Consider the following 177895-nt stretch of genomic DNA (forward strand, 5'->3'; position numbering starts at 1 on the left):
TGGATCGCCATGTCGAGCAGGAGCGGATGGGCCATGGTCTCGCGGAATCCGCCGAAATGCGGGGCCCGGAAGAAGTCGGTGGTGAGAATGCCCGGTCGGCCGAGCAGGTGCGCGCGGTCCCGGAGGGCGTCCAGGTGCCCGTTGTACCGCCGCGATTGGCTGACCATGAACAGTTCGCCCGCCGCCTCGGACGCGGCGGCCAGCCGCAGCGCCTCGGGCACCGTGGCGGCTGCGGGTTTCTCACCCAGGACGGGCAGTCCGAGGGCCAGTGCCGACAGCGTCACGGGCAGGTGGGCCTCGGGGACGGTCACGTCCACGACGGCGTCGGGACGCGTGGCCGCCGCCAGCGAGGCGAGGTCGTGACCGGTGGGCGTCCCCGGCACGCCCAACCGGTGCACGAGTGCCTCGGCGTGGTCGGAGACGCTGTCGACGACGCCCGCGAGTTCCGTGTCCGGCGAGGCCAGGACGGCCCGGAGCCAGACACGGGCCATGCGGCCGGCCCCCACGACCAGGACGCGCACGGGATCGCGGTCGGACGGGATCGTTCTGAAGGTCTGCGACGTCACGCCTGTTCGCCGCCCCGTTCGAACCAGCCGGATTCGCTGTGGACCAGCCTGGGGACCGACCGGTCGGCCTCGGGCGCCGCCCAGCGCACGGCGTTGGCGATGACGTGGCGGACGTGGGGATGGTGGTAGACGGGATAGTCCTGGTCCCCGGGACTGAAGTAGAAGATCTTTCCGTGACCGCGACGGAAGGCACAGCCGCTGCGGAACACCTCGCCGCCGCTGAAGGAGCTGAGGAAGACCAGTTCGTCGGGGACGGGGATGTCGAAGTACTCCCCGTACATCTCCTGCTCGTCGATGACGAACGGATGGGGCACGCCGGCCGCCACAGGATGCGTGGGGGCCACCGTCCAGACCACTTCGCGATCGCGTCCGCTGCGCCAGCGCAGCGTGCACGTCGTGCCCATGAGCCGGGTGAAGATCTTCGACAGGTGCCCGGAGTGCAGCACGACCAGGCCCATTCCGGCCAGCACCCGGCGGTGCACCCGCTTGACCACCTCGTCCGACACCTCGCGGTGTGCCAGATTCCCCCACCACGTCAGCACGTCCGTGGCGGCCAGCACGTCCTCGGTCAGCCCGTGCTCCGGTTCGTCCAGCGTCGCGGTCCGCACCTCGGCCGTCCCGCCCAGATACTCGGCGACGGCCCCCGCCACCGCCCCGTGTATGCCCTCGGGATAGCGCGCCGCGACCTCGGGGTTCTGCTGCTCGTGCCGTCCCTCGTTCCAGACGGTGACCCGCAAGGGTCTCGGTGTGGCTGTCGACATGGCTTCTCTTCCACGGTGCGATGCGGGCGACGAGCGACGGCGGATCCCGCCGAGGGAGGGACGCCGTCGCCGACATGACGCGCTGGACGAGTACCGGTGCTCGAAAAATTTCGCAACAACCGATACTGAAGCCAGGGAATCATAGTGGACGGCATCAAGGCTCCGCCCCTGGAGGTGGCGTGGACGACCCGCCCGCCGTCCGTCGGGACGGACCTCGGGCACACGGTCGCCGGCGTTGCGGCCTCCGTCATGACTTCCGCCGTTTCACCGTGCGTCACCGACTGGCCCACAGCAGCCCGCGCTCGGTGAGCGCGCGCGTCTGCGGGGTGTCGAAGTCGTCGGGTGCGTGGCCGAAGACCGAGGCGAAGACCCGGCCGCGCCCCCACGTCCTCGTCCATACCGCCGGTACGGACGAGACGCCCGGCCGGTTCTCGTCGCCGTCGAAGGTGACGGTCGCCAGGATGTCGATCAGGGGGTCGCTGAGCGGCCAGTACCGCTCGGAGCGGGCCTCGAAGTCGGACAACCCGCTGATCACCGGGTGGTCGCTGTACTCCGCGGCCAGTCGCACCCGGCGACGGCCGGACTCCGACGGGTCGAGCTGGAAACTCCCTCCGACGAGCAACTGGTAGTCGAAGTCCTCCCGGAACGCGTCCACCAGCCCAGCGCCCCAGCCCGCGAGTCCCATGCCGCCTCTGACGGCGGCCCGCAGTCCGGCGCTCTCCTTGGGCGTGATTTCGCCCCCGGGCCAGCACTGGACCACCAGATCGGTCTCGGCCAGAAACTTCTCGTCCTCGTAGACTTCCAGGCAGTCCTCGATGACCACGTCGAACCCGTTCCGGTCGAGGAAGGGCAGGAAGAGGTCCGTGGTCTGGACGGGGCTGCAGCCCTCCAGGCCGCCGCGCACGATCAACGCCCGTCGTCTGGCATAGCTCATGGTGCTCTATCGGTCCTCTCGACAGGGCCCGGGAAGGCGGACTGTACTCGCTCCGAAATGTTGCGCGAAAACCGGGAGCGCTGGCTGGAGTGAACTGTAAGAACCGGCCCGGTCGGCGTCAAGAGATGACGCAGCGCCCATTCGGCGGGCCCGTGTTGCGGCCGCCCGCGCGGTCGGCATACGGGAACGTGCCAACCTGCACCCGCAGATCGGGAAGGTGGAAGGGGGCGGGCCCCGTGGCTGTCCGCGGCCGATGGACGGCCACGAGCAGTGTCGATTCGACCGGCTGTGCTGCACCGCGGATCGGTCGACGGGCAGCTTCGCGTCTCTCTCGCGGCACGGAGTCGGCCGTCCCGCGTCGTAGGCGGCGACCACCGGTCCGAGGCCGAGCGCTATGCGGTGCCGATCCGCCCCTTCGCACCAGCGCGATAAAAGTTTCGAAACATTGCTCTTGCGCTTTGTGCCCTTATTCAGGAACCGTATAGACATCTCCGACGCGAGATCCAGCCGACGGGAACGGCAGCCGATGTCTCGCGAGTTCTGCAGACGTTCTGTCTCTGCAGTGCCTCACACTCCGTGCTCTTCGTGAGGGGCTTCCCGTGTACGAGCGAACAAATACTCTGCTGGGCCTCCGCGAAGAGGCCCCACGTACGTAGGTGACCCCCCGTGAGATACGGGCGTCGTTCGTCTGGCTGCCCGCGGAGGCTGTCAGCGTCCCGTTGGCTCGCCGTTTCACCACGGCGGTAGTGAAGCTTTGGAAGGTCGGGGGCGAGCTGCTGGAGGATGCCGAGCTGGTCGTGAGTGAACTCGTCGGCAATGCGACCACCCATGGCCGGTGTGACCTGACCGTGCGCCTGCGCCTGGACGCGAATGGGCTCCTCCACATCACGGTCGTCGATCGTGGCGACGAACCCGAGAGCGCTGCCTCCCCGCCGACCGATGACGAGCACGCCAGAGGCATGCATATCATTCAGGCGCTGGCCGCGCGCATGTATGTGACTCGGCAGAGCCGTAGCAGGCATACGTTGGTCGTCCTTACCGCGGGTAATGATGGTGCGGACATCACCGCGCATGCGTGAGGGCTCGGCGGTTGGAGTCCACCACGCTGACCCGAGCCCTTGGGTCACCACGTCGGACAACTTCCTTTCTTACCGCTGACCGTCCTGGCCCTCGCCGACGCCCGCGACCGCAGGGCTCGGACGGCGAGGGCGGAGCCGAGAGGCTACTGGGCGGTATAGCCGCCGTCGACGGGCAGGGCAACGCCCGTGACGTAGCTCGCGCCGGGACTGCACAGCCACAGGACCGCCTGGGCGATCTCGTCGGCGGTGCCGAGCCGGTCGATGGCCTGGCCCGCTTCGGCCTGGGTGCGGTCGAGTTCTCCGCCTTCGACCATGGCGTCGACCATCGGGGTGCTGATCGTGCCGGGGCAGACGGCGTTGATCCGCACGTCGCGGGAGCCGTATTCGAGGGCGGCGCTCTTGGTCAGGCCGATCACGCCGTGTTTGGTGGCGTGGTAGGCGGCGCGGCCGGGGTTGCCCACGAGACCGCCGAGCGAGGAGCAGTTGACGATCGTGCCACCGCCCTGGTCGCGCATGTGCCGCAGTTCATGCTTCATGGACGCCCAGATCCCGCGCAGGTTGATGCCCTGGACGCGATCGAACTGCTCCGCGCTCTCATCGGCGGCATCCGTGGGCGGGGGCATGATCCCTGCGTTGTTGTAGGCCATGTCGAGCCGTCCGAAAGCTTCGACGGTGCGCTCGACGGCGGCGGCGACCTGGTCCTCGTCGGTGACGTCGCAGACCACGGCGAGGACCTGGTGGCCGTCGTCGGTGAGCTGCTTGGCGGCGGCGTTGACGGCGTCCTCGTTGATGTCGGCGAGCGCGACGGCGGCTCCCGAGGCGGCGAAGGCGCGGGCGGTGGCCAGGCCCATGCCGGAGGAGGCGCCGGTGATGAAGGCGACCTGGCCGGTGAAGTCGTAGGTGGGGTTCATGTGTGTTCTCCCGTCGAGAGGTCGCGCCAGGGCAATGCTGCGGGCTCCGGCGATGTCGTTCCTCAGCGGTTTCGGGTGTGTGGGTGCGCTGTCTCTCGAAACCGCCGCATACCTGGTTGTGCTAGCTGGACACGGGGGGGTGCCTCTATGTCGTTCGGCAAGGCACTCTGTCGGGTTTGGGATGGTTCGGTGTTGCTGGGGTTATGCGGCGAGCTCGACGTTCTTGGGCGCCCGCGATTCGTAGAAGGTGCCGTCGCGGAGCATGGCGAACAGGACGCTGATGCGCTGGCGTGCGAGGCGGAGGAGCGCTTGGGTGTGGGTTTTGCCGCGGGCGCGTTGTTTTTCGTAGTAGGTCCGGGAGGCCGGGTCGGCGTTCATGCAGGCGAAGGCGGAGAGGAACATCGCCCGCTTCAGTTGCCGGTTTCCGCCTCGGGGTGCGTGTTCGCCGTGGATCGAGGTTCCCGAGGACTTCGTTGTCGGGGCCAGGCCCGCGTAGGAGGCCAGGTGGGCGGCGGTGGGGAAGCTGGTGCCGTCGCCGACGGTGACCAGCAGAACTGCGGCGGTCCTGACGCCGACGCCGGGCATCGAGGTCAGGACCTGGGAAAGAGGGTGGGCCTCCAGCAGGGTGTTGATCTGAGTTTCCAGGGCCCGGCGCTGTTCGTGGACGGCGGCGAGCGAGCGGGCCAGGGAGGGAACGACGATGTCGAGGGTTCCGGTGCCGGGAACGGTCACGGTCTGCTCGTCCAGGGCGTCGAAGACGTCGTCGATCAGTCGGGCGGCCATGCGCGGGGCCTTCGGGCGGATCAGTTCCACGAGGCGGCGTCGGCCGGCCCGGCGATCTCGTAGGACTTCTCAATCGCCTGCTGCAGACTCGCGTTCGGGCGGACACGGACCGGCTCGACCGGCCACTCCAGCCCGGACTTACGGGCCCGTTCCAGAGCGATCTCGAACAGCGCCAGTGCATCGCGGGACGTCGTGCACTCCATCGGCTCCGTCACCGGCACCCCGTTCCGCCCCCGCTGCACCCATTCCACCTGCTCCGAGACGACGACAAGGTCGCAGCCCGAACGCAGGTGCAGAGCCGACGCACCGAAGGCCAGCCGGTCCCCCAGAAGCGCGATGGACGCGAGCAACGCCCGGCCTGCGGCCGTGAACTCCTCGGTGACGTTCCCGAAGCGCAGCGAGGACAGCTGCGCCAGGGACACCGTCGCCTGCCGGTGCACCCCCTTGACCGAGACCCCGCCGATGCCTTCAGAGGGCGGGATCATGCCGTGGCCCAGCTCCGACATCCTTGCGGACACGACGCCGCGGGGCGGCCTCGTACCATCCAGCGAAGACCACCCCGTCTCGGTGACCGCGACGGTGTCACCAGCCAGGTTCAGCCGGTCCACGCGCCCGGCCGCACGCACACCCACGAGCGGGGAGACGCCGTACATCTCCGAGGTGTAGGCGCGGGGGACCTTGACCTGGATCCGGCGCTTACGGTGCGAGTCCCACACGCCATACACCAAGTCCGCCGGCGACTGATTCAGATAGGCACCGAGGTCTGCTGCTCCCGCCCGGCGCAGAGCAGCCCCGACCTCGGTCTCGTCGAATGCTGTTCCCCCCTCGTTCTGAGAGTCGCGGAAGTAGGCGTCGCAGGACCTGTGCGGCGCCTCCAGGCTCGTGATCGATACGGCCGTCCCCCCGGCCTCCGTCGTCAGCTCCAGATGGGGAAGGAACAGGTCTTCACGGCGTACCGCGCTCAGGAGCGCTTGTTCGCACCGGTTCGCCTGCGACTGGCGCTGATCAAGCAGCACCACCCTGACCTCATCACCCCCCACGTAGCGGGGCTCGATCAGGTAGCCGGCCGCGTCAGTGGACTTGACCTTCACCGTCGGCGGGCAGATCCTGCCGCCCGGGCCGCTGGTCGGCTCATACGCCGCCCGGACCCGAATAGCGCTGTCCTCCGACAGCGCATTAGCTGCCGCATGCAGCCGTTCGTACAGCTCCTCGATCACGATCGACCTCCCAAGATCGGTGAGCACAGAGGACGGAATATCCACCTAATATCCGCCTAAAGCAGCCCGCTTCGGCAATTGAGGATCATCGAAGCATCGAGAAAATGGGCGAGCAAATAGGTTCAATGGTGAAGGATGCGACTCTGTCAGTGGTGGCCGATAGAGTCCTTCGCTCGTCGGTGACCGGCCTCCTCCGAGCGCTGGGTGCAGCGCGCCGACAGGCGCTGCGTTTTCGCACGGCCAGGGTTCCAGCGTGGCTGACGCGCAGGTCAACATCGCTCAGCTTCCGTGCATCTGACTGGAGGCGCGAACAGCACTCGTTCGAGGGTGCGGCCAAATGGGGGATGGCGTTTCGGGGTGCGGCCGACCAGGTTTTTCGACGTCCGGTGCTTACGGCGGGGCTTAAGAGGTCAACGGGTATGGAAGCAAGGGCCTCACGCTATCCGCCAGCAACGACGAGGAATCCGGCTTGCCTTCTCTGCGCTGGCGGGACCTGCGGAGGCTGCCGTCGGCGTAGGGGAGGCTTCGAGAACGGAGACTCAGTGCCCGGCCGAGATCTGCGGCCAAGCGCTTAGAAGTCATCTCATTTGGGTGACTCGGTATTCTGTGAGTCATGGTGGGGATCGTTGAGCGGCTGGTGCCGGACGAGTTGTGGGAGTTGTTCCAGGGGGTGGTGCCGGAGGCGCCGTCGCGGCCGCAGGGCGGTGGTCGGCGTCGGCACGGCGACCGGGAAGTGCTGGCCGCGATCGTCTTCGTGGCCACGTCGGGTTGTACCTGGCTGCAGCTGCCTTCGGCGTCGTTCGGCCCGTCCGGAGCGACCGCCCACCGGCGGTTCTCGGAGTGGTCGAAGGCCAGAGTGTGGGCCAAGCTCCACCGCCTGGTCCTCGACGAGCTCGGTGCCCGCGGCGAGCTGGACTGGTCGCGTTGCGCGATCGACTCGGTGAACATGAGGGCCCTGAAAAAGGGGGCCTGACAGGTCCGAATCCTGTCGATCGGGGCAAGTACGGCTCGAAGATCCACCTGATCACGGAACGGTCTGGTCTGCCCATATCTAACGGCATCTCTGGAGCCAACCTGCATGACAGCCAGGCCCTGATCCCACTCGTGAAGGGCATACCGCCAATCCGCTCGCGCCGCGGCCCGCGACGACGCGAACCCGGCGCACTTCACGCCGACAAGGGCTACGACTACGCTCACCCGCGGCGATGGTTACGCGAACGCGGCATCACCCACCGCATCGCCCGCAAGGGAGTCGAGTCATCGCAACGGCTGGGCCGCCACCGCTGGACCGTGGAACGAACCATGGCCTGGCTCGCCGGCTGCCGCCGCCTTCACCGACGCTACGAATGCAAGGCCGACCACTTCCTCGCCTTCACCAGCATCGCCTGCACCCTCATCTGCTACCGCAGACTCACGTCCTGATTCGCTGGCGTGCTGCCGAACGAAGGCCCTTGCCTTACGAACCATCGAGGGGCAGCCCCGCCACGAACTCTGAAAGAGCGGAGGCTTCCGGCGGCGCCTGCCCATGAAGAAACCGCTGGTAATGGTCGGCGACGAGACGACGTAGGTCTGCCTCGGCCGGTTCATCACCGGTGAGCTCGAGGGCTACCTGGTGCGGCTCACCCGTCATGTGCAACGGTCGGGCCAGAGCGTCGAACCCACAGGCGTACTCGTCGGGCATCTCCCACCATGCTTCGGCGGACGCTCGGTCCTGCAGGACGTACATGTAATGGTCGTCATCGAAGAGGATCACGGGCCCTATCGGTGTGGTCACCCGTGGAGTATGGCGCAACCAGGTCAGATACGTGCCACGGCACAGGCACTAGCCCTACGCGCACGCGCCAAATGAGATGGCTTCTTAGAAGGCACGTGCTCTATCCACTGAGCTACGGGGGCTGACCTGCGTAACGCAGCTCCCGGGTGTTGCCCCCGAGGGGCGGGGGACGCATGGGGGAATCGCTGGTTCCCGGTGGGCGGGGGAGGTGGGCGCTCTCCGGCCGGGTCGTACGTAGGGTCTCACATTACCTTCACGCGCTCGTGGCCTCGCGCGGAAACAATCCCGTACCCCTTCGGTGTTGATGATCTCCGAGCCGAGGAGGGGTCGAGCCTGAAGTTGTTTCGCACGAACATGATGAATAGCGGCATGACCGAGGTCGTGCCGCGTCTTGCTGAGGTCGAGGCCGATGTTCAGGGTCTTGTCGAGGCGCACATGGAGACGCTGCTGGGCGTCCGGTTCCTGGCGAGCGAGTACGGCACCGGGCCGGTCCACGGAGGCCGGATCGATTCGCTCGGGCTGGATGAGAACGGATCACCAGCCATATTGGAGTACAAGCGCGGTGTTGACGCCGGCGTCATCAACCAGGGCTTGTTCTATCTGGCGTGGCTGATGGACCACCGGGCGGAGTTCGAGCACCTGGTCCGCGACCGGCTCGGGGTGACGGCCGCGTCCCAAGTCCTGTGGAGCAGCCCGCGCCTGATCTGTGTCGCTGGCGACTTTACCCGCTATGACGTGCACGCCGTTCGCGAGCACCGGCGGTCGATCGACCTGGTCCGCTACCGGTTCTTCGGCAGAGACCTGTTCGGCCTTGAGACCGTGGCGTCCGTGAGCGGTGGCATGCAGGGAGCCCGCGGGGTGCGCAGGGCACGCCGCCAGACGGTTGCCCGGGCGGCAGTCGACGTCGAGGGTGCGTCGATGGTGGAGTTGGCGAGCGCGGTCGATGAGGCTCTGTTTGGGCTCGGTGACGGTGTGAACCGTGTGGAGCGCAAGCAGTACCGGGCGTATCAGCGGCTGCGGAACTTCGCCTGCTTGTGTCCGCCTCAGCGCAGCAAGCTGCTGGTCTACCTGAAGGTCGATCCGACGGACGTGGACCTCGTTCCGGGTTTCACCCGTGACGTGTCCGGGCTTGGTCACCACGGGACTGGTGATCTGGAGGTGCAGCTTCGTACACCGAGGGACGTGGAGCGGGCACAGGATCTGTTCCGGGCGAGCTACGCGGCGGCGTGATCGCCCGGCCGCCTCAGGGTCGTGGCTGCTTCATGGTCGTGGGGTGATGCCTCTCGACGTGCGGGTGGGACGTGGCGGTGGACTATCAATGGTGCGCGGGATCGCCGGTTTGGCCAACCGGCGATCCCGCGCTATGTTGCCCCGCTCCTGGGTGCCGCTGATCAGCGTGAACGGCTGGTGGCGTGGCCGGCCGCGACCGTCGGCATGGCCGGTGGACTGGTGATGAGGCTCGTCCTGGGTCCAGTGTCCGCAGTCTGGGGGCGGCGAAGTCCGGTTTCGTGGGCGAGGGTTTCGGAGAGGTCGGACAGCAGGGAGCTGGGGGTGTGCGGGGACGCGGTGATGGTCCAGGTGGGCCGGTCCGGGTCGGGTCCGGCCCAGATGGCCAGGTTCTGGCTGGGGTGCTGGGCGGTGAAGGCGTCGAAGCGGACGCCAGCGAATCCGGCGGGGGATGTCCAGCGGATCCAGCGTCCGTCCACGGTGTGCTTCCACCCGGCGTCGGAGAGCGGCTGCGTGGACGCGGTGACCTTCTTCTCGTCGACCGGGGATCCGATGGCGGTGTCCCAGCCCTCGCCGTTGGCGAGGTGGTTCAGCAGTTCCTGCAGTACAGGGGCGGGAGTGGCGCTGGTAGCGGTGAGGGCCCATATGCGGTCGGAGACGGGTGTCTCGTAGGCGGCGATGGTCCACGCGGTCTCTAGGGCCACGGTTTCGTGGATGAGCTCGATACGCCGGGTCTGGGACTCGTGGATGGCGTGAGTTGTCTCGTCCGACCAGGTCCGCCACTTCTCGAACTCGCCGTGCGTGTCGAGGAAGCCGTCGAGGAGGGCCTCGTGGTCGCCGGCGTCGGCCAGGTAGGCGGGGACGGTTTCCGGCTGCGGCGGGGCCGGTTCGGGCCTGGCTGTGGTGACGTCGAGGACGGAGAGCGCTTCGATGGCAGCGCGTTCGGTGTCGGTCAGGGGTGCCGGGCCGGGGCGCATCGTCTCGCCGTGTCCCTTCTCGAACGCGAGCAGGGCCTGGGCGGGTGAGTCGTAGGTGGCAGCGACTTGGCGCAGGTGGTCCTCGCCGCGGAGGTAGACGGACTTGCCGTTGGGCCGAGGTAGGTTCCGACCGCGACGGTCGACTGCCCGTCTTGGGCGTGAGCGTGGATGTAAAGCTGGCCGTGACGGATGTCCTCATGGATCTTCTGCGCCGCGTTGGAGAACTCACGGATCTCGCTGCGTGTGCACCACGGCATCGGATAGTTCGTCCCGTTCCACCCCTTATCCATGGCTTCGCTGAGCCGAGGGGTGATATCGACCTGGATGCCTTCGGCGATCAGGTGCTTGGCTGCGTCGGCGGCCCAGTAGGGCTCCTCGTGATCGATACGGACCAGGACCAGGATGTTGGTGGCGGCCACTCTCCAGTCGGCAGCCTCCAGAGCCATGAGGGCGAGGCGGGACTGCGTGCCGGTCAGTACGGCCTGAACGGCACTCGGGTGAGTGGGGTGGGTATCGAGGCGGACGTGGGCGTCGATGGCGGAATCACGTGGGGGTCTCGTCTCTTCTGCCGGTCGCCGGGCCTTGTGCGGCCGTCGGCGTGCGCGCGGGCTAACGGGTTACTCGTGTGGGCCGGGCGGCGTGCGCGACCGTGGTGGTCGGCGGACCGGCGCGGGTGGTGGCCGCTGGTCGCCGCCGCTGTGGCGGGGTGGCTCCGATGGCGTGCTGCCAACGGGTACGGACAGCATTGACGTCGGCGAGCGACCGGCGGGCGCCGACGATGAGCTGGAAGGGGGTGTTCGCCGGGTCGTCGGCGTACGCCCCGATGCGCCAGCCGGTGTGCTCGGCGGTGGCCAGGAGTGATCGCTGCAGGGCGCGCTCGGCCCAGTACTCCACGGAACCGGCAGGTTCTGCCAGCAGGCGGAGCACCTCGCCCGGTTCGTCTCCATCGTCGAGCAGGCCGCGCTGCTGGGCCTCCCACAGGACGGTGACGGGGTCGACGGGCTCATTGCGACGGGCGAGGGCGGTCAGGCACTGCCACAGGCCGGTGTGCAGCGGCAGAGTGAGGTCGTCGGGAAGCAGCCAGCCGATGGACTCGATGTCAGCGGGGTGAGCGGTGGCGGTCGCGAGCAGCAACTGCTCCTCCTCGATCGCCTCGGCGTGGTCGGGTGTGGTGGCTGTTGGCGGTGCTGGGGTGCGGGGCAGGATGCCGGCGCGGGGCGGGAAGCGGCGTGCGATGTCGTCCACGAGCGCGGCGAGCGCGTCGGCCTTGTCGAGGACCGGCTGGACGGGGTGCGGGAGGGAGGCGTCGTTGACGGTCTGGACGAGATGTTCGGCGGCCCTGTGCAGGCGGCGGCGGGCGTGTTCGGCCTCGACCATGCGGGCGTAGGCCGGGGCGTGGCGGGGCCAGGGGCAGACCTGCACGAGCGTGTGCAGGTATGGGGCGGTCAGAGCCCGCGCCTGACCGCGTGCCGTAGTGAGCACTTGGCCGAGCCATTTGGTGTTCCTCGCGTGCTCGTCGGGGTCGGGTGGCGGCAGGGTGCTGATCGCGGTGAACAGAGCTGCGTGCGCGGCGGTGGAGAACGAGTCTGCGGCGATGCCGGGCATATCGCCGAGACGGTGCGGATTCAGGAGGAGGGCGCCGAGGAGGGCCTGCTCGACGTGGAACACCGGCTGCGGCGGCGGCGCAAGTGCGTGGAGATTGTCCTCGTCGGGCTCGGGGGCGGTGGGCATCAGGCGGCCAGGGTGAAGTCGTCGGGATTGAGGGTGACCCCAAGGTGCGGTGCGAGAAGGTGGCCGGCGAGCAACGGGGGCACGGCATTGCCGATCTGGGAGAACTGCTGGCCCTTGTTGCCGGCCCAGGGGTAGTCGGCGGGGAAGGTCTGCAGGAGGCCGGCCTCGCGAGCGGTGATCCGGATGGGCTCCGGCACAAGGGGCGGATCCGTGGCCTGCGTCGGTGCCGGGGGCGGTTCGGCGACCCAGGTGCACTCGTTCGCCCGGTGCCCGAAGAACAGCGTGCCCGCCGGCTCGGACAGGGAACGGACGGTGGCGTTGGCCTGGTTGTTGCTGCGCAGGGACCACGACCAGCGGTGCGCCTCGGCGGTGAAGGTCGGCGCCGGAGCGTCGGCGGCCCGGTTCTCGCGGGTACCGTGCCGTGCCGCCCATCCTGCGCCTTCGCGGCGGGACTGCAGGACCACACCGTCCGCCCGGGGTGTCCAGGCGCCCCGCTCCCGGGCGTCGGACAGCGCCTTGCGGGAGCCCGAGGGGAAGGGTTCGGGCCCGCCCCCGGGTCCGCCACCGGCGCAGACGGTGGGCACGGGGCGCTCGGTCACACCCCACCCCAGCGCCTCGGCCATGCTGACCCAGCGATTGCGGCCCGGCCCGAACAGTGAATCCGGCTCAGCCAGTTGAGCGTGCGTGGGCGGGGGAGGCTGCGCCGTGCGGACGCGGGAGGCCAGGAGGATGGCCCGCCTTCGGGTCTGCGGGACGCCGAAGTCGGCGGCGTTGAGGATCCCGTACCAGGCGGAGAACCCCCATGTGCGCAGGACGGCCGCGTACTGCTTCCACAGGGGCAGGACGTCCGGCACCTCCTCCATGGCGACCCAGTCGGGCTCGCCGACGGTGTTCAGGGCGTACAGGTAGCGCATCGGTTCGGCCGCGAGCAGGGAGCGCTGGTCGCGGCAGGCGGCGAGGAGGCGTTCGCGGGTGTCACGCCCGGCGGCCAGGTCCTCGACCGCCGTGTGCACGAGCGGCTGGTCGAGCAGGCCCAGGCGCTTGCCGGCCATGCTCCACGCCTGACATGGCGGGGAGGCGATCACACCGCGGGTCCGCCCGACGAAGGGCCGCGTCGGATACATCGCCACATCGGTACGGATCGTCAACTGGCCAGCCGCAGCCCGGGTTTTGCAAGCCCACTCATCCCATTCCAAGCCGACATCGCGGACGCCGAGCACGGTCAGCGCCCGGCTCCACCCGCCCGGCCCGGCGAAGAGATCGAGTATCACGTGGCCAACCCGAAGTCGTCCCGCATTAGTGCGTCGGCCTCCCCGCGGCACGCCCAGGGCGAGCAGCCGTCCTCGACGCCGTTCTCCAGTACGTCGGCCTCGTCCGCCCCGATGCGCAGGGCCGCCCGTTCGGCTGCGGTGACATGGTCGATCGGGGCCCGGTCCAGGGGAACGCGGGAGCGGTGCAGGAATGCCTTGCCGAGCAGTCGGTTACCCGATGCGTTGGCGCGGGCATTGCCCTGCCGGATGGCCGCGTCGAATTCGACGACGTCCGCCCACTCGGACGGTGAGGTGTCCCTGATATGCCGCCACTGCGCATTTCCGTGGAACGGGCATCCGAGGCAACTCGATTTGGGTGTATCGGCAAGTCCGAGAGAGGTTAGATACCGTAGGCAGTCGGCCCGGCTCCAGGACATGTCCAGAAGGGGATGCCGGTTGCGCATGTACTTGACGTCTGCGTCCTTGGCGCGGTGGAACTCGTCAGTGGAGATGCCGACCCACTGTTCGACGAATACGCCCTTCGGGATCCGCTGCGGATAGGGGTAGCCGAGAAGTTCGCGGACCTTCTTCTTTATCGGCTTTATCTTATATTCGCCGGTGCACTGGCGCCGGGTCATGCCTTGCTTTCCGTCCTTGTTCAGGATGTACAGCGGCATGGAAGCGAAGCGGTGATCAGGGTCGAGTGCGTCGCTTCTAATGTTTCCGGAAGTCACCCGCAAGACGGGTATTCCAGCGGGTGCGGCGATCTCCCTTTCGAGTCGGTCGAGGTGTGCATATACGGTGCGCGGCTCCCAGCCCGTGTCGGCGAATATTGCGTAATCGACTTTCGGGAGGATGCCTTCCGCGGACAGCGCGAGCATGGCGCTGGACTGGACTCCGGCACCGAGGGAGATGGCCCGGAACGCTGGGTCGGGGGTGATGGAAATTCCTTTCGGCGGGGGTTGGGGAGGGCCCGGTCACTGCTGCGGCACGCGGAGCGCGTCGGCGAAGGCGGCGACGGTCGCAGTGGCGGCGTCGCGGCCCTGCTGGAGGGCTCGCACGACGGGCGCACCGATGGCGACGGCATCCACGAGTGGTGCCACGGAGGCGGCGAGGGCCGGGGTTGAGATTCCGATCCCGGCCACGATGGGCAGCGGGCCGGTGGCGCGCACGCGCTGGACGGCGGCGTCTAGTGCGGCAAGGTCGAGGGGGCCGCGGTATCCGGTGGGAGCGCTGCTGGCGGGGGCGTACAGCCAGCCCGACGCGGTCCGCTGGATGGTGTCGAGTTCCTGGTCGGTTGCTGTGCGAGGGGCGAGACGAGGAGCCGTGAGCCCTGCGGCGGCGGCGGTGTGCAGCCATGTTCCGGCCGCGTCGTCGGGGAGGTCGACGATCATGATGCCGGCGGCGCCGGCGTCAGCGAACCGGTGGGCCAGGCGCTCGGGGCCGTGGCGGGCGACGGGATCCCAGTACGTCATCAGGACGGTCGGGCGGAGGCCGGCTGCGTGCTCGACCGTGCGGAGAGCGCGGTCGAGCACGTGCCCGCGCCGCAGGGCGCGGCGGTAGGCGGACTGGATGACGGGGCCGTCGAGGATCGCATCGTCGTGTGCGAGGCCAATCTCGAACAGGTCGGCGCCGGCCCGTGCGAGGGCGTCGAGGCGACGGCGTTCGGCCGTAGCGGTGTGGAAGCCGGCAGGAACGAACACACACAGCTGGCAAGCGCGTCGGGCGAGGACGCAGGAGAGGGTGTCGGTGATGGGCAGGGAGCTTCCTTGGCAGAGCCGCTTCTTCGAGGCTGGGGCGCGGACGGTGCGGCTCGCAGGCTTCAGCGGCTTCGAGGGTGCGAGACGGGATTCGGGGGGCTCATTTGGGTCGGTGCCGCGGTAGTGGCCGGTCGATGGCCGACCAAGGCGGCGACAGCTCTCACCCCCGCGGGGGTGAGGCGGAGGCGGTCCTGGGGCGGTCCGCCCTTGAACGCGGGTGCGGCCGAGCGCTCCGCGCGATCGACGAGGCCGGTGGATTCCAGATGCCGCAGTGTGCTGATCAGGATCCGGGGGCCGCGGTTGTTGACGTACTGCCGCCCCATGGATTCGGTGACCACGGCGTGTCCTCGGGCGATGTCGTGCAGCGCGGTGCGGTGTGCGGGAGGCAGCCGGTCGGCCGGTGGGGCGGAGGCGCCGGAGTGGCCACGGTCTTGCTCCTGGGCGATGTGTGCCGTGCTGGTGACGATGTCTTGGGGTGCCAGGGCGGTCAGTTCGCGGGCCTTGTGTGCTGTGTGGCCGACGGATTGTGCACTGAGGTAGGCGAGTTGGCTGAGCCTGACCAGGGCGTTGCTCAGATCGGGGCCGGGGCAGGGGTGCTGGTCGAGGACTGCGATGATCGCGGCGCTCGTTTCGGACGCCAGCTGCTGTGCGGAGGCAGCGTGCGCGTGCGGATCGGGTTCGGTGGGGGAGGCGAGGGCGCGGTCGAGGGTGTCGTTGTGGCGTGTGTACTGGCCGGCGAGCAGCAGGAGCTGTTCGACGGGAGGTACGGGAACGGGCACCTCGAACAGGAGGGCTTCGGCAGGCGAATGCGTCATGGGCGGGTCCGGGGGTGTGCGCTCGCGGAAGGGGCGTGCGGGGCTATGGGGGTGCGTGCCGGGGTGGGCCTGCCGGCGGCGTGCAGGCAGTCACGGGCGGCGGCCAGGGCCTGGGCGCCGTCGTGCAGGTGCACACGGAGCCGGCGGTGTTCCTCGATCCCGTCGAGCTGCTGCGAAAGGGGGACCTGCGAGCCGCGTGTGGCGAGTGTGACGAGCGGAGTCAGCGCTTGGGTGTAGTGGGCGACGGCGCGTCCGAGGTGTTCGGAGGTCTGGCCCAGGGCGGCGGCCGGGGGTGACGTCTTCACGCTGGGCCGGAGACCGCATTCGGTCTCGGCGGCCATGCGGGCTGCGAGGTGACAGAGCAGGCTGACGTGCCGAGCCGCGGTGAACAGTCCGTTGGCGTCGCCGGGGATGCGGAATTCGTGCACGTCCGTGATGACGGCGTCCACTGCGGCGAGCGGGTCGAGGTCGTCCAGGTCAATGGGTTCGTAGGGGTGGATCGAATGTCTCCGGTGCTGGGGCGGGGTCAAGGGCAGGGGCGGCTGCGGTGGCGTAGCGGGTGAGGCCCTCGACGATCAGGTCGGGATGCCGGACGGGCAGTGCGTGGGTGGCGTCCTTGACCAGGGCGAAGTGGGCCGCGGGGATGCGTGCGGCCAGGGCGCGGGTGTGGCCAGCAGGCACGTGCATGTCCTCGGCGCCCGCCAGGAGCGTCAGACGTGGCCCGAGGCTCCGCAGTCCCTCGACGGGACGAGATCCGCTGGTCGCGAGCGCGTGCCAGAAGGCGGCTATGTCACGGGTCGTGGCATGGTGCAGGCCACGCCGGCACGCCGGAGGAGGCGCGTCGGTCTCGGGTGGTGTGCCGCTGTTGCTCAGGGCCCACGGGCTGGAGTGCGGGAGACGGTGGCGGACCGCGTCCATGGCTGCGGGGGCGCGGGTGCAGGCGACTGCGAGGAGGTCGCGGCCGAAGCCGACGACACGGTTGCGGGCCCCGGACTGCGAGCGCGTGGCGACGGGGCCGTCGGGCGTGGAGATCAGCAGGAGCCCATGGATGCGGGGGTGCAGGTCAGGGCGCAGCGTGGTCAGCGCCTGCAGGATCATGCCGCCCATCGAGTGGCCGGCCAGGACCAGCGGACCGTGCGGGGCAAGCTCTTCGACGATGTGGGCCAGGTCGGCGGCGAGTTGATCCAGGGTGATGGGTGCGGTCCCGCGGGTGGATCGGCCATGGGCGCGCTGGTCGTAGCGCACGACTCGCATGCGCTGACTGGTGAGATGGGGTGTGTGCAGGCGCCACAGGTCGGCGGTGACGGACAGCCCGTGGACCAGGACGGCTGTGGCGGGCGCGTCGGACGGCCCATCGAGATAGGCGGACACCTGCGCTCCGTCGGGCAGGCGCACACGTCGGGTGCCGGCAGGGCGGTTCGGAATCGGGCTGATGACAGAAGTTCCTTGGGCAGCGGGCAGGGGGCAGGTATTGAGCTCGGCCACGTTGAAATGGAGGGTCATCCGACGGCGCCGCGCGCACGAGGGCGAGTCAGCAACGAGGTTGGTGGGAGCCGAGACAGCCCTGGGCGGTCGAGGCGGGCTTGCTTGTCGTCTGCCTCCGGCACGGACGAGTCGGTGTTGGGCGACGGTCAGCAGCGCTGGTGTGTTTGCTCGAACGACCGGGCGACCTGGGCGACAGCGTGGTGGACGTGGGAATTCACCGCGGCATCCTTGACAGGCGTGATCAGCGCGCTGCTGCTGGTCTGGACGAGGAACGGCACTTCGCGGTAGACGCGTTCGGCCGGGATGTCGCTGGTGAGGTGAGTGAAGAACTGGGCGACCAACTCGTCCGGCACATTGGGCGTGAACGTGGCGGTCCCGTGCGTGTCGAAACCGTCGTACACGGAGTGCGTGATCTGCCAGGGGTGATCGGGATCCGCACTGTGCTCGACGGTGCAGTGATCGTCGGGACTTCTCCACACGACGCCCGTGGCCGTTGCTGTGACGCTCCAGCCGCTTGCTTCGGCGAGGTGGGCGACGGACTCGGTTGGGAGGGGAATGCGGTCGGTGTGCCGGCGGTTCCCGAGCAGTTGGGGAAGGGCCTGGGTGACGGACGCGATGATCTCGCTGGGTGTCTGGCGGCTGAACGCGATTCGCCAGTAGGGATCGTGGTGCGCGATGGTCCACCACACACCGTCCTGGCGGGCTGGGGTGAAGTCGAGAAAGGTGCTGCCGCAGGGGCTGTCGATCTCGATACGTCCTGTGGCCCGGTCTTGCTTGTGGGGCCAGTTGAACACGTGGATCAGTGGGCCGATGGCGTGGCTGACTTTGTTCATGCCGCACCCGGCCAGATACCGCGGTGAGACAAGGACCATGTCGTCCGGGGCGATTGTGTTCACCGCAGCCTCCGGGCCGTGTTGCTGGGCTTAGGCGCTGCGCCTGGAACCGTCGGCTGGGAGACGGGCGGCTTCTGGAACGCCAGCGCGAGCCGCCCGGCCGCCGAGACCGTCACGTCCTGACCCACGTATCCAGTAGTCGCGGCCACCCGGACCAGGTGATGCTCTTCCAGCACGGCGAAGGGGGCCGGGCGGATGGCCTTTCCATCGCCCCCCTGGACCCGGGCAGCCCCCTTTCGCCCGACGTATCGCAGGGCGCCGCCTTGAGCGATGAGTTCGAGCGCGGTGTACTGGGCGAGCTTCAACTGTGGGAGTTCTGGGCGGTGTTCCGGGCACTCCGTCACGTCGCTGGTGATCCCCGACGCTGCGTTGAAGCAGCAGGTCGCGCTCAGGGAGAGGTGACGGGCGGCGGAGGCCAGTGCTGCCTTCAGGACAGGCGCGGCCTCGGCGTGCCGGGTCTGCCGGATGGACTCCACCTCGGGAGGCGGGCCGCCGACGAATACTGCCCCTTCGAGGGGGTTCTCGCTCACGGCGCTCGCCAGCTGAGAGGCGGCAGTCGAAGCGGAGGCGATGACCTTGCTGAACGCAGCCAGCGAGAACAGGCTGCCGGGCACGGCGGTGTACTGACTGCCATCGAGCACCGACAGCCGGATCAGCGCGCGGCCGACCAACTGATGAATGGAGAGGATCTGCTGGCCGACCTCTTTGAGCAGGTCACTGCCTGGCTGGGGGTTCAGTGCTTCCACGGTGACCTGCAGGGCGGTGAAGTCGGCACCGAGGTCCCGGAGACGGTCGATCTGCAAGGGCAGATCGATCTGGCGCAAGGGAATGATGAGCTCCTAGGTTGAGGGACGACGCCTCGATGGGCGTGGGTGCGCGTGGCCGCAGCGGGCGGGTAGCTACGCGGCGGTGCCGTAGTCGTCCTGCTGGGGGGCGTGCTTGGCGATGGCCCGGGCAGTGATGGCCTTCGATGCGCGGGCGGAGGAGGCGGAAAGCTCGTCGGCACCGGGCTCCAGGTACCACGGGCGTAGGTCGAGCATCGCGGCGCGCATGCCGGTGGCGAAGCAGAGCGCCGTCCCCTTGGGCAGGGCGCGGATCGCATCCGCAGGCAGGATTCGCTCCTGCCTCATGCTCACTGAGGTCGACTTGCCCGACTCGGAGTGGGAGGTGGACACGGTCTCCACATCGTGGTCGCCGATCAGACGCGACAGTTTGTCGGCGAAGTCGGGGTCGTCGATACCGGATCCGATGACCTTCACGGTCGAGGCGGACCACAGCGCGTCCATGCCGGCGTCTCCCCAGACTTTCTGGCCCTGGCGGTAGCTCTGCAAGATCGTGATGGGGATGATGCCGCGGCTGCCGAGGTGAGAGTAAAGGTCCGGCAGGTCGCTGATTTTGCACACGTTCGCGGCTTCGTCGAGGATCGCGAGCATCGGCGGATCGAGGCGTCCGCCGGCGCGTTCGGCCTGGGCGGTGGCGGCGCGCATCACCGAGTCCGCGCACGCGGCGATCAGCGCCGAGGCTCCACCGCCGCCGTCCTTGCTCAGCAGGAACAGCGTGTCGGTGGAGGTGACGAAGTCGGCTGGCCGGAACTCGGCAACGTCCTTCTGTGGTGTCACCCATGCTGCGATCTCGGAGTTGAGCAGGGCAGCGGCGTACTGGCGGGCGGTCTCGTAGATGCCGTCGCGTGTCTCCGGGGGGCCCTCGACGGTTCCCTTGAGCTGGGCGGCGACAGCGGCGAAGTCGTGGTCGCGGAGGATGTCGAGCGGGGTGCGGTCGGCGGGGAAGGCGAGCCACTGCATGATGTCGGTGATCGGTCGCTCGTCGAGTGCTGCGGCCAGCAGCAGCTGGGACAGGATGTTGCTGCCGGCCTTCGACCAGAAGTCGCCCTGCTGTGAGGCGTCCACTGATGCGGCGAGGAAGTGTCCGGCGAGCCGGTTCGCACCGTCCAGGGTTCTCGCACTGGCGAGGGGGTTCCACCACATCTCGCGTGAGGCGTGGGCAATCTGCTGGGGATCCATGGTCCACACGGCTGCTGCCTCCGCCCGGGCCTCGTAGGCAGTGGTGAAGGCGTCTCCGGCGGCCTTGTTGGATGTCAGCAGGACCGGGCCTGGCGCGGCGAGCATGGAAGGGATGGCGAGAGAGGTGGTCTTGCCGGACCGCGGAGCCATGATCGCGACGGCGACGTCCTCGAACCCCATCCGCACCTCGTGGCGGCTCCCCTGGAGGTTGCCGAGCAGGATTCCGGTGTCCCTCGCGTCGATGCGCTTGGCGTCCTTCAGACTCGGGCGCAGGGAACGCGCCTTGTCGGTGATCGCCTTGGCCATCAGAGGCTGGATGTCCCGGGCCTTGGCCATGTCGGTGATCTTCTTCCGGCCGCCGCTGCGGTTCTTGTAGCGGGCCCACAGGACACCGGTAGCCGTTGCGAGGGCCAGGAGGAGGAGACCGGGGACGATGCGAGTGCCGATCAGCAGGGATGTGTCTCCTGCCTGGGGCCATACCTGTTCGGGGTGGAGCAGGGCGGCCGTCGGTTGATAGGGCGCCCAGCCGGATCCGGTGATGTAGGCGGCGCAGTTGCCGGACAGCCAGGCCAGGTGGGACAGGGGAACAACGACGGCGAGCGCTCCGAACAGGAGCCGCAGGACGAGGTCGTACCCGTCGGTAGAGCTGTTGGAGGAGGGGGGCAAGTGGTGTGTGCTTCCAGGCGAGGGCAGGAGGTTCAGTGACCGCGACGGTTCATGGGCGGCGGCAACAGGGGTGGGCTCGGGTTCGCAGGCGGAGCGGTACGCCGAGCTGTGAGGGACGGAACGCGCTCTTCGAGGGCGGAGGCGATCGACGCGACAGGCATGTCCGTCGGCTGGCGGGTGATGAGGCCCGGATCTCGTGTCGGGAGACACCCCGGACTGTCCGTACGCGGGACGGGGCGCGGGTCGGCGAGCGCGGCAGTGAACGCCGTGACCAGGTGGACAGGGGTGCGCTCGTCGAAACGGGCCTGCCACACCGGCAGCTGCGCCCGGTCCCGGCCGAGCGTCGCCGTGACCCACCAGGAACCCGGATCCTGCACGGTGCCCGATCGCTGGACGTATGTGGCTCCGTCGGGTGAGACAAATTCCGACGCTCCGGCACTGGGTGTCCAGGCGATCTGACGGAGGAGTTCGTACGGGTCGGCCGGTCTTTGCGGGGCGGGAGCCGGGTCGGTGAGGGCGTCGGTGACGGCGGCGATGAGTTCGACGGGCGTGCGGGCGCCGAAACTGGCGTACCAGGCGGGCCGGTCCGGCTCCGCGGCGTGGTGAAGGGTCCACCACAGCCCGCCGGGGTCGGGCTCCAGGCGTAGGAGGGCCTTCTGGTCGGGGCTGGAGAGCAGGACGCGTGGCATCAGGGGGTCGTGTCCGTAGCTCCAGTTGCTCGCGCGGTGGAGGGGAACGGTGATCCACGCGGGGTCGCCTCCGCCGGCCAGGTGCCGGGGAGCGATGAGTTCGACCTCGATGCTCTCGTGCGCGAGGGGCATGTTCACCTCCGCACCGAGTGGGCGTGCCCGGGCGCGATGGCCGGGGTCGTGGTCGGTTTCGGGGCGAGGGGTGAGGGGGCGTGCCGGGCGGCGGCGTTGATCTCGCGGAGCGCGTGGCCGTAGGAGGCCCAGTCGTCGAGGTAACTCCACGATTCGGCGTGATGCTCGGCGAGGGCGTCATCGAAGACGGCGGTGCCCGGACGGGCGTTGCCGGGGAGGGAATCTTGCGTCTCCAGCCACTGCTCGTTGAGTGCTTCGAGGCCGTCGAGCGCGGAATTCAGGACGCCCAGCTGGTATACCCAGCGGCTCTGGACCGTGTGCGCCGGCAGGTGGGCCAGTTGAGTCTCGGCCGTGACCAGGAGGTGTCGGGCCCCGGCGCGGACGTTCTCGAAGGCGTTGTAGGTGTCGGCGTCGCGCTGGCCGGCGCGTATTCCGTAGGAGTCGTTGTCGTACGGCCAGCCGTCGAGGTCGGTGTGTTCGTCGGAATAGGCGTCCCAGGCGTCGAGGATCTTCTTGCTGTCGCGGACGTAGTTGTCGGCGTGCCGGAGGTACTGACGGTGGGCGTGATCGGGGGAGATGGTGAGTGGGTCCAATCGGAATCAGCGGCGAGCGGCCGACCTTGAGACGCCGGCCCTCGCCGGGGTCGTGGTGAGCGCGGTTCCTTGCTGGCGTCGGGCAGCGCGGGCTTGTACACGGATGGCGTCGAGCCGCCTGGTGTGTGCCGCCACGACCTGTTCGGGAGTGAGCGGGCTCGGTTGCTGTACCGCGCTGTAGGGGCCCAGCCGGTCGTACATGCCGCGCTGGAGCGGGGCGGGGTCGGCAAGCGCGGTGATGAAGGTGCTTACGAGGTGTTCGGGAGCGCCTTCGGCGAACCAGGCGTGCCAGATCCGGGGGCCCATCGGCGTTCCGTGTCCCGGTTGGCAGGCTTCGATGCTCCAGGACGACACTGTGGCGTCATCTTTGGCGGGCCGCTGCTGGACGTAGCACATGCCATCGGGGGAGTAGGCCGTGTCTGTTGAGTCACGTACCCAACCTGCTGTTTCCAGGATCCGGAAGGGATCTTGCGCCTGAACGGGCATGGGGGAGATGAGGGTGTCGGTGACGTGGCCGAGGATCTCGGCCGGGAGGAGTTCACCGAATTGCGCATGCCAGCCGAGCTCGTCCACGGTGGGTTCGGCCTGCAGCCACCACCAGGCCAAGGTGGGGGACTGCGGCGCGAACGTGAGGTTGTACCGGTGGTCGGGGCTGTGCAGGGCGATCTCGGGGGTGAGCGGATCGGACGTGCAGGTCCAGCCGGCGGCAGCCAGTGCGTGGGTGACGCGGCGGGCGTCACCGGGGCCGGCGAGGTGACGCGGGCTGGTGTCGAACGGGATCTGTCCAGCGTGCCTGTCGGCGAAGGCGGCGAGTTGCCGGGCGCTCACGGGCACCAGTTGCACGCCGCCTTGGTCGACGAAGGCTTCTCGGCGCGCAGGGCGTCCAGGATGTAGTGCAGGGTGTGCTGGTCGGCCTGCTCCCAGGCGGCGGAGCGCAACTCGGATATCAGGAACGTCACTTCGCTGGTGGTCGGAGTGTCCGGGTGTTCCTGGACGACGCGGGCCAGGGCACGCAGGGTGTCGGCGAACTGGACGGGTATGCCGGTGTACTCGTCCAGCAGCGGCGCGACGAGGTCGAGGGCTTCGTCGAGGTCCGGGTCGCTGCGCAGGTACTCGGTGAGGAGGGACAGGGTCTCGCTCGCGGTGCGGATGGTGTCCGGGGTGAGATCGGTCATGGGGTTCCTCGGGGTGTTGGTGGTCATCGGCGGGAACGGGTGGCGTCGGCGCGGGAATGCGGGCGGGCCGTGGTGTGTGGCCGGCTGCTTCGGGCGCTGTTGCGTGCCCAGGTCGTGGCGCGGGCGGCGGTGATCCGGGCCTGCTGCCAGGCGCTGAGTTCGGAGGGCAGCACGGAGACGGACGTGGTGCGGATTCGTGCGCTCTGCGGGACGCGTCCCAGCGGTCGCATCACGGGCTCGGGGCTGGCGAGAGCGGTCGAGAAGGCTTGCACGAGGTGCATCGGGGTGGTGGGGGTGAACTGGGCGACCCAGCCGTTGCTGTGCTCGTCCTTGGCACCGGACCACCACATCGCCGTTCCGTCCGGGGTCTGGTGGTACTGCATCCATGCGCTGCCGTCGGGACTGGTCGCGGTGGGATGTCTGGCATTCGGCTTATCGCGCCAGCCCTGCTCCTGAAGTGGCGCCCACGCGTTGGGAGCGTGCGCGGAGCGGGACTGGTAGAGGGCGTCGGTGAGTCCGGCGACGATCTCCACCGGCGTTTGCTGTCCGAGGACTGCCCACCACTCGTCTTGGTGGCCGGATGCCTTGCCACGGACCGTCCATCCGCCGGGCTGTGTGTAGGGGTCGTAGGCGATGCGGACCATGCGGTCGGGGCTTTCCATGGCAAGGGGACCACCGGTCTTCGACTTGTCCTTCCACCCGGTGGCGCGCAGGTATTCGGAGACGTGGCGGATGTCGCCGCCGCCGGCGAGGGCGCGGGGGTGGATGAGGTAGTGCTGCTGGGGAAACTCGGAGGGCCCCCAACCCTGACGCTTCTTCACCGGTGCCGCCTGACAACGAGGGGAACAGGGGCGGGGGCTATCGAGGTGGTGGTGGCGGGCTGTGTGGCGACACTCCGGAGGGTCTCGCGATGCTCGTCCAGATCGCCGCCGATGGCGTCGAGTTCGTTCGAGGCCCGGCCGAGGGCGAGCCACACCTCTGGGGGCAGTGCTCCCCGTTCGGCCTGGTCCTTGGCGAAGGTGCTACCGGTGGCGACGAGGTGGTTGACGCCGGCAAGGATTCCACCGTCGGGATTCAGGATGCGGGCGAGGAGCTGTGTGGCCTCACGCGCGGGTGTATGAGCGAGCTGGTTGGCAAGCTGGCCGAGCTGGCGGGTGATCTCGTCGGCCAGCCATGACGGGTGCGGATAGGGGTGGGGCATGCTCCTCCAAGTCGGGGATGGTCAGCGGGAGTGCCCGGTTCGCTGCGACGGGGAGCCAGCAGCCTCAGGCTGTGCGCCGGCCAGCAGGCGGGCCTGGTCCGGGCCGGTGCAGACACAGGCTCGGAGATACCGACGGAACAAGACGGCGGCCAGGCGTGGCTGGAGGCGTTCGTGGATCTGAGGGAGTATGCGCGGTGCTACGGGATTTCTCCGACGGGTTGAGTGGTTCCGGTGCCGGACTACCGATCTGCGGGAGAGCGAGGCGGGGTGCCGGCCGGCAGGTTGGCGCGGACAGAATGCCTGTTCCAGCGCTTAGCGGCGCCGGGAGGCGGGGACGGCAGACGCGGCCTGTACGGGGCTCGCAGGTGCTGCCGCGGGTGACCCCCGCTTGGGGGTGCGTGCGGCGTCACGCCGGACACGGAGGATCTGGTGGGGTGCGCGCAGCAGCGCGTCCGCTGTGATTTTGAGCTGGCTGAGTGCGTCGTGGTCCTGTGCAGCAGCACCGGGGCTCCGGGGCCTGGCGACCCAAGCCGCCCTGACGACGGCCTCCCGGAGGAGTGGCAGCAGACCGAAGCCGGACCTGCGATCTCTGTCAGGATTCCGGCGATCTCCGTGTTGTCGGCGGGAGGCGCCCGCTCGGCTAGCTGGGTCAGGGCCCGCACCGCGGTGTCGCGCTCGCCGTCAGGCGTGACCAGGATGTTCAGGGTGGCGTCGAGATGGACGGTGTGTCCGGCAGCGAGCAGGGCATGCGAGGCCGAGGTCGCCTTCAGCCGTTGTGGATCGACGGGCAGACCGTGAGGGAGGCGGTGGCATCCCCTGCTGAGATCTGGGGCGTGGAGGAAGCCTCCGGTCCGTTACAGGATGTCGGCTGCCTGGTCGGTACCTCCGATGGCCACGACCCGTTCGGTTCGGACCTCGTGCCGGTGATGTAGTTGTGCACGTTGAAGTCCGGCTCGGCGCTGGGCTTCATCGCGTCCGCGGGGCCGCGGACCGGGCTGTGGGGGAAGGCGGCTGCGTTGCCGGCTGGGCGGCCTTCGGAGCGGTCCGTCCCGGCGGGTGCTGGAGGCCGGTGCCCATACCCAGCGCTTCGAGCTGCGTGCCGATCGAGCGCAGCGCGTGGGCCTGCGCCCACGTGTCGTCACCACTGAGGCGGTGGATTCCGGTCTGCTGGTCCTGGACGAAGCCGTTGGCCACAAGAACAGCGGTGGCCGCTTCGCCGATGGGCGCGGTGGCGACACTGCCGTCCGGCTGCCAGGTCAGGACGACTCGATCGGGCTGGGACGGCTGGATGCCGCCGATGGCGTTGTGGCGGACCTGAGCCAGTGCCGTGTCGTATCGGGCGAGCAGGTCGCCGGACACGGTCTCGGCGCTGAGGAAGGGGTCGTCCGTCAGCGCGATGCCGTTGGGGTCGCGGACGCCGCGGTATGCGTCGTCGGGAAGAGCGCGGGGGCCGACGGCGGCGACGAGGAAGCCGTCTCGTCCGTCGTGCCGGTCCAGGACGACGAGCTGAGCGCCGTCCGGGCGGCTCAGGACCGCTGCCTGGTGGAGTGGATGCTCGGCGAGGGACTCGGCAACGAGATCCAGGTCCCAGATGCGGTCGGTGAGTTCAGCGAGGTAGTCCTTGTCCTCGGGCGGGTGGTAGGAGCTGGTCCATGTGCCGGGCAGCTCTCCGGCGAGGATGTCGGTGTAGGAGGCGAGGCGCTCGGCGTGTTCGTAGTCGTGCATGGGTTCCTTGGGGCAGGGGGGGCAGCGGCGCAGGCTGGCGGAGAGCGGAGGCGGGCAGGCGCACACGGCGGAGCGCTCGCGTTCGGTGGTGGGGACCTCCTGGGTGCAGGTGCTGCGGCCGGGGTTTGGGTGGTGCCGGTCGGCAAGTGCGTCGCGGGTGTCGGTGAGGTCGGTGCGGATGACGCTGAGGTGCGCGTCGGCGAGGTAGCGCAGCCGGCGGGCGATGTGCGGATCGGCCGCCTGGCCGAGCCCGTCGTGGAAGTCGGCGGTGGCGGTGTCGGCGAGGGGCAACGAGACGTTTCTCCTACGGCGATCGGTCGCTGCGCCGGGGGTCGGGTGGCACGGCGGCGATCCGGGGCTGGGCCAGCTGAGCGGCCGTGGTGTGCAGGTCCTGCTGGAGGGCGAGCAGGCGGTGCGCGAGCAGCTCCAGGCGGTGAGCGGTGTCGGTGCCCGCGGCTTCGGGCTGGCGGGCGAACCGGTGGGCGGTGTGCTCGATGAGTCCGCGGACTGCGGCCAGCGGACCGGTCTGTTCGTCGGCGAGCTGGGTGAGGACGCTCGCGAGCTGGGCCGAAGCCGTGGGCGCCATCCGGAGGGCAGGCCGCGTGGTGGGCCCGGTGCGTACCGGGGAAATCAGGTGGAGGTCCTGTTCGATGCGGCGGGCTTCGTCCATGAGGCGCCGCAGGACGTCGGTGGGCGGAGCGTGCCACGCGCCGTCCAGGTGAATCAGGTTGGCGATCAGGTCGAGGCGCCCGGGCCGGGCCTGGACGGCGATCCACGCGCAGCCGCCTTCCTTGCCGGGGATCTCGATGCCGGCGGTCCGCGCGAGCCGGTGCGCGACTTCGGCCCACTCCAGTCCGGTCAGGTCCCGGTCATCCGGGTGCAGACGGACATCGAGATGGAGAATCGCCGCCCGGTCGTCACCGGGGCTGGCGGCGAACGGATGCTCCAACAGAGCCTCTTCGACGTGATCGGCCCACTGCAGCGACGTCCAGGTCCTCTGCTCGTCATCCGCGATGAAGCGGTCCATACCGGGCCAGCGAGCGACGATCGTGCACTCCGGCAGACTCTCGCCCGGTGACAGGGGACGCCCCAGCGCTTCTTCGAGCGGGTCGTGCGGAGTGTGGGAGCGCTCGTGCAGGCGGGGGATCACCGGCCGCTCCGGACGTCGGCGATGTGAACGAGCTGACCCAGGGCAGTGGTGGTGTACCAGCCGCAGTCGATCAGCTCGTCGCGGCCGGCGAACCGCGCGAGGAGCGTGTCCTCCATGGCCCGCAGGTAGATCAGGCAGTCCGGGCAGCGGCGTGAGCGGTGCACGAGATAGCGAGGGTGGGCGGTCACGTACGACTGGGCGCCGCCGGTCGCATCGTGCAGCCGCCATCCGTCCTCGTCGGTCGGGGTATGCCAGGACGGAGCGACGACGCGCATCGAATCTCCCCACAGCTCACCGGCGGCGACCCCTTGGAGGACGACGACGGTGTCGCCGGCCTGGAAATGCTGATGTGTGATATCTCGGTCGGGGGTGAGCGGGTCGGGTGTCGGCGCGAAGGCCGAGGTGGGCGGGGGCTGGGACATGCGGTTCCTTCCACGCAATCGGTGGCGGGGTGGGAGGAACAATGGTCCGGAGGAACGCCGGTTTGGCTAACCGGCGTTTCCCGGCTATGTTCCCCGCGATCAGCGGAAGGGGTTCTCCGTCCCGCGGTCCGCCTCGGCAGCTGCGTCGAGGAGTTCGGGAACGTCGGTGCCCTCGGCGTCGCGCTGGTCGATCCACCACCCGGCCCGGGTGATCGAGCGGGCCTTCTCCTCCAGCTCCGCCCAGTCCGCCTCGTCCCAACTCCCCTCCACAACCAGCAGGGTGTGCGCGGCCGTCATCAGCTGGTGGCGGGACCTCTCACCCCAAGCCAGGGCCCGCTCCGGACCCTCCAGCGGCGGCATGTCGAACTTCTCGGCCCACTCGGCGGCGGCCTGCTGCTCCTCGACGCGCTTGGTGGCGAGCCACTTCTCCTTGGACTCCGTGTCGGAGTCGCGCGATGCTTTCCAGCAGTCGGTGCAGTCCCTGCCTGCGAGCCATCGGGCGAAGCCGGCGCGGCGGTCGGCGGGACGGTCGGACAGATCATGAACGACCGAGTCACCGCACAGGTGCTCGACAGTCCATTCCGTGCGGACTCCCGGGTAATTCCGTTTAACAGGCGTTGCGTTCGAGGTCGGGAGGTTGTTCTGCGGCTTCAAATCGAGAGCCTCTCTGTTGGGGTGTGGTGTGGTGGCCTGCGTCGTCTCAACGTGTCCTGCGGATGGCGTCTGTGGCCGCCGTGGCGATGGCGGCGGGAGCGCTGGAGGGCCGGGGCAGGTGCAGCAAGGTGGTCCCTGGCAAGTGGCGGGACTCTGCGGTGAGGGTGAGCTGGAGTACGGCGCAGCCGGCGGTCGTGAGCTGCTTGACGCGGATGATGGCTTGGGCCGTTTCGTCGCTGCCGTACCGGGCGTCGGTGACGATCACGAGGAGGCGGCCGGCGCCGGGGCGGCTGAGTTCGAGGCCGTGGTCGAGTGCGTCGATGGCGTCGCCGAGGTTGTGGTTGCCGCCGTTGGCATCGAACGTCGTCACGCGCTCTGGTGCTCGGTGGGTGGGTCGGGTCAGTGCGGTGAGGTGCAGGTCATAGGCGATGGTGGCGGTAAGGGAGTCGGGGTCGGTGAGGGCCGCTGCGCGTGCCACGATCCAGGCAGCGGAGGCGACGGGCGCGCAGGCGGCACGCATGGAGCCGGAGACGTCGACGGCGATTCCCACACGCAGCGGTGGGGTGGGGGAGTTCCGGCGGCGGGTGTGGGTGAACGGTTCCGCGGTGGGGACCGACCCGGCCGCGCGCTGAGCGTCGCGGGCGAGGGCCGCGCGCATGTTGAGGCGGCCGGGCGGGGTGGGGCTGGTGGTCCGCTCCTCGGTCCGCTCGCGGTAGGCGGCGGCACGCAGGGCGCGGCTCAGGCGCGCGGCGGCACTCTGCTCGGCGGCGGTGGGTTTGCGGGTGCCGGTGACCGGGTTGCTGCGGGGCGCCGGTGTGCCGTCAGGGGTGACGGTGGTGCCCCGGGCGTTGAAGACCGACTTGGCGGTGGCGGCGGCTTTGCGTCGCTGGCCGGCCCGCTGGGCGCGGTCCTGAGCCTGCGCCTTGGACCGCGCGGCCATGGCGTTGGCCGCTGCGGCCTGTGCCGCGAGGTCGGCGGCGTCGGTGGCTGCCGTGCTGTCCATGACGACCCCCACGGCGCCGGACAGCAGATCGGTGAGGTTCTCCGGCACGGGCAGGGCGGGGGCCGCGGTGTCCAGAGCGTCGCACCATTTCTGAGCGTGCGCGAGCATGGTCGTGGCGTCGTGGTCGGCGCACTGGTGGGCTGCGCTCCAGATGCGGGTGAGCGTGGCCAGGAGGTCTGCGCCCAGCACCCTTTTGCACAGTTCGGCGACGGCCCGGGTCTCGCCGGCGTCCAGGATGCCGACGTCACGGCGGCCGAGGATCAGGGCCGCCACGCCGGAGGCGTGCTCGATGCCCTGGAGGGTGGGGTGGGCGATGTCGGGCATGACCAGGGTCCGGGCGCTGGTGCGCAGGTACGTGCGGTCCGTGGGCCGCGTGATCAGGTGTGCGCCTTCGACACGGCTCTCCTCCAGCAGGAGCGCGGCCTCGACGACACGGGGGTCCGCTCCGGCAGGCGCCGTCCAGAGGGAGTGGGCCGCGTGCGCGGCCTCGTGGACGAACACTCCCCACGCGGCGGGATACCGCTCCTCGTCGCCCAAGTTCCGCGGATGGATTTCGTGGGGCTGGAGCGGGGCGAACAGGCCGGCGTCGAACTCGACCTCGCCCAGAGTAGGGAAATAGGCGGCCGGTGCGCCGCTGCGCGTGCCGGGGCGGCAGGTGACGAGGAGGTCCTGGCGGCCGGAGAGGGCGACGAGCCTGTCGCCGAGTTCGGCTCCCACGCGCAGCCACGCGGCCGGGGAGGAACGGGGGTGCGGGGGTGGGGCGCCGTCGTCGTCCCAGCGCGCGAGGTCGGCGTCGTCCGGTGTGGTGGCGGGGGACTGGACGTGGTGGTGGGCGCTCATCGCGGGCGGCCCCGGTGTGCGGAGACGGTGCTCGGGGGCTGCCGAGCGGCTGTAGGGGGGAGCTGCTTGCCGAGGGTGAGGGGCGCGATCGTCTTGACGCCGGCAGCCTTGATGACGGCGTCGGCGACGGCGTCGCGATCCTCCAGAGGAGCGATGCCGACCAGGTTCGCGAGCGCGGCTTTGGTGCCGAGGACGGCCTCGGTCTTCTGGTAGCTGAGCAGCTCTCGCAGTTGGGGGGCCCAGCCCAGCTCGCCGAGTTCGACTTGGCGGGCGAGGTGTCGGGCGACCCGGACCACCCGGGCATCGATCCTCAAGGCGAGGGCGAGGTCGTAGTCGGTGCCGATCTGGATCTGCACGCTGAACCGGCTCGCGAGGGCCTCCGTCAACACCGCTCCGTGGACGCCGGGATTGTGGCCCGCCACCACGTAGAAGCCCGGCTCGGCCTTGATGGTCTCGCCCTTGTGGGCCTTGACCTGGATCTGCCTGCGCCCGTCCATCGCGGGATACAGCGCCGCCAGGACCTTCGGTGAGATCAGGGTCGCATCGTCGATCAGCAGGGCGCGGCCCTCGGTCATCGCGGTGACCAGCGGACCGTACTGGAAGACGTAGCCCCCGCTGTCGGCCTGCGTGTACTCGCCGATCAGATCGCCGACCGTGGTGTCGCCGTCACCGGCGACGGTGAGCAGGTCCGGGAACGCCGCCTCCACCAACGATGTCTTGCCGGTGCCCGGAGGGCCGTAGAGCAGCACCGGCACGTCGGCGTCGCGCAAGCGATTCAGCGCCTCGACGTCGGGTAGATCGGCCAGCTCCCGGGGGTGGTAGACCTGGCCACCCGCGCGGCGGATCGGGCCGCTCTGCCTGGGCGTGGCTGCTGCGGTAATGGTCGTGCGGGCCGCGGCCGCCTGGGCGCGGGGAGCGTGGGTGCCCGGTGGGCTGATCACAGCGCTCTGCGCGGCTGCGGCGGTTTTCGCGTTCGCGCCGAACGACGGTTGTCCGGTTCCGCCTTGGTCGGCCTCGCCGCGTCGCACCAGGGTGAGGGCGGCATTGCGGACGGCGCCATGGGAGTGGCCCAGCTGCCTGGCCATGTCCCCGATGGTGAGCGTGTCCGCCGGCCGGTCGGCCAGCAGTCGGGCCACCTTGGCCCGTAGTTCGCCGCCCTTGGTGCGCGCTGAACGGGTGCGCGTTCCGGGTGTGGTCAAAACGAGGCCCCTTCAACAGTTGCGGGTGCGGGCGGGGTTGGTGATGCGCTGGGAGAGGCTGGCCGCTCTCGGAGCGGATCCCGGACTGTGCCGACATCGGCGACAGGGCCAACCGGGGCGTACTGTCGGCCCTCACCGGCCGGCCGAGGGCTCGGTCCACGGGCACGGGGTGGCCGGCGACGAGCAGGTCGCTGGCTGCCGAGCAGGCCCGTGCGTCGGCTCCGTACCGGGTTGCGTCGCTGGGCAGGCGCAGACTGGTGTCTCTTCGAAGCCGGACTGGAGCAGGATCCGCCGGGCGGCGGCGTTGTAGCCGGTGGTGGTGATCTCGCCGGTAATGGCGTGCCGGATCGTCATGAACGGCTCTGCTGATGCTTCGGGCAAGGCGGATCTCCTATCGATGGTGGCGGGAACTCGGTGGGATGTTGGGCGAAGGCGAGGACGTCGCCCTGGTGGGGGCGGGTGAGGAGCAGGACGGCGAGAGCGAAGGCGGCACCGGACGCTGGGAGCGCGGCGAGGGCGAGCGCGTGATCGGCGAGGCGTCCGGCGAGCGCGATGCCGGCCGCCTGCCCGACGCCGATCGAGCAGATCAGCCACGCGTATGCCTCGCTGGTCCGGCCCGTGGGTGTGAGGGCATCGGTGGTGACATACGCGCCGGCGACGACCACAGTGAGGAAAGCACCGGGTAGAGCGACCGCTGCGGTGGCCGCGTACGGGTCGTGTACCGCGAGCAGCACCAGCCATCCACCGAGAAACGCAGCGCTGCAGACGAGGAGTTGGCGTGCGGTGGAGCCAGGCCAGGTCCGGCAGCCGTAGACCAGGCCGCCGAGGAAACTGCCGGAGGAGAACGCGGCGGGCAGCAGCCCCGAGAGCATCTGGCGCCCGTGGTCGTCGGACAAGGCGACGGCAAGAACGTTCAGGGCCCCGATCGCGCATCCGACACCGGCCAGCGCGAACGAACAGTGACGCGAGCTGCGGGCCGGCCAACCGGCCTCTCGGACGTGTGCCACTGGTCGTCGGCGTGGGGCGCCAACGGCGGGATGGCGGCGCGGTCGCAACGACGAGGGTGCCGACGAGACCAAGGGCGGCGGTGACAGCGAGCGCGGCAGCCGGGCTGTGAATGGAGGCGAGGGCGGCGGCGAGGAGAGGACCGACGATGTACGGCAGACCTTGCGTGCCTGTGTCCAGAGCGAGAGCGGCGTGCCGAAGTCGCAGGTCGGGCAGGGTCTGGGCCACAGTGAGCGCAGCCCGGCTTCCAGCGGCGGAGCGGTCGATCCTGCGGCTACGACGATGGCCGTGGCGAGTGCCGTTCCGCCGTGGGGCGCGGCGAGCGGCAGAGCGATCAGCAGGCTGGAGTTGAGGGCCGCCGCCGGCAGGTGCACAGCACCCTGCCCGTAGCGGTCCATCAAGCGTCCCTTGACTGGCTGGGACAGCGCGGAGGCTAGTCCGTACAGGGCGGAGAGCAGGCCACCGAGGGCGATACCTCGGCCGGCCGGAAGGGCCCACAGGACGATGGCCACCGGTGCCATACCGTTGGGAAGCCGGCCGATGAGGGTGCCGCCCAGGAGGCGGGCGACGTATGGGCTGCCCAGGACCACGCCGTAGATCATGCGCGGTGGTGGGCCAGTTGCAGCGGTTGGGGACAACGCGAGCTTTCTGGGGAACAGGGCTGCTATGGGTGGCGCGCGGTTGCTGGGGTGCGCTTTGGCGGCGCGGGTGGGGGCGTCGTCTCCAGGGCAGGCCGCGGGCGGATACGGGGCGGCTTCGGAACGCGGTGGGGCGGCAGGACCGCGACGGTCGCGCCGAGGTCATGCGCGGCGTCCTGGACCTCACGGGCGAGGAATTCGAGCTGTCGGCCGAGCGAGTCGAGCCGGGCGCCGAGACGCTGCCCCTGAACAGACTCCAGGGCGTGGGAGAACCTGGCTGCTTCGTTCAGTAGCTGATGCAGACGTGTCATAGGGCCGCAGTCGCGTCCCTGGTCGGCGGCCTGGAGCCGGGCCTCGGACACGTCGCCCGCGCAGTGAGCCTCGGTGACGTCGCGGAGTAGCTCCTGGACGGGTATCTCCTCAGCCATGTGGGGCCGGTCGCACCGAGACGAGCCCTCAGCCCGGAGAACACCAGGCGGAACCGGCCGGGGGAGTGCCCTGCCAGCAAGATACTCGTTGTCGTACCGGCCGATGACGCTCCACCCTGGCGCATTCGGATCCCCGGTCAGGGCAACGACCTCGGAGGCGTCCTCCTCGACCAGGTAGGCGAGGGTGATGCGACGGCCGTCTGCCGCGTACCAGGACTCGATCAGATCCAACGCCCCTTGGCTCTGCGCCAACTGGGCCCTCCCCGTCCACTCCCGAGCCTCCTCGGGCGTGAATTCAGGTCCGGGCTGGTGGTGCAGGTCAGCGAGGTAAGCGGCGATGGCGCCGTTTTCTGCCCAGTGAGCGAGGTGCGCCCACACCGTCTGCGTCTCATGCGCGGCGGGCTGGTCGGCGGCGCGCAGGATCTCCAGATGCGATGTGGCGAGAGAGTCGAGCATGTCGCACCAAGCCTGGGTGTGCGCGGTGGGCTGCATCGCATCGAGGGCGCTTCGGGCCGCCTTCAGCAGCGGGACTGCGGATTCGGCGAGGTCGAGACGGTATCCATTGAGAGCTGACCGGGCACGGCGGGTGCGGATCGCGGCTGCTTCCTGGGGGCGGAGAATGCGTCCGTGGCGGTCGCGGACGGCGTCTAGGGCCGTCTCGGTCTCCCGGTCCAGGTGTGCCATCCGTACCCGGAAGTCACCGCACTTGGCGCCGAGTTTGTGGATCTGCTGCAGGTCGGGGAGGGGAGGGATCAGCGTCTCCTGGCTGGGGTCAGCGGAATGTTGCTCAGGTCGGGCGTGCCTGGGTGGCCATAGCGGGCGGGCGTGCCGGCCCCGAGAGCCGGGCGGGCGGGGCGAGGCGCGTATCCAGGCTCGGGTCCAGGCGTACGGGGTAGCGCGCGGTGGCCAGCATCTGTGCGGCCCAGGTCGCCTGTTCGTTCTCCCAGCTGCGTCCCATACCGAGCGGGAGCCGGATCGAGCGGCCGTCCAGCGACGGTACGGAGAGGAAGCTGGCCCGCAGCAGGATGTGCCCGGCGAAGGCATCGAAGGCGCCATCGACCTCGACGTGGCCATCCTTTGCTCGGACGATGCGCATCGGCTCCGGGGAAGGGCTCATCGGCGGTGTCCGGCAGTAGCCGGCGCGAGGTGGACGGTGGGCGCGTAGGCGGGCTTCGGCGGAACCGGGCGTGCGAAGGGCGACGAGGTTGTCGGAGCGGCCCTGCGCTGGGGTGATCGACCGGAGGCAGCCTGGGCGATCCGGCTACGGCGCTCGCTGAGTCCGTTCGGCCGGCCCGGGAGGAAGGGAGGGGCGTAGGCGATGTCGGTGTCGACGTGTACGACGTATCCCTGCGCGCGCAGGGACTGGGCAGCCTGGCGGGTTCGGCGCTGGCCGTCGCGTTCGGGCTCGGTGAGCTGGTACAGACCCGGCTCATTGGGCACGGCCTCGAACTGGACACGGGTGAGGAACCAGTCGGCGAGGTGAGCAGGAAGCGAGGAGTTGAAGCCGGCGACGTACCCATGCTGGGGGTGGCTGCCGAATGTGAAGTGGATAGCGGGGTCCAAAAAGGAAACGCTCCTTCCGGTAGGGGTGCCGTGGAAGCGGCGAGGGCCGAGGGCGCTTCCGGCCGGTGCAGGCGGAACGGCACGCGGGGAGGCTGCGAGCCGGTCCGTCTCGTGGCGGGAGGCTCACTGTTGGGCACGGAGCGGCGAGCCACCTCGATGAGGCTCTCGCCGCCTTCGGTGAGCCACCAGGCCGCCTGATCGGTGCAACGGCCGCTGCACGCGATCCGACGTACTGCTACCTGACGTGGCCAGTCTGGCGAGCTCGGTGAGGTCCACGCGCTGCCTCGTTCGACGGCGACGTGCGGCGTGCCCATCCGGCGAGGTTGGTGGATGTAGGTGGGGTGACGGTAGGTCAGCGCGTGTGTCGCGGGGGCGCCGTCGGGAGGGAACGTGGTGTCAGGGACGGGGCACGGGTGGGGGCGGACCGGAACTGGGGAGCCGGGGCAAGCGGGGTGAGGGTCCGCATCCGGGCCTCTGCCGTGTCCAGGAGCTCTGTGAGGTTGCGTACCTCGGCTGCGGCTTCTGCGAGGTCATCAGACAGGTCGAAGCCGTCGTCATCCTCGGTCTCCTTGGCCTTCTCTGCTGCTGCCTCGAAGAACTCGCCGAGCCGATCAATCAGACCGTCGACCGGTTCCAGGACCTGGTGCAGCAGGGCAGCTGCGTCTGCATGCGTCTCTGTTCGGTTGAGCCGGTCGGTCAACGCGAGCAACGCGTCACCGTAGGCGTGGACCGAGGTGTGGCCGACTGTGGCGGGGGTGTCCGTGGCCCCGTGGGCGTTGAGCGTCGGCGTAGCCGCAAGCACGTTCCGTTCCGCCGTGGAAGGGACGGAATTCGGCAGCAGCCCGAGTTGATCAAGGTGCTTGTCGATCGCGGCGATCAGAGGCTCGGCGCTGCCGCCGTGGCGGGCCTCTGGTTGTGGGGTGCGACTGGGGTAGGCGGGGGGAGCCGAGTCGTAGATGCGCTCGAACAGAGTTGATCGCTCGCTTGTGCGCTCACGGGTCACGATCCATCCCTCCGGGTCTCCGGGCGGTCGGTCAGATGGGGGCTCTTGCGGCGGGCTCACGATCAGGTAACTGTCGTCGGGGAGCGATACACGCACGATGTAGGCGCTGAGGCCGAACTCGATGTCGCACGTGAGTCCGCGTTGCCGCATAGGCGTGGTGATGTGGGCATGGCGGCGCCACAGCTCCTGCCACCATGGGGTGTTCACGTCGCGGTGGTCGGGCAGCGGCGCGAGCGGAGCCGTCCGGGGAGCATCGGGGGTGTTCTCCACGTCAGTAGCCACGGCTCCTCCTGCGTGAGGCCGGCGATCGGTACGGCTGCGGTGTTCGGCGGGAGGTGTCGGCTTCCGGCGTCGGAACCGGACTGAAGTCGAGGTCGTACTCGTCGTAGGCGGGGATCAGGTCGTTTTCCAGCTGGGCTTCGCGGTCGGCGACCTGCTCCATGAGGTCGTCGTGCTCGGCCTCACACTGCTGGTAATCGGCCCAGTCGGCGTCGGTGAAATGAGCGGGGCGTTTCAGAACGTTCCTTGGGAATGTGGGTGGATCGGGCGCCGGACTCGGCGCGGTCAGCGGTGGCGACCGGGCGCCGGGAGCCGCCGAGGGAGGACTATCGGCGGGGCGCGGAGCCCGCGGACGGAGGAGCGGACGGCAGGGGTGCGGTAGCCCCTGGCTGTGAACTGGCCGACGTGGTGGAGTCGGGACCCGGGTCGTAGACGGCGCGAAGTCTGCTCAGGCCGGCTTCGTCGGCGAGAGCCAGGGCTGACAGTGCCTGGCCGGCAGCCGTCATCAGCAGGTGCGAGGGCGATCCCTTGAGCGCATCGCGGTTCTCGCCTTGCCACCGGGCAGCGGCGACGAGGTAGTCGCTCAGGGCGCGTAGTGCAGGCTCGAAGGCGTCCAGGACGTGATCGGTGACTGCTTCGATCTCTGCGGGAGTCTGGGCTGCCGCGAGGGCGTCCAGGTACGGGGTGATGTCGGGCGCGGGCCAGGGACGGTCGGGCAGTGGATGCGCGTCGCGGAAGGACCCTGCGTCGCGTCGCGCCCACCGCTTCAGGTCGTTGCGGGTGGCGACGTTGTACCGGGCGGCGTGCATCTGGTCGGCGTCGCGGCCGACGTTGTCGTACAGGTCGAAGTCTGGATCGCGCGGGGAGATGCGGAAATACCCTTCGAGCGGTGCGAGCTACAGGCGGTCGAGGTCGTCGGTGTCGAGAACCCCGTCGAGTTCATCGTCGAAGGTGTCCTGCTGGTAGTGGAAGACAGCTTCTTCAAGAGAGGCGAGCCGCTCGATTCCAGGGTGGTCGCGGAAGGCGTCGGTGCGGTCGGCGACGTACTGCTGGTTCTCGGCCTCGGCGGTGAGGATGTGCACGGCGTTGCGGGAGCAGATCCGTCCCCACTGTGTGATGTCGGTGGGGGTGGCATCCTTCATCCACACCCAGATGCCGTTCCCGAGCTTCAGCACGGAATCGGGGTGATACAGGCCGCCGGACGTGCGGCGCCGGCGAGGACTGTGGCGAGCTCCCATATCCCGGACGAGCCCCTGACAGCCCTTCGTGAGGGCCAGGGGGAGCAGGTCCTCGTTGCCGGCCAGTTCCTTGGCAAGCTCCCGCTGAAGCTCCTCGGTGTGGATACGTCCGCGGTCAGTGGTGATGCGCCGGGCGACTTCCAGGACGAGCGTGCGCAGCGCAGTGTTGGCGATCTGGGTCACGGCAGGTCACGCTCCGCCCAGACAGAGGCGGCCTCGGCCAGGGCGCTGGCCGCGTGCTCGATGACCTCACGGGTCACCGCCCGGCCGGGTGGTGCGAGGTCAGGATCGTACAGGGCGAAGGTGCGGGTTCCACGAACCTGGGCGAGTGAGGGGAGAATCTCGCACAGCAGGTGGGTGGCGACTCGGCGCTGGCGCTTCTCCTCCTCCACGCGTTCGCGGCGCTCCGCCCATGCCCCCGCCAGCGAAAGCTCGCCTTCAGCTACCCGATTGGCGAGCTCTGGATCCTCTTCGCGAAGCTTGGCGAGCTGAGTCTCTGCCGAGTTGGCCTTCGCCTTGTTCTCCTGTGCTTTGGCGTATGCCTCGTTGAGCCCGATGGCGCCGTTGATGACGGGGTCGACCAAGTCGGGTGCGTGCTGAAGAACGGTGCTCGCGCGGCCCATCACAGCTGTGGCGACGCCGAGTTGTTCCCCGAGGGAACGCGCGGTCTGTTCCCTCGGGGAACGGCCGTCTTGTTCCTCAAGGGAACGGACCCTGACAGTGATCATCGCTGTCTGGCTCTTCGTCAGATTGCGGCGTCGCAGGTTGACCGACAGGACGTAGGCATCGGCGTTGTCGTGTTCGTAGGTGAGGAAGGTGGGCTCCACACCTGCGCGCCGGCAGGCGGCGAGGCGTCCGCGGCCGTCGAGGATGCGCCCCTGCGGGTCGAGGACGATGTGCTGCAGCAGCCCGTTCTCTTCGATGTCCTGGGCAAGGGCTGCCAGCTCCTCCTCGTCGAGATGAGGGAGGAGGGAGGTGGTCGGGTGGGTTTCGATGGTGGTTTCCTTATGGAGTGCTGTCGGGATTGGTGAACTCGGCGCTCTTTCAGTGCATCCGGGCGTCGGTGTCGAAGAGCGTCAGTTCGTGGCTGTGCAGGAGGTGCTGCACGATGAAGCTGCGACCTGCGACTTTCCACAATCCGCGCCCTCGGTTGAGGTGTGCGATGGCGTCCATCTCGACGGAGGTCAGGCCGAGCAGGGAGGCCGCGGCGTGGAGCTGGTCGGTTTCCTGGCGGTAGATGATCCGGGTGGAGCAGTCGGCGAGGAGTCCCTCGGCCAGGGCCCGGCCCCGTGACCCGGCGTCGCCGGCGGTGAGTAGGTCGGACAGCCGGTGGATCACCATGAGGTTGGCGATGCCTAGGCCGCGGGACAGCTTCCACTGGGCCTGCATGCGCTGCAGCAGGCCGACGTGCCGCATCAGCCTCCATGCCTCGTCGTACACGATCCAGCGTCTGCCGCCGGTCGGATCTGAAAGGGCGGATTCCATCCAGGCGCTTGCGCAGGTCATCGCGAGGACGAGTGCGGTGTCGTCACCGGAGCCGCCGAGGCGGGACAGGTCGATGGTGAGCATCGGCGCAGTCGGGTCGAAGGCGACGGTGGAGGGCGCGTCGAACATGCCGGCCAGGTCGCCGTGCACGAGGCGGCGCATGGCGTGCGCCAGGTCGCGGGCAGCGTCACCGAGCTGGCCGGACATCATTCCGGCTGCCTCGGCGAGTGCACTCGGGTTGTTGAGGGTCGTGGCGACGTCGCCGAGGAGGGGTGTGCGGTGAGTGTCGGTGGCGCGGGTGACGACGACGTCAAGGGCGACGTCCAGGGCGGTGTGCTCCATGGGCATCAGGTCCCGGCCCAGAACCGTGCGGGCGAGGGAGCCGAGCAGGAGCAGGCGTCGTTTGCGGATCTCGCCGACCCAGTCGGCCTCGGACACGCTCGCCGGGCGCGGGGCCGCGTCCAGAGGGTTCAGCCTCCCGGGCAGACCGGGGCCGAGGGCGACGGACCGGCCGCCGAGCGCCTCTGCCACCGGCGTCCATTCGCCCTTCGGGTCGCACGGTACGTAGACGCGGTATCCGAAGGCGACCGAGCGCAGCGCGAAGGACTTGGCGAGCGCGCTCTTGCCCTGGCCGATCACTCCGGCCAGCAGGAGGTTCGGGTTGGTGAAGCCCTCGACCTTGCCGTACAGCGCGAAGGGGTCGAAGACGAACGATGCTTCGGCGTGGACGTCACGTCCGATGTAAATGCCCTCGGCGCCCAGCCCGCCTTCGGCCAGGAACGGATAGGCCCCAGCGGCGATGGCGGTCGTCATGCGGTGGGCGGGCAGCTTCAGCCGGTTCTTGCGCGCCGAGGCGGGCCCGGGGCGTCCCCCCGGTGGGTAGAGCGGGGCGGGCATCTGGTGTCCGGCGGCCGTGGTCTCTCTCTGGTGACTGCTGGCTTCCGCGCGGACTTTGGCAGTGGCTTCGGCGAGCTGCTGGCGGGCAGCCTTGCGGCTGGCGCGGTCGGCGCCGTGGGGGGTGAACAGAGGGCTGGCGGACGCGCGGCGGGCGCGGCGGGCGGGCCGGTGGCTCATCGGTGGCCCTCGATTCTGCGGGTGGCGCTCATCGCACGCAGGCCGTGGTGTGCGGGCGGAGGTTGGTGGGGGTGGTCTTGCGTCGGACGACGTGGCCGGCGGCGAGCTGGCGTTGGCAGATCGTCAGTACGGGCGGTCCCTCCGGCAGCTGCTCCGGATGGCAGGTGGTGGCCTCCGCGTCTGTCACGGTGGTGCTGGGCAGCAGGTGGAAGGCGGCGTGGACCTCGCTGGTGGCCTGCCAGAGGCGGGTGTGTGCGGTGGCGAGGTGGCGGCCGGCGGCGGGATGAGGTGGCCGGGTGCTGTCGGCGAGCCGGTCCAGGAGCTGGAGCAGAGCGGCGAGGTGGGCGTGCAGCACATCAAGGTGAGGGCGGTCGCCGGGCCTGGGCGGGTCCGCGGCCGATGGTGCCTGGGATCGTGCGTGGTGGCGGATGCCGGCGCTCGCGGCGCGGAGGTAGGGGTGCGCGTCGTCGGGACGGGTGGGAGAGGTCAAAGGTGGTAGTCCTTCCTGCCGGATGGCAGGGCGGCGACGGGTGGCCCGTCGCGGATGATCCGGGGTGCAGCGGGCCGGGATGTGTACTGGCGCGGCTGGTCACACGGCGGTGCGGGCGAGCGGGAGCGCGGCGAGGGCGAAGGCATCGGGCTGCTGGTAGTTGAGGCGCCGGAGGTCGACTCCGGAGGTGACGGCGTGGGTCTCGATCTGTGCGCAGGCGGCGTCCAGGAGGGCGTCGGTTTCGGCGGTGACGGTGACCAGGCCGGTCAGGGCCACGTCCGCGTGTCCGGCAATGAGCTGGCGTTCGCGTGTTTTCACGTCGGCGTACTCGACGGAATCTTCTTCGGAATCGACCTGCCCTCGGCGGGCGCGTTCGTTGGCGTCGGCGATGATCGCGGCCTTCTTCCGCTGGACGTCGCGCAGCGCGGACTCGAGCCCCTGCGGCACGTAGATGAGGGAGAGGGTGCGTCGCACGCCGGCGGTGAACATGATTCCGTGCAGGAATCCGGCTCCCATTTCGGTGCGGGGCCAGTTCTCCACCCAGTACGTGGTGTGGCGTGCGCTGTCGGTGGCGAGGCGGTCGTACTCCTCGAACTGCACGACGGGTCCGGCGGCGGCGGGGTCGGCTTCGGCGCGGCCGGTCTCGGACCACTGCTGGAGTGCGGCGAGGGCCTTGGGGTCGTAGGCGGTGCGGATGACGGCGGCGATCTCCCGCGCGCTCAGCCATCCGGTGACCTGGAGGCCGGCGTTGCGGGCGGCCTGGGCGATGGAGGCGGTGGTCTGTTCCATGACGGTGAAGGCCCCGGGCAGTCCTCCGCCGGCCTGGCTGATCAGGCGCCGGGCGGCCTTGAGGTCGAGGGAGATGGCGAGGTAGGTCTCGTGCGGTGCGGCGGCGGGGCCGGCCGAGGCGACGAGTTCGGAGTAGATCTGCCCGGCGACGGGGGCCTGGGGCTGCCCGTTCTGGGTCCAGTGGCGGGTCAGGGTGTCGCCGCTGTCGGGGACGGTTCGCTCCAGTACCTGCACGGTGGCGATGTGCCCGGTGCGGGCGATGCCCGCGAGCGCGCGCCCCCAGCTGGACACGTTGTGATTCTGGGTCGAGGGGTCCAGAAGGGCGAAGGCCCGGCTGCTGATTCGGGCGATGGCGGTCAGGGTCTGCTGGTGGGGGTCGTGTACGGCTGCGGCCTGGTTGGCGGAGTCGCCGGGGGTGACGACCTTCAGGGAGGCGGCGGTGCCGGGCAGGTGGAGGATGCCGTCCTGCCGGGGCCGGGTGACGGGCCGGGCGAGCCAGAGCGTCTGGCCACTGCGGCGGCGGTGTGCGTAGCGGGTGACGATCGGTGCCCAGTCGATGAGGGACCTGCCGTGCCGGCGGATCGCGACAAGCGCTCCGGACGCAGCCCACACAGGGGCCAGGGCGACGGCGCCGAGCAGCCCGGTGGAGATCACTGCCATCAATAGCAGTGCCAGCGAGCAGGAGACGAGGACGAGCTGAGGCAGGGAGAGGCCAAGGAGGATGCCGCGGCGGGACCGGTGCGGAAACTTCACCGTGATCGGGGCGACGGAGAGATCAGTCAAGGGGCGGGTCCTGGAGGCGCGGGTGGAACCAGGGGGCGGGGCGCGTGGACGTCCCGCCGCCCGGAGTCGGGCAGGGGATCAGAGGCCGGTCGGGGGCGGTGGCGGTGTGGCCGCCCTGGTGGACGTGGCGTTCTGTGAGCCGGAGGACGGCGGCGCACCCTGGGGCGGTGGGGTCGTGGTCGGCGGGGTGGCCTGCCATCCGTTGCCCTGGCCGGAGGGGGCGTTCGCACCGGATCCGCCCGGTTTTTGGCTGCCGCCCACCTGGCCGCTGGTGTCGTCAGACACGCTCGTCGGGCCGGGCTGGACCGCCTTCTGCAGGCCGGTCTTGATGGCGTCGCCACCGGGCGAGACGCCTGTTCCGTTGCTGTGCGAGCCTTCCTTGCCATCTCCGCCGGTCGGGTTGGCGGCGATGTCGCCGGGGAAACCGCCCGCGGAATCGGGGCCTTGCGGTGCGGCGCCTGCTGCGGCGGCACCGCCACCGGTTCCGGCGGTGGCCGCTGCCGAGGCGACCTTACGGGCCGCCTTTTCGGCGTGGGCCTTGGCGATCTGGGCGCCGGCGCCGCCAGCACGGTGGATGGACTCGCCGTCGGTGCCGTCAGCTGCCCAGTGCACGAATTTGAAGACCGCGTAAGGACACAGCAGCACCAGGACCATGATCACGATTCCGGACATGACGTCGGCGAGTGCTCCGACGCCGTCCTTGGCCTCGGTCTGGCCCATGGCTGCGATGCCAAGGACGAAGATCACGGTCATCAGGAGCTTGGAGACCACGAGGGTGGCGGTGGCTTCGATCCAGCCCTTGCGCCAGCGGCGTGCGGCCTCCCAGCCGCCCCCGGCTGCGGCAAAGATGGCCAGGGTGACCATGACGAGGATGCCGACCTTGCGCACCATCATCACGCACCAGTAGAGGATGGCCCCGACGGCGGCTCCGAGACCGGTGACCACCGGGAGGAGCCAGCCCATCCCGGACAGGGAAGCGATCATGTTCACCTTCACGATGCGGCGCACGGCCGACTCGATATTCAGGTGCGCGGTTTTGAACAGTCCGTTGGAGAGGGCGTCGACGACCTCGATGGCGACGGTGGTCAGGGCGATGGCGCAGAAGGCGAACAGGACGCCACCCGCCGTGCCGGTGAATGCCTGGGTGAGGGCCTGCCCGTCGCGTTTGATGGCGGCCCTGACGAGTTGGGCGCAGAACGTAGCGACGAGGAGAACCAGGCCCAGCGGCAACAGCATCTCGTAGTTGTCGCGGAACCAGCCGGCGTTCAGGTCCACATTGGTGGTGGTGTTGACCGCCTCGGCTGCCAGGTCCGCAGCTGCTGCCGCCAGTTCGCCGGCCGATTTCGCCATCCAGTTGCCGATGGCCATGCCGGGGTCAGTGGCGAAGCTGACCGCATCGCCGACGGAGCACAGCGTGTCTGCCAGGGGGAGATCGCAGAAACCCACGGAAGTCGTTCCTCCATTCTTGTGTCAGGCGAGGGTCACTGGGTGACGATCGGTGCGATTGCGGCCAGGGTGCAGTCACGATCGGGGCGGCACTGGACGGCGAGGGTCACAGCCCGTTCCTCGGCCCCGCCCCCGCCCTTCTTCCAGACGATCTGCTGCTTGCCGTTGACGGTGACGACGTAGATGTACGCCTCGGTGATTGCCGAAGGGTCGTCGGCCAACGCCGCCTTGAACGCGGAGGGGAAGTGGCCCTCGGTGACACTGGCCGTGGCGTGCTGGTCCTGGTCGGCCATCCGCGACCACAGCACCGGATCGGGAACCTGGCCGGCAACGGAGTTCCAGTCGGCGTACTTGGTCTCGGTGGTCATCCAGGCGCGCATGCCGGCGAGCTGCTGGTCGAGGCTGGTGGTCCGGGTGTCGTAGGACCACAGCATCTGGGCCACAGCCTTGGCGTATGCGACTGGATCGGCGATCTGCGCAGGCTCGGCCACCGAGCCGGATCCGGCAGACGGCTTCGGGGCGGCCTCGGAAGAGGACGGGCTCTCGGCAGGGATGGGTGTGGCGGTGCCGTGGGCTTGGCTGCCGTTGCGGCCGCCGGTCATCAGGGCGACGATCCCGGCGATAGCGAGCAGCACGGCGACGGCGGAGGCGACGATCGCTATGCGACGGTTCGCCGACCAGCCAGTGTCGTACGAGGACAGCGCGAAGGAGGAGAATCGCTTCTGCATCAGTGGACCTGAGTCCCGAGGGCCGAGAAGAACGCGACGATGCCGTTCGCGGCGCCGAGACCGAGGGCGGCGCCCGCAGCGACGACCGCGCCCTTCTTTCCGTTGGCCTCGGCCTGGTGGCCCCCGGTGTGGTGACCCCAGGCCCATACGCCGAGGGAGGTGGCGAGTGCGCCGACGACGGCGATGATGCCGAAGAGATTGATGCTGTTGACGACGTTCTTCAGAACAGCGAGGCCGGGCAGACCACCGCCCTGGGGTGAGACGCCTGGGTCGTAGGCGAGCTGGATGACGTGGTCGGCGAGAGGAAAGGGCATGGGTGTGGCGGGGCTCCTTGTATACGCGGGCCAGGAGAGGGCCTGCGGGGAGGGGGAGGTGCGCTCGGGGCGCGGAAGTAGTCGCGGCGGTGTTAGAGGACGCGGCGGGCGGCGAGAATCGTCCAGTCCTTGATCGGGGTGATCCGGACCGGTTTGGTGGTGCGCGGCGCCTCGATGGCCAGGCCCTCGCCCATGTACATGCCGACGTGTTCAGGCCGTGTGGCGCTGCCGCGGCTGAAGATGAGGTCGCCGGGCTTGAGTTGGAAGGGTGAGACCGCCTTGCCCTCCTTGACCTGCGTGTACGTGGTGCGGGTGAGGGTGACGCCGGCCTGTGCGTACGCTTGCTGCATCAGGCTGGAGCAGTCGCAGCGGCCCATGGGATCCGGGCCATGCGAGTTCGTGCAGGACCCGCCCCACTGGTAGAGCGTGCCGAGCTGGTGCATCGCCCACTCGATGGCCAGGCGCGCCTTCGGATCGGCGTCCTTGGGGACCGAGTAGCCCTTGGGGACACTCCCCTCGGGAATGCTGCCGAAGCCGGAACCGTCCTGGCCCGGTGTGCACCCCGTCGGACTGGTCGACGGGTTCTTGCCCTGGTCCGCGTCCTTGTTGGTGGCGTCATCGCCACGGCCAGGGAAGGTCTTGACGATGGCGGTCTGCAGGGCGGTGGCCAGGCTCTCCCACTGCGCGTAGGCGTCCGGGACGCCGGACTTCTGTACGGCTTGGGCGGCCTGGGCCACGGTCATCTGCTGCCAGCCGCTCACCTTGATCAGGTGCTTGTAGAACTGCTCGCTCGCGTAGAGCGGGTCGCGGATCTGCTGGGCGCTGCCCCAGCCCTGGGAGGGACGTTGCTGGAACAGGCCGAGGGAGTCCCGGTCGCCGTAGTTCAGGTTGCGCAGCCGGCTCTCCTGCATCGCCGTGGCGAGCGCGATGATCTGTCCCTTTTTGGGGACATCGAGGGAGAGGCCGACGGCCACGATCGTCGCCGCGTTGGGGACCTGTTCGGCGGGCAGGTCCAGGCCCTCGACGTGGACGTCCTCGCCGGACGCTCCGTCGAGGATCTTGCCGACCTGCTCGGTGACCCTGTCGGTGTCGATGTCGGTCAGGCAGCTGCTGACGAGGCCGTTGCCCTGTACGGCGTCGGCTGAGGAGGCCAGCATCATGCCGGTGCCGGCGATCAGGATGGGGAAGAGGAGGACGACGCCGATGCCGGCGGCGAGCGCCTTCAACCGGAGCGGACCGCTCGCCGGTCAGCGCATTCGGGCATGGGTGGGTAGCGAGAGGTCATGAGCCTGTCCTTCGGGGTGCGGTTTCCGGCGTGCCGCGTGCGCAAGGCGTTTCGGAAGGGCGCGGCGGCCGGGGTGGGCATTCGTGGCGGGCCGGTGTGGGTGAGTTGCCGCTCGATCCACGTGGCCTGGTCCTGAGCTAGGTGTGCTGGGGCACGGGGTACCTCCGTGAGGTGTGGCGGGGGTAGCCAGCGGCGGTGTGCGCCGGGCGGTTCAAAAACAGTAGGCGCGGATTGGCGGCTGACCAAAAAATCGGCGTGAGGTATCGGAATCCGGCACCTCAGGGGAGGATTTCTTGGTCGTCGGCGGATTCGCCTCTACAGTTTTTGGACTCCCCCTCGCCTTCCTCGGTCTGTGGCCCTGGGCTTCTGCATGCCCTATTCCAGCCCGCGAGGAGTCCTGTGTGAGGCGGTGAGTTTCCCTCCGTGTTCCCACACCCGAATAGGGGTTCCTCTTTGCCATTTTCCCTGCACCAGGGCGACGCCCTCAACGTCCTCGCCAGCCTCCCGGACGGATGCGTCGACTCCGTCATCACCGACCCGCCCTACAACTCGGGCGGCAGGACCGCGAAGGAACGTACCACCCGCTCCGCCAAGCAGAAGTACACGTCCGCGGATTCCAAGAACGACCTCGCCGACTTCACCGGCGAGAACATGGACCAGAGGTCCTACTCGTTCTGGCTGACGCAGATCATGACCGAAGCCCACCGCCTCACGAAGACCGGCGGCACCGCGCTGCTGTTCACCGACTGGCGCCAGCTCCCCACGACAACGGATGCGATCCAGGCGGCCGGATGGCTGTGGCGCGGCGTGCTGGCCTGGCACAAGCCACAGGCCAGGCCGCAGAAGGGCCGATTCACCCAGAACTGCGAGTTCATCATCTGGGCGTCCAAGGGGCCCATCGACGGCTCCCGCAACCCGGTCTACCTGCCGGGTATGTACTCGGCGTCGCAGCCCTCGGGGTCCAAGCGCCAGCACATCACGCAAAAGCCCGTGTCCGTGATGCGCGAGCTGGTCAAGATCAGCCCTGTCGGTGGCACGGTCCTCGACTTCTGCGCAGGCTCCGGCTCCACGGGCGTCGCAGCCCTGCTGGAGGGCCGCGACTTCATCGGCGTGGAGAAGACCGAACACTACGCGTCGATCGCCGCCGGCCGGCTCACCGAAACCATCCGCAAGACCCTCACGCAAGACGACGTGGTTCTCACCGTCTGAGCCGCGACCCCAGGATTCCGGCCGAGGCGATCTGCGCCCTGAACAGCACTCCGCCGAACCGCCCGCACGTTGCCGCTTTTGTCCTTCTCTCATCCCGCGTCTCGTAGGAGGCCGAAACTCTTCATGCCCGAATCCAAAAGACCCGATGACGACGGGGAGCTGGAGCCGGTTCGCATTCCGGATCCGCAGCTTGAGGGAGTCGAAGCGAGCGTCCGACGGCTGATGGAGCAGTCGGCGCAGCATGCTCAGCAACTCGACCACCTCGCGTCCGCCCCGGAGCCCAGCGGATCGCCGTTCGCCGCGTTCGGTATGCCGGGGCTCGGGGGGCCGCCTCCCGCCGCCCCGCCTGAGCCCCGCCCGATCCTGGAGCTCGACGGCGAGGAGAGGGAAGACGAACTCGACGCGCTCAGCGACTGGGTCGACGACTTCTTCCTTCCGGTGTACGGGGCGGAGGTCACCACCGCCGCGCCATGGTGCCTGCAGTGGCAGGAGCACGACGATGTCGTGGCCTGGCTCCACGCCCTGTGGCTCGCCTACCAGCAGCACAAGGAACCCGACGCCGGGCTCTCCGGACTGTTCGTGTGGCACCGCGACTTCCTCACCCACGCCGTCGCGGCGATCCGCGGGCCGGGCGGGCCACTGTCGGCCTGCATGACCTCTCCCGACCGTCCCGCACACCGCCTCCTGCCTGGCCCGCCGCCGTCCGTTCGTGCGGAGGCGGCGTCCCCGGCGGAGGCCACCGGGCCTGCCGAGCCGGCGTCGTGAACGTGGGACAGGGGCAGCCCGCTTTCGGTCTGAGCTTCGACCCCCGGGCACTGACGGACCTCCTCCAGGCGCCCAGTGACATCCGTGACCTCACCCTCGCCTACCTGCAGGAGGTCGTGTACGCGCAGCGCTTCGGGCTTCGCCTCGACGGTGACCTGGAGGGGTTCCGGAAGCTGTTCGTGGACTCGCGCAAGGAATGGCGCATCGTCTACGGCGTCCGCCCGGCGCCCTCGGAGGCCGCACACCCGAAAGAGGTCCATGTCGTGGCGGTCCGGCCGCGTGCGGGCAACGACGTCTACGACGAGGTCGGCCGCCGCCTCGGGCTGGCCAGACGGCCGCTGAGCGCCCGCACCCACGCGGCACGCTCCCGCTCCCCGCAGCTGACCCGCAGCCCCGCGCCCCGGCCCAGTCCACCGTCCACCGCGCTGCCCGGTCTGCCCCGTCCCGCACTCAATCCCACGCACCATCACGCCCGCTGAACCACGGAGATCCGCCCATGCCTCCTGAACCCGCGCCAGCACCAGTGCGGCGTGCGATTTCCCCGCTCGACCATCGCATCGAAGCCGCCACCGGCCACGACATCGACACCCTGTGGGCGTATCGCGACCGTGGGGTCCTCGACGAGACACACGCCCATCTGGTCGACCGTCACCGTGAGTTGGCCAAGGCCCAGGTCGGCGTCGTGTTCTATCTCAAGCTCCTCAACCGTCTGTCAAGTGGCGAGTTCGGTGTCGATGACGCCCTGTTCACGCGCATCGACCGCACGGTGGACCAGCTGGAGGAGGCCACCGATACCCGCGACGCCGCTGCCCGGACGGTGAACGCCGCCCTGGACCCCATCGAGGCCGCCGGGGCGCCGGCGTCGACACAGGGCCCGAGTCCGCTCTCGACGGACGACCAGGCGGCGCTTCTGTCCATTGCGGGCGGCGCCAAGGTCCACGCACACCTGCTCACCGGGCGGATGTCCGTGCCCACATCCTCCGGCACGAGGATCCCGTACGCCCATCTGCAACAGCTCGAAGCCGCAGGGCTGGTCTCCCGTGACCTGAGCCATCCAGCGGAATCCGGGCAGCCGCTCGCTTTGACCGACACAGGCCGCGCCGCACTCATCAGAGCCCGGAAAAGCCGGCCAGCTGCGACACCGCCGCCACGGCCCGGCACCTGGCCCACCAAGCCCACCCGGCCACACCGCTGAAGCCAGCCACCAACGAGGAGACCGTTGCCCACGCCCGAACTCGATCTCCATCTCGATTACTTCGAAGCCGTCGACGAACAAACCGGTCGTGCGTTCTGGAGCACGATCGAAGTGAACCAGGACGACCTGCTCCCGCTGGCCGAACACCACAGCCCTTCCGGGGCCCACAGCTATTACGTCCTGCACGACGGTGCGGCGACCTGGGGGCACCCCGGAGATCCGCAGATCGTCGCGCTTCACCTGCAACGTGACGTGACGGCGAAGACGTTCGTATTCGAAGCCAAAACCCTGCCCCTGCCCTCGATGGCACAGTCCTGGCTCATTCACCGGGGCTGCCCTCCCGAATCCCTCGACCTCAACCCCGACCTGGGCAGTTCGCCGGCGGACGACGCCACCCGGGCCCTGGAGCAACGACTCATGGGAGACGGAAACCACTACGCGTACGGGTACTCCTACACCAACGACGACCCGAAAGACTGGGTCACCGTCGTAGCCCTGCGCGCCATGGACGAGCGCGCCCCCTCGCCCTTCCGCGTCGTGGTCGAGGAGATCGACACCAGGGTGTGGACCCACACCCTGCGCGAGGGCGGCTTCGACACGCTCGACGAGGCCCTGCAGTGGTGCGAGGACCGGATTGCCGGCACCGCCACTTCGCTTCCACCCGTCCGCCCAGCAGCCGCAGCCGTACGTCCGGCCGGTGTGGCTAAGGCCCCTGTTCCGCGCCCGCCTGGCCGCTCGCGCTGACCGCCACGGCCAGGGAGAGCGCCGCAACATAACCGACGATCGCCGGTTAGCCAAACCGGCGATTCTCCGGACTCTTATACAGCCGCCGCGACAACAACCGTGGCGCCTTTCCACGCAATCCCCATGACCTCACGGAGGCTTCTTCCGCATGCGCTTCACCCCAATTGCCGTATCCGTAGCGATGCTCGGCGCTCTCGCTCTACCGGCTCTGTCCGCCACGACCGCCGGCGCGGCACCCGCCGCCATCACCGCGGCCCCCGCGAGCAGCTGCTCGTCCCTGCCGCCGCTGCCCTACGAGGTGCACACCAAGGCCGTGAACATCCGGTCCAAGGCCAGCGCGAAGTCCACCGCGCTCGGCGTGCTCTACAAGAGCCACAAGTTCACCGTGTCCAAGAAGAGCGGCAACTGGCTCTACATCACGGACAAGACGACCGGCGTCAAGGGCTGGGTCTCCGGAACGTACGTCTACCGCGACGTCCGAATGTGCCTGGACTGACAGGCATCCAGACCGTACCGCAAGGAGCCGACCTGATGGCCAAGGTCGCCGTTGCTCATTACCCCCATGCATCGGCCTATTCAGAACAGGAGCGTTTCTTTGTCCGACGGCATATCTGATGAAGCTGAGGATGTCGTGGGCGTGCTCACCGAACGGATCGAAGCGCGTTTCGGTATGAGCATGGGCCAGTTGAAGGCCGCGGTCGCCGCCGCACCGACTGCCAATCCCGACGCCACGGATGTCGTGAAGTGGCACGGCCTTCTTGCCGAGGCCCAGACGGTGCTCGATCGCGCGGAGGACGACCTCCTCGCCTCCCTGGACACCCAGCCCAGTGAAGCCGACGACCCGGTTATGGGCCTCGCTCACCGCGTGAACGTTGCCGTCACTGCCCGGGACGGGCGAGCCCTGGTTGTGAGTTGGCTCCTCGACCCGGACGCTCCGGGGAAGAAGGACCTCGCCGCCGAGCGCCTCGCCCGCCTTCGTCCCCGAACCGGTCCGGCCGTGCAGACCAGCGCTCCGCACCGACCCACAGGGACGCCTGCGCCGGCGTCGGCGGGGCGGGCGGGAAGGACCGTCCGATGAGCCGGGACAAAGCCAGCACCATGGACGCTGACCTGCAGAAGGTCTTCGGACCCCCGGTCCCCGAGCTGTACGAGGCGGCCACCGACCCCAACAGCTCTCCCGCACTCACCCGCGCCCTGGAACTGCGCTCCTTCCTCGCGCTCACCGAGGAGCAGGTCGCCCGCATCCGCGACCGCGTGCACGCCGACATGGATCCGGACCGCGACATGGGCGAACTTTCGGCGGACAGGCTCCGCTTCGACGCGCAGTGGCTTCAGGCGGCGTTGAAGGCCCGAGACAGCTATAGGACAGCCCTCGGCGATCTGCTGCGCGCCATGCCTCCGCGCGCCCAAAACACCCGGCCCGTCGGCACCCCGCAGCTCAAGGCCACCGCCCCCCTGCCCCCATCCGCTGCCCGGGCACCCCAGCGCACCGGGGCGGCCCGGGCCCACCGACCGTGAAAGCCCGCGCTTGCCCCACCTCACCTCCACCGAGATAGCCGGACGGATCGAGGACCTGTACGGCGCACCCCTCGCCGACCTCGAAACCCACGCCAAGGTCCAGCCGCCCGGCATGCTCACCGCCCTGCTCGGCATGCACGGCACCCTCGCCCTCGCCGAGCTCAGCATCCTCTTCCACCGAGACCGCCTGGCCCGGTTCATCCACTCCGACCGGTATCTGAGCAGTTACGAGGTGTCCCACCTCCTCGATGCGTCCCGCCGGCTCGCCGAGGCAGTCGCTGTGCGAGACGTGCAGGCCCAGTCAGCCGCCGCCGTACTGCAGAGCCTCGCTCCCGCCCCAGCCCCCACGCCGACACCGGACCTCGCGCCGCCGCCACCGGCTCCGCCCCTAACGGCGCAAAGCCCAGCGCCCAGCCGCTGACCCACCAGGCGATTTCCGCTACTCACCCAGGAGTCCCTCCCTTGGCCATCACCGCCCTGCCTCCCAGCACCGACGCCGACATCGCCCGGGTCACCGAAGCCCTCGCCATGATCACCCCACGCTGGAACGTGAGGATCATGCTGGCGCTCTCCGGCCCGCCGCTGCGCTACAGCGAGCTGGCGGCCAAGCTGTCCTGGCTGCAGGCAGGACAGCTCCACCCCAAGCTCACGTCGCTCTGCGACGCCGGTCTCGTCGAGCGCACCGAACACACCGGTCGGCACGTCACCTACGGCCACACTGAGCGTGGTGCGGCCCTGCTGCTGGTCCTGCCGGTGATCGTCACCTGGGCCGAGGAGTACCTGGAGACGGCGGAGCGGTCCTTGCCCGCGATCGAGCAGATCGAGGACAGCCTCACGCTGCTCACCCGGAGGCACGCCGCCGCCATCCTGTGGGTGCTCAAGTCCCGCGAGGAGGTCAGCGGCAGGGCTCTGGCCCGGATCGTGATGCCCGACAGTGACTCGACCAATGTGTACCCGCCGCTGCGGCAGCTGGTGGCTGACGGCCTCGTCGACACCGAGGGCATGGGGCGGCCCTACCGGTTGTCCGCGGCGGGCGCCGGCCTCGGTCCCGTGCTCGGCACCCTGTCCGCGTGGTCCGCCGGGCAGCCCCTCGCCCAGGCGGCCCATCACCCCGTCTGGGGGCTCCCACAGGCGAAGCCTGCACCGAAGTCGTGGGTCAGCAGTCAGTCCCGGCCATCACCCGCAGGGCTCCCGCCAGGCCGAACGGTTGAGGCCGCTCCGTCCTGGAACAACCGCGACCTCTTCTCGCACGCCACGCCCGCCCGCCCGAAGGCACCCATCCAGGCGGGAGGTCCACGCCGATGACCACCCACTTCTCCACCATCGAAGTCCGCAACGCTGTGGGCCTGCTGGCGTCGCGTTCCTTGATCCGCTTGATCACAGAGATCGACGACAACGGGGCGATCCCGCCGCGGAGGCTGACCGGGACCTTCCCCGACCTCTCCTCGCACCAACTGCGCCGCGCCACCGAAGCGGCCTGTGCTTACGCTCTCGTTCGGACCGCGCCCGGATCCAGCCTGGAACTCACCGATTCCGGGGCGGATCTGGCCGACCTGTACGACGCGGCTGCTCGCTGGGCTCGACGTCACGCCTACCCGGCACCGGTCTGCAAGTTCAGCAGCCGCATACGACACGTCCTCGACCTGCTGGCACCTTCGCTCGCGGACAAGAACTCCGACATCGGCCCTTGGCCTTCGGGCGCGCGTGCGTCCAGCATTGAGGCGGACCTTGCCCGCCCTCGCGCTCTGCTCATCGAGTGGCTGGCCGGTAACCCACAGGTCACCCGCGTCGCTTACCCCGACCTGGTCGCGTGAACTCTGCAGCCCGGCACGGGCACGCGCGCGGCCCTGCCGGGCTGATGGGCGGCATCTACCTGCCGCGCACAGCGGACGCGTTGGCAGGCGCGATGACCACCTATGGCATTCCGTTGCTGGTCCTGGCCACTACGAACTCTGCCGCGCTTACGGGTTTTGCCTTCGCCCTGGAATGGATACCGCGGCTGGCGGCGTTCGGGTGGGCCGGAGCGCTCGTCGACCGGCGCGGGGCCGCCGTGGTGTTTCAGCTCGCCTCTCTGGCACGCGCGTCAGCACTCGCCGCAGGGGCTGTCCTTCTCCACCTGTACCCCAACGGCCCCGTGGCGAGCGTGACCGTGGTGGTGCTCGCGGCGACGACGGGGGTACTCACCGAGTTCAGCTACATCGCGGCCGAGACAGCGGGCGCCGCTGCCGGCCGCCGGGCAGGACGGCGAGCCCACCGCGTGCAAGCCGTCCTGCTCGGCATCGATCAGACCGCAACGCTGGCCGGCCCGGCGCTCGCCGGACTGCTGCTGCTCGCCGGCCCGCCCCCGATGCTTGCCTTGATCACCGGGCTCTCGCTGCTCGCTGCACTGCTCGCCCTGCGCACACCCCCCTCGCCCCTCACCTCGGCCCGCGCGCCGAAGGGGCAGTCGGGGGCCGGCCTCCTCACCGGGTGGCGCACGATCCGCTCGCTGCCGGCACTCGGCTGGCTCGTCACCGGACTGACCCTCTCCAACCTGGCCACTGGGCTTCTCCAGGCAGCCGGCCCGGTGATCGTCGTCCAGCACTTCGGACAGTCCACGACAGCCGTCGGCCTGGTCTGGTCCGCGGCTGCTGGGGCGACGCTCCTCAGCGTCACCATCTGTCGGTTCGCGCTCGACCGAGTGGGGCTGTGGCCGGTCGGTGCCGCCTGCGCGATCCTCGCCTCGCTCGCCTGTCTCGCCGCCGCCCAGGCCCCCGACTATCTGTCCTACCTGGTTCTGGTCGCAGTCCTCATGGCGGCAGAGGGCGGCATGACGGTGGTCCTGCGCACCTTGCGTTCCCGCCTGATTCCCCCAGAGATGTTCGGCAGCACCCTGTCGGCGACCATCCTCATTCTCCTGCTGCCCTTCCCCGTAGCCGGCGTACTCACCGCGCTCACCCCGCCGGACGCCTTGGGCCACGTCATCACCGTCTGCGCCGCCCTGCAGGCCCTCGGCCTGTTCTGCGCCTTCGCCCGGCTGCGCACCGATCCCGCCTTGCGCACCTAACCCATCCCCAGCCTGTGGAGATTCTCTTGCCCACCGCCATCCTCGGATCGCACCGCGAGAGCGGCCGCAGCATCACCGAGCAGTTCCACACCTTCGACGCAATCAATCCGCACGTCTACCGCGACCTGGAACGCCTGGCTGCCCGGCGCCTGGCCGCGGGTGCCACCCGCGTCAGCTTGAAGGACCTCTTCGAGGACCTGCGCCGCCAACTTCCGCACGGCGTCGCCGGACTGAACAACAACTACACCGCCCTCTACGCCCGCCGCCTGATCCACGAACACCCCCACCGGGCCGGCGCATTCGAGCTGCGCCGCCGCCGTGCCGCCTGACCGCCCCCTTGTTCCCTTCGTCCCGCCATCCATTGACCGGAGAAACCTTCTTGTCCGCTCGTCCCCTCGTACTTGTTGTCTCTCCCGGTGATGAGACCTATCGCGGATACTGCCTGGAGCAGGTGGCCGCCGCGTACGACGTTGTCCTGCTCACCGGAACCGAGCCATCGTGGGAGGAGCCGTTCATCGTCGACCACGCAGTTGTCGACCTGAGCGAGCCCGCGGAACTGCTCGCCGGCGGCCAGGGCCTGGCCGAGCGGCACGACTTTGCCGGCGTCCTCACCTGGGACGAGTGGAACCTCGTCCCCACCGCCCATCTTGCGCGCGCCCTCGGTCTGACCTCGAATTCCGTCGAGGTGATGCGGGCCTGCCGCAACAAGGCCACCGCTCGCACCTTGTTCGCCAGCCACGGCGTCCCGTCGGCTGCCTCGATGAGGGTACGAACTCTGCTGGAGGCCGGTCTTGCGACGATGACGCTGGGCTATCCAGCGGTCATCAAGCCCGCCGCCTTCGCCGGCAGCATCGGCGTGATCCGTGTCGACTGTCCAGAAGAACTGCCTGCCGCGTTCGCTTTCGCCTCGGAGGGGGCGAGCCGCAGCCGCGAAGATACCGGCGTCCTGGTCGAGGAGTACCTCGACGGACCGGAGTTCTCCGTCGAGTGCATCACCCACCGCGGCGAGACCACCGCGGTCGCCGTGACCCGCAAGCACTTGGGCCCCGCACCGTACTTCGACGAGATCGGGCACACCGTCGATGGCGCCGATCCGCTCCTTGCCCAGGTTGCTCCGGCTGCCACTGCCGCGGTCAGAGCTCTGGGGATCACTGATGGTGTGCAGCACGTCGAACTGCGCCTCGTGGACGGGCGCCCCCGGTTGATCGAGGTCAACGCCCGGATTGGCGGCGACATGATCGGCCACCTTGTCCGCCTCGCCACCGGCATCGACCTGCCCAAGGCCGCTGCCGACCTCGCCTGCGGCCGGGCACCCGACATCACCCCTACCCACTGCGGGGCAGCGGGCATCCGCATGCTCTATCCGGACACCTCCGGCACCCTCACCCAGCGTCAGATCAACACTCCATTCGCCGCCCACACCCCATGGCTGCGGCAGGTGCAGTGGATCCGCGAGATCGGGGAGAAGCTCCTTCTGCCGCCGCAGGGCGACCTGTTCACCGCCCGGGCCGGGTTCTACATCGTCACCGGTCGCACCACCGACGAGGTCACCGAGCGCCTCGATACTGCTGCCGACGAGATCACTCTCACCACCCGGGCGGACTGATGAACTCTCCGCCCGATCCGCACCTCGACATCGACGGCGACGTCTACGTCTCCCCGCGCCACCTCGCGAGCAGCACCTGCACTGGTGATCCCGCCCTCGCCCCGCTGCTCGACCTCGGCTGGGACCTTCACCACGATGACCTCGGCAACGTCTACGTCAGCGCCCCTGACCAGCGCGTACGTCTGGGCTACCTGTCCGAAGGTGAGGACGACGGGCTCTGGCGCATCAACGCCTACAAGGACTCCTTCGGCCCGCCCACGTGGGGCGTCTGCTTCAACGACCGCGTCCCCACCGAGTTCGTCCAGGCATTCACCACCGCCCTCGCCACGGCATACGAGCAAGGGCCCGACGCCTACCTCGCCCGGCCGGACGACAGAAGCGAGAAGCGCGAGCCCTTCCGCGCCATCGACCCCTTCTTGAAGCAGGGCTGGACGATCGACCACCCGCGCTGGGGCGTCTTCGCGGTCCAGGCCCAGGACAGGCTCGCCGGCATGGAGGTCAGCACCGGCGACCTCGATCCGGAAACCGAACTGACGACACGGGAAGCACGCTGGCAGCTATGGGCGGGCAAGTCCGTCGACCGGCCCGTCTGGTACGCCACGGCCAGCACCAACACCCCCATCCCCCTGCTCACCGCCGTCACCGAGTGCGTCGCCGATCCGGCCCCGCTGCCCCGCTGGCGTGAGGAGACCCTCAGCTACATCGAGGGCATGGCGCAACTCACCCCGATCCTGCCGCCCGGCCCTCCGGCTCCCACACCGCTCGACGTGCAGCGGGCGGTCGCATCCCGACGCCCGGCCGCGCTCCCCGCCATCAGCGTCCCGCGCTGGAGTACCACCAGCCGACCAGCCCTGCCCGGCCCCCGCAGGTAAGACCTGCCCGCCCCCGACCGGAGACCCTACTTGTCCCTGCAGGCCGCCGAGTTCTTCGCCGAGCTGTGCCTCCCCTTCCACGACCACACCGTCGTGGGCAACACCTACCTGGCCGTCCCCGTCCCGGGCGCACCATTGCGGCTGAGAATCGACTTCACCCGCACCATCCGCGCGGACACCTACGGCGGGCTGCGCGTCGCGGTCGTCCACCCGGACCGCGGCGAGATCGACGCAGTCGCACTCAGCTTCCTGGACCACGGAACCTTCCACCGCCGTGACGAAGCCACCAACACCAGGCCGAACACCAAGCATTACGCCACCTTCGACACCTGCCACCGCCCCGGCCACCCACCGTGGGACGGCGCGGTCACGACCGGGCTGCGTGACGCCATCGAGCAGTACAGCGCGGTCTGGTTCCCCGGCGCCTGGACCGCGTCCGCGCGCAAGCGCACCGCCGGCCGTACTCCGCGCAGCACTCCGGTCCCACAGGCCGCCCCCACCAGGGACCGCAGCCGTTGAGCCCTCGTTCCGATCCCCGCGAACGCAGTTCCACGCAGTCTTCCCCGCAGGAGCCTCTCCCCGTGTTGCCCGACCCACCCCTCGACCCCTTCAACAACTTCGGCCCCGACCAGAACGTCAAGGTGCTGCCTCGCCACCTCGCCGGCCCAGGGGAGAGGGACCTTCCTGCGATCTGGCCCTTCCCCTTCGACGACGGCTGGCACCTTCACCCGGCCGACGAAGGCATGGCATTCTCCAGCAGCCCCTGCGCCCGGCTGTGGACCAGCCTCACCCTCAAACCCGACACGAAGGGTCAGGGGACGTGGACCATCGGCGCAAACCGCATCCCCTTCGGCCCCAAGACGTGGGAGATCACCTTCGACGTCACCACCCCCGCTGAACTCCTGCACGATGTCCACGCGAACTGCTCGCCGTCTACCTCGAAGACGCCACAGCGACCGCGACCGCCTGTTCGCCGACGAGACCGCGCCATACACGGCGTACGCGCCGTTGTTCGCCCGTGGCTGGAGCCACGAAGCGAGGGTAGACGGCACGCAGACCTTCCGCTCACCCGACGGTCTCGGCGCAGTTCTGCACCGCTTCAGTCGCGGCGTATCAGGTGATGCCGCCTGGACGGCTTGGGCCGGAGACCTGGGACGGCCTCACTGGAAGGCTCGCTTCACGCCCGGTGCACCCACCACGCTCGTCGCTGCCTTCACCGCCTCGCTGATCTCCACCGAACCGCTGCACCGCACCGTCAAGGACGTACCGCTGGACGTTCGAGACCGCCTCTACATGGCGACGGCGACAACCAACCAAACATCTGCGCCTTCGGCAGCGATCCCACCACCGGCATCGCCAGCCCCCCGCCGGACCCGATGACACCCCCACCACCCATCAAGGAGCCTCCTTCCCCGTGCACGCACCTCTCGTACGATCCACCGCCGTCGCCATAGCGGTGACCGGCGCCCTTGCCTGGGCACCGGCGGCAAATGCTGAGACCTCCGAGCCGACCCCCTCGGCATCCGCCGCCCCCGCTGAGACCCCGGCCCCGGACACGGGCAGCGTCGAGATCACTACGAACGACCCAGCCGGGGACGTCCTCCCCGGCGCCGCATTCCTGCTGCTCGACTCCGCCGGACAGGAAGTCGCCCGCGGTCAGACCGACGCACAGGGAAAGCTGACCCTCTCCGACCTCACCCCTGGGATCTACCGGCTCAAGGAGACGGCTTCCGGTAGCCCGAGCCACGAGGCCGTCGCCGATCAAGATGTCATCGTCACACCCGGAGCGACCACACGGCTGATGATCACTGACCCGTTCAAGACCGCCACCGTTCTTCTACAGGCCAAGGACGACAAGACCGGGGAGCTCCTGCCCGGCGCGACCGTGAATATCGGCACTGGTACCTCGACGTTGCTCACCCTTACCACCGGCTCCAACGGCACGGCCTCCGGCGAACTGCCCGTGTCCAGCCGGAAGATGCAGATCTGGGTCAAGGAGATCAAAGCCCCCGCCGGCTACGACCTCTACAAGCCCTCCAGGACGTTCACTGCGGTCCCCGGAGCCCCGGTAAAGGTGACCGTCGCCAACACCAAGACCGCGACCGACTCGACCCCCGACCCCTCGGGAAAGCCGACGCATACGCCCATCCCCACCCCGTCCGCCCCCGGCAGGCCCAGCAGCGTGACCGGCGATGCCACGCCCTCCACTCCGGCCGGCACGCCGGAGGCCGAGTCCTCGCCCACCGCAGCCGCACTCCCTCTCGGCCACTCCACGACGAATGCGCTGACGGGCTCCCTCGCGCACACCGGCGCCGACGCCACGCCGTGGCTGATCGGAGGCGCGGGAGCGCTGATCACAGCAGGCGGAGTCGCCCTCGCTATGGCACGCCGTAGTCGCACGGACGAGCACACCGACGCCTCCACCGAGAACTGACCCCGCCCCACCCTCTTCTATGGGGAGCCCCCGGATTCCACGCTGCGGAATCCGGGGGCTCCGTCGTGCGTGAACTCACGGGCGCCTCGCTAGGCTGCCGCAGTGACCGAGCACTCCCCACCACCCGGCGATCCGTCCCAGCTCTACCTGCGCATCTCCTACGACGACGAACTCTGGGACGCCCCGCAGGCTGACACGCTTGAGTGCTGGAACGTGGCCGTCCGGCACCGCCGACGTACCCACGGCGGACAGGACTCGGTCAGACCCAACGGCTGCATGAGCCCAGACTGCCCCGCGTGCAAGGTCGAGGACGTTGCCGTCGGGGCCATGACCTTCTACCGGGTTCACCTCGACCGAGGCCGCAACGCCTACTGGGCCATGGAAGAGCTGTCCGAGGAGCTGTACGAGACCGCTCAGGCGCTCCTCGATCCTGAGACGGGCTTCTACAGACGAAGTCAGCGAACGGCTGGCGTACGTCGGCTCAGCGCTGCTCGTCATGGACAGAGTGACGCTGGATCCCCCGTGGCGTGGGCACGGTTTGGCGGCCGTACTCGCCTGTGAGGCGATCAACCGGCTCATGGCCGGCTGTCGTGCCATCGCCTGCTCGCCCGGCATCACCGATCTCAGTAGTCGACGCCTGGCGGAAAGGCGCGAGTGGGACCGCGTGAACGCCAAGATCGCCAAGGGGTGGGAGAGCCTGGGGTTTCGTCGCTACCGAGACAACGTCTATCTCCTGTCGCCCGCATCAGAAGACTTTGAGGAGCAGCGCGGCGTACTTCGCAGGCGCCTCGCCGACCTTGGTGTTGCTTGGCAGGCCGGCGTGTGAGCGGTCGTACCGCCGCGTGAGACGAGGCAGGCCAAGCCAGGCCCGGCGGCCGAGGGACGTCGGCGCGCCGCAGGTGCTGCGCGAGCCTTCGTACCGAGGTGTGACTACGCAGCGCACCCGCGACACGAGCTCGCGCGCGGGCCCGCAGATGCAGCGGCACCGCCTCTCACGACGAGTTGTCCGCCCCCAGCAGCCATCGGCCCTGCGCGGCCCCGCACTCGGCCCGGACGGACACCTCGACCAACCACGGAGTCCTCCGGGCCGAAGTCGTTGACGGGCGAGCCGTGCTCGGCCTGGTAGATGGAGGCCGAGCTGCTGAGATGATGCCAATCGGGGCACGTGGTCGGGCCACGACACAGCTGCCGACAGCGTTCGGACCATTGTGGAACCGATGGCAGACTGATCTGCCCTTGCCCATCACGTTCGGGAGATCACCTGATGAACGCCACCCCCACCGCCGACGCCCATCGGTCTGAACCAGCCGAGGGGCGCACCGGCGGCTGCCTCTGTGGTCGTGTCCGCTTCACCGCCCAGGGCCCGGCAGTCTTCCCCCACACCTGTGAATGTGACCATTGCCAGAAACTCGGTGGCACCCCCGTGATGTGGTGGGTGGGCTTCAAGACGATCACCTGGACCGGCGAGGGTGGCGAACCAAGCTGGTACCAGACCTTCCCCGGTGAGGCGAAGCGCGGCTTCTGCCCTACCTGCGGCACCCGAGTCGCGGCGGTCGACCGCGACATCCCGGAGATCGGCATCAACGTCACGGCCCTCGACGACACAAGCGGCGAAGACCTCGTGCCGATCCACGCGTCCTTCCACGACAACGCCGTGCGCTGGCTGCCGTCCGTGGCACAGGCGCGGAAGTGAGAGCCAGGGCTTTGAGCATTCGGGCGGTGTCGGATTCGAGGAATCTGGGTGCGCCAAGGATCGGGGCACCGGTGACGAATTGCGAGCCGCCCCCCATTAGGTAATGGGGGGCGTCCTGCGGCATGGGGGCGGTGTCAGTGTCGTACGAATGTCCGGGGCGCCGCCCTGTGTCTTACGACATGTGCAGCGGGTCAGGCGATCAGCAGGGAGGCGGCCTTCTCTAGTGCCGCGGCGTTGGCGGCGGTGTCGTGGCCGAGGGTAAGGGCCTGGTGCGGGAGGTTGGCGAAACGGTTCGCGAGGTCCGGGGATGCGGATCCGGTGATGGGGAGGAGCCCGAAGACGTCGGGATAGCGATCTTCGGTGGACGCGGTGAAAAAGTCGTCCTCGCCGAGCGTGCAGGGGTCATCGAGCAGCGCGGCTTGGGCGCCGGGAGTGATCTGAGGGAAGAGGAGTCCGGCAGCGTGGCCCTCGGTGGCGAGGGTCATGCCGAGCATGGAGGTGAGCTGGTTGGGGAAGAACTGCGGCTTCAGCTCTCGCTTGCGGCTCTCGTCCTTCCACAGGGGTGTTGTGTCGCCGTTGATCAGGGCGTCGGTGACAGCCTGTTTCTGGGTGGGGTGCATGCGTTCACCGGCGAGCAGGCGCTGGCGTACGGGCTCGAACAAGCCGAGCGCGGACAGGAGCCCGAATCCGGCGGCTGCGGCGGAGGGCCAGGGGAGGATCGGGATGGTCCCGGTCTCGGGGTCGACCCTCACGAAGATCCGATCGTTGGCCAGCAGATGCCATCCGGCGCGGGCCAGGAGGAATGCGCTGCTGGTCTTGCCCACGCCCTTCCCGCCGAACGTCAGGAGCGTTGCTCCATTCTGGTTGGTGACGGCGGAGGCGTGCATGATCTCCCAGCCGGTGGCCAGGAGTTGCCCGCGCACGACCTCGCGGGCCAGACGGGACACGGCGGTGGCGATGGATGTTTCGTCGGCGCCGACGATGAGCATGCGGCGCAGGCCGGGCTCCCACCGATAGGCCAACTGCTCGCCCGGCTGGGCTGCAGAAACCGTGCCGTCGCTGTCACTGGTGTAGAGCATGGGTGCGCCCGCGTACTCGCAGGTCTGCGGGTTGTGGCGTGCGATGAACGAGGACAGTTCCTCGGTGGCTGCGCGGTCGACTTCGCCGGTGACGGACGGGCCGGTGGCCGGGACGGTGGCGGGGGTGGCAGTCCACCAGGCTCCGAAGTAGTGGTCCGCCCAGTCGGTGATGGACCTGGTGTGGCTGGTGACGGTGACGGCCTGGCCGTCGGCGGTCGCGATGCAGGTGGCGTGCACGTCGCTCATCGGATTCGGGTCTCCTGGGTGATGTGGTCGAACGCGGTTCGGACTTTGGTTTCGGCGGCCTGCCGTTGGGCTGCTTCGGAGGGGTTCAGGGAGGGCATGGACACGGTCGGGTGACCGGCGGTGAAGTGCAACGGGATTCCGAGCCACACCCCGCGCCATGGGGCGGACAGCTCGCTCACGCCGTCGGTGATGCCGAGTGCGTGGGTGAGCGCGGACATGGTGGCCCCGGCAGGGCCAGAACGGGTGCGTCCGATCCCGGCGTTGATCCGGGCCGGGCGCTGGGAGAGTTCGGCCCGGATCTCCTCAAGGGGTACCTGCACGCTCTGGCCGTTCACGGTGGTGGACGAGGCACAGATCACGGCGTGTTCGCCGTGTTCGCCGATGACGTGGCCCTGGACCGACGATGCCGTGGCCCCGAGGTGACGGGCCAGGGCGAGGCGGTATCGGGCGGAGTCGGTGTTCGAGCCGACGCCCAGCACGGTGTCGCAGCCGGAGACTGTGGCGAAAAGGCGGGACATCACATCGACGGGATTCGTCACCATGATCACCGTCCCTCGGTATCCGGTGAACTTCCGTGCCAGAACGGTGATCAGGGGCGCGTTTGCCGCGAGCCCAGCCATCCGTATGTCGGTGCGATCCGTATTCGTGAACACGCCTCGGGGACAGATGACTACGGCGTCACAGGCGGTCATCTCCGTGAGGGTGGCGTGCCCAACCCGCACGAGTGAACCGGTGACCTGGCGCATGTCATCCAGATCGGTGACGAGCCCGCTCGCCGTGCGTCCGGTGCCGGAGGCGACCATGACCGTGCTGCACCAGTGCGAGGCGATGAGGAGGGTTCCCACGGCCTGTCCGACCGCGCCGGCCCCGGACACGGGCAGCGTCGAGATCACCACGAAGGACCCGGTCGGAGACGTCCTCCCCGGCGCCGCATTCCTGCTGCTCGACTCCGCCGGACAGGAAGCCGGGCACGGGAAGACCGACGCACAAGGGAAGTTGACCTTCCCCGACCTCTCTCCGGGTGTCTACCGGCTCAACAAGACGGCTTCGGGAACCCCGATCCACGAGGCCGTCGCCGACCAGGACGTCATCGTCACGCTGGGCGCGACCACAAGGCTGACGATCACCGACCCGTTCAAGGCCGCCAAGGTCCTTCTGCAAGCCAAGGACGATAAGACCGGCACGCTCCTGCCCGGCGCGACCGTAAGCATCGGCACGGGCACCTCGACGCTGCTCACCCTGACCACCGGCACCAAGGGCACGGCCTCCGGAGAACTGCCGGTGTCCAGCCGGAAGATGCAGTTCTGGGCCAAGGAAATCAAGGCATCGGCCGGCTACGACCTCTACAAGCCGACTAAGACGTTCACCGCGGGCCCCGGCGCCCCGGTCACCGTGACCGTCACCAACGCCAAGGCCGCGACCCACCCAAAGCCCGACCCCTCGGACAAGCCGACGGACAAGCCCACCCACACCCCATCCACCCCGGGTACGCCGAGCAGCGGTTCCGGCGAGACCACGCCCACCGTGCCGGCCACCGGCACACCGGAAGCCGATTCCTCCACCCCCACCGCCGTGACCCCTGGCAGCAACTCCACGTCGAGAGCACCGGTGGGCTCCCTCGCTCACACCGGCGCTGACGCCACGCCGTGGTTGATCGGCAGCGCGGGAGTGCTGATCGTTGTCGGCGCAGGCGTCCTCGCCATGACCGGCCGCCGTCGCGCGGACGAGTCCACCGACGACTCCACCGAGAGCTGACCCCCACCCCCGCTCTTCGCGACACAGAGCCCCCGGATTCCACAGCGTGGAAGCCGGGGGCTCTGTCGTCTCGACCAGCAGCAGGGCCAGGTCAGCGCCCACTGCTTCGTAGTCACCCACCCTCTTCTCGAATGGCTCCGCTGGCCCGCAGAGGCACTCGCCCACCTCATCGAACGCCGGGGGTGAACGGCGAGCTGATGATTGTCGTCGTGGGCGCCGCGCCCCCGGTACCGGTGAACGGCTTCGGCAGGGCAGCACAGCCCAGGCCGCCACCCGCCAGCGAACGGCACGTTGACGTGAGCATCCCGTCGGGCCCGGGCCATCATGGCCCGCTCAGGGCAGGGTTGACGCGAACCACCAAGTCGAGCAGTGCCTTTGTCGGGCGTTGTCGACAGGACACCGCTGGCAGAGAGGGCGTCCCTTCCGGAGGGGTCAGGTCGCGAGTCGTTCCCGTGCGTATTCACGCAGCTCGATCATCGGCGGTTCGGGGCGGTCGTCAAGACGGCGGATCAGCGCGGAGGCAAGGTCGACGCAGCGGGTGGCGCCAGAGGCGAGGGCGGTGTCGAGAGCGGCTAGGGCGTCGGCTGCCGCGGCGGTGGCGTCGCGATCCTGGAGCGCGCCTTCGGCCCGGTAGGTGAGGAACACCGCTCTGGTGCGGGCGCGGCGCGGGTCGAGTTCGCTCAGCCCGGAGTTGATCGCGGTGCCGGCGCGGGTGGGGTCGCCGAGGTCGAGCCAGCATCGTCCGGCATCGGCGTTGATGTCCGCGATCGACATCCAGGAGATGACCGGCGGAGTGGAGCTGGGGTGCATCTGTTCCAGTTCAGCCTCGGCGGACGTCAGCGCGCGCTGGGTCCCATGGCGGTCCTGGAGCACGGCACAGGCCCGCGCGCGGCGAACGTCGAGCAGGGAGCGGGCGGCGGCGGTGCGGGCGCGGGAGCGGGCGTGGTCCAGGACGCGGATCGCGTCGGCGGGGCGAGACAGCCAGGTGGCCTGGTAGGCGAGGTCGGACAGGGCGACGGCGGCGAGGTCGCGGTCGCCGGCCTGGTGTGCGGCGTGGACGGCGGCCTGCCAGTGGCGTTGTGCGTCGGCGTGCCGGTCGGCGTCGAAGCGCAGCCACGCGGCGCAGTGCGCGAGTTCGGCGGCCACGGCGTGCAGACGCCGCCCGGCCGCAGGAGCGTAGCGGTCCTGAACGAGAAGGTCGATCGCGGTGTTCAGGTGTGCGTCGATGAGTGCGGAGACCCGCGGGTGGGGCCGCGCGGCCAGCGCGCGCAGCTCGCTGGAGCGCTGCTCCAGCCAGGTCAGGAGTTCTTCGTCTACGGCCTGTCCGTCGAGCGCCTGGGACAGGTGGCGGGGCTCGATGCGCGCCCAGTCGGCGGCGATATCGATGAGGGTGCTGCTGCTGAGTACCAGGAAGGATCGTCGGTCCATGCGGGTGATCTGCACCTCTCTTAGGGCGGCCCGGCTCCCTTCAGGGCTGAACGGTGCGGGCTGGTCGAAGGCGGGCAGCCAGTGAGGCCAACGGAGTTGTTCGAGCGCGGCGCCAGGCACGCCGAGGACGGCGGCCAGCAGCAGTTGGCTCTCCTCGCTCGGAGTGGCGCGGCCGGTTTCCCAGAGCCAGATCCGGTTGCGGTCGATGCCGCTGCGCAGGCCGCGCCGACGGGCCTGTTCGCGGAGCAGGCGGGCGAGGTCGTCTCCGGACCAGTGGTGTCGCCTACGCAGGTACGCCAGCGGATGACGGTCCAGATCCATCTCGCCCCCTCCACTGCGCAAGTCCCCGGCCTCCACCATGCCGTACGCAGAGGGGAGTTGAAGAGGCTTCCCCAAGGCCAGGCACACACCGGCCACACAGCTGTCCCCTGGGGTCCGGTGTGGGCGCGGTGGTGTCCTCGGCTGTGTTGACGCCGCGCATCAGCGCGGCGCGTCGAGAAGGGCTGGTCCTCGCGTGAACGCAAGAGATCGTTTCGCTGATCTGTCCGGTGCCACCGTTACGGTGACGGGGGGCTTCGGACTGGTCGGCAGCCGCATCGTGCACCAGCTCCGTGCGCTGGGCGCCCGCCCGCTGGCGGTGGGCCGGCTGGACGCGTACGGCAGCTCGGCCTACTCCTCGGTATTCGGTATTTCGCCGGGGGACCCTGATGTCGTCGTCGGCGACATCACCGACGCCGCGCTGATGAACGACCTGGTGTCGCGCAGCGATTACGTCATTCACGCCGCAGCGCTGGCGGACGTTGCGGAGTGCACCCGTAACCCGGGCGCCGCGGTGGAAGCCAACATCCGTGGCACCCAGACCGTGCTGGACGCCGCTGCCCGGCACGCCGGCACGCTCAGACGTCTGGTGTTCGTCTCCTCGGCCAGCGTTTACGGCGTCGGCAATGGAGCAGCGCACACCGAAGCCCGGTTCAGTGAGAACGACGTCCTGACACCGGGGTCGGTGTACGCCAACACCAAGCTGTGGGGCGAGCACCAGACCGCCCTGACCCTCGACGGAGCGAGCGACTCGTACGCGATCGTGCGGTACTTCTCGGTCTACGGACAACCACAGGTGGTCAAGGAGAACAGCCACAGCTGGGTGGTGGCCTGGTTCGCGATGCGGGCCGCGCTCGGGCTGCCGCTGCACCTCAACGGCGGCGGCCATCAGGTCCGGGACTTCGTGCACGTCGACGACATCGCGGAGGCGACCCTCCTGGCCGCCGTCACCGAACGCGCCGACCGCAGGACGCTCAACATCGGCACCGGCCGGGCCACGTCCATCCGGCAGGTCGCCGACCTGGTACGCCGCCACCACCCCGGTGCCCGGATCATCGAGACCCCGCGGCCACAGGGCGATCCGCTCGGAGCGTGCGCCGACATCACCCGCATGCGCGAAATCCTCAACTGGGCTCCCCAGGTGGCCATCGAGGACGGCGTGAGCCGCTACCTGACGTGGCTGGAGCAGACCCCGCAGGCGATCCCGGCGTGGTTGCACACTGAATCCGCAGCCGCCGCGTGATGTCAGATCACCGGGGGCCGTCCGAGGCGGGCCAGCCGCACCACGGTGCGCCATCGCATCGGCTTGCGGCGCCCGCACGGCGTGCGCCAGCCCTCCGCGAACCCGCCGAACCAGGCCCGCAGCCCCGACAGGCTGCGGGTCCGGGCCAGGGTCAGGGCCACCCACACGCCCAGGTAGACCGGAACGAGGAGCGCAGGCAGGTGCCGGCGGGCCAGGTAGACCCGGTTGCGGGCGTTGACCTGGTAGAAGAACGCATGCCGGGCCGGAGAGGTCCGCGGGTGCTGGAGCAGCAGTTGTGGGGTGTAGCGCACCTGCCAGCCGGCGTCGATCGCCCGCCACGCCATGTCGGTCTCCTCGTGCGCGAAGAAGAACGCGGCCGGCCAGTAGCCGATCTCCCGCAGCATCGGCACCGACAGGACGTGGGCTCCGCCGAGGAAGCCGGTCACCAGACCGCCGCGCATCGGGTCGCCGGCCCGCAGCCGGGGCACATGACGGCGCTGCGTCACCCCGGTCTCGTCCGCGATACGGAACCCGACGATCCCCAGCCGCGGCTCCGCCGCGTACATCGCGGTGATCGTCGCGACCACGTCGTCGGCGACCAGCAGCCCGTCGTCGTCCAGGTCCAGCACCAGGTCCATGTCTCCCAGGTGCGCCAGGGCGGCGTTACGGCCGCCAGTCACCCCCAGGTTCTCCTCCAACTGCACCGTCTCGACCCACGGCGGCAACTCGGGCATCGCACACCCGTTGGCCACCACCACCGTCCGCGCCGCCCCGGTGGTCTGCGACCGGACCGAGGCAAGCAACTCCGCCAGCTCTTTGGGCCTGGTGCCCATCGTCAGGATCGCCACGCCCAGCTTCACGTCTGCTCCGTACCCGTCTGTGTGAGGGACGCCATGACCGATCACCCTCTGCCCGGCCGCCCCTGCCTTCACGAACTCGCCGCCCAGCGCCGGCTTCCCGCCCACCAGCCGATGGACCAGGTGACGCTCGGGTGGATCAGAGACAACCGCCCGGCGAACTTCGACGCCACGCCCACCCTCCCACGGGCGGGGCACATGCTCGTACCGGACAAGGCATGGTTCGCCACCGAGCCCCAGGCCACCGGTGTCCACGGGGTCCGGCACAACGCCCGCGTCAGCCTCCTTGCCGTACTGATCGCCCAGGAGCACGGGCTGGGCGCCGACGACGTCGCTGCGCTCTGCGCTGCCGGCGCAGTCCACGACTGCCGCCGGCGCGACGACCGCACGGACCAAGGACACGGCCAACGCGCGGCGGCCTGGCTCCTGGGTCACGCCACCCACGTCACCCGCGCTCTGGGCCGTGATCTCCCGACGCCCGCACTGCACCGGGCGGCCCAGGCGATCGCCCTCCACGACGTGCCCCACGACCAGTTCACCGCGGACCAGGAGCGCGCCTACCAGCAGGCCCCGCACCTCCCCGACGTCCTCAAAGCAGCCGACTGCCTGGACCGCTACCGCCTGCCCCTGCACCGGTGGTGGCCGCAGACGGCCCAGCTGCGCATCACCGTGCCCGGCTGGCTGCCGCCGGCCGCCTTCGCCCTCGTCGTACGCAGCGAACAGGCCGCCCTCGACGGAGCCGACGACCAGCACGCCCTCACAGCAGCCCGGCGCTCTCTCACCCCTCGCCCATAGGAGACCTCTCGTGGACACCGACCTCGACGACGCGCACACCGACTACACCAACCCCCGCCCCCGCCCCGTCCCCGCCGGATGCACAGAAAACGAGGAGGACTGGCTGCGCCACCTGCTGCACGACACCCCCAACGGTCATCTCCTCGCCCGCAACGCCATGACCCAGACGCTCACCAGCGGCCGACCCATCCACCTGATGCACACCACGACAGCCCTCGACGCGATCCGCGCCAGCGGCCAGCTCTACGCCTCATCCGGATGTCTGCTCGCCGCCCTGTACTGCGCACCGCTCACCGAAACACCCAACGGGCTAAGCCCGCACAACCTCGGCGCCTACCTGCTGGAGACCAAGCCCCACACCCGCACCCTGATGATCGAGATCACACCCACCGCCCCGGCACCGGCCAAGGGCATCGACTACCTGCGGCTCGGCCAACTCCACCTGAACACCTACCTCGACCACCGCAGCCTCCTCACCGAAACGGAGGACCTTCAGCTGCGTGAACGGGCGCTGCACCGGATCCGCGAGGCCGCCCCGTTCCTGGACATAGCCCTGGCAGGCGCCACCGGACACCACACACCACCGGGCACATTCGTGGACCAGCTCGCCGCCGCCGTGCGCAGCCTGCCGTTCCTGGGCTACGTGTACTTCGAGGTGCTGTCCGAGTACCTGATGCTCCACTCCACCAGCACCGAGACGAAGACGTTCGAGGAGGTCGGCGAGATGAACAACCGCCTCTACAAACGCCTCGCGTTCAACGCGGTCAGCGACATGGACAAACTGTTCGACTTGTCACGGTTCCACCCCGGGCACCAACAACTGCACGACCTTATCGCCGCCATTGAACCCGCACTCGCCGCCGGCACCGCGCGGTACACCCGAGACCGCCTCTCCCACCTGCTCACCGCACTGGCTCTCGACTCCGGCCAGGACGCCACCACCTTCACCTTCCGCGACCACGACTTCGACAGCCTCGCCAGGACCGCGCCGTCCCTACTGGGGCAGACGCTCTTCCGCGAGATGCGCGCCCTCCGGCGCTACCCGCAGCTCTACCTCGCCTTCGAGCAGGCAAAAGCCCTCAGGGCCTGGACCTACTGGAACGATCACAAGATCGCGACACCGTTCAACGGGTTCCTCCCGAAAGGCGAAATCGGTGTCAATCCCGCGTTCCCGGCCGACCGCAAGGTGTGGCTGGCAGAAACTTGCGAGCGAGGGCTGCTCCACCCTGTCGAACAGCTCGGTGTCACCTTCGTACCGCGCATGGCCGACCTCGGTATGACCGCCATGCGCCGCGACGCCACGGGGAAGGCGGCCGGCCACCCCGTCGCCGCCTGAAGCTGTTGATCATCCACGCCACCTCCGTGTCGGGAGGGTTAAGGCGATGGCGCCGGGCCCATGGCCGGGGCGCCGCGGGGGTCAGCGTTCGGGCTTGGGTGGCCGCTGCATAGGACACGGCCTAAGTCGACGGCCCCCGCAGGTTTCTGATCTGGTCCAGAGCCGGCGTCTGGGCCCCCGACGAGACGTTGGGGGCCAACCGAACGCTCGCCGACTTCCTGGACGAGGTCCTGACGGTCAAGCGCACCCAGCCCGGCGACGATCTTCTATCCGAACTCGCCAGATTCATTGGGCGCGGGTGCGGGTGGGTTCAGTTGCTGGCGTGGTCGTCGACGGCCCCGCTGGCCCGCGCGCAGGTTAGACTCGAACATATGTCCGAAGAATTGGCGTCGTCGAGGTTGGACCAGCTCCGCTTTCTGGAGCGGGTCCGTGAGCAGGATCTGGCTCGCGCCCGCAGCTGGCGGGAGGCCGAGGAACAGCGCCAGGCTGAGGTTGCCGCGCGCTTGCCTCCGCCTCTGCCGCCAGACTGGGTGGTTGAGCAGGGCATCGGTCAGGGACGCCGCATCGTCGCCGTACATCAGGGGTACTGCCGGCCGACTGGTCCCAGGGTGAGGCCGGTGGGCGCGGATGAAGCGCGGCGCCTCCTCGACGCGGATGCCGGGCTGGCGTGTCAGCTGTGCCGTCCGGACACCGAGCTCGGCCTGCCGTGACCGCCGTGGCCGCTGGTGACGTCAGCGGGTCCTTTCTGGGGGCCGTGTGCGATGTCTCGCGGCACGCTGCTCTCATGCACTCGCCCTTTGCCGTCGCGCTCGCGAGAGCCGTCGATGCCCTGTCGGCGAGATGCCGCGCACGGCACTGCCTGCCGTGCGCGGCATCTTCCTGGCGTTCAGGTCAGCACGAGGAGACGGACGTGTGGACCAACTGGAGAAGCTCGCGGACCAGGCCGCCGGCCAACGCGGCAGATGCGGCGTAGAGCGCTGCTTGCCCAAGGCCCTCGACCAGGCGGTGGCGGTTGCGTCGCGGCTTCGGGGCGGGGCGGTGCGTACGGTGGGACATGACGGTCTCCGTTCAGGGGATGAGTCGGCTGCCCCCGCACCGCGTGCTCCTGGCAGGGACACGGTGCGGGGCGCAGTTTCTGTTCCCCCAAGCCTTATGGCTGACGTGCGCTGAATGCAGCTTCCAGGGCTCGAATCTCGATGTAAGTTCGGCGCCATGAACGGGAATCAAGCCACCACGTGGGTCGAGGGAACGTCGGCCGACCTGGTCGCTGACGCGCTCGCGATAGGTGTGAAAGCCAGTCCTAGAATGGTGACCTCCTGGGTCGAGGACGGCATGCTCGCTAACCCCGAGCCGCGCAAGACCAGCGCGCACGGCAGCGATCCGCGGATTTTCACGCCTGAGCAACGCGAGTTGTTCACCAGACTTCTCGAAGCCCGGGAGCGCTCCCCGCTAGGGCGCGTCCCGCAACGCTCCCTGATCCGCGTCGTGCTGTACCTGTGGCTGATCGACGACACGATCGTGCTCACTCCGCAGGCGCGCCGAGCCTGGCGTACTCACGCGCGTGCCACCGGGCAGACGGTTGCCGTCCGGCGAAGCCAAAACGTCCGCGCCATCATTGAGCAACTGGCCCATCCCTCAGCCACCCTCAAGCAGCGGCGTGCCGCCCAACTCGTTATTGAGGAGGCCGAGCGGACTGGGCGGATGGATATCGACAGGCTGACCTCGGTCCTCACAGCGCTGAACTCACCCTGGCCAATCCAGCCAGGTATGCCGAGGATCGAGCGAGCCCGCCCGGGCCCGTTCGGGCCGATCTCCGTCCAGTACCACATCGCCATTTGGAGGGCGCGCCAGCAAACAATCCGCCGCCTCCGGCACGAGGACATCGACGAAGCCGAGCTCGACCGAGTGCGTGCCGCCTACAGACCGGAATGGGCCGACTATCAGGCCCGAAGACCTGCCTTGGCGACCATCGGTGCTGGTGAGTTCGCGGCGTACTTCGCAGAGCCCGACACGATGGAGGGCCGCGCGATCGAAGCGGTCGATGCCTTTGTGTCAACCCTCGCCGGCGAACTCGGACTGATCGAAGCTGCGTCCCATGCCGCAGAGACGGCACGCCTCAGACTGGTGCGCTAACTCCACTGCCGACTAACAGTCCCGACTGCCCGCCTGACTGAGCGTCTCAGGGTGTGTTGAAGGGCCACGGGCCGGAGTGTGGAAGCCACGCGGCCTCGTAGCCATGTGGACGCGGCTCGCAGGACTCTGTGTGCCTGTCCAGCGTGCCCGTCATGACCGGCGACGCCGCTTCGCGAGGCGCTCGCGCCAAGCGAGTCTCCAGCGACGCCGCCGGCACGGACTCTCACCCTGCTCCGGCTGCGCTTGGGGTGGCGGAGCGATCCTGTCAGGCTCCAGACCAACCTTGCCCGGGTGTACGCAGGCCGGCACCCCCTCGTGTGTGTAGCGGTGTCCGTTCTCCAGATGGAACGGGCATTCCCAGGAGGGTGCGCTGTAGACCACGAATTGCTCGCGCGGGTACCGCGTGGCCGGGCAGATTCCGCACACAGGCCACTTCAGGTCTTCGCGATCCGGATTGATGAACGGCGGTCCGGCGGGGTCCGGGATCTTCATGGCAGCCAGAGAATAGCGTTACCTGGTTCGTCACAAGGCCCGAGCCGTAGCAATGAGACCGTGAAAATTCGCAGTTCGCCCGAGGCAGACAGGAAAGAACGCGGAAAGTCTGGCCAACGCGGTCGAAGGCATGTCAACGTAGACGACCTTGCAAGAAACTCCAGGTCAGAGAGGTGATTGCCTGTGACCGTTGCGCCCGTCGGCCCTGGTTTCTCCACCACCATCGAAGCTCTGCGGCCCCGCGAATGGCAGCTCGGCCCCGGGCGGCCCGCGCTCGTGACAGACCAGTTCTCAGCTGACGAGTTGCACCTGATCGTGGATGACCGTGCCGACGTGCACGTCAGCTCGAAGGACGGCCGGTTCTATCTCGGCTGGTTCCCAGGCGGCCGTCCCGGCGCGGATGGTGAGGGATGGGCGATCGCCGTCACCGGCACGGCCAAGGTGCCCGGATACCGCCTGTCGTTCGACACTGAGACGCCGGCGGACATCGTCGCCGCCGCTGTGGCACGTGTGCTGGAGACCTCACGTCGCGTATGACCGCACTCACTCGGAGAGCTGGTCCGCTGCCAGCGGTCGGCCGTTCCATCGCTCCTCGCTTCCCCTTCACCAAAGGAGGCTGTTCGTGACGTCCCCGGAGATGACCGTCGGCGATCTCATCGACCTGCTGTCCGGCTGCGGCCGCGAAGCTCCGGTCCGCCAGGCCATGAACCCGTTCTTCCCGATGGCCCACCGCCTGGCGCAGGTCGTCCAGTCGGTGGACGAGACCGGCCGGACCATCGTGTACCTCGCCGAGGGACGCGACACGGACGCGCAGCTCGGCCATCTGCCGCCCGAAGTCGCCGTCCACCTGACCTGGCAGGGCCCCGTCCAGGCACCCCCGCGCCGCCCGCGCCGCCGTGCAGGCAGCTAGACCCGCACCGAGCCCTTGGAGGCGCCCCTGTACCCCCAATACCCCCTCGACCCGTCCACCCCGCGCGGCGCCCCGCCCGCGTTCTGGGTCGGTCCTCGGCACCTGGCCGGTGACGACCGGCGTCTCTACGACAGCGTTGCCGACACGCTCTCTGGTCTGGGCTGGACGAGCCTGACGATCGTCCGTGGCCGGCATGAGCTGGACGAGGCGCCGGAGGACCGCCAGGTCCTGCGCAGCACCGTCCTGCACATCAGCCCCGACACCCTGCGCTGGGCGCAGTGGAGCCTGGCGGATGAACCGTTCCGCCTGGGAGACCTGCCGATCGCCTGGCAGATCTCCGCTCGAACGGACACTGACAGCCCGCTCGCGGCGTGGTCGTCCTATTTCACCACCGACGTCCCCGGCGAGGCCGTGGCCGACTACCTCGTCGCGCTCGACGCCCGCGATCAGCCCGCCGTGCCGTATACCGGCCCCGCGGCCGTCCTCGACGCCGTCGCGGCACACGGCTGGCTCCGCGACATCGACCAGCCCCATGCGGGAGCGACGGACCCGACGTTCACCTCGCACATCAGCCTCGGCGAGGTGCCGCCCCTTATCCAGGACGCGGATCCCCGCGCCCTGACCATCGACGCCGACGAGGCGGGACCGGCCGGATGGCAGGCATGGGCCGAGCCCTCGCTCGGGGCCCCCTGCCTGTGGGCGGCATCCTTCGCCGCCAGCGTCCCGCACGACCTCATCGCCGTCTTCGCCGCCTCCCTCAGTTCGACCGCACCGGTCCTGCGGCGCCTGCTGCCCGAGGCCACCAAGGAGCGACTGCTGCGCTCGCCGGCCTAGCATCAGGTGCCCTGCGATCCGTGATCCGACGTAAGAAGCCCGGTCCCCTCGAACGGAAGAAAAGGGGGCGCCGGGCTTTTGCGTTCCTGTCCGAGGACAGGACAAACACCGAAGTCGGCAGTGCTTCAGCTGTAGATCGCGATCTGCGTGGTCTGCAGTGGGCTGGCGCGTAGGGTGCCGGGATGATTGCGATGCCAAAGGAGTTCGCGCAGAGCACCGTCGGCCGTGAGGGGGAGACCGGGGCTGCGTGGCTCGCCGAGCTCCCCGGGATCGTGGCGGAGTTGATGGGGCGCTGGGAGTGCGTGCCTGATGGCGAGGTCATGCATGGAGGCGTTGGCGTAATCGTTCCCGTACGGCGGCGGGCTGGGGAGGGCGCCGTGCTGAAGGTGTCTTTTCCGCATCCAGGCAACGTCCATGAGCCGGACGCATTTGTTGCGTGGGGCGGGCGCGGTGCCGTCCTGCTGCATGAGCGTGACAGCGAGCGGTTTGCGATGCTGCTGGAGCGAGTTCAGCCCTTGACTCTTGCGGATGTTGAGGACGGTGACGAGGTAGCGGCGGTCGCCGGGCGGCTCAATCGGCGCCTGGCCATTCGCGCACCGCGCGGCCTGCCCCGACTGAGTGAGCAGTCCGATGCCTGGGAAAGGCAGCTACGCTCGGACGCCGGAGAGATGAAACATGTCCTGCCGCGGCAGGCGCTGGATGCCGCCGTGGCGACCGTTCGGGAGCTGGGACGTTCCCAGCCGGACACCCTTATCCACGGGGACCTTCATGCCCGGAACATCCTGCGCGCCGACCGAGAGCCGTGGCTGGCTGTCGACCCCAAGGGATACGTGGGAGATCCTGCCTACGACGGCGGTACGCTGCTGAAATCCCGCGCGCTGACGCTCCTTGAAGCAGATGACCTGCGCAAGGCGGTTCGCCGCGTCTTGGACGTCTTCACCGAGGCTGCCGAACTCGACCGTGAACGCGTTCAACGGTGGGCCCAGTTCCACGCTGTCCAGGCCGCATTCTGGGGCCGCCGTCACGGATTTCGTGTCGCACGTAGCGGGGCACGGCTTGACCGGCTCACCGAATTCACCGACCGGCTGGCACAGGTGCTGACCGAACACCCCTAGTGAGTGGCGGTTTGATCAGACCCGGTAGGCGAACGGGTGCGGCGACCATTGATCATCGTGAGTCGTGCGGACTGGGAATGCGGATCATCGTTCAATCCGTCTCACTCTGGGCGTTGGCCGCTATGGGCATGGCCCTCTTCGCGACCGCTGGTAACGGACTCGCTACGGCGTTCGCGTCCCATCTCGCCGCATGTGGCGCGTCCCAATGAGAGCGCCCGGACGTCCGCCACACAGCACTGCTGCCCCCGACCGATGGAATCCGGTTCGGGGGCAGCAGCGTTTCGGGCCGGTCAGCTGGCCGGTGTGGCCTTGGTGAGGGCCTTGTCGAGGTGGCGGTCGACGAGGGTCGGGGAGCCGGAGACGATCAGCAGCAGGCTGCCGTCACGGATCGCGGTCTGCTTAACCACCATGCTCCGGCCTCCGGTGGAGAACGTCAGGAGCTGGCTCCACTGCTCGTCGCCCAGCCCACGGGGCGCGGGCAGCTTCTGTGAGGCCATGTCGATGGGAGTACCGCCGGCGATGACCTGATAAGTCGGGCAGCTGGTCATGGCGTCGAAGATCCGGCCGATGCCGTGGGACAGCTTGTCCGCGCTGTCGCTGTACAGCTCCTCGGAGACCTCTGACGAGCTGCCTCCGTAGGTGAAAGCCGCCTTCGCCTTGCGCGGGAAGCTGAGCGTGCCTCCGATCGCGGCGTCGCCGCCCAGTTTGCTCAGCGCTGGACATCCGATGACGGAGGCATCGTCGTGCTGATCGGGGCGCTCCGGCTTGCGCAGGAAGCCCTTGCCCAGGTCGCTCTCGTTGAGCATGCGCGTCGCCAGCACGACCGACGAGAGCAGAGGAGCCTGCTGGGCGGTGTCGGCCTGCTTCTCGGTACGGGCGGACGGTGCGGAGTTGGACGTGGTACCGACGGTGTCGGTGGAGCAGGCCGGTACGGCGAGGAGGGCTGCGGTGATGCCGAGGATGCTGGTGGCGACGCGAACGCGCATGACGGAACTGACCCCTTGGTTCTAGGTGACGGGTGGTCAGTGCGGGCCCATAGGCCCGGTGGGGTAGTAGGAGTGGTGGTCAGTGCCCGAGGTGGCGCAGGCAGTCCTCGAACGTGGCGTGCGTCGAGTCCGCCGGCCCGCTGTTGCGGTTGTACCAGGCGGTGTCGAGGCGGGTCTCCTGCTGCTGGTGTCCGGCCCGGCAGCGCAGCCAGATCTGGTCACTGGTGGAGAGGATGAGCCAGTCCCGGTATGCCTCGCACTCGGCGCAGGCGACCATCTCGCCGTCGAGGACGAGGGGCTGCTTCCACGGCATCATCTTGCCGTCGAGCTGGTCGTGGCTCGGTACGCGCAGTTCCGGCGGGAGGAAGTCATCGACCAGCGCCGCCGGTTCGGTGGGCTCAAGCTCGGCCGGCGGCACCCCGAAGCCCTCCGGGACTTGGTTCTGCATCCGGGCAAACGCCTCGGCGAACTGGCGCTGCGCTTCGCTCGGTTCCTTGGCCCTGCGTCGCATTCGGTGAAACATGCTGGCGTCCTCCCCTTGTCTCGTCCTGCTCGCGTCATGATCGTGCCCCATACCCCTGGCGGTTTCAATTCACAAAACCCACAGTGCATTTCTGCAGGCCATGGGTTTCCTCGCTTCCTCGGGTGGGGCCGCTCTGGGCAGCTTCATGTGAGGTGGACTGTCTGCCGTGGCACACCGTGACCTGTCCCTATTGTCGGCGGCAGCGAGTTCCTGGGCTCGGAGTTGGGGGTCCGACAGGCATCGGACACTGGCCATCGCGTCGCCGCGAACTACGCGACTAGCCGTGCGGAGTCCACGAGTGCCTCTGGCGCGCGGGCGCAGTCGCACGGGCGGCGATCGTGTCGAAGGAGTCTTTGCCTCCCTGCCCTTCGCGTGGTCATCAGCACGAACAGAGGCAGCGCGCCGACTGGGGCATCACGGCCGATGGGCCAGCCTTTCGATGACCGCCGTCAGCGAGGTATGGGTGTCGTCTCGTTCACGTCCGCAATGACACCGCGTACTCGGTCGATATCTGTAGATATCGATAAAGGCTGCTGGCGGCGGGGTGTTGAGGCGACAGGGATGTGAGGCACATTGTGGCGGGAGCCCGTATTGAGTGTCGGCTCGTCCGCGACAGCGCGTAACCTCTTGGTGTGCTGCTGACATATGTCGATGAGAGCCACTCAAGCGGGGTGTACTTCCTTGGGGCAGTGCTCTGCCCGGAGGCCGAGGCGATACCCCTCACCGAAGCACTCGATGCGGTGGTGTCCAAGGCCGCTCGTGCCTATGAAGGGATCGAGCCCGAGACCGAGTTGCACGGGTATGAGATCTTCCACGGCAAACAGGCGTGGGAGCCGTTGAGCCGTATGGTGCGGGCTCGCGTTGGCATCTATGCCGAAGCGCTCCAGGCCATCGCAGACAGCGACGTGAAGATCATTCTGACCGGTGTGGACCTGGTGGGTCTCCAGCGGCGCTATGGCTCAAACCATGATCATCCGCACTCCATCACGCTGACCCATCTATTGGAGCGCGTCGACGAGTTCGCAAGGCGGGAGAGCCAGCTGGCTCTGATCATCGCGGACGAGTGCGAGGGGCAGGATGGATACCGGCGCGAGCTAAGGCAGTATCGAACGACTGGGACTTGGGGATACAAGCCCAGGAAGATCACCACGGTGGTGGACACCATGCACTTCGCATCTTCTGCTGCGAGTCGGCTGCTCCAGGCAGTTGATCTGGTTGCTTTCCTGTGCCATCGCATTCACATGGTCGCGGACTCGGACCCGAGGGCCAAGAAGGCCAATGCTGAACTCTGGGAGAGAGTGGCACCTAGGGTCATCCACCAGCGCGTTTGGTACCCCTAGACGCACGAAGACCCCGCTCGTTGGCGGGGCCTAAGGCTGGGCGGGCAACCGCTTCCGCAGCTACCTACACGTAGAACAATACCAGGGTTCGGCCGGTTCGGGGAAGAGGGTATGTCGTCAGCAATGCCTCTGACCTGCGGCTTCTTGATCGAGATGTGCGTCTAACGACTTGGTTTCGGTTCATGCGCTTGAGGCTGCTGCCGGCTCCGGCAAGGTCGTCTGCCAGATCGATGACCTGGCTCTGTAGTCCTTCGTTCGCTCCGCGGTAGACAGCCGCCAGGTTCTCCTCGGTCAGCTGGTTGACACTCTGTGCCAGGTCGCGGTGCCAATGCCGTGAGGCGACACGGCCTGGGCGTGCTGATCGCTGAGCGGGACGGGCTTGATGCTTCCCGACTGTCGGAGGGCCTCCGGGCCCCCGCCTCGCTTTCCGTCGCACTCGACGTCCGCCTCGACAGCCGGGCCACCCAGGCGAAGCTGCGTACGAGATTGCGCGGCGTCCACGAGTTCCTCTGACGCAAGGGCACAGTCGCACGGGCGGCGGGGGCTCACCGTGTGTTGCCGGGTGTCTCTTCACCGGAACGGCTACCAGCGGTGGTGGTTCGGGACGCAGCCGGGTGTACGGTCGCCGGGTTGCTTACCGTGCGGCTCCTCGGTATCCCGGTAGCGTCGGCCGGCAGATCTGCCCGGAGCCGCAGTCGCCAGACCAGGACGTCACTAACGGAGTCCGCGGTGTCGAGTTCCCGACTCTCCACGGCGTCGGACAGGAGCGCGGCCGGGTCGTGGCCGGCGGCGTCGGCTTCCGCGATGGTCGCGGCCAGGGCGTACCAGCCGGGTTCGGCGAGAATTTGCTCGGCCAGATCCGGCAGCGTTTCGCGCAGAAGTACCGCCTGCCGTTGGAGCACAGGCCGGCTAAGGCGTCGGCCGCGCTGGTAGAGCACACCGAGCGGCTGGGCGGCGGACTCCTGGTAGGCGGCGCGCAGGTGCTCGGCGGCCCGGGCGGCTGCCTCAGCCTGCTGGGCGTGGCCCTTCCTCGCGTGCCAGTGGGCGGCGGCCGTAACGAGGAAGAACAGCATGTCGATCGCCATCGCGGTGGTGGCGCCGTCCTCACCCCGGCCGAGGGCCGGGCCTCCGCGGACAAGGTCACGCGCGGTCTGTCGCAGGGCTCGGTCGTGCCCGCGTACGGCGCGAACGTGGGAGCGCGAGACCCGCTCGAAGGCTGTTGCTGCGTCGCGGAGTTCGCGACGGGTGTGGGCGGCTGACGTCTTCGCGAGGGCGTCCAGGACCTCACCGGCGGCGGCGATGTGAGCGGCGGCGACGCCGTCGTCGCCGTGCTCGACGACGAGTACGGCCTGCCACGAGGCCGAGGCAGTCGCGCGGCGGGCGGCAGCGGGGGACGTGGGCCCGGTGGGGACCGCATCCTCCTGCCCGGAGGTCGGATCGGTCCCGGTCTCGCCGGACCAGCGCTCCCGGATGCGAGGCAGCGAGAGGTCGGGGGCCAGGCGCGCGCCGGGATAGAACACTGGCTCGCCGTCCTTGTTCACGTCGTCGGGCAGAGCGACCTTGTATCCGAGGAGGTCGCCGGAGGGCGCGGCACGCTTCCGTACCAGGAGGCCGGCGGCGGCGAGCCGGTCGAAAAACTCCTCGTCGCTCGCAGCACCGGTCACCGCGCGCCTGACCGTTTCGCGCAGTTCTTCTCGGGCGGTGCGCTCGCGGCCCTGGCGTTTGGCCTTGTGCCGCTCGGCGCTGGTGGGCCGCTGCGCGGCGGTGCCATCACCGGGGGCGACCTGGTGGAGGTCGAGCTCATTCTCAATGAGTCGGGCTTCGGCCTGTGCCCGTTTTCCGGATCGGTGATGGTCGGGGCGTCGGCCGTCTTCGCGCACGAGGGTGGCAACGATGTGGATGTGGTCGTCGGCATGGCGTACGGCGGCCCAGCGGCAGCCTGCGCCGTCGTTCGGGTCGATCCCTGTAGCGGCGACGATGCGACGCGCGATGTCCGCCCATTGCTCGTCGGACAGGATCGGGTCGTCGGGTGCGGCACGCACCGAGCAGTGCCATACGTGTTTGTCTGGGCGCTGGTCTGCGGCGACGAGATACAGGGGTTGGTCGAGCAGTTGCGCGAGGTCCTTCTTGGTAGCGGTCGCGTCGCGTCCAGGGTCAGGCGACATGCCGTCAAAAGAGGCAACGAGGTGCGGGTCGACGTGTTCTTCGTGAGTGCCCTTGCCGTAGAGGTAGTGCAGCAGCCCCAGGGTGCGGCTGCCCTGCTTATGGACCTGTGGAATCAAAGTGCCCCGTCCGGTTGCTGGTTGGCCACTCTGTTTGCAGCGGTCCTCACCGCGTCGGCCGCGCGGCGGACTTCGGCGATCACTTGGGCCAGGTGGGGAACGTCGCCCCCGGAGTTAAGGATCTTGGCAGCCTGATTGAGGTTGCTGCCGGCCCAGCCGAGCTGCCGCCTCATTGCGAACAGTTCCGTGAGCACATCGCGTTCGGTGGCGATAGTGACGGCGGTACGGGACTGGTCGCGGGCCGTGGCCAGCCCGGCGTAGGCGAGAAAGCCGGCCACGCTCATGCCGACGGAGTCTGCACCAGCTTGGATGAGGGCGAGTTCTGACGAGTTGAGGCGGACGCTGTGCGCGCGACGCTGCTTCTTGTCGCGCGGACGCGCTCGCCCCCTCGGCCGCCCCGAGCGGGCGCTTGCTGGCTGCGATCCGCCCTCGGTCGCAGCTTTCTCGACTGGCGCCCCCTGGTGCCAGTCGATCCCCGCCACCCCAGGGGCGGGGCCTGGTTCGGACGCTGCCCCCTGGGGGGAGTGTCCGAACCTCCATCTTGCTCGCCCCGGGACCGAGTTGGTGTCAGGAGCGGGTTCCGGGGTGGTGCCGTTCCGGGGTGCGTTCATCATCGAAATTCGGACCTCGTGGAGCGGGCGCGGTGCTGGATGGTTGCGGCCAGTGCGACGACGTCGGCCGGCCCTGAGAGGACGCGGACGGGTCCGTCGGGTCGGGCTTGGACGAGCCATTGGCCGGTCGGCGTGAGAACTGCAGCGTGCAGCAGCCGTCGGCGGACCAGCACATCCGCCCAGGCACTGGCCTCGGCGGCGGTGGGTTCGGACGAGCGAGGGGTCACGGTGTGTCTTGTCTCCCGGAGCGGGGGCGGTGGCCCGGCACGGAGCCGGGCCACCGACGCGGATAGGGGGTGGTGAGCTGGGCTTTGCCGGTTCAGCCGCACTCAAGGCAGCGTCCGACGTGGCTGCTGAGCGCCCGGGCCATTCGCTGTTTCGCCGAGGCCGCCTGCTTCGCGCTGGACTTCGCCGCCGGCCTGCCCTCGTACCGCTTGGAGTGAGCGAGCAGGTAGCCGATCTCCCGCTCGTACTCCCCGCGGACGATGTTGAACTTGCGGCAGGTGTTCATCGGGCGGTGCTCCTTGCTGTTGTGGTGTCGTCGCTCCGCAGTTCCTGGAGGACGAGGGTGATGCGGTCATTCCGGCAGCCCGTCAGGCCCTCGCGGCGGATGATCTCCCGCAGCTGGACCCGAGTGACGGACTCGTTGCCATCCCGTGCGAGCAGGCCGGAGACGTGGGGACGGACCGTCCGGACGAGCTGGAGCTCCGGCAGGTCCAGCTCTCTTGGCTGTCGCTGCGTCTGAGGGGCACGGGACCGACCCCGCTTCCCCTTGTTCTTCGGCCGGGGCTTCGTGGTCGGCTTCCGACGGAGAGGGGACTTGTGTCCCCGGTCCCCGGTGGGTTCGGTCCCCGTGTCGGTGGTGGTCGGTCCCCGGTCCCCGGTGGGTTCGGTCCCCGTGTCGGTGGTGGTCGGTCCCCGGTCCCCGGTGGGTTCGGTCCCCGACTCGGCGGCAGTCGGTCCCCGGTACGAATCCGGGCCTTGAGCAGGCACTTCCTGCATGGGGTGGTCGGTCCCCATGCCTGCGGTGTCCGCCTGTGTCCCCTCCGGCTTGGCGGGACCGGTCCCCGGGACCGCGCCAGCTTCTGGAGTCTTGGTCCCCACGCTGGTCCCCGCGTTCTCGTCCTCGGTCCCCGGGCGCTCCGGCGCCTTCAAGGTCTCGACTTCGGGGACCGGCCCTTTCACGTTGCTCGGTCCGCGGGCCCCGTTCGACTCGTCGAAACCGTGGGGACCGTCCACGGGGACCGCTGTAGTCGACGTCGGATGAGGGGGGACGGCGGCTGCCGATGCGGGGCTGGGCTCCGGGGACCAGGGAGAGGGCAGCGGGACCGTGGCAAGCGCGAGTGCGTGCCGTCGTGCGGCGAGCTGGTCGAGCAGCCGTGTGCGCTGCAGCGGGTCGGTGCCGACCGAGGCCCTTCCGACCGCTTTCGACAGTCGTCGGGTGAGCCGCCGCCCACGTCGGCTCCGCTGCTGCTGGGGTGTGCGCTCGGCGAGCCTGGCGGCGAGGGTGACCGCGCGGGAGGTGGCTCGGTCCCGGGTGATCTGAGCGGCGTCCCGGTCTCGCGCGGCGATGCCAAGGCGGGACAGCACCCTTTCGCGGGCCTCTCGGCCCAGGACGGCGATCAGCCCGTGGGAGGCGGCACCAGGGGTGCGCAAGCGCAGCTCGATGCCCATGGCGAGGTGCCACAGCATCGCTGCCATGACCGGCCCGACGAAGGCCCGGACAGTGCCGCCGACGGGGCCGCTCTCTGCGTAGGCGGGGATCACCTGCACGCCGGTGATCACCCAGACCAGCGTGCCCGGCAGGCCGGGGGCGCCCTGAGTGGCCAGGTTCTGCCGGGCCATCAGCGCGGTGGCGAAGAGCGCCAGTTCGGCCGCGGCGAACATCATGATCCGCTCGGCGGTGCCGGCCATGTCGAGGTAGTCGGCGGCGAAGCGCCAGCTGGTGTCGGCGCTGTAGGCGGTGCAACCGAGGGCAGCGAGTGCTGCGACCTTGACCGCCGGACCCCCGAGACGCTTCTGCGGGCGGCCTCCCCGGCGCCCGAGCGTCCAGGCGGTCAGTACGAGAACCAGGGCGGCAGGCACGACGGCGGCGAGGAGGAGACGGAGGTCCGGAGCGACACCGAGGGCCAGGACGGTGTGAGTCATGCGGCCTTTCCGAGAGAGGCGGGCGTCGTAGCCGACGCTGTCGGGCGGTGTACGGATTGCTGGGTGCCGGGCCTGGCGGGCGCGGGGCCGCCTGCTTCCAGGGGGGTGTTCTTACGCTTCTTCTTAGGCCGTGGCACGCCGTAGGTGCGGTCGCGGTCGAGGACCTTGTTGGCGGACTGCCGGAGCAGGTCACGGGCGTGCTTGCGGCTGATCTGCAGCGCGGCGGCGAGCCGGTACGGACTCCAGCCGCGGACGTAGGCGTGGTCGATGACGACCTGCCGCTCGGCCTCGGTGAGATGGACGTCGCGTCCCCGGAAGAAGGCCGTAACACGCCGGTAGTCGAGGCGTTGAGCCAGACCGTCGTGCAGGGGACGCCGCTCGGCCTCGGTGAGGCCGCCCCAGACGCCTTCCTTGAGGACGTTCTCCAGGGCGAAGTCGAGGCAGTCACGTCGTACGGGGCACCAGCCGCACAACTCCTTCGCCTCTGCGATGTCTTCGTGGTCCCGGGGGCCAGGGAAGAACACCGCCTCGGCGTCCTCGATGTCCATGCCGTGGCACGCACCGCGGGTGTGCCAGTTGGTGTCTCCGATGCCGCGCAGGCCGCTGGGCGGCGCGTCGTGGGTGGTGATGTGGCGCAAGGGGATCTCCGATGTGCTGCCGCGTCGGACGCGCGGGCCGTCGGGGCGGACGCGGCGTCGGGTGCCGGCTGCGGCGCCAGAGCGTGCGCCGCAGCCGGGGCGGGACGGTGGTGTGAGTAGGGCGGTGCACCGGACAGCGGTGTTCCGGTCTTGCGCGCAGGTCAGGCCACGGCGGGCTGCTGGACCTGCTCGGCCTGCTGGGTGGTGGCGAGTTCGAGGCGGCTGGGATGAGTCGCGCACGGGGCGGTGCCACGGGCACCGCCGTCGGGACCGATCCTCCGGCGGCGGCACGGCTCACCGGGCTGTGCCAGGCACCACCCGCACGGGACACTCAGGGCGTCGGCCTTGCCCTGCGCGACGGCTGCCTCGCGTGCCGCTCGGGCGGGCCGGTAAGGCGCGAGGGCGGATCGGGCGGCGGGTGGTATGCAGGAGCCGATCTCCCGCAGCCTCGCTTTCAGCCGTGGATTGACCCCGTCGCGACCGTTGGTGATCGCTCGGGCCTGGGCGGGCTGTGCGGTGCCGGTGGCGACGGCGTGCCGAGTGCCGACCAGTTCGGCGGTCCAGGCGGCCTGGTCGTCCGGATCGGCGGACGGCGTCGGGTCGGAGTGGCGTGCCAGGCGGTCGCGCCGGTAGCTCTCCCACGGTCGGGCGATATCCGCCGGCAGGATCGGGTACGGCGAGGTGCGGATGTGCTGACGGGCGGCGACCAGGGCGTCCCAGCCGTGCGGGGTGGCCGGCGGCACGTCGCCGAGCAGCGCGTGCCACTGGGCTAGCTGGTCTTTTGCTTCGCCCTGGTCGGTGCGGATGGTGCGGGGATCGAGACGGCCGATGCAGGCCAACAGGGCGGCGATTTCACGGCGGTCCATGGTCAGCCCTCCGTTCCGGTCGGCTCGTCGAGGGCGGCGAGAAGCGCGGCGGCGTGGGCCTCGGCCCGCGTCATCCCGTCAGGTACGGCGCTGCCCTTGCCGCCGGGTACGGCGTGGAGGTTCGGGCGACCCGGGGCGTGCTCTCGGGCGATCCAGGACTTCCAGTCGGCAGCCCAAGCGTCCGCCGGCCGCGGCTTGAAGTCGGCGCGGTAGGCACGCCACTTCTCGTCGGCGATCTGCAGGCCCTGCTCGCCGAGGCGGTCGAGGTGTCCCTGCTGACGGAGCCATGCGTGGGTTGCTGAGTCGACCCGCCACTCGGCAGCGGAGGTGACGGCAGCACCACTACTGCTGTACCTCCGGTTCAAATCAGGTTCACTACGGTTCTGTGTGCCGGTGGCCGGTACATCGCTGTGCCGGTGGCCGGTACGGCGGGGTGCCGGTTTCCGCCTCGACCTGCCGGTTTCCGGTACTGCCGGTTTCCGGCCCCTCACGGGGGATTCCGGCACCTCACGGGGGCGGATTCCATACCGCCGCAGCGCCGAGAGGCGGAGCTTCGCCGGAGCGGCGGGCTCGCCGAACACCGCCGCGTCGTCGCCGTCCTCCTGCTGCTCTTGCCGGGCGTGTATGACGGCCTCGGCTGCGAGGGGCAGGCGGTAGACCGTGCTGCGCTGTGGTCCTACGAGGTCGTCGAGCTGTTCCAGCTCGCCGGCGAGGACCAGGCGCTCGACGGCTTCGCGCACCGTGGAGACCGAGGCGCGCGTGCGCTTGGCCAGGCTGGACAGCGAGGCCCAGGAGATGCACTGGTCGTCGGCCACCCGGTCGGCGATCGAGAGCAGGACCAGGCGCGCGGCCCCTCGGCTGGAGCTGTGCTCCCACACCCACTCGCGGGCATCGGCGCTCATCGGCCGCTCCTGCTCACTGGGCGGAGTCGGTGATGTGCCGGGCCTGTGACGGTTCGTTCCGGCCCGTGACGGGACGGAACCGAGACGGAGGCGACTGCAGCGCGGGCCGGGTAGATGGCCCTTTTGCGCAGGGCAGGAGGCATGCAAGAATCCCCTTTGCGGTATTCCCACGCTGAGACGCCCCGTGGAAGGGATCAGCGTGGTGAAGGTGGGCAGCCCGTCCTTGCCGGGGCGATCTGCCGTTTGCAGTCGGCGTCCGAGAGTTCCCGCTCTCGGACGCCATTGCGTTTGGCGGGCAGGTTCCCCGCGGCCTCCTCTTTTTTGTTCCTCGGGCTCCGTGGTGGACGGCCCGGTGAGCGACGACGAACATACGTAGAGCGCCCGCTACAAGTCCATGGTTGGTTCTACAACGCTGTAGTACTCGCGGGGCGGTCCCCTTCGCGGGAAGCGCTGTGCGATGGACGGCCGCGCATGGAGAAATAGTGTGGACATGCGGAGGGGTGGCCTCCAGCCCGCCTTCTAGAAGTTACGTGATGTACCGTCTAGAGGCAAGGGGTGATCGGGTGCCGTCCACCCCAGCTGACCTGCGACTTCGGGAGGCCGCCTTGCCGCCACGCCGCTTCGACGGTGCAAAGCTGCGAACCGCACGTCGCGGCGCCGACCTGTCGCAGATCCAGGTGGCCCGGGGCTTGGGGCTCTCGGCTCACGTGGCGGTGGCGAGGTGGGAAAAGGAGGAGCGGTTCCCGCCGGCTGAGAAGCTGGTGGCGATCGCTTCAATTCTCGGCGTGGCCGTCGACGTCCTGTTTCCTCGCGAGGGCCCCTGCGACCTGGCTGATCTGCGATGCGACGCGGGATACACGCAGAGCGCTGCTGCCGAGGAGGTCAAGGGCCTCAACAGGTTCGCTCTCGGTGACGCGGAGGGCGGGCGCCGACGGCTGGATGGCCACCTGGTCGCGCCGCTGGCCCGTTTGTACGGTGTGAGCCCGCACGAACTGCAGGCCGCGCAGGACCTGAGCTTCGGCGTGCCCGCGCCCCTGGGTGCGCCGCCGCAGCCACCGCAGCTCGCGGAGAAGCTGACCGGGCTGGTGAACAAGGCATTCCGGGCCGGCGATCCGCCACCCGAGGTGCTCGCGGACGCAATCAACGCGAAGGTCGGCACCCGGATCACGGCAGAACAAGTCGCCGCCCTGCGGGGTGGGACCCCTGCGGCTGATGTCTTTGCTGATGGAACTGCGGCAGTGGCACTCACCGGAATCGCCGCATTCTTCGGCATTTCCGAACTGTTCCTGGAGGACACTGCCGACGTGGAACGCCGCGTTCTGGGAGACCTTCAATTCCTGGCGGCCCAGCACGACATCGCTTTGGCCGCGCGTGGAGGGGACGGCGGCGTGTCGCCAGCAATGCTGGCCGTCCTCAACGACCTAGTGGCCCGCGCCCCTGAGTAGCCCTGATCCGGCAGGGCACGCGGTTGCCGGCCTAGGCTGCGGATGCTCACTTCGATCGCGAGCGGCTACTCCCGGGCCTCTTACGCCGGGTCGGGTTGCCCCGCCCGCTCGTGGAGGGTGCGTACTACCTCCGGGGTGACACGGACGTACACGTCGACGACCAGAGCGAGCCAGTACGCCTCCGCTCGGCTGTTCGTCAGCGGCTTGCTCGGGAGCGCCCGCGCAGGCGAGGGGGAACGCCGGCCGACTTCTGCGCTCGTCAGGGCGGCTTTGATCCAGTACGCCTCAGCGGCGGGTTCGGGGTCGTCGTGAACCTCGGCCAGGTACTGAGCGCAGGGCAGAAGCTGGGGCGTGGCGTAGTGGCGAAGTTGTTCTACCGCGTCAGCGATCTCCTGCGTGCGCCGGTCGAGCCGCGTGTCCAAAGGAGCCCAGACACGGAATGTCTCGGTGAACCGCGAGCCCACCGGCTGGAACGCGAGATGCGGGAACTGGTCAACGAGGTCCGACCACAAGGGGTACAGGCTCTGCAGGGTCCGCCAAGCCGACCAGCGATCAGAGAGCACGATTGTCGAGGGGATGGCGGCGCCGACGGCCCAGAGAAGGGCGACGGTGAGCGTCACGGCATCAGCGACGGTGCGCATGGTGGCCGCGCTCGCTCCGGTGGGGGCCCACACGGTGATTATGCGCAACGCAGGGTAGACCGTGTAGATCAACATAGCTGCCGACATGAGAGACAGCCCGATACGCAGGGACCGGTAGTCCGCACGCCGGCTTGCCCTGGCCCACTGGAAGCAGGCGGTCGCCGCAGCTGCGGCGAGATAGACGTACGCGATGGTCAGGAAGAGGGAGGCGCCCCACTGCCCGGCATGGTCCGTGGTGAAGTCGGTACTCGGCTGTGATCGGTCCACCGCCGTGAAGAAGAGCACGACCAAGATCGCCAGCCAGGCGAAGGCAAAGCTGTGAGCGATGCGGCTTACCCAGGCGCTCACAGCCACGTGCCTGGGGGTCGCCGCTCTGTCTGGTGGTCCGTAGGCGCCGATGATGTACTTCAGCCCGGCCAGGATTGCAACCAGCGACGTCGCGTACTTCAGTAGGGCCGACAGGTCGGTGATGGGCGAGTGATCCAGCGCGAACTTCACCGGCGGAACCCGGCACCACAGAGCAGCCGCGAATCCGGCGCAGCACATCCACAACGCCCGTTGCAGCGGATCGCCGTGCCGGAGGGAGGGGAGTCGCCACAACGTGGTCGCGGTCATGGCGATGGGTGCGGCCCAGAGCAGATCATCCAGCATGTCTCGCCCTCACCGGCCCCGAAGCTGTCGGCGTTGCCGCGGACCGAGAGGACGCGACAGGCTGGCCTCCAGCCGGCTGATCAGGTCCGTCCCGGCAGCTGACGCCTGCACTCGACGTTTGATCAGATAGGCCGAGAGCTCCGCCTCACGCTCGTCGACGGTGTCATAACGGGACCGTGCGTGGACGACCTGGCGTCCGGCTCCTGCATCGATGGCCAGCCGCATCGAATCGGATAGCTCATGCGGCGTCGAGTCCGTCGGCAATCCCGCGCCATGATCCAGCCACTCATGCGCCAGCTCATGCAGAATCGTGTGCTCAGTCTGGTGCGGAGTGGGCCTGGGGCGGTAGAGCACATACGTGACGGAATCCGTCCTGACGCGCAGCCCGCATGCGGTCCGCAGGTCTCCTTGGAGGTCGTCCACAGGCACCAGACGGATGCGTCGTCCGCGGGCGGTCTCGATCGACGTCACCAGCGCGGGAATACTGAACGGATCTGGGAGCGGCAGGCCGGCGAGCTTCCCTTCGCACGCCTTGAGCAGACCATGCATTTCGCCCCGCAACCTCATTTTCCAGTACTCGCCTTCAGTCGGTATTCACGTCGATCTCGAACCCAAGGCGGTTCAGTGCAGGAACAAGGGCAATGCAAGCGTGAGCTTCGCGCCAGGTGACGATATGCGGGCCGCCTGGGTGTCATGCCAGGGGGGCCACCCATATTCCGCTTCGCCTGGTTTGACCCGAGAGGGTACGTTGCGGCCGGGAAGGCTGCGTCAGTGGAATCGCGCCGACCGCGTGTGAGGCGGACCGTGGGGTGGTCTTGGGTCTACCCGAAGCGTGGTGTGCGGAATTCGCCATTTCGTCCTGGGTGTGCCCGGCGAAACGCACCTCTAAAAGATCTTGCCGTCACGAGTGCTGGCCGAAGCTCATCAGCTCAGTGCTACTGAATAGCGCCCGCCGCGATGCCGGAGCCAGGAATGTCCAGGCGGCCGCCCCGGGTGCCGAGGGTGGCCCGCACCAGCCGAAGGTCACTCGGAGTACGCACGTGGCGGGCCCTCAGCTCGCTGACGACGAGGTGTGCGGCAGAGGCGGCACCGGCTGGGGTGCGGTCGAAGTGCGCGTCCCACCACGAGAGCACGGGAAGGAAATCGTGCCACCCTCTGGCGGTCATGGCGGAGAGTTGATCGGCATTCCTGTCAGTGCCATCCCGGCTGTCTGCGAACACGGCGACATCGTCTCGCGGGCTGACCATAAGGACGAGTTGGCCGTCGCCGTGGTCGATGGTGAAGCCGGCATCGTCATCCCCCACCAGGGCCTCAAGGTGCTGACTCCAGGCGCGGAGAAGTGTCTCCAGGGCGTTCTGCAACTGCGCCCAGCTCTCCGCGACAGGGGTCGGCGAGGGCGGGAGGGAGGCGCTTCGCTGGTAGCGCCACAGGTACGGGAGACCCTCACCTCCGCCCTGTATGCCGCGGGCGGCAGACGTCCGGAACCTCTCGGACTCGGCGGCTTCGAGCGTAGCCGTCCTGCGCGCGCAGAGCCACAATCGGCCGTCACGACCCGCATCCAGGACTACCGTGTGTGACTCTGCATGCCACCGGACGTTGGGGCCGTCGACCCCGCCGGCGTACTGCGATGGCGCCCCCAGCTGCTCAACGAGCTCGTGCAGCACCTCCCGCATCACGTCCCCCGCCGTGGAGTCCGGCATAGAACGAACTAGGCCCCGACCCACCCCTGCGGGTGCCATCCGGAAATCCTCCTCCGACGGCTGGTGCAGTAGGCGCCGAGCCAAGGACGAGAGCGATGGCTCGGCCAATGCAACTGTCTTCATAGGGCAACCATGCCGCAAATGCGCGCCTGAATAAATACAGTGTGACGTAGGCCGCATTTATCGGCCCTGGATTCACGGTGCGCTGTGCGGCGGCTTTGCGGGCGCTTGCTGGAATCTCCAGTCTGGGGGATGCGGCTCTCTCTGATCCGTGCGGGTTGCCGTTTGAGGGGGGAAGGCTGTCCGGGGTTAGTAGGTCTCCTTGGCGTCCGTATCAGAAACTGATCGATTGTTAGCTGATGGCCTGTCGGAGAGGATCTAATGTCTCTTGATGCGCCAGACTTGCTAACGGTTGAGCGGTTTGCAATTTGCCCGCGTGTTGTCTGCCCAGCACTTATGACCCTGCCCTGCTTTGGTGACGCCCGTTCAACGCGTCTCCAGTCATGGGGGGTTGAAATTGCCCACCGATGGCCAAGGGCGGATGCCATGGAGGTCTCCAGGTCTCCGACCTCGTTTGTGGTGCACCCTTCACTGAAGCTGAGAGCGGGCGACCGCCGCCGTCTAAGTTCGCACTGCCACGCGCTCGCCCGGAGCTCCCGAAAAGACATGTCCGCATCGCAAACCAGCACGTCAGATCAGCCCTTGAGGCTGGAAGATGTCAAGCAGTGGAGCGGTAGCGCTTCTTGGCCGCCACGGAAGTCCACGGGGCGGTCTCCCACCACGAGCGGATGGGCGCGGCTCCACTGCCTTTGGCGAGCGATCCGTCGACTCGGCGGTCGGGCAGGCCCAGGAGCTGCTGCTCGATGGGGGTGAGAGCAGCGTCTTCCCGGAGTTCGGTGGCGGGGTCGTCGACGGGGTGGAGCCAGCGGAATCCGTACTGGAGCATCAGGGCGATGCGTGGATGGCCGGAGAGGTTGATGCCTCCGGTATGCCAGGTTCGGTTCTCGAAGAGGACGGTGTCGGTGCCGGTGATGTCGGGGGTGACGGCGCGGGCGGGTCGATGGTGCCGGCGGGGACGACAGGTTCTTCGGTGAGGCGGTGGCTGCCGGGGAGGAACATGGTCAGCCCGCAGTTGGGGGTGACGGGGGTGAGGTAGTGGGCGGCCTTGATTGCCATGCGGGGGGTGTGGAGGAAGCCCAGGTCGGCGGTGACGCCGTACATGTCGCGGTGCCATCCGTGGCGCTCGGGGACGCGGATGGTGCGCGGCGGCCCGCTGGGCAGGGCGATGAGGTGGGCCGACAACAGGTGGATGTTCGAGCTGAGGAGCTGGACGACGGTGGGCAGGACGGCCACGTTGGCGAGGAGCGGGAGGAAGGCACGGTCGAGGTTGAGGCATCCGCGGAATCCATCCTTCCCATCGCCACCTTGGTCGCGGCCCTGGGTGATGTCGCTGGCCAGTAGCCGCTCGGCGGCGATCAGGAGCCGGTCGCGCAGTTCCGGGGTGATCGCGTCGCGGACGATCGCGTACCCATCGCGTTCGAAGGTGTCGAGGGTGCCGGCGTCGGGGGCCACGTACGGGAGCAGAGTGCTCATGCCGGTATCTCCTTCGGGAGGTCGGTGAGGGTGGTGGCTAGCTGCCACAGGCCGGGTTCGTCGAGGCCGCAGAACTGTCGGAGGTGTTCCTGGGAGACGGGGCGGCCGGGGTCGCGGTAGCCGAGGACGGTGAGTCGAGGGCCGGGGTGGCGGCGTCCGATGAGGGCGTGGATGTCGGCGGGGTGTCCGCTGGTGGCCAGGATGATCGGCGCCCGGGTGCCGAAGTGGCGGGCGAACGCGTCCGGGGCGAGGGCGAGAGGGCGGGCACCGTCTTCGGCGAGGGCCGTGAGGTCGTGGACGTGTACGTAGCGCAGGCGCAGGCTGGGACGTTCGGCCAGCAGCCGCCGGGCGAGGTTGGTCAGGGCCTCGGCGGGCAGATCGCCGGCGGAGGCGAGGATCAGGTCGGGCTCGCCGGGGCCGGGGTGGGTCAGGTGGGGCCAGATCGCGATGCCGTGCCGCAGTTCCTCGTCGAGGGTTTCCAGTGGGTGGTGGACGTCCGTGTACTTACCGGCGATGACGATCGTGCACCCGTCGAGCTTGCGCAGGGCGAAGGTGAGGGCGGCGGCGGCGCGCGCGGGGTCGGCGGGGGTGAGGACGTGAAGGGTGGGGTCGCCGCCAGCCAGAAGTGCCGTAGTCAGGCTGGGGTTTTGATGGGTGAAGGTGTTGTGCCATCCCAGGCTGGTCAGCAGGTAGACCAGGCTGGGCAGCGGGGCGAGCCCGGCGTGCCGGCGCACGGACCGGTGCTTGAGCTGCTGCTGGATGAGACTGACGGAGACCGGCGCGAACGCCTCGTAGGTGGCGACGAGTGCGTGCCGTCCAGTCTCCGTGTAGCCCTGGGCCCAGGCGTGGCACAGCTCCTCGCTGAGAATTTCCACCGCCCACGGCACCGGGCGCCCGTGCTCATCGGTGAGGTCGAGACGATTGGAGGCCAGCTCGTCGGGGCTGAAGACGCGGAATGGTCCCTGCCTGGCGCGGGCCCGTAGGACCTCGGGGACCACCTGCACGAACGGGCGCCCGGCCGCGCGGGCGGCGACCTGGGCGGAGGCGGCGACGCAGCCGCGCGGCGCCGGGAGCCCGTCGGGCTCGGGCCGGGGTAGCGGGAGCGCGGGCAGCAGGTGCGGCCGGGGCCGGCCGCCGGGGGTGAGGAGCTGGGCTGGCTGGTAGGAGGCCAGCCAGTCGGCGAGCGCGTCGAACTCGGCGGGCACACCGGCCGGGGCGCGCAGCGGCGTCTTGTGGACCGCCGGGGTGCCGACGAGGCGAGCAGGTGCACCGTGGCCCTTGTCCAGGGTGAGCACCAGGACGCTCGACGGTCCGGGAATGCCCAAGGACTGGGCGGCGCCGAGCGCTTCGGCCAACGCCTGGCGGAGCTGGCCGATGTCGAGCCCGTCGCTGTAGACGGGTCGGTGACCGAGGCCGGTGAAATAGGCGGTGAGTTCGGCGCGGCTCAAGGTGGACAGCAGGCTCGGCCCGCCCATGCGCATCCCGTTGAGCAGGATGACAGGAAGGACGGTGCCGTGGTCGCCCGTACCGTGCAGCGCGCGGGTGGCGAGCCAGGAGGCGGCGGTCGTCCCGGTCTCGCACTCTCCGTCGCCGATCAGGACCACCGACAGCCGGTGGGGCGCGTCGAGGACGGTGCCCTGTCCGATCGCGAGGGCGGGACCGAGCTGGCCTCCGGTGTGCAGGTGGCCGGGGATCATCGGGGTGATCTCCCCGCCGATGTCGGCCCGGGGGAAGCCGGAGACGAGTTCGCGCAGACCGGCCTCGCCCTGGAAGAGGCCGGGGTGGGCGTTGCCGAGCCGACCGGTGAGGTAGGCGTGGGCGAGGGCGGACGGTCCGGCGTGCCCGGCGCCGTGCAGGACGTGCAGGTCGTTGCCGTCGGGGACGGCCGCCTGGAGCGGGCCCAACGCGGCGAGCATCCGGTTGACGGGCGGGCACACCCCCCAGTGCCCGGTGGGCTGGGGCTTGATGTCGGCCGGGGTCAGGGGCCGGGCCAGGAGCGGGTTGTCGTGCAGGTAGAGCTGGGCTAGGCAGAGGTAGTCGAGCGCGTCTGCGACGGCGGCCACCGATGCGTCTGGCACTAGGCGCTTCGTGCGGCGGGCGAGGTCAGCCCACATGCGGTCCTCCCGGTGGGGTGAGGGCGGCTTCGACGGCGCGGGCGTGGACGGTGCCCTCCCGCTCCAGGCGGGCTGCGGCGCCCGCGGGGCAGTCGACGATGGTCATGTGCCGGCCGTAGGGGCAGATCCCGTCGTCGACGACCGCGGCGATCCCGGCCCCCGTGGTCCGCGCGAAGGCGGCGACCTGGGCGGCGGTGAGCGCCGGGTGGTCCCTCTCGCCGACGGCGAGGGTGGAGATGCTGCACACGGCGGCGGCGAGCGGTTCGCCGGCCAGGGCGACGAGGCGGCCCAGGATCCCGTCGGGGCATCCGACGAGTGCCGGGGAGCCGACCGCCGCGATGGTCTTCGCGTCCGGCTTCCGCGGAAGGCGCAGCGCGAGGTCCCCCGGCCAGAGGCCGTCGGCCAGCAGGCGGGCGTCGACACTCATGTCGAACAGGGCCTCGACTGTGGCCGGGGAGTCGAGCAGGAGCAGCAGCGGCTTGGCGCTCGGGCGCTGCTTGGCGCGGAAGACCGCGTTCGTGGCGGCCGGGTCGGCGGCGCGGGCACACAGCATGTACCAGCGCGGGGTGGGCACGGCGACCACCTGCCCGGCGGTCAGAAGCCGGGCGGCGGCGGGGAGCTGTTCGGGGGTGAGGAAGTCCACGATGCTCCGCCCCTTCACGCGGTGCCGAGGGGGGCACGGTCAGCGAGCGCCGGGTACTCCAGCCAGGGGTCCGACAGGGCGGCCAGGGCCAGGTCGGAGTGCTGGGCGTGGTGGACGCGGAAATACGCCATCACCCTTGGGATGCCGCTGGTGTTGATGCCGACACGGTGCGGGACGAGGTGGTGCATCACGGCCACGTCGCCGGGCTCGGCAATGAAGGCGGTGCCATCCTGGGCGTCGATGTCGTCGGGGGTCTGGGCCGGCTGGCCAAGCACCCAGTCCGTGGCGAAGTAGTCGGCCATCCGGTGGTGCCCGCCGGGCACGTAGTGCAGAGCGCCGGCTTCCGCAGTGGCGCTGCCTTCCAGGACGACGCCGACGATGAACGTGAACGTGCGCAGGTCGCGGGGTTCCAGGTGGGGGCAGGAGACGCCATCGACGTGCATCCGCTTCACTGGCTGCTGCGCGCCGTGGGGCAGCCGGATCTGGATCTGCGCCCGTGTGACCGGGGCGGTCCTCGCAGGCCGCAGGAGATCTCCGGCCAGCTCCGCCAGGCCGCTGTGTTGATAGAGGGCGAGGAGGCCGGGGTGCTCCTCCAGTTCGGGGGCGAAACTGCGATCGGTGTACGCGGTGAGCCGGGCGGGGTCGTGCGCCTCGGCTAACCAGCCGCCGACGAGGTCACGGGCCCGGGACAGGACTTCGCCGTGAACCAGGCCACGGCGTATGAGGACGCCTTCGTCGACGAACCGGCGCCGCTCGTCGTCGCTCCACGTCAAAGGGAGGGGCATGGTGGTTCTCCTTCCGGAGGGACGGGACAGAGAGCCGGGGCGGGGAGGGGGCCACCCCGGGCGAAGAGGGAGGAGCGGGTTAGCCGCGCCGGCCGAGGACGACCTGGAAGGAGGCGTGCTCGATCAGCCCGCCTGCGGCCGTGTGCTCGTCGAGCAGAGTTCGGGCACGGCGCTCGAAGTCCTCGACTCGCTCGCCGAACAGCGGTCGGGCGGCAAAGGAAGTCGAGTACAGATAGCCGATCACGGTGTCGGTGGTCCAATCTCGCTCGACGGCGATGGTGTGCTCCTCGACCTGGCCGAAGGCGGACTCGGCGAGGATCTCGCTGTACGGCCGGTCGTGCGCCTCGTACTTCCTGCCCACTCCGGCTCGCCGCTTCTCGCCCAGGTACTCCTGGATCAGGGCCCGCAGGGCGTCGGTCCACCCGGTGCGCGCGGTCCACAGACTTCCGTCGCCCATGACCGCGACGGTCGCGTCCTGCGCGGTCATGCCCTCCAGACGCGACAGCACCACCTCCTGGTCCATCCAGTGGAACGCGCGGCAGACCGTGACGAGGTCGGCCCGGCTGGAGGAGCGCGGGGTGAACTGCTCAGCCGAGGTGTTGTGCAGACGGACGGTGGCCGGCAGCCCGGCGAGCGCCTTGTCGGCCTCGGCGAGCATGCCCGCGTCCTGCTCGACGACGTCGATCTCCGTCACCGTCCCGGCCAGGGCGAGGGGGACCTGTCCGGTGCCGGACCCGAGGTCGAGCAGAATCCGCCGCTCCTTGCCGGCCACCCGCCGTGCCAGTAGCTCGATGGCCTCCTGCGGGATGCCGGGCCGGTAAGCGGCGTAGAACGGGGCGGTGGCGTCGAACTGGCTCACGGGATGCTCCTGATCGTGTGGGTTGGCGGAAGGACTGTCTGCTCGATGTGCCCGACCGCGCGGGCGAGGTCCGGTACGACCGTGACCCGCCCGGGGTGCTCGGCCAGCAGCCGGAGGGCTTCAGCCGACGGGGGGCGCGGGGTGATCCACAGAGCTTGGGCTCCGGCGGCAACGGCGCCGCGCACGTCGTAGTCGAGGCTGTCGCCGACGTGCAGCACCTCTGCGGGATCCCGGCCGTGCAGCCTGGCAACAGTCTGCACAGCGGGTCGGGCTTGGCGAACCCGAGCTGCCACGAGGGGTGGTGGGCCCGGAGATGGGGGGCGAGAAGGGCGGCGACGTCGGTCTCCCGCTCGTCCCAATGGCTCACGTTCGACAGGGTGACCACCGGCACGACCCGGGCGATCCGTGCCACCGCCACCACCGCGCCGGGCCACAGAGCGAAGTGAGGCGGGCGGTGGTCGTGGGGGAAGGCAGACGGTGCGAGCCCCAGAGCGGCGCACACTGTCTGTGGCCCCGCCGCATTACGGCGCGGGTCCAGGGCGTGCAGGAACCTCTGGGCGACCCGCTTCGCCTCACGGGCCGGGAGCGGGGACAGCTCCACCAGGCGCTGTGTCAGCGTCGTCCCAGACGGTTCGCCCAGGGTGTATCCGACATCGAGGCTCACTAGCCGCACCCCACCCGCGTTCACGACCGACCCGCCAGAGCCGCGATGATCAGGCCGATCCGCTCGGTGCGCACTGGCCCGGAGCCAGCTTCGCTAAGGAAGGTCAGCAAGTGCCGGGCTTCGGCCGGCGACCAGCCGCTGGTGTCGACACCGGCCTCGGCAGCAGCCTGGGCGAGGTCGTCGGGGATCGTCGGCGGGCGGGCGCCGTGCGGAATCAGCAAGGTCCCGCCCCACTCCTCCCCGTCCTGCGACTGGGGCAGGACGGAGACGAGAGGTGCCAGAACGGTGACGTCGTCGAACGTAAGGATCTGGACAGGGAGTTCGGGCAGGCGCACCGGCTGGTCGAGGCGAAGAGTTGTCGACAGGAACGTGTCGTGTCCGCTCAACCGCTCGTCCACGACGAGCTGGACGGCTCCTTCGCGCCGCTCCAGTCGTCCGCGGACTGCCAACTCTCCTGTGTGCCTGGGCATTACCGGCGCACCTCCATCCCGAGACCGGGCCGGTCTGGAAGGGCAACGTGCCCGTCCTCCGGCAGGAGCGTGCCGCGCAGCGTCCGCTGGCGGCGTGGCTCCCACACCACCTGGTACTCCACCGCGCCCGCCGCGTGAGGGAAGGCCGCGGCCAGGTGCACGGCGGGGAGGAACGCCCGCCCGTGCAGATGGACGGGCACCCCGGCATCGTGAGCGACGCCCACCCAGTCCCGCGCTTCGGTGATTCCTCCGCACCACACCGCGTCGAACGTGAACGCCTCCGGTGGGCATCGCGTCAGCAGGACTGCGACCTCCTCCAGGCAGGACAGCCGCTCGCCCACCGCGACCGGCAGACCTTTCGTCTGCGAAGGGTGTATGCGGCCAGATCGGTCCGGGGGAGCGGGTCCTCCACCCAGCGCACGGCCTCCGGGTTGAGTCGTCGTGCAACTTCCCTGGACCGTGTGGGGCCCCACGTGCCCAGAGCGTCCACCGCCACGTTCTGCCCCGCCCACTCCGCAGCCCGTTCGGCCAGTAGTACCAAGTCGTCGGCTTCTGCCTCGCGCAGCGCCCACTTGGTGAAGGCGAACCCCTGGCCAGCGGTGGCCTTGACCGACTCGATGGCCGAATCCGCGTTCAGGTCCAGGGAGAGCCAGGAGGCGTACACCGGCACCCGCCGTGCGGGACTCTCGCTGAGCAGGGCCGCGACGGGGAGGCCGGCGAGGTGCCCGTGCAGGTCCCATACCGCGCAATCCAGTGCCCCGACCGCCCAGCGTCCGAGCCCCGCCGCGTGCGGACCGAGTTCGGCCAGGAGTCTGCGCAGCAGACCGTCGTGGTCGACCACCGGGTGGTGCAGAGCGCTCTGCCCGAGCCGGGTGGCTACCAATGCGGCGGGCAGCTCGTCGACCGGAGCGAACACTCCGGCCAGGCCGCCGGACTCGACCACCACCGCGAACTGGCTGTCACCGGCCTCCCACGGGCCCGCCGCGTTCTCGTCGAGGCGCTCGACCCTCACCCGGTCGATGACCGAGTCAGCGAAGCCCATCGACGAGGTCCTCTCCCGCGTAGGTGAAGTACCACAACGGCCGGTAGCACTCCCAGGCCAACGGCCGCAGCCCGGTCTTCGCCATGGCCCGCTCGATCACCGTACGTGCCTGCAGGTAGTACTCCAGGCTCTCCGCGCCCGGCGTCCGCATCCCCTGCATGATCACCGTGTGTGCCTGGAAGACCTGGACGTTCGGGAACGCAGTGACCACGCCCGCCAGCTCGTTCACCCCGCGCATGAGGTCGTCCATCGGGTCCAGGCCGACGATGTACGTGTATGAGGTGTCCAGCCCCGCCTTCCGCGCCCGCGTCAGCAGCCCCGGCATCTGCTCCGGTCGAAGATCAGCCTTAGTCGCTTTCATCAGGGCCTCGCGCCGGGTGAAATGCTCGGCCGACAGCCTGAGCACGAACGGCGAGACCTGCGACGCGACGGTCTCGAACGCCTCGTCGGTGCGCAGCACGGAGGTGAGGAAGCCGATCCTTGCCGTGACACCGGCCCGCGCCAGAGCGGGGCGTAAGGCGGTCAAGTGCGCGACGGCGGCTCTCTCGCGCTCGAAGCAACCGGTGGAGACGGTGACCTCCTCCAACTCGGCCAGGTTGCCGCGGGGGTGCTGCTCGCCGAGAGCCCGCAGCAGAGCGTCGAGCCCCTGGTCCTCCTGCATCCTCGGATCGGCGGCGGCCTCCAAGGTGTTCGGGCACCATCCGCACCCGACGCACCGGCTGCGGGCATTGGGATTGAGGGTCGCGGCACGCCCCTTGTTTCTGAAGTAACCTCCGACCGCCTCGTCGGCATCGATGCGCTCGACGTGCGCGATCACCTCGCCGCTCAGCGACAGCTCGTCACCCCGGAGCCGGAACGGGCTGGCCGGCTGGTTCAGCGGAACGATGATCTGCCAGGCGACGTCGGGGCGGCGCACGAGGCGGAGGTTGACCCTGGCCCGGTGACGGTCCTGGTCCGAAGTGATCCCGTACAGGTTGACGGCGATCAGCAGCACGTCCTCGACGGGGACTTTGTGGCGCAGGGCGGTCTGCTCCAGATCATGCAATCGACCGGTGCCGACGGCGCCGTCCGAGGATATGGGCCGGCGCATGGAGAGAGGTGGCATGGAGGACTCCAACTTGATCTTGAGTGGTGTGTGTTGTTACAGGAGCGCGGCACCTACCTCGTGTCGCGGTAGATCATCGGAGTCGGCTGTTGTGCTAGTGCACCGACTGCTCGGCTGGGGTGAAGGCGGTGAAGTGCGCCGGCGGGTGGTCGATGGACAGGCCGGGCCGCCAGGAGGTGAGGATCTGGGCGCTGCAGACGAACAGGCCGTCGGGGAGCTGATCGAGCGGATACCACGCCCAGTCGCCGACGCTCTCCTCCGGCTGCGTGGTTGGCTGCCCTTGCCAGGCGTGGACGAGCGCGCCGACGGTGATCCGCAGGACACCTTCGACGTGGTCGACGAGCGTGCCCAGGAGTCTCACGTCGTCGCGCCGAGCGACCAGACCGGATTCCTCGGCGAGCTCGCGGATAACCGCGTCTTCGAAGGATTCCCCGGCCTCTATGCTGCCGCCGGGCAGTTCGAGAGTTCCGCGGTTGTGCCTGCCCAGCAGGATGCCCCGTTCGCTGAGCAGGATCGCGCCGACGCCGACGGCCGCATGAGCGGCCGGCGCTCGGGTGCTGCGGGGTCGGCTGGAGAGTCGCCCGGGCCGGTTGGGAAGGCGCCGGGCGCAGATGAGCTGCTGGATGACCGAGGCGCTCTCGTCGGGATGCGGGAACAGCTCGATGGCCTCGACTCGGAAGCCGTACTCGGTGAGCAGGTCCTCCCACAACTGCGGTGCCAGGACCCACATCTGCGTCGACAGGGGCGGGTCGTCGCGCAGCAGGATCATCTGCTCGCGCGGTGCCACTTCCGTGGACGGACCACGGCCGTGCAGATCGGTGTGGAGGAGCGAGAGAATCAGAGGTGCGCCGGGGTGCAGGCCGTCGCGCAGCGCCGGCAGCGAGCGGTGCGGATCAATGAAGGAGAGCGTCCCGATCGCGTACGCGGCGTCGAACGGCTCGACTCCGGCCATGTACTCGGTCACGTCCGCCTGGACGAACTCCACGCCCCCTACGTCCGCGTGGGCGGAGACTGCGCGTTCGTGCTGGGTGGGGGACAGTTCGATGCCGGTGACGCGGGCTCCGTGAGCCTGGGCGAGATGGACGGCGTGGTGTCCAGCCCCGGAGCCGATGTCCAGGACACGACGGCCGGCGACATCGCCGAGGACCTCCGCTCCCGGTCCGATCCCTTCCCAGGGCGTCCAGCCGAGCCGGTCGGGGATGGGCGGTGTGTAGGCGCGGGCCATTTGGCGCTGGCCGTAGATCTGCCAGGCCCGGGTGTTGGTGTCCTCGGTGGGCACGGTTGCCTCCTGCTGATAGGGATGGTGAAGGTTCAGGTGTGCGTGGTCAGGAAGGTGGGGCCGTCACCGCGCCTTGCTCGCTCGATGGCGTCGAGACGGGCGAAAGCGAGCGGTGCCATCAGCTCCTGCCAGGTCGCGAGGTCGTGGACGGCCCACATGTCGTGCTCGGCGGGGTCGAGGCGGATCCGGCCGAGCTGCTCGGCGGTCAGCCGACCTCCGTCGAAGATGAGCCCGATCTTGTTCAAGGGCAGGCGTGAACCGGCGTGCATGAAGTGCGTGAGAAGCAGCTTCGGTGCGTCCAGACCGAGTTCGAGGCCCGCCTCCTCGACCGCCTCGCGCTGAGCGGTCTGCAGCGGGTCCTCGTCCGGGGCGTCCAAGTTGCCGCCGGGGAACTGCCAGAGTCTTGAGCCGTAGACCGAGCGGAGCTGGATGGGCCGGTCGTGCGCGTCGCGGATGTACAGGCAGCCGTACACCGTGTGGTGGGGGACGGTCTGCGCGTACTGCTCGGCTGTCATCGGCATGGGGCGGCCGGGACGGGCGGGGCGGTGGTCGAAGGCAAGGGCGAGCACACCGAGGGCTTCCTCGTCCGGTGGGTAGATGCCGCGGAGGTTGGCGAGCAGCTCTCCGGGCGGCCCGTCCGGGTCGATGCGAGCGGTGTCCTCCGAGCGGAGCAGGTCCTCGAAGGAGGAGTACGGGGTGATCCGCTGCACGATGACGTCGAGTTCCCGCCCGGTGTCCCGGTCATGGAAGACGGCCGTGTCGCCGACCCCGATGTCGCGCTTGTTCGGAGCGGCCACTCTCACTTCGATCGTCTTACGACCGGCTTCCACGTGGCGGTAATACCGCCCGAGCAGGTGCATGTGGTGCTCGGGCGGTACGTCGCCGGCCGACGGGCTCGGGACGGCCCGGATCGTCTGCTGGGTGTCGTCGGACATACGTGCCTCCTTTCGGTGCTGTCCGTCCGTCGCGGTCGTGCGGACCGGTCGTGGAACGGTGGCCGCCGCACTCCTGTGTCTGCGGATCGGAGCGGGTGGCGGGGAAGTGGACGAGTCCGGGCGGCGTGCTAGGGCAGTTCGATCGGTCGGTAGCGCGCGTGCCACTCCTGGCGCATCAGCGCGTCGTACCGGTCCGCTGCCGAGAAGTGCCAGAATTCGGTCCCATAGTTCGTAAAGCCCGCGCTCTCCATGGCGTTGAGTAGCAGCGTGCGGTGGTGGCGCGCCTGGTCGCTGAGGTTCGGGGCGCGGGTGAAGCAGGCCCCGTTGCTCTCCTCGGGGGAGGCGTTGACGCGAGTGCCGAGGTCGAGTTCGTGGCCGTCCTGGTCGACGAGGGTGACGTCCACGGCCGCGCCTGCGGAGTGCGGGGCGACCTCCGGCGGAGACACGTACCGGCTGGCAGCCTGGTGCAGGTGCTCAGGTGTCCAGTCGGGGTGGGCGGCGGCCAGCTCGTCGCGGTACTCGGTGAAGTAGCGCTGTTGGAGGGCCAGTGGCCGGTAGCCCTCGATGAACAGCAGGTCGGTGCCGGCGGGCAGGCGCGAGCGGGCGTACTTCAGTCGGGTGACGATGCCTTCACGGACGTGGGCGAATGCGCCCAGCGGGTCTTGCTTGCGGGGGTCGACGCGGAAGTCGTGGTCGCGCACGTCGACGAGCGGCTCTCCGCACTCGCGCACCGGGATCGACGCGACCTGCGGATCGGACATCAGCACCAAAGGGTTCATAGAGTCTCCCTGTGACGGCTTGGACTGCGGTGGCGGGGCGGCGGCAGGGATCAGATCGGTGTCGCGCACGATCCGGGCGACGGTGTCCTGCAGCGTGCTGTCGACCGGGATCACGGCTTCCAGACCGCCGGGCAGCAGATCCAGCTCCCGATACCACGAGGTGAGGTGGCTGTCGGTGACTTGCTCCAGGTAGGTGGCGTCCGCCTTCGACGCGTGCCGGGCCAACGTCGTCTCCAGCGGCACTTCCAGGTAGTAGCAGGCCGATACGCCACGGTGGTCCCGTACCAGCGACGTGATCATGTGGCTGTAGCGGTCGGCGTACAGGATCCCTTCGAGTACGACGTGGAAGCCGGCGTCCAGGGCCTGGCGGGCGATCCTGCCCAGCAGGGCGATGTTGGCGCCGCCCGCGGTGTCGTGCTCGCGCAGCACGTTCCGGCGGATCACGTCCTGGCCCACGATCGCGACACCGCGGCCGTAGTGATCTCGCAGGCCCTGGGCCACGCTCGACTTGCCCGACGCCGAGTTCCCGCGAAGCACCACGAGTCGGGTGTCCGGGCGCCCGGACGCCGTCGCAGCGGGCACGCGACTGGGTGCGCTGGTCGGGGTGCCGGTCATGCGGGCCAGCCCGTCTCGCTGTACAGCTCACCGCTCTGGATCTTCGCGATAGCCAGGCGGGTATAGGGGACGAGGTCATCGGGAAGGGCAGCTGGGTCCCAGAATCTCCACTCGGTGCACTTGTCCGGCTCGCGCAGCTCCGGCTCGCCGCTCCAGCTACGGGCGCGGAAGAACAGGCCCATGCGGGGTGGGTTCCTGGGCTTGCCGATGTGGTGGACGACGTGGACGAGTTCGACGTCCTGGCGCTCGATGTGCAGGCCGGCCTCTTCCTGGGCCTCCCTGATCAGGCAGGCGATGGCGTTCTCCTGCTCGCAGTGGCCGGCCAAGACGTGCCAGGTGGACGGCGCGAACGCGGAATTGGGGTGGCGCAGTCCGAGCAGCACCGTCCCGTCGGGCCGTTCTAGATAGAGGTGGACGCCGATGATTTTGGGGACCGTTCCGTGCGGCGATGCCAGACGTTTCTCCTCGGGTTCGGGCCCGCTGTGCGTCGCTGGATTGCGGGCGGCGTGGCGCCGTACGAGGTCGCTGGTGGTGTCCGCGATGCGGAGGCGGTGGAGGTCCGAGGGGGCGAACCAGGCGAGCATTACGCCTTCGGTCAGGTGGAGTTCGCGCGGATCACCGTTCCAGCGGCCTGCGTAGATGGAGATGGGCACGGTCGCGCCGGCGTCGTCGGTGGCGTACTCGGTGCCGAACGGGGTCAGGTCGGTGAGGTCGAGGCCGGCTTCCTCGGCCAGTTCGCGCCGGACGGTGTGTTCCAGGGTGGCGTCCTGGGGCTCTCGGCCGCCGCCCAGCAGGGACCACATGCCCGGCTCCCAGATCTGGCCTGGGAAATAGTCGCGCAGGTGGAGCAGGTACTCGCCGCGGTCGTTGTAGATCAGGGCCGAGGCGTTGGCCGTCCCCGGTTCGCCCTGGAGCGGGAGCTTGAGCAGCTTCTCGCGCAGGGTCGGTGAGGTCACCCGGTCCACTGGTCGCCACTCGATGCCGCCGACTTCGTCCTCCTGCAGCACGACCGGCACCTCGGTCGAGGTGTGCAGCCGGAAGAGGAAACGGAGGTCGAAGTGCTGGTGGCCGGGTTCGCCCTTGCCTGGGTGGGCGTCGATGTCGTGGATGTCGATGTCCAGCGGCACGGTCTCGTAGCCAGGCCACGCCGTGACGGCTCGGGGCGGGATCCCGGTCTCCTCGTGCAGCTCCCGCCGTGCCGCCGTTGCCAGGGAATCGTCGGTGGGCTCGGTGTGTCCGCCGGGGGCGAGGACCTTCCCGCTGGCCAGGTGCAGCACGTGCAGGACGCGGCCGAGCTGGTCGACGACGATCGCGCTGCAGGTGACGTGTCCGGTGAAGGTCGAGCGGCTGGCGATGTCCTCGCCAGGCCGGTCGAGGGCGTTCAGGAGGACGCTGAGCTGTTCGCGCTCGTGAGGGTGACGGGCGAGGTAGGTATCGACAATGGTGCGGATGTGGTGGTGCGACAACGGCATGGGGGCTGCCTCAGAGGGAAGAGGGCGGGAAGGGGACGAGGCGCGGGGTCGGGGTCAGCTCAGCCGCATCCCCTCCGCAGGGATCTCTTCGATGGCGGCGGGGCGAGCGGTGGGCAGGCGCCACTGATCTCGTGCCGTCTCTGTTGCGAGCTGGGCTTGTCGCGCTCCGGGCGGGCCCCAGCCCAGTAGGGCGGCTGCCTGGGCGGGGTGGCGAGCAGGCGGGCGAAGGGGCGGCCGGTGGCGGGGTCATGCGCCGCGGGCAGAGCAGCATCCGGAGTGACGCGATCCGAAGGGGAGACGGGAGAGGACACGCGTATTCGCCTTTCACGACTATGGACGGGTGCACGTGCAGCACGGGGTGGGAGGCGGTGATCAGGCGGCACCGTCGTTCATCCGGCGTCGTTCCTCTCAAGGTTGGTGGGACGGGCGGTGCTGACGGGAACGATCGGCCAGTCCACGGTGACGCGGGTGTGCTTCTTGGCGAACACGTGGGGCTCGTGGACCGGGCCCTCCGGAGCACCACCGGCTGCCGGGCGCGCGGTGATGAGGGGGCAGCGGGCGCCGCGATGGTTGCGCTGTCAGCTCTCGACGTGCTCGGCCATCTCCCGCGAGGCGAGGTGACCGTGCTCGCCGTAACCCTGGACGACGAACTCGTACCGGCCCTTGCCGTCGTCTCCGTCGCCGATGCGCTCATGGGCCAGCCGGGCGAGGGAGGCTCCGCGGACGATCGCGGCGGCGGGCCAGTGCGGGGGCGGAGGGCTGAGGAAGACCTGGTGGTCGCCGTCGGGGTCGGCTTCCAGGCGGCAGAAGCCGGGCAGGGCGCCGGCGAGGTAGAGCGTGAGGAGATCGAAGGGCTCCTGGCCCTCGACGGTGATGTTGGTACGGGTGACGGTCGGCTCGCGAGTGAGGGCGGGGACGAGTCGGTCCACGGACAGCGGGGTGCCGTCTTCCCAGGAGAGGTGGACCCCGGTGCCGGGGACGGTGCGGCGGTTGGGGTTCCAGGCGCCGTCGCCCTGCATGGGGACGAAGCCGCAGATGACGAGCGGTTCATCGCTGTGCAGCGCCCCCTTCTCCTTGGTGAAGCCGATGGCCCAGTGGTAGCCGTGCAGGCGCAGCGGCGCGACGAGGCGGCCGCCGACGGACAGAGCATCGATCCAGGGCAGGTCCCAGGTGTCGACGGTGACCACGATGGCGTCGAATCCGCCCTCCGGCGCCAGCTTGGAGGGCAGGTGCTCGGCGTCCGCGGTGACCACGCTCACCTGGTTGTATCCGGTCTCGGGCAGGAAGCGGACGGCTCTCTCGGTGACGACCGGGTCGATGTCGAGGGTGGTGATGTGACCGGTCGGACCGACGAGTTCGGCGATCAGGGCGGCGTTGTATCCGCCGGAGCCGATCTCAAGGACGCGGTGGCCGGGTTGGATGCGGGCGGCTTCGAGCATGTCGGCTTGCAGCCAGGGTGCGGAGATGGAGCTGGTGATTGTTCCGTCGTCGCGGTGGCGGGTGGCGACGATGTCGTTGGCGTACGCAGAGGGGAGGGGGACCTCGGGGGCGAAAGCGTGCCGGGGCACGGTTCGGAAGGCGCGCTCGACTGCGGCGGAGCGGATGTGGTTGCTGGCGCGGAGCTGCTCGACGAGCTGGTGGCGAAGCTCGCTCGCTTCGCTGGCTTCGGTGGCCGATGAAGTCGTCACGGCATTCCTTCCGGTGTTCGTCGGACGGTGAAGCATGGGGAGCAGGGAGAATCGGCGGCGGGTCGGTTCACTTGCCTGGCAGAGCGGTGGCCTGGCGAGGGGGTGGTCAGGGGGTGTCGCCGCTCATCCGGCGCTGTAGCTCCCACAGGGTTCGGAACAGCCCTGGCTGCTGGGTGAGCTGGGCGTAGGTGCCCTCCTGGACGATCCGTCCTTCGTCCAACACCACGATCCGGTCGGCGACGGCCACATTGGTGAGCCGGTGCGTGATCAGCAGGATGGATCGGTCCTTGGCCAGTTCGCGCAGGCCGGCGAAGATCCGGTGTTCCGCACGGGCGTCGAGGGCGGCCGTGGGTTCATCCATCACCAGCAGCGCTGCCTGCCGGTGGAATGCGCGGGTAAGGACGAGGCGCTGCCACTGACCGCCGGAGAGCTGCTGCCCGCCGAACCATTCGCTGGTCAGGAGGGTGTTCAGGCCGGAGCGGAGGCCCGGCAATATCTCCGCGGCGCCGGATGCCTCGCATGCGGCGAGCAGCGCTGCATCGCTGGTGTCGCCCTGCCCGAACGTGATGTTGTCGCGCATCGTCAGCGGCAGGTAAGTGAACTTCTGCGGCACCAGGGCGACATGCTCCCAAGCTCCCCATGGATCGAGGTCCGCCGTGGAGGCGTGGTCCCAGGCCACGTCGCCCTCGGTGGGCAGCAACAGCCCGCATAGCAGGCGGGAGAGGGTGGACTTGCCGGAGCCGTTCTCCCCGACGAGCGCCACGATCTCGCCGCGCTTCACGTGAAGAGAGACGTCGCTCAGGCTGTCCTTGGGGGCGCCGTCGTAGCGGTAGGTGACGTCGCGGACCTCGAAGCGCTGCGGGGCGGCAGCCACCGTCTCGGTGCCACGGGAGTCGGCCATGGCCTGGCCGTGGGCGTTGTCGAGGAAGTTCTGCCAGTCCTGCACGTACCAGCCGGTGCGTACCAGGCGGGCCCCGCCGTTGATGATGCCGCGTACCGAGCCGGTGGCGGTCTGGAGGGCGAAGACGGCGCCGCCGCCCGCCGCCAGGCCCATCCGTCCCGACGCCAGGAGCCACAGGAGCGCCGCCCACACCGCGATCGAGGCGACCCCGCCGGCCACGGCTCCGGCCAGTCCCATCCAGGCCCCGGTGTTCGCGGCCTGGCGTTCGGCCGCGTTGACGGAGGCGGCCAGCTTTCGGTACCGGCCGATCAGGAAGGGACCGGCCAGGCAGGCCCGCATCTCCTCGCTGGACTCCATGTATGCCATGTGCCAGCGCAGCTTGCCCAGCATCCGGCGCCGCCCGGAGGTCTCCAGGCCGGCGAGGTAGATCACGCGGGCGGAGCGGACGTAGGCGGCGGCCTGCGGTAGGCAGGCGAGGAAGAGAAGGGGAAGGAGCAGTGGGTGCAGGACGGTCAGCACGGCTGCACCGGCCGCGAGCGTCGCGGTCGCCGCGAGTACGTCCTGTGCTTCCTCGACGAGGTCGGGGGTGACCTGGGCGCCGCGGTCGGCGATGTCGTAGGCGTCGTTGTAGCCGGGCTTGTTGTTGGCGGCCAGTTCCGCGCCGAGCGCGGCCTCGACCATCGTCACCTCCGCGGCCCGGCCGAGCACCGGGCGCAGACGGCCAGTGAGCCAGACGACCGCGATCCCCAGCCCCGCGCGCAGACCGGTGGCAGCGGCGATCACGGCCAGCTGCGGGGCGGCATCCCACAGTCTTTCGGTGATGTCGCCCGCGGAGATCAGCGCGGTGATCGTGCCCGTGACCGCCAGGAGGCCGAGTGCCGCGAGGACGCCAGTTCCGATTTGGCACACCAGCAGTCCGATGGTCGCTCCGCGGTCCACGCGCCAGGCCATCTGTACGGAGCGCCGCACGAGCGAGGGCAGACGCCGTGCCATGGTGCGGGAGGTCAGCTGGGAGCCGGCCTGGAGCCGTGACTCGTCGCGGTAGAGGTATTCCTCTTCTCGAACACTGGCCTCCTGCGATTCGTCGTCCGACGCGTTCCCTTCCGGTGGTTCCGGCAGCTGATCCTGCGTAATGGCCGAGGTCATCGTTCCCCCTAGGACGGTCGCTGCGGCAGAGTCGTGAGGTCTAACGACACGGCTGCGCTATCGAACACACGTCATTCGGTCGTGCTGGGAAGCCCGCTATTTCCTGCGTGAGGGAACCCTGAAGGTGCGGGATCCCTGACGGGGCTTGGAGCAGCTCCGGGCGGGAAATGGCCGAAACGCCGACACCGTCGCGCGGCGTGGACAATCCGGCAGCTTCTCCCGGTCGTCCCACTCCTAACGGGGGTCTGGTTCGGTCTTCAGCAACCTCTCCAGCTCTGCACCGGCGTGGGCGACCGCGCCCGTCAGCGCCTGATGGTGGTGGGCGGGCAGGATGCCGGATCCCAGTCCGGCTGCGGTGATCACCGCGTGGAGCGCGTGGGTCGAACCGGCGTCCAGGGCGGACGCGGCGATGGAGTGGTGCAGTACGTCGCGGGCGGCGTAGGCGTCGAGCCGGGCCACCTCGGCGATGGTTTTGGGTAGCGTGTCCGCGCGCTGCCCGTTGGGGTCCAGTTCGAGGGCGGTCAGGCCCACCCGGGTCTGGAACACGGCGGTCGACGGATCGGGTGGGGCAAGGAGCACGGTCGCTTCGTCCAGGGTGCGTTCGAGGTCGGCCCGCGCAACCGGTGCGCCGACGGGACGGCAGTGGGTGCGCAGGAGCAGGGCGATGGCGGTTTCCCAGGGTTCCGTGGGCTGGGTGGTGTCGATCAAGTCGAGGGATTGCTGGCTTCGTCCTTGTTCCATCAGGGCCATGATCTTGATTTGGCGGCCGTCGAGGAGCCGGTTGCCGATGCCGCGGTGCTGGGCCATGGCGTCGGCAGCCTCGGTCCACCGGCCGAGGCGTGCGAGGGCGCGGGCGCCGTCGACGAGCAGGGTGACCCACAGTTCCTGGAACACCTGCCGGTGATCGGCCTCGGTGCTGGTCAGCGAGGCCAGGTCGATGGTGCGGCCGTCTATCTCGGTCTTTCCTCGTTGACGGGCGGCGTGGTTGAGGCGGGCGAGGAGGTCATAGGCTGCCTCGCCTTGGCCGTCGCGTGTCAGTAGCCGGGAGAGGTTGACCAGTGGCATCAGTGACATGACGCCGATCGGCCCACTCAGGCGTCCGGCGTCGGCGAAGACCTGGTGCTGGCGCCAGCACAGGTCGGTGGCCAGGTTGGGCAGGCCGACGTCGGAGGCGATGAGTGCGGCGTAGTTGAGGATGCTGCAGGTGCGGGCCACCAGGTCGTGGTGGCTCGCACCTGCGGGTGCGACGGTCAGCCCGGTGAGGTGGTTGATGCGCTCTTCCAAGGGGAGTGCGGGCGCCTTGGTGCGGCGGACCAGGGGGATGTGGCTGGCTATCGCGGGGATCATCGGCTCAGCCCTTGCGCGCCCAGTCGACGGCGAGTCGGCTGTAGGGCTTGTCGACGACGAAGCGCGCCTCGTCGACCGGCAGCCGGTCACGGGAGTCGGCGCCGGCCATCCGGAAGCCCGGCTCGGGGGCGTCGTTGCCGCCGCTGGCGTCCCAGGCGCGGATCTCGGTCACGACGCGCTCGGCGAGGTCGCCTCCGCCCTTGCCGTGGCCGATCACACCGACCTCCCAGTACCGGCCCGTCTCGTCTTCGCCCTCGCGGATGGTCAGGTAGGCCAGCGACCCGCCGTCGAGGGCGGCCATGGAGCCCCACCCGAAGTGCGGGGTGAATCCGGGTCGTTGGCCCGGCAGGCGGGACAGACCGTTGGGCAGTGCGCAGGCCAGGTACAGGTACAGCCACTCCCACGCCGAGCCCTGCCGGAACTTCACCCCGGTGTAGAGCTTGGTCTGCTGCTCGTCGAGAACCGTGCGCAGCGCTTCGCGGTCGACGTCCTGCTCGCTGAACGTCTCCAGGCGGACGTTGCCCTCGCCGGACATGGGGACGAGGGTGTACACGTCGTCGCAGACGCCCTTGCGGAGCGGGACGAAGGTGGCCATCTCGCAGGAGACGGTCCTCCATGTGTCCCCGTCGCGTTCGAAGGCGAAGCTACGGGAGATGCTGCCGCGGATGCGCATCGGCAGGACCAGGCGCCCGCCCGGCGCGAGCTGGTCGAGGATCTTGACCGGGACGTCTCCCGCGCCGACCGTGAACTGGATGCGGTCGTACGGGGCATGCTCGGGCAGCCCTGCCGCCCCGTCGGCCATCACCGCGGTGGCGTTCTGCACGCCGGCTTCGGCAAGGTGCTTGCTCGCGCCGGCGATGAGGTCCTCGTCGACGTCGAGGGTCCACACCTGCCCGCCGGGCGAGACGATCTGGCCGAGGAGGGCGGCGTTGTATCCGGTGGCGGCGCCGGCTTCCAGGACCTTGTGACCGGGCTGGGCGCCGAGCTGTTCGAGCTGGGTGGCGACGACGGACGGCGCGGAGATGCAGGAGATCATCTCTCCGTGCTCGTCGTGCTTGATCGGGACCGCGTCCTCCTTGTACGCGCGCTCCAGGTCGACGCCGGGCAGGAAGGCGTGCCGGTCGGTGGTGCGGAACGCGTCGATGGCCGCCTGGCTGCGCAGGTGGCCGCTGTCGACGAGACGCTGGGCGAGGGCTTCGCGCAGCTGGTTGGGGTCGTTCACGGGTGTCACGGTGGTCTCCATTCGAGGGAGGTTAGGGTCCGCCGGGGCGGACTTGCGGTTGGACACGGCAGCTGCTTCTCCGGTGGAGAAGGCGACGTGACGGCCGAGCCACGCGGTGGCGGCCTGCGCGTCAACGGGTACGCCCGCGCGGTTGAACGCGAAGATGGCGTGTTGGGTGAGCACGCCCCGGATTCCGCGTATCAGTCGGCCGTCGGCGGCGAGCCGGCGCAGGCGGCGGCCGGCGTCCTCGAACGTGGCGACGCGCTCGCCCCAGCCCGCTTCCGGCTGCGGGCGCAGGGCGGCGTCCGCATTCATCAGCCGCCGCATCGCGGAGACGGCCTTTTCCAGCGCGGGCCCCTGGGGCGGGTTGACGGGGTGCCGCAGGGCGGCCCACCGCGCGTACACGTCCCCGACTTCGAACGGGTCCAGCCCTGTCGCGCGGATCATGGCGGACAGCAGCATCACGCTGCGCTCGCGGGCGCCGGGGGTACTGGTCTCGGCGAGGGCAGCCGGGCTGTCGGCGCAGAACACGTCGTGTGCGACCTGCATGCCCTCGGGGCCGCCGAAAGCATAGGTCTCCGGCTCGTAGATCCCGCCCGTCCAGCCGGTGATCACACGGTCGGCGACGAGCTGGTCCAGCAGACCGGTGGCGGGCTGTTCGGTCCGCAGGCGCACGCCGGCGTCCTTGCGCAGGAAGTGGAAACGGCGTCCGGAAAGCGCGGTGGCTAGGGCCCGTGCGGCGGTGTGGTGCGGGTCGGGGAACGCCACGGAGGCGTGCCACCAGGAGGTGTCCGGTGGGATGGGCAGGTTCTCGTCGTCGAAGGTCATGGGCAGCGAACTCCTTGCGGGACGGCAGGGTGGGGGTCAGGTGAGCAGGAGGGCACGGGTCCAGCCGGTGGTGCCGGTGTCGTGCAAGGCGAGTTGGGCTCCGGCGCGGCCTTCCAGGAAGCCAGGTTTGGGCAGGTGCTCCCAGTCGGCGGCCAGCCGTCGGTGCAGGTTCTGGATGATCGGCGTGAAGCGTGCGGGCGAGGGGCTGTCGGCGGCGACCGCGCGGGTGAGGGTCAGCAGCCCGGCCCAGCCGTGGCAGAGGGTCGAGTCGGTGATGCGGGCGAGCTGCTGTGGGTCGGTCAGGATGGTCTCGACGATGTCCTCGGCCGCTTGGTGCCGGGCGGGGTCGCCGAGGGCGAGCGCGGCGAGCTGTTGCGCGCGGGCGATGCCGGGCTGGCCGTAGCACCAGGACTGGCGGGCCGATTCCGCGGCGGGCGGCTGGTCGGCGTCCAGGTGGGCTGCGGTGGACCAGTAGTGGGTGCCGTGCCGGTCGAGCCAGATCGCGAACGTGCCGATGGCCTCCTCCTGACCGGGGACACTGACTCCGTCGCGCAGGGCGAGAGAGAGGACGGCCAGGGGCCCCGCGATCCCGTGGGCCATGCCGTTGTTGCCGTGCCCGCCGGTCATCTCCGTCCCATCGGGGCCGACCGCCGACCACCACCCCGGCAGCATCCGGCCGTCGCCGCGGGTGGGGTGGGCGAGCGCGACGAGGCAGGCGAGCACGTCGGGCAGCCGGGGCGCGATGGGGCGGGACAGCAGCAGCGCGGCGAGCCCGGTCAGACCGCGGATGAGGTCCCACTCGGCGAGATGGGGCAGCGTGCCGGCGGCCTGCCGGCGGTGGGCGGCGGCGAGCCGGCCGTCCACGACGCGGTCGACAGCCGTGCGGACGTCGTCGCCGGCTCCGTGGGCGCGGGCCAGGACGAACTCCAGGGCGGGTGCGCCGTGGAAGAGGCTGGCGTTGCTGCCGGTGCTCACGCCCCGGGCGGTGGCCTGGGCGAGGTGGCGGCGGGCCGTGGACAGGTCATGTCGCTCGATGTCGAGCAGGGCCATGCCCAGGGCACCCTCGGACAGGTCCTGCGTACGGGGCCCGGCCGGCGTGGTCATGAGCGCCTCGCCATGGGGACGACGATGCTGTGGGCCCGGCCGCCGATCCACCCGTCGGCGTCCGGCGGGGGCGCGTCGTGAAGGGTAGCGACGCCGACGGGGCTGGCATCGAGGTGCGCGCGCAGCAGGTCCAGGTCGACGTCGCGGGTGAGGTCAAGGGTGAGGTGCTGGTCGTCCTCCGCAAGGAGTACCTGTTCCGGCACCTGGAACCGGGCCCGCCAGGCGTGGAGTTGGTCCGCCCACTGGTGCAGTGGGGCGGTGCGGACAGGCAGTATGCGGCGGCGGATCTTCCACCGGGCGGTGGCGAGGATGGTGCGCCGGTAGGTGAGGGCCGGGGTGAAGGGTAGGGCCCAGGCGGCACCCCAGTCGAACCAGGTCACCTGCGGGGAGGTGGCCCGGCTGATCTCGCCGAGGAAGCGGGCCATCGGCGGGGTGTAGTTGTTCCACAGGAAGTTGATCGCGGTGGGGGCCAGCAGCTCCAGCGGCTTGCCCGTCGCGGTCTCCACCAGATGGGGGCGGCCGTCGGCGACGGTGACCGACAGGTCGCGGGGGAAGAGGACGTCCGGGCCGGGGCGCCGGAATTCACCGACGCTGACAACGCGGGGCAGGGCCTGCGGCGCGCGGGTGAGCAGGTCGGCCGGTACCCGCCCGGCGTGGAAGGAGAGCTGCGCGAGTTCCGCCTCCGGATCGACGGTGGGCAGGTTCGCGTACGCCCCCTCCGTGCCCGGCAGCAGGTGCCAGAACCGGCCGGACATCGATCCGGCCGAGCGGGACACAGTCAGCACGCGCAGCCGAAAGTCCCCACAGCTCAGGGCCGGGATGGAGGAGGCGTGGACCTGTGCGGCAAGTTCGAGGTGCGGCGCCAGGTGGTGGGGCTTATCGCCGGCCGCAGCTTCCAGTTCCTCGATCATCGCCCCGCTCAGCGCGACGGTGCGGCTGCCTTCGGCAGCGGCAGTGCCGGCCAGCTCCAGCAGCAGCCGGTCGCGCCGGGACATCGGCCGGGGCGGCTCGCTCGCCGTGAGGAACCCTGCCGGGAAGCCCACGCCCCGGTCAGGATCCGTGGCCACGTCCACCGGCACCGCGGTGTTCTCGCCGTAGCGCTCGGTGAACTGCTCGATCCACCGCCGCCATGTCGGTGTTCCAGACGAGTGGGCGACCACGCGGGCCAGGACGGTTGCCGCGGTTTCCACTTCGGTCAGCACCTGCTCGGGCAGCCGCACGTCGGCGTCCAGCCGCAGGTCGCACGCGGTGCGCAGGCCAGCTGCCTGAGCGCGAGCCGCGGGCGGCAAGACGTCGGTGGGGTCGGCGACGGTGGCAGGTGCGCGCAGCGACGAGCGCAGCAGCCTCACCCGCAGCAGTTCACCGAGCAGCCGGTCGCGCGCGATGTCACTCACAGCGGGAAACTCCGCGGCCAGTTTGTCGGCCAACTGGCTGTACCCGATCGGCGATCGGGCCAGATCGAGGACGAGGCGCAGTGCCGGATTGAGGGCGAGTCGGAACTCGGCGTCGCCCTCGGAGGGCACGTGGATGTGCTGGTCGCGCTGTTGGATCAGGGTGTTGACGCAGACCTCGGCGTCAGCCATGCGCGCAGCGTCGCTCTCCCAGTGGCTGAGCAACTCCTCGAGTTCGGTGGCCTCGGGGCGGGCCACGGCCTGGTGCTCGTCACCGATACGGACCGACGTCGTCTGGGCGAAGCCGAGCGGGGCGACGCCGGCGAACAGGCCGTAGGGGGTGGAACGGCGTGCGTAACGGATCGCGTAGCGGGCAGTGGACAGCGCCGCCCGGCGCATCCGGCGCACCGTCGGCGTACGGCCGCCGATGATGGCCTGCACCTGGTCCGCCAGGTGAGGGCTCGCGTGCGACACGGTGCGGCGGAAGTCGGTGTCAGCCCACACCGTGCTCAGCCACGCACGCCAATCTTCCCGGGGCGCCGTGCGCGTCGGCCAGGGCGGCATGGCGGGCGCGGTCGTGTGTACCGCGGCGCGCAGCATGGACTGCCCTGCGGCCTCGTACAGGCTTAGCCGTTGCCGTGTCATCAGCGCTCTCCCTATCTTTGTACGTGACGGGCGGGGCGGGCCGGACGGGGAGAGCCCCGTCCGGCCCGCGGTGCCGGGGTGACCCGGCTTACGAGGTGGTGCAGGCGCTGGGGCAGGAAGAGCCGCAGTTGTCGCCCGTGCCGCACATCAGGACCGTCTCGGTCGCCGGCGTGCCCTCGATGAACGTGATGTCGAGCCCGAACGGGTCGTCGTCGGTCATTACGAGGTCGGCCTGTGCCGGAGCGGTCGGCCTCTCGGTCTGGGTGGCGGTCATTCATGCCTCCTGTAAGGGGTGGATTGCGCGGAGCACCGAGGCCCGGTCGGGCCCCGGGGTCTGATGCCAGACGAGCTGGCCGGCGAAGTCGCCTGGTCCATGGCGTCTGGGAGTCGGGGTGCGGCCGTCGGGCTGCTGCGGGCTGCGCCAGCGGGGTGTTCTCGGCGGCGTGGCTCAGTACCCGGGTGAAGCGCTCGGCCCGCTCGTCGCCCTCGGCCTCCTGCGCGCGGAGGTCACCGAAGTGCTTCCAGTACCGGCGGCTGACGTCGCTTTTCATGATCCACGCGGCGTGGAAGGGCAGGTGCCTCTTCGGGACGAAGCCGAGGCGGTCGCGCAGGCTGAACGTGCAGAGGAGCCGGTTGGCCGACATGAGCCGCATGTACTCCTCGGTCTCCAGGCCCTTGGGCTTCCAGATCTCGGCGAGGTCAGGAGTGGTGGAGACCTGCGCCAGCCAGTCGATCTGGTTGCCCGCGAGAAGCGCCTCATTCCGTTCGGCCTGGTGCCGCGCGTTCTGCCGGAGCCGGGCGGCTCCGACCATGGTGGTTGTGAGGGAGACTGCGGCGCCGGCAGCGAGGACGGCGGTGGTGACCTTCATACGGCAACGGTCCTTTTCGTTTGGAAGGGATCGGTGGGTGCCTCGGATGGGTGGAGTGGGCGGGGTTCGCTGGGGCATGCGACCTCCGCGAGCACGACGGTCGAGGAGTCGCCGGCCTGGTGGTCCTGGGCGAGCCGGCGACGCACCGTCTTCAAGGCCGCGCCGATCGGTGACAGCCCCACGGAGGCCCTTCGCTGGTCCAAGGAGTCGGAGGCGCGCACCGGACACAGCAGAGCCCCTGTTGCGGTGAGGACCTGTTGAGTCCCGAATTCCTGGGGGTGACCGCTGTTGACCAGGGTGCGGTCGTAGAGGTGGGCCCAGTGTTGGAAACGTGCGTCGCCGTGCTGGGCTGCGCGTTCCAGCAGGGTGGTGGCGGCACGTTGGAGGCCGGCGTCGTTGTCGGCGTGAAGAGCCAGGCTCCAGGCGGCGCGTGCGGCTTCGGGACCGACGAGGCGGTAGCCGGGCCAGTCGTGTTCGGCCAGGACTCGGCGCAGCACCTTGGTGTCGGCGTGGTCGGCGTGACGGTTCTGGCCGATCGCTACGGCATCGAGCTGGTTGCGCACGCGCCTGGCCCGGCGCTCTGCCGCCTTCGTGGCGCGGTCGACGAGTTCGCGGGCGAGGTCCGGCCGCAGCGGCGGCTCGGCGGCTGTCACGCGATGCTCCGGCTGTCTGCGGTAAGGCGCGGCTCGTGGACCTGGCAGCCGATGAGCGCGCTCAGTCCAGAGCGCTGCTCGGCGATGAGTTCGAGGCGGGCGACTCGCTCGCCGTGCTGACCGGTGCCCGATCCCCGTACGTCCCAGCCCATGTCGGTGAGCTGTCGGAGGAACGGGGCGATCGGATCAACGTCGAGGGGCTGGCGGGCCATGGCCTCGGCGCGTACAAGGGGCAGGTCGCGTCGGGCTGCGAAGTCGGAGGCCCACAGGGTCATCAGCTGGATGGTGTTGTCGGAGCGGTCGGGCAGGGTGTGGATGCAGCTCAGGAAGAGGCACGGTCCTTGGCCCCAGCCGAGATCGAGCTCGCGCTGCGGGATCAGGCATGCCAGCAGCAGCCCGTCCTCGAACAGCCCGGCCGGCTTCGCCTGCGGGTCGTGGAACAGGGCCGGGACATCGGCTCGGGTGGGTACCGGCAGGCCGCGCATGGTGAGCCAGCGCTGACGGTCCTGAACGAGTGCGACGGCCTCATCTCGCTCGGCGTCCGTGCACAGAGTCCGCATCTCGTACACGGCTGTTAACTCTGGTGCGCGTCGCGGCTGCGGCGCGGGAGATGTTCTCACTGGTTCGCTCCGATCTCCGCCGTGCCGGTCGGCCTGGCGCCCAGTAGGCGCCAGGCGTGGGCCAGGACGACGAGCTGGGTGGCGTCGGCGGCGCCCGTCTCGTCGAGCAGTTCGTCGAGGGCGGACCGGAGATCGGCCGGGGCGATCTTGGCGGCGAGGGCGATGTCGCGGTCGGCGCTATGCGCGGCGACCGCTCTCACAAGCTGCTGCTGCTCCACGGTGAGCCCGGGCTCCGGCCGCTCCGGTGCGGGCGGATCGACGTGCTCGGCGGCCAGCAGGAGATGCACGAGCACCTGCGGCTTGCAGCGAGGCGGACAGTGGACGCTCTCCCGGATGTCCCGGACGTACTGGCGGATGGTGTTGGCCGACAGCCCGGTCTTCGTGGCGAGGTCCGGGACGGTCGTGAAACCGTCCACGATGTGCTTGGCAACGCGCTGCTTTGTGTTGCTCAGCGGTGTGGTTGGTGCGCTGGTCGACAAGGACGGGGACACGGGTGTCTCTTTCTCGGCTAGGTGGACGGTCACCGGGAGGGGTGCCGCCGGCCCCCGCGGGGGACGGGGGCCGGCGGCACGGGCCCGTGCGCGGCGGTCGGGATTCACGGGGTGCCGCGCACGGGGGTTCATGCGGCGGTGGGGCCGGGTTGCGCCCAGGCGGCTTCAGCGGCGAGGCGCTCGGACCACTGGATGTCGTCCTCGTTGAAAGCGGCGTCGGCCAGGCGTATTCGCTGGACTTCACCCGTTCCGGCCGGGGGGTGGGTGTGCTGGATGTCGCGCCACAGGCGCTGGAGGACGTACTCGCGGTCGAGGGCGTGGGCGCCGTGCAGTTCCATGGCGTCCTGGGCGGACGTCATGGCCCACTGGTGACCCAGGTACTTCGCGTTGATCAGCTCGGCGTCGCAGGACAGGCCCTGGTCCAGGAGATGCACGGACTGGTAGGCCAGGATGCGTGCCGCGCGCAGCCGGGCCTCGATGTCGCCGACGCGGTCCCGCAGGACCGGCAGATCGGACAGGGCGCTCCGGTAGCGGGGTCGGGCCTTGAGGTAGGAGGTCGTGGTGGCCGCGACCGCCTCGTGGATGCCGAGGCTGACGGCGGCCAGGTTGGGGCGGCCGTACAGGATGCTGCTGCTCTGGGCCACGCTGAGCCCTTGGCCGATCTCGCCGACCACGTTGTCCGCGGGGACGCGGACGTGGTCGAGGTCGAGGCGGCCGGCGGAGAAGCCGTGCAGGCCGAGACCGGGGCGGTGGTCGGCGACGGAGAGTCCGCGGCGGTCGGCTTCGACCATGAACGCGGTCAGCGCCTGCGTGGTGCGCACGCCCGCCTCGGCGGTCCGGGCGAGCACGAGGTGGGCTCCCGCGAGATGGCTGTTGCCGATGTGGACCTTGCTGCCGGTGATCACCCACTGATTGCCGGTCCGCTCGGCGGTGGTCTCCATGCCGCCGATGTGCCCGCCGGCGTCCGGTTCGGTCACTGCGATCGACAAAAGCAGCGAACCGTCCGACACCCCCGCCAGCCAGCGGACCTTCTGCTCATGCGTGGCGAAGTGCAGCAAGGCGCCGACGGGGATCAGGGTGGCTTGCAGGATGGTCGCGGCAGCTGCCGAGACGCAGCCGATGCGGTGGATCAGGACCGTCTTGGCCACGTGTCCGGCGCCCAGACCGCCGAGGGCGGCCGGGAGGGTGACGGCGAACCAGCCCCGTGCGGCCATCAGATCCGCGACCTTGCGCTCCACCCTGCCCGGAGCGGCTTCCATTCGCACGGCACGCGGCGCGATGTGCTCGGCCGCGAAGGAGTCGGCCTCGTTCCACAGCAGTTCGTGGCGGGCGGTGAGATAGGGACGCAGCGCCGGAGGCGGTGTGGCGGGTGTGGCGGGCATGGTCGTTTCCCTCTCCCTGGGTGAAGTTCGCGCGGTGGAGCGGCCGGGGATCGCAAGCGGCTCCCGGGTGGGGGCGGTGGAGCGGGCCTAGCGGACGACGGGGGTGTGGACCATGTGGTCCATCACCTGGGCTCCGGCCTTGATGGCGATGTCTCTGAGTCGTCGGGCCTCGCTCAGGGGCCGCTTCTCGGGGTCGATGACACACACCGTGCCCAGCACGACACCGCTGTCGTGGTTGAGCGGTGCGCCGAAGTAGGAGCGGATGCCGACCGCGTCGACCACGTGGTTACCGCTGAAGCGGGGGCTGGCGTGTACGTCGTGCAGGGGGAGGGCCTTCTTGCGGGTTACAACCTCCGGGCACCAGCCGTGGTCGTGGCTCATGGTGCGGCCGACGATCACGTACCCGCTGTCCGCGGGCGGCTGGTGCAGTCCGACGAAGGTCTGCTCCTCCAGGAACAGATTGACGAACCCGTACAGGAACCCGGCCTTCTCGGCCATGTCGCGGGCCAGCTCGTCGAAGTCCTGGCTGGCAGCGATGGACACGCCGAGGCGCTCCAGCAGTTCGTACCGTTGCGCCAGTTCGGTCGCCTGCTGGGCCTGCGGACCGGTGACGGCAGCGCCGGCTGGGATGGGCAGCCCGTGGGTGCCGTCGCGCATGCCGCGTTGCGGCAAGGACAGCGCGGGTGTGCCGGCTTGGGGCAGGTGGGGATCGTTGGGCTGATATGACATCAGGCGTCCTGGAGACTGGTGGTGGATGCGGGGCGAGCGGGTCCTGCCGGTGCGTTCTGCACGGCGTGGCCGACGAGAGTCAGCAGGACGCCGGCGACGTGGCTCGGATTGCGGGCGTCCCAGGAGGTCGCCCCCACCGTCCAGCGGGGCGAAACGTCGGTGACCACCGGCACAGAGGCGGGCAGGTCGAGGGCGGCGCGGATCTGTTCGGGTTGATAGCGGTGGGCTCCGTCGAAGTGGTTCACGGCGACGACGAAGGGCAGGCCGATGTCTTCGAAGAAGCTGACGGGGGTGAAGCTGCTCTCCAGGCGGCGGGTGTCGACCAGGACGACCGCGCCGACGGCTCCCCGGGAGAGGTCGTACCAGAGGTCGACGAACCGGTCCTGGCCGGGCGTGCCGAACAGGAAGAGCTCCAGAGGCACGGGCGCGTCGGGCAGGCTGAGACGGCCGAAGTCGAAGGCGACCGTGGTCATCTGCTTGGCCTCGACGCCCTCCAGACTGTCCACGCCAGCGCCGGCCTCGGTCAGGTACTCCTCCGTGCTCAGCGGCGTGATCTCGCTGACCGCGCCCACGGCGGTGGTCTTGCCCGCGCCGAAACCACCGGCGATCACGATCTTCAGAACCGTCGGAGCAGCGGACTGCGGGCGTGACGGACTCATCAGAGCCATGTCCGGGTCATCCGGCCTGGGGGTAGGCGATGGCATCGGGCCACTTCCTCTTCAGGCCCGCCGAGAGGGCCGCCAATAGGTGGGTGGTGGGACGTTCTTCCGCGCCCGTGTCGGAGGAGGAGGCGAAGGCATCGGTGACGGAGATGACCAGGGCGTGGGCGTCCAGGAGGTCCGAGACGAGGATCTTTACGGCGGTGACAGGACGGCCGAGCTGTCCCGCCAGCTCAGTCACCGAACGCCGGTGCTCGCGGCACAGGGCGAGGATCTCTTCGCATTCCCCGGCCTGGCCTGGGCCGGGCCGTCCCGGGCCGGTGTCCAGCACGGTGTCCAGGGCCATCAGGTGGCGCGGCCTGGTGCGCCCGCGCGTCAGCGTGTAGGTCCGGACGAACGTTGATTCCTCGGCCGCGTCGCCGTGGGTGCTCACCGGACCTCGTCACCTGTGTCGACTCGGACGGGGATTTTCATGTACGGGGCGAACTTCTGCACCAGGCGTCCGGTTTCGAACCCGATGTTGCCCGCGTCGGCATCCGTGGCGGCGACGACGGCGAGGATCGTGTCCACCAGGCCCCGGTTACCGGGGTGGTTGTCGAAGGCCGCGCTGTGGCCGGCGCTCTGGACGAAGAACAGGCAGTCGTCTCGCTCGATGATGACCTGTCTGGACGGCCGCTTCTGGTGGGTGGGGCCGGTGATGTTCGTCGCGATGGAGGCCACTGCGCTCAGTGCGGCCGACAGTTCGTCGGCCCAGTCCTTGTCGACTTCGCTGTCCAGCAGCCGTAGCCCGTCCCGCGACAGCAGGACGGCGTGCGTGACGCCCGGAACCTCGTTGGCGAAGTGCCGCAGCAGCCAGAGCATGTCGCCCCGCTTGCCGCTCGGCGTCACCTCGGCCTCCGGTTCGGAGGCGCCGCTGGTCATCTCAGGGTGGGTGTTCATGGGAATCGCTCCAGAAGGGGGAGGGCTGGCGGATATGTCCGGGGCCACTGGGAACGCATGGTGAGGGGTGGGCGTCAGTGCCGGGGCTGTCCGGCCGGATCGGGGGGCGAGCTGGAGCTCCTGCCGGCCTGGATGCCGTTTCGGAAGGCGCCTGCGAGTCCGGGCCTCGCCGCAGTCGCGGGTGCTTGTTCCTGCGACTGCGGCGGACGGAACGAACCGGCTTGGCGCGTACGCCTGGGGAGGTCGGGAGCAGGAGCACGATGTGACGGCCCCTCTGCACCTATCCGGCGTCCGACCTGGCCCGCTGAGGGCTCGGCTGTCGCGACGGGCTGTCGAGGCGGCGGCGCGGAGGGGCGGAGTTCCCGGCTGCGGGCGCCGGCGTCACCGACGGGGGCAATCGCTACGAGGAGCCTGGCCGGGATGACGACCAGAGCCGTGGTGCCTCCCGTCACGTTCTCCTGCAGGAGAACGGACAGCCCATGCGACTGCGCGATCTTCGCGGCTACCAGCAAGCCGAGTTGCCCGGCTCGCACCTGGCCGCTGACGTCGACCTCATCGGGCGCCTTGAGCAGACGGTTCATCTGCGCGCGCGTCTGCGGATGCATGGGGATGGCCCGGTCCTCGACCTCGATCGCCAGCCCTTTCGGCACCCTCTGCGCTCGCACGGTCACCTTTGTCGCCGGGTCGGAGCACTCGCAGGCGTTCTCGATCAGCTCGGCCAGCAGGTGCGTCAGGTCCGGACCTACATGTCCGGGAAGCCCCAGCTCACCCCCCACGGAACCGGCCGCGACCATTACACGCGGGTACTGCACCACCTCGGAGATCGCACCACGCAGCGTGGTCGTGACGGGCACCGGCTGGCGCACGCTGCGCAGGGACTGCCCGCCCAGCACCGCCGTGCTCTCCACCTGACGACGCATCCGCGTCACGAGGTGATCGATCTCGAAGATCTTCGCGAGCAGTTCCGGGTCGTCGGTCAGCATCTCCAGCTGAGTCAATGCTTCCAGTGCCTTCCCGACCAGGGCATGCTCCCGCATGGCCAGGCGGCGCAGCACTTCCAGAAGGACGACGGACTGGGACTCGTCGTGCACGCGTATCAGCGAGGCGACGGCCTGGACCTGCAGTGCACTCAGTGCCTTGTCGATCTCTGCGGTCGTACTGGCCGGCTGCGGCATCTGCATGTCCGGCAGCGGCGGTCGTGCCCCTCGGCACAGTTCGTCCGCCGACCACGCCACCGACTTCTCGACGGCCGCCGCGGCTCCCGTGACTGCGGTCAGCACCGCCGTGCGTCGTTCCTCTGCGGTTGTCTGCACGGCGTCGGCGGCCGTACGCACTTCGCGAGCCGCTACCAGCGCGACCCCGGCCAGCCCGCAGACCAGGCCGACCAGGAGCCCACCGAGAGCCACTGCGGCCGTCACCCAGATGGCAAAGGTGGCGCTCAGCAGGCCCGCAAGGAGCAGCAGGGGCAGCACCACGGCACGACGGACGCGGTGCACCGTGAAGGCGTCGGTCCGTGGCGACCGCCGACGGCGGTGGCCGGTCGCGGCCGGCCGTGTCGGGAACGCGGTGTCAGGCATGGGAATCCTCGCAGTGGAAAAGGAACGGCTAGGCGTGCTGCGGCGTCAGGGTCTTGCGGTTCTGTTGCGGTCCGGGTGAGGCGGAACGGGGTGCCGGAACCGCCACCGCGCCTCGGCGAGGAGAGGACTGTGGCGCCAGCTGCTGCAGGAGCAGGGCACTCTGGATCAGGCCCATGTGGCTGAACGCCTGCGGAAAGTTCCCGAGCTGGCGCTGCTGGACGGGGTCGTACTCTTCGGCGAGGAGGCCGAGGTCGTTGCGCAGCGTGAGAAGGCGTTCGAACTGGGCATGGGCCTCATCCAGGCGGCCGGTCAGGGCCAGGGCATCCACGAGCCAGAAGGAGCAGAGGATGAAAGTGCCCTCATCGCCCGTCAGCCCGTCCACTCCGGCGTGGTTGCCGATCGTCGGGTACCGACGCACGAGCCCCTCCGGCGTGGACAGCTCCCGACGTACGGCGTCCACGGTGCCGATGACGCGAGGATCGTCGGGCGGAAGGAACCCGACCCGGGGGATCAACAGCGTGGCGGCGTCCAGTTCCTGCGAGCCGTAAGACTGGGTGAAGGTGTTGCGCACCGGGTCGAACCCCTCGGTGCACACTTCGCGGTGGATCATCTCGCGCAACTCGACCAAGGGGCCCGGATCCAGCGCGAGAGCGTCGGCCTCGGCCAGACGGATGGTGCGGTCGATGGCCACCCAAGCCATCACCTTGGAGTGCACGAAATGCCGGCGTGCCCCGCGGATCTCCCAGATTCCCTCATCGGGTTCCTGCCAGCGCTGGGCCAGGTGCTCGATAAGCCGCTGGTGCAGGGCCGCGGTGTCCGCGCAATGGGCGACACCGCTCTGGTGGGCGAGATAGAGGGTCTCGATCAACTCGCCATACACGTCGAGTTGCAGCTGGTCAGCCGCCCCGTTCCCCACCCGCACTGGAGCCGATTCCGCGTACCCCGGAAGCCAAGGCAGCTCCCGCTCCCGCAGATCACGCTCGCCGGTGATCCCGTACATGATCTGCAGGTTTTCCGGATCGCCGGCCACCGCACGCAACAGCCAACGCCGCCACGCATGGGCCTCCTGCCGGTAGCCGGTTCCCAGCAGCGCGGCGAGAGTGGTGGAGGCGTCGCGCAGCCAAGTGAAGCGGTAGTCCCAGTTCCGTCCGCCGCCGATCTCCTCGGGCAGCGACGTGGTCGGCGCGGCAACGATCCCGCCGCTCGGCGCATACGTCATCGCCTTCAGCGCGATCGAGGAACCAACCACTGCCTCGCGGTAGGGCCCGTCGTAGGTGCATTCCTGCGTCCAGCCATGCCAGAAGGCGAGCGTCTCGGCGAGAGCGGCCTCCGGGTCGGGAACCTCCGGTGCGGCTGCGTGGGAGGGGCACCAGCTGAGCACGAACGCCACGCTCTGCCCGGCGGCGACGCCGAAGGCACTGACGATGACACCGTCCTTCTCCACCTGCTGGACGCCCGTGTCGAGCCACAGTGCGTCCGCGCCTGCTTCCGCGACCATGCGCCCCTCGACCTCGTGGATCCACGGGCTGACGCTGCCGTACCCCGGACGCGGACGCAGAGCCGAGACCATCGGCACCTCGCCGGACACACCCTCAACAATCCGGATCACCTGGGGTGCTCCGCCGCGCGGCGGCATGAAGTCGAGCACCCGGACCGACCCGGACGGGGTGCGCCACAGCGATTCGAGGACGAGCGAGTCACCGAGGTACCGGCGCTCAGAGACCGCTCCGGCATCGGATTGACTGGCAGGCGGGACTGGGGCGATTTGCCAAGAGCCGTGCTTCTGCGTGCCGAGCAGGCCCGCGAAGATGGCAGGCGAGTCGAAACGGGGCAGGCACAGCCAGTCGATCGAGCCGTCGTCGCAGACGTGGGCACTGGTCTGCATGTCGCCGATAAGACCGTACTGCTCGATACGCGGAAGACGCTTCATCGTGTGGATCTCCGTAGACCCCGCGGATCCGGGGATGGCATCGGGCCGCCGCAGCGGCCGGGAACGGTAGATGAGGAGGGACACGGTGGTCACCTGTGCGGGGAAGGCTCGCTCTGCCCCGCTGCGGAGTCCTCGTCCTGCGGAGCGGAGCGGCAGGACACTCGGCCACCGCGGAGAATCAGCCGGGCCACCGGGCCTAGAACCACCGCGATCAGAACTGCCGAGGGCGGTCATGCCCGGGGCACCGATGCGGCCAGAGCCAAGAGGACGAAGGCGACAGCGAAGACCGAGCCGCGCAGCACGTTGAGCCGTGGCCTCCAGTAACGCCATCTCCGCGCGGGCTTCGCGAGGACCACGCCATGAGCTTGACCGGCCGCGCCGAGTGCCTGAGTGGCCTCGGCGAGCTTGACCAAATGCACCCTGCTCGGCATGTAACCGTCGGGGACGCCTGCCGAAGTGAGCTGTTGCGCGCCACGCAGGCCCGCGGCTCCGGGCGGTACGACGGCTCCGAGTTGTCCGATGTGACCGCGAAGGCGCCGCGCAAGCTCCTCCACGTCGCCGGCGCTCTGCGGTAGCGGGGACTTATCGTCCAGCACGAGTGCCACCGTCTCTGCTGCAGCCACCGCTTGATCCCGCTGGACATCGGCCGATCCCACGGTGAGGTTGGCCAGTTTGCCTCGACCATCGCCGTGACGGGTCTGATGCAGGAACAGCGAGAGGCGCATGACACAACTCCTGTATGGATCAAGCCAAGTTAAGTGGGGTTCGCCTTGGAGTGCCGACGGCTGAGGTGCATAGTGAGTGACCCGGCCGCTACGTTGAGCGAACCCTGAATCGCCGCCGAGGGGTATGCCTGCACGGCTGCCAAGGCCGCCAAAGGCGCCAAAGATCATTTCGAGACCGAGGGGCAGTCCATGGCCCGTGAGCGAAACCTCGCCTTCTCCGCCCTTCTGCGCGAAGCGGGCTGGTCCCAGCCTCAAGCGGCCGCTGCAGTTGCCCGCGTGGCTGCGGAGAGTGGCGTACGGGAGCTGGAGGCCATCTCCCGTTCGCATATCTCCATGTGGGTCCTGGGTACGAAGCCCAGCGGGATAGCGCGGCATATCCTGCGCGAGACGCTTTCCCGCAGACTTGGCCGCCGTCTCACCTTGGTTGACCTCGGGCTGGAGGAAGTGCCGACAGGCACGGCCGACAGTGGTTCCGACTGGAGCGTCGACCCTCTGACTGTGCTGGCTGAGCTGGGAAGCGACGATCTGGACATGCACCGACGCAAGCTGCTGGCGACCTCCGCGTACTCCGCCGCCAGCCTGGCCCTGCCCACCACCTCGTGGTGGGCAGCCGCCCCTGCCGCAGCAGCCAGACGCACGGCAGTCTCTCCCCGACTGGTGGCCCAAGCCGACATCGACGACGTCCGCGACCTCACGAACTTCTACTCCGCGCGAGACCAGCAGCGCGGAGGCGCCTCCGGGCGCTCGGCGCTGGCTGGCCACCTTCGCGACGAAGCAGTCCCCCTGCTTGGCAGCCGATTCCGCACGGAACAGAGCCGCCGGGACACCTACTCCGCTGTCGCGGAGATGACCTACCTCGCCGGCTGGATGGCGTTCGACGCCTCCGAGCACCGAACAGCCCAGCGCTACCTCACCCTTGCCACCCGCATTGCGGCAGAAGCCGGGGACGGACCACTTGCCGGTCACATTCTGCGAGCCCTCGCCCATCAGGCAGTGGACCTCGGGCACCCACGCAAAGCGCTCGCCCTGGCCGACGCCTCCATGTCCCGCGACCGTTACGGCCAGGCCAGCCAGCGGGAGAAAGCCCTGCTCGCGATCGTTCACGCACGAGCGCTCGCGGCCGACGGCAACCGGTCTGGCACCATCGCGGCCATCAGTCGCGCGGAGCGGGACCTCGCCCGTGCGGACAACGACGGTGCGCCCGGCCGCGTGGACTTCTTCCAGGAAGCCTCCCTCGCCCACGAGACGGCTTGCGCCCTGCGCGACCTGGGTCAGCCAGTCGACGCGGAGATCCACTTCCAGCGCAGCGTTGCCACCCGCCGCAGGCAGCAGTACGCCCGCACCCACAGCGTGACCCTCGGCTACCTCGGCGCCGTCCAGGTTCAGCAGGGCCATCTCGACGAGGCATGCACCACCTGGGGGCAAGCCCTCGATGCCATGGCCGGCGTTCTGTCGGGCCGCGTACGCGACGTCATCGTCCGGATGCAGAGCGATCTCTCGCCCGTTCGGCAACGCGGAGGTCGCCACGTTGTCGAATTGGACCATCGGGCACGGGAGATGCTGCGGGTCATAGGCTGACCGCGGATCAGGCCCGTTGCTTCGCGTGACGGCTACAGGATGCGTAAGTTCTGATTGAGAGGAACGACCCTGATGGCGACGTACGAGGTCGAGTCGATCGCAACGGTGGTCGGGGGCCACACCCGCGTTCAGGATGACTACCAGGGCGGGATCGAATCGGTCATCAGGCTCAACGACGCGTACCCCCTCGAAACATTGCAGGGCATCGAGGAGTTCTCTCACCTGACGGTGACGTGGCGCTTCCACATGGCGCGGCCGGAAGACGTCCAGCTGCACGCGCGTAGCCCGCGGGGAAATCCGAGGTGGCCGGCGACGGGTACGTTCGTCCACCGCAACCATCGGAGGCCCAACCAGCTGGCGACCAGCTACCCGCAGTTGCTGAAAGTGGAGGGCCGGGATCTCCTGGTGACGGATCTTGACGCCGTCGACGGGACACCGATCATCGACCTGGCGCCGTACTTCGAGGAGATGGGACCGCGAAGTGAAGTCCGTCAGCCGACTTGGCCGGGCGAGATGCTCTCCACGTACTGGCTTGACGCCTCCGAACGTCCGTAGCTCAACTTCCTGTAATGCCGCGATGGTGGTGCTCGCAGGGGGAGTCATCAGGGCCTGCCCACAACGATAGGAAACGTGCACCACGTCGTCCGGCCGTCCGTGCTGGCTCCCCAATCCCCGGAGAGGGCCTTAACGAGGACCAAGCCCCGACCCGAAGTGGCATCAGCACTGGCCGAACGCATGGTCGCCGACACTGAGCTGCCGTCCTGGACCTCGACTAGGATCTCGGTTTCGCGGCATCGGACGCGCAGTGACAGGTCTCCAGAGCCGTGAGTCACACCGTTAGTGACCAGCTCGGAGACGCAAAGCACCACGTCCTCCGCCAAGGGGCCGGCGACCTCCCATAGCCTCAGGAAGACGCTGCTGGTGTGACGCGCGCGGCCAACGTTGATCGGTTCCGGGGCGAAGCATGACTCGAAGGCGGCGTACCCGGGGCGGGGTACTGACCGCGTCGTGACCGGTGCGAGAGCTGTTGCGACCGTCATCGGGCTCCTCCCGGATGAATGGCGTGGTGAACGTGTGGCTGAGGCGCCAAGCGCGCGGCACGAGGTGCCCTGCCGATGGCGAGGCGTATTCGCGTAGTAACCAGCGAACACCTCGCAGTGAAGGCTTGGGAATGACTTACAGATGGCGTTGACCCGTCAGTAACCAATTTTGGGTGCCGCCTGAGGGCATGGTCCTGACATGCTTGGCTGCATGGTGACTCTCGATGGAAAGCCCGTATCTGTAGATGACTTGCTTCCCCTGGCGCTCACGAACGTCGGGCACTTCACGTCCATGCGTGTCGATTCCGACGGCAGCGTCCGTGGCTTGACGCTGCACCTGGAACGCCTTGCGCGGGACTGCGAGATCGTGTGGCACGCGGCTCTGGAGACTGACCGCGTGCGCGAGTACGTCCGTCGGGCTCTGGAGGGGCAGACCCGCCCGTGCGTCGTGCGTGTCACGATCTATGACCCGAAGGTCGAGATGGGCCACCCGGCCCACGCCAACGAGCCGCACGTTCTCGTGTCCGTACGCGGTGCCGGCGCCCTTCCTCCGGCGCCCTTGCGCGCCCAGAGCCTGGTGTACGAGCGTGACCTGCCCCAGGTGAAGCACATCGGGCTCTTCGGCGCCTTGCACGCCCGGGGCTCGGCTCAGCGAGCAAACTTCGACGATGCCCTATTCGTCGGCTATGACGGGTTCATCTCCGAGGGCGGCACCTGGAACGTGGCCTTCGTCGACCAAGAGGGCACTGTTGTGTGGCCAGATGCCCCCGTGTTGCCCGGCGTCACCATGGCTCTGCTCCAGCAGCATGCGAAACACCGCATCTCCACTGTCACCCTGGACCAGGCCAAGGGCATGGCCGCGGCGTTCGCCACGAACACGTCGATCGGCGTGCGCCCTTTGGCCGCGATCGACGACACCGAGTTCTCTGTGGAGCACCCTGTCTTGAGGCAGCTCCAGGAGGCATACCTGTCGATCGCCGGCGAGACCCTGTAGGGAAGCAAGCGTTATGGCGCGGGTTACCAGGTGGACCGGCCGCGAAGCCGAATTGCTGCGCACGGCCATGCGGAAGAAGCAGAAGGAGTTCGCCGAGCTGGTAGGCGTGAACCCTCGTCAGGTCCCCCGGTGGAAACGCCGGGGCGAGACCATCGAACTCGAACTCGACAACCAGACGGCCCTCGACACGCTTCTGACTCAGGCTACGCCCGACGTTCAGCAACGCTTCGCCGCGCTCATGACCGAACGTGCGGACGTTGAGCACGACGAGCGGGCCGAGGAACTCCTGCGACGGGACCCAAGCACTCGCCGGCACCCGATCGACGGGAAGGTCATGGTCCTTGTCGAGGAGGGCATTTATCTCTCCGGCCCTGACAACCGCTCGGTGTGGCTGGAACCGTTTCTCATCGACGCCTACCCGACGACCAATGAGGACTACTCGCGCTTCGTGTTGGCCACCAAGCACCGGACGCCACAGCACTGGCCAGACGGCCATTGCCCCGTCACCCTGGCCACCCACCCCGTGGTGTGGGTGACGTGGCACGATGCGGCCGCTTACGCCCGTTGGGCTGGCAAGCTCCTTCCAACCGCCCGGCAGTGGGAGAAGGCGGCTCGCGGCCCGCGTGGTCGCGTCTACCCCTGGGGCAATGAGCCGACAGCCGCGAAGGTGAACACGGCCGAAGCGGGCATTGACGCGACGACCCCTGTCTCCCGCTACCAGTCCGGCGCCAGCCCTTTCGGCGCCTTCGACATGTGCGGCAACGCCTGGGAGTGGTGCTCCACGGAAGAGGAGCCCGGAAACGGGCGGTACCACCTGAAGGGGTCCGCGTTCACGTCTCCGTTCGAACGGGCTGCGCCATCCCTCCTGAACACAGCCGCTGCGACTATGAAGGACAACGACACGGGATTCCGCTGCGTTGCTGCATCGTAGAAGCCCGGACTACGCTGCGGCTTAGTTTTCGACGCTGCTCACGGCCACAGTGGGGTCATAGACCGATGGCGGACGTGGGCCCCATGTACGAGCCTGCGCCTGGGAAGCCGTCCCGGCACAGCTTCACCAACAGGTCGGAAAGTCGAGGCGGGGCGGGTCATCGAGCGGCACGAACTCGACAGCGTGGATCTGCCGGGTGTCGGCGCTCTAGGTGTTCTGTCCCGGGAGGTTGTGGACGGGTGAGGCAGGTCTCGGCTGAGGGATCTTGAATAGGTGAGGGCCTTCCGGTTCCGCGTGGATTGTGACGTCTACACCAATAGAAAGGCACTCGTGCCCCACCGTAATGCACCCCTGACCGAGACCGGACGCCTGCGCCTGGCCCGCTGCGTCGTCGAAGACGGCTGGACCCTGCGCCGCGCCGCGGAACGCTTCCAGGTCTCGCCCACGACGGCTCAGCAGCCTTCTTCTTGCTGGTGAACGCGGTGAAGTCGATCTCGGCGTCGGAGATCCAGCGTTCCTCCGTCTCGTCCCAGATCGCGTTGGTGTGCTCGATCGGAGTCCAGGCGTCCTCGGGGATCTCCACGATGGCCGCGCGGATGGTCTTCTTGACCGCGACGGCCAGGGAGAAGACCGCGCCGGCCTTGCGGCAGACGTCGATGACCTTGTGCGAGAAGTACGCCGAGTCCGCCCGCACAACGATCCGTGCGGTGATGCCCATGGCCCGAACGGTGCTCAGGGCCTTGCGCAGCAGACTCGCGGCTCCCTTGCCGGAGTTCGCCGAGCCCTTGCGCAGCCTCGGGCCACGATCACCGGCGCGCAGGCGGCGGTCTTCACGGTGACGATCTGGAAGTGCAGGCCACGGACCTTGGTGTAGCCGAAGGAAGCGCCCTGCTTGGCCGGCCCGTAGACCTGTTTGACCTTGGAGTCGATGTCCACGAACACCACCTCGTCCCCGGCCGGGACCAGGCCGGCGTGCGCGGCAAGATTGCAGGTGAACGCCCGGGCAGCAGACTCGAGTTGGCGCACGTGCCCCCAGGTGAACGCGCGCAGGAAGATGCCCAGCGTGGACGGGGCGCGCAAGCCGCCGAACAGCTTCGGCAGACCACCGTGGCGCAGGACGTCCAGATCGTCGATCGAGGTACCGGCCAAAATCCCGCCCATAATCGACAGAGCCTTGGCATCGGCGGCCGCCCCGGCACCGTCGGCCGCACCGACGAGGTGGACCTTCTGCGCGATCAGCGCGGGCCGCCCGCACCGCTCGGCCAACCGTATCCTCGGCAGCAGCCCAGGATGTGCGATCAGATTCGGATCATCGAACGCCGCGAACGTCGCCGCGGCCGTGTGGGGAACTTTCACTTCCGAGGTGCCTCGCTGTACATGCGTGATGGAGCTGTAGGAAGTCCCATCGTCGCAGGTCAGCGGGCACCTCTTTACGTTTCGTCACCCACAGGCCCGCCATCACGCGGTGGATCGAGGCTCAGGCCCTACGGGCCGACGATCACCTGGCCCAAGCTACCTGTCGCCCGAGTTTCCAAACAGGCCCATCAGGACAGAACGCCCCTTTACTTCACCCTCGAAAGCTGACGTTGGGCCGAAACCTTCATCATCTGTGACCGTCTCCGAACAGCGCATGATCGTCTGAGACCCCATCGCCACCGCCCGCCCACGACCGCAGTGCCTCCAGAGACGGCGGAGCGCGGCGGCGCGAGCGAGCGCAACATAGCCGACGATCACCGGTTACCCAAACCGGCCATCGTGGTGACCATTGAAGGCGCTCCCCCTTCGTCCTGCCTGGCGATGGGACCGAAGCGAACACAGCGAAGAAGACCGCCCACGAAAAGATAGGAAGCGCCTCGTCACTGCCGCGCCACAACTACCGGCGTAACTGCTTGGTGAAGCTACCCAGGCATGCGCTGTGAGGGCATAGGCCCTGGAAACCCAATGACCGCCAAAACAATAGGACTTGCACGGAGGGTCAATGCAGGACACGACGGCAATATCGGCCGAGGCGGCCCGACAGTGGCTGCGCGAACACTTCGAGGGCAACCCCGCGCCCCAGGTCGACATCACCTTCCGAAGCGAGGAGCCCGACCCCGTCGCCTATCGCCGCCTACTGGAGATCGTATTCCACCCGCGCACCGACACCCCTGCGACCTAACATTGCCGCAACGTACGTAACCCTCGGAGGTACGGCAGCACCTCCCAAGATCCGCCACTTGAAAGGGGCTGACATGGGCAAGACACGCACGCGCGCCGCCGCCGACACGGCGCTACGGGCCAGCGCGGCGGCACTGCGGGCCGTCGACTACCTGCGCGTCTCCACGGAGGAACAGACCGAGGGCTACGGCATCTCGTACACAGGCAAGCGCACCGTCCGACACATCCAGAAGAAGGGCTGGACACACGTCGGCACATACGCCGACGAAGGGTTCAGCGGCAGCCTGGAAGCCGACCACAGGCCAGACCTAAAACGCCTCATGCAAGACGCCCGTAAAACTCCACGCCCCTTCGACATGGTTGTCGTAAACGAGGGCCGAGGCATCGGCCGCACAGGACGCGCCTTCTGGAAGTGGGTCTGGGAGCTCGAAGACCTCGGGGTGTACGTGGCCGTGGTCAAAAGAGACTACGACAACTCCACGTCCGCCGGCCGCAGCCAGATGCGCAAGGACGCTGACTACGCCGAAGAAGAGCGTGAGCTGATCCGCGAGCGCACCCAGGGCGGCATCCAAGAGAAGGCCGAAGACGGCCTGTACCCAGGCGGCATGGTCCCCTTCGGGTGGGAGGTCGCCGAGCGCGGTAAGAAGGGAGTCTCGCACTACGCCGTCTGCGAGAAGGATGCAGCCACACTCCGCAGAGCGAGGGAAGTCTTTCTAGATAAGCGAAGCTGGGAAGAAGCCGCCCTCACCCTCAATGCGGAGCAGCGCACCACGCGTTCGGGCGCCTACTGGACTGCGAAGAACATCAGATGCCGTCTGCTCGGCGACGCGGTCATGGAGAACCGCGTCGTTTGGCGCGGTAGATCTGCAGAGCGGGACCCGGACGGCAACCCCGTCCACGGCGACAGCGTCGCCATCGACCTGCCTCCGGTCTTCACCAGCGAAGAGATAACGGAACTGCGGACTGCCATGGCCCAACGTCGGCCTGCGGTGAAGACCCGCTCCCGGATCTACATCCTGACCGGCCTCATGACCAGCCCGTGCGATCGCACCTACGAGGGGCACCAGCATCGGCCCACCGAGGTCATCTACCGATGCAAGGGGCGGCACGAGTCCTACGCCGGGGCCGCTGATCGCTGTACCTGCCCATATCTGGAGGCCACCAGCGTCGAGCGTCAATTGTGGGCCGACGTCGTAGCGCTGCTCAGTGACGCCGACCGCATGAAAGCCATGGCTCAAGACTGGCTGCACGCCACCAGTCACAAGCGGGTCGACTACACCAAACGCATCACCGATCTGACTCAGCAAATCACCGAAACAGAAGACTTGATCGACGTCACCGCCGCTACAGCAGCCAAACGGGCACTGCGCCGAGGACTAAACCGCGAAGAAGCAGCAGAAGCCGCAGACCGGGCCACGAAACCTCTCGAAGACGCTCTGACGACCCTTGAGAAGCAGCGTGTGGAGGCGGAAGCCTGGCAGAGAGAGGCTGCTGAGGCGGGCCAGCGTCTGCAGGGTCTGGAGCGTCTTGCAGAAGTAGCGCGGCGGAACCTGCAGGACATTGAGCCTGCGGAGAAGGCGGAGCTGCTGCGGATGGTGGGCCTCCAAGCCGAGGTCGTAAGGTGTTCCCCGCGACGCAAGGGCGTCGCCTGCGCGATTCGGGAGTGGTTCCTCCAGGAGGGTCGGAACGTTCCTGTTCTGACCGACGAGGCATGGGAACGGATCAAGCCTCTGATGGGCGGCTCTCGGTCCGTCATCGACCGGCGAACGATGGTGGCGGCTCTGCTGGACAAAGCTGTCTCGGGCGAACGGTTCAAAGAGCTGGCGCAGCGGTACGGCATCGGTTGGACCACCTTGCAGACGCAGGCCCACCGCTGGCTGAAGGCTGGTGTCTGGGCAGAGGCCATGACGCTGTTGAAGGATATGGAGGCCGTACCGCCCTGGCAGCCGGACCCCGTCCAGATACGGGCAAGCCTGAAGCCGCTGGCTATTGAGTCCATTGCGGGCGATGAAGAACGCGACCCTTGGAGACGGGGCCGCCCACGCAGAACTCGGTCCGTTCGCCGAAGCCCTGCTGGGCGATGTCGTGCGACAGGATCTGGGCATGCGCCGAGCAGTCCTTGATCAGTGCGGAGAGTTCGAGCAGGGCGAACACGTCGTGCCGGTGGACGGCGCCGTCCCCGCCCGCGTCGCGGTTGACGACGAGCAGGCACTCCGAATTCCCCGGCAGGCCGAAGAACGCCTGCTTGCGGCGGAGCTTGCGGCGCCAGAGATACGTGCGCGCGAGCCACCCGAGGGCGGCGCTGATGCCGGCGGCTATCACGCCCAGCACGATGTTGCGTACGTCGTCAGTCATGGGCGGGCATGTTAGCGGGCATGTTAGCGGGCATTCGGGCTCACGTCCGAGGCGCTCCTGACGCGGCGGCCGGGGCGGCGTTACCCTGCGCGGACGATCCTTCACTGGAGGTGCGCATGAGGCGTTCCGTCGCTCGGAATGTGTCGTTGTCAGGTGTTCTGGCCGCCATGGTGACGCTCGGGGCAGCCGCCCCGTCCTCCTCCGCGCCACCGATCCCGCCGCCCTTGAAGTCGCCCGTGGCGGCCGGTTACGGGGGTGCGGTGTCCAGCGTCGACGCCGATGCGACGGCCGCGGGCATCGAGGTGCTGCGCAAGGGCGGCAACGCGGTGGACGCGGCCGTGGCCACCGCGGCGGCCCTCGGGGTGACCGAGCCGTACTCGGCGGGGCTGGGCGGGGGCGGCTACTTCGTGCACTACGACGCCCGCACCCGCACCGTGGAGACGATCGACGGCCGCGAGACCGCGCCGCGCAGCGCCGACTCCTCGCTCTTCCTGGAGAACGGCAAGCCCCTCCCCTTCGAGGCCGCCGTCACCAGCGGCCTGGGCGTCGGCACCCCGGGCACGCCCGCCACCTGGGACGCGGCGCTCGACGCCTGGGGGAGCAAGTCGCTCCGGCAGGTGCTGAAACCGGCCGAGCGGCTGGCCCGCGACGGCTTCGTCGTCGACGGCACGTTCCGCTCGCAGACGGAGAGCAATCAGGCCCGGTTCGCCGACTTCCCCGCCACCCGGAAGCTCTTCCTGCCCGACGGAGAACTCCCGGTGGTCGGCTCCGTCTTCAAGAACCCCGACCTGGCGCGTACGTACGAGGAGGTCGGCCGCGACGGGGTCGACGCGCTCTACCGGGGCAAGCTGGCGGACGACATCGTGCGGACCGTACGCAATCCGCCCGTCGACCCCGCGTCGGCCCGGGTGGTGCGTCCGGGCGACCTCACGGCGAAGGACCTGCGCTCCTACCGGGCGTTGCGGCAGGCACCCACGAAGACCGGCTACCGCGGGCTCGACGTCTACGGCATGGCACCGTCCTCGTCGGGTGGTACGACGGTGGGCGAGGCCCTCAACATCCTTGAGTCCACCGACCTTTCACGGGCGAGCCAGGCGCAGTACCTGCACCGTTACATCGAGGCGAGCCGCATCGCCTTCGCCGACCGGGGGCGCTGGGTCGGCGACCCGGCCTTCGAGGACGTACCCACGAAGGAGCTCATCAGCCAGCGGTTCGCCGACTCGCGGGAGTGCCTGATCAAGGACGACGCGGTGCTCACCAGTCCGCTCGCCCCGGGCGACCCGCGCAACCCCGGTGACTGCGCGGGTGCCGGGACGGCCGCCCCGACGACGTACGAGGGCGAGAACACCACGCATCTCACGGCCGCCGACAAGTGGGGCAACGTGGTCGCGTACACCCTGACGATCGAGCAGACCGGGGGCAGCGGCATCACGGTGCCGGGGCGGGGCTTCCTGCTCAACAACGAGCTGACGGACTTCTCGTTCGCACCGGCCAACCCGGCCGTCCACGACCCGAATCTGCCGGGTCCGGGCAAGCGGCCGCGGTCGTCGATCTCCCCGACCATCGTGCTGGCACACGGGAAGCCGGTGCTGGCCCTCGGTTCTCCGGGCGGCGCCACGATCATCACGACCGTGCTCCAGACCCTGACCGGCACGGTCGACCGCGGGCTGCCGCTGGTGGACGCCATCGCGGCGCCCCGCGCCAGCCAGCGCAACGCGGCGGCGACCGAGCTCGAACCGGGGCTGTGGAACAGCCCGGTGCGGGCGCGGCTGGAGGCTCTGGGGCACGTCTTCAAGCTCAACCCGGAGATCGGGGCGGCGACGGGCGTGCAGCGGCTCCCCGACGGGCGGTGGCTCGCGGCCGCGGAGACGGTGCGGCGGGGCGGCGGTTCGGCCATGGTGGTGAGGCCGGCCGGGCGTGACTGACGGCCGGCAGTAGTCCTATGCGTGAGTCGGCCCGGCGTCGGGAGAGACGTGCCGGGCCGGCCCCGCGACGGCCCTCGCCGGGGAGTCCTGTGCGCCAACTGACGGGGCGCGCCGGGTGGTTCCGGCGAACGGGGCGCCAAAGACGGCCCTTTGAGCGGTCAGAGGGCGGTCAGGATCCTGGGGCCGTCGTTCGTGATGGCCACCGTGTGCTCCGCGTGCGCGGCCCTGCTGCCGTCGTTGGTCCGCAGGGTCCAGCCGTCGAGGTCCGGGTGATAGTCGTCCCCGCCGCCCCCGATCAGCATCGGCTCGATGGCCAGCACCATGCCGTGCCGCAGCGGCATCCCGCGGCCCGGACGCCCCTCGTTGGGCACGCCCGGGTCCTCGTGCATGGCCCGGCCGATGCCGTGGCCGCCGAAGCCCTCCGGGATGCCGTAGCCCGCGGTGCGGCAGACCGTGCCGATCGCGTGAGCGATGTCGCCGATCCGGTTGCCGACGACGGCCGCCGCGATGCCCGCCGCCAGCGCCTCGTACGCCGTGTCGACCAGCCGGGTGTCCGCCGGCCGGGCCCGGCCGATGGTGAAGCTGATCGCCGAGTCCCCGGCCCAGCCGCCGAGCGTCGCACCCGCGTCGATGCTGACCAGATCGCCGTCGCGCAGCGGCACGTCGTCCGGGATGCCGTGGACGATCGCGTCGTTGACGGACGCGCAGATCACGCCGGGGAAGGGAGTGGGCGCGAAGTGCGGCCGGTAGTTCAGGAAGGGCGAGCCCGCACCGGCCTCGCGCAGGACCTCGCGGGCCACCTCGTCGAGCTCGCGCGGTGTGACGCCGACCGCCGCCGCTTCGCGCGTGGCTGCCAGTAGCTGCGCGACGACCCGGCCGGTCTCACGCATGGCTTCGATGGATGTGTCTGTCTTGAGCTGCACCATGCCAATTACTATACCGGTCCGAGCGGTATTAGAATGACGGCATGGTACGAACGCCCCTCACCCCCGAAGAGCGCCTGCGAGGCGAACGGCTCGGCCGGCTGCTCCGCGAGATGCGCGGCCCCCGCAGCATGTCCGACGTCGCCGCGTGCGCCGGAATCTCGGCCGAGACGCTGCGCAAGATCGAAACCGGCCGCGCCCCGACCCCCGCCTTCTTCACCGTCGCGGCGCTCGCCGGGGCGCTCGGCCTCTCCATGGACGAACTGCTCCTGCGGTGCGCCCCGGAGCCGGACACCGTCCCGCTCGCCGGGTAGCGGGGCGAACGGCGGTCGCCCTGCGTAGGGTTGGACCATGAGCCTCCAGGACTTCGCCCGCAGTGAATACGTCAGCCTCACCACCTACCGGAAGGACGGCACCCCCGTCGCCACGCCGGTGTGGGCGGCGGCCGACGGGGGCGAACTGTTCGTCTGGACCAAGAGCGATTCGTGGAAGGTCAAGCGACTGCGCAACAACAGCAGTGTCCTCGTCACCGTCTGCGATGTGCGCGGGCGGATCGCGGAGGGCGCCCCGAGCGCCGAGGGCACCGGCCGGCTGCTCGACGAGAAGGGTACGAACGGTGCGCGGCGGGTCATCGCCCGCAAGTACACCTGGAAGTACTGGCTGCTCGACTACCCGGCGATGGTCGTCCGGCTCGGTAAGCGGCCGCATACCGGGATCGCCATCACCTTCTGATCGCTGGGCCGGTGCCGAGGGGCGCGCGCCGAGCCGACGAGCGCCCCTCGGCACCCGGTTCGTATCGACCCGCGCCGCTCGGACCCGGGTCGAAAACTGCGTGTAGCCGTCCCGTAACACGACTGCGGTCGAATGCCTGCGGACTGGAAGGTTCCAGTCGGCAGCGGCCGAAGGCGGCGATGACGGTGGCGGTGACGGTGCATCAGCGTGCTGAGTCCATAGGCGAGTTCGCGCACCATCTGCGAGAGGTGGCGGCGCTGCTCGATGCCGGGCGGGGCTGGTACGGCGTCTTCTGCCGGCGTGATCCCGAGGGGATGCGGGCCTGTCTGGCGGGTGCGGAGATCCCGCCCTGGGACGTCATGGAGTCGCTCTTCACGGACCTCGCCGCCGTGCGCGGCGCGGCGTTCGCGGAGCGCGCCTCGGTGCGTGCGGCCGAGCTCTACGCCGCCTCCGCCGCCGCCCACGACCGGCGCCCCGGCGGGCGGCAGCAGCTCGCGGAGCGGCTGGAGCTGATGCTGCGGGAACAGGCGAACGCGGCTCAGCGGCTGAGCGCTGCCCTGGCCGGCGGCGAGGCGGGCGCCATGGATGCGGACGCGGTCGCGGAGGCGGTCGCCTGGGCCCGCGACGACCACGCCCGGGCGTCGGCCCGCTGTACGGAACTGCGCAGGAGGCTGGCCGCGGTGGCGGTGCCGGCGGGCTGGTTCCGCGCGGAAGGGGACGCCGCGCCGGGGTCGGAGCCGGGGTTCGAGGGCACACCGGACCCCGCCCGCCGACAGCCCGCAGAGCCTGTGCCTCAGCCCTCGGCCCCCACACGTCGGCCGCCCGCAGAGCCTATGCCCCAGCCCTCGGACGCCGTCCGTCGGCCGCCCGCACACCCCGTGCCGCAGTCCTCGGCCCCCACCCGTCGGCCGCCCGCAGAGCCTGCGCCTCAGCCCTCGGACGCCGTCCGTCGGCCGCCCGAGGCCCCCGCCCGCAAGAAGGCGCGGGGTGCGCGCTTCGCCGGGCTGGACGTCGAGGCGGAGAGTTCCGCGCCCGTTCTGCCCCTCCCGCCGGTGGCGGCGGCCCTGCCCCGGGGAGCACGCTTCGGCGGTGCCTCCCGCGCGGCGGGCGCTCCGGCCGGGGATGCCGAGGCGGCGCAGGACCCGGCCGTGCTGTACTCCGCGCGGGCCGTCGTCGCGACCCTCGTCCGGCTCCGGGCGGAGGGCCGGAGCGGCGAGGCCCATGGCGTGCTCTGCGAGGCGGCGGGCCGGCCCGCCGAACTGTTGCCGGTCCTCGCTGTCGAACTCCACCGGGCGGGGCTCGGCGCGGACTGGGCGACCCTGCTGTGGGAGGTCTCCTCGCTGCCCCCGGCCGAGCTCGCGGCCGCCGCGGACGCGCTCGCCGGTGCGGGGCGCCCGGAGGACTGCGGGAACCTGTTGCGCCAGGGCGTGGCCCGGCCGGCCGCCGAGATCGCCGACGCGGTGACCGCCCTGGACCGGGCCGGCCGCGGGGCCCAGGCACAGGCGCTGCTCGGCGCCTTCGTCCGCGTACGGACACCGCAGGACGCGGCCAGGATCGCGGAGAGCGACCCGCGCCACCTCGTACCGCATCTGCTGGCGGCGGCCCGGACGGTGTCCGAGGACCGCGAGCGGGACGTGGAACGCGCCCTGCGGGTGGCGGGCATCGCCTGACCACCCGCCGCCATCCGGCCCACCCCGGGCACTGGACCGCACGGGTGTGAAACATGATCGACTCCGCTGGTTCACGGCGATGGTCTTGCCCCGCTGTGTGACGGGGCTTACGTTCTCCCGTACGCACGTGTCTACGGGCGTAGAAACGCGAAGAGGCTCTCTGACGCCGTGTCGAAGGAGCAGCTCATGTCCCACGTCGTACGCGCCGCACTCGTCCAGGCGACCTGGACCGGCGACACCGAATCCATGATCGCCAAGCACGAGGAACACGCTCGGGAGGCCGCCCGGCAGGGGGCGAAGATCATCGGGTTCCAGGAGGTGTTCAACGCGCCTTACTTCTGCCAGGTGCAGGAACCCGAGCACTACCGCTGGGCGGAGGCCGTGCCCGACGGGCCGACCGTGCAGCGGATGCGGGAGCTGGCCCGCGAGACCGGCATGGTGATCGTCGTCCCGGTCTTCGAGCTCGAGCAGTCCGGCTTCTACTACAACACCGCTGCCGTGATCGACGCCGACGGCTCGTACCTCGGCAAGTACCGCAAGCACCACATCCCGCAGGTCAAGGGCTTCTGGGAGAAGTACTACTTCAAGCCCGGAAACATCGGCTGGCCGGTCTTCGACACGGCGGTCGGCAAGGTCGGGGTGTACATCTGCTACGACCGCCACTTCCCCGAGGGGTGGCGCCAACTCGGGCTCAACGGAGCCCAGTTGGTGTACAACCCGTCAGCGACCTCGCGCGGCCTGTCCGGTCACCTCTGGCAGCTGGAGCAGCCCGCCTCCGCCGTCGCGAACGAGTACTTCATCGCCGCGATCAACCGGGTCGGCCAGGAGGAGTACGGCGACAACGACTTCTACGGAACGAGTTACTTCGTCGACCCGCGCGGCCAGTTCGTCGGCGACGTCGCCAGCGACAAGGAGGAGGAACTCCTCGTCCGGGACCTGGACTTCGGGCTCATCGAGGAGGTCCGTCAGCAGTGGGCGTTCTACCGGGACCGCCGCCCCGACGCGTACGAAGGACTGGTGGAACCGTGAGCAGCCTGCACCACCGCCACCTCGCCGTCAGCCCCGACTGGCTGGCGCTCTACTACCGGCACCCCCTGGAGATCACCCACGGCGAGGGCCGCCACGTCTGGGACGCCGACGGGAGGCGCTACCTCGACTTCTTCGGCGGCATCCTCACCACGATGACCGCCCACGCACTGCCCGAGGTCACCAAGGCGGTCAGCGAGCAGGCCGGGCGGATCATCCACTCCTCCACGCTCTATCTGAACCGGCCGATGGTCGAACTCGCCGAGCGCGTCGCCACCCTCTCCGGCATCCCGGAGGCCCGGGTCTTCTTCACCACCTCCGGCACCGAGGCGAACGACACGGCCCTGCTGCTCGCCACCACGTACCGCAGGTCGAACCAGATCCTCGCGATGCGCAACAGCTACCACGGCCGGTCGTTCTCGGCCGTCTCCATCACCGGCAACAACGCCTGGTCGCCCACCAGCCTGTCGCCGCTCCAGACGCTGTACGTGCACGGGGGCGTCCGCAACCGCGGCCCCTACGCGCACCTGGACGACCGGGAGTTCATCGCCGCCTGCGTCGCGGACCTGGAGGACCTGCTCGGCCACACCCGCTCGCCCGCCGCGCTGATCGCCGAACCCATCCAGGGCGTCGGCGGGTTCACGTCCCCGCCCGACGGCCTGTACGCGGCGTTCCGCGAAGTTCTGGACCGGCACGGCATCCTGTGGATCTCCGACGAGGTGCAGACCGGCTGGGGCCGCACCGGCGAGCACTTCTGGGGCTGGCAGGCGCACGGGCGTAACGGCCCGCCGGAGATCCTCACCTTCGCCAAGGGAATCGGCAACGGCATGTCGATCGGCGGCGTCGTCGCCCGTGCCGACGTCATGAACTGCCTCGACGCCAACTCCATCTCGACGTTCGGCGGTTCCCCCGTCACGATGGCCGCCGGCCTCGCCAACCTCTCGTACCTCCTCGAACACGACCTCCAGGGCAACGCCCGCCGCGTCGGCGGGCTGCTGATCGAGCGCCTGCGCGCGATCGGTGCGGCGTCGGAGTGCGTACGGGAGGTGCGCGGGCGCGGCCTGATGATCGGCATCGAGCTGGTGAAGCCGGGGACGGACGAGGCGAACCCCGAAGCGGCCGCGGCCGTGCTCGAAGCGGCACGCGAGGGCGGCCTGCTCATCGGCAAGGGCGGCGGCCACGACACCAGCGTGCTGCGCATCGCCCCACCGCTCTCGCTCTCCATCCCGGAGGCCGAGGAGGGCGCGGCGATCCTCGCCGAGGCACTGCGGTCGGTGGGGTGAAACCCCGGGGTGCGGCGGCCCGCCGGGCCACCGCACCCCGCCCGGCACCGCGGTATTGCCCCGTGGGCAGCCCACTTCTACGTTTTCTCTCACGCACCGCGTCCACGTGTGCGTGGACCCATTCCGCCACAGTGAGGAGGGGCACATGACCCGCACCGTCATCCACGGCGGCCTCGTCATCACCGCGTCCGACGAGATCCACGCCGACGTACTCGTCGAGGGCGGCCGCATCGCCGCACTCGCCGCACCCGGCACCGACGCCGCAGCCGGCTGGACCGCCGACCGGACCATCGACGCCACCGGGAAGTACGTCGTCCCGGGCGGTGCCGACGCGCACACGCACATGGAGATGCCGTTCGGCGGCACCTTCGCCTCGGACACCTTCGAGACCGGCACCCGGGCCGCCGCCTGGGGCGGCACCACCACGATCGTGGACTTCGCGATCCAGTCCGTGGGGCGCTCCCTTCGTGAGGGGCTCGACGCCCGGTACGCCAAGGCGGACGGCAACTGCGCCATCGACTACGCGTTCCACATGATCCTCGCCGATGTGAACGAGTCGTCGCTCAAGGAGATGGACCTGCTGGTCGCGGAGGGCGTCACGTCCTTCAAGGGTTTCATTGGCTCGGGTGACCAGGGATGTTCCACCCTCGTAGGCGCCTGACCTGTAGGAATGCGGAGAATTCGTACGGTCGGTGGGGTGGAGTCACCCATCTGCCCCACCGACGGACCCTTCCTGGGGGGAATGGGGCGAGCAGTAACGGCTCATGGGTGACCGCCGTTGATCCGACGCGAATGGAGCAGAAGCCATGGCACGCACTCTCATTACTGGCGGACTGGTGATTACGGCCTCCGACGAGTTGCACGTCGATGTGCTCGTCGACGGTGGCCGGGTCGTGGCCCTGGCTACTCATGACAGCCATGGGTGGACGGCTGACCACGTCATCGACGCGGCCGGGAAGTACGTGATTCCGGGTGGGGTCGACGGTCACACGCATATGGAGATGCCGTTCGGCGGCACGTTCGCCTCCGACACGTTCGAGACCGGCACGAGGGCTGCGGCTTGGGGCGGCACGACAACCATCATTGACTTCGCTATTCAGTCCAAGGGAGGTTCCCTGGCTGAGGGACTCGATGCGTGGCAAGAAAAGGCCGACGGAAAGTGCGCGATCGACTACGCGTTTCACATGATCATGTCCGATGTGAACGAGTCCTCGCTCAGGGAGATGGATGGCCTGGTCTCGGCCGGCGTCACCTCATTCAAGCTCTTCACTGCGTATCCGGGTGTATTTTTTTCCGACGACGGTCAGATCCTGCGGGCCATGCAACGCGCCGGCTCCAACGGCGGCCTTGTGATGGCGCACGCGGAGAATGGTCTTGCGATCGACGTGCTCGTGGAGCAGGCACTGGCCCGAGGGGAGAGGGATCCGCGATACCACGGAGAGGTCCGCAAGGCGCTGCTCGAAGCGGAGGCTACACATCGAGTGATCAAGCTGAGCCAGGTGGCGGGGGCTCCTCTCTATGTGGTGCACGTCTCGGCCCAGGAGGCTCTCGCCGAACTGGCGCGAGCTCGGGACGAGGGACTTCCTGTATTCGGCGAGACGTGTCCCCAGTACCTGTTTCTGTCGACCGACAACCTGGCTGAACCCGACTTCGAAGGAGCGAAGTACGTCTGCTCCACTCCGCTGCGTCCGAGGGAGCATCAGAAGGCTCTGTGGCGTGGCCTGCGGACGAATGATCTGCAGGTGGTGTCCACGGACCATTGCCCGTTCTGCTTCAAGGGACAGAAGGAGATGGGACGGGGCGACTTCTCGAAGATCCCGAACGGCATGCCCGGCGTCGAGCATCGCATGGACCTGCTGCACCAAGCTGTTGTCGACGGGAATATCAGCCGCCGCCGCTGGATCGAGATTGCCTGTGCTGCGCCGGCTCGCATGTTCGGTCTGTATCCGAAGAAGGGGACGATCGCACCGGGGTCGGACGCCGACATCGTCATCTATGATCCGGCGGCCGAACAGGTTCTGTCTGCTGAGACGCATCACATGAATGTCGACTACTCGGCCTATGAGGGCAAGCGCGTCACGGGGAGGGTCGAGACGGTGCTGTCGCGCGGTGTTCCGGTGATCGATGACCGTGCCTACGTGGGGGAGACGGGGCACGGCACGTACCTGCCGCGGGGTATTTGCCAGTACGTAAACTGAATTGCCCTCGCCAGTGGCCAAACGGCTCTCATTCTTCTACCGATTCATCGGAGCAGGGTCAACAAACGCCCTTGCGGTCAATGAGTGAACGCTTCGTCTGGCGATAACCGCCGCATGAAGCGCTCACGCGGAACCGAAACCCCCTATAGGGGGATCCCCAGATCCCGAGGGCTATCTTCTCCGCGGCCCACCTGCGAGTGACGTCGCGGCCGGTGTCAGCCTGTGCGAGCACCGCGCGGAGTCGCAAGGCGAGCGGGCCGGTTTGGTCCGGCCGCGGTAGGGCCTTCGCACTGTGCTGTCCTTCGTCCCAGCGTTGTCGCAGGTAGTCGAGGTAGGGGTCCAGAGTGGAGGGCTTGCGGGGCGGCCGACGCATGGCTTCCTGCCAGGTGCGTGCGCGGGCGTACTTACGAACGGTTCGGCGGTCCAGGCCGAGCTCGCGGGCCACGGAGCTGTGGCTCCGGCGGGTGCGGGTCAGGGCTTGGACCGCCTCGAACAGGCTTTGGGCATGGCGCCCGGCCCGGCTGCCCGCCGCGGCGTTGTCAGTGGTCTTCGCGACCGGTTGATGATCGTCTTCAGTGACGGTTGGCAGGGCTGCGGGCAGGCATCCGCGGTGGGTGGAGACGATGTCCTGAACTCGGCGGGACAGGCCCCGCCAGAGGTGAAAGCGGTCGCTGACCTGCACGGCTGCTGGCCGGGTGTCCGGCGCTGGTAGCGCGCGGTCAGGCCCGGTACTTGCTCGGCGAAGGTTGTCTCCGGGCAGGTCGTGTTCTCGCAGTACAGGCGGCGTACGGACAGGTCGATGCGCAGAGGGCGGCCTGCGAGCGTGACGTCGACGTGGCGCCGCGCGTAACGGCTGTGGCACCACTCACTGAGCTGGCCACATTCCGTGCAGCCCGCTGGTTCACCGGATCTCGTGCGGGCGCGGACCGCCACCACCGCATCGGAAACCTCAACCGAGACCACCTGCACATCGGACAACTGCGGTAACAAGCTGACCAGTTCAACAGAGCACAAAAACAGGCCGCCCATCCTGCGGACCGGCCGACCATGGCACCGCATTGATCTCCGCCTGCGAAAATCTTGCCAGAGCCGCAAACGTGCACAGTCAGGTACGCCCGAACGTACACAGGGGTCTCGGTGCGAAATGAGCTGGTCTCAAGACCAATAGGCGTTGCCCCGCGCCGTGGGGCAGGCGGGTAAGACGACGCCACCTGGATCGCGCACCCTGGCGGTTGCGGTCCAGATGGCGTTCAGCGGGCGGCGGTTACTCGGCGAGCAGCTCGACCGGGATGTTGCCGCGCGTGGCGTTGGAGTACGGGCAAACCTGGTGGGTGGCCTCGATGAGCGCGCGACCGACTTCTCGGGGCAGGCCGTCCGGTAGCTTCGTCCGCAGGCTGACTTCGAGCTGGAAGCCGCCCTGCCCGTTGGGGACGAGGCCGACTTCGGCGGTGACCGACATGCCCGAGACGTCGATCTCCTTCTTCTGCGCCACCAGCTGCATGGAGGTGGCAAAACAGGCGGCGTAGCCCGCCGCGAAGAGCTGCTCGGGGTTGGTGCCGTCTCCGGTCCCGCCCAACTCTTTCTGGAGGGCCAGCTCGACGTCCAACTTGCCGTCCGAACTGACGGCGCGGCCGTCGCGGCCGGTCGCGGTCGCGACGGCGGTGTACAGGCTCATGTGCTGCCCTTCTGGTAGACCGATCGGTCAATCTGTCTGGCGCACTCAGCGTATGGAGGTCAAGTGCCGCACTCCATGGCTCACCGTCTCCGTTTCATATCTGGTCGTCTTGCTTATAGCGGCCTTGCGATACGATCTGACGATGGATGTGCTCAGCGATGCGATCGGCGTCATGCGCATGGGGCGCCCCCATTCCACTGAAATCCGCAAGCACGCTCCGTGGGGAGTGCGGGCCGAGCCGTTCTCCGGGGCCGGCTTCCACGTGGTGCTGGAAGGTACATGCTGGCTGATCCCGCCGACGGGCGCCGCGATCGCCCTGAGCGTGGGCGATGTGGTGTGTCTTCCGCACGGCTGCGGGCACGCTCTAGCCGACAGTCCGTCGACGTCCCTGACCGGCGCACACTCGGCGTCCCTGCGGGAGATAGCGCCCAGTGCCGACGACGGCGAAGGGGCCACTACGGTCCTGCTGTGCGGCGCGTACACCCTCGACCAGACGCGGTCGCATCCGCTGTTCGAGGAACTGCCCGAGGTCATACACCTTCCGGCACGTCTCGGCCACCGCACGCCGCTACGTGCTGCCGTCAACCTGCTCGGCGACGAGATCGCCAACCCCGACCACGGAACCGAAGCGGTCGTATCGGCCCTGCTGGACATCATGCTGCTGTACATCCTGCGGGCCTGGCTCGACGAGCAAACCGACGACGGCCCGGCCACCGGGTGGGCCGCGACGCTGCGCGATCCGGCGATCACCGAAGCGCTGCGCCATATCCACCAGGAACCCGCCGGGCAGTGGACGGTCGAAGCGCTGGGCGCGAAAGCCGGACTGTCGCGGGCGGCCTTCTCCCGCCGGTTCACCTCGCTGGTCGGCAAACCGCCGCTGGGCTACCTGACCTGGTGGCGGATGACGCTGGCGGCGCGACTGCTGCGCGACAGCGACAAGCCGGTACAGACCGTCGCGCAGCGCACCGGATACACCTCCGAATTCGCCTTCGCCAAAGCGTTCAAACGAGAGTACGGCTTGGCCCCCGGTCGGTACCGCCAGCGGTCGCGGAGGTAGTCCGGTCAGCACACCTTGAGGTCGACGGCCTCCTGTTGGACGCAAGCCTGATCTGCCGCTGACCGCTCGTTGTCGACCACGGTTGCAATCCGACGGTCCCCACGGCGCGAGACCGTTGGAGCTGTGCACGTTTCCCCGTACACGCTTATGCACGTCGACGTCGACCTGTACGCCGACATCGGGCCGGTTGACCTCGACCACGGTCAGGCCCGCATGGCGGGCGGCACGGGTGAACCCCAGGCCGTAGGAGGAGGTGGTGTCGGGGTGGACCTTGACGCGTCGATGCTGGACGTGGCGCGGAAGCAGGCGCCTGAACTGCCCTGGTTCCAGGTCGACCTGGTCGAGTTCGCGCCCGCCCCGCTCGGCGTTGCGGGAGGCTTCGACCTTGTCGTCGCCGCGGGCAACATCTTTCCGTTGCTCGCCCCCGGCACCGAGACCGGAGTGGTTCAGCGCCTGTCGGCGGCATTGAGTCCGGGTGGCCTCCTGGTCGCAGGCTTCGGCCTGGACGAAGCCCACCTGCCGGTGCCGCCCAGCAGCACGCTCCCGGACTGCGACGACTGCTGCGCCGCGGCCGGTCTCACCCTCGTCGACCGGTTCGCCACCTGGGATGCCGACCCCTATGAGGGCGGCGGTTACGCCGTCAGCGTCCACCGTCGCTGAGGGCGAACCGGACGCCTTCCTCGACTACCACCTGGTCAGCCGGCGTTTCCCACCGGGGCCGGGGTAAGGGCGGCGTCAAGGACGGGGACGGTGCCCGCCTCCCCGGCGACCGCGGCCTTCGTCGACACCCCGACGCCCAGCTTCGTCAGGATCTTTTTCTCGATCTCGTTGGCGAGGTCGGAATTGTCCTTGAGGAAGTTGCGGGCGTTCTCCTTGCCCTGGCCGAGCTGGTCGCCCTCGTACGTGTACCAGGCGCCGGCCTTGCGGACGAAGCCGTGTTCCACGCCCATGTCGATCAGGCCGCCCTCGCGGCTGATGCCCTGGCCGTAGAGGATGTCGAACTCGGCCTGCTTGAACGGCGGTGCGACCTTGTTCTTGACGACCTTGACGCGGGTGCGGTTGCCGACCGCGTCGGTGCCGTCCTTGAGTGTCTCGATCCGTCGGATGTCGAGCCGGACCGAGGCGTAGAACTTGAGCGCGCGGCCACCGGTTGTGGTCTCCGGCGAGCCGAACATCACACCGATCTTTTCGCGGAGCTGGTTGATGAAGATCGCCGTCGTCCTCGTCTGGCTGAGCGCTGGTGATCTTACGGAGGGCCTGACTCATCAGACGGGCCTGCAGACCCATGTGGGAGTCACCCATCGAGCCCTCGATCTCGGCACGTGGGACCAGGGCCGCGACGGAGTCGATCACGATCAGGTCGATCGCGCCCGAGCGGATCAGGATGTCGACGATCTCCAGCGCCTGTTCACCGTTGTCCGGCTGGGACAGGATGAGATTGTCGATGTCGACACCGAGCTTCTTCGCGTACTCGGGGTCCAGGGCGTGCTCGGCGTCGATGAAGGCCACCGTGCCGCCGAGCTTCTGCGCGTTCGCCACGGCGTGCAGCGTCAGCGTCGTCTTACCGGAGGACTCCGGTCCGTACACCTCCACCACACGGCCGCGCGGCAGGCCCCCGACGCCGAGCGCCACGTCGAGCGCGGTGGACCCGGTGGGAATCACCTCGATGGGCTCGTTCGGCCGCTCGCCGAGGCGCATCACCGCACCCTTGCCGAACTTCCGCTCGATCTGCGCGAGCGCGGTGTCCAGTGCCTTCTCCTGGTCGGTTCCTGCCATGAGCTTCACCCGGTCCGATTGAGTGGCGCGCCGCACGTAGGAGAACGGGGGCGTCTGTGCCGACAACGGACGTGTCGGAGATCCCGAAAACGAACATCCGATCGAATTTCGTGTCCAGCGAAAGGTACCAAACGGAGGGGAAGCGGGACGGGCCGCGCGCCGGACTCCCGCGTGCCGTGCTCCACGGGCCCCGTTGGCAGGCGGGCCGCCGCGGTCAGCACCGGACGCAGGAGAGGACCACGACCGGGGGCCAGAACGACTGGCCGAACGTGAGTACCCGCTCGGCCGCTCCGGCGGTGCCGGGCAGGAAGAGGGCGAGCAGAAACCAGGCGCCGCCCACCCACATCAGTACCGAGGCGCCGACGGACGGCCCCGGCCGCAGCCCCCACGGCGCGCTCGGCCCCGGAGACGGAGCGGAGCGCACCGGAGGCAAAGCGGCTTGCCCCGGCAGCGGCCGACCGGCGCAGGCGCCGCGGCGCACGGCCAGCACCGGCCACACCGCCAGCAACGAGAACCCCACGGCCACCACGACACCGTGCGGGAACGAGCCGCCGCTCAGCGGGGCCGGGAACAGCGCGAGCAGCATCGCCGAGAGCCCGCCGCCCGCCAGCGCCACCCGCCCCAGCGGCGCGGCGGGCCGCAGCCCGCACGCGGTCACCACGTGACAGGCGCCGAGAGCCAGCAGGGCCGACGTCATCACCCAGTAGCCGCCGGCCCCGTCGGCGGCGAGGACGCTGATCGTGGTCGAGGCGGGATCGTAACCGGGCCCCTGAAGCACTGCCGAGGCCGTCCAGCCGCCGACGAGAAGGACGGGGGCGGACACCGCGGAGAACAGGACCCACAAGGGGACAGATCGCATCGAAGCACGCTAGAACGCCCGGGCCGGCAACTCCCGGCGCACACGCCCGGCGACGCCGAGAAGGACGCGCCGCCGGACCGCGTTCTGCTCCAGGTCGTGTCGTCAAACCGCCTACCTGCGGGCAGCCGCCGCTTCGGTCTTCGCGCTCCCGCTTCCCCGCACGTGGTAGACGTTGAACGCCTTGCGGATGACGGGCTGGGCGACGTTGCGTACGGGAACGCCGCCGCTGGTCATCCCGTGCTCGGTGCCCGCGTGCGCGTGGCCGTGGACGGCCAGGTCCGCGCCGGCCGCGTCCACCGCCTCGGCGAGCAGGTAGCTGCCCAGGAACGGGTAGATCTCCAGCGGTTCCCCCGCCAGCGTGTCCGGCACCGGGGCGAAGTGCGTGAGCGCGACGCGTGTCTCGCACCCCTGCTCGGCCAGTTCCGTCAGAGAGGTCCGCAGTCCGTCGGCGCAGCGGCGGGTGTACCGGATGAACTCCTTCATCAGGGGCTCGCCGAACTCACTGCCGCTGCGGCCCGCGAACCCGCCGCCGAAGCCCTTGGTGCCCGCGATCCCCACCCGCCTGCCCTCGACCTCGACGACGGTGCCCTGGCCTTCGAGCACCCGTACGCCCGCTTCGCGGAGGATGGCGGTGACCTCTTCCGGCCGCTCGTCGTGATGGTCGTGATTGCCGAGCACGGCGACGACCGGGACCGGGAGGCCGGTCATCTCCCGGGCGACCACCCGGGCCTCGTCCGGCGTGCCGTGGCGCGTCAGGTCCCCGGCCAGGAGCAGCAGGTCCGCGCAGTCGGCGAGCGTCTCGAAGGCCGGCCGGAGCACACCCTGGCTGTCGAGACCCATATGAATGTCCCCCACGGCCGCGATGCGGATCATGCGACCTCCTCCGGGTGGTCAGGGGCCGCCGAATCGGCCACGACGATGTCGAAGTGAACGGTCTCGCCCTCGAGTTCGTCGTTCACCGTGCGCAGCAGCTCGCTGCGGCAGTGTGCGGTGGGGACCGTGCCCATGACGGTCACGGAGGACCCGCGGTTCTCGATACGGATGCCGAGCTCACCCAGCTCCTCCGCAGCGAGCCGCTCCTTCAGATGGGCGATGCGGTACTCGGCGTTGGCGGGGTCCTTCATCGTTCTTCTCCTTGCGGCGCGATGACTTCCAGGCGTTCCAGCAGAAAGAGGAAGGCCGCCGGCATCGGGGCGTCGCCGTACTCGTCGCGGACCGCCTGCCAGTCGACCATCTCGCGCAGCTGCCGCGCGATGGGGAGTACGGCGCCGAAGTCGCAGTGGTGCTCCGAGAAGGCGGCGAGCAGGGCCCGCACCAGATCGGTCGGTGCCAGCACCGGCATCTGGACGGAGTCCACCGGCAGCTCGGTCGCCCGGTCCAGCAACTCCGTCGTCACGGGCCGGTGCGCCAGCTCGAAGATGAGGTCGATGTCCTGGCCGAGGCACTTCGCCTTGACCAGCCAGTCCTCCGGGGGCGTGAACACCGGCAGGCCGGCCTCCTCCAGGGTGGCCACGACCGCGTCGGCGTCCTCGGGCCGGATGCAGAAGTCGGCGTCGTGCCGGAGGTTGCCGGTCCCGCCGTGCGCGTAGACGGCGACGCTGCCGGCGAGGGCGAAGGCGTGCCCGTGCTTCTTGAGGATGACGGCGACCTGCTTGGCCGCCTCCAGGATCGCCTGATTGAGGTCGGGCGGAAGCTCGTCGGTGCGGAGCTCGTGGCGCGGCGGCCCTCCCGCGGACCTGCTGCCTGTGCCGCCCGCCGGACGCAGCTCGGTGACGGGCTTGTGTCCGCCGGGAGGGGTGTCTTCCGCGTTCCGCGTCACCTGCTGCTCCGTTTCCGGACGCCTGCTGCCGCACCGGTCGGGCGGCTCGGGAGTCGTCGGCGATTCCTGCCCAGGCATTACCGATACCCGGACCGCCGCCTTCGACACGGGACGGTCTCCTGTCCGCCACCGGTGCATATGCGAACGGTGCCGGATTTCCCTTATACCGCAGGGACAGGGCCGCGACCTTTCCGGGCGGGGGCGCATGCCTCAGGGCCGCCGCCAGTCGTCGCTCCGCAGGTGGGAGCCGGCCTGCGGGCCCATCCGCACCATGCCGCCGTCCACGAGCCAGGACGCCCCGGTCACGTACGAGGCATCGGGGCCGGCGAGGAACGCGATGACGGCGGCGACCTCGCGCGCGTCACCGGGACGGCCGAGCGGAATGCCCGGGCGGGGCTCGCGGCGCACGTCCGTGTCCTCCTGCCCGGTCATGGGCGTGGCGATCTCGCCCGGGGCGACGGAGTTCACCGTGATGCCGTGCTCCGCGAGCTCCAGGGCCATCACCTGGGTGAGCAGCCCGAGCCCGCCCTTCGCGGCGCAATAGGGGGCCGCGCCCACCCGGGGCTGGTGTTCGTGCACCGACGTCACGTTGACGATGCGGCCGCCGTCGCCCTGCCGGATCATGCGGCGCGCGGCGTGCTGGCCGCAGAGGAACGGACCGATGAGGTCGACGTCGACGACGTGCCGGACGTCCTCGTGCGTCAGGTCGAGGAAGGGCGTCGCGGTACCCGTGCCGGCGTTGTTGACGAGGACGTCGATCCGGCCGAGCCGTTCGGCGAGTTCGTCGACCACCTGCGCGGCATCGGGCAGTCGGCTCAGGTCCATCCGGGCGACGGCCGCGCGCCGGCCGTGCCGCTCCACCTCCTCGGCCGTCCGCTCGGCGCCCCGCCGATCGCTGTGCCAGGTGATGCCGACATCCATTCCGGCCGCGGCGAGACGGACGGCCGTGGCCCGGCCGATGCCGGAGTCGGCGCCGGTGACGACGGCGGCGCCGGTGGGGGAAGCAAGGGGGACGGTCATGGATCCTCCGTATCGTGCTTGCCGGCCCGGAACGGTGCCGAGCCGTGGGCGGACACACCCGGCCTTCGTCCAGAGTCGGCCATGACGGCCCGCGCGTCCCGCCGGGAGCGCACCGGCCGTCTCACTCATCGCGGCACGTCCGCTGTGCCGGGCAGGCGATTCCCCCGGCGAACGGCCGCGCTGCGCAGGCGCACCCCGAGGTGATCGTCGAAGTTGGGTGACATGACTTCTTCGCACACTCCGGACCCGGATCCGGACCCCGAGACGACCACAGGGCTGGAACCCGGCGGGGGCGTGCCCCCGGGGGAGACACCGCCCGCCGAGAGCAGCATGTCGGGAGCCGGGCCCCAGGAGACCCACAACCCTCCCAAGGGGTGGGCGAAGGCGCCTCTGACGCTGATCCTCGTCCTCACGGTGCTGGTCGCGGCGTTCTTCCTCGTCTACGCGCTGGTGCTGCTGCTCTGAACCGAGGGCAGTCACAACCACAGCGCAGTCACACCCACAGCTGTACGTACGGACCGGCACGCAAGGATCGGAGACAGGACACATGAGCGAAGACACCCCGTCGCAGGCCGAGGGCGAGCGCGACGAGACCGGCGACGAAGAAAGGGCCTGCCCGCCCCGCACCACCCCGTCGCAGGCGGAAGGGGAGGACGACGACAGCGCGGACGACACGGACCGCTGAGCCGGACAGGGCCGATGCGGCGACAGCCGAGGGCCCGCCCGGCTCTTCGTCCGGCTCGGAGCGCGTACCTCGCATACCGTGAAAAACAGCTCATAGGGAACGCAAACGGGTCGAAGGAGTCGACGAACGTGACGGACGTATCGAGCAAGGGCCCCGCCTCCGGTGACGACCGGGAGACGCTGACCAACCGGCAGGGCCATCCGGTCTACGACAACCAGAACCAGCGCACCGTCGGCGCCCGCGGCCCGGCCACGCTGGAGAACTACCAGTTCCTCGAGAAGATCAGCCACTTCGACCGCGAGCGCATCCCCGAACGCGTCGTGCACGCCCGGGGTGTGACCGCCTACGGCTACTTCGAGGCGTACGGAACCTTCGGCGACGAGCCCATCGGGCGCTTCACCCGGGCCAAGCTCTTCCAGGAGCGCGGCAAGCGCACGGACCTCGCCGTGCGCTTCTCGACCGTCATCGGCGGCCGCGACTCCTCGGAGGCCGCCCGCGACCCCCGCGGCTTCGCGGTGAAGTTCTACACCGAGGACGGCAACTGGGACCTCGTCGGCAACAACCTGGGCGTCTTCTTCATCCGGGACGCGATCAAGTTCCCCGACGTCATCCACGCACTCAAGCCGGACCCCGTGACCTTCGAGCAGCAGCCGCGGCGGATCTTCGACTTCATGTCGCAGACGCCCGAGTCCATGCACATGCTGGTCAACCTGTTCAGCCCGCGCGGCATCCCGTCGGACTACCGGCACATGCAGGGCTTCGGGGTCAACACGTACAAGTGGGTCAACCAGGAGGGTGATTCCCTCCTGGTGAAGTACCACTGGATGCCCAAGCAGGGTGTCCGCAGCATGACCGAGGAGGACGCGGCCAACGTACAGGCCGAGGGTCTGGGGCACGCCACCAAGGACCTGTACGAGTCGATCGCGCGCGGCGACCACCCCGAGTGGGAACTGCTCGTCCAGGTGATGGAGGACCACGACCACCCCGAGCTGGACTTCGACCCCCTCGATGACACGAAGACCTGGCCCGAGCAGGACTTCCCGCCGAAGGCGGTCGGCCGGATGGTGCTGAACCGGATGCCGGAGAACTACTTCGCGGAGAACGACCAGATCTCCTTCGGCACCGGCGTGCTCGTCGACGGGCTCGACTTCTCCGACGACAAGATGCTCGTCGGCCGCACCTTCTCCTACAGCGACACCCAGCGCTACCGCGTCGGCCCCAACTATCTCCAACTTCCCGTCAACCAGGCCAAGAACGCGGACGTGCGCACCAACCAGCGCGACGGCCTGATGACCTATCACGTCGACGGGGGCGGCGAGAACCCCCTCGTCAACTACGAGCCGTCCCTCACCGGCGGACTGCGGGAGGCGCAGTATCCGACCCATGACGAGGTGGGGCCGGAGATCCGCGGCAGGCTGACGCGCAAGCGCATCCCACGGACCAACGACTACCTGCAGGCCGGCCAGCGCTACCTCCTGATGGAGCAGTGGGAGCGGGACGATCTCGTACGCAACCTCGTCGACCTGCTCTCCCAGTGCGACCGGGCGGTCCAGGAGCGGATGGTCTGGCACTTCCTCCTCGTGGAGAACGAGCTGGGCCTCAAGATCGGCGACGGCCTCGGCATCACCGCGCAGGACGTCGCGGGACTCGAGCCGCTGGCCGGCCATGAGCTGGGCGACGAGGACCGTAAGCGGCTCGCCAACCTGGGGAAGAACCCGCCGCGCGACGTCAGCGGGCTGACCATGACGCACTGCGTCCCGAACGAGCGGCACGTCGTCGCGCGCTGAGATCGAGCGGCACGTCGTCGCGCGCTGAGAGCGAACGGCACGTCGTCGCGCGCTGAGAACGAGCGGCACGTCGTCGCGCGCTGAGAACGAGCGGCACGTCGTCGCGCGCTGAGAACGAGCGGCACGTCGTCACGCGCTGAGAGCGAACGGCACGTCGTCGCGCGCTGAGAACGAGCGGCACGTCGTCGCGCGCTGAGAACGAGCGGCACGTCGTCACGCGCTGAGAACGAGCGGCACGTCGTCGCGCGCTGAGGCGGAACGGCCGGCCCCGGCGTTCTCCCGGGGCCGGACACCCGCCGTTCGCACGCGCCGCGTGTCAGCCCTCTTCACCGGGGGCCGACGGAAGGTCTTCCTCGCGCACCGTGTGGACCGCGGCCTCCTCGGCGCCCGCCGCGCCGCCGTCCACGCCCGCGTCGGAGGCCACGGCCTCCTTGGTGCTGTCCGGGCGGGCGCCCTCGTCCGGGGCCACCAGACGGCCCGCCCGGCCGTCTCCGGCCTCTGGGTCAAGGGGCTCGCCCTCACCGCCCGGCAGGTCGCCGACGCCGTCACCGTCGGGCTGCTCCGTGTCCGGCACCTCCTGGGCGAGGCGCTCGTCGAGCGACTCGCCCTCGTGCTGCTCCGCGGCCGTCGTGCCGGTCTTCGTGACGCCCAGCGGCTTCTCCGGCGGCGAATAGCCCTCGTCGAGCACGTCGTCGTACGTACGCTCGTCCACCGCGTCCTGCATGTCCAGCGGCGCCGCGTCCTCCTGTTCCTCGTTGTCGCCGGTCGGCTGATAGGCGTCGTCCGCCATGTTCTGGTCGCTCATCACTGCCTCGCGCTTCGTGATCAGTCGGGTCGCGCTCCGTCATCGATCGTCGCCCCTCGATCCCTCGGAGTGCCCGCGACACACTCCGCCAAACGATCGGCGATACGTGGCGGGCCGCGCACGGCCGCGGCGGGCCGCGGAGGGCCTCTTCCCAAAGCCCCGGAACCGGTCCAGAATCATCCCCCCGCGACTCGCGCTCGAGGCGGCGTCGTGCACCGTCCGGTGCGAGGCCGTGTGGAAGGATCTGCCCGAACGCGGCACTCGAGGGCAGCACTGACCTGCACCATCCCGACCGGCCGTACGCGCGTACAGGCCACGGCACGCACACCCCGCGCTCCACCTGTCGGCACCCGGACCAGGAGCACTTGGTATGGACTTCGGACTCGTCCTGCAGACGGACCCTCCCGCCTCGGCCGTCGTCGGCCTGATGCGCCGCGCCGAACGCAACGGCTTCCGCTACGGCTGGACCTTCGACTCGGCGGTGCTCTGGCAGGAGCCCTTCGTCATCTACAGCCGCATCCTCGAACACACCGAACGCCTCGTGGTCGGGCCCATGGTGACCAACCCGGGCACCCGCACCTGGGAGGTGACCGCCTCCACCTTCGCCACCCTCAACGACATGTACGGCAACCGCACGGTGTGCGGCATCGGCCGGGGCGACTCGGCCATGCGCGTCGCCGGACGGAGACCCAACACCCTGGCCCGGCTCGGCGAGGCCATCGACGCGATCCGCGACCTCGCCGAGGGGCGCGAGACGCTCGTCGACGGACAGCCGGTGCAGATCCCCTGGATCAAGGACGGCCGGCTGCCCGTCTGGATGGCCGCCTACGGCCCCAAGGCGCTCGCGCTCGCCGGACAGAAGGCCGACGGCTTCATCCTCCAGCTCGCCGACCCCTTCCTCACCGAATGGATGATCAAGGCCGTACGGGACGCCGCCGCCGAGGCGGGACGCGACCCGGACTCCGTCACCATCTGCGTCGCCGCGCCCGCCTACGTAGGGGACGACCTCGACCACGCCCGGGAGCAGTGCCGCTGGTTCGGCGGCATGGTCGGCAACCACGTCGCCGACCTGGTCTCCCGCTACGGCGAGCACTCCGGACTCGTCCCCGAGGCCCTGACCGCGTACATCGCCGGACGCTCCGGATACGACTACAGCCACCACGGCCGCGCCGGGAATCCCGACACCACCTTCGTCCCCGACGAGATCGTCGACCGCTTCTGCCTGCTGGGCCCGCCCGAGGCGCACATCGAGAAACTCCGCGCGCTGCGCGACCTCGGCGTCGACCAGTTCGCCGTCTACAACATGCACGACGCGCGCGAGGCGACCATCGACGCCTACGGCTCCGAGATCATCCCCGCGCTCACCGACTGACCACCGCGTTCCTCCGGTCGTACGCCCCAACCCCCCGCGCCCGCACGGCACCGCTCCCGAGCGAAGGGTCAAGCGCAGCCATGACTTCGACCGCCCCACCACCACCCCAGGACCGGATACCCGCAGTTGCGGACCGCGTCGAACTCCCCGCCGGGGCCGCGCCCGACGACAGCCGCTTCGTCAACGAGGACCTCCTGCCGGTCCCTCTGGAGCGGCGCGACTGGACCACGTACAACTTCGCCGCCCTCTGGGTCGGCATGGCCCACAACATCCCGTCCTGGCTCCTCGCCTCCGGCCTCGTCGCCCTCGGCATGGACTGGAAACAGGCGGTCTTCACCATCGCGCTGGCCAACCTGATCGTCCTCGGCCCCATGCTGCTCACCGGGCACGCCGGACCGAAGTACGGCATCCCGTTCCCGGTGCTGGCCCGCGCCTCGTTCGGGCTGCGCGGCGCCAATCTGCCCGCCCTGATCCGGGCCGCGGTGGCGTGTGCCTGGTTCGGCATCCAGACCTGGATCGGCGGCGTCGGCATCTTCACGCTGCTCGGGAAGATCTTCGGCGGCTGGGCGGAGGCGGGCGTGATCGGCGGACAGCCGTGGACGCTCTGGCTCTGCTTCGTGCTGTTCTGGGCGCTCGAACTCGCCATCATCTACCGGGGGATGGACACCCTGCGCCGGTTCGAGAACTGGGCGGCGCCGTTCGTGATCGTCGGCGCGCTGGTGCTGCTGGTCTGGGTCGCCGTCAAGGCGGGCGGCTTCGGCCCGCTGCTGGACCAGCCGTCCAAGCTGGGCTGGGGCAAGGAGTTCTGGCCGGTCTTCTTCCCCTCGCTGATGGGCATGATCGCCTTCTGGGCCACGCTCTCCCTGAACATTCCCGACTTCACCCGCTTCGGCGCCGGCCAACGCGCCCAGATCCGTGGCCAGTCGCTCGGTCTGCCCACCACCATGACGCTCTTCGCGCTGCTCTCCGTCCTGGTGACGTCCGGCTCGCAGGCCGTGTACGGCGAGGCGATCTGGGACCCGGTCCAGCTGGTCGCCCGCACCGACAACGTCTTCGGGCTGCTGTACGCGCTCGTGACGGTGCTGGTGGCGACGGTCTCCGTGAACATCGCGGCGAACGTGGTCTCACCGGCGTACGACCTGGCGAACCTCGCGCCGAAGTTCATCAACTTCCGTACGGGCGCGCTGGTCACGGGCGTCGTCGGCGTCGTGATCATGCCGTGGAAGCTCACCGAGACGCCCGAGCTGTACATCTTCACCTGGCTCGGACTCGTCGGCGGGCTGCTCGGCACGGTGGCGGGCATCCTGATCGCCGACTACTGGATCGTCCGGCGTACCGTGCTCGACCTCGCCGACCTCTACCGGCCCGGCGGCCGCTACTGGTACACGAACGGCTGGAACTGGCGGGCAGTCGCCGCCTTCGCCGTCGGCGGTGTCCTGGCGATCGGCGGCTCGCACTCCGAGCCCGGAAAGGGACCGTTCCCCGCGGACGGCCTGGTCCCGTTCCTGAAACCTCTCGCCGACTACGGCTGGGCGGTCGGGCTGGCGTCCTCGCTGCTGCTGTACGTGGTCCTCACCGGACGCGAGCGCGTCACACCTGGCTCGTCGACCGGCCCGGCAGCGCGCTGACATCGAACGAGTCGGCAGGCGCGGGCGTCGCCCGGGGAACCGGCTCGCCGAAGGCGGAGAAGCCCACGACAGCATCCGCGCCGTTGCCCTCGATGGTGAGCCGCAGCGGATACGGCTTGCCGGTGGCCGCCACGTCCACCGTCAGCGTCGTGCCGTCCCGCATACGCGTCACCGGCACGACGGACGCCTTGCCGAGCGTGGTCCTCGCACCCTTGTTGAGCGTGCCGGTGTCGTCGTTCGCGTTGTCGCTGACCAGCTTCTGAAAGGTGTCGAGGTCGCAGGTCCTGGTCAGGGCGCTGAGCCGGGGGTCGTCGGCCGAGCCCTTCATGTAGCGGTCACCCACGATCGCGGCGAAGGCCGAACCGCCGCCCGGGACCTGGTTCTCCCAGAAGTCGGCGTCGGGCTTGATCCAGACGTCGTCGCCCCGCTTCACGATCAGCGCCGAGCCCTTGCTGTCGCCGAGGTTCACCGAGCCGTTGCAGTTGCCGTCCCGGTCCAGGGTGAGCTCCAGCGCCATGGGGGTACGCCCGCTGCCGGGGTTTTCGCGCGTGCTCAGGTGCAGGGACTGCGCGTCGAGCAGGGCGTCGCGGGAGCGGTCGGCGATCTGCTGCGCGGTGAGGCGGTCGATGTCCTCCGCGTGGGCCACGCCGCCGGTGAGGCCGCCGCCGGTGACGGCGATCACGATCACCGCAGTCCATGCGGCGGGGCGTGTGCCGAGGTGTGGACCGGTCACGTCGCCTCCTCGAAGGGTCGTGGCGGGACTGTCCGGGTCTGCGGCCCGAATCATTCGAGCGTACGCCGGGGGAGTGGCTGCTGCGCGGCGGCGCACGTCCGCCGCACCCCGGGTGCGTACACAGCGTGACGTGGTGCGCCGGTTTTCGGTTAAGGGGGCGGGGACGGTGGTCAGGCACCGTCTCGTCACGGCCGAAAGGAAGACATGAAGAAGTCCATGAGGAGTCTGTTCAGGGTCGTCGTGCGCGGCACCGCCGTCACCGGGCTGACGGCGGCACTCGCGGTGTCCGCCGGCCCGGCCACGGCGGCCTCGGCCTCGAGCGCGGCTTCGCCTGCGGCTGCGGCTGCGGCTTCTGCTTCCGCGAAGACGCCGCCGGGGCTTTCCTGTGAGACGGGCAAGCACGCCGTCGACGACTACACCGGCTACGCCCTGTGCCGGAACAACGGCGGCACCGCGCAGACCTTCTGGGTGCACCTGGTCTGCGGCTGGTCACCGGACGTGGACGGGGAGCACGTCACGCTGAACCCGGGCCAGTCCGGTCAGTCGACCGCGCACTGTGCCGGGCTCGGGACCGGGATCGGCGAGATCACCGTACAGCCGTAGGGACGGGCCGCGTGGTGCCGCTCGCGGGCGGCATCACCCGGCCACCGGCGCACGGTTGAGGGATCGGCCGCGGCTCGTTACCTTTCAGTAAGTTCGTTCGCGCAGGCGCACGCACGTGACGGTACGAGGAAGGCGGACAGCCCATGTCCTCAGCGGAATCCACCGGTACGGAGACCGGGGCGCCGCCCGGACTGGCCGACAGCGCACGGGCTCTCGCGGACGGCCGCACGACGTCCACCCGGCTGGTCACGGAAGCACTCGCCAGGATCGAGGCGAGCCAGGGCACCCTCAACGCCTTCCGGCACCTGCGCGCGACCGCCGCACTCGCCGAGGCCGCCGAGGCCGACCGCCGGCTCGACGCGGGGGAGCGGCTGCCGTTGCTCGGGGTGCCGATCGCGGTCAAGGACGACACCGACGTCGCCGGGCTCCCCACCCATTTCGGCTGCGCGGGGGAACTGCCCGTCGCGACCGCCGACAGTGAGTCCGTACGCAGACTGCGCGCGGCCGGGGCCGTCATCGTGGGGAAGACCAACTCCTGCGAACTGGGCCAGTGGCCGTTCACCGAGGGACGGGCCTTCGGCGCCACCCGCAACCCGTGGAACACCGGCCACACCCCCGGCGGCTCGTCCGGCGGTTCGGCGGCCGCCGTCGCCGCCGGGCTGGTCCCCGCCGCGCTCGGCTCCGACGGCGCCGGGTCCGTCCGCATCCCCGCCGCCTGGACGCACCTCGTCGGCATCAAGCCCCAGCGCGGCCGGATCTCCGTGCACCCCCACCGCGACGCGTTCCAGGGCCTCACGGTCAACGGGCCGCTGGCCAGGACCGTCGCCGACGCCGCCCTGCTGCTGGACGCCGTCGCGGGAGCCCACCCCGACGACCATCATCGCCCGCCACCCGTCCAGGCCTCGGCCGCCGCCCGCCGGGACCCGGGCCGGCTGCGCATCGCCCTCGCCTGGCGCCCCCCGTTCACCCTCACCGGCACGGCGCCCCACCCGCACGTCCGCCGGGCCGTCACCGAGATCGCCGAAGCGCTGGCCCGGCTCGGCCACCACGTCGAGGAGGCCAGGCCCCGCTACGGGCTGATCGGCCTCGCCTTCGTCCCCCGCGCCACCGCCGGAATCGCCGAACTCGCCGCCCTGCACCCCCAGCCCGCACTCCTGGACCCCCGCACCCGCAGCGCCCTGCGCACCGGAACCCGGCTCGGCGGCAGAGTGGTGCGGGCGGCCCGCGAACGGGAACTGCGCCAGCACCGGCGGATCGGCGCCCTGTTCCACCCCGCCCGCGGCAGGGCCGGATCGGGGTTCGACGTGCTGCTCACCCCGACGACTGCCCTGCCGCCTCCCCCGATCGGCAGGTTCGACGGGCTGAGCGCCTGGCGCACCGATGTCGCGATCACCGAGGCCTGCCCGTACGCCTGGCCGTGGAACGTGCTGGGCTGGCCCGGAATCAACGTCCCCGCCGGCTTCACCCCCGGCGGCCTCCCCGTCGGCGCCCAACTGCTCGGCCCCTCCCGCAGTGAGGAACGGCTCATCTCGCTGGCGGCCCAACTGGAGGCCGACCGCCGCTGGCACGAGCACCGCCCGCCGGCCGTATCCGGCGCGGCGGCGCGCCCCTGACCAGGCGGCTTGCAACACCCGGTCTACGGCCCCTGTCCTACGGCTCCTGTCCTGCGGCCCCTGTCCTACGGCTCCTGTCCTGCGGCCCCCGGCCTACGGCTCCTGTCCTGCGGCACCCGGCCTACGGCTCCTGTCCTGCGGCACCCGGCCTACGGCCCCTGTCCTGCGGCCCCCGTCCTACGGCACCCGGGCGGTCCACTCGGCCGTGCCGAACTTGGTGCGGACGAGTTCCTCGGCCCGGGCCAGCTCCTCGGGGGTCACCTCGCCCCGGGTGAGGCCATGGCGGTTGCGGAACGACTCGATCATCCGCTCGATGACGGCCTGACGAGGCAGACCCGTCTGCCGGCGGAGGGGGTCGACGCGCTTCTTGGCGCTCTTCGTCCCCTTGTCGGACATCTTCTCCTTGCCGATGCGCAGGACGTCGAGCATCTTGTCGGCGTCGATGTCGTACGACATCGTCACGTGGTGCAGCACCGCGCCGGCGCCGCCGTCCGGCCCCAGCACGCGCTTCTGCGCCGCCCCCGCGATCTTGCCGACCTCGGTCGCGATGTCGTTGAGCGGCTGGTACCAGGCCTTGATGCCCATGTCGCCGAGCGCTTCGAGCACCCAGTCGTCCAGGTAGGCGTAGCTGTCGGCGAAGGAGAGGCCCGAGACGAGGGAGTGGGGCACCGCGAGCGAGTACGTGATGGTGCTGCTCGGCTCCGCGAACATGGCCCCGCCCCCGGAGACCCGCCGCACCACGGTGACACCGTGGCGGTCGACGCCCGCCGGGTCGACCTCGTTGCGCAGCGACTGGAAGCTGCCGATGATCACCGCGGGGGAGTCCCACTCCCACACCCGCAGCGTCGGCGGGCGCCGGCCCGCGGCGACCTCCGCGGTGATGACCTCGTCGAGGGCCATGTGGAGCGCGGGGGACTGCGGGGCGTCGTGGATGAGCTGCCAGTCGAAGTCGCTCCACTCGGTGGCGTGCGCCAGCGCCCGGCGTACGGCGACGGCCACACCCTCCGACGTGAGCCCGAGCATCACCGTGGACGCGGGAAGGGCCGCGTCGATCCGGGCGGCCAGGCCCGCGGTGTCGGTGGTGGCAGGGGCGCCCTCCAGCGCCGCGTCGATCACGAGGATCGCCTCGTCCGGCTCCAGGAAGAAGTCGCCCGCCACCCGCACGTCGCGCAGCGCCCCGCCCCGGACGTCCAGGTCCACCACGACCAGCTTGCCGCCGGGGACCTTGTACTCACCGTGCACAGCCATGCCTCCAGTTCCACCGGGCCTCGTGCCTGCGTATCGGCGCACCGGCTCCGACGGGGCATAACGTCACTCCCTGAGGGTTTAATCCGCCATCGAGGGCATCTCGGCCGCTTCGGCCAGTGGTACGTACCAAAGTATTGACACCCGCTTGGTTCACTTCTTAAATCACACAGTGAAACAAGCGCCCGTGCGCCTATGTGTCATGTACATGGCTGTCAGATGCATGACAGTTGCCCCTTCCTCCCCCTCACGCACCGGAAGGGAGAGTCATGGACTCCCCACGCCGTAAGCGGCGCCTGCTGCACTCCGTACTCCCGGTTCTCGCTCTCGCCCTGGCCACGACCGCCCTGGCGGGCGGCGGACCCGCTGCCGCGTCCGCCGCCCCGATCGCATCCACCGCCGCGGCCGCCGCGGTCACGACGTTCGCCGACGAGTTCGACGGCTCCGCCGGCTCGGCGGTGAACGGCAGCAAGTGGCAGATCGAGACCGGCGACAACGTCAACAACCATGAGCGCCAGTACTACACGGCAGGCAACAGCAATGCCGCGCTGGACGGCCAGGGCCATCTGGTCATCACCGCACGCAAGGAGAACCCGGCCAACTACCAGTGCTGGTACGGAACCTGTCAGTACACCTCGGCCCGGCTCAACACCTCCGGGAAGTTCACCCAGGCCTACGGTCACGTCGAGGCGCGGATGAAGATCCCGCGCGGGCAGGGCATGTGGCCGGCCTTCTGGATGCTCGGCGCCGACATCGGGCAGGTCGGCTGGCCCAACTCCGGTGAGATCGACGTCATGGAGAACGTCGGCTTCGAGCCGTCCACCGTCCACGGCACCCTGCACGGTCCCGGCTACTCCGGCTCCGGGGGCATCGGCGCCGGGTACACCCTCCCGAACGGCCAGGCCTTCGCCGACGCCTTCCACACCTTCGCCGTCGACTGGGCCCCCGATTCCGTGACCTGGTCCGTCGACGGCAACGTCTACCAGCACCGCACGCCCGCCGACACGGGCGGCAACCCCTGGGCCTTCAACAAGCCCTTCTTCCTCATCCTCAACCTCGCCGTCGGCGGTTACTGGCCCGGCGACCCCGACGGCAACACCGCCTTCCCCCAGCAGCTCGTCGTCGACCATGTGCGCGTCACCACCGGCGACACCCAGCCGCAGACGGGCGGACCGATCACCGGTCTGGCCGGCAAGTGCGTGGACGTCGCCGCGGCCGGCACCGCCAACGGCACCCCGGTACAGCTCTACGACTGCAACGGCACCAGCGCGCAACGCTGGAGCGTGAACGCGGACGGCACGATCCGCGCGCTCGGCAAGTGCCTCGACGTGGCCTCGGGCGGGACCGCCGACGGCACTGTCGTACAGCTGTGGGACTGCAACGGCACGGCGGCCCAGCGCTGGGCCGTGAGCGGGGCGCGTGACATCGTCAATCCGCAGGCGAACAAGTGCCTGGACGTCACCGGCAACAATTCCGCCAACGGTACGCGGCTGCAGATCTGGACATGTGCGGGAACCGCCAACCAGAAGTGGACGGTGAACGGCTGACCCGTAGGACTTACCGGTCCACCGGCCGGCCATCTCCCCGACATGACCACGTCGGCGGCGTCCCCGCCGTCCGTGCTTAGCTGGGGGACATGATCGATGACTTCCTTGCCGGGGACCTGACCGAGGTCGAGGCGGCGGTCCGCGCAGCGGCCGCCGCCGAGATCATGCCGCGCTACCGGCAGCTCGCCGCCCACGAGATCGTCGAGAAGAACGGTCCGCACGACCTCGTGACCACCGCGGACCGGCTCGCCGAGGAGCACCTCACCCAGTCCCTGCGGCAGCTCCTGCCCGGCTCCGTGGTCGTCGGCGAGGAGGCGGTCCACGCCGATCCGAAGGTGTACGGGGAGCTGGGCGGCGAGGCCCCCGTGTGGATCGTCGACCCGGTCGACGGCACCCGCCAGTTCGTCCGCGGCGAACCAGGGTTCTGCACCCTGGTCGCCCTGGCCCACAGGGGCGAGCTGCTGGGCTCCTGGACGTACGCCGCCGCCCTGGACGAGATGGCCGTCGCCGTCCGCGGCCGGGGAGCCACCCTGAACGGCACCACGCTACGGTCCGGCTCGCCGGCGTCCGACGCCGTGCTGCGGGTGGCGATGTCGCACCCCGACTACACCACCGACGCACAGAAGCAGGCCCTGCTCGGGCTGCGCGCCGAGGGAATCGACGCCCGCCCCTGCGGTTCGGCCGGCCTCGAATACCTCGCCGTTGCCCGCGGTGAACTGGACGCCCTGGCTTTCAACTGGGAGTTCGCGTGGGACCACGCGGCGGGGCTCCTCCTGGTCGCCGAGGCGGGCGGCGCCCAGGCCACGCTGTCCGGGGCGCCGTTCCGGATCACCGGGGGCAACGACCTGCCGTTCACTGCGGCCCGGGACCGTGCGACCGCCGACCGCATCCTGGCCGCGCTGCGCACCGGGGCCTGAGCGGGGCAGGTTCCGGCGGGACCGAGCCCGTGTCACGAAGGGCCGGGGCCGTGCTTGACCAGGCAGAACGGATGCCCGGCCGGATCGGCGTACACACGCCACGGGCGGTCGGTCCCGGCCCCGTCATCCAGTACGGCCGCGCCGGCCGCCACCACCTCCCGTTCGGCGGTGTCCAGGTCGGGCACGCCGAAATCCAGGTGAAACTGCTGAGGGTGCTCGGGATCGGGCCACCGCGGCGGCCGGTGGTCCGCCACGCGCTGGAACGCGAGCACGGAACCGGCGGGGGTGTGCAGCGTGGCCCAGTCGTCGCCGACCGCCCACCGCCGGTCCACCTGGTTCACCCGCCCGCCGATCAGTGAGCGGTAGAACTCGGCGAGACGCAACGGATCGGGGCAGTCGAGCACCACGCACTGCAGTTCGGCGATCATGGCGGGATCCTACTGTCTCCGTTCTCCCGCCGGCTCAGGCTGTGCGCAGCACCTCGCGTACGTCCCGGACGAGTGCCGCCGCCGTCTCCACCGCCGCCGGGTCCAGCCCTCTCAGCGCCTCGTCCACGCGCTCCGCGAAGTCCGCCGGTGTGTCAGGCAGGGCCGCGGCGGCGGCCAGGGCGCCCTTCTCGTTGAGGCACCACGTGCGGTGGTGGGCATGCAGCGACTGGGCGAGGATGCCGAACGCCCGGGACAGGCACAGCGAGACATGGAGCCGGTCACCGGCCGGCGCCGACTTGCGGGCCGCCCCGACCGAGAACTCCGCCTCCCAGGCCGCCTCGGCCAGCGCCGCGCGCAGTGGTTCCGGGTAGTCGGCCGTCTCCCGCTGAAGGGCCGTCAGCTCGCCGTGCGGATCGGTGAGTACGTGCCCGAGCGCCACCTCGCCCGGATAGGCGGGGGACCAGAAGCCGAGCGGATGGCCGGGCTGGGTTCCCACCTCGAAACGGCCCTCCCGGCTTGCGGACCACACCGCCTCGACCCGGTCCAGGTCGCGCAGGATCCAGTCGACCGGAACACCGTCCACCCGCAGCCACGCCCCGCCGTTCACCCACGGGCCCCAGCCACCCGGCCCGGCCACCCCGACCGGGGAGCCCTGGAAGTCGGACGCCAGTGCGGCCAGGGCGGCGAGGTCCGGTGCGCCACGGTAGTAGAGGCCCAGATCCCAGTCCGAGTCCGGCCGGTGGGCGCCCCGGGCCCGGCTGCCGCCGAGGAGGACGGCGCGGATGCCGGGTACGTCGGCCAACCGGTCCGCCATGGCGTCGATCCGCCGGCGGAGTCCGGATTCCGCGGCGCCCCGGGGGCCGGCGGTCAGCGGGTCCGAGGGCGGTTTCCGTGCGGGCTCAGTGGTATTCATCGGACGGCGACACTACCCGCGCCCGAACCGCCGGCGCCTGCGAATATCCTGGGGGTTCAGACCGTCGGCTGACAAAGGAGTCCGAAGGTGCCGTCGATGCTCGATGCCGTCGTCGTGGGAGCAGGCCCCAACGGACTGACCGCCGCAGCTGAACTGGCCCGCCGCGGCTTCGCCGTAGAGGTCTTCGAGGCAGGGGAGAGTGTCGGCGGCGGGGCCCGTACCGAAGAGCTCACGCTGCCGGGCTTCCGGCACGACCCCTGCTCGGCGGTCCACCCGCTGGCCATAGGCTCGCCCGCCTTCGGTGCGATGCCGCTGGCCCGGCACGGCCTGGAGTGGCTGCAGCCGCAGCTCGCGCTCGCCCATCCCTTCCCGGACGGGACGGCCGCCGTACTGGCCACCTCGGTGGGGGAGACGGCGATGGCGCTCGGGCCACAGGACGCGGGCGCCTACCGCAGACTCATGGCCCCCTTCACCGGCCACTGGGACACCCTCGCCCAGGACTTCCTGCGGACCCCGTGGGACGGGCTGCCCCGTGATCCGTACCGCTGGGCGCGTTTCGGGCTCGACGCGATCCAGCCCGCCACGCTGCTGTCCCGCCGCTTCCGCGGCGAGAAGGCCCGGGGCCTTATCGCCGGGCTCGCCGCCCACGCCATCGCTCCCACCAGCGGACTCGCGACCGGCGGCATCGCCCTGCTCTTCGCGCTCGCCGCGCACGAGAAGGGCTGGCCGGTGCCGCGCGGCGGCTCGCAGGCCATCTCCGACGCCCTCGCCTCGTATCTGCGCGAGCAGGGCGGCGTCATCCGTACGGGAACGGAGGTCAGGCGGTTGGACGAACTGCCGCCCGCCCGCGCCTACGTCTTCGACACCTCCCCGACCGCGCTGGCCCGGATCGCCGGACTGGGCAACGCCTACCGGGGCTACCGCTACGGCGCGTCCTGCTTCAAGATCGATTACGCGCTGTCCGGCCCCGTCCCCTGGACCGCGAAGGAGGCCCGCCGGGCCGGCACGGTCCACATCGGCCCCACCGCCGGCGAGATCGACTCCGCCCTGCGCGCCGCCGTGACCGGCCGCGACCCGAGCGTGCCCTTCCTGATCACCGCACAGCCCAGCCTCACCGACCCGTCCCGCGCCCCCGAGGGCAAGCATGTCTTCTGGGTGTACGGACATGTCCCGGCGGGCTGGGAGGGCGACGCGACCGACGTCATCGAACGCCAACTGGAGCGATTCGCCCCCGGCTTCCGCGACCTCGTGCTCGCCCGCGCGGTGGCCGGACCGCCTCGGCTCGCGGCGCGCAACGCGAATTACATCGACGGCGACATCGCCTGCGGCGCCTTCTCCGGGCTGCAGACCGTGATCCGCCCCCGGCTCGCCCGGGTGCCGTACGCGACCGCGCACCCCTCGGTCTACATCTGCTCGTCGGCGACCCCGCCGGGGCCGGGCGTGCACGGCATGTCCGGACACCACGCGGCCAAGGCGGTATGGCGACGGCTGAGGGAATCGGGGCCGTCCGGCCGTCGTTGACGACCGCCCCGCGCGGCCGGCCGCCACGGAGCCGCGCGCCACGGCATGATGGCCGCATGCGCACCTCTTCCGCCGTCACCGTCACCCTCGTACGGGGCGACATCACCCAGCAGTCCGTCGACGCCGTCGTCAACGCCGCGAACTCCTCCCTCCTCGGCGGCGGCGGGGTCGACGGCGCGATCCACCGACGGGGCGGCCCCGAAATCCTGGCGGCCTGCCGGGAGTTGCGTGCGTCGACATACGGCAAGGGGCTGCGCACGGGCCGGGCGGTCGCCACCACCGCCGGGAAGCTCGACGCCCGCTGGGTCGTGCACACGGTCGGCCCGGTCTGGAGCAGTTCCGAGGACCGCTCGGCGCTCTTGGAGTCCTGTTACCGAGAAGCCCTGCGCGTGGCAGGGGAGTTGGGGGCTCGCACCATCGCCTTCCCCGCCATCTCCACCGGCATCTACGGCTGGCCGATGGACGACGGCGCCCGCATCGCCGTCCGCACCGTGCTGGCGGAGGCCGCCGCGCCCATCGAGGAGGTGCGGTTCGTGCTCTTCGACGCGCACGCGTACGTGGAGTTCGAGGAGGCGCTGGCGGCGGCGCGGGCGTGAGGGCGGGCCGCCCGATCCCTCCGCGTGCCGCCCGGTCCCTACGGGTGCCGTGCTGGGGCCGGCGCGTGCCGTGCTCAGGCCGGCCGGGCGGGTCCGACGCCGTCGACGTCGAACGTCACCTGGTCCTCGTAACACCACCACCACGTCTCGCCCGGTTCGTACGAGCGGATCAGGGGATGGCCGCTGGCCTCATGGTGCGCGGTGGCGTGCTTGTTGGGGGAGGAGTCGCAGCAGCCTACGTGCCCGCAGCTCTGGCACTCGCGCAGATGAACCCACGGGTCACCCTGCGCGACGCACTGCGGGCAGGAGTCCGGGCTGTCCGGGGTGACGCGCCGGACCTGGTCCAGGTGCGAGCAGATCGGCGCGGGCGTGTCCGTCATGGCGGCTCTCCCTTGCGTTCCGCGGGGGTCGGAGCTTTCTCCAGCGTCTCACCGCGACCCCGGCTGTCAACTCAGGGGCCGCCCGTCGGGACGGAGCCCGGGGGCCGATGAAGTCCTGGCAGCGCAAGGCTGATGTCGGATTCTCGCCAGCCCCCACCCCGCCGGTGGCCCATGCTTGAACCATGCACACCGACACCGAGCGCTGCGTGCGGGCCGTCCAGTCGAAGGACGCCCGGTTCGACGGCTGGTTCTTCACAGCCGTCCTGACCACCCGGATCTACTGCCGTCCGAGCTGCCCCGTCGTGCCGCCCAAGGTCGAGAACATGAGCTTCTACCCGAGCGCCGCCGCCTGCCAGCAGGCCGGGTTCCGGGCCTGCAAGCGGTGCCGCCCCGACACCAGCCCCGGATCGCCCGAGTGGAACGCCCGCGCCGACTCCGTGGCCCGCGCGATGCGCCTCATCCGGGACGGGGTCGTCGACCGGGAGGGCGTCCCGGGGCTGGCCGCCCGGCTCGGCTACTCGGCCCGGCAGATCGAACGGCAGCTGCTCGCCGAACTGGGCGCCGGACCCCTCGCACTGGCCCGGGCGCAGCGGGCGCAGACCGCGCGGGTGCTCATCGAGACGACCGGGCTGCCCATGGCCGAGGTGGCCTTCGCGGCCGGTTTCGCCTCGATCCGTACGTTCAACGACACCGTCCGCGAGGTCTTCGCGCTCGCCCCGGGGGAGCTGCGCACCCGCGCCTCCCGGCCGGCGCGGCCACCGGCCACGCCCGGGGTGATAGCGCTGCGGCTGCCCTACCGCGCCCCGCTCAACCCCAGCAACCTCTTCGGGCACCTCGCCGCGACGGCCGTTCCCGGCGTCGAGGAGTGGCGCGACGGGGCCTACCGCCGCACGCTCGGCCTGCCGCACGGGCACGGCATCGTCGCCCTCACCCCGCATCCCGACCACATCGCCTGCCGGCTCTCGCTCACCGACCCGCGCGACCTCACCCTGGCCATCAGCCGGTGCCGCTGGCTGCTGGACCTGGACGCCGATCCCGTCGCCGTCGACGAGCAGCTGCGCTCGGATCCGCTGCTGGCCCCGCTGGTCGACCAGGCGCCGGGCCGCCGGGTGCCGCGGACCGTGGACGGTGCGGAGTTCGCCGTCCGGGCCGTGCTCGGCCAGCAGGTCTCCACCGCGGCCGCCCGGACCCACGCGGCCCGGCTGGTCGCCGCCCACGGCACCCCCGTCGACGACCCGGAGGGCGGCCTCACCCACCTCTTCCCGGCCCCGGAGGCACTGGCCGGACTCGACCCCGAACAGCTCGCCCTGCCGCTGAGCCGCCGCCGCACCCTCACCACGCTCGTCGGCGCCCTGGCGGACGGATCGCTGCGGCTGGGCACCGACACCGACTGGGAGAAGGCACGGGCCGAACTGAACGCGTTGCCCGGATTCGGCCCCTGGACCGTCGAGGTCATCGCCATGCGGGCGCTCGGCGACCCGGACGCCTTCCTGCCGACGGACCTCGGCATCCGGCGCGCCGCCCAGCAGCTCGGCCTGCCCTCGACACCGGCCGCGCTCACCGCGCGCGCCGCGGGCTGGCGGCCCTGGCGGGCCTACGCCGTCCAGTACCTGTGGACCGTCGACGACCACCCCATCAACCACCTGCCCGTACAAGGAAGTTCCTCGTGACCACGACGCACACCCACATCGCTGCCGCCACCCGGCAGCACACCGTCATCGACAGCCCCTACGGCCTGCTGACCCTCGTCGCCACCGAGCGGGTCCTCGCCGGCCTCTACATGACCGGTCAGCGGCACCGGCCGCCCGAGGAGACCTTCGGCGAGCCCGACGCGAGACCCTTCGGTGAGGCCGTCGAGCAGTTGGACGCCTACTTCGCCGGGGAGCTGCGGGAGTTCGACCTCCCGCTGCACCTCGCCGGCACCCCGTTCCAGCGCTCCGTCTGGGCCGAGCTGCGGCGGATTCCGTACGGCGAGACGCGTACGTACGGAGAACTGGCCGAGAACCTCGGCAAGCCCGGCGCCTCCCGCGCGGTGGGGCTGGCCAACGGCAAGAACCCGGTCGGCATCATCGTGCCCTGCCACCGGGTGATCGGAGCCTCGGGGGGCCTCACGGGATACGGCGGCGGGCTCGACCGCAAGCAACGCCTGCTCGCCTTCGAGAACGGGACGGGGGACAGCGCCCCGGGGCTCTTCTAGGGCGGAACGGCGAAGGGCTCCGCGCAGAGACGCGGAGCCCTTGACCGTATGGCGAAGGGCTCCGCGCACCATGTGCGGAGCCCTTCGCCATTCCTGCCCGGTCAGCCGGTGAAGATCTCGACGACCGTCCAGATCGCCAGCCCCAGCATGCACACCCCGCCGATGCGCTGCACCGTCTTGAGCGGTACGCGCTTCGCGATGAACCGTCCGGCGAGCAGGGCCAGTGCCGATACGGACATCAGGGCGGCGGCGGATCCGATCGCGGTGGACCAGGCGCCGTTGCTCGCGGCCAGGTTGGCCGTCGTGATCTGGGTGAGGTCGCCCCACTCGCTGATGAACACGGCCATGAAGGCGGTGGAGTACACCGGCCAGAAGCCGGTGACCGTCTTCGGGCCGCCCTCCTCTTCGTCGTCACCCGCGTCGGCCCGCAGCAGCATGAACGCGCCGAAGGCGAACAGGGAGGCCGAGACGAGCTTCACGATCCAGCCGGGCAGCAGACCGAGCAGGCCGCCCGCGCCGACCGCGATGGCGACGTGGACGATGAACGCCGACGACGTACCGAACCAGACGTAGAGCGGTTTCATGCGCGTGCCCATGGCCAGGGACGCGAACATGGTCTTGTCGGGGAGTTCCGCGAGGAAGATCAGCCCGAAAGCGGTGATGATCGCCAGGGGGTCGAGATGCATTCCGGGTGGCTTTCTGTTGGAGCCGGGCCCCGGGTCTTCCGCGAAGTGCCGCTCGGGCTTTTCGGAGGACCACTCGGCCCGGCATGACGGCGCCGCCCACAGGGCGTGGGCGTGTCATACCTGACCGAAGGTCTCGCCCGCCCGCAATGATCCACGAGCCCGGCCACCGGGAACCCGGGGGTTCCAGTGTGTCGACGACCGGTTTGCAGGGCTACTCCCCTTCGCAGCCGTCAACGTTACCGCACACGGTCCTCGGCCTTCCACGTGCGGTCCAGGAAGTCCGCGATCAGCGGTGCGATCTGCGGGAGGTGGTCCTCCAGGGCGAAGTGCCCCGTCTCGAAGAGGTGCAGTTCGGCTTCCGGGAGATCACGCAGATAGGCGCGGGCGCCGGGCTCGGTGAAGAACATGTCGCCCGTGCCCCAGACGACGAGCGCCGGCGGGGTGTGTTCGCGCAGCCAGCCCTGCCACCGCGGGTAGAGCGCCACATTGGAGTGGTAGTCGAAGGCCAGGTCCAGCTGCGGCTGCGTGCGTCCCGGCAGATCGAGGAAGTGCTGGTCCAGGGTCCAGCCGTCCGGCGCGACCAGCTCGGGATCGGCCGTGCCGCCCTCGTACTGCCCCCGCGTCGCGGGCAGGGTCAGCAGTGACCGTACGGTCTCGGCGGCGCCGGGGTTCTCCGGGCGCAGCGCGATGAAGTCGCGGGCCTGCTGCGACAGACCCTCCTCGTACGCGTTGCCGTTCTGGACCACCAGACCGGCGATCCACTCCGGGTGGCGGGCGGCGAGCCGGAAGCCCACGGGGGCGCCGAAGTCGAACACGTACATCACGAAGCGCGACAGCCCGAGCCGCTGCACGAAGCCCTCGGTTATGTCGGCGAGCCGGTCGAAGGTGTACGTGAACGTGCCGCCGCCGGCCGAGGACGCCGGGGCGTCACTGTGCCCGAAGCCGGGGTAGTCCGGAGCAATGAGGCGGTAGTGGGCGCCGAGCGCGTCCATCAGCCGGCGGAACTGGTGCGAGGCCGACGGGAAGCCGTGCAGGAGCAGCATCACGGGGGTCTCGTCCGTCGCGTCGGCGGGGAGCGACTCGCGGTAGAAGACACGGACGCCGTCGACCTCGATGTGGCGGTGACGGATGTGCGGAACGGTGGGAATCGCCATGTTCACATGCCTCCTTGTCGGCCTCATGCATTAGTGGCCCGATGCGTCAGTTCTATCCGGAGGGTTCTAATGCGTCAAGGGTGTGGGTTAGCGTTAGTGTCATGAATGGTCCTGAGCCACTGACCGGCGAGCTGCTCGCCCTGGATCTGCTCAACACGCTGCCGTACGCGACCGACGGGCCCCCGGTCGATCACCTGGCCGACGCGGCCGGCCTGCTGGCGTGGCTGGCGCTGGAGGGGGCGCGGCTGCCCGGGGCCGCCGACGTGCGGGAGGTGACCCCGGACGATCTCGCGGCGGTGCGCGCGGTCCGGGCACACGCGACGCTCGCCGTCGATGCGGCCCGTCGCGGTGAGCGCCCGCCGGAATCGGCCCTGCGCGAGCTCAACGAGGCCCAGCTCGCCGCTCCCGCGATCCGGTACGCGCAGTGGGACGGCGACGCCGTCGTGGTGACCGCCCGCCGCAGCGGTCCGCCCGGTACGCGGGTGGCCGCGGCGCTGGCCGAGGAAGTGGCCGGCCTGCTGGCGGATCCGGCGCTCGCGAGGATCCGGGAGTGCGAGGCCGAGGACTGCACGATGCTGTTCGTCCCCGCCCACCCGCGCCGCCGCTGGTGCTCGGCCGCACGTTGCGGCAACCGTGCGCGGGTGGCCCGCTACTACCGGCGCCACAAGGGGGTGGGGTCGGAGGCGTCGGGGTAGCCCGGCGCAGCGCCCAGTTCCGCAGGCCGTTTCAGGCCCCCGGTCCCGCCTCGTCCGCCAGCCGCTCGAGCAGGGCGGGCGGCGCGGTGCCGATCGGTTCCCGGATCGTCTCCTGCGCCGGCGCGTCGTACGGAGTCGGCTCCGCGTTCATCACGATCAGCCGCGCCCCGTGCTCCGCCGCGATCCCGGCCAGCGAGGCGGCGGGCTGCACCTGGAGCGTCGTACCGACCGCGACGAACACCTCGCAGCCCTTCGCGACCGCCATCGCCTGACTGAGCACCACCGGGTCGAGCCGTTCACGCGGGGAGAGACCGGCTGCCTGGTGCAGACCGTCGACGTTCTGCGTGATCACCCTGACGGCGACTCCGGACCGCTCCAGGGCAGCCACCGCACGGTGGGCCGCGTTCGGTTCGGCGTTCCAGGTGGCACTGGTGCGCCGCAACTGCCATGAGCGGCGGCGGATGTCCGGATCGGCCATGTACGCGTCGTACTGGACGAGCTTCTCGGCCTCCGGGGCCTTGCGCCAGGGGCCCTTCGGCCCGCGGTAGCCGGGGATGCCGGAGTCCGTGGAGATGCCGGCGCCGCTGAGGATCGCCACGAGTGTCGTGCCGGGAGCGTACGCACCGCCCCCACGTCTCGCGAGGCGATATGGAGTGCTGCTAGCGTCCCCGCCATGGCAAAGGTGACGGTCAGTCTGGACGCGGAGCTCGTAGTCGAAGTGATGGTGCTCGCGGGCGTCGGCAGCCCTCAGGACGCCGTCGAACTCGTCGTACGCGACTACATCGCGCGCGGCCACCGCACGGAGGCGCGGACGGCGGCGCGCGAGGAGACCGTGCGTGAGGACGGGATCAGGCCACAGGACCAGCAGGGCTGACCGTCCCGCGCCACCCGCTCCTCAGCCTGCCCGCCCCGTCAGCCGATGCGCCGCCTGCCGACCGTCAGCCGACGGGGCGGCCGTCCTCCAGTTCCACGGCACCGGCGCCGGCTTCCAGCGCGTCCAGCGCGGCCCGCACGCGCGTGCGGAGCGCCCCGAGCAGGTAGCGGTCGATCTCCGCGGGCTCGACGAGCTTCCACGACAGCAGCTCCTCCTCCTGGAGCCTGACGGCCTTCAGTTGCTCCTCGTCCAGCACCCCGCCGTCGTACACATAGGCCACGATCGGCGGCCGCGCGGCGCCGCGCGTCCAGTCCACCGCGAGCAGTCGGCCCGGTTCCAGATCGAGGCCGATCTCCTCGGCCGACTCGCGCCGCGCGCCCTGCCGCGGGGTCTCGCCGTCCGCCGACTCGATCGTGCCGCCGGGCAGCGTCCAGCCCTCGCGGTAGTTCGGTTCGACGAGCAGCACGCGTCCCCGCGCGTCGCGGAAGAGACAGGCCGCACCGGCCAGCACCTTCGGGAGACCGGCGATGTACGTGGCGTAGTCATGGGTGGTCACAGCGGCAGCGTAGTGGCCGGGTCCACGGCACGGACACCCATGGGCAGGGAGGGGGTGCGGCGGATATGGTCGGGGCGGCGCGACTGCCTGTTCGAAAGCAAAGGGAATCAAGGTGACGGACGGAGCAGTGATGGAGACCGCACGCGTGCTCGTCGCGGCGGACAAGTTCAAGGGCTCGCTCACGGCCGTGCAGGTCGCGGAGCGGGTGACGGCCGGGCTGCGGCGCGTCGCCCCCGGGGTACGGGTCGAGACCCTGCCCGTGGCGGACGGCGGCGACGGCACGGTGGCGGCCGCGGTGGCCGCCGGATTCGAGCGCCGCGAGGCGCGGGTGACCGGGCCGCTGGGCGATCCGGTGACCGCCGCGTACGCGGTGCGCGACACCACCGCGGTGGTCGAGATGGCCGAGGCCTCGGGCCTCCAGCACCTGCCGGCGGGCGTGTTCGCCCCGCTCACGGCCACCACGTACGGCTCCGGTGAGCTGCTGCTCGCCGCACTCGAAGCGGGGGCGCGGACCATCGTGTTCGGCGTCGGCGGCAGCGCCACCACGGACGGCGGGGCGGGCATGCTGACCGCGCTCGGCGCGCGGTTCCTGGACGCGGACGGCAAGCCCGTCGGTCCCGGGGGCGGCGGACTCGCCGATCTCGCCACGGCCGATCTGTCCGGGCTCGACCCGCGGCTCGGCGAGGTCGACCTGATCCTCGCGAGCGACGTCGACAACCCGCTCACCGGGCCCAAGGGCGCGCCCGAGGTGTACGGCCGCCAGAAGGGCGCGACCGAGGACGACGTCGTGGCGCTCGACGCGGCGCTCGCCCACTACGCCTCCGTGCTGGGGCCGGAGCAGGCAGAGCTGCCCGGGGCCGGTGCGGCGGGCGGTATCGGGTACGGGGCGCTCGTGGCCCTCGGTGCGCGGTTCCGGCCCGGGATCGAGGTGATGCTCGACGTCCTCGGCTTCGCGCCCGCGCTGGCCAGGGCGACGCTCGTCATCACCGGCGAGGGCTCGCTCGACGAACAGACCCTGCACGGCAAGGCCCCGGCCGGTGTCGCCGCGGCGGCCCGCGCGGCGGGCATCGAGGTCGTCGCCGTCTGCGGACGCCTGGCCCTGCCGCCGGAGGCGCTCGGGCACGCGGGGATTCGCCGTGCGTACGCCCTCACGGAGCTGGAGCCGGACCCTGCGGTGTGCATGGCCGAGGCGGGGCCGCTGCTGGAGCGGGTGGCGGAGTCGATCGCGCGGGATTTTCTGCGGTGAGGTGACGGTGGCGCGGACCCTTCGGGGGCTGGGCCGACGGGGGGCGGGGCCCTTCGGGGGCTCCGCCCCCCGTACCCCCGCTCCTCAATCGCCCAAGGGGCTCGAATTCGCCCCCCGCCCCAGCCGTACCGCGTCCAGCGCCAGCATCACTTCCACCAGTTCGCGCGGGCGCGACAACGACCGTGACGTCAGATCCTCCAGCCGCCGCAACCGGTTCAGCACCGTGTTCCGGTGGCAGCACAGCCGTACCGCCGTCCGCCCCGCCGACCCCCCGCACTCCACCCACGCGTCCAGCGTCGACACCAGCAGGGCGCGGTCCGCCGGGTCGCGGGCCAGCAGTGCGCCGAAGATGTCCGTGGCCAGGTAGGCCGCGAGGGCCGGCTGGCCCGCCACCAGGGCCGCGGGGACCCGGCCGTCCAGGCAGACGACCCGCTCCCCGCCCGGGCCGCACGTCAGCAGCGCCGCATCGGCCAGTGCGCGGGCCGTGCCCAGCGCCGACAGGCCGTCCACCACCGGGCTGACCCCTCCGGGGCCGGGGCCCGCGTCGGTCAACAGCGCGGCCACGGCCGCCGGATCCGCCTCGCCCAGCGCCACCACCGCGATGTCCCGGTCCGGCCGCGAACGCCACAGCAGCCGCATCCCCTGCGCGCCGGCCGGATGGCTGCCGGTACGGCCGTGCACCGGGACCACCGCCACCGCGTACCGGCCCCGCTCCGGCAGCCCCAGCACTGTCGCGGCGAGCAGCGCGAGGTCCGGCCCGCTCTCGTCCTCCAGCAGCGCGTCGAGCAGCGCCCACCCCCGCTCGTCCCCCCGCTGCCGCATGCCTGCTCCGTTCTCCGCATGCCCCTGGGTCGTGTCGTCGAACTGCCGCCTGCCGTGCAGCACGATCGGCTCGGCGATCTGGTCGCCGATGCGGTGCACCGCGTTCAGCGAGTGCATCGCGCCCTGGAAGACGATC

At 69.8% G+C, this 177895-nt stretch carries 185 protein-coding genes and 10 pseudogenes; 72 read left to right on the forward strand and 123 right to left on the reverse strand.

The features are described from left to right. From ABTX18_RS31760 to ABTX18_RS31770, 3 genes are all read right to left on the reverse strand, one after another. Nucleotides 1-566, reverse strand: a 566-nt coding sequence (locus ABTX18_RS31760) for a Gfo/Idh/MocA family protein (RefSeq protein WP_352126259.1), incomplete at its 3' end; no start/stop codon positions are given. After that, nucleotides 563-1327: a ThuA domain-containing protein gene (locus ABTX18_RS31765; protein ID WP_352126260.1), complete on the reverse strand. Its 765-nt coding sequence runs from the start codon at nt 1325-1327 to the stop codon at nt 563-565. The genes ABTX18_RS31760 and ABTX18_RS31765, both read right to left, overlap by 4 nt. Nucleotides 1328-1601: 274 nt before the next feature. Further along, nucleotides 1602-2261, reverse strand: a complete 660-nt coding sequence (locus ABTX18_RS31770) for a ThuA domain-containing protein (protein WP_352126261.1) — start codon at nt 2259-2261, stop codon at nt 1602-1604. 656 nt (nt 2262-2917) lie between these two features. Here ABTX18_RS31770 and ABTX18_RS31775 point away from each other — a divergent pair. Next, nucleotides 2918-3340, forward strand: coding sequence for an ATP-binding protein (locus ABTX18_RS31775; protein WP_352126262.1), 423 nt, complete (start codon nt 2918-2920; stop codon nt 3338-3340). 143 nt (nt 3341-3483) lie between these two features. On the opposite strand, the gene ABTX18_RS31780 is transcribed toward ABTX18_RS31775, so the two are convergent. The 3 genes and pseudogenes from ABTX18_RS31780 to cas7g all read right to left on the reverse strand — a co-directional run bounded on the left by ABTX18_RS31780 (nt 3484) and on the right by cas7g (nt 6251). Further along, complete coding sequence (locus ABTX18_RS31780) at nt 3484-4251, reverse strand: SDR family NAD(P)-dependent oxidoreductase (RefSeq protein ID WP_352126263.1); 768 nt, start codon at nt 4249-4251, stop codon at nt 3484-3486. A gap of 201 nt (nt 4252-4452) precedes the next feature. Beyond that, a pseudogene (locus ABTX18_RS31785) lies at nt 4453-5088 on the reverse strand (transposase); the annotation flags it as partial. Continuing rightward, nucleotides 5055-6251 (reverse strand): type I-G CRISPR-associated RAMP protein Csb1/Cas7g, encoded by a 1197-nt coding sequence (gene cas7g, locus ABTX18_RS31790; RefSeq protein ID WP_352126264.1) that lies wholly within the window; start codon nt 6249-6251, stop codon nt 5055-5057. The gene cas7g and the pseudogene ABTX18_RS31785, both read right to left, overlap by 34 nt. Before the next feature lie 613 nt (nt 6252-6864). On the opposite strand from cas7g, the gene ABTX18_RS31795 reads away from it, so the two are divergent. Then, nucleotides 6865-7673, forward strand: a protein-coding gene (locus tag ABTX18_RS31795) for an IS5 family transposase (protein ID WP_503061244.1) whose coding sequence is annotated in 2 segments (ribosomal slippage) — nt 6865-7213 and nt 7213-7673 — 810 coding nt in all. Because the reading frame shifts where the segments join, the coding sequence is not laid out codon by codon here. A 34-nt stretch (nt 7674-7707) separates the two neighbouring features. Here the strand turns inward: ABTX18_RS31795 and ABTX18_RS31800 are convergent. Next, nucleotides 7708-8025 (reverse strand): hypothetical protein, encoded by a 318-nt coding sequence (locus ABTX18_RS31800; RefSeq protein ID WP_352126266.1) that lies wholly within the window; start codon nt 8023-8025, stop codon nt 7708-7710. A 369-nt stretch (nt 8026-8394) separates the two neighbouring features. On the opposite strand from ABTX18_RS31800, the gene ABTX18_RS31805 reads away from it, so the two are divergent. Next, on the forward strand, nt 8395-9255 hold the full coding sequence (locus tag ABTX18_RS31805) for a DUF5655 domain-containing protein (protein WP_352126267.1): 861 nt from the start codon (nt 8395-8397) through the stop codon (nt 9253-9255). Nucleotides 9256-9416: 161 nt separating this feature from the next. Here the strand turns inward: ABTX18_RS31805 and ABTX18_RS31810 are convergent, their stop codons facing one another. The 18 genes from ABTX18_RS31810 to ABTX18_RS31895 all read right to left on the reverse strand — a co-directional run bounded on the left by ABTX18_RS31810 (nt 9417) and on the right by ABTX18_RS31895 (nt 24640). After that, nucleotides 9417-10229: an SPDY domain-containing protein gene (locus tag ABTX18_RS31810; RefSeq protein WP_352126268.1), complete on the reverse strand. Its 813-nt coding sequence runs from the start codon at nt 10227-10229 to the stop codon at nt 9417-9419. After that, nucleotides 10205-10675 (reverse strand): hypothetical protein, encoded by a 471-nt coding sequence (locus ABTX18_RS31815; protein ID WP_352126269.1) that lies wholly within the window; start codon nt 10673-10675, stop codon nt 10205-10207. The genes ABTX18_RS31810 and ABTX18_RS31815 overlap by 25 nt, the downstream gene beginning before the upstream one ends. A gap of 163 nt (nt 10676-10838) precedes the next feature. Next, on the reverse strand, nt 10839-11960 hold the full coding sequence (locus ABTX18_RS31820) for a DnaB-like helicase N-terminal domain-containing protein (protein WP_352126270.1): 1122 nt from the start codon (nt 11958-11960) through the stop codon (nt 10839-10841). After that, entirely contained in the window at nt 11960-13231 is a 1272-nt protein-coding gene (locus ABTX18_RS31825; RefSeq protein WP_352126271.1) for a DNA cytosine methyltransferase, read from the reverse strand. The genes ABTX18_RS31820 and ABTX18_RS31825 overlap by 1 nt, the downstream gene beginning before the upstream one ends. Further along, complete coding sequence (locus tag ABTX18_RS31830; protein WP_352126272.1) at nt 13228-14091, reverse strand: adenine nucleotide alpha hydrolase family protein; 864 nt, start codon at nt 14089-14091, stop codon at nt 13228-13230. Before ABTX18_RS31830 ends, ABTX18_RS31825 begins: the two co-directional genes overlap by 4 nt. Before the next feature lie 96 nt (nt 14092-14187). Next, on the reverse strand, nt 14188-14970 hold the full coding sequence (trpA, locus tag ABTX18_RS31835) for a tryptophan synthase subunit alpha (protein ID WP_503061247.1): 783 nt from the start codon (nt 14968-14970) through the stop codon (nt 14188-14190). Between the two features lie 62 nt (nt 14971-15032). Continuing rightward, complete coding sequence (locus ABTX18_RS31840) at nt 15033-15785, reverse strand: hypothetical protein (RefSeq protein WP_352126273.1); 753 nt, start codon at nt 15783-15785, stop codon at nt 15033-15035. Further along, the gene (locus tag ABTX18_RS31845; protein ID WP_352126274.1) at nt 15782-16315 is read right to left on the reverse strand and encodes a hypothetical protein; all 534 of its coding nucleotides are present in this window, start codon (nt 16313-16315) and stop codon (nt 15782-15784) included. Before ABTX18_RS31845 ends, ABTX18_RS31840 begins: the two co-directional genes overlap by 4 nt. Beyond that, nucleotides 16263-17156 carry an alpha/beta fold hydrolase gene (locus ABTX18_RS31850; protein WP_352126275.1) on the reverse strand — a complete coding sequence of 298 codons (894 nt, stop codon included), beginning with the start codon at nt 17154-17156 and terminating at the stop codon, nt 16263-16265. Before ABTX18_RS31850 ends, ABTX18_RS31845 begins: the two co-directional genes overlap by 53 nt. A 260-nt stretch (nt 17157-17416) precedes the next feature. Then, entirely contained in the window at nt 17417-18166 is a 750-nt protein-coding gene (locus ABTX18_RS31855) for an SPDY domain-containing protein (RefSeq protein ID WP_352126276.1), read from the reverse strand. After that, the gene (locus tag ABTX18_RS31860) at nt 18163-18987 is read right to left on the reverse strand and encodes a hypothetical protein (RefSeq protein WP_352126277.1); all 825 of its coding nucleotides are present in this window, start codon (nt 18985-18987) and stop codon (nt 18163-18165) included. Before ABTX18_RS31860 ends, ABTX18_RS31855 begins: the two co-directional genes overlap by 4 nt. A gap of 75 nt (nt 18988-19062) precedes the next feature. Continuing rightward, entirely contained in the window at nt 19063-20850 is a 1788-nt protein-coding gene (locus ABTX18_RS31865; protein WP_352126278.1) for a type IV secretory system conjugative DNA transfer family protein, read from the reverse strand. A gap of 32 nt (nt 20851-20882) precedes the next feature. Then, nucleotides 20883-21671 carry an SPDY domain-containing protein gene (locus ABTX18_RS31870; RefSeq protein WP_352126279.1) on the reverse strand — a complete coding sequence of 263 codons (789 nt, stop codon included), beginning with the start codon at nt 21669-21671 and terminating at the stop codon, nt 20883-20885. A gap of 2 nt (nt 21672-21673) precedes the next feature. Further along, nucleotides 21674-22264, reverse strand: coding sequence for a hypothetical protein (locus ABTX18_RS31875; protein WP_352126280.1), 591 nt, complete (start codon nt 22262-22264; stop codon nt 21674-21676). Between the two features lie 6 nt (nt 22265-22270). Next, entirely contained in the window at nt 22271-23107 is an 837-nt protein-coding gene (locus ABTX18_RS31880) for an SPDY domain-containing protein (protein WP_352126281.1), read from the reverse strand. Next, the gene (locus ABTX18_RS31885; protein ID WP_352126282.1) at nt 23089-23439 is read right to left on the reverse strand and encodes a hypothetical protein; all 351 of its coding nucleotides are present in this window, start codon (nt 23437-23439) and stop codon (nt 23089-23091) included. The genes ABTX18_RS31880 and ABTX18_RS31885 overlap by 19 nt, the downstream gene beginning before the upstream one ends. Before the next feature lie 23 nt (nt 23440-23462). Next, the gene (locus tag ABTX18_RS31890; protein ID WP_352126283.1) at nt 23463-24260 is read right to left on the reverse strand and encodes an SPDY domain-containing protein; all 798 of its coding nucleotides are present in this window, start codon (nt 24258-24260) and stop codon (nt 23463-23465) included. Beyond that, complete coding sequence (locus ABTX18_RS31895; protein WP_352126284.1) at nt 24257-24640, reverse strand: hypothetical protein; 384 nt, start codon at nt 24638-24640, stop codon at nt 24257-24259. Before ABTX18_RS31895 ends, ABTX18_RS31890 begins: the two co-directional genes overlap by 4 nt. A gap of 716 nt (nt 24641-25356) precedes the next feature. Between ABTX18_RS31895 and ABTX18_RS31900 the strand changes: the two genes are divergently transcribed. Beyond that, the gene (locus tag ABTX18_RS31900) at nt 25357-25572 is read left to right on the forward strand and encodes a hypothetical protein (protein ID WP_352126285.1); all 216 of its coding nucleotides are present in this window, start codon (nt 25357-25359) and stop codon (nt 25570-25572) included. Between the two features lie 34 nt (nt 25573-25606). On the opposite strand, the gene ABTX18_RS31905 is transcribed toward ABTX18_RS31900, so the two are convergent. The 23 genes from ABTX18_RS31905 to ABTX18_RS32015 form a co-directional block, all read right to left on the reverse strand. Continuing rightward, complete coding sequence (locus tag ABTX18_RS31905) at nt 25607-26365, reverse strand: hypothetical protein (protein WP_352126431.1); 759 nt, start codon at nt 26363-26365, stop codon at nt 25607-25609. A gap of 304 nt (nt 26366-26669) precedes the next feature. Then, a complete protein-coding gene (locus tag ABTX18_RS31910; RefSeq protein WP_352126286.1) occupies nt 26670-27515 on the reverse strand; it encodes a relaxase/mobilization nuclease in 846 nt (281 codons plus the stop codon). Continuing rightward, a complete protein-coding gene (locus tag ABTX18_RS31915; RefSeq protein ID WP_352126287.1) occupies nt 27512-27937 on the reverse strand; it encodes a hypothetical protein in 426 nt (141 codons plus the stop codon). The genes ABTX18_RS31910 and ABTX18_RS31915 overlap by 4 nt, the downstream gene beginning before the upstream one ends. A gap of 99 nt (nt 27938-28036) precedes the next feature. Further along, nucleotides 28037-28501: a hypothetical protein gene (locus ABTX18_RS31920; protein ID WP_352126432.1), complete on the reverse strand. Its 465-nt coding sequence runs from the start codon at nt 28499-28501 to the stop codon at nt 28037-28039. 136 nt (nt 28502-28637) lie between these two features. Further along, the gene (locus ABTX18_RS31925; protein ID WP_352126288.1) at nt 28638-30434 is read right to left on the reverse strand and encodes a hypothetical protein; all 1797 of its coding nucleotides are present in this window, start codon (nt 30432-30434) and stop codon (nt 28638-28640) included. Continuing rightward, nucleotides 30431-31570, reverse strand: a complete 1140-nt coding sequence (locus ABTX18_RS31930) for an AAA family ATPase (RefSeq protein WP_352126433.1) — start codon at nt 31568-31570, stop codon at nt 30431-30433. Before ABTX18_RS31930 ends, ABTX18_RS31925 begins: the two co-directional genes overlap by 4 nt. Before the next feature lie 195 nt (nt 31571-31765). Next, on the reverse strand, nt 31766-31987 hold the full coding sequence (locus tag ABTX18_RS31935) for a hypothetical protein (protein ID WP_352126289.1): 222 nt from the start codon (nt 31985-31987) through the stop codon (nt 31766-31768). Further along, the gene (locus tag ABTX18_RS31940) at nt 31984-33240 is read right to left on the reverse strand and encodes an MFS transporter (RefSeq protein ID WP_352126290.1); all 1257 of its coding nucleotides are present in this window, start codon (nt 33238-33240) and stop codon (nt 31984-31986) included. Before ABTX18_RS31940 ends, ABTX18_RS31935 begins: the two co-directional genes overlap by 4 nt. A gap of 62 nt (nt 33241-33302) precedes the next feature. Next, a complete protein-coding gene (locus tag ABTX18_RS31945; RefSeq protein ID WP_352126291.1) occupies nt 33303-34388 on the reverse strand; it encodes a hypothetical protein in 1086 nt (361 codons plus the stop codon). 103 nt (nt 34389-34491) lie between these two features. After that, nucleotides 34492-34821 (reverse strand): hypothetical protein, encoded by a 330-nt coding sequence (locus ABTX18_RS31950; RefSeq protein ID WP_352126292.1) that lies wholly within the window; start codon nt 34819-34821, stop codon nt 34492-34494. Then, the gene (locus ABTX18_RS31955) at nt 34818-35267 is read right to left on the reverse strand and encodes a hypothetical protein (protein WP_352126293.1); all 450 of its coding nucleotides are present in this window, start codon (nt 35265-35267) and stop codon (nt 34818-34820) included. The genes ABTX18_RS31950 and ABTX18_RS31955 overlap by 4 nt, the downstream gene beginning before the upstream one ends. A gap of 352 nt (nt 35268-35619) precedes the next feature. Further along, on the reverse strand, nt 35620-36552 hold the full coding sequence (locus ABTX18_RS31960; RefSeq protein ID WP_352126294.1) for a hypothetical protein: 933 nt from the start codon (nt 36550-36552) through the stop codon (nt 35620-35622). After that, nucleotides 36542-36712, reverse strand: a complete 171-nt coding sequence (locus tag ABTX18_RS31965; protein ID WP_352126295.1) for a hypothetical protein — start codon at nt 36710-36712, stop codon at nt 36542-36544. The genes ABTX18_RS31960 and ABTX18_RS31965 overlap by 11 nt, the downstream gene beginning before the upstream one ends. A gap of 163 nt (nt 36713-36875) precedes the next feature. Beyond that, entirely contained in the window at nt 36876-37358 is a 483-nt protein-coding gene (locus tag ABTX18_RS31970; protein ID WP_352126296.1) for a hypothetical protein, read from the reverse strand. 87 nt (nt 37359-37445) lie between these two features. Then, nucleotides 37446-37970, reverse strand: a complete 525-nt coding sequence (locus ABTX18_RS31975; RefSeq protein WP_352126297.1) for a hypothetical protein — start codon at nt 37968-37970, stop codon at nt 37446-37448. Further along, nucleotides 37967-38614, reverse strand: coding sequence for a hypothetical protein (locus ABTX18_RS31980; protein WP_503061245.1), 648 nt, complete (start codon nt 38612-38614; stop codon nt 37967-37969). Before ABTX18_RS31980 ends, ABTX18_RS31975 begins: the two co-directional genes overlap by 4 nt. Before the next feature lie 217 nt (nt 38615-38831). Next, nucleotides 38832-40346 (reverse strand): VirB4 family type IV secretion system protein, encoded by a 1515-nt coding sequence (locus ABTX18_RS31985; protein ID WP_352126298.1) that lies wholly within the window; start codon nt 40344-40346, stop codon nt 38832-38834. 28 nt (nt 40347-40374) lie between these two features. Beyond that, the gene (locus ABTX18_RS31990) at nt 40375-40836 is read right to left on the reverse strand and encodes a DUF6238 family protein (RefSeq protein WP_352126299.1); all 462 of its coding nucleotides are present in this window, start codon (nt 40834-40836) and stop codon (nt 40375-40377) included. A gap of 99 nt (nt 40837-40935) precedes the next feature. Further along, nucleotides 40936-42408, reverse strand: a complete 1473-nt coding sequence (locus tag ABTX18_RS31995) for an SCO6880 family protein (RefSeq protein WP_352126300.1) — start codon at nt 42406-42408, stop codon at nt 40936-40938. Nucleotides 42409-42486: 78 nt separating this feature from the next. Further along, on the reverse strand, nt 42487-43854 hold the full coding sequence (locus ABTX18_RS32000) for an SCO6881 family protein (RefSeq protein WP_352126301.1): 1368 nt from the start codon (nt 43852-43854) through the stop codon (nt 42487-42489). A 35-nt stretch (nt 43855-43889) separates the two neighbouring features. Further along, nucleotides 43890-44582, reverse strand: coding sequence for a hypothetical protein (locus ABTX18_RS32005; RefSeq protein ID WP_352126302.1), 693 nt, complete (start codon nt 44580-44582; stop codon nt 43890-43892). Then, entirely contained in the window at nt 44582-44896 is a 315-nt protein-coding gene (locus ABTX18_RS32010; protein WP_326740403.1) for a hypothetical protein, read from the reverse strand. The genes ABTX18_RS32005 and ABTX18_RS32010 overlap by 1 nt, the downstream gene beginning before the upstream one ends. 92 nt (nt 44897-44988) lie before the next feature. Next, nucleotides 44989-46122, reverse strand: coding sequence for a C40 family peptidase (locus ABTX18_RS32015; RefSeq protein WP_352126303.1), 1134 nt, complete (start codon nt 46120-46122; stop codon nt 44989-44991). Nucleotides 46123-46634: 512 nt separating this feature from the next. Here ABTX18_RS32015 and ABTX18_RS32020 point away from each other — a divergent pair. The 22 genes from ABTX18_RS32020 (at nt 46635) to ABTX18_RS32125 (ending at nt 61263) form a co-directional block, all read left to right on the forward strand. Next, nucleotides 46635-47390, forward strand: coding sequence for a DNA-methyltransferase (locus tag ABTX18_RS32020; protein ID WP_352126304.1), 756 nt, complete (start codon nt 46635-46637; stop codon nt 47388-47390). 222 nt (nt 47391-47612) lie between these two features. After that, nucleotides 47613-48155: a DUF4913 domain-containing protein gene (locus ABTX18_RS32025; protein ID WP_352126435.1), complete on the forward strand. Its 543-nt coding sequence runs from the start codon at nt 47613-47615 to the stop codon at nt 48153-48155. Next, nucleotides 48152-48634 carry a hypothetical protein gene (locus tag ABTX18_RS32030; protein ID WP_352126305.1) on the forward strand — a complete coding sequence of 161 codons (483 nt, stop codon included), beginning with the start codon at nt 48152-48154 and terminating at the stop codon, nt 48632-48634. Before ABTX18_RS32025 ends, ABTX18_RS32030 begins: the two co-directional genes overlap by 4 nt. A 17-nt stretch (nt 48635-48651) precedes the next feature. Beyond that, a complete protein-coding gene (locus ABTX18_RS32035) occupies nt 48652-49350 on the forward strand; it encodes a hypothetical protein (RefSeq protein WP_352126306.1) in 699 nt (232 codons plus the stop codon). A gap of 24 nt (nt 49351-49374) precedes the next feature. After that, entirely contained in the window at nt 49375-50094 is a 720-nt protein-coding gene (locus tag ABTX18_RS32040; protein ID WP_352126307.1) for a hypothetical protein, read from the forward strand. Nucleotides 50095-50275: 181 nt separating this feature from the next. Then, a complete protein-coding gene (locus tag ABTX18_RS32045) occupies nt 50276-50590 on the forward strand; it encodes an SH3 domain-containing protein (RefSeq protein ID WP_352126436.1) in 315 nt (104 codons plus the stop codon). 99 nt (nt 50591-50689) lie between these two features. Then, nucleotides 50690-51172 (forward strand): hypothetical protein, encoded by a 483-nt coding sequence (locus ABTX18_RS32050; protein WP_352126308.1) that lies wholly within the window; start codon nt 50690-50692, stop codon nt 51170-51172. Beyond that, a complete protein-coding gene (locus ABTX18_RS32055) occupies nt 51169-51612 on the forward strand; it encodes a hypothetical protein (RefSeq protein ID WP_352126309.1) in 444 nt (147 codons plus the stop codon). The genes ABTX18_RS32050 and ABTX18_RS32055 overlap by 4 nt, the downstream gene beginning before the upstream one ends. A 10-nt stretch (nt 51613-51622) precedes the next feature. Further along, nucleotides 51623-52033 carry a hypothetical protein gene (locus tag ABTX18_RS32060; protein WP_352126310.1) on the forward strand — a complete coding sequence of 137 codons (411 nt, stop codon included), beginning with the start codon at nt 51623-51625 and terminating at the stop codon, nt 52031-52033. 41 nt (nt 52034-52074) lie between these two features. Further along, entirely contained in the window at nt 52075-52917 is an 843-nt protein-coding gene (locus ABTX18_RS32065) for a winged helix-turn-helix transcriptional regulator (protein WP_352126311.1), read from the forward strand. After that, nucleotides 52914-53426, forward strand: a complete 513-nt coding sequence (locus tag ABTX18_RS32070) for a regulator (RefSeq protein WP_352126312.1) — start codon at nt 52914-52916, stop codon at nt 53424-53426. The genes ABTX18_RS32065 and ABTX18_RS32070 overlap by 4 nt, the downstream gene beginning before the upstream one ends. Nucleotides 53427-53470: 44 nt before the next feature. Then, nucleotides 53471-54658, forward strand: a complete 1188-nt coding sequence (locus tag ABTX18_RS32075) for an MFS transporter (protein ID WP_503061248.1) — start codon at nt 53471-53473, stop codon at nt 54656-54658. 26 nt (nt 54659-54684) lie between these two features. Continuing rightward, on the forward strand, nt 54685-54987 hold the full coding sequence (locus tag ABTX18_RS32080) for a hypothetical protein (protein ID WP_352126314.1): 303 nt from the start codon (nt 54685-54687) through the stop codon (nt 54985-54987). A gap of 50 nt (nt 54988-55037) precedes the next feature. Continuing rightward, nucleotides 55038-56264, forward strand: coding sequence for an ATP-grasp domain-containing protein (locus ABTX18_RS32085; RefSeq protein ID WP_352126315.1), 1227 nt, complete (start codon nt 55038-55040; stop codon nt 56262-56264). After that, nucleotides 56264-57136: an SPDY domain-containing protein gene (locus ABTX18_RS32090; protein WP_352126316.1), complete on the forward strand. Its 873-nt coding sequence runs from the start codon at nt 56264-56266 to the stop codon at nt 57134-57136. The genes ABTX18_RS32085 and ABTX18_RS32090 overlap by 1 nt, the downstream gene beginning before the upstream one ends. A gap of 30 nt (nt 57137-57166) precedes the next feature. Further along, nucleotides 57167-57655, forward strand: coding sequence for a hypothetical protein (locus tag ABTX18_RS32095; protein WP_352126317.1), 489 nt, complete (start codon nt 57167-57169; stop codon nt 57653-57655). Between the two features lie 224 nt (nt 57656-57879). Next, nucleotides 57880-58257: an SPDY domain-containing protein gene (locus ABTX18_RS32100; RefSeq protein ID WP_352126437.1), complete on the forward strand. Its 378-nt coding sequence runs from the start codon at nt 57880-57882 to the stop codon at nt 58255-58257. After that, entirely contained in the window at nt 58145-58516 is a 372-nt protein-coding gene (locus ABTX18_RS32105) for an SPDY domain-containing protein (protein WP_352126318.1), read from the forward strand. The genes ABTX18_RS32100 and ABTX18_RS32105 overlap by 113 nt, the downstream gene beginning before the upstream one ends. A 34-nt stretch (nt 58517-58550) precedes the next feature. Further along, nucleotides 58551-59570, forward strand: a complete 1020-nt coding sequence (locus tag ABTX18_RS32110; protein WP_352126319.1) for a SpaA isopeptide-forming pilin-related protein — start codon at nt 58551-58553, stop codon at nt 59568-59570. A gap of 102 nt (nt 59571-59672) precedes the next feature. Then, nucleotides 59673-60131 (forward strand): hypothetical protein, encoded by a 459-nt coding sequence (locus tag ABTX18_RS32115; protein WP_352126320.1) that lies wholly within the window; start codon nt 59673-59675, stop codon nt 60129-60131. Beyond that, nucleotides 60109-60396 (forward strand): hypothetical protein, encoded by a 288-nt coding sequence (locus tag ABTX18_RS32120; protein ID WP_352126321.1) that lies wholly within the window; start codon nt 60109-60111, stop codon nt 60394-60396. The genes ABTX18_RS32115 and ABTX18_RS32120 overlap by 23 nt, the downstream gene beginning before the upstream one ends. Before the next feature lie 438 nt (nt 60397-60834). Then, entirely contained in the window at nt 60835-61263 is a 429-nt protein-coding gene (locus tag ABTX18_RS32125; protein WP_352126322.1) for a GFA family protein, read from the forward strand. Between the two features lie 191 nt (nt 61264-61454). Here the strand turns inward: ABTX18_RS32125 and ABTX18_RS32130 are convergent, their stop codons facing one another. The 3 genes and pseudogenes from ABTX18_RS32130 to ABTX18_RS32140 form a co-directional block, all read right to left on the reverse strand. After that, nucleotides 61455-62588 carry a phosphoenolpyruvate carboxykinase (ATP) gene (locus ABTX18_RS32130; protein ID WP_352126323.1) on the reverse strand — a complete coding sequence of 378 codons (1134 nt, stop codon included), beginning with the start codon at nt 62586-62588 and terminating at the stop codon, nt 61455-61457. After that, complete coding sequence (locus ABTX18_RS32135; RefSeq protein WP_352126443.1) at nt 62585-63130, reverse strand: Rossmann-fold NAD(P)-binding domain-containing protein; 546 nt, start codon at nt 63128-63130, stop codon at nt 62585-62587. Before ABTX18_RS32135 ends, ABTX18_RS32130 begins: the two co-directional genes overlap by 4 nt. 3 nt (nt 63131-63133) lie before the next feature. Next, nucleotides 63134-63433 (reverse strand): annotated as a pseudogene (locus tag ABTX18_RS32140) (lactate/malate family dehydrogenase); the annotation flags it as partial. Here ABTX18_RS32140 and ABTX18_RS32145 point away from each other — a divergent pair. Further along, a complete protein-coding gene (locus tag ABTX18_RS32145) occupies nt 63333-64343 on the forward strand; it encodes an MSCRAMM family protein (protein ID WP_352126324.1) in 1011 nt (336 codons plus the stop codon). The pseudogene ABTX18_RS32140 and the gene ABTX18_RS32145 overlap by 101 nt on opposite strands. A gap of 432 nt (nt 64344-64775) precedes the next feature. Here the strand turns inward: ABTX18_RS32145 and ABTX18_RS32150 are convergent, their stop codons facing one another. Further along, complete coding sequence (locus ABTX18_RS32150) at nt 64776-66092, reverse strand: helix-turn-helix transcriptional regulator (protein ID WP_352126325.1); 1317 nt, start codon at nt 66090-66092, stop codon at nt 64776-64778. Nucleotides 66093-66285: 193 nt separating this feature from the next. Here ABTX18_RS32150 and ABTX18_RS32155 point away from each other — a divergent pair, with 193 nt between their 5' ends. Next, entirely contained in the window at nt 66286-67332 is a 1047-nt protein-coding gene (locus tag ABTX18_RS32155) for an NAD-dependent epimerase/dehydratase family protein (RefSeq protein WP_352126326.1), read from the forward strand. Between the two features lie 2 nt (nt 67333-67334). On the opposite strand, the gene ABTX18_RS32160 is transcribed toward ABTX18_RS32155, so the two are convergent. After that, entirely contained in the window at nt 67335-68165 is an 831-nt protein-coding gene (locus ABTX18_RS32160) for a glycosyltransferase family 2 protein (protein ID WP_352126438.1), read from the reverse strand. A gap of 60 nt (nt 68166-68225) precedes the next feature. Between ABTX18_RS32160 and ABTX18_RS32165 the strand changes: the two genes are divergently transcribed. The 3 genes from ABTX18_RS32165 (at nt 68226) to ABTX18_RS32175 (ending at nt 71030) form a co-directional block, all read left to right on the forward strand. Next, nucleotides 68226-68984, forward strand: coding sequence for a hypothetical protein (locus ABTX18_RS32165; RefSeq protein WP_352126327.1), 759 nt, complete (start codon nt 68226-68228; stop codon nt 68982-68984). Between the two features lie 10 nt (nt 68985-68994). After that, on the forward strand, nt 68995-70320 hold the full coding sequence (locus ABTX18_RS32170) for a hypothetical protein (RefSeq protein WP_352126328.1): 1326 nt from the start codon (nt 68995-68997) through the stop codon (nt 70318-70320). 371 nt (nt 70321-70691) lie between these two features. After that, nucleotides 70692-71030 carry a DUF6233 domain-containing protein gene (locus ABTX18_RS32175; RefSeq protein ID WP_352126329.1) on the forward strand — a complete coding sequence of 113 codons (339 nt, stop codon included), beginning with the start codon at nt 70692-70694 and terminating at the stop codon, nt 71028-71030. Between the two features lie 181 nt (nt 71031-71211). Here the strand turns inward: ABTX18_RS32175 and ABTX18_RS32180 are convergent, their stop codons facing one another. Then, nucleotides 71212-71376 carry a hypothetical protein gene (locus ABTX18_RS32180; protein WP_352126330.1) on the reverse strand — a complete coding sequence of 55 codons (165 nt, stop codon included), beginning with the start codon at nt 71374-71376 and terminating at the stop codon, nt 71212-71214. Nucleotides 71377-71532: 156 nt separating this feature from the next. On the opposite strand from ABTX18_RS32180, the gene ABTX18_RS32185 reads away from it, so the two are divergent. The 5 genes from ABTX18_RS32185 (at nt 71533) to ABTX18_RS32205 (ending at nt 75804) form a co-directional block, all read left to right on the forward strand. Further along, nucleotides 71533-72453 (forward strand): hypothetical protein, encoded by a 921-nt coding sequence (locus tag ABTX18_RS32185; RefSeq protein WP_352126331.1) that lies wholly within the window; start codon nt 71533-71535, stop codon nt 72451-72453. Nucleotides 72454-73128: 675 nt separating this feature from the next. After that, nucleotides 73129-73482 (forward strand): SPDY domain-containing protein, encoded by a 354-nt coding sequence (locus ABTX18_RS32190; protein ID WP_352126332.1) that lies wholly within the window; start codon nt 73129-73131, stop codon nt 73480-73482. 85 nt (nt 73483-73567) lie between these two features. After that, complete coding sequence (locus ABTX18_RS32195) at nt 73568-73855, forward strand: hypothetical protein (RefSeq protein WP_352126333.1); 288 nt, start codon at nt 73568-73570, stop codon at nt 73853-73855. 15 nt (nt 73856-73870) lie between these two features. Beyond that, entirely contained in the window at nt 73871-74689 is an 819-nt protein-coding gene (locus ABTX18_RS32200) for an SPDY domain-containing protein (RefSeq protein WP_352126334.1), read from the forward strand. 182 nt (nt 74690-74871) lie between these two features. After that, the gene (locus ABTX18_RS32205; RefSeq protein WP_352126335.1) at nt 74872-75804 is read left to right on the forward strand and encodes an aminoglycoside phosphotransferase family protein; all 933 of its coding nucleotides are present in this window, start codon (nt 74872-74874) and stop codon (nt 75802-75804) included. A gap of 290 nt (nt 75805-76094) precedes the next feature. Here the strand turns inward: ABTX18_RS32205 and ABTX18_RS32210 are convergent, their stop codons facing one another. Both ABTX18_RS32210 and ABTX18_RS32215 read right to left on the reverse strand, forming a co-directional pair. Next, nucleotides 76095-76790: a hypothetical protein gene (locus tag ABTX18_RS32210; protein ID WP_352126336.1), complete on the reverse strand. Its 696-nt coding sequence runs from the start codon at nt 76788-76790 to the stop codon at nt 76095-76097. Nucleotides 76791-76869: 79 nt separating this feature from the next. Then, the gene (locus ABTX18_RS32215; RefSeq protein ID WP_352126337.1) at nt 76870-77313 is read right to left on the reverse strand and encodes a hypothetical protein; all 444 of its coding nucleotides are present in this window, start codon (nt 77311-77313) and stop codon (nt 76870-76872) included. Nucleotides 77314-77945: 632 nt separating this feature from the next. Here ABTX18_RS32215 and ABTX18_RS32220 point away from each other — a divergent pair. Both ABTX18_RS32220 and ABTX18_RS32225 read left to right on the forward strand, forming a co-directional pair. Beyond that, entirely contained in the window at nt 77946-78653 is a 708-nt protein-coding gene (locus ABTX18_RS32220; RefSeq protein ID WP_352126338.1) for a DUF3800 domain-containing protein, read from the forward strand. A gap of 321 nt (nt 78654-78974) precedes the next feature. Beyond that, nucleotides 78975-79166: pseudogene (locus tag ABTX18_RS32225) on the forward strand (dTDP-4-dehydrorhamnose reductase); the annotation flags it as partial. 32 nt (nt 79167-79198) lie between these two features. Here the strand turns inward: ABTX18_RS32225 and ABTX18_RS32230 are convergent. The 7 genes from ABTX18_RS32230 to ABTX18_RS32265 all read right to left on the reverse strand — a co-directional run bounded on the left by ABTX18_RS32230 (nt 79199) and on the right by ABTX18_RS32265 (nt 86100). Then, nucleotides 79199-80935: a relaxase/mobilization nuclease domain-containing protein gene (locus ABTX18_RS32230; protein ID WP_352126339.1), complete on the reverse strand. Its 1737-nt coding sequence runs from the start codon at nt 80933-80935 to the stop codon at nt 79199-79201. Further along, a complete protein-coding gene (locus ABTX18_RS32235; RefSeq protein ID WP_352126340.1) occupies nt 80932-81219 on the reverse strand; it encodes a mobilization protein in 288 nt (95 codons plus the stop codon). The genes ABTX18_RS32230 and ABTX18_RS32235 overlap by 4 nt, the downstream gene beginning before the upstream one ends. Nucleotides 81220-81865: 646 nt before the next feature. Further along, nucleotides 81866-82057, reverse strand: coding sequence for a hypothetical protein (locus ABTX18_RS32245; protein WP_352126342.1), 192 nt, complete (start codon nt 82055-82057; stop codon nt 81866-81868). Then, nucleotides 82054-83694, reverse strand: coding sequence for a hypothetical protein (locus ABTX18_RS32250; protein WP_352126343.1), 1641 nt, complete (start codon nt 83692-83694; stop codon nt 82054-82056). Before ABTX18_RS32250 ends, ABTX18_RS32245 begins: the two co-directional genes overlap by 4 nt. Next, nucleotides 83691-84332 carry a WhiB family transcriptional regulator gene (locus ABTX18_RS32255; RefSeq protein WP_352126344.1) on the reverse strand — a complete coding sequence of 214 codons (642 nt, stop codon included), beginning with the start codon at nt 84330-84332 and terminating at the stop codon, nt 83691-83693. The genes ABTX18_RS32250 and ABTX18_RS32255 overlap by 4 nt, the downstream gene beginning before the upstream one ends. Nucleotides 84333-84493: 161 nt before the next feature. Continuing rightward, nucleotides 84494-85198 (reverse strand): zinc finger domain-containing protein, encoded by a 705-nt coding sequence (locus ABTX18_RS32260; RefSeq protein ID WP_352126345.1) that lies wholly within the window; start codon nt 85196-85198, stop codon nt 84494-84496. A 2-nt stretch (nt 85199-85200) separates the two neighbouring features. After that, nucleotides 85201-86100: a helix-turn-helix domain-containing protein gene (locus ABTX18_RS32265; protein ID WP_352126346.1), complete on the reverse strand. Its 900-nt coding sequence runs from the start codon at nt 86098-86100 to the stop codon at nt 85201-85203. A gap of 563 nt (nt 86101-86663) precedes the next feature. On the opposite strand from ABTX18_RS32265, the gene ABTX18_RS32270 reads away from it, so the two are divergent. Next, nucleotides 86664-87545 carry a helix-turn-helix domain-containing protein gene (locus tag ABTX18_RS32270; protein WP_352126347.1) on the forward strand — a complete coding sequence of 294 codons (882 nt, stop codon included), beginning with the start codon at nt 86664-86666 and terminating at the stop codon, nt 87543-87545. 80 nt (nt 87546-87625) lie between these two features. Here the strand turns inward: ABTX18_RS32270 and ABTX18_RS32275 are convergent, their stop codons facing one another. From ABTX18_RS32275 to ABTX18_RS32450, 36 genes and pseudogenes are all read right to left on the reverse strand, one after another. Next, a complete protein-coding gene (locus tag ABTX18_RS32275; protein ID WP_352126348.1) occupies nt 87626-88837 on the reverse strand; it encodes an MAB_1171c family putative transporter in 1212 nt (403 codons plus the stop codon). A gap of 9 nt (nt 88838-88846) precedes the next feature. Further along, complete coding sequence (locus ABTX18_RS32280; RefSeq protein WP_352126349.1) at nt 88847-89386, reverse strand: hypothetical protein; 540 nt, start codon at nt 89384-89386, stop codon at nt 88847-88849. A 386-nt stretch (nt 89387-89772) separates the two neighbouring features. Then, nucleotides 89773-90537, reverse strand: coding sequence for a hypothetical protein (locus tag ABTX18_RS32285; protein WP_352126350.1), 765 nt, complete (start codon nt 90535-90537; stop codon nt 89773-89775). 718 nt (nt 90538-91255) lie between these two features. Then, nucleotides 91256-91483, reverse strand: a complete 228-nt coding sequence (locus ABTX18_RS32290; protein ID WP_352126351.1) for a hypothetical protein — start codon at nt 91481-91483, stop codon at nt 91256-91258. Then, nucleotides 91483-92130, reverse strand: coding sequence for a phytanoyl-CoA dioxygenase family protein (locus ABTX18_RS32295; RefSeq protein WP_352126352.1), 648 nt, complete (start codon nt 92128-92130; stop codon nt 91483-91485). The genes ABTX18_RS32290 and ABTX18_RS32295 overlap by 1 nt, the downstream gene beginning before the upstream one ends. Beyond that, a complete protein-coding gene (locus tag ABTX18_RS32300; protein ID WP_352126353.1) occupies nt 92127-94208 on the reverse strand; it encodes a phosphoketolase family protein in 2082 nt (693 codons plus the stop codon). The genes ABTX18_RS32295 and ABTX18_RS32300 overlap by 4 nt, the downstream gene beginning before the upstream one ends. Nucleotides 94209-94233: 25 nt before the next feature. Continuing rightward, a complete protein-coding gene (locus ABTX18_RS32305; RefSeq protein ID WP_352126354.1) occupies nt 94234-94887 on the reverse strand; it encodes an L-threonylcarbamoyladenylate synthase in 654 nt (217 codons plus the stop codon). 14 nt (nt 94888-94901) lie between these two features. Next, a complete protein-coding gene (locus ABTX18_RS32310) occupies nt 94902-95672 on the reverse strand; it encodes a phytanoyl-CoA dioxygenase family protein (protein WP_352126355.1) in 771 nt (256 codons plus the stop codon). 79 nt (nt 95673-95751) lie between these two features. Further along, nucleotides 95752-96531: a class I SAM-dependent methyltransferase gene (locus ABTX18_RS32315; RefSeq protein WP_352126356.1), complete on the reverse strand. Its 780-nt coding sequence runs from the start codon at nt 96529-96531 to the stop codon at nt 95752-95754. Continuing rightward, a complete protein-coding gene (locus ABTX18_RS32320; protein WP_352126357.1) occupies nt 96528-96791 on the reverse strand; it encodes an HAD hydrolase-like protein in 264 nt (87 codons plus the stop codon). Before ABTX18_RS32320 ends, ABTX18_RS32315 begins: the two co-directional genes overlap by 4 nt. Before the next feature lie 424 nt (nt 96792-97215). Beyond that, nucleotides 97216-97665, reverse strand: a complete 450-nt coding sequence (locus tag ABTX18_RS32325; protein ID WP_352126358.1) for a hypothetical protein — start codon at nt 97663-97665, stop codon at nt 97216-97218. Continuing rightward, a pseudogene (locus ABTX18_RS32330) lies at nt 97665-98707 on the reverse strand (enolase C-terminal domain-like protein). Before ABTX18_RS32330 ends, ABTX18_RS32325 begins: the two are co-directional and overlap by 1 nt. Further along, a complete protein-coding gene (locus ABTX18_RS32335; RefSeq protein ID WP_352126359.1) occupies nt 98694-99812 on the reverse strand; it encodes a hypothetical protein in 1119 nt (372 codons plus the stop codon). The pseudogene ABTX18_RS32330 and the gene ABTX18_RS32335 overlap by 14 nt, the downstream one beginning before the upstream one ends. A gap of 94 nt (nt 99813-99906) precedes the next feature. Continuing rightward, nucleotides 99907-101091, reverse strand: a complete 1185-nt coding sequence (locus tag ABTX18_RS32340) for a bifunctional class I SAM-dependent methyltransferase/NUDIX hydrolase (RefSeq protein ID WP_352126360.1) — start codon at nt 101089-101091, stop codon at nt 99907-99909. Nucleotides 101092-101123: 32 nt separating this feature from the next. Continuing rightward, nucleotides 101124-102026: an NUDIX domain-containing protein gene (locus ABTX18_RS32345; protein WP_352126361.1), complete on the reverse strand. Its 903-nt coding sequence runs from the start codon at nt 102024-102026 to the stop codon at nt 101124-101126. A gap of 128 nt (nt 102027-102154) precedes the next feature. After that, the gene (locus ABTX18_RS32350) at nt 102155-103345 is read right to left on the reverse strand and encodes a M15 family metallopeptidase (RefSeq protein ID WP_352126362.1); all 1191 of its coding nucleotides are present in this window, start codon (nt 103343-103345) and stop codon (nt 102155-102157) included. A 71-nt stretch (nt 103346-103416) separates the two neighbouring features. Continuing rightward, nucleotides 103417-104892 (reverse strand): NUDIX domain-containing protein, encoded by a 1476-nt coding sequence (locus tag ABTX18_RS32355; RefSeq protein ID WP_352126363.1) that lies wholly within the window; start codon nt 104890-104892, stop codon nt 103417-103419. Nucleotides 104893-105470: 578 nt separating this feature from the next. Beyond that, nucleotides 105471-106580, reverse strand: coding sequence for a methyltransferase, FxLD system (gene fxlM, locus ABTX18_RS32360; protein ID WP_352126364.1), 1110 nt, complete (start codon nt 106578-106580; stop codon nt 105471-105473). Nucleotides 106581-106686: 106 nt separating this feature from the next. Then, a complete protein-coding gene (locus ABTX18_RS32365; protein WP_352126365.1) occupies nt 106687-108627 on the reverse strand; it encodes an ATP-binding cassette domain-containing protein in 1941 nt (646 codons plus the stop codon). 234 nt (nt 108628-108861) lie between these two features. Continuing rightward, complete coding sequence (locus ABTX18_RS32370; protein ID WP_352126366.1) at nt 108862-109974, reverse strand: hypothetical protein; 1113 nt, start codon at nt 109972-109974, stop codon at nt 108862-108864. 4 nt (nt 109975-109978) lie between these two features. Beyond that, nucleotides 109979-112024 carry a methyltransferase, FxLD system gene (gene fxlM / locus ABTX18_RS32375; RefSeq protein WP_352126367.1) on the reverse strand — a complete coding sequence of 682 codons (2046 nt, stop codon included), beginning with the start codon at nt 112022-112024 and terminating at the stop codon, nt 109979-109981. 36 nt (nt 112025-112060) lie between these two features. Then, nucleotides 112061-113128: a lanthionine synthetase C family protein gene (locus ABTX18_RS32380; RefSeq protein ID WP_352126368.1), complete on the reverse strand. Its 1068-nt coding sequence runs from the start codon at nt 113126-113128 to the stop codon at nt 112061-112063. Next, a complete protein-coding gene (locus tag ABTX18_RS32385) occupies nt 113125-115164 on the reverse strand; it encodes a lantibiotic dehydratase family protein (protein WP_352126369.1) in 2040 nt (679 codons plus the stop codon). Before ABTX18_RS32385 ends, ABTX18_RS32380 begins: the two co-directional genes overlap by 4 nt. A gap of 88 nt (nt 115165-115252) precedes the next feature. After that, the gene (locus ABTX18_RS32390) at nt 115253-115438 is read right to left on the reverse strand and encodes an FxLD family lanthipeptide (RefSeq protein WP_352126370.1); all 186 of its coding nucleotides are present in this window, start codon (nt 115436-115438) and stop codon (nt 115253-115255) included. Nucleotides 115439-115577: 139 nt separating this feature from the next. Next, nucleotides 115578-116111 (reverse strand): annotated as a pseudogene (locus ABTX18_RS32395) (DUF6082 family protein); the annotation flags it as partial. Further along, nucleotides 116030-116686 carry a DUF6624 domain-containing protein gene (locus ABTX18_RS32400; protein WP_352126371.1) on the reverse strand — a complete coding sequence of 219 codons (657 nt, stop codon included), beginning with the start codon at nt 116684-116686 and terminating at the stop codon, nt 116030-116032. The gene ABTX18_RS32400 and the pseudogene ABTX18_RS32395, both read right to left, overlap by 82 nt. After that, nucleotides 116683-117246: a hypothetical protein gene (locus tag ABTX18_RS32405; RefSeq protein WP_352126439.1), complete on the reverse strand. Its 564-nt coding sequence runs from the start codon at nt 117244-117246 to the stop codon at nt 116683-116685. Before ABTX18_RS32405 ends, ABTX18_RS32400 begins: the two co-directional genes overlap by 4 nt. Before the next feature lie 56 nt (nt 117247-117302). Continuing rightward, nucleotides 117303-117797: a DNA-binding protein gene (locus tag ABTX18_RS32410; RefSeq protein ID WP_352126372.1), complete on the reverse strand. Its 495-nt coding sequence runs from the start codon at nt 117795-117797 to the stop codon at nt 117303-117305. A 128-nt stretch (nt 117798-117925) separates the two neighbouring features. Further along, a complete protein-coding gene (locus tag ABTX18_RS32415; protein ID WP_352126373.1) occupies nt 117926-119179 on the reverse strand; it encodes an acyl-CoA dehydrogenase family protein in 1254 nt (417 codons plus the stop codon). An 87-nt stretch (nt 119180-119266) separates the two neighbouring features. Then, nucleotides 119267-119908, reverse strand: a complete 642-nt coding sequence (locus tag ABTX18_RS32420) for a GAF domain-containing protein (RefSeq protein WP_352126374.1) — start codon at nt 119906-119908, stop codon at nt 119267-119269. Next, a complete protein-coding gene (locus tag ABTX18_RS32425; RefSeq protein ID WP_503061246.1) occupies nt 119908-120576 on the reverse strand; it encodes a GTP-binding protein in 669 nt (222 codons plus the stop codon). Before ABTX18_RS32425 ends, ABTX18_RS32420 begins: the two co-directional genes overlap by 1 nt. Nucleotides 120577-120583: 7 nt before the next feature. Continuing rightward, the gene (locus ABTX18_RS32430) at nt 120584-121000 is read right to left on the reverse strand and encodes a DUF742 domain-containing protein (protein WP_352126376.1); all 417 of its coding nucleotides are present in this window, start codon (nt 120998-121000) and stop codon (nt 120584-120586) included. Next, complete coding sequence (locus ABTX18_RS32435; RefSeq protein ID WP_352126377.1) at nt 120997-121506, reverse strand: roadblock/LC7 domain-containing protein; 510 nt, start codon at nt 121504-121506, stop codon at nt 120997-120999. The genes ABTX18_RS32430 and ABTX18_RS32435 overlap by 4 nt, the downstream gene beginning before the upstream one ends. Nucleotides 121507-121580: 74 nt before the next feature. Then, complete coding sequence (locus ABTX18_RS32440; protein WP_352126378.1) at nt 121581-123083, reverse strand: sensor histidine kinase; 1503 nt, start codon at nt 123081-123083, stop codon at nt 121581-121583. A gap of 28 nt (nt 123084-123111) precedes the next feature. Then, nucleotides 123112-125013, reverse strand: a complete 1902-nt coding sequence (locus ABTX18_RS32445; protein WP_352126440.1) for a glycoside hydrolase family 15 protein — start codon at nt 125011-125013, stop codon at nt 123112-123114. Nucleotides 125014-125243: 230 nt separating this feature from the next. Next, nucleotides 125244-125738, reverse strand: coding sequence for a DUF6415 family natural product biosynthesis protein (locus ABTX18_RS32450; RefSeq protein ID WP_352126379.1), 495 nt, complete (start codon nt 125736-125738; stop codon nt 125244-125246). Between the two features lie 189 nt (nt 125739-125927). Between ABTX18_RS32450 and ABTX18_RS32455 the strand changes: the two genes are divergently transcribed. Together ABTX18_RS32455 and ABTX18_RS32460 are read left to right on the forward strand one after the other, a co-directional pair. Continuing rightward, on the forward strand, nt 125928-127316 hold the full coding sequence (locus tag ABTX18_RS32455) for an NsdA family TPR-like regulatory protein (protein WP_352126380.1): 1389 nt from the start codon (nt 125928-125930) through the stop codon (nt 127314-127316). A gap of 72 nt (nt 127317-127388) precedes the next feature. Beyond that, nucleotides 127389-127871: an SAM-dependent methyltransferase gene (locus ABTX18_RS32460; protein ID WP_352126381.1), complete on the forward strand. Its 483-nt coding sequence runs from the start codon at nt 127389-127391 to the stop codon at nt 127869-127871. 47 nt (nt 127872-127918) lie between these two features. Here the strand turns inward: ABTX18_RS32460 and ABTX18_RS32465 are convergent, their stop codons facing one another. Continuing rightward, the gene (locus ABTX18_RS32465; protein WP_352126382.1) at nt 127919-128356 is read right to left on the reverse strand and encodes an ATP-binding protein; all 438 of its coding nucleotides are present in this window, start codon (nt 128354-128356) and stop codon (nt 127919-127921) included. 211 nt (nt 128357-128567) lie between these two features. On the opposite strand from ABTX18_RS32465, the gene ABTX18_RS32470 reads away from it, so the two are divergent. The 3 genes and pseudogenes from ABTX18_RS32470 to ABTX18_RS32480 form a co-directional block, all read left to right on the forward strand. Next, entirely contained in the window at nt 128568-129350 is a 783-nt protein-coding gene (locus ABTX18_RS32470; RefSeq protein WP_352126383.1) for an aminotransferase class IV family protein, read from the forward strand. A 13-nt stretch (nt 129351-129363) separates the two neighbouring features. Continuing rightward, a complete protein-coding gene (locus ABTX18_RS32475; RefSeq protein ID WP_352126384.1) occupies nt 129364-130281 on the forward strand; it encodes a formylglycine-generating enzyme family protein in 918 nt (305 codons plus the stop codon). Nucleotides 130282-130611: 330 nt separating this feature from the next. Next, a pseudogene (locus ABTX18_RS32480) lies at nt 130612-130740 on the forward strand (IS481 family transposase); the annotation flags it as partial. 34 nt (nt 130741-130774) lie between these two features. Here ABTX18_RS32480 and ABTX18_RS32485 read toward each other — a convergent pair. Next, nucleotides 130775-131101: pseudogene (locus ABTX18_RS32485) on the reverse strand (transposase); the annotation flags it as partial. Continuing rightward, a complete protein-coding gene (locus tag ABTX18_RS32490) occupies nt 131014-131637 on the reverse strand; it encodes a hypothetical protein (protein ID WP_352126385.1) in 624 nt (207 codons plus the stop codon). The gene ABTX18_RS32490 and the pseudogene ABTX18_RS32485, both read right to left, overlap by 88 nt. A gap of 622 nt (nt 131638-132259) precedes the next feature. On the opposite strand from ABTX18_RS32490, the gene ABTX18_RS32495 reads away from it, so the two are divergent. Further along, nucleotides 132260-132439 carry a hypothetical protein gene (locus ABTX18_RS32495; RefSeq protein WP_352126386.1) on the forward strand — a complete coding sequence of 60 codons (180 nt, stop codon included), beginning with the start codon at nt 132260-132262 and terminating at the stop codon, nt 132437-132439. Nucleotides 132440-132512: 73 nt separating this feature from the next. Then, the gene (locus ABTX18_RS32500; RefSeq protein ID WP_352126387.1) at nt 132513-134561 is read left to right on the forward strand and encodes a recombinase family protein; all 2049 of its coding nucleotides are present in this window, start codon (nt 132513-132515) and stop codon (nt 134559-134561) included. Here ABTX18_RS32500 and ABTX18_RS32505 read toward each other — a convergent pair. Continuing rightward, nucleotides 134452-134793, reverse strand: a pseudogene (locus ABTX18_RS32505) (hypothetical protein); the annotation flags it as partial. The gene ABTX18_RS32500 and the pseudogene ABTX18_RS32505 sit on opposite strands and share 110 nt — an antisense overlap. A 116-nt stretch (nt 134794-134909) precedes the next feature. Here ABTX18_RS32505 and ggt point away from each other — a divergent pair. Continuing rightward, nucleotides 134910-136718 carry a gamma-glutamyltransferase gene (gene ggt / locus ABTX18_RS32510; protein WP_352126388.1) on the forward strand — a complete coding sequence of 603 codons (1809 nt, stop codon included), beginning with the start codon at nt 134910-134912 and terminating at the stop codon, nt 136716-136718. A 158-nt stretch (nt 136719-136876) separates the two neighbouring features. Here the strand turns inward: ggt and map are convergent, their stop codons facing one another. Further along, nucleotides 136877-137644: a type I methionyl aminopeptidase gene (gene map / locus ABTX18_RS32515; RefSeq protein WP_352126389.1), complete on the reverse strand. Its 768-nt coding sequence runs from the start codon at nt 137642-137644 to the stop codon at nt 136877-136879. Nucleotides 137645-137685: 41 nt separating this feature from the next. On the opposite strand from map, the gene ABTX18_RS32520 reads away from it, so the two are divergent. The 7 genes and pseudogenes from ABTX18_RS32520 (at nt 137686) to hydA (ending at nt 144550) form a co-directional block, all read left to right on the forward strand. Beyond that, nucleotides 137686-137955, forward strand: coding sequence for a helix-turn-helix domain-containing protein (locus ABTX18_RS32520; protein ID WP_352126390.1), 270 nt, complete (start codon nt 137686-137688; stop codon nt 137953-137955). 37 nt (nt 137956-137992) lie between these two features. Next, on the forward strand, nt 137993-138373 hold the full coding sequence (locus ABTX18_RS32525; RefSeq protein WP_352126391.1) for a PPOX class F420-dependent oxidoreductase: 381 nt from the start codon (nt 137993-137995) through the stop codon (nt 138371-138373). Between the two features lie 191 nt (nt 138374-138564). Further along, nucleotides 138565-140043 (forward strand): hypothetical protein, encoded by a 1479-nt coding sequence (locus ABTX18_RS32530; RefSeq protein ID WP_352126392.1) that lies wholly within the window; start codon nt 138565-138567, stop codon nt 140041-140043. A 186-nt stretch (nt 140044-140229) separates the two neighbouring features. Further along, entirely contained in the window at nt 140230-141072 is an 843-nt protein-coding gene (locus ABTX18_RS32535) for a nitrilase-related carbon-nitrogen hydrolase (RefSeq protein WP_352126393.1), read from the forward strand. After that, on the forward strand, nt 141069-142352 hold the full coding sequence (locus ABTX18_RS32540; protein WP_352126394.1) for an aspartate aminotransferase family protein: 1284 nt from the start codon (nt 141069-141071) through the stop codon (nt 142350-142352). The genes ABTX18_RS32535 and ABTX18_RS32540 overlap by 4 nt, the downstream gene beginning before the upstream one ends. Before the next feature lie 145 nt (nt 142353-142497). Continuing rightward, nucleotides 142498-142971 (forward strand): annotated as a pseudogene (locus ABTX18_RS32545) (amidohydrolase family protein); the annotation flags it as partial. Nucleotides 142972-143158: 187 nt separating this feature from the next. Beyond that, on the forward strand, nt 143159-144550 hold the full coding sequence (gene hydA / locus ABTX18_RS32550; RefSeq protein WP_352126395.1) for a dihydropyrimidinase: 1392 nt from the start codon (nt 143159-143161) through the stop codon (nt 144548-144550). A gap of 58 nt (nt 144551-144608) precedes the next feature. On the opposite strand, the gene ABTX18_RS32555 is transcribed toward hydA, so the two are convergent. Together ABTX18_RS32555 and ABTX18_RS32560 are read right to left on the reverse strand one after the other, a co-directional pair. After that, complete coding sequence (locus ABTX18_RS32555; protein ID WP_352126396.1) at nt 144609-145232, reverse strand: hypothetical protein; 624 nt, start codon at nt 145230-145232, stop codon at nt 144609-144611. A 582-nt stretch (nt 145233-145814) separates the two neighbouring features. Then, nucleotides 145815-146225 carry an organic hydroperoxide resistance protein gene (locus ABTX18_RS32560; RefSeq protein ID WP_352126397.1) on the reverse strand — a complete coding sequence of 137 codons (411 nt, stop codon included), beginning with the start codon at nt 146223-146225 and terminating at the stop codon, nt 145815-145817. A 142-nt stretch (nt 146226-146367) separates the two neighbouring features. On the opposite strand from ABTX18_RS32560, the gene ABTX18_RS32565 reads away from it, so the two are divergent. Together ABTX18_RS32565 and ABTX18_RS32570 are read left to right on the forward strand one after the other, a co-directional pair. Further along, nucleotides 146368-147282 carry an AraC family transcriptional regulator gene (locus ABTX18_RS32565; RefSeq protein WP_352126398.1) on the forward strand — a complete coding sequence of 305 codons (915 nt, stop codon included), beginning with the start codon at nt 146368-146370 and terminating at the stop codon, nt 147280-147282. A 147-nt stretch (nt 147283-147429) separates the two neighbouring features. Next, the gene (locus ABTX18_RS32570) at nt 147430-147942 is read left to right on the forward strand and encodes a methyltransferase domain-containing protein (protein WP_503061249.1); all 513 of its coding nucleotides are present in this window, start codon (nt 147430-147432) and stop codon (nt 147940-147942) included. 35 nt (nt 147943-147977) lie between these two features. On the opposite strand, the pseudogene recA reads toward ABTX18_RS32570, so the two are convergent. The 6 genes and pseudogenes from recA to ABTX18_RS32600 all read right to left on the reverse strand — a co-directional run bounded on the left by recA (nt 147978) and on the right by ABTX18_RS32600 (nt 152756). Then, nucleotides 147978-149058: pseudogene (gene recA, locus ABTX18_RS32575) on the reverse strand (recombinase RecA). A gap of 214 nt (nt 149059-149272) precedes the next feature. Continuing rightward, on the reverse strand, nt 149273-149917 hold the full coding sequence (locus ABTX18_RS32580; RefSeq protein ID WP_352126400.1) for a DUF998 domain-containing protein: 645 nt from the start codon (nt 149915-149917) through the stop codon (nt 149273-149275). A gap of 111 nt (nt 149918-150028) precedes the next feature. After that, on the reverse strand, nt 150029-150790 hold the full coding sequence (locus ABTX18_RS32585) for a metallophosphoesterase family protein (RefSeq protein WP_352126401.1): 762 nt from the start codon (nt 150788-150790) through the stop codon (nt 150029-150031). Then, nucleotides 150787-151041, reverse strand: a complete 255-nt coding sequence (locus ABTX18_RS32590) for a hypothetical protein (RefSeq protein WP_352126402.1) — start codon at nt 151039-151041, stop codon at nt 150787-150789. The genes ABTX18_RS32585 and ABTX18_RS32590 overlap by 4 nt, the downstream gene beginning before the upstream one ends. Continuing rightward, the gene (locus ABTX18_RS32595) at nt 151038-151736 is read right to left on the reverse strand and encodes a nucleotidyltransferase family protein (protein ID WP_352126403.1); all 699 of its coding nucleotides are present in this window, start codon (nt 151734-151736) and stop codon (nt 151038-151040) included. Before ABTX18_RS32595 ends, ABTX18_RS32590 begins: the two co-directional genes overlap by 4 nt. 210 nt (nt 151737-151946) lie before the next feature. Further along, a complete protein-coding gene (locus ABTX18_RS32600) occupies nt 151947-152756 on the reverse strand; it encodes an SDR family oxidoreductase (RefSeq protein ID WP_352126404.1) in 810 nt (269 codons plus the stop codon). A gap of 222 nt (nt 152757-152978) precedes the next feature. On the opposite strand from ABTX18_RS32600, the gene ABTX18_RS32605 reads away from it, so the two are divergent. From ABTX18_RS32605 to ABTX18_RS32615, 3 genes are all read left to right on the forward strand, one after another. Beyond that, nucleotides 152979-153221 (forward strand): DUF6480 family protein, encoded by a 243-nt coding sequence (locus ABTX18_RS32605; RefSeq protein ID WP_352126405.1) that lies wholly within the window; start codon nt 152979-152981, stop codon nt 153219-153221. 82 nt (nt 153222-153303) lie between these two features. Then, nucleotides 153304-153441 (forward strand): hypothetical protein, encoded by a 138-nt coding sequence (locus ABTX18_RS32610; RefSeq protein WP_352126406.1) that lies wholly within the window; start codon nt 153304-153306, stop codon nt 153439-153441. A 128-nt stretch (nt 153442-153569) separates the two neighbouring features. Beyond that, nucleotides 153570-155228, forward strand: coding sequence for a catalase (locus ABTX18_RS32615; protein WP_352126407.1), 1659 nt, complete (start codon nt 153570-153572; stop codon nt 155226-155228). A 316-nt stretch (nt 155229-155544) separates the two neighbouring features. Here ABTX18_RS32615 and ABTX18_RS32620 read toward each other — a convergent pair whose 3' ends face one another. Further along, a complete protein-coding gene (locus tag ABTX18_RS32620) occupies nt 155545-156033 on the reverse strand; it encodes a DUF5709 domain-containing protein (protein WP_352126408.1) in 489 nt (162 codons plus the stop codon). Between the two features lie 370 nt (nt 156034-156403). On the opposite strand from ABTX18_RS32620, the gene ABTX18_RS32625 reads away from it, so the two are divergent. Further along, entirely contained in the window at nt 156404-157405 is a 1002-nt protein-coding gene (locus ABTX18_RS32625) for a TIGR03842 family LLM class F420-dependent oxidoreductase (RefSeq protein WP_352126409.1), read from the forward strand. A gap of 80 nt (nt 157406-157485) precedes the next feature. Then, nucleotides 157486-159033, forward strand: a complete 1548-nt coding sequence (locus tag ABTX18_RS32630) for an NCS1 family nucleobase:cation symporter-1 (protein WP_352126410.1) — start codon at nt 157486-157488, stop codon at nt 159031-159033. Here the strand turns inward: ABTX18_RS32630 and ABTX18_RS32635 are convergent. Then, nucleotides 158996-159766, reverse strand: coding sequence for a hypothetical protein (locus ABTX18_RS32635; RefSeq protein WP_352126411.1), 771 nt, complete (start codon nt 159764-159766; stop codon nt 158996-158998). The genes ABTX18_RS32630 and ABTX18_RS32635 overlap by 38 nt on opposite strands. A gap of 204 nt (nt 159767-159970) precedes the next feature. Between ABTX18_RS32635 and ABTX18_RS32640 the strand changes: the two genes are divergently transcribed. Together ABTX18_RS32640 and ABTX18_RS32645 are read left to right on the forward strand one after the other, a co-directional pair. Continuing rightward, nucleotides 159971-160369, forward strand: a complete 399-nt coding sequence (locus ABTX18_RS32640) for a hypothetical protein (protein WP_352126412.1) — start codon at nt 159971-159973, stop codon at nt 160367-160369. A gap of 143 nt (nt 160370-160512) precedes the next feature. Beyond that, nucleotides 160513-161982, forward strand: a complete 1470-nt coding sequence (locus ABTX18_RS32645; protein ID WP_352126413.1) for an amidase — start codon at nt 160513-160515, stop codon at nt 161980-161982. 177 nt (nt 161983-162159) lie between these two features. On the opposite strand, the gene lplAB is transcribed toward ABTX18_RS32645, so the two are convergent. Beyond that, nucleotides 162160-163224 carry a lipoate-protein ligase LplAB gene (lplAB, locus tag ABTX18_RS32650; RefSeq protein ID WP_352126441.1) on the reverse strand — a complete coding sequence of 355 codons (1065 nt, stop codon included), beginning with the start codon at nt 163222-163224 and terminating at the stop codon, nt 162160-162162. A gap of 272 nt (nt 163225-163496) precedes the next feature. Here lplAB and ABTX18_RS32655 point away from each other — a divergent pair, with 272 nt between their 5' ends. Both ABTX18_RS32655 and ABTX18_RS32660 read left to right on the forward strand, forming a co-directional pair. Further along, nucleotides 163497-164774, forward strand: coding sequence for a lectin (locus ABTX18_RS32655; RefSeq protein ID WP_352126414.1), 1278 nt, complete (start codon nt 163497-163499; stop codon nt 164772-164774). 89 nt (nt 164775-164863) lie between these two features. Beyond that, nucleotides 164864-165691 carry an inositol monophosphatase family protein gene (locus ABTX18_RS32660; RefSeq protein ID WP_352126415.1) on the forward strand — a complete coding sequence of 276 codons (828 nt, stop codon included), beginning with the start codon at nt 164864-164866 and terminating at the stop codon, nt 165689-165691. Nucleotides 165692-165723: 32 nt separating this feature from the next. On the opposite strand, the gene ABTX18_RS32665 is transcribed toward ABTX18_RS32660, so the two are convergent. Continuing rightward, on the reverse strand, nt 165724-166119 hold the full coding sequence (locus tag ABTX18_RS32665) for a VOC family protein (protein ID WP_352126416.1): 396 nt from the start codon (nt 166117-166119) through the stop codon (nt 165724-165726). A 34-nt stretch (nt 166120-166153) separates the two neighbouring features. Continuing rightward, the gene (locus ABTX18_RS32670) at nt 166154-166933 is read right to left on the reverse strand and encodes a nucleotidyltransferase domain-containing protein (RefSeq protein WP_352126442.1); all 780 of its coding nucleotides are present in this window, start codon (nt 166931-166933) and stop codon (nt 166154-166156) included. A 186-nt stretch (nt 166934-167119) separates the two neighbouring features. Between ABTX18_RS32670 and ABTX18_RS32675 the strand changes: the two genes are divergently transcribed. Next, nucleotides 167120-168553, forward strand: coding sequence for a phytoene desaturase family protein (locus ABTX18_RS32675; protein WP_352126417.1), 1434 nt, complete (start codon nt 167120-167122; stop codon nt 168551-168553). Between the two features lie 56 nt (nt 168554-168609). After that, nucleotides 168610-169149, forward strand: coding sequence for an O-acetyl-ADP-ribose deacetylase (locus ABTX18_RS32680; RefSeq protein WP_352126418.1), 540 nt, complete (start codon nt 168610-168612; stop codon nt 169147-169149). A gap of 74 nt (nt 169150-169223) precedes the next feature. Here ABTX18_RS32680 and ABTX18_RS32685 read toward each other — a convergent pair whose 3' ends face one another. Next, on the reverse strand, nt 169224-169529 hold the full coding sequence (locus ABTX18_RS32685; RefSeq protein WP_352126419.1) for a UBP-type zinc finger domain-containing protein: 306 nt from the start codon (nt 169527-169529) through the stop codon (nt 169224-169226). 182 nt (nt 169530-169711) lie between these two features. Here ABTX18_RS32685 and ABTX18_RS32690 point away from each other — a divergent pair, with 182 nt between their 5' ends. Together ABTX18_RS32690 and ABTX18_RS32695 are read left to right on the forward strand one after the other, a co-directional pair. Continuing rightward, nucleotides 169712-171199: an AlkA N-terminal domain-containing protein gene (locus ABTX18_RS32690; RefSeq protein ID WP_352126420.1), complete on the forward strand. Its 1488-nt coding sequence runs from the start codon at nt 169712-169714 to the stop codon at nt 171197-171199. Next, complete coding sequence (locus ABTX18_RS32695; protein ID WP_352126421.1) at nt 171196-171726, forward strand: methylated-DNA--[protein]-cysteine S-methyltransferase; 531 nt, start codon at nt 171196-171198, stop codon at nt 171724-171726. The genes ABTX18_RS32690 and ABTX18_RS32695 overlap by 4 nt, the downstream gene beginning before the upstream one ends. A 101-nt stretch (nt 171727-171827) precedes the next feature. On the opposite strand, the gene ABTX18_RS32700 is transcribed toward ABTX18_RS32695, so the two are convergent. Next, on the reverse strand, nt 171828-172412 hold the full coding sequence (locus tag ABTX18_RS32700; protein ID WP_352126422.1) for a TMEM165/GDT1 family protein: 585 nt from the start codon (nt 172410-172412) through the stop codon (nt 171828-171830). 236 nt (nt 172413-172648) lie between these two features. Then, nucleotides 172649-173566, reverse strand: a complete 918-nt coding sequence (locus ABTX18_RS32705) for an alpha/beta fold hydrolase (protein WP_352126423.1) — start codon at nt 173564-173566, stop codon at nt 172649-172651. 101 nt (nt 173567-173667) lie between these two features. On the opposite strand from ABTX18_RS32705, the gene ABTX18_RS32710 reads away from it, so the two are divergent. Then, on the forward strand, nt 173668-174261 hold the full coding sequence (locus ABTX18_RS32710) for an ABATE domain-containing protein (RefSeq protein WP_352126424.1): 594 nt from the start codon (nt 173668-173670) through the stop codon (nt 174259-174261). A 31-nt stretch (nt 174262-174292) separates the two neighbouring features. Here the strand turns inward: ABTX18_RS32710 and ABTX18_RS32715 are convergent, their stop codons facing one another. Then, complete coding sequence (locus ABTX18_RS32715; protein WP_352126425.1) at nt 174293-174859, reverse strand: SIR2 family NAD-dependent protein deacylase; 567 nt, start codon at nt 174857-174859, stop codon at nt 174293-174295. Between the two features lie 75 nt (nt 174860-174934). On the opposite strand from ABTX18_RS32715, the gene ABTX18_RS32720 reads away from it, so the two are divergent. Further along, nucleotides 174935-175135 carry a type II toxin-antitoxin system VapB family antitoxin gene (locus tag ABTX18_RS32720; RefSeq protein WP_352126426.1) on the forward strand — a complete coding sequence of 67 codons (201 nt, stop codon included), beginning with the start codon at nt 174935-174937 and terminating at the stop codon, nt 175133-175135. Nucleotides 175136-175199: 64 nt separating this feature from the next. Here the strand turns inward: ABTX18_RS32720 and ABTX18_RS32725 are convergent, their stop codons facing one another. Continuing rightward, entirely contained in the window at nt 175200-175691 is a 492-nt protein-coding gene (locus tag ABTX18_RS32725) for an NUDIX domain-containing protein (protein ID WP_352126427.1), read from the reverse strand. Nucleotides 175692-175821: 130 nt separating this feature from the next. Here ABTX18_RS32725 and ABTX18_RS32730 point away from each other — a divergent pair, with 130 nt between their 5' ends. Then, a complete protein-coding gene (locus tag ABTX18_RS32730) occupies nt 175822-176937 on the forward strand; it encodes a glycerate kinase (RefSeq protein ID WP_352126428.1) in 1116 nt (371 codons plus the stop codon). An 84-nt stretch (nt 176938-177021) separates the two neighbouring features. Here ABTX18_RS32730 and ABTX18_RS32735 read toward each other — a convergent pair. Then, a partial coding sequence (locus ABTX18_RS32735) for a PucR family transcriptional regulator (protein ID WP_352126429.1) occupies nt 177022-177895 on the reverse strand: 874 nt, incomplete at its 5' end.

This window comes from Streptomyces sp. NPDC096323 (assembly GCF_040302845.1).
In the GTDB taxonomy this organism is placed as follows: domain Bacteria; phylum Actinomycetota; class Actinomycetes; order Streptomycetales; family Streptomycetaceae; genus Streptomyces.

What these genes read in the sequence shown, in the direction of transcription:
- ABTX18_RS31815 (WP_352126269.1), bottom strand. Translation starts at nt 10,675, where the DNA reads ATGGCTCTGGAGGCTGCCGACTGGAGAGTGGCCGCCACCAACATCCTG.
- ABTX18_RS32310 (WP_352126355.1), bottom strand. Translation starts at nt 95,672, where the DNA reads ATGCCCCTCCCTTTGACGTGGAGCGACGACGAGCGGCGCCGGTTCGTC.
- ABTX18_RS32180 (WP_352126330.1), bottom strand. Translation starts at nt 71,376, where the DNA reads ATGTCCCACCGTACGCACCGCCCCGCCCCGAAGCCGCGACGCAACCGC.
- ABTX18_RS32420 (WP_352126374.1), bottom strand. Translation starts at nt 119,908, where the DNA reads ATGTCATATCAGCCCAACGATCCCCACCTGCCCCAAGCCGGCACACCC.
- ABTX18_RS32620 (WP_352126408.1), bottom strand. Translation starts at nt 156,033, where the DNA reads ATGAGCGACCAGAACATGGCGGACGACGCCTATCAGCCGACCGGCGAC.
- ABTX18_RS31895 (WP_352126284.1), bottom strand. Translation starts at nt 24,640, where the DNA reads ATGCCCCACCCCTATCCGCACCCGTCATGGCTGGCCGACGAGATCACC.
- ABTX18_RS32625 (WP_352126409.1), top strand. Translation starts at nt 156,404, where the DNA reads ATGGACTTCGGACTCGTCCTGCAGACGGACCCTCCCGCCTCGGCCGTC.
- ABTX18_RS32585 (WP_352126401.1), bottom strand. Translation starts at nt 150,790, where the DNA reads ATGATCCGCATCGCGGCCGTGGGGGACATTCATATGGGTCTCGACAGC.
- ABTX18_RS32285 (WP_352126350.1), bottom strand. Translation starts at nt 90,537, where the DNA reads ATGCCGGACTCCACGGCGGGGGACGTGATGCGGGAGGTGCTGCACGAG.
- ABTX18_RS32125 (WP_352126322.1), top strand. Translation starts at nt 60,835, where the DNA reads ATGAACGCCACCCCCACCGCCGACGCCCATCGGTCTGAACCAGCCGAG.
- ABTX18_RS31905 (WP_352126431.1), bottom strand. Translation starts at nt 26,365, where the DNA reads ATGCACGACTACGAACACGCCGAGCGCCTCGCCTCCTACACCGACATC.
- fxlM (WP_352126367.1), bottom strand. Translation starts at nt 112,024, where the DNA reads ATGACCTTCGACGACGAGAACCTGCCCATCCCACCGGACACCTCCTGG.
- ABTX18_RS32460 (WP_352126381.1), top strand. Translation starts at nt 127,389, where the DNA reads ATGGCGACGTACGAGGTCGAGTCGATCGCAACGGTGGTCGGGGGCCAC.
- ABTX18_RS32185 (WP_352126331.1), top strand. Translation starts at nt 71,533, where the DNA reads ATGAACGGGAATCAAGCCACCACGTGGGTCGAGGGAACGTCGGCCGAC.
- ABTX18_RS31765 (WP_352126260.1), bottom strand. Translation starts at nt 1,327, where the DNA reads ATGTCGACAGCCACACCGAGACCCTTGCGGGTCACCGTCTGGAACGAG.
- ABTX18_RS32450 (WP_352126379.1), bottom strand. Translation starts at nt 125,738, where the DNA reads ATGCGCCTCTCGCTGTTCCTGCATCAGACCCGTCACGGCGATGGTCGA.
- ABTX18_RS32680 (WP_352126418.1), top strand. Translation starts at nt 168,610, where the DNA reads ATGCGCACCTCTTCCGCCGTCACCGTCACCCTCGTACGGGGCGACATC.
- ABTX18_RS31965 (WP_352126295.1), bottom strand. Translation starts at nt 36,712, where the DNA reads ATGGAGCAGGTCGCCGACCGCGAAGCCCAGCTGGAAAACGACCTGATC.
- ABTX18_RS32055 (WP_352126309.1), top strand. Translation starts at nt 51,169, where the DNA reads ATGAGCCGGGACAAAGCCAGCACCATGGACGCTGACCTGCAGAAGGTC.
- ABTX18_RS32345 (WP_352126361.1), bottom strand. Translation starts at nt 102,026, where the DNA reads ATGTCCGACGACACCCAGCAGACGATCCGGGCCGTCCCGAGCCCGTCG.
- ABTX18_RS32445 (WP_352126440.1), bottom strand. Translation starts at nt 125,013, where the DNA reads ATGAAGCGTCTTCCGCGTATCGAGCAGTACGGTCTTATCGGCGACATG.
- ABTX18_RS32005 (WP_352126302.1), bottom strand. Translation starts at nt 44,582, where the DNA reads ATGCAGAAGCGATTCTCCTCCTTCGCGCTGTCCTCGTACGACACTGGC.
- ABTX18_RS32560 (WP_352126397.1), bottom strand. Translation starts at nt 146,225, where the DNA reads ATGAGCCTGTACACCGCCGTCGCGACCGCGACCGGCCGCGACGGCCGC.
- hydA (WP_352126395.1), top strand. Translation starts at nt 143,159, where the DNA reads ATGGCACGCACTCTCATTACTGGCGGACTGGTGATTACGGCCTCCGAC.
- ABTX18_RS32245 (WP_352126342.1), bottom strand. Translation starts at nt 82,057, where the DNA reads ATGAACACCTGCCGCAAGTTCAACATCGTCCGCGGGGAGTACGAGCGG.
- ABTX18_RS31780 (WP_352126263.1), bottom strand. Translation starts at nt 4,251, where the DNA reads ATGAACCCCACCTACGACTTCACCGGCCAGGTCGCCTTCATCACCGGC.
- ABTX18_RS32130 (WP_352126323.1), bottom strand. Translation starts at nt 62,588, where the DNA reads ATGAGCGACGTGCACGCCACCTGCATCGCGACCGCCGACGGCCAGGCC.
- ABTX18_RS32475 (WP_352126384.1), top strand. Translation starts at nt 129,364, where the DNA reads ATGGCGCGGGTTACCAGGTGGACCGGCCGCGAAGCCGAATTGCTGCGC.
- ABTX18_RS32690 (WP_352126420.1), top strand. Translation starts at nt 169,712, where the DNA reads ATGCACACCGACACCGAGCGCTGCGTGCGGGCCGTCCAGTCGAAGGAC.
- ABTX18_RS32275 (WP_352126348.1), bottom strand. Translation starts at nt 88,837, where the DNA reads ATGCTGGATGATCTGCTCTGGGCCGCACCCATCGCCATGACCGCGACC.
- ABTX18_RS32645 (WP_352126413.1), top strand. Translation starts at nt 160,513, where the DNA reads ATGTCCTCAGCGGAATCCACCGGTACGGAGACCGGGGCGCCGCCCGGA.
- ABTX18_RS31915 (WP_352126287.1), bottom strand. Translation starts at nt 27,937, where the DNA reads ATGTCCCAGCCCCCGCCCACCTCGGCCTTCGCGCCGACACCCGACCCG.
- ABTX18_RS32610 (WP_352126406.1), top strand. Translation starts at nt 153,304, where the DNA reads ATGAGCGAAGACACCCCGTCGCAGGCCGAGGGCGAGCGCGACGAGACC.
- ABTX18_RS32685 (WP_352126419.1), bottom strand. Translation starts at nt 169,529, where the DNA reads ATGACGGACACGCCCGCGCCGATCTGCTCGCACCTGGACCAGGTCCGG.
- ABTX18_RS32525 (WP_352126391.1), top strand. Translation starts at nt 137,993, where the DNA reads ATGAGCCTCCAGGACTTCGCCCGCAGTGAATACGTCAGCCTCACCACC.
- ABTX18_RS32655 (WP_352126414.1), top strand. Translation starts at nt 163,497, where the DNA reads ATGGACTCCCCACGCCGTAAGCGGCGCCTGCTGCACTCCGTACTCCCG.
- map (WP_352126389.1), bottom strand. Translation starts at nt 137,644, where the DNA reads ATGGTGCAGCTCAAGACAGACACATCCATCGAAGCCATGCGTGAGACC.
- ABTX18_RS32720 (WP_352126426.1), top strand. Translation starts at nt 174,935, where the DNA reads ATGGCAAAGGTGACGGTCAGTCTGGACGCGGAGCTCGTAGTCGAAGTG.
- ABTX18_RS32495 (WP_352126386.1), top strand. Translation starts at nt 132,260, where the DNA reads ATGCAGGACACGACGGCAATATCGGCCGAGGCGGCCCGACAGTGGCTG.
- ABTX18_RS32295 (WP_352126352.1), bottom strand. Translation starts at nt 92,130, where the DNA reads ATGAGCACTCTGCTCCCGTACGTGGCCCCCGACGCCGGCACCCTCGAC.
- ABTX18_RS31870 (WP_352126279.1), bottom strand. Translation starts at nt 21,671, where the DNA reads ATGCCCCTCGCGCACGAGAGCATCGAGGTCGAACTCATCGCTCCCCGG.
- ABTX18_RS32630 (WP_352126410.1), top strand. Translation starts at nt 157,486, where the DNA reads ATGACTTCGACCGCCCCACCACCACCCCAGGACCGGATACCCGCAGTT.
- ABTX18_RS32045 (WP_352126436.1), top strand. Translation starts at nt 50,276, where the DNA reads ATGCTCGGCGCTCTCGCTCTACCGGCTCTGTCCGCCACGACCGCCGGC.
- ABTX18_RS31985 (WP_352126298.1), bottom strand. Translation starts at nt 40,346, where the DNA reads ATGAGCCACCGGCCCGCCCGCCGCGCCCGCCGCGCGTCCGCCAGCCCT.
- ABTX18_RS31950 (WP_352126292.1), bottom strand. Translation starts at nt 34,821, where the DNA reads ATGAGCCCTTCCCCGGAGCCGATGCGCATCGTCCGAGCAAAGGATGGC.
- ABTX18_RS32600 (WP_352126404.1), bottom strand. Translation starts at nt 152,756, where the DNA reads ATGACCGTCCCCCTTGCTTCCCCCACCGGCGCCGCCGTCGTCACCGGC.
- ABTX18_RS31925 (WP_352126288.1), bottom strand. Translation starts at nt 30,434, where the DNA reads ATGAGCGCCCACCACCACGTCCAGTCCCCCGCCACCACACCGGACGAC.
- ABTX18_RS32290 (WP_352126351.1), bottom strand. Translation starts at nt 91,483, where the DNA reads ATGCTCCAGTACGGATTCCGCTGGCTCCACCCCGTCGACGACCCCGCC.
- ABTX18_RS32705 (WP_352126423.1), bottom strand. Translation starts at nt 173,566, where the DNA reads ATGGCGATTCCCACCGTTCCGCACATCCGTCACCGCCACATCGAGGTC.
- ABTX18_RS32070 (WP_352126312.1), top strand. Translation starts at nt 52,914, where the DNA reads ATGACCACCCACTTCTCCACCATCGAAGTCCGCAACGCTGTGGGCCTG.
- ABTX18_RS32160 (WP_352126438.1), bottom strand. Translation starts at nt 68,165, where the DNA reads ATGGGCACCAGGCCCAAAGAGCTGGCGGAGTTGCTTGCCTCGGTCCGG.
- ABTX18_RS32165 (WP_352126327.1), top strand. Translation starts at nt 68,226, where the DNA reads ATGACCGATCACCCTCTGCCCGGCCGCCCCTGCCTTCACGAACTCGCC.
- ABTX18_RS31770 (WP_352126261.1), bottom strand. Translation starts at nt 2,261, where the DNA reads ATGAGCTATGCCAGACGACGGGCGTTGATCGTGCGCGGCGGCCTGGAG.
- ABTX18_RS32570 (WP_503061249.1), top strand. Translation starts at nt 147,430, where the DNA reads ATGCACGTCGACGTCGACCTGTACGCCGACATCGGGCCGGTTGACCTC.
- ABTX18_RS32355 (WP_352126363.1), bottom strand. Translation starts at nt 104,892, where the DNA reads ATGCCGTTGTCGCACCACCACATCCGCACCATTGTCGATACCTACCTC.
- ABTX18_RS32205 (WP_352126335.1), top strand. Translation starts at nt 74,872, where the DNA reads ATGATTGCGATGCCAAAGGAGTTCGCGCAGAGCACCGTCGGCCGTGAG.
- ABTX18_RS32025 (WP_352126435.1), top strand. Translation starts at nt 47,613, where the DNA reads ATGGAGCAGTCGGCGCAGCATGCTCAGCAACTCGACCACCTCGCGTCC.
- ABTX18_RS31805 (WP_352126267.1), top strand. Translation starts at nt 8,395, where the DNA reads ATGACCGAGGTCGTGCCGCGTCTTGCTGAGGTCGAGGCCGATGTTCAG.
- ABTX18_RS32135 (WP_352126443.1), bottom strand. Translation starts at nt 63,130, where the DNA reads ATGGTGACGAATCCCGTCGATGTGATGTCCCGCCTTTTCGCCACAGTC.
- ABTX18_RS32520 (WP_352126390.1), top strand. Translation starts at nt 137,686, where the DNA reads ATGGTACGAACGCCCCTCACCCCCGAAGAGCGCCTGCGAGGCGAACGG.
- ABTX18_RS32590 (WP_352126402.1), bottom strand. Translation starts at nt 151,041, where the DNA reads ATGAAGGACCCCGCCAACGCCGAGTACCGCATCGCCCATCTGAAGGAG.
- ABTX18_RS32415 (WP_352126373.1), bottom strand. Translation starts at nt 119,179, where the DNA reads ATGCCCGCCACACCCGCCACACCGCCTCCGGCGCTGCGTCCCTATCTC.
- ABTX18_RS32500 (WP_352126387.1), top strand. Translation starts at nt 132,513, where the DNA reads ATGGGCAAGACACGCACGCGCGCCGCCGCCGACACGGCGCTACGGGCC.
- ABTX18_RS31940 (WP_352126290.1), bottom strand. Translation starts at nt 33,240, where the DNA reads ATGATCTACGGCGTGGTCCTGGGCAGCCCATACGTCGCCCGCCTCCTG.
- ABTX18_RS32215 (WP_352126337.1), bottom strand. Translation starts at nt 77,313, where the DNA reads ATGTTTCACCGAATGCGACGCAGGGCCAAGGAACCGAGCGAAGCGCAG.
- ABTX18_RS31840 (WP_352126273.1), bottom strand. Translation starts at nt 15,785, where the DNA reads ATGACGCATTCGCCTGCCGAAGCCCTCCTGTTCGAGGTGCCCGTTCCC.
- ABTX18_RS32365 (WP_352126365.1), bottom strand. Translation starts at nt 108,627, where the DNA reads ATGACCTCGGCCATTACGCAGGATCAGCTGCCGGAACCACCGGAAGGG.
- ABTX18_RS32035 (WP_352126306.1), top strand. Translation starts at nt 48,652, where the DNA reads ATGCCTCCTGAACCCGCGCCAGCACCAGTGCGGCGTGCGATTTCCCCG.
- ABTX18_RS31830 (WP_352126272.1), bottom strand. Translation starts at nt 14,091, where the DNA reads ATGCTCGCGCTGTCCGCGGAAGGCATCCTCCCGAAAGTCGATTACGCA.
- ABTX18_RS31935 (WP_352126289.1), bottom strand. Translation starts at nt 31,987, where the DNA reads ATGACGATCCGGCACGCCATTACCGGCGAGATCACCACCACCGGCTAC.
- ABTX18_RS32380 (WP_352126368.1), bottom strand. Translation starts at nt 113,128, where the DNA reads ATGACCACGCCGGCCGGGCCCCGTACGCAGGACCTGTCCGAGGGTGCC.
- ABTX18_RS32370 (WP_352126366.1), bottom strand. Translation starts at nt 109,974, where the DNA reads ATGATCCCCGCGATAGCCAGCCACATCCCCCTGGTCCGCCGCACCAAG.
- ABTX18_RS32440 (WP_352126378.1), bottom strand. Translation starts at nt 123,083, where the DNA reads ATGCCTGACACCGCGTTCCCGACACGGCCGGCCGCGACCGGCCACCGC.
- ABTX18_RS32250 (WP_352126343.1), bottom strand. Translation starts at nt 83,694, where the DNA reads ATGACTCACACCGTCCTGGCCCTCGGTGTCGCTCCGGACCTCCGTCTC.
- ABTX18_RS32010 (WP_326740403.1), bottom strand. Translation starts at nt 44,896, where the DNA reads ATGCCCTTTCCTCTCGCCGACCACGTCATCCAGCTCGCCTACGACCCA.
- ABTX18_RS32470 (WP_352126383.1), top strand. Translation starts at nt 128,568, where the DNA reads ATGGTGACTCTCGATGGAAAGCCCGTATCTGTAGATGACTTGCTTCCC.
- ABTX18_RS31820 (WP_352126270.1), bottom strand. Translation starts at nt 11,960, where the DNA reads ATGCCCACCGCCCCCGAGCCCGACGAGGACAATCTCCACGCACTTGCG.
- ABTX18_RS32100 (WP_352126437.1), top strand. Translation starts at nt 57,880, where the DNA reads ATGGCATTCTCCAGCAGCCCCTGCGCCCGGCTGTGGACCAGCCTCACC.
- ABTX18_RS31945 (WP_352126291.1), bottom strand. Translation starts at nt 34,388, where the DNA reads ATGGCACACCTGGACCGGGAGACCGAGACGGCCCTAGACGCCGTCCGC.
- ggt (WP_352126388.1), top strand. Translation starts at nt 134,910, where the DNA reads ATGAGGCGTTCCGTCGCTCGGAATGTGTCGTTGTCAGGTGTTCTGGCC.
- ABTX18_RS32455 (WP_352126380.1), top strand. Translation starts at nt 125,928, where the DNA reads ATGGCCCGTGAGCGAAACCTCGCCTTCTCCGCCCTTCTGCGCGAAGCG.
- ABTX18_RS32605 (WP_352126405.1), top strand. Translation starts at nt 152,979, where the DNA reads ATGACTTCTTCGCACACTCCGGACCCGGATCCGGACCCCGAGACGACC.
- ABTX18_RS32580 (WP_352126400.1), bottom strand. Translation starts at nt 149,917, where the DNA reads ATGCGATCTGTCCCCTTGTGGGTCCTGTTCTCCGCGGTGTCCGCCCCC.
- ABTX18_RS32260 (WP_352126345.1), bottom strand. Translation starts at nt 85,198, where the DNA reads ATGGACCGCCGTGAAATCGCCGCCCTGTTGGCCTGCATCGGCCGTCTC.
- ABTX18_RS31810 (WP_352126268.1), bottom strand. Translation starts at nt 10,229, where the DNA reads ATGCGCCCCGGCCCGGCACCCCTGACCGACACCGAACGCGCTGCCATC.
- ABTX18_RS32265 (WP_352126346.1), bottom strand. Translation starts at nt 86,100, where the DNA reads ATGAGCGCCGATGCCCGCGAGTGGGTGTGGGAGCACAGCTCCAGCCGA.
- ABTX18_RS32710 (WP_352126424.1), top strand. Translation starts at nt 173,668, where the DNA reads ATGAATGGTCCTGAGCCACTGACCGGCGAGCTGCTCGCCCTGGATCTG.
- ABTX18_RS32730 (WP_352126428.1), top strand. Translation starts at nt 175,822, where the DNA reads ATGGAGACCGCACGCGTGCTCGTCGCGGCGGACAAGTTCAAGGGCTCG.
- ABTX18_RS31970 (WP_352126296.1), bottom strand. Translation starts at nt 37,358, where the DNA reads ATGCACGCCGCCCGGTACAACGTCGCCACCCGCAACGACCTGAAGCGG.
- ABTX18_RS32335 (WP_352126359.1), bottom strand. Translation starts at nt 99,812, where the DNA reads ATGCCACCTCTCTCCATGCGCCGGCCCATATCCTCGGACGGCGCCGTC.
- ABTX18_RS32235 (WP_352126340.1), bottom strand. Translation starts at nt 81,219, where the DNA reads ATGAGCGTGGCCGGCTTTCTCGCCTACGCCGGGCTGGCCACGGCCCGC.
- ABTX18_RS32175 (WP_352126329.1), top strand. Translation starts at nt 70,692, where the DNA reads ATGTCCGAAGAATTGGCGTCGTCGAGGTTGGACCAGCTCCGCTTTCTG.
- ABTX18_RS32465 (WP_352126382.1), bottom strand. Translation starts at nt 128,356, where the DNA reads ATGACGGTCGCAACAGCTCTCGCACCGGTCACGACGCGGTCAGTACCC.
- ABTX18_RS32090 (WP_352126316.1), top strand. Translation starts at nt 56,264, where the DNA reads ATGAACTCTCCGCCCGATCCGCACCTCGACATCGACGGCGACGTCTAC.
- ABTX18_RS31900 (WP_352126285.1), top strand. Translation starts at nt 25,357, where the DNA reads ATGGACGGTGTGTCCGGCAGCGAGCAGGGCATGCGAGGCCGAGGTCGC.
- ABTX18_RS32665 (WP_352126416.1), bottom strand. Translation starts at nt 166,119, where the DNA reads ATGATCGCCGAACTGCAGTGCGTGGTGCTCGACTGCCCCGATCCGTTG.
- ABTX18_RS31885 (WP_352126282.1), bottom strand. Translation starts at nt 23,439, where the DNA reads ATGACCGATCTCACCCCGGACACCATCCGCACCGCGAGCGAGACCCTG.
- ABTX18_RS32075 (WP_503061248.1), top strand. Translation starts at nt 53,471, where the DNA reads ATGGGCGGCATCTACCTGCCGCGCACAGCGGACGCGTTGGCAGGCGCG.
- ABTX18_RS32390 (WP_352126370.1), bottom strand. Translation starts at nt 115,438, where the DNA reads ATGACCGCCACCCAGACCGAGAGGCCGACCGCTCCGGCACAGGCCGAC.
- ABTX18_RS32405 (WP_352126439.1), bottom strand. Translation starts at nt 117,246, where the DNA reads ATGCGGACTCTGTGCACGGACGCCGAGCGAGATGAGGCCGTCGCACTC.
- ABTX18_RS32565 (WP_352126398.1), top strand. Translation starts at nt 146,368, where the DNA reads ATGGATGTGCTCAGCGATGCGATCGGCGTCATGCGCATGGGGCGCCCC.
- ABTX18_RS32210 (WP_352126336.1), bottom strand. Translation starts at nt 76,790, where the DNA reads ATGCGCGTTCGCGTCGCCACCAGCATCCTCGGCATCACCGCAGCCCTC.
- ABTX18_RS32145 (WP_352126324.1), top strand. Translation starts at nt 63,333, where the DNA reads ATGTCATCCAGATCGGTGACGAGCCCGCTCGCCGTGCGTCCGGTGCCG.
- ABTX18_RS32425 (WP_503061246.1), bottom strand. Translation starts at nt 120,576, where the DNA reads ATGGCTCTGATGAGTCCGTCACGCCCGCAGTCCGCTGCTCCGACGGTT.
- ABTX18_RS32385 (WP_352126369.1), bottom strand. Translation starts at nt 115,164, where the DNA reads ATGACACGGCAACGGCTAAGCCTGTACGAGGCCGCAGGGCAGTCCATG.
- ABTX18_RS32670 (WP_352126442.1), bottom strand. Translation starts at nt 166,933, where the DNA reads ATGGCGGACCGGTTGGCCGACGTACCCGGCATCCGCGCCGTCCTCCTC.
- ABTX18_RS32150 (WP_352126325.1), bottom strand. Translation starts at nt 66,092, where the DNA reads ATGGATCTGGACCGTCATCCGCTGGCGTACCTGCGTAGGCGACACCAC.
- ABTX18_RS32280 (WP_352126349.1), bottom strand. Translation starts at nt 89,386, where the DNA reads ATGCATGGTCTGCTCAAGGCGTGCGAAGGGAAGCTCGCCGGCCTGCCG.
- ABTX18_RS32700 (WP_352126422.1), bottom strand. Translation starts at nt 172,412, where the DNA reads ATGCATCTCGACCCCCTGGCGATCATCACCGCTTTCGGGCTGATCTTC.
- ABTX18_RS32660 (WP_352126415.1), top strand. Translation starts at nt 164,864, where the DNA reads ATGATCGATGACTTCCTTGCCGGGGACCTGACCGAGGTCGAGGCGGCG.
- ABTX18_RS32535 (WP_352126393.1), top strand. Translation starts at nt 140,230, where the DNA reads ATGTCCCACGTCGTACGCGCCGCACTCGTCCAGGCGACCTGGACCGGC.
- ABTX18_RS32435 (WP_352126377.1), bottom strand. Translation starts at nt 121,506, where the DNA reads ATGAACACCCACCCTGAGATGACCAGCGGCGCCTCCGAACCGGAGGCC.
- ABTX18_RS32325 (WP_352126358.1), bottom strand. Translation starts at nt 97,665, where the DNA reads ATGCCCAGGCACACAGGAGAGTTGGCAGTCCGCGGACGACTGGAGCGG.
- ABTX18_RS32640 (WP_352126412.1), top strand. Translation starts at nt 159,971, where the DNA reads ATGAAGAAGTCCATGAGGAGTCTGTTCAGGGTCGTCGTGCGCGGCACC.